At 34.9% G+C, this 230,686-nt stretch carries 236 protein-coding genes, 11 tRNA genes, 2 rRNA genes and 26 pseudogenes (2 of these 275 only partly in view); 107 read left to right on the top strand and 168 right to left on the bottom strand.

Annotated features, from left to right (window positions below):
* The 28 genes from rpsK to carA form a co-directional block, all read right to left on the bottom strand.
* Positions 1 to 121: the start of a 30S ribosomal protein S11 gene (gene rpsK / locus NOX90_RS01715; RefSeq protein WP_250296631.1), read on the bottom strand. It extends 266 nt beyond the left edge of the window; the window shows 121 of its 387 coding nt (coding positions 1–121); its start codon is at positions 119 to 121; its stop codon lies beyond the left edge, outside the window.
* Between the two features lie 24 nt (positions 122 to 145).
* Positions 146 to 514 carry a 30S ribosomal protein S13 gene (gene rpsM / locus NOX90_RS01710; RefSeq protein ID WP_375604300.1) on the bottom strand — a complete coding sequence of 123 codons (369 nt, stop codon included), beginning with the start codon at positions 512 to 514 and terminating at the stop codon, positions 146 to 148.
* Between the two features lie 59 nt (positions 515 to 573).
* Positions 574 to 1,215 (bottom strand): adenylate kinase family protein, encoded by a 642-nt coding sequence (locus NOX90_RS01705; RefSeq protein ID WP_375604299.1) that lies wholly within the window; start codon positions 1,213 to 1,215, stop codon positions 574 to 576.
* Entirely contained in the window at positions 1,212 to 2,540 is a 1,329-nt protein-coding gene (gene secY / locus NOX90_RS01700) for a preprotein translocase subunit SecY (protein ID WP_375604298.1), read from the bottom strand. Before secY ends, NOX90_RS01705 begins: the two co-directional genes overlap by 4 nt.
* Before the next feature lie 3 nt (positions 2,541 to 2,543).
* Complete coding sequence (gene rplO / locus NOX90_RS01695; protein WP_375604297.1) at positions 2,544 to 3,014, bottom strand: 50S ribosomal protein L15; 471 nt, start codon at positions 3,012 to 3,014, stop codon at positions 2,544 to 2,546.
* Positions 3,015 to 3,017: 3 nt separating this feature from the next.
* Complete coding sequence (gene rpsE / locus NOX90_RS01690; protein WP_375604296.1) at positions 3,018 to 3,530, bottom strand: 30S ribosomal protein S5; 513 nt, start codon at positions 3,528 to 3,530, stop codon at positions 3,018 to 3,020.
* A 12-nt stretch (positions 3,531 to 3,542) separates the two neighbouring features.
* Entirely contained in the window at positions 3,543 to 3,914 is a 372-nt protein-coding gene (gene rplR / locus NOX90_RS01685; protein ID WP_375604295.1) for a 50S ribosomal protein L18, read from the bottom strand.
* Between the two features lie 5 nt (positions 3,915 to 3,919).
* Positions 3,920 to 4,465 carry a 50S ribosomal protein L6 gene (gene rplF / locus NOX90_RS01680; RefSeq protein ID WP_375604294.1) on the bottom strand — a complete coding sequence of 182 codons (546 nt, stop codon included), beginning with the start codon at positions 4,463 to 4,465 and terminating at the stop codon, positions 3,920 to 3,922.
* A 16-nt stretch (positions 4,466 to 4,481) separates the two neighbouring features.
* Positions 4,482 to 4,877: a 30S ribosomal protein S8 gene (gene rpsH, locus NOX90_RS01675; protein WP_007551150.1), complete on the bottom strand. Its 396-nt coding sequence runs from the start codon at positions 4,875 to 4,877 to the stop codon at positions 4,482 to 4,484.
* Between the two features lie 21 nt (positions 4,878 to 4,898).
* The gene (gene rpsN / locus NOX90_RS01670) at positions 4,899 to 5,207 is read right to left on the bottom strand and encodes a 30S ribosomal protein S14 (RefSeq protein ID WP_064124653.1); all 309 of its coding nucleotides are present in this window, start codon (positions 5,205 to 5,207) and stop codon (positions 4,899 to 4,901) included.
* Positions 5,208 to 5,223: 16 nt separating this feature from the next.
* The gene (gene rplE / locus NOX90_RS01665) at positions 5,224 to 5,757 is read right to left on the bottom strand and encodes a 50S ribosomal protein L5 (RefSeq protein WP_375604293.1); all 534 of its coding nucleotides are present in this window, start codon (positions 5,755 to 5,757) and stop codon (positions 5,224 to 5,226) included.
* Between the two features lie 6 nt (positions 5,758 to 5,763).
* Positions 5,764 to 6,081, bottom strand: coding sequence for a 50S ribosomal protein L24 (gene rplX, locus NOX90_RS01660; protein ID WP_375604292.1), 318 nt, complete (start codon positions 6,079 to 6,081; stop codon positions 5,764 to 5,766).
* Positions 6,081 to 6,440 (bottom strand): 50S ribosomal protein L14, encoded by a 360-nt coding sequence (gene rplN, locus NOX90_RS01655; protein WP_006279348.1) that lies wholly within the window; start codon positions 6,438 to 6,440, stop codon positions 6,081 to 6,083. Before rplN ends, rplX begins: the two co-directional genes overlap by 1 nt.
* A gap of 13 nt (positions 6,441 to 6,453) precedes the next feature.
* Positions 6,454 to 6,690, bottom strand: coding sequence for a 30S ribosomal protein S17 (gene rpsQ / locus NOX90_RS01650; protein ID WP_375604291.1), 237 nt, complete (start codon positions 6,688 to 6,690; stop codon positions 6,454 to 6,456).
* Positions 6,683 to 6,886 (bottom strand): 50S ribosomal protein L29, encoded by a 204-nt coding sequence (rpmC, locus tag NOX90_RS01645; RefSeq protein ID WP_064124648.1) that lies wholly within the window; start codon positions 6,884 to 6,886, stop codon positions 6,683 to 6,685. Before rpmC ends, rpsQ begins: the two co-directional genes overlap by 8 nt.
* Before the next feature lie 11 nt (positions 6,887 to 6,897).
* On the bottom strand, positions 6,898 to 7,311 hold the full coding sequence (rplP, locus tag NOX90_RS01640; protein WP_375604290.1) for a 50S ribosomal protein L16: 414 nt from the start codon (positions 7,309 to 7,311) through the stop codon (positions 6,898 to 6,900).
* A gap of 14 nt (positions 7,312 to 7,325) precedes the next feature.
* Entirely contained in the window at positions 7,326 to 7,949 is a 624-nt protein-coding gene (rpsC, locus tag NOX90_RS01635; RefSeq protein WP_375604289.1) for a 30S ribosomal protein S3, read from the bottom strand.
* Positions 7,950 to 7,988: 39 nt separating this feature from the next.
* On the bottom strand, positions 7,989 to 8,336 hold the full coding sequence (gene rplV / locus NOX90_RS01630) for a 50S ribosomal protein L22 (RefSeq protein WP_375604288.1): 348 nt from the start codon (positions 8,334 to 8,336) through the stop codon (positions 7,989 to 7,991).
* A gap of 5 nt (positions 8,337 to 8,341) precedes the next feature.
* Positions 8,342 to 8,626, bottom strand: a complete 285-nt coding sequence (gene rpsS, locus NOX90_RS01625) for a 30S ribosomal protein S19 (protein WP_006279181.1) — start codon at positions 8,624 to 8,626, stop codon at positions 8,342 to 8,344.
* A gap of 3 nt (positions 8,627 to 8,629) precedes the next feature.
* Positions 8,630 to 9,454, bottom strand: a complete 825-nt coding sequence (gene rplB, locus NOX90_RS01620) for a 50S ribosomal protein L2 (RefSeq protein WP_015589143.1) — start codon at positions 9,452 to 9,454, stop codon at positions 8,630 to 8,632.
* Position 9,455: 1 nt separating this feature from the next.
* A complete protein-coding gene (locus NOX90_RS01615) occupies positions 9,456 to 9,743 on the bottom strand; it encodes a 50S ribosomal protein L23 (protein ID WP_077188180.1) in 288 nt (95 codons plus the stop codon).
* Entirely contained in the window at positions 9,740 to 10,354 is a 615-nt protein-coding gene (rplD, locus tag NOX90_RS01610) for a 50S ribosomal protein L4 (RefSeq protein ID WP_250296617.1), read from the bottom strand. The genes NOX90_RS01615 and rplD overlap by 4 nt, the downstream gene beginning before the upstream one ends.
* Before the next feature lie 2 nt (positions 10,355 to 10,356).
* Complete coding sequence (rplC, locus tag NOX90_RS01605) at positions 10,357 to 11,079, bottom strand: 50S ribosomal protein L3 (RefSeq protein ID WP_375604287.1); 723 nt, start codon at positions 11,077 to 11,079, stop codon at positions 10,357 to 10,359.
* 9 nt (positions 11,080 to 11,088) lie between these two features.
* Complete coding sequence (gene rpsJ / locus NOX90_RS01600) at positions 11,089 to 11,409, bottom strand: 30S ribosomal protein S10 (RefSeq protein ID WP_375604286.1); 321 nt, start codon at positions 11,407 to 11,409, stop codon at positions 11,089 to 11,091.
* A gap of 14 nt (positions 11,410 to 11,423) precedes the next feature.
* The gene (tuf, locus tag NOX90_RS01595) at positions 11,424 to 12,596 is read right to left on the bottom strand and encodes an elongation factor Tu (RefSeq protein WP_250296088.1); all 1,173 of its coding nucleotides are present in this window, start codon (positions 12,594 to 12,596) and stop codon (positions 11,424 to 11,426) included.
* 78 nt (positions 12,597 to 12,674) lie between these two features.
* Positions 12,675 to 12,745: transfer RNA gene (locus NOX90_RS01590), tRNA-Gly, on the bottom strand.
* Positions 12,746 to 12,749: 4 nt separating this feature from the next.
* Positions 12,750 to 12,832, bottom strand: a tRNA-Tyr gene (locus NOX90_RS01585).
* A 114-nt stretch (positions 12,833 to 12,946) separates the two neighbouring features.
* Positions 12,947 to 14,146, bottom strand: a complete 1,200-nt coding sequence (gene carA, locus NOX90_RS01580) for a glutamine-hydrolyzing carbamoyl-phosphate synthase small subunit (RefSeq protein WP_375604285.1) — start codon at positions 14,144 to 14,146, stop codon at positions 12,947 to 12,949.
* Positions 14,147 to 14,367: 221 nt separating this feature from the next.
* On the opposite strand from carA, the gene NOX90_RS01575 reads away from it, so the two are divergent.
* Positions 14,368 to 15,084 carry an SDR family NAD(P)-dependent oxidoreductase gene (locus tag NOX90_RS01575; RefSeq protein WP_375604284.1) on the top strand — a complete coding sequence of 239 codons (717 nt, stop codon included), beginning with the start codon at positions 14,368 to 14,370 and terminating at the stop codon, positions 15,082 to 15,084.
* A 21-nt stretch (positions 15,085 to 15,105) separates the two neighbouring features.
* On the opposite strand, the gene NOX90_RS01570 is transcribed toward NOX90_RS01575, so the two are convergent.
* Positions 15,106 to 15,705 carry a GNAT family N-acetyltransferase gene (locus NOX90_RS01570; RefSeq protein WP_375604283.1) on the bottom strand — a complete coding sequence of 200 codons (600 nt, stop codon included), beginning with the start codon at positions 15,703 to 15,705 and terminating at the stop codon, positions 15,106 to 15,108.
* Between the two features lie 54 nt (positions 15,706 to 15,759).
* On the opposite strand from NOX90_RS01570, the pseudogene NOX90_RS01565 reads away from it, so the two are divergent.
* The 4 genes and pseudogenes from NOX90_RS01565 to NOX90_RS01550 form a co-directional block, all read left to right on the top strand.
* A pseudogene (locus NOX90_RS01565) lies at positions 15,760 to 15,981 on the top strand (transposase); the annotation flags it as partial.
* A gap of 86 nt (positions 15,982 to 16,067) precedes the next feature.
* Positions 16,068 to 16,181: a transposase gene (locus NOX90_RS01560; protein WP_375604579.1), complete on the top strand. Its 114-nt coding sequence runs from the start codon at positions 16,068 to 16,070 to the stop codon at positions 16,179 to 16,181.
* 115 nt (positions 16,182 to 16,296) lie between these two features.
* Complete coding sequence (locus tag NOX90_RS01555) at positions 16,297 to 16,428, top strand: hypothetical protein (protein ID WP_375604282.1); 132 nt, start codon at positions 16,297 to 16,299, stop codon at positions 16,426 to 16,428.
* On the top strand, positions 16,394 to 16,528 hold the full coding sequence (locus NOX90_RS01550) for a hypothetical protein (RefSeq protein WP_375604281.1): 135 nt from the start codon (positions 16,394 to 16,396) through the stop codon (positions 16,526 to 16,528). Before NOX90_RS01555 ends, NOX90_RS01550 begins: the two co-directional genes overlap by 35 nt.
* On the opposite strand, the gene NOX90_RS01545 is transcribed toward NOX90_RS01550, so the two are convergent.
* Entirely contained in the window at positions 16,500 to 16,721 is a 222-nt protein-coding gene (locus NOX90_RS01545) for a hypothetical protein (RefSeq protein ID WP_375604280.1), read from the bottom strand. The genes NOX90_RS01550 and NOX90_RS01545 overlap by 29 nt on opposite strands.
* 264 nt (positions 16,722 to 16,985) lie before the next feature.
* Between NOX90_RS01545 and NOX90_RS01540 the strand changes: the two genes are divergently transcribed.
* Positions 16,986 to 17,480 (top strand): hypothetical protein, encoded by a 495-nt coding sequence (locus tag NOX90_RS01540; protein WP_375604279.1) that lies wholly within the window; start codon positions 16,986 to 16,988, stop codon positions 17,478 to 17,480.
* A gap of 498 nt (positions 17,481 to 17,978) precedes the next feature.
* On the opposite strand, the gene NOX90_RS01535 is transcribed toward NOX90_RS01540, so the two are convergent.
* Complete coding sequence (locus NOX90_RS01535; protein ID WP_375604278.1) at positions 17,979 to 19,043, bottom strand: hypothetical protein; 1,065 nt, start codon at positions 19,041 to 19,043, stop codon at positions 17,979 to 17,981.
* Between the two features lie 100 nt (positions 19,044 to 19,143).
* Positions 19,144 to 20,061, bottom strand: a complete 918-nt coding sequence (gene glpX / locus NOX90_RS01530; RefSeq protein WP_375604277.1) for a class II fructose-bisphosphatase — start codon at positions 20,059 to 20,061, stop codon at positions 19,144 to 19,146.
* Between the two features lie 40 nt (positions 20,062 to 20,101).
* Between glpX and NOX90_RS01525 the strand changes: the two genes are divergently transcribed.
* Positions 20,102 to 21,487, top strand: coding sequence for an ankyrin repeat domain-containing protein (locus tag NOX90_RS01525; RefSeq protein WP_375604276.1), 1,386 nt, complete (start codon positions 20,102 to 20,104; stop codon positions 21,485 to 21,487).
* Between the two features lie 85 nt (positions 21,488 to 21,572).
* Here NOX90_RS01525 and ppdK read toward each other — a convergent pair whose 3' ends face one another.
* The 3 genes from ppdK to hemJ are packed head-to-tail and all read right to left on the bottom strand — an operon-like array spanning position 21,573 to position 26,021.
* On the bottom strand, positions 21,573 to 24,290 hold the full coding sequence (gene ppdK, locus NOX90_RS01520) for a pyruvate, phosphate dikinase (RefSeq protein ID WP_375604578.1): 2,718 nt from the start codon (positions 24,288 to 24,290) through the stop codon (positions 21,573 to 21,575).
* A gap of 47 nt (positions 24,291 to 24,337) precedes the next feature.
* Positions 24,338 to 25,534, bottom strand: coding sequence for a glycoside hydrolase family 3 protein (locus NOX90_RS01515; protein ID WP_375604275.1), 1,197 nt, complete (start codon positions 25,532 to 25,534; stop codon positions 24,338 to 24,340).
* A gap of 58 nt (positions 25,535 to 25,592) precedes the next feature.
* On the bottom strand, positions 25,593 to 26,021 hold the full coding sequence (hemJ, locus tag NOX90_RS01510; RefSeq protein ID WP_375604274.1) for a protoporphyrinogen oxidase HemJ: 429 nt from the start codon (positions 26,019 to 26,021) through the stop codon (positions 25,593 to 25,595).
* Positions 26,022 to 26,086: 65 nt separating this feature from the next.
* On the opposite strand from hemJ, the gene pdhA reads away from it, so the two are divergent.
* Positions 26,087 to 27,067, top strand: coding sequence for a pyruvate dehydrogenase (acetyl-transferring) E1 component subunit alpha (gene pdhA, locus NOX90_RS01505; protein ID WP_375604273.1), 981 nt, complete (start codon positions 26,087 to 26,089; stop codon positions 27,065 to 27,067).
* Between the two features lie 755 nt (positions 27,068 to 27,822).
* Here pdhA and NOX90_RS01500 read toward each other — a convergent pair.
* On the bottom strand, positions 27,823 to 29,112 hold the full coding sequence (locus tag NOX90_RS01500) for a hypothetical protein (RefSeq protein ID WP_375604272.1): 1,290 nt from the start codon (positions 29,110 to 29,112) through the stop codon (positions 27,823 to 27,825).
* A complete protein-coding gene (locus NOX90_RS01495) occupies positions 29,105 to 30,316 on the bottom strand; it encodes a Na+/H+ antiporter NhaC family protein (RefSeq protein WP_375604271.1) in 1,212 nt (403 codons plus the stop codon). Before NOX90_RS01495 ends, NOX90_RS01500 begins: the two co-directional genes overlap by 8 nt.
* Positions 30,317 to 30,582: 266 nt before the next feature.
* Here NOX90_RS01495 and NOX90_RS01490 point away from each other — a divergent pair, with 266 nt between their 5' ends.
* From NOX90_RS01490 to NOX90_RS01475, 4 genes are all read left to right on the top strand, one after another.
* Positions 30,583 to 31,287 (top strand): ABC transporter transmembrane domain-containing protein, encoded by a 705-nt coding sequence (locus NOX90_RS01490; protein ID WP_375604270.1) that lies wholly within the window; start codon positions 30,583 to 30,585, stop codon positions 31,285 to 31,287.
* A gap of 12 nt (positions 31,288 to 31,299) precedes the next feature.
* A complete protein-coding gene (locus NOX90_RS01485) occupies positions 31,300 to 31,665 on the top strand; it encodes a transposase (RefSeq protein WP_375603639.1) in 366 nt (121 codons plus the stop codon).
* The gene (locus NOX90_RS01480; RefSeq protein WP_375604577.1) at positions 31,608 to 31,835 is read left to right on the top strand and encodes a transposase; all 228 of its coding nucleotides are present in this window, start codon (positions 31,608 to 31,610) and stop codon (positions 31,833 to 31,835) included. Before NOX90_RS01485 ends, NOX90_RS01480 begins: the two co-directional genes overlap by 58 nt.
* A gap of 1 nt (position 31,836) precedes the next feature.
* Positions 31,837 to 32,016, top strand: a complete 180-nt coding sequence (locus tag NOX90_RS01475; protein WP_375604269.1) for a transposase — start codon at positions 31,837 to 31,839, stop codon at positions 32,014 to 32,016.
* Positions 32,017 to 32,053: 37 nt separating this feature from the next.
* Here the strand turns inward: NOX90_RS01475 and NOX90_RS01470 are convergent, their stop codons facing one another.
* Positions 32,054 to 32,242 carry a transposase gene (locus NOX90_RS01470; RefSeq protein WP_375604268.1) on the bottom strand — a complete coding sequence of 63 codons (189 nt, stop codon included), beginning with the start codon at positions 32,240 to 32,242 and terminating at the stop codon, positions 32,054 to 32,056.
* 110 nt (positions 32,243 to 32,352) lie between these two features.
* Between NOX90_RS01470 and NOX90_RS01465 the strand changes: the two are divergent.
* A pseudogene (locus tag NOX90_RS01465) lies at positions 32,353 to 32,544 on the top strand (hypothetical protein); the annotation flags it as partial.
* Here the strand turns inward: NOX90_RS01465 and lon are convergent.
* The 5 genes from lon to NOX90_RS01440 form a co-directional block, all read right to left on the bottom strand.
* A complete protein-coding gene (gene lon / locus NOX90_RS01460) occupies positions 32,541 to 34,994 on the bottom strand; it encodes an endopeptidase La (protein ID WP_375604267.1) in 2,454 nt (817 codons plus the stop codon). The pseudogene NOX90_RS01465 and the gene lon sit on opposite strands and share 4 nt — an antisense overlap.
* Before the next feature lie 15 nt (positions 34,995 to 35,009).
* Positions 35,010 to 36,287, bottom strand: a complete 1,278-nt coding sequence (gene clpX / locus NOX90_RS01455; RefSeq protein WP_375604266.1) for an ATP-dependent Clp protease ATP-binding subunit ClpX — start codon at positions 36,285 to 36,287, stop codon at positions 35,010 to 35,012.
* On the bottom strand, positions 36,287 to 36,913 hold the full coding sequence (gene clpP / locus NOX90_RS01450) for an ATP-dependent Clp endopeptidase proteolytic subunit ClpP (RefSeq protein ID WP_006280254.1): 627 nt from the start codon (positions 36,911 to 36,913) through the stop codon (positions 36,287 to 36,289). Before clpP ends, clpX begins: the two co-directional genes overlap by 1 nt.
* Positions 36,914 to 36,924: 11 nt before the next feature.
* A complete protein-coding gene (tig, locus tag NOX90_RS01445) occupies positions 36,925 to 38,259 on the bottom strand; it encodes a trigger factor (RefSeq protein ID WP_375604265.1) in 1,335 nt (444 codons plus the stop codon).
* Positions 38,260 to 38,417: 158 nt separating this feature from the next.
* Positions 38,418 to 38,499, bottom strand: a tRNA-Leu gene (locus NOX90_RS01440).
* Between the two features lie 140 nt (positions 38,500 to 38,639).
* Here NOX90_RS01440 and NOX90_RS01435 point away from each other — a divergent pair.
* The 3 genes from NOX90_RS01435 to NOX90_RS01425 all read left to right on the top strand — a co-directional run bounded on the left by NOX90_RS01435 (position 38,640) and on the right by NOX90_RS01425 (position 41,550).
* The gene (locus tag NOX90_RS01435; protein ID WP_375604264.1) at positions 38,640 to 39,236 is read left to right on the top strand and encodes a BON domain-containing protein; all 597 of its coding nucleotides are present in this window, start codon (positions 38,640 to 38,642) and stop codon (positions 39,234 to 39,236) included.
* A 60-nt stretch (positions 39,237 to 39,296) separates the two neighbouring features.
* A complete protein-coding gene (gene gshB / locus NOX90_RS01430; RefSeq protein ID WP_375604263.1) occupies positions 39,297 to 40,226 on the top strand; it encodes a glutathione synthase in 930 nt (309 codons plus the stop codon).
* A 187-nt stretch (positions 40,227 to 40,413) separates the two neighbouring features.
* Entirely contained in the window at positions 40,414 to 41,550 is a 1,137-nt protein-coding gene (locus tag NOX90_RS01425; protein ID WP_375604262.1) for a Fic family protein, read from the top strand.
* Between the two features lie 305 nt (positions 41,551 to 41,855).
* On the opposite strand, the gene NOX90_RS01420 is transcribed toward NOX90_RS01425, so the two are convergent.
* Positions 41,856 to 42,698, bottom strand: coding sequence for a hypothetical protein (locus NOX90_RS01420; protein ID WP_375604261.1), 843 nt, complete (start codon positions 42,696 to 42,698; stop codon positions 41,856 to 41,858).
* A gap of 171 nt (positions 42,699 to 42,869) precedes the next feature.
* On the opposite strand from NOX90_RS01420, the gene recG reads away from it, so the two are divergent.
* Positions 42,870 to 44,891, top strand: coding sequence for an ATP-dependent DNA helicase RecG (gene recG, locus NOX90_RS01415; protein ID WP_375604260.1), 2,022 nt, complete (start codon positions 42,870 to 42,872; stop codon positions 44,889 to 44,891).
* Positions 44,892 to 44,986: 95 nt separating this feature from the next.
* On the opposite strand, the gene gltX (NOX90_RS01410) is transcribed toward recG, so the two are convergent.
* Positions 44,987 to 46,357, bottom strand: a complete 1,371-nt coding sequence (gene gltX, locus NOX90_RS01410; protein WP_375604259.1) for a glutamate--tRNA ligase — start codon at positions 46,355 to 46,357, stop codon at positions 44,987 to 44,989.
* Between the two features lie 145 nt (positions 46,358 to 46,502).
* On the opposite strand from gltX (NOX90_RS01410), the gene NOX90_RS01405 reads away from it, so the two are divergent.
* The 4 genes from NOX90_RS01405 to NOX90_RS01390 all read left to right on the top strand — a co-directional run bounded on the left by NOX90_RS01405 (position 46,503) and on the right by NOX90_RS01390 (position 50,119).
* Entirely contained in the window at positions 46,503 to 46,745 is a 243-nt protein-coding gene (locus NOX90_RS01405; protein ID WP_375603621.1) for a transposase, read from the top strand.
* Between the two features lie 64 nt (positions 46,746 to 46,809).
* A complete protein-coding gene (locus NOX90_RS01400; protein ID WP_375604575.1) occupies positions 46,810 to 47,268 on the top strand; it encodes a transposase in 459 nt (152 codons plus the stop codon).
* Positions 47,269 to 47,358: 90 nt separating this feature from the next.
* Positions 47,359 to 48,072, top strand: a complete 714-nt coding sequence (locus tag NOX90_RS01395; RefSeq protein WP_375604258.1) for a hypothetical protein — start codon at positions 47,359 to 47,361, stop codon at positions 48,070 to 48,072.
* 70 nt (positions 48,073 to 48,142) lie between these two features.
* Positions 48,143 to 50,119, top strand: coding sequence for an acetyl-CoA carboxylase biotin carboxylase subunit (locus NOX90_RS01390; protein WP_375604257.1), 1,977 nt, complete (start codon positions 48,143 to 48,145; stop codon positions 50,117 to 50,119).
* Here the strand turns inward: NOX90_RS01390 and NOX90_RS01385 are convergent.
* From NOX90_RS01385 to NOX90_RS01360, 6 genes and pseudogenes are all read right to left on the bottom strand, one after another.
* Positions 50,068 to 51,096: a COX15/CtaA family protein gene (locus tag NOX90_RS01385; RefSeq protein ID WP_375604256.1), complete on the bottom strand. Its 1,029-nt coding sequence runs from the start codon at positions 51,094 to 51,096 to the stop codon at positions 50,068 to 50,070. The two genes, NOX90_RS01390 and NOX90_RS01385, sit on opposite strands and share 52 nt — an antisense overlap.
* Entirely contained in the window at positions 51,078 to 52,676 is a 1,599-nt protein-coding gene (locus NOX90_RS01380; protein ID WP_375604255.1) for a glycosyltransferase family 2 protein, read from the bottom strand. Before NOX90_RS01380 ends, NOX90_RS01385 begins: the two co-directional genes overlap by 19 nt.
* A gap of 5 nt (positions 52,677 to 52,681) precedes the next feature.
* Positions 52,682 to 53,159 (bottom strand): annotated as a pseudogene (locus NOX90_RS01375) (hypothetical protein).
* 8 nt (positions 53,160 to 53,167) lie between these two features.
* On the bottom strand, positions 53,168 to 53,647 hold the full coding sequence (locus tag NOX90_RS01370) for a hypothetical protein (RefSeq protein WP_375604254.1): 480 nt from the start codon (positions 53,645 to 53,647) through the stop codon (positions 53,168 to 53,170).
* Between the two features lie 3 nt (positions 53,648 to 53,650).
* Positions 53,651 to 53,878 carry a F0F1 ATP synthase subunit C gene (locus NOX90_RS01365; RefSeq protein WP_006014985.1) on the bottom strand — a complete coding sequence of 76 codons (228 nt, stop codon included), beginning with the start codon at positions 53,876 to 53,878 and terminating at the stop codon, positions 53,651 to 53,653.
* Between the two features lie 59 nt (positions 53,879 to 53,937).
* Complete coding sequence (locus NOX90_RS01360) at positions 53,938 to 54,663, bottom strand: F0F1 ATP synthase subunit A (RefSeq protein WP_375604253.1); 726 nt, start codon at positions 54,661 to 54,663, stop codon at positions 53,938 to 53,940.
* Positions 54,664 to 54,892: 229 nt separating this feature from the next.
* On the opposite strand from NOX90_RS01360, the gene NOX90_RS01355 reads away from it, so the two are divergent.
* Entirely contained in the window at positions 54,893 to 55,180 is a 288-nt protein-coding gene (locus tag NOX90_RS01355) for a hypothetical protein (RefSeq protein WP_375604252.1), read from the top strand.
* 120 nt (positions 55,181 to 55,300) lie between these two features.
* A complete protein-coding gene (gene pheT / locus NOX90_RS01350) occupies positions 55,301 to 57,631 on the top strand; it encodes a phenylalanine--tRNA ligase subunit beta (RefSeq protein WP_375604251.1) in 2,331 nt (776 codons plus the stop codon).
* Here the strand turns inward: pheT and NOX90_RS07375 are convergent.
* The 4 genes and pseudogenes from NOX90_RS07375 to ileS form a co-directional block, all read right to left on the bottom strand.
* Positions 57,628 to 58,461, bottom strand: a pseudogene (locus tag NOX90_RS07375) (hypothetical protein); the annotation flags it as partial. The gene pheT and the pseudogene NOX90_RS07375 sit on opposite strands and share 4 nt — an antisense overlap.
* Before the next feature lie 519 nt (positions 58,462 to 58,980).
* Positions 58,981 to 59,748, bottom strand: coding sequence for an IS5 family transposase (locus NOX90_RS01335; protein ID WP_375604248.1), 768 nt, complete (start codon positions 59,746 to 59,748; stop codon positions 58,981 to 58,983).
* Between the two features lie 37 nt (positions 59,749 to 59,785).
* Positions 59,786 to 61,327, bottom strand: coding sequence for a hypothetical protein (locus tag NOX90_RS01330; RefSeq protein WP_375604247.1), 1,542 nt, complete (start codon positions 61,325 to 61,327; stop codon positions 59,786 to 59,788).
* Between the two features lie 40 nt (positions 61,328 to 61,367).
* Positions 61,368 to 64,541, bottom strand: a complete 3,174-nt coding sequence (ileS, locus tag NOX90_RS01325; RefSeq protein ID WP_375604246.1) for an isoleucine--tRNA ligase — start codon at positions 64,539 to 64,541, stop codon at positions 61,368 to 61,370.
* Between the two features lie 144 nt (positions 64,542 to 64,685).
* Between ileS and NOX90_RS01320 the strand changes: the two genes are divergently transcribed.
* Positions 64,686 to 64,925, top strand: coding sequence for a hypothetical protein (locus NOX90_RS01320; RefSeq protein WP_375604245.1), 240 nt, complete (start codon positions 64,686 to 64,688; stop codon positions 64,923 to 64,925).
* Positions 64,926 to 65,223: 298 nt separating this feature from the next.
* Here NOX90_RS01320 and NOX90_RS01315 read toward each other — a convergent pair.
* Together NOX90_RS01315 and NOX90_RS01310 are read right to left on the bottom strand one after the other, a co-directional pair.
* A pseudogene (locus NOX90_RS01315) lies at positions 65,224 to 65,442 on the bottom strand (IS4 family transposase); the annotation flags it as partial.
* Between the two features lie 220 nt (positions 65,443 to 65,662).
* A complete protein-coding gene (locus NOX90_RS01310; RefSeq protein ID WP_375604244.1) occupies positions 65,663 to 65,812 on the bottom strand; it encodes a transposase in 150 nt (49 codons plus the stop codon).
* Between the two features lie 350 nt (positions 65,813 to 66,162).
* Here NOX90_RS01310 and NOX90_RS01305 point away from each other — a divergent pair.
* Positions 66,163 to 66,630 (top strand): annotated as a pseudogene (locus tag NOX90_RS01305) (transposase); the annotation flags it as partial.
* 14 nt (positions 66,631 to 66,644) lie between these two features.
* On the opposite strand, the pseudogene NOX90_RS01300 reads toward NOX90_RS01305, so the two are convergent.
* Positions 66,645 to 67,409 (bottom strand): annotated as a pseudogene (locus NOX90_RS01300) (IS5 family transposase).
* 55 nt (positions 67,410 to 67,464) lie between these two features.
* Between NOX90_RS01300 and NOX90_RS01295 the strand changes: the two are divergent.
* A pseudogene (locus NOX90_RS01295) lies at positions 67,465 to 67,716 on the top strand (transposase); the annotation flags it as partial.
* A 7-nt stretch (positions 67,717 to 67,723) separates the two neighbouring features.
* On the opposite strand, the gene NOX90_RS01290 reads toward NOX90_RS01295, so the two are convergent.
* Positions 67,724 to 68,557: a hypothetical protein gene (locus NOX90_RS01290; RefSeq protein ID WP_375604243.1), complete on the bottom strand. Its 834-nt coding sequence runs from the start codon at positions 68,555 to 68,557 to the stop codon at positions 67,724 to 67,726.
* Positions 68,558 to 68,702: 145 nt separating this feature from the next.
* Between NOX90_RS01290 and NOX90_RS01285 the strand changes: the two genes are divergently transcribed.
* Both NOX90_RS01285 and NOX90_RS01280 read left to right on the top strand, forming a co-directional pair.
* Positions 68,703 to 68,921 carry a hypothetical protein gene (locus tag NOX90_RS01285; RefSeq protein WP_375604242.1) on the top strand — a complete coding sequence of 73 codons (219 nt, stop codon included), beginning with the start codon at positions 68,703 to 68,705 and terminating at the stop codon, positions 68,919 to 68,921.
* Positions 68,902 to 69,210 (top strand): type II toxin-antitoxin system RelE family toxin, encoded by a 309-nt coding sequence (locus NOX90_RS01280; protein ID WP_375604576.1) that lies wholly within the window; start codon positions 68,902 to 68,904, stop codon positions 69,208 to 69,210. Before NOX90_RS01285 ends, NOX90_RS01280 begins: the two co-directional genes overlap by 20 nt.
* Before the next feature lie 207 nt (positions 69,211 to 69,417).
* On the opposite strand, the gene NOX90_RS01275 is transcribed toward NOX90_RS01280, so the two are convergent.
* Positions 69,418 to 70,146 (bottom strand): IS5 family transposase, encoded by a 729-nt coding sequence (locus tag NOX90_RS01275; RefSeq protein ID WP_375604241.1) that lies wholly within the window; start codon positions 70,144 to 70,146, stop codon positions 69,418 to 69,420.
* A gap of 46 nt (positions 70,147 to 70,192) precedes the next feature.
* Between NOX90_RS01275 and NOX90_RS01270 the strand changes: the two genes are divergently transcribed.
* Entirely contained in the window at positions 70,193 to 70,882 is a 690-nt protein-coding gene (locus NOX90_RS01270) for an Rpn family recombination-promoting nuclease/putative transposase (protein WP_375604240.1), read from the top strand.
* 194 nt (positions 70,883 to 71,076) lie between these two features.
* On the opposite strand, the gene NOX90_RS01265 is transcribed toward NOX90_RS01270, so the two are convergent.
* The 7 genes from NOX90_RS01265 to NOX90_RS01235 form a co-directional block, all read right to left on the bottom strand.
* Positions 71,077 to 72,192, bottom strand: coding sequence for an FtsW/RodA/SpoVE family cell cycle protein (locus NOX90_RS01265; RefSeq protein WP_375604239.1), 1,116 nt, complete (start codon positions 72,190 to 72,192; stop codon positions 71,077 to 71,079).
* Positions 72,189 to 72,905, bottom strand: coding sequence for a bifunctional demethylmenaquinone methyltransferase/2-methoxy-6-polyprenyl-1,4-benzoquinol methylase UbiE (gene ubiE / locus NOX90_RS01260; protein ID WP_375604238.1), 717 nt, complete (start codon positions 72,903 to 72,905; stop codon positions 72,189 to 72,191). The genes NOX90_RS01265 and ubiE overlap by 4 nt, the downstream gene beginning before the upstream one ends.
* A 109-nt stretch (positions 72,906 to 73,014) precedes the next feature.
* Entirely contained in the window at positions 73,015 to 74,130 is a 1,116-nt protein-coding gene (locus NOX90_RS01255) for a hypothetical protein (protein ID WP_375604237.1), read from the bottom strand.
* Positions 74,131 to 74,282: 152 nt separating this feature from the next.
* Positions 74,283 to 75,146, bottom strand: a complete 864-nt coding sequence (gene lipA, locus NOX90_RS01250; RefSeq protein ID WP_375604236.1) for a lipoyl synthase — start codon at positions 75,144 to 75,146, stop codon at positions 74,283 to 74,285.
* Entirely contained in the window at positions 75,139 to 75,453 is a 315-nt protein-coding gene (gene rpmB / locus NOX90_RS01245; protein ID WP_375604235.1) for a 50S ribosomal protein L28, read from the bottom strand. Before rpmB ends, lipA begins: the two co-directional genes overlap by 8 nt.
* Before the next feature lie 37 nt (positions 75,454 to 75,490).
* Entirely contained in the window at positions 75,491 to 75,832 is a 342-nt protein-coding gene (locus tag NOX90_RS01240) for a DciA family protein (protein WP_375604234.1), read from the bottom strand.
* A gap of 566 nt (positions 75,833 to 76,398) precedes the next feature.
* Positions 76,399 to 77,085: a TerC family protein gene (locus NOX90_RS01235; protein ID WP_375604233.1), complete on the bottom strand. Its 687-nt coding sequence runs from the start codon at positions 77,083 to 77,085 to the stop codon at positions 76,399 to 76,401.
* A gap of 392 nt (positions 77,086 to 77,477) precedes the next feature.
* Here NOX90_RS01235 and NOX90_RS01230 point away from each other — a divergent pair.
* Positions 77,478 to 78,759, top strand: a pseudogene (locus tag NOX90_RS01230) (IS110 family transposase).
* Here the strand turns inward: NOX90_RS01230 and NOX90_RS01225 are convergent.
* The 8 genes and pseudogenes from NOX90_RS01225 to NOX90_RS01190 form a co-directional block, all read right to left on the bottom strand.
* Positions 78,750 to 79,208 carry a transposase gene (locus NOX90_RS01225; RefSeq protein WP_375604575.1) on the bottom strand — a complete coding sequence of 153 codons (459 nt, stop codon included), beginning with the start codon at positions 79,206 to 79,208 and terminating at the stop codon, positions 78,750 to 78,752. The pseudogene NOX90_RS01230 and the gene NOX90_RS01225 sit on opposite strands and share 10 nt — an antisense overlap.
* Before the next feature lie 64 nt (positions 79,209 to 79,272).
* Positions 79,273 to 79,515 (bottom strand): transposase, encoded by a 243-nt coding sequence (locus tag NOX90_RS01220; RefSeq protein ID WP_375603621.1) that lies wholly within the window; start codon positions 79,513 to 79,515, stop codon positions 79,273 to 79,275.
* Between the two features lie 150 nt (positions 79,516 to 79,665).
* Positions 79,666 to 79,836 carry a transposase gene (locus tag NOX90_RS01215; protein WP_375604232.1) on the bottom strand — a complete coding sequence of 57 codons (171 nt, stop codon included), beginning with the start codon at positions 79,834 to 79,836 and terminating at the stop codon, positions 79,666 to 79,668.
* 22 nt (positions 79,837 to 79,858) lie between these two features.
* Positions 79,859 to 80,550: pseudogene (locus NOX90_RS01210) on the bottom strand (transposase).
* 258 nt (positions 80,551 to 80,808) lie between these two features.
* Positions 80,809 to 82,131 (bottom strand): glutamate--tRNA ligase, encoded by a 1,323-nt coding sequence (gltX, locus tag NOX90_RS01205; RefSeq protein ID WP_375604231.1) that lies wholly within the window; start codon positions 82,129 to 82,131, stop codon positions 80,809 to 80,811.
* Positions 82,132 to 82,431: 300 nt separating this feature from the next.
* On the bottom strand, positions 82,432 to 82,815 hold the full coding sequence (locus tag NOX90_RS01200; protein WP_375604573.1) for a transposase: 384 nt from the start codon (positions 82,813 to 82,815) through the stop codon (positions 82,432 to 82,434).
* A 17-nt stretch (positions 82,816 to 82,832) separates the two neighbouring features.
* Positions 82,833 to 83,198, bottom strand: coding sequence for a transposase (locus NOX90_RS01195; RefSeq protein WP_375603639.1), 366 nt, complete (start codon positions 83,196 to 83,198; stop codon positions 82,833 to 82,835).
* Positions 83,199 to 83,258: 60 nt separating this feature from the next.
* Positions 83,259 to 83,492, bottom strand: coding sequence for a hypothetical protein (locus NOX90_RS01190; protein ID WP_375604230.1), 234 nt, complete (start codon positions 83,490 to 83,492; stop codon positions 83,259 to 83,261).
* A gap of 353 nt (positions 83,493 to 83,845) precedes the next feature.
* Here NOX90_RS01190 and ligA point away from each other — a divergent pair, with 353 nt between their 5' ends.
* The 3 genes from ligA to NOX90_RS01175 all read left to right on the top strand — a co-directional run bounded on the left by ligA (position 83,846) and on the right by NOX90_RS01175 (position 88,156).
* Complete coding sequence (ligA, locus tag NOX90_RS01185) at positions 83,846 to 85,834, top strand: NAD-dependent DNA ligase LigA (RefSeq protein WP_375604229.1); 1,989 nt, start codon at positions 83,846 to 83,848, stop codon at positions 85,832 to 85,834.
* Between the two features lie 98 nt (positions 85,835 to 85,932).
* A complete protein-coding gene (mtaB, locus tag NOX90_RS01180) occupies positions 85,933 to 87,159 on the top strand; it encodes a tRNA (N(6)-L-threonylcarbamoyladenosine(37)-C(2))-methylthiotransferase MtaB (protein ID WP_375604228.1) in 1,227 nt (408 codons plus the stop codon).
* Between the two features lie 67 nt (positions 87,160 to 87,226).
* Complete coding sequence (locus NOX90_RS01175) at positions 87,227 to 88,156, top strand: outer membrane protein (RefSeq protein ID WP_375604574.1); 930 nt, start codon at positions 87,227 to 87,229, stop codon at positions 88,154 to 88,156.
* 7 nt (positions 88,157 to 88,163) lie between these two features.
* On the opposite strand, the gene NOX90_RS01170 is transcribed toward NOX90_RS01175, so the two are convergent.
* The 12 genes and pseudogenes from NOX90_RS01170 to NOX90_RS01115 form a co-directional block, all read right to left on the bottom strand.
* Positions 88,164 to 89,669, bottom strand: a complete 1,506-nt coding sequence (locus tag NOX90_RS01170) for a type II secretion system protein GspD (RefSeq protein WP_375604227.1) — start codon at positions 89,667 to 89,669, stop codon at positions 88,164 to 88,166.
* Between the two features lie 241 nt (positions 89,670 to 89,910).
* Positions 89,911 to 90,162 (bottom strand): annotated as a pseudogene (locus NOX90_RS01165) (ankyrin repeat domain-containing protein); the annotation flags it as partial.
* 42 nt (positions 90,163 to 90,204) lie between these two features.
* Complete coding sequence (locus NOX90_RS01160) at positions 90,205 to 90,588, bottom strand: transposase (RefSeq protein WP_375604573.1); 384 nt, start codon at positions 90,586 to 90,588, stop codon at positions 90,205 to 90,207.
* 17 nt (positions 90,589 to 90,605) lie between these two features.
* The gene (locus NOX90_RS01155; RefSeq protein ID WP_375603639.1) at positions 90,606 to 90,971 is read right to left on the bottom strand and encodes a transposase; all 366 of its coding nucleotides are present in this window, start codon (positions 90,969 to 90,971) and stop codon (positions 90,606 to 90,608) included.
* Between the two features lie 37 nt (positions 90,972 to 91,008).
* On the bottom strand, positions 91,009 to 91,338 hold the full coding sequence (locus NOX90_RS01150) for an ankyrin repeat domain-containing protein (protein ID WP_375604572.1): 330 nt from the start codon (positions 91,336 to 91,338) through the stop codon (positions 91,009 to 91,011).
* Positions 91,339 to 91,344: 6 nt separating this feature from the next.
* Positions 91,345 to 91,491: a hypothetical protein gene (locus tag NOX90_RS01145; RefSeq protein ID WP_375604226.1), complete on the bottom strand. Its 147-nt coding sequence runs from the start codon at positions 91,489 to 91,491 to the stop codon at positions 91,345 to 91,347.
* Between the two features lie 235 nt (positions 91,492 to 91,726).
* A pseudogene (locus NOX90_RS01140) lies at positions 91,727 to 92,563 on the bottom strand (IS110 family transposase).
* A gap of 644 nt (positions 92,564 to 93,207) precedes the next feature.
* Positions 93,208 to 94,107, bottom strand: coding sequence for a methionyl-tRNA formyltransferase (fmt, locus tag NOX90_RS01135; protein WP_375604225.1), 900 nt, complete (start codon positions 94,105 to 94,107; stop codon positions 93,208 to 93,210).
* 12 nt (positions 94,108 to 94,119) lie between these two features.
* Positions 94,120 to 94,485 carry a 50S ribosomal protein L20 gene (rplT, locus tag NOX90_RS01130; protein WP_015589254.1) on the bottom strand — a complete coding sequence of 122 codons (366 nt, stop codon included), beginning with the start codon at positions 94,483 to 94,485 and terminating at the stop codon, positions 94,120 to 94,122.
* A 20-nt stretch (positions 94,486 to 94,505) separates the two neighbouring features.
* Positions 94,506 to 94,712 carry a 50S ribosomal protein L35 gene (rpmI, locus tag NOX90_RS01125; protein WP_265034920.1) on the bottom strand — a complete coding sequence of 69 codons (207 nt, stop codon included), beginning with the start codon at positions 94,710 to 94,712 and terminating at the stop codon, positions 94,506 to 94,508.
* A 98-nt stretch (positions 94,713 to 94,810) separates the two neighbouring features.
* Positions 94,811 to 95,254: a PAS domain-containing protein gene (locus NOX90_RS01120; protein ID WP_320109932.1), complete on the bottom strand. Its 444-nt coding sequence runs from the start codon at positions 95,252 to 95,254 to the stop codon at positions 94,811 to 94,813.
* 322 nt (positions 95,255 to 95,576) lie between these two features.
* Positions 95,577 to 96,179, bottom strand: coding sequence for a hypothetical protein (locus NOX90_RS01115; RefSeq protein WP_375604224.1), 603 nt, complete (start codon positions 96,177 to 96,179; stop codon positions 95,577 to 95,579).
* Between the two features lie 191 nt (positions 96,180 to 96,370).
* Here NOX90_RS01115 and NOX90_RS01110 point away from each other — a divergent pair, with 191 nt between their 5' ends.
* A complete protein-coding gene (locus NOX90_RS01110) occupies positions 96,371 to 97,138 on the top strand; it encodes an IS5 family transposase (protein WP_375604223.1) in 768 nt (255 codons plus the stop codon).
* Here the strand turns inward: NOX90_RS01110 and NOX90_RS01105 are convergent.
* Complete coding sequence (locus NOX90_RS01105) at positions 97,129 to 97,446, bottom strand: hypothetical protein (protein ID WP_375604222.1); 318 nt, start codon at positions 97,444 to 97,446, stop codon at positions 97,129 to 97,131. The two genes, NOX90_RS01110 and NOX90_RS01105, sit on opposite strands and share 10 nt — an antisense overlap.
* 215 nt (positions 97,447 to 97,661) lie before the next feature.
* Here NOX90_RS01105 and alaS point away from each other — a divergent pair, with 215 nt between their 5' ends.
* Positions 97,662 to 100,310, top strand: coding sequence for an alanine--tRNA ligase (alaS, locus tag NOX90_RS01100; protein WP_375604221.1), 2,649 nt, complete (start codon positions 97,662 to 97,664; stop codon positions 100,308 to 100,310).
* Here the strand turns inward: alaS and NOX90_RS01095 are convergent.
* The 6 genes from NOX90_RS01095 to NOX90_RS01070 form a co-directional block, all read right to left on the bottom strand.
* The gene (locus NOX90_RS01095; protein WP_375603768.1) at positions 100,296 to 101,063 is read right to left on the bottom strand and encodes an IS5 family transposase; all 768 of its coding nucleotides are present in this window, start codon (positions 101,061 to 101,063) and stop codon (positions 100,296 to 100,298) included. The genes alaS and NOX90_RS01095 overlap by 15 nt on opposite strands.
* A gap of 335 nt (positions 101,064 to 101,398) precedes the next feature.
* Positions 101,399 to 101,770: a hypothetical protein gene (locus tag NOX90_RS01090; protein ID WP_375604220.1), complete on the bottom strand. Its 372-nt coding sequence runs from the start codon at positions 101,768 to 101,770 to the stop codon at positions 101,399 to 101,401.
* Between the two features lie 111 nt (positions 101,771 to 101,881).
* Entirely contained in the window at positions 101,882 to 103,162 is a 1,281-nt protein-coding gene (ispG, locus tag NOX90_RS01085; RefSeq protein WP_375604571.1) for a flavodoxin-dependent (E)-4-hydroxy-3-methylbut-2-enyl-diphosphate synthase, read from the bottom strand.
* A gap of 25 nt (positions 103,163 to 103,187) precedes the next feature.
* Positions 103,188 to 103,799, bottom strand: coding sequence for a TRP75-related protein (locus tag NOX90_RS01080; RefSeq protein WP_375604219.1), 612 nt, complete (start codon positions 103,797 to 103,799; stop codon positions 103,188 to 103,190).
* Between the two features lie 191 nt (positions 103,800 to 103,990).
* The gene (locus NOX90_RS01075) at positions 103,991 to 104,536 is read right to left on the bottom strand and encodes a hypothetical protein (protein ID WP_375604218.1); all 546 of its coding nucleotides are present in this window, start codon (positions 104,534 to 104,536) and stop codon (positions 103,991 to 103,993) included.
* Positions 104,537 to 104,723: 187 nt separating this feature from the next.
* On the bottom strand, positions 104,724 to 105,233 hold the full coding sequence (locus tag NOX90_RS01070) for a hypothetical protein (protein ID WP_375604217.1): 510 nt from the start codon (positions 105,231 to 105,233) through the stop codon (positions 104,724 to 104,726).
* A gap of 287 nt (positions 105,234 to 105,520) precedes the next feature.
* On the opposite strand from NOX90_RS01070, the pseudogene NOX90_RS01065 reads away from it, so the two are divergent.
* Positions 105,521 to 106,837, top strand: a pseudogene (locus NOX90_RS01065) (IS4 family transposase).
* A 197-nt stretch (positions 106,838 to 107,034) separates the two neighbouring features.
* On the opposite strand, the gene NOX90_RS01060 reads toward NOX90_RS01065, so the two are convergent.
* The 6 genes from NOX90_RS01060 to rseP form a co-directional block, all read right to left on the bottom strand.
* Positions 107,035 to 107,424 (bottom strand): hypothetical protein, encoded by a 390-nt coding sequence (locus tag NOX90_RS01060; RefSeq protein ID WP_375604216.1) that lies wholly within the window; start codon positions 107,422 to 107,424, stop codon positions 107,035 to 107,037.
* Positions 107,425 to 107,509: 85 nt separating this feature from the next.
* Positions 107,510 to 110,383, bottom strand: a complete 2,874-nt coding sequence (locus tag NOX90_RS01055) for an FAD-dependent oxidoreductase (RefSeq protein WP_375604215.1) — start codon at positions 110,381 to 110,383, stop codon at positions 107,510 to 107,512.
* Between the two features lie 45 nt (positions 110,384 to 110,428).
* The gene (gene fabZ, locus NOX90_RS01050; protein WP_375604214.1) at positions 110,429 to 110,860 is read right to left on the bottom strand and encodes a 3-hydroxyacyl-ACP dehydratase FabZ; all 432 of its coding nucleotides are present in this window, start codon (positions 110,858 to 110,860) and stop codon (positions 110,429 to 110,431) included.
* Between the two features lie 4 nt (positions 110,861 to 110,864).
* Positions 110,865 to 111,416 carry an OmpH family outer membrane protein gene (locus tag NOX90_RS01045; RefSeq protein WP_375604213.1) on the bottom strand — a complete coding sequence of 184 codons (552 nt, stop codon included), beginning with the start codon at positions 111,414 to 111,416 and terminating at the stop codon, positions 110,865 to 110,867.
* Positions 111,417 to 113,753 carry an outer membrane protein assembly factor BamA gene (gene bamA / locus NOX90_RS01040; protein WP_375604212.1) on the bottom strand — a complete coding sequence of 779 codons (2,337 nt, stop codon included), beginning with the start codon at positions 113,751 to 113,753 and terminating at the stop codon, positions 111,417 to 111,419. It abuts the gene before it with no gap.
* Positions 113,754 to 113,760: 7 nt separating this feature from the next.
* Positions 113,761 to 114,879, bottom strand: coding sequence for an RIP metalloprotease RseP (gene rseP / locus NOX90_RS01035; protein WP_375604211.1), 1,119 nt, complete (start codon positions 114,877 to 114,879; stop codon positions 113,761 to 113,763).
* A 99-nt stretch (positions 114,880 to 114,978) separates the two neighbouring features.
* Here rseP and NOX90_RS01030 point away from each other — a divergent pair, with 99 nt between their 5' ends.
* Positions 114,979 to 115,254 carry a succinate dehydrogenase assembly factor 2 gene (locus NOX90_RS01030; RefSeq protein ID WP_064125114.1) on the top strand — a complete coding sequence of 92 codons (276 nt, stop codon included), beginning with the start codon at positions 114,979 to 114,981 and terminating at the stop codon, positions 115,252 to 115,254.
* On the opposite strand, the gene NOX90_RS01025 is transcribed toward NOX90_RS01030, so the two are convergent.
* The 3 genes from NOX90_RS01025 to NOX90_RS01015 all read right to left on the bottom strand — a co-directional run bounded on the left by NOX90_RS01025 (position 115,232) and on the right by NOX90_RS01015 (position 117,582).
* Complete coding sequence (locus NOX90_RS01025; RefSeq protein ID WP_375604210.1) at positions 115,232 to 115,549, bottom strand: cell division protein ZapA; 318 nt, start codon at positions 115,547 to 115,549, stop codon at positions 115,232 to 115,234. The genes NOX90_RS01030 and NOX90_RS01025 overlap by 23 nt on opposite strands.
* Before the next feature lie 72 nt (positions 115,550 to 115,621).
* Entirely contained in the window at positions 115,622 to 115,900 is a 279-nt protein-coding gene (locus NOX90_RS01020) for an HU family DNA-binding protein (RefSeq protein WP_250296565.1), read from the bottom strand.
* A gap of 29 nt (positions 115,901 to 115,929) precedes the next feature.
* A complete protein-coding gene (locus NOX90_RS01015; protein WP_375604209.1) occupies positions 115,930 to 117,582 on the bottom strand; it encodes a 30S ribosomal protein S1 in 1,653 nt (550 codons plus the stop codon).
* Positions 117,583 to 117,706: 124 nt separating this feature from the next.
* On the opposite strand from NOX90_RS01015, the gene trmB reads away from it, so the two are divergent.
* Positions 117,707 to 118,351, top strand: coding sequence for a tRNA (guanosine(46)-N7)-methyltransferase TrmB (gene trmB / locus NOX90_RS01010; protein WP_375604208.1), 645 nt, complete (start codon positions 117,707 to 117,709; stop codon positions 118,349 to 118,351).
* Positions 118,352 to 118,535: 184 nt separating this feature from the next.
* Here trmB and NOX90_RS01005 read toward each other — a convergent pair whose 3' ends face one another.
* The 3 genes from NOX90_RS01005 to NOX90_RS00995 form a co-directional block, all read right to left on the bottom strand.
* Positions 118,536 to 119,123 carry a transposase gene (locus tag NOX90_RS01005; protein WP_375604207.1) on the bottom strand — a complete coding sequence of 196 codons (588 nt, stop codon included), beginning with the start codon at positions 119,121 to 119,123 and terminating at the stop codon, positions 118,536 to 118,538.
* The gene (locus NOX90_RS01000) at positions 119,068 to 119,478 is read right to left on the bottom strand and encodes a transposase (protein ID WP_375604206.1); all 411 of its coding nucleotides are present in this window, start codon (positions 119,476 to 119,478) and stop codon (positions 119,068 to 119,070) included. The genes NOX90_RS01005 and NOX90_RS01000 overlap by 56 nt, the downstream gene beginning before the upstream one ends.
* A gap of 443 nt (positions 119,479 to 119,921) precedes the next feature.
* Positions 119,922 to 119,994, bottom strand: a tRNA-Gly gene (locus NOX90_RS00995).
* 186 nt (positions 119,995 to 120,180) lie between these two features.
* Between NOX90_RS00995 and NOX90_RS00990 the strand changes: the two genes are divergently transcribed.
* The 10 genes from NOX90_RS00990 to NOX90_RS00945 all read left to right on the top strand — a co-directional run bounded on the left by NOX90_RS00990 (position 120,181) and on the right by NOX90_RS00945 (position 125,731).
* The gene (locus NOX90_RS00990) at positions 120,181 to 120,336 is read left to right on the top strand and encodes a hypothetical protein (RefSeq protein WP_375603647.1); all 156 of its coding nucleotides are present in this window, start codon (positions 120,181 to 120,183) and stop codon (positions 120,334 to 120,336) included.
* A gap of 129 nt (positions 120,337 to 120,465) precedes the next feature.
* Positions 120,466 to 120,837 (top strand): IS1 family transposase, encoded by a 372-nt coding sequence (locus NOX90_RS00985; RefSeq protein WP_375604570.1) that lies wholly within the window; start codon positions 120,466 to 120,468, stop codon positions 120,835 to 120,837.
* Positions 120,838 to 120,919: 82 nt separating this feature from the next.
* Positions 120,920 to 121,540 (top strand): ribonuclease D, encoded by a 621-nt coding sequence (locus NOX90_RS00980; RefSeq protein ID WP_375604205.1) that lies wholly within the window; start codon positions 120,920 to 120,922, stop codon positions 121,538 to 121,540.
* A gap of 100 nt (positions 121,541 to 121,640) precedes the next feature.
* A complete protein-coding gene (gene trxA / locus NOX90_RS00975; RefSeq protein WP_353274316.1) occupies positions 121,641 to 121,964 on the top strand; it encodes a thioredoxin in 324 nt (107 codons plus the stop codon).
* A gap of 42 nt (positions 121,965 to 122,006) precedes the next feature.
* Positions 122,007 to 122,083: transfer RNA gene (locus tag NOX90_RS00970), tRNA-Ile, on the top strand.
* A 70-nt stretch (positions 122,084 to 122,153) separates the two neighbouring features.
* Positions 122,154 to 122,828 carry a CADD family putative folate metabolism protein gene (locus tag NOX90_RS00965; RefSeq protein ID WP_375604204.1) on the top strand — a complete coding sequence of 225 codons (675 nt, stop codon included), beginning with the start codon at positions 122,154 to 122,156 and terminating at the stop codon, positions 122,826 to 122,828.
* A complete protein-coding gene (locus NOX90_RS00960; protein ID WP_375604203.1) occupies positions 122,815 to 123,201 on the top strand; it encodes a dihydroneopterin aldolase in 387 nt (128 codons plus the stop codon). The genes NOX90_RS00965 and NOX90_RS00960 overlap by 14 nt, the downstream gene beginning before the upstream one ends.
* A complete protein-coding gene (gene folP / locus NOX90_RS00955; RefSeq protein ID WP_375604202.1) occupies positions 123,198 to 124,487 on the top strand; it encodes a dihydropteroate synthase in 1,290 nt (429 codons plus the stop codon). Before NOX90_RS00960 ends, folP begins: the two co-directional genes overlap by 4 nt.
* Positions 124,484 to 124,963, top strand: a complete 480-nt coding sequence (locus NOX90_RS00950; protein ID WP_375604201.1) for a dihydrofolate reductase — start codon at positions 124,484 to 124,486, stop codon at positions 124,961 to 124,963. The genes folP and NOX90_RS00950 overlap by 4 nt, the downstream gene beginning before the upstream one ends.
* 39 nt (positions 124,964 to 125,002) lie before the next feature.
* Positions 125,003 to 125,731: a putative folate metabolism gamma-glutamate ligase gene (locus tag NOX90_RS00945; protein WP_375604200.1), complete on the top strand. Its 729-nt coding sequence runs from the start codon at positions 125,003 to 125,005 to the stop codon at positions 125,729 to 125,731.
* A gap of 695 nt (positions 125,732 to 126,426) precedes the next feature.
* Here NOX90_RS00945 and dapE read toward each other — a convergent pair.
* On the bottom strand, positions 126,427 to 127,632 hold the full coding sequence (gene dapE, locus NOX90_RS00940; protein ID WP_375604199.1) for a succinyl-diaminopimelate desuccinylase: 1,206 nt from the start codon (positions 127,630 to 127,632) through the stop codon (positions 126,427 to 126,429).
* A gap of 42 nt (positions 127,633 to 127,674) precedes the next feature.
* Between dapE and NOX90_RS00935 the strand changes: the two genes are divergently transcribed.
* Positions 127,675 to 128,931 (top strand): iron-containing alcohol dehydrogenase, encoded by a 1,257-nt coding sequence (locus NOX90_RS00935; protein WP_375604198.1) that lies wholly within the window; start codon positions 127,675 to 127,677, stop codon positions 128,929 to 128,931.
* A 188-nt stretch (positions 128,932 to 129,119) separates the two neighbouring features.
* On the opposite strand, the gene NOX90_RS00930 is transcribed toward NOX90_RS00935, so the two are convergent.
* From NOX90_RS00930 to dnaE, 6 genes are all read right to left on the bottom strand, one after another.
* A tRNA-Met gene (locus NOX90_RS00930) sits at positions 129,120 to 129,192 on the bottom strand.
* A complete protein-coding gene (gene purB, locus NOX90_RS00925) occupies positions 129,192 to 130,484 on the bottom strand; it encodes an adenylosuccinate lyase (RefSeq protein WP_375604197.1) in 1,293 nt (430 codons plus the stop codon). The genes NOX90_RS00930 and purB overlap by 1 nt, the downstream gene beginning before the upstream one ends.
* A gap of 6 nt (positions 130,485 to 130,490) precedes the next feature.
* Positions 130,491 to 131,045: a 50S ribosomal protein L9 gene (rplI, locus tag NOX90_RS00920; RefSeq protein ID WP_375604196.1), complete on the bottom strand. Its 555-nt coding sequence runs from the start codon at positions 131,043 to 131,045 to the stop codon at positions 130,491 to 130,493.
* A 7-nt stretch (positions 131,046 to 131,052) separates the two neighbouring features.
* Positions 131,053 to 131,328, bottom strand: a complete 276-nt coding sequence (gene rpsR / locus NOX90_RS00915; protein WP_064125330.1) for a 30S ribosomal protein S18 — start codon at positions 131,326 to 131,328, stop codon at positions 131,053 to 131,055.
* Positions 131,328 to 132,101 (bottom strand): 30S ribosomal protein S6, encoded by a 774-nt coding sequence (gene rpsF, locus NOX90_RS00910; protein WP_375604195.1) that lies wholly within the window; start codon positions 132,099 to 132,101, stop codon positions 131,328 to 131,330. The genes rpsR and rpsF overlap by 1 nt, the downstream gene beginning before the upstream one ends.
* Before the next feature lie 48 nt (positions 132,102 to 132,149).
* Entirely contained in the window at positions 132,150 to 135,479 is a 3,330-nt protein-coding gene (gene dnaE, locus NOX90_RS00905) for a DNA polymerase III subunit alpha (protein WP_375604569.1), read from the bottom strand.
* Positions 135,480 to 136,515: 1,036 nt separating this feature from the next.
* On the opposite strand from dnaE, the pseudogene NOX90_RS00900 reads away from it, so the two are divergent.
* From NOX90_RS00900 to NOX90_RS00890, 3 genes and pseudogenes are all read left to right on the top strand, one after another.
* A pseudogene (locus NOX90_RS00900) lies at positions 136,516 to 137,277 on the top strand (IS5 family transposase).
* An 18-nt stretch (positions 137,278 to 137,295) separates the two neighbouring features.
* Positions 137,296 to 137,448 (top strand): annotated as a pseudogene (locus NOX90_RS00895) (transposase); the annotation flags it as partial.
* Between the two features lie 256 nt (positions 137,449 to 137,704).
* Entirely contained in the window at positions 137,705 to 139,039 is a 1,335-nt protein-coding gene (locus NOX90_RS00890; protein WP_375604194.1) for an IS110 family transposase, read from the top strand.
* Between the two features lie 15 nt (positions 139,040 to 139,054).
* On the opposite strand, the gene NOX90_RS00885 is transcribed toward NOX90_RS00890, so the two are convergent.
* From NOX90_RS00885 to NOX90_RS00870, 4 genes and pseudogenes are all read right to left on the bottom strand, one after another.
* Positions 139,055 to 139,411 carry a transposase gene (locus NOX90_RS00885; RefSeq protein WP_375603641.1) on the bottom strand — a complete coding sequence of 119 codons (357 nt, stop codon included), beginning with the start codon at positions 139,409 to 139,411 and terminating at the stop codon, positions 139,055 to 139,057.
* A complete protein-coding gene (locus NOX90_RS00880) occupies positions 139,317 to 139,514 on the bottom strand; it encodes a transposase (protein WP_375604568.1) in 198 nt (65 codons plus the stop codon). The genes NOX90_RS00885 and NOX90_RS00880 overlap by 95 nt, the downstream gene beginning before the upstream one ends.
* Positions 139,457 to 139,822 carry a transposase gene (locus NOX90_RS00875; protein ID WP_375603639.1) on the bottom strand — a complete coding sequence of 122 codons (366 nt, stop codon included), beginning with the start codon at positions 139,820 to 139,822 and terminating at the stop codon, positions 139,457 to 139,459. The genes NOX90_RS00880 and NOX90_RS00875 overlap by 58 nt, the downstream gene beginning before the upstream one ends.
* A gap of 137 nt (positions 139,823 to 139,959) precedes the next feature.
* Positions 139,960 to 141,209: pseudogene (locus tag NOX90_RS00870) on the bottom strand (IS4 family transposase).
* A gap of 170 nt (positions 141,210 to 141,379) precedes the next feature.
* On the opposite strand from NOX90_RS00870, the gene NOX90_RS00865 reads away from it, so the two are divergent.
* Together NOX90_RS00865 and NOX90_RS00860 are read left to right on the top strand one after the other, a co-directional pair.
* Positions 141,380 to 142,666 carry a Na+/H+ antiporter NhaC family protein gene (locus NOX90_RS00865; protein WP_375604193.1) on the top strand — a complete coding sequence of 429 codons (1,287 nt, stop codon included), beginning with the start codon at positions 141,380 to 141,382 and terminating at the stop codon, positions 142,664 to 142,666.
* A 135-nt stretch (positions 142,667 to 142,801) separates the two neighbouring features.
* On the top strand, positions 142,802 to 143,974 hold the full coding sequence (locus NOX90_RS00860; protein WP_375604192.1) for an NADH-quinone oxidoreductase subunit D: 1,173 nt from the start codon (positions 142,802 to 142,804) through the stop codon (positions 143,972 to 143,974).
* Positions 143,975 to 144,165: 191 nt separating this feature from the next.
* On the opposite strand, the gene NOX90_RS00855 is transcribed toward NOX90_RS00860, so the two are convergent.
* Genes NOX90_RS00855 through NOX90_RS00845 form a run of 3 tightly spaced genes read right to left on the bottom strand, consistent with a single transcriptional unit; the run spans position 144,166 to position 144,933 of the window.
* Complete coding sequence (locus NOX90_RS00855) at positions 144,166 to 144,522, bottom strand: transposase (RefSeq protein ID WP_375603641.1); 357 nt, start codon at positions 144,520 to 144,522, stop codon at positions 144,166 to 144,168.
* The gene (locus NOX90_RS00850) at positions 144,428 to 144,625 is read right to left on the bottom strand and encodes a transposase (protein WP_375604568.1); all 198 of its coding nucleotides are present in this window, start codon (positions 144,623 to 144,625) and stop codon (positions 144,428 to 144,430) included. Before NOX90_RS00850 ends, NOX90_RS00855 begins: the two co-directional genes overlap by 95 nt.
* Positions 144,568 to 144,933, bottom strand: a complete 366-nt coding sequence (locus tag NOX90_RS00845) for a transposase (protein WP_375603639.1) — start codon at positions 144,931 to 144,933, stop codon at positions 144,568 to 144,570. Before NOX90_RS00845 ends, NOX90_RS00850 begins: the two co-directional genes overlap by 58 nt.
* Before the next feature lie 72 nt (positions 144,934 to 145,005).
* On the opposite strand from NOX90_RS00845, the gene NOX90_RS00840 reads away from it, so the two are divergent.
* A complete protein-coding gene (locus NOX90_RS00840; RefSeq protein ID WP_375604191.1) occupies positions 145,006 to 146,037 on the top strand; it encodes a hypothetical protein in 1,032 nt (343 codons plus the stop codon).
* Between the two features lie 239 nt (positions 146,038 to 146,276).
* Here NOX90_RS00840 and fsa read toward each other — a convergent pair whose 3' ends face one another.
* The 5 genes from fsa to pstC all read right to left on the bottom strand — a co-directional run bounded on the left by fsa (position 146,277) and on the right by pstC (position 150,221).
* Complete coding sequence (gene fsa, locus NOX90_RS00835; RefSeq protein WP_375604190.1) at positions 146,277 to 146,921, bottom strand: fructose-6-phosphate aldolase; 645 nt, start codon at positions 146,919 to 146,921, stop codon at positions 146,277 to 146,279.
* A gap of 39 nt (positions 146,922 to 146,960) precedes the next feature.
* On the bottom strand, positions 146,961 to 147,503 hold the full coding sequence (locus tag NOX90_RS07370; RefSeq protein WP_410543690.1) for a hypothetical protein: 543 nt from the start codon (positions 147,501 to 147,503) through the stop codon (positions 146,961 to 146,963).
* A complete protein-coding gene (locus NOX90_RS00820) occupies positions 147,484 to 147,828 on the bottom strand; it encodes a F0F1 ATP synthase subunit epsilon (protein WP_375604188.1) in 345 nt (114 codons plus the stop codon). The genes NOX90_RS07370 and NOX90_RS00820 overlap by 20 nt, the downstream gene beginning before the upstream one ends.
* 12 nt (positions 147,829 to 147,840) lie before the next feature.
* Complete coding sequence (gene atpD, locus NOX90_RS00815; protein ID WP_375604566.1) at positions 147,841 to 149,268, bottom strand: F0F1 ATP synthase subunit beta; 1,428 nt, start codon at positions 149,266 to 149,268, stop codon at positions 147,841 to 147,843.
* A 101-nt stretch (positions 149,269 to 149,369) separates the two neighbouring features.
* Positions 149,370 to 150,221, bottom strand: a complete 852-nt coding sequence (gene pstC, locus NOX90_RS00810; RefSeq protein WP_375604565.1) for a phosphate ABC transporter permease subunit PstC — start codon at positions 150,219 to 150,221, stop codon at positions 149,370 to 149,372.
* Between pstC and NOX90_RS00805 the strand changes: the two genes are divergently transcribed.
* The 4 genes and pseudogenes from NOX90_RS00805 (at position 150,193) to NOX90_RS00790 (ending at position 151,357) form a co-directional block, all read left to right on the top strand.
* Positions 150,193 to 150,327: a hypothetical protein gene (locus tag NOX90_RS00805; RefSeq protein ID WP_375604640.1), complete on the top strand. Its 135-nt coding sequence runs from the start codon at positions 150,193 to 150,195 to the stop codon at positions 150,325 to 150,327. The genes pstC and NOX90_RS00805 overlap by 29 nt on opposite strands.
* A 238-nt stretch (positions 150,328 to 150,565) precedes the next feature.
* On the top strand, positions 150,566 to 150,700 hold the full coding sequence (gene rpmH, locus NOX90_RS00800; RefSeq protein ID WP_006279898.1) for a 50S ribosomal protein L34: 135 nt from the start codon (positions 150,566 to 150,568) through the stop codon (positions 150,698 to 150,700).
* A gap of 19 nt (positions 150,701 to 150,719) precedes the next feature.
* Positions 150,720 to 151,043 (top strand): annotated as a pseudogene (gene rnpA, locus NOX90_RS00795) (ribonuclease P protein component); the annotation flags it as partial.
* An 89-nt stretch (positions 151,044 to 151,132) separates the two neighbouring features.
* Complete coding sequence (locus NOX90_RS00790; protein ID WP_375604187.1) at positions 151,133 to 151,357, top strand: hypothetical protein; 225 nt, start codon at positions 151,133 to 151,135, stop codon at positions 151,355 to 151,357.
* Between the two features lie 17 nt (positions 151,358 to 151,374).
* On the opposite strand, the gene rrf is transcribed toward NOX90_RS00790, so the two are convergent.
* Positions 151,375 to 151,481, bottom strand: a 5S ribosomal RNA gene (gene rrf / locus NOX90_RS00785).
* A gap of 66 nt (positions 151,482 to 151,547) precedes the next feature.
* Positions 151,548 to 154,313 (bottom strand): 23S ribosomal RNA (locus tag NOX90_RS00780).
* Positions 154,314 to 154,648: 335 nt separating this feature from the next.
* Here NOX90_RS00780 and NOX90_RS00775 point away from each other — a divergent pair.
* From NOX90_RS00775 to ruvX, 3 genes are read left to right on the top strand one after another with little or no spacing between them, the layout of a single operon-like run.
* A complete protein-coding gene (locus tag NOX90_RS00775; protein ID WP_375604186.1) occupies positions 154,649 to 155,725 on the top strand; it encodes a methyltransferase domain-containing protein in 1,077 nt (358 codons plus the stop codon).
* Between the two features lie 58 nt (positions 155,726 to 155,783).
* The gene (locus tag NOX90_RS00770) at positions 155,784 to 157,568 is read left to right on the top strand and encodes a ribonucleoside-diphosphate reductase subunit alpha (RefSeq protein WP_375604185.1); all 1,785 of its coding nucleotides are present in this window, start codon (positions 155,784 to 155,786) and stop codon (positions 157,566 to 157,568) included.
* A complete protein-coding gene (ruvX, locus tag NOX90_RS00765) occupies positions 157,569 to 158,036 on the top strand; it encodes a Holliday junction resolvase RuvX (protein ID WP_375604184.1) in 468 nt (155 codons plus the stop codon).
* A 44-nt stretch (positions 158,037 to 158,080) separates the two neighbouring features.
* Here the strand turns inward: ruvX and ruvC are convergent, their stop codons facing one another.
* Positions 158,081 to 158,569, bottom strand: a complete 489-nt coding sequence (gene ruvC / locus NOX90_RS00760) for a crossover junction endodeoxyribonuclease RuvC (RefSeq protein ID WP_375604183.1) — start codon at positions 158,567 to 158,569, stop codon at positions 158,081 to 158,083.
* Positions 158,570 to 159,397, bottom strand: a complete 828-nt coding sequence (locus NOX90_RS00755) for a cytochrome c oxidase subunit 3 (RefSeq protein WP_375604182.1) — start codon at positions 159,395 to 159,397, stop codon at positions 158,570 to 158,572.
* A 119-nt stretch (positions 159,398 to 159,516) separates the two neighbouring features.
* Here NOX90_RS00755 and NOX90_RS00750 point away from each other — a divergent pair, with 119 nt between their 5' ends.
* From NOX90_RS00750 to NOX90_RS00740, 3 genes are all read left to right on the top strand, one after another.
* Positions 159,517 to 159,759 (top strand): transposase, encoded by a 243-nt coding sequence (locus NOX90_RS00750; protein WP_375603621.1) that lies wholly within the window; start codon positions 159,517 to 159,519, stop codon positions 159,757 to 159,759.
* A 64-nt stretch (positions 159,760 to 159,823) separates the two neighbouring features.
* Positions 159,824 to 160,021: a transposase gene (locus tag NOX90_RS00745; RefSeq protein WP_375604568.1), complete on the top strand. Its 198-nt coding sequence runs from the start codon at positions 159,824 to 159,826 to the stop codon at positions 160,019 to 160,021.
* On the top strand, positions 159,927 to 160,283 hold the full coding sequence (locus tag NOX90_RS00740; protein WP_375603641.1) for a transposase: 357 nt from the start codon (positions 159,927 to 159,929) through the stop codon (positions 160,281 to 160,283). Before NOX90_RS00745 ends, NOX90_RS00740 begins: the two co-directional genes overlap by 95 nt.
* Here the strand turns inward: NOX90_RS00740 and NOX90_RS00735 are convergent.
* The 8 genes from NOX90_RS00735 to pheS all read right to left on the bottom strand — a co-directional run bounded on the left by NOX90_RS00735 (position 160,269) and on the right by pheS (position 166,241).
* Entirely contained in the window at positions 160,269 to 160,949 is a 681-nt protein-coding gene (locus NOX90_RS00735) for a TenA family protein (RefSeq protein WP_375604181.1), read from the bottom strand. The two genes, NOX90_RS00740 and NOX90_RS00735, sit on opposite strands and share 15 nt — an antisense overlap.
* Before the next feature lie 48 nt (positions 160,950 to 160,997).
* Positions 160,998 to 161,672, bottom strand: coding sequence for a TenA family protein (locus NOX90_RS00730; protein ID WP_375604180.1), 675 nt, complete (start codon positions 161,670 to 161,672; stop codon positions 160,998 to 161,000).
* A gap of 115 nt (positions 161,673 to 161,787) precedes the next feature.
* Entirely contained in the window at positions 161,788 to 162,960 is a 1,173-nt protein-coding gene (gene metK / locus NOX90_RS00725) for a methionine adenosyltransferase (RefSeq protein WP_375604179.1), read from the bottom strand.
* A gap of 57 nt (positions 162,961 to 163,017) precedes the next feature.
* A tRNA-Ile gene (locus tag NOX90_RS00720) sits at positions 163,018 to 163,094 on the bottom strand.
* A gap of 9 nt (positions 163,095 to 163,103) precedes the next feature.
* Positions 163,104 to 163,373 (bottom strand): 50S ribosomal protein L27, encoded by a 270-nt coding sequence (gene rpmA / locus NOX90_RS00715; RefSeq protein WP_264702714.1) that lies wholly within the window; start codon positions 163,371 to 163,373, stop codon positions 163,104 to 163,106.
* Positions 163,374 to 163,383: 10 nt separating this feature from the next.
* Entirely contained in the window at positions 163,384 to 163,686 is a 303-nt protein-coding gene (gene rplU, locus NOX90_RS00710) for a 50S ribosomal protein L21 (RefSeq protein WP_375604178.1), read from the bottom strand.
* A gap of 218 nt (positions 163,687 to 163,904) precedes the next feature.
* On the bottom strand, positions 163,905 to 165,197 hold the full coding sequence (gene glmU, locus NOX90_RS00705; RefSeq protein WP_375604177.1) for a bifunctional UDP-N-acetylglucosamine diphosphorylase/glucosamine-1-phosphate N-acetyltransferase GlmU: 1,293 nt from the start codon (positions 165,195 to 165,197) through the stop codon (positions 163,905 to 163,907).
* The gene (gene pheS, locus NOX90_RS00700; protein ID WP_375604176.1) at positions 165,198 to 166,241 is read right to left on the bottom strand and encodes a phenylalanine--tRNA ligase subunit alpha; all 1,044 of its coding nucleotides are present in this window, start codon (positions 166,239 to 166,241) and stop codon (positions 165,198 to 165,200) included. It abuts the gene before it with no gap.
* Positions 166,242 to 166,386: 145 nt separating this feature from the next.
* On the opposite strand from pheS, the gene NOX90_RS00695 reads away from it, so the two are divergent.
* From NOX90_RS00695 to NOX90_RS00685, 3 genes are read left to right on the top strand one after another with little or no spacing between them, the layout of a single operon-like run.
* Positions 166,387 to 167,985 carry a hypothetical protein gene (locus NOX90_RS00695; protein ID WP_375604175.1) on the top strand — a complete coding sequence of 533 codons (1,599 nt, stop codon included), beginning with the start codon at positions 166,387 to 166,389 and terminating at the stop codon, positions 167,983 to 167,985.
* A gap of 12 nt (positions 167,986 to 167,997) precedes the next feature.
* Positions 167,998 to 168,363 (top strand): transposase, encoded by a 366-nt coding sequence (locus NOX90_RS00690; RefSeq protein ID WP_375603639.1) that lies wholly within the window; start codon positions 167,998 to 168,000, stop codon positions 168,361 to 168,363.
* Positions 168,306 to 168,764: a transposase gene (locus NOX90_RS00685; RefSeq protein ID WP_375604575.1), complete on the top strand. Its 459-nt coding sequence runs from the start codon at positions 168,306 to 168,308 to the stop codon at positions 168,762 to 168,764. The genes NOX90_RS00690 and NOX90_RS00685 overlap by 58 nt, the downstream gene beginning before the upstream one ends.
* Here NOX90_RS00685 and NOX90_RS00680 read toward each other — a convergent pair.
* The 3 genes from NOX90_RS00680 to NOX90_RS00670 form a co-directional block, all read right to left on the bottom strand.
* Positions 168,750 to 169,046: a hypothetical protein gene (locus NOX90_RS00680; protein ID WP_375604174.1), complete on the bottom strand. Its 297-nt coding sequence runs from the start codon at positions 169,044 to 169,046 to the stop codon at positions 168,750 to 168,752. The two genes, NOX90_RS00685 and NOX90_RS00680, sit on opposite strands and share 15 nt — an antisense overlap.
* A 97-nt stretch (positions 169,047 to 169,143) precedes the next feature.
* Complete coding sequence (locus NOX90_RS00675; protein WP_375604173.1) at positions 169,144 to 169,275, bottom strand: hypothetical protein; 132 nt, start codon at positions 169,273 to 169,275, stop codon at positions 169,144 to 169,146.
* A gap of 28 nt (positions 169,276 to 169,303) precedes the next feature.
* A complete protein-coding gene (locus NOX90_RS00670) occupies positions 169,304 to 170,302 on the bottom strand; it encodes a hypothetical protein (protein ID WP_375604172.1) in 999 nt (332 codons plus the stop codon).
* Between the two features lie 139 nt (positions 170,303 to 170,441).
* Here NOX90_RS00670 and NOX90_RS00665 point away from each other — a divergent pair, with 139 nt between their 5' ends.
* Together NOX90_RS00665 and NOX90_RS00660 are read left to right on the top strand one after the other, a co-directional pair.
* Positions 170,442 to 171,038, top strand: coding sequence for a riboflavin synthase (locus tag NOX90_RS00665; RefSeq protein ID WP_375604171.1), 597 nt, complete (start codon positions 170,442 to 170,444; stop codon positions 171,036 to 171,038).
* A gap of 57 nt (positions 171,039 to 171,095) precedes the next feature.
* On the top strand, positions 171,096 to 171,701 hold the full coding sequence (locus tag NOX90_RS00660; protein WP_375604170.1) for a CvpA family protein: 606 nt from the start codon (positions 171,096 to 171,098) through the stop codon (positions 171,699 to 171,701).
* 108 nt (positions 171,702 to 171,809) lie between these two features.
* Here NOX90_RS00660 and NOX90_RS00655 read toward each other — a convergent pair whose 3' ends face one another.
* The 3 genes from NOX90_RS00655 to NOX90_RS00645 form a co-directional block, all read right to left on the bottom strand.
* A complete protein-coding gene (locus tag NOX90_RS00655) occupies positions 171,810 to 172,193 on the bottom strand; it encodes a transposase (protein WP_375604573.1) in 384 nt (127 codons plus the stop codon).
* 17 nt (positions 172,194 to 172,210) lie between these two features.
* Positions 172,211 to 172,576 carry a transposase gene (locus NOX90_RS00650; protein ID WP_375603639.1) on the bottom strand — a complete coding sequence of 122 codons (366 nt, stop codon included), beginning with the start codon at positions 172,574 to 172,576 and terminating at the stop codon, positions 172,211 to 172,213.
* 126 nt (positions 172,577 to 172,702) lie between these two features.
* Positions 172,703 to 174,049, bottom strand: coding sequence for a phosphomannomutase/phosphoglucomutase (locus tag NOX90_RS00645; RefSeq protein WP_375604169.1), 1,347 nt, complete (start codon positions 174,047 to 174,049; stop codon positions 172,703 to 172,705).
* A gap of 127 nt (positions 174,050 to 174,176) precedes the next feature.
* Between NOX90_RS00645 and NOX90_RS00640 the strand changes: the two genes are divergently transcribed.
* The 6 genes and pseudogenes from NOX90_RS00640 to gmk all read left to right on the top strand — a co-directional run bounded on the left by NOX90_RS00640 (position 174,177) and on the right by gmk (position 180,503).
* On the top strand, positions 174,177 to 175,349 hold the full coding sequence (locus tag NOX90_RS00640) for a hypothetical protein (protein ID WP_375604168.1): 1,173 nt from the start codon (positions 174,177 to 174,179) through the stop codon (positions 175,347 to 175,349).
* A 45-nt stretch (positions 175,350 to 175,394) separates the two neighbouring features.
* Complete coding sequence (locus NOX90_RS00635; protein ID WP_375604167.1) at positions 175,395 to 176,261, top strand: hypothetical protein; 867 nt, start codon at positions 175,395 to 175,397, stop codon at positions 176,259 to 176,261.
* Positions 176,262 to 176,421: 160 nt separating this feature from the next.
* A pseudogene (locus tag NOX90_RS00630) lies at positions 176,422 to 176,769 on the top strand (IS630 family transposase); the annotation flags it as partial.
* Positions 176,770 to 176,921: 152 nt separating this feature from the next.
* Positions 176,922 to 178,113 (top strand): annotated as a pseudogene (locus NOX90_RS00625) (ankyrin repeat domain-containing protein).
* Entirely contained in the window at positions 178,106 to 179,911 is a 1,806-nt protein-coding gene (locus tag NOX90_RS00620; RefSeq protein WP_375604166.1) for a pentapeptide repeat-containing protein, read from the top strand. The pseudogene NOX90_RS00625 and the gene NOX90_RS00620 overlap by 8 nt, the downstream one beginning before the upstream one ends.
* Positions 179,895 to 180,503 (top strand): guanylate kinase, encoded by a 609-nt coding sequence (gmk, locus tag NOX90_RS00615; RefSeq protein ID WP_375604639.1) that lies wholly within the window; start codon positions 179,895 to 179,897, stop codon positions 180,501 to 180,503. The genes NOX90_RS00620 and gmk overlap by 17 nt, the downstream gene beginning before the upstream one ends.
* Positions 180,504 to 180,529: 26 nt before the next feature.
* On the opposite strand, the gene NOX90_RS00610 is transcribed toward gmk, so the two are convergent.
* Positions 180,530 to 180,685, bottom strand: a complete 156-nt coding sequence (locus tag NOX90_RS00610) for a hypothetical protein (RefSeq protein ID WP_375604165.1) — start codon at positions 180,683 to 180,685, stop codon at positions 180,530 to 180,532.
* A gap of 589 nt (positions 180,686 to 181,274) precedes the next feature.
* On the opposite strand from NOX90_RS00610, the gene NOX90_RS00605 reads away from it, so the two are divergent.
* Complete coding sequence (locus tag NOX90_RS00605) at positions 181,275 to 183,614, top strand: ankyrin repeat domain-containing protein (protein ID WP_375604164.1); 2,340 nt, start codon at positions 181,275 to 181,277, stop codon at positions 183,612 to 183,614.
* A 178-nt stretch (positions 183,615 to 183,792) separates the two neighbouring features.
* On the opposite strand, the gene NOX90_RS00600 is transcribed toward NOX90_RS00605, so the two are convergent.
* The gene (locus NOX90_RS00600; protein ID WP_375604163.1) at positions 183,793 to 184,560 is read right to left on the bottom strand and encodes an IS5 family transposase; all 768 of its coding nucleotides are present in this window, start codon (positions 184,558 to 184,560) and stop codon (positions 183,793 to 183,795) included.
* Between the two features lie 59 nt (positions 184,561 to 184,619).
* Complete coding sequence (icd, locus tag NOX90_RS00595) at positions 184,620 to 186,047, bottom strand: isocitrate dehydrogenase (protein WP_375604162.1); 1,428 nt, start codon at positions 186,045 to 186,047, stop codon at positions 184,620 to 184,622.
* 136 nt (positions 186,048 to 186,183) lie between these two features.
* On the opposite strand from icd, the gene NOX90_RS00590 reads away from it, so the two are divergent.
* From NOX90_RS00590 to NOX90_RS00530, 12 genes and pseudogenes are all read left to right on the top strand, one after another.
* Positions 186,184 to 186,696 (top strand): RDD family protein, encoded by a 513-nt coding sequence (locus tag NOX90_RS00590; RefSeq protein ID WP_375604161.1) that lies wholly within the window; start codon positions 186,184 to 186,186, stop codon positions 186,694 to 186,696.
* A 22-nt stretch (positions 186,697 to 186,718) separates the two neighbouring features.
* Entirely contained in the window at positions 186,719 to 187,195 is a 477-nt protein-coding gene (locus tag NOX90_RS00585) for an RDD family protein (protein ID WP_375604160.1), read from the top strand.
* A gap of 287 nt (positions 187,196 to 187,482) precedes the next feature.
* Complete coding sequence (purH, locus tag NOX90_RS00575; protein WP_375604159.1) at positions 187,483 to 188,994, top strand: bifunctional phosphoribosylaminoimidazolecarboxamide formyltransferase/IMP cyclohydrolase; 1,512 nt, start codon at positions 187,483 to 187,485, stop codon at positions 188,992 to 188,994.
* Between the two features lie 86 nt (positions 188,995 to 189,080).
* Positions 189,081 to 189,911, top strand: a complete 831-nt coding sequence (locus NOX90_RS00570) for a hypothetical protein (protein ID WP_375604158.1) — start codon at positions 189,081 to 189,083, stop codon at positions 189,909 to 189,911.
* 207 nt (positions 189,912 to 190,118) lie between these two features.
* A complete protein-coding gene (locus tag NOX90_RS00565) occupies positions 190,119 to 190,295 on the top strand; it encodes a transposase (protein WP_410543689.1) in 177 nt (58 codons plus the stop codon).
* A gap of 41 nt (positions 190,296 to 190,336) precedes the next feature.
* The gene (locus NOX90_RS00560; protein ID WP_375603639.1) at positions 190,337 to 190,702 is read left to right on the top strand and encodes a transposase; all 366 of its coding nucleotides are present in this window, start codon (positions 190,337 to 190,339) and stop codon (positions 190,700 to 190,702) included.
* Complete coding sequence (locus NOX90_RS00555) at positions 190,645 to 190,854, top strand: transposase (RefSeq protein ID WP_375604638.1); 210 nt, start codon at positions 190,645 to 190,647, stop codon at positions 190,852 to 190,854. Before NOX90_RS00560 ends, NOX90_RS00555 begins: the two co-directional genes overlap by 58 nt.
* The gene (locus NOX90_RS00550; RefSeq protein ID WP_375604157.1) at positions 190,805 to 191,104 is read left to right on the top strand and encodes a transposase; all 300 of its coding nucleotides are present in this window, start codon (positions 190,805 to 190,807) and stop codon (positions 191,102 to 191,104) included. The genes NOX90_RS00555 and NOX90_RS00550 overlap by 50 nt, the downstream gene beginning before the upstream one ends.
* Positions 191,105 to 191,197: 93 nt before the next feature.
* Positions 191,198 to 191,593 carry a transposase gene (locus tag NOX90_RS00545; protein ID WP_375604156.1) on the top strand — a complete coding sequence of 132 codons (396 nt, stop codon included), beginning with the start codon at positions 191,198 to 191,200 and terminating at the stop codon, positions 191,591 to 191,593.
* Between the two features lie 893 nt (positions 191,594 to 192,486).
* Positions 192,487 to 192,558 (top strand) — tRNA-Asn (locus NOX90_RS00540).
* 33 nt (positions 192,559 to 192,591) lie between these two features.
* Entirely contained in the window at positions 192,592 to 194,157 is a 1,566-nt protein-coding gene (gene gpmI, locus NOX90_RS00535; protein ID WP_375604155.1) for a 2,3-bisphosphoglycerate-independent phosphoglycerate mutase, read from the top strand.
* 339 nt (positions 194,158 to 194,496) lie between these two features.
* Positions 194,497 to 194,708, top strand: a pseudogene (locus tag NOX90_RS00530) (IS481 family transposase); the annotation flags it as partial.
* A 56-nt stretch (positions 194,709 to 194,764) separates the two neighbouring features.
* Here the strand turns inward: NOX90_RS00530 and guaB are convergent.
* Positions 194,765 to 196,258 carry an IMP dehydrogenase gene (guaB, locus tag NOX90_RS00525; protein WP_375604154.1) on the bottom strand — a complete coding sequence of 498 codons (1,494 nt, stop codon included), beginning with the start codon at positions 196,256 to 196,258 and terminating at the stop codon, positions 194,765 to 194,767.
* Positions 196,259 to 196,933: 675 nt separating this feature from the next.
* Here guaB and NOX90_RS00520 point away from each other — a divergent pair.
* Entirely contained in the window at positions 196,934 to 197,359 is a 426-nt protein-coding gene (locus NOX90_RS00520; RefSeq protein WP_375604064.1) for a transposase, read from the top strand.
* Positions 197,360 to 197,716: 357 nt separating this feature from the next.
* Here the strand turns inward: NOX90_RS00520 and trpS are convergent, their stop codons facing one another.
* From trpS to NOX90_RS00495, 5 genes and pseudogenes are all read right to left on the bottom strand, one after another.
* Positions 197,717 to 198,721 carry a tryptophan--tRNA ligase gene (gene trpS / locus NOX90_RS00515; RefSeq protein ID WP_375604153.1) on the bottom strand — a complete coding sequence of 335 codons (1,005 nt, stop codon included), beginning with the start codon at positions 198,719 to 198,721 and terminating at the stop codon, positions 197,717 to 197,719.
* Positions 198,722 to 198,738: 17 nt separating this feature from the next.
* Entirely contained in the window at positions 198,739 to 199,308 is a 570-nt protein-coding gene (locus tag NOX90_RS00510; protein ID WP_253307254.1) for a nucleotide exchange factor GrpE, read from the bottom strand.
* Positions 199,309 to 199,369: 61 nt separating this feature from the next.
* Positions 199,370 to 200,347, bottom strand: a complete 978-nt coding sequence (locus NOX90_RS00505) for a polyprenyl synthetase family protein (protein ID WP_375604152.1) — start codon at positions 200,345 to 200,347, stop codon at positions 199,370 to 199,372.
* A gap of 10 nt (positions 200,348 to 200,357) precedes the next feature.
* The gene (rpsP, locus tag NOX90_RS00500) at positions 200,358 to 200,678 is read right to left on the bottom strand and encodes a 30S ribosomal protein S16 (RefSeq protein ID WP_375604151.1); all 321 of its coding nucleotides are present in this window, start codon (positions 200,676 to 200,678) and stop codon (positions 200,358 to 200,360) included.
* A gap of 163 nt (positions 200,679 to 200,841) precedes the next feature.
* Positions 200,842 to 200,973 (bottom strand): annotated as a pseudogene (locus NOX90_RS00495) (transposase); the annotation flags it as partial.
* A 149-nt stretch (positions 200,974 to 201,122) separates the two neighbouring features.
* Here NOX90_RS00495 and NOX90_RS00490 point away from each other — a divergent pair.
* The 4 genes and pseudogenes from NOX90_RS00490 to NOX90_RS07360 form a co-directional block, all read left to right on the top strand.
* Entirely contained in the window at positions 201,123 to 201,488 is a 366-nt protein-coding gene (locus NOX90_RS00490; protein WP_375603639.1) for a transposase, read from the top strand.
* Positions 201,431 to 201,889, top strand: coding sequence for a transposase (locus tag NOX90_RS00485; RefSeq protein ID WP_375604575.1), 459 nt, complete (start codon positions 201,431 to 201,433; stop codon positions 201,887 to 201,889). Before NOX90_RS00490 ends, NOX90_RS00485 begins: the two co-directional genes overlap by 58 nt.
* 144 nt (positions 201,890 to 202,033) lie before the next feature.
* Positions 202,034 to 202,255 carry a transposase gene (locus tag NOX90_RS07365; RefSeq protein ID WP_410543688.1) on the top strand — a complete coding sequence of 74 codons (222 nt, stop codon included), beginning with the start codon at positions 202,034 to 202,036 and terminating at the stop codon, positions 202,253 to 202,255.
* A gap of 135 nt (positions 202,256 to 202,390) precedes the next feature.
* Positions 202,391 to 202,498: pseudogene (locus tag NOX90_RS07360) on the top strand (IS5/IS1182 family transposase); the annotation flags it as partial.
* A 13-nt stretch (positions 202,499 to 202,511) separates the two neighbouring features.
* Here the strand turns inward: NOX90_RS07360 and nth are convergent.
* The 4 genes from nth to NOX90_RS00460 form a co-directional block, all read right to left on the bottom strand.
* Positions 202,512 to 203,150, bottom strand: coding sequence for an endonuclease III (nth, locus tag NOX90_RS00475; protein ID WP_338406490.1), 639 nt, complete (start codon positions 203,148 to 203,150; stop codon positions 202,512 to 202,514).
* A gap of 257 nt (positions 203,151 to 203,407) precedes the next feature.
* A complete protein-coding gene (gene recJ, locus NOX90_RS00470; protein WP_375604150.1) occupies positions 203,408 to 205,147 on the bottom strand; it encodes a single-stranded-DNA-specific exonuclease RecJ in 1,740 nt (579 codons plus the stop codon).
* A 75-nt stretch (positions 205,148 to 205,222) separates the two neighbouring features.
* Positions 205,223 to 205,606, bottom strand: a complete 384-nt coding sequence (locus NOX90_RS00465; RefSeq protein WP_375604573.1) for a transposase — start codon at positions 205,604 to 205,606, stop codon at positions 205,223 to 205,225.
* Between the two features lie 17 nt (positions 205,607 to 205,623).
* Positions 205,624 to 205,989 carry a transposase gene (locus NOX90_RS00460; RefSeq protein ID WP_375603639.1) on the bottom strand — a complete coding sequence of 122 codons (366 nt, stop codon included), beginning with the start codon at positions 205,987 to 205,989 and terminating at the stop codon, positions 205,624 to 205,626.
* A gap of 145 nt (positions 205,990 to 206,134) precedes the next feature.
* Between NOX90_RS00460 and NOX90_RS00455 the strand changes: the two are divergent.
* Positions 206,135 to 206,995 (top strand): annotated as a pseudogene (locus NOX90_RS00455) (DDE-type integrase/transposase/recombinase); the annotation flags it as partial.
* Between the two features lie 15 nt (positions 206,996 to 207,010).
* Here the strand turns inward: NOX90_RS00455 and NOX90_RS00450 are convergent.
* The 3 genes from NOX90_RS00450 to NOX90_RS00440 all read right to left on the bottom strand — a co-directional run bounded on the left by NOX90_RS00450 (position 207,011) and on the right by NOX90_RS00440 (position 213,591).
* Complete coding sequence (locus NOX90_RS00450) at positions 207,011 to 208,180, bottom strand: IS4 family transposase (RefSeq protein WP_253303197.1); 1,170 nt, start codon at positions 208,178 to 208,180, stop codon at positions 207,011 to 207,013.
* Between the two features lie 3,643 nt (positions 208,181 to 211,823).
* Positions 211,824 to 212,030: a hypothetical protein gene (locus tag NOX90_RS00445; protein WP_375604149.1), complete on the bottom strand. Its 207-nt coding sequence runs from the start codon at positions 212,028 to 212,030 to the stop codon at positions 211,824 to 211,826.
* A gap of 235 nt (positions 212,031 to 212,265) precedes the next feature.
* Complete coding sequence (locus NOX90_RS00440; RefSeq protein ID WP_375604148.1) at positions 212,266 to 213,591, bottom strand: hypothetical protein; 1,326 nt, start codon at positions 213,589 to 213,591, stop codon at positions 212,266 to 212,268.
* A gap of 350 nt (positions 213,592 to 213,941) precedes the next feature.
* On the opposite strand from NOX90_RS00440, the pseudogene NOX90_RS00435 reads away from it, so the two are divergent.
* The 3 genes and pseudogenes from NOX90_RS00435 to NOX90_RS00425 all read left to right on the top strand — a co-directional run.
* Positions 213,942 to 214,235 (top strand): annotated as a pseudogene (locus tag NOX90_RS00435) (hypothetical protein); the annotation flags it as partial.
* A gap of 53 nt (positions 214,236 to 214,288) precedes the next feature.
* Positions 214,289 to 214,654 carry a transposase gene (locus tag NOX90_RS00430; protein WP_375603639.1) on the top strand — a complete coding sequence of 122 codons (366 nt, stop codon included), beginning with the start codon at positions 214,289 to 214,291 and terminating at the stop codon, positions 214,652 to 214,654.
* Positions 214,597 to 215,055, top strand: a complete 459-nt coding sequence (locus NOX90_RS00425; protein WP_375604575.1) for a transposase — start codon at positions 214,597 to 214,599, stop codon at positions 215,053 to 215,055. Before NOX90_RS00430 ends, NOX90_RS00425 begins: the two co-directional genes overlap by 58 nt.
* Before the next feature lie 86 nt (positions 215,056 to 215,141).
* Here the strand turns inward: NOX90_RS00425 and terL are convergent, their stop codons facing one another.
* The 4 genes from terL to rsfS all read right to left on the bottom strand — a co-directional run bounded on the left by terL (position 215,142) and on the right by rsfS (position 218,995).
* Positions 215,142 to 216,569, bottom strand: coding sequence for a phage terminase large subunit (gene terL / locus NOX90_RS00420; RefSeq protein WP_375604147.1), 1,428 nt, complete (start codon positions 216,567 to 216,569; stop codon positions 215,142 to 215,144).
* 185 nt (positions 216,570 to 216,754) lie between these two features.
* Positions 216,755 to 217,312 carry a hypothetical protein gene (locus NOX90_RS00415; RefSeq protein ID WP_375604146.1) on the bottom strand — a complete coding sequence of 186 codons (558 nt, stop codon included), beginning with the start codon at positions 217,310 to 217,312 and terminating at the stop codon, positions 216,755 to 216,757.
* A 54-nt stretch (positions 217,313 to 217,366) separates the two neighbouring features.
* Positions 217,367 to 218,617: a tyrosine--tRNA ligase gene (tyrS, locus tag NOX90_RS00410; protein ID WP_375604637.1), complete on the bottom strand. Its 1,251-nt coding sequence runs from the start codon at positions 218,615 to 218,617 to the stop codon at positions 217,367 to 217,369.
* Positions 218,618 to 218,677: 60 nt separating this feature from the next.
* Positions 218,678 to 218,995 (bottom strand): ribosome silencing factor, encoded by a 318-nt coding sequence (gene rsfS / locus NOX90_RS00405; protein ID WP_375604145.1) that lies wholly within the window; start codon positions 218,993 to 218,995, stop codon positions 218,678 to 218,680.
* A 179-nt stretch (positions 218,996 to 219,174) separates the two neighbouring features.
* Here rsfS and NOX90_RS00400 point away from each other — a divergent pair, with 179 nt between their 5' ends.
* The 3 genes and pseudogenes from NOX90_RS00400 (at position 219,175) to NOX90_RS00390 (ending at position 221,071) form a co-directional block, all read left to right on the top strand.
* Positions 219,175 to 219,792 (top strand): hypothetical protein, encoded by a 618-nt coding sequence (locus NOX90_RS00400; protein WP_375604144.1) that lies wholly within the window; start codon positions 219,175 to 219,177, stop codon positions 219,790 to 219,792.
* Positions 219,793 to 219,826: 34 nt separating this feature from the next.
* Positions 219,827 to 220,274 (top strand): annotated as a pseudogene (locus NOX90_RS00395) (RNA pyrophosphohydrolase).
* Positions 220,271 to 221,071: a TatD family hydrolase gene (locus NOX90_RS00390; protein ID WP_375604143.1), complete on the top strand. Its 801-nt coding sequence runs from the start codon at positions 220,271 to 220,273 to the stop codon at positions 221,069 to 221,071. The pseudogene NOX90_RS00395 and the gene NOX90_RS00390 overlap by 4 nt, the downstream one beginning before the upstream one ends.
* 477 nt (positions 221,072 to 221,548) lie before the next feature.
* On the opposite strand, the pseudogene NOX90_RS00385 reads toward NOX90_RS00390, so the two are convergent.
* The 3 genes and pseudogenes from NOX90_RS00385 to mnmE all read right to left on the bottom strand — a co-directional run.
* Positions 221,549 to 222,544, bottom strand: a pseudogene (locus NOX90_RS00385) (NAD(P)/FAD-dependent oxidoreductase); the annotation flags it as partial.
* Between the two features lie 158 nt (positions 222,545 to 222,702).
* Positions 222,703 to 222,790 (bottom strand) — tRNA-Ser (locus NOX90_RS00380).
* A 47-nt stretch (positions 222,791 to 222,837) separates the two neighbouring features.
* A complete protein-coding gene (mnmE, locus tag NOX90_RS00375; RefSeq protein WP_375604142.1) occupies positions 222,838 to 224,166 on the bottom strand; it encodes a tRNA uridine-5-carboxymethylaminomethyl(34) synthesis GTPase MnmE in 1,329 nt (442 codons plus the stop codon).
* Between the two features lie 190 nt (positions 224,167 to 224,356).
* Here mnmE and nuoI point away from each other — a divergent pair, with 190 nt between their 5' ends.
* The 4 genes from nuoI (at position 224,357) to infC (ending at position 227,667) form a co-directional block, all read left to right on the top strand.
* The gene (gene nuoI, locus NOX90_RS00370; RefSeq protein WP_375604141.1) at positions 224,357 to 224,839 is read left to right on the top strand and encodes an NADH-quinone oxidoreductase subunit NuoI; all 483 of its coding nucleotides are present in this window, start codon (positions 224,357 to 224,359) and stop codon (positions 224,837 to 224,839) included.
* A 115-nt stretch (positions 224,840 to 224,954) separates the two neighbouring features.
* Positions 224,955 to 225,242 (top strand): hypothetical protein, encoded by a 288-nt coding sequence (locus NOX90_RS00365; protein WP_375604140.1) that lies wholly within the window; start codon positions 224,955 to 224,957, stop codon positions 225,240 to 225,242.
* Complete coding sequence (gene thrS, locus NOX90_RS00360) at positions 225,235 to 227,136, top strand: threonine--tRNA ligase (RefSeq protein WP_375604139.1); 1,902 nt, start codon at positions 225,235 to 225,237, stop codon at positions 227,134 to 227,136. Before NOX90_RS00365 ends, thrS begins: the two co-directional genes overlap by 8 nt.
* A 12-nt stretch (positions 227,137 to 227,148) precedes the next feature.
* Positions 227,149 to 227,667, top strand: a complete 519-nt coding sequence (gene infC, locus NOX90_RS00355; protein WP_375604138.1) for a translation initiation factor IF-3 — start codon at positions 227,149 to 227,151, stop codon at positions 227,665 to 227,667.
* 28 nt (positions 227,668 to 227,695) lie between these two features.
* Here the strand turns inward: infC and nuoF are convergent, their stop codons facing one another.
* Both nuoF and NOX90_RS00345 read right to left on the bottom strand, forming a co-directional pair.
* Positions 227,696 to 228,961, bottom strand: coding sequence for an NADH-quinone oxidoreductase subunit NuoF (nuoF, locus tag NOX90_RS00350; protein ID WP_375604137.1), 1,266 nt, complete (start codon positions 228,959 to 228,961; stop codon positions 227,696 to 227,698).
* Positions 228,962 to 228,980: 19 nt separating this feature from the next.
* Positions 228,981 to 229,053: transfer RNA gene (locus NOX90_RS00345), tRNA-Lys, on the bottom strand.
* 331 nt (positions 229,054 to 229,384) lie between these two features.
* On the opposite strand from NOX90_RS00345, the gene NOX90_RS00340 reads away from it, so the two are divergent.
* Both NOX90_RS00340 and NOX90_RS00335 read left to right on the top strand, forming a co-directional pair.
* Positions 229,385 to 229,460: transfer RNA gene (locus tag NOX90_RS00340), tRNA-Ala, on the top strand.
* Between the two features lie 184 nt (positions 229,461 to 229,644).
* Positions 229,645 to 230,686 carry the 5' portion of a magnesium transporter MgtE N-terminal domain-containing protein gene (locus NOX90_RS00335; RefSeq protein ID WP_375604136.1) on the top strand. Its footprint extends 461 nt past the window's final position, so only the first 1,042 of its 1,503 coding nucleotides appear in the window; it begins with the start codon at positions 229,645 to 229,647; the stop codon falls past the right edge of the window.

Below are 230,686 nucleotides of genomic sequence, written 5' to 3'. Positions count from 1 at the left end.
ATAGCGTATTACCATGAACATCAGTTACATTTACAAAAGTATTATTAAAAGTTGCACGAATATGGACAACACCAGTAATAAACTCCTTTGTACTCTTACCAACCGTTTTGACTTTTTTCATTAAAACTCACAATAATAATAAATTTTATTTTTTCCCAGCAATAGGCAACCGAGATCTACCTTTACGAGTCTTAGCATTAGTATGAGTCCTTTGCCCTCTCACAGGTAAACCTTTTCTATGTCTCACTCCTCTATAGCATCCCATTTCCACTAAAGATTTTATGTTCATAGCCACTTCTTTTCTGAGCTCACCTTCTATAACATAATTTTGTCTAATGAAACTGCTGATCTTTTCTATATCTTCATCTCGTAATTCTGAAACACGTTTGCACTTATCAATTTCACAAGCGTGGCAAATTATATTCGCAGTAGCAATACCTATACCATATATATAAGTTAATGCAAAAGGAACAGATTTCCTCACTGGAATATTTATGCCTGCAATACGTGCCACTGGTACCTCGATACTTTATTAATAACAACTCTTAATTTATACCATAAAACAACTCAGAGTCAAACCAAATTACAAGAAATTTTACTTTCAATCTCTTGCGTTACCTCATCAACACTCAAATTAGCGTCAATTGTTAATAACTTGCCTTTATAATACTCGCGTAAACCTTTCATTTGAAGGTGATATTCACTTATTCTCTTATTAATTGCAGACATATCAGCATCATCAATTCTTTTCTCTAACCTCGTACTTTTACATTTAGCACAAGTAGTACTCTTAAAAGAAGATACACTATATATACTTTTACAGTCCAAACACGCAAGACGATTTTTTAATCTATCAATTGCAATATTATCGTCAAGCTGCAGCTCAATTACAATATCAGCATCTGTACTATATTTCTCCTGCAAAATTTGAGTCAAGAAATGAGCTTGGTTTAAATTTCTCGGAAACCCGTCTAATAAGCAATTACCATCCATTGATGCAAGCTGGTCACGCAATAATCCACATATAATTTCATCTTGAATTAAATTACCAGATTCCACGGTACCCTTTATTTTTTTACCTAACTCACTACTGCTAGATATAATATTCCTTAATAAATCCCCTACTGAAATTAATTTTAAATTATATTTTGCTATTAACAAGCTTGACTGAGTACCTTTACCGGAGCCAGGAGGACCAAAAATTGTAATAATCACCTTAATCTCCTCGTTTTAGACTCATATTTCTTTATCCAGCTGTCGTACCTATTCGAAAAAATATAAGATTGTATTTGCATAATAGTATCAGTAATAACGTTCACTATAATCAGCAAGCTCGTTCCACCAAAAATAAATGGTATATCATAATAATATCTCATAACTTCAGGTACGGTACATATGACTACCAAATACGCAGAACCAATAAATGTCAATTTAAAAACTATATCTTGAAGGTAATCAGAAGTATGTTTCCCAGGCCTTCTACCAGGTATAAAACCACCATTTTTTTTAAGAAAATCTGCATTTTCCTCTGGATTAAATATAAAATTAGTATAGAAAAAATTAAAAAATACTATCAGCACCAAATAGGCTGCAATATATACTACTTTATTTGCCATAAAGTAATTCAAAATAAAATCAGAAAAAGCGTGCCCCTTATAGAAATTTGCAATTGAAATAGGTGTCAATAAAATTGCATTAGCAAAAATGGTTGGTACTACACCAGATAAATTAATCTTCAATGGAATATAAGTAAAATCGTCATTATGTAATCTCTTAAATTGCTTTTTAGGATATTGAACAACAACTTTTCTATAAGAAGACTCTACAAAAATGACTAAGAGTAACAGCAAAAAAAACAATACCAAAACAAAAAGGATAATAAATAACGATACGCTACCGTTTTTATTTAACGTCAACAGAGATGACAAAGCGCTGTGTAACTCTGATATTATGCCCGTGAAAATGATTAATGAGATACCGTTGCCTATACCGCTAGCACTGATTCGTTCACCAAGCCATATTAAAAGCATAGTTCCACCTAAAAGGCTGAAAACACCTATTGTACGAAACATAACACCAGATTCGATTACAACCAATACCCCTTCCCTATTCATCCCTTCCAATCCAACCAAAATTGGAATTGATTGAAATACACAAATTACTATGGTCAGATAGCGTGTATAAGAATTCATCTTTCTACGGCCTGACTCTCCATCATTCTTAACTTCCTTCATTCCTTTAATCGCAGAAGAAAGCAACTGAATAATGATAGAAGCCATTATATATGGCATAACGTTCAATGCTAGAATTGTCATTCTAGCCAATGCACCACCAGAAAATAAATTAAATACTCCAAAAACGCCTGAGCCCTCTTTGGGAAATATATCATTAATTACATCAAGATTAATTCCAGGAATAGGTACATAAGTACCTAAACGGTAACAAATTAAAGCTATTAGCGTAAAAAATATACGCTTTAATAAATCGCCTTTATATAACAACGTAGGATCCAAGCTATTAAATGCGGATTTACTGCTCATGATTTACAATAGTATTTCCACACTGCCACCAGACGAAGCTACAGATTTTTTCGCAGCTTCTGACGCAGAATCAACATGAAACACAAATTTTTCGCTCAACTTACCTTTATTAAGAAGTTTAATTTTATCCTTAATAGACTTTATAAAACCTAATTTATACAGCCTCTCCTTATCTATAACAGAGTCTTTCACTATTTTTTTAGCTTCCATTAAGCGCTGTATATCGCCAACATTAATTATAGAGTATATGTTCCTACGTATAGGCTTAAAACCTCTTTTAGGCAAACGAGTATATATAGACTGTTGTCCACCCTCAAAACCATTTATAGAAACTCCACTTCTAGCCTTCTGCCCTTTATGCCCTCTACCAGATGTTTTACCTTTACCACAACCGATACCTCTACCCAGCAACTTAAGCTTCTTTTTCTTAGATAATTTAGTAAATATAGAGTTTAATTTTACAGCATTATTCATACTTTACCTGTTTCCAACTATCTCGCTAATCTTTTTGCCTCTTTTGCTTGCCACCTGACGAGGAGACAACATACTATCAAAAGCCTTAAATACTGCACATATAACGTTATGAGGATTATTTGATCTAGTAGATTTAGCTACCACATCCTTTATACCTAACACCTCAAAAACTGACCTAATCGCTCCACCAGCAATAATACCTGTTCCGGCTCTCGCGGTTCTTAAAACTATCTCACCAGAACAAAATTTAGCTTTAATATCATGATGCAAAGTTCTACCTTCACGCAAGTACACTCTAATCATCGATTTCTTTGCAGCACTTACAGCTTTGACTCTTGCTTCAGCAACTTCTGCGTGCTTACCTATTCCACATCCTACCCTACCCTTCTCATCGCCAACAACAACCAAAATTGAAAATGAAAATCTTCTACCACCTTTGGTAACCGTTGTTACTCTTCGTACCGAAACTAAAAGCTCTGATAAATCATTATTATTTTGTAAATTCTTTATAGCCATATTCAAACCCTTCTAAAACTCAAATCCAGAACTTCTTAAAGCCTCAGCAAATTGAGAAACTAATCCTGTATATTTATACGCTCCACGATCAAACGTAAGCTGCTGCTCTAATTTCATGCCAGATAGACGCTCAACCATTAAAGAAGAAACCTGTTTTATAGTTTCAGCATTGACCTTCCTTTTACATACTCCCCTAATTTTAGCATCCAAAGTAGAAGCAGAAGTGAGAGTTAGTCCTTTTGCATCGTTAATTAACTGAACATAAAAATGTTTATTAGATTTAAATATGGATATACGTAAACGCTCAACACCATTATTGAGTTTCTTTCTATTACGTAACTTCCTTTTTTCAGAATTACTTAAAAAATTATACGATCTTTTCATTTTAATTACTTCTTTTTACTTACAACCTTACGCAGCATAAATTTGCCTTTTATTACAATGCCCTTACCTTTATAAGGATCATATTTTCTAATTTTGCATATATCAGACGCCACCATATAGACCTTCTGCTTATCCATACCACTAACTATTAAGTGAGTTGGCTTTATGCACTTAATCTCAACATCTTTAGGCACTTTATATTTAACATTATGGCTATAACCAAGATACAAAGTCAAATACTTACCATCACACTCTGCCTTATATCCAACACCGTTGATCTCAAGATTAACAGAAAAACCATCAACCATACCGTTAATGATATTATTAATATTACTCCTATAAGTACCCCACATAGGCTTTATTTCATCATAATCATCTTTATCTTGATCAACAGAAAGCAATAGCTGATTATCAATAATCTGACACACAACATCCCTGATCAAGCTAACTTCTTTTTCAGCCTTAGCACTCTTTATTAACATACTACCATTATTATATTCAACTGAAATACCAGCAGGAATATTGATAGGAGCAGCACCTATACGAGACATAAATTTCTCCTATTATTTAAAACACACGACACAAAACTTCTCCGCCAACCTTTAACTTATGTGCATTATAATCAGTCATCACTCCTTTGGGTGTTGATATAATAAAAATACCAAGACCATTATATGCTTTAGAAATGTCCTTATACTTAGAATAACGACGACAACCAGGCTTTGACACCCTAACTATGTCACTAATTACAGGTGATTTCTCATAATACTTCAATTTTACAATGAAAGAAGGCAAATTATCTACAACTTGCTTTTCATAATCAAGGATATACCCTTCCTCTTTTAAAATCTCCAATATAGAAGAATTCATCTTAGAAAATAGCACCCTTGTCGCCCTATGCATTGCTAATTGAGCATTACGTATCCTTGTTAAAAAATCACCAATACTATCAGATAACGCCACAATATACTCCTTATATTATATTTACCAACTAGATTTTGTAACTCCTGGAACTTGCCCAAAAGAACATAAATCACGCAAAACAATTCTACATAAACCAAATTTTCTATATACTCCTCTTGGTCTCCCAGTCAAAGCACACCTATTTCTAATTTTGGTTTTAGAAGAATTTCTAGGCAATTTTTTAATTAATTTATTTTGAGCTGTAAACCTTTCTACAATAGACAAATTCTTATTATTTATTATAGATTTCAATTTTTCTCTTTTTTCTTTATATTGATCACACAGCTTTATTCTGCGAAGATTTCTTTCTATCATAGATTTTTTTGCCATATATTTCTCCTCTCAATTAATCAAAAAAAGGGAATTTAAAAGCCAGTAATAATTCTTTTGCTTCCTTATCACTAGCCGCAGTTGTTACAATGTTAATGTCCATACCTATAATTTTACTTATTTTATCATAGTCTATTTCTAAAAACGAGATGTGTTCCTTTATACCAAAGGAAAAATTACCATTACCGTCAAATTGCTTCACACTAAACCCTCTAAAATCTTTTTCCCTTGGCAAAGCAATATATATCAATCTTTCTAAAAATTCATACATTTTATCTCTACGCAAAGTTACTTTACAACCTACTGTAGCACTTTTTCTGATCTTGAAGCCAGAAATAGATTTTTTTGCAAAAGTTGATACAGGCTTTTGCCCTGCAATCAAATATAGGCTATCAAGTGGTTCATTTATTGCTTTACTATCTGTAGCAGCATCTCCAACGCCCATATTGATACACACCTTGATAAGTTTAGGTACTTGAATTATATTGCCGTAATTAAACTCATCCTTTAAGGATTTTACTATGCTATCTTTATACAATTCTTTAAACATATCAACCTAATCTATCACTTCTCCAGAAACTTTTGCAAAACGCACTTTTCTACCGTCTATAACCTTAAACCCCACTCTAGTCGGAGTTTTATATTTAGGGTCCAATGTTGCAACGTTGGATATATCAATAGCTAACTCTTTATTTAATATACCACCACTACTACCAGCTTTTGGTTTAGTATGTCTCTTATGCACATTCACTCCAGAAATAATTACTTTCTTTTTAGCATCACGTGCTATAACTTTGATTACCTTACCAATTTTTCCCTTATCTCTACCAGTTAAAACTATAACGTCGTCACCACTTTTTATTTTAGCACTCATTATAAAACCTCAACAGCTAATGACATTATCTTCATAAAAGAACCAGATGATAACTTTTTTACCGGACCAAACACCCGAGTGCCAAGTGGTTCACCTTGATCATTAATCAAAACTACAGCATTGCTAGAAAAACGAATTACAGAACCATCAGATTTTCTAATAGGGCTTTTCACCCTCACCACAACTGCTCTATATACTTTTCCCTTCTCAACCTTCCCTCTTGGAGTAATAGATTTAGTAGATACAATAACTGTGTCACCTATAGATGCAGATTTTCTACCACCCAATAAACCAATACAAAGCACTGCACGCGCACCAGAATTATCAGCTACTTCCAATAATGTATTTTTTTGAATCATGTAAATATCCTATTCAATGTGAGCTATTAACAACAATCCATTTTTTAGTAGTAGAAATAGGCTTGTGTTCTTGTATTAAAACCTTGTCCCCTTCTTTACAACTATTATTCTCATCATGTGCTGTATACTTCTTGTATTTTTTTATAACCTTTTTATACAGCTCATCCTTATACACTTGTAATACCGAAACCTTTACAGTCTTATCACACTCAGCCTTAGTTACAGTACCACAAAAAACCTTTTTAGGCATTCTTTTCCTCTCTTCTTCTTTTATTTAATGTAGTTAGAATACGAGCTATGCTCTTTTTTATCAAGCTAAAACGCGAAATATTGTTGCACTGGCCCAGCTTTTTTTGAAAAACCAAATTAACAAACTCTTTTCTCAAATTCACAAGAATTTCATGCAATTCTTGCGAGGACCTCGATTCAATGTCAGCTATATCCATTGCAACTCCATTTAATTATGATTAGATACAAATTTACACTTCATAGGAAGCTTAGCAGTTGCCTTTTCAAGCGCCAATCTTGCTAAATGCGTGGGAACATCACTGCTAATTTCAAACAATATTCTACCGGGCTTAGCTTTAAATACCCAAAACTCAACACTACCTTTCCCTTTACCCATACGCACATCCGCCGGCTTTTTACTAACAGGGGTATCAGGAAAAATTCTTATCCACACTTTACCAGAGCGTTTTAATGTTCTAGATATTACACGCCTTGCAGTTTCAATATGCTTAGATTGAATCCTACCTGCTTCCATAGCCTTTAGACCATAATCTCCAAAAGATAATGTGCTACCACCTTTCGTGTTACCCTTAATTCGTCCTTTAAATACTTTTTTATATTTACTTTTTTTAGGAACAAACATTTCAATATACCTAATTAGTTACCAATATAAACCCAGACCTTAACTCCTATGATGCCATATATAGTTTTTGCTTCAGCAAAAGCATAATCTATATTAGCACGTAAAGTATGCAAAGGCAAACGACCTTCTTTATACCATTCAGTACGAGCTATCTCAGCTCCGCCAAGGCGCCCAGAACAACTTACTTTAATACCTCTAGCACCCATCCTCAAACAACTTTGAATAGCTTTTTTCATCGCTCTTCTAAATGAAACCCTTTTTTCTAACTGTTGTGCGATGCTATTTGATATTAAAACTGCATCTATTTCAGACCTTTTAACCCCTAATACATTCACGTCTACATCTTTTACATTCTTTTTTACTTTTTCAGCTATTTTTTGCTTTATCTCCTCAATACCTAAGCCTTTCTTACCTATTACCACTCCAGGCTTAGAAGAATGTATTATTACAGACACCGAATCGATCGTACGCTCTATAATTACTTTAGAAACACCAGCATGCTTAAAAGATTCATTTATATAACTGCGAATAGATAAATCTTGATGCAACCCTTGTTTATAATCCTTCTCAGCATACCAAATAGATGACCAAGTATTAATTATTTTTAACCTAAATCCTTTAGGATTAACGTTTCCCATATTTTTGCACTTTCCTTATTAATTTTCTATTTTTATGAATCATATAATTTCCCCCAATTTTACAGTTATATTACTATAACGTTTACTAACTCTATTAGCTCTACCCATAGCTTTTGGACATACCCTACGCAAAGTAAGAGACTTACCTATTAAAATTTCTTTTATATATAAATTATCGATATCCAATCCATAATTTTGAGCATTAGCAATCGCAGAATCTAATACCTTCCTTATAAGACCCGCAGCTTTCTTTTCACAAAATCTTAATTGCACAGTGGCAAAAGAAACTTTTTTATTACGTACTAAACCAGCAACCAAATTCAATTTACGAGGAGTTGATTTTAAAACCCTAGAACCAGCTTTAACTATTACATCTCTGTTTTTCATATCAATTACCTTCTTGTCGCCTTTTTATCACCACTATGCCCAGTAAATTTACGAGTGGGTGAAAACTCACCAAACTTATGACCTATCATATTCTGATCATTAACATTCACAGGAATGTAATCCTTACCATTATAAACAGCAAACTTTAAACCTAAACAATTAGGAAGAATTACAGAAGCCCTGGAATGAACTTTTATAGCCATGTTAACAAACCCCTTGTTTAAAGCATTATTCACCGACTTTAATATAGAAGGATGACAAAAAGGAGGCTTCCACGCAGATCTACTCATAAACTAACCTTTCAATTGTTTTATATACTTATCACTAGATTTATTTCTCCTCCGAGTTTTCTTTCCTTTTGTTGCAACACCCCAAGGAGTAACAGGATGACGACCACCAGAGGTTTTTCCTTCCCCGCCTCCATGAGGATGGTCAACCGGATTCATTGCAACTCCACGTACAGTAGGTCTAATCCCAAGCCACCTACTTCTCCCAGCTTTACCCAACTTTCTATTCTTATGGTCAGGGTTAGATACTACACCAATAGTAGCCTTGCAAGAAGATAAAATCAACCTAATTTGACCAGACCTGAGTCGTAATAAAACATATTGGCCATCACGACCAACGATTTGTGCATAACAACCAGCAGCTCTAGCAATCGCAGCACCATTACCTGGCTTCAGCTCAACATTATGAACGAAAGAACCAACAGGTATATGCTTGAGTAGCAAACAATTCCCTGGCAAAATATCAGCATCATTCCCAGCTGTAACAACATCACCTGGCTTCATACCTTGAGGAGCTAATATATAAGACTTGATATCATCTTCCTTATATGATATTAACGCCAAAAATCCACTTCTATTTGGGTCATACTCTATTTTTTCAACTATACCTTGACCACTTCTATTACGCTTAAAATCTATCACTCTATACTTCTTTTTGTGACCACCACCTCTATGACGAGTTGTAATTCTACCATGATTATTTCTTCCACCACTGGACTTTTTACCGGATGTAAGAGACTTTTCTGGCTCATCTTTTGATAAACCAACTTTACTTACTAACACAGTCCCACGAGAAGACGGAGTAACAGGATTAAAAAATTTCATACCCATATTAAACGCTCATTATATCTAATTTTTGACCATCCATCAAAGAAAAATAAACTTTCTTTCTCTGTTTTTCACAACCAATCACACCCCTGAAACGCCTATATTTAGGCTTAATTCTAACAACATTTATAGAAGAAATTTTAACATCAAATAGAGACTCTATTGCCAACTTTATTTGACGCTTATTTACATTTACAAAAACATACAAAGAATATTTATTAAACTTCTCCCTCAAAAAAGAGGCCTTTTCTGTAATTATAGGAGATTTTATTATATTATTATATTTGATCATAACAATCTACCTTCAAGATGCTTTAAAGTATCCTTTGTCAACATCACGCATTCGTGATTCAATATATCAAAAACATTTAACCCAATAGGTTTGATTAAGTCTACATAGTGCAAGTTTTTAGCCGCACGCAACAAATCATCTCCATAATCACCAACTATCAAAAAGGAAGAAAATTTAAAATTTTTAATACATTCACACATTTCAGACGTTTTCTTCACATCAATATTTAAATTATCCAGAATAATTACTTGATTATTTAAATACTTTAGAGATAAAGCAATTTTTAAACCAAATTTGCGTACCTTCTTATTAAGAGAATAAGTATGACTCCTCACAACAGGGCCAAAAATAATCCCACCACCTCTAAATTGAGGAGATCGCAAGCTCCCTTGTCTTGCCCTACCAGTACGTTTTTGACCATAAGGTTTAGCTGTTGTACCAGAGACATCACTGATACCTTTTGTTTTATGAGTACCAACTCTTCTCTTCGCTAATTGCCATTTCACTATATCATGCAAAATACTCAATTTTTGCTTAGCAGAAAATATCAAAGGATTGAGCTGAGCAGTACCTACATTATTATTAGATAGATTAACTAAATTACATTCCATAACTAACTTACCACATTACTAGCATCATCATTTACATCTAATAGCAGACCTACCGGAAAAGGAACATCTTTATGTAAAGATTTTTTAACTGCATCTCTTACAAAAACATAGGAATTTTTAAACCCAGGAACATTATTACCCTTCACAGCAATTATACTATTTTCATGATCAATGGATACTATCTTCATATTTTGTGCAGTTATCCTGCTGTTACCTAAATGACCAGCCATTTTCTTTCCTTTGAATACTCTACCAGGATCTTGACATTGGCCAGTGGAACCTTGTGATCTGTGAGCAATAGAAACACCATGAGATGCCCTAAGCCCACTGAAGTTATGCCTTTTCATCACACCAGCAAATCCTTTGCCTATAGAATAACCTGTAATATCAAGATATTGACCAACCACAAAATGATTGACTCCCACTTTTTTACCACATTCTACTCCCGACAGGTCATTTAATCTACTTTCGTATAACTTACATTTATTATTTATACCCTTTTTCTTTAAATATTCCAACTGAGGTTTTGCTATATTTTTAAAATCTCCCGCGCCTAAAATGACTGAATTATAGCCACATTTATCTTGTCCTTTTATATCAACAATATAAGTTTCGCTAAGATGCAATAAAGTTACAGCCATGCGACTATTGTTAGAGTATATAGCAGTATGACCAATATTCGTCATTAATAAACCAATTCTCCTCAGCGAATTTATTCTCTTCATTTCCTTCTCCTAAACCTTAACTTCCTTAACTTTTAAATCCACTTCTACACCAGCAGAAAAAGATAAATCTTTAAGCATCTGCATCATAGTAGGAGTAAGATCATGTAAAACAATCAAACGCCTAGAAGTTCTTATTTCAAACTGTTCACGAGATTTTTTATCAACGTGAGGAGATCTATTAACAATAAATTTAGAATCTTTTCTTGGCAACGCAATCGGACCAGATAATTTTGCACTGGACCGCTTTAATTCATCAACAAACTTTCGAACACACTCCTCCAACAAAGAACAATCGAAAGCCTTAATGTTAATATATATATCTTGCTTCATCTTAGTTACTACACTCACTCCAAAATTTCAGAAACAACACCAGAACCAACAGTTCTACCGCCTTCTCTTATCGCAAAACGCAATCCCTTATCCATTGCTATCGGTACTTGCAATTCTACTTCTACACTCACATTATCCCCTGGCATTACCATCTCCTTCCCATCTAGCAATTTTATGCTCCCAGTTACATCCGTTGTCCTTAAATAAAACTGTGGCTGGTAATTCGCAAAAAATGGTGTATGCCTTCCTCCTTCCTCTTTCTTTAATATATAAACCTCCGCCTTAAACTTTCTATGCGGCGTTATCGTCCCCGGTTTTGCTAATACTTGTCCTCTCTCCACTTCTTCTCTTTTTGTTCCTCTTAACAATATTCCTACATTGAGTCCTGCACTTCCCTTATCCAGCAACTTCTTAAACATTTCTACACCTGTGCATATCGTCTTTTGCGTCGCTTTCAGGCCTATTATCTCTATCTCTTCTCCCGTCTTTATTTCTCCTTTCTCTATTCTTCCTGTTACCACCGTTCCTCGCCCCGATATCGAAAATACATCTTCGATTGGCAATAAAAATGGTAAATCCACAGGCCTTGGTGGAACCGCTACATATTCATCTAACTTTTCCATCAATTTATCTATTGATTTCTTTCCATATTCGCTGCTGTCATCCTCCAGCGCCTTGAGTGCTGAACCAACCACAACAGGCACTTCATCCCCTGGAAATCCGTATTTATTCAGCAATTCCCTCACTTCCATTTCGACTAAATCCATCATCTCAGCATCAGCAACATCAGCTTTATTTATATACACCACGATATATCCAACACCTACCTGCTTCGCCAGCAATATATGCTCTCTTGTTTGTGGCATTGGCCCATCAACCCCTGACACTACCAATATCGCTGCATCCATCTGTGCTGCACCTACTATCATGTTCTTTACATAATCAGCGTGTCCAGGACAATCAACATGTGCATAATGCCTTTTTTCCGTCTGATACTCAACATGCGCTGTTGCTATTGTTATCCCCCTCTTCCTTTCTTCTGGCGCCTTATCTATCTGATCGTACGCTACAAAATTTCCATAATGCTTTGTTATCGCCGCTGTTAATGTTGTCTTCCCATGATCCACATGTCCTATTGTTCCCACATTTACATGTGGCTTTCCAAATGCTTCCACTACTGCTGTCATAATTTAAACTTTTCTACCTAAAATACAAATACATCAATAAATAATATGTTGATTTTATAAAAATACAACAAAAAAAAGAGCGGATAGTGGGAATCGAACCCACGTCACTAGCTTGGAAGGCTAGAGCTCTACCATTGAGCTATACCCGCACAATGGAGGAGGTAGGATTCGAACCTACGTACGCTCACGCGGACAGATTTACAGTCTGTTACCTTTAACCACTCGGTCACTCCTCCGCAAAAATTTGTTAAGAGAATACTATTTTAGCATCTTAACTTAAGCTCTTATTCTATTTAATACTAAACGCCTAAAATTAAAAAATCAAGCAATAAAACCCATCCTGATTAAAATCATGCAGATTTCATTTTATATAACACAATATTGCCAATAAAACGTCTAAACAAATAATGCGAATCATGCGTACCTGGCGCTTCTTCTGGATGATATTGCACAGAAAAGACTAGGTAATCCTTCATCATTATTCCCTCTACACTATTATCAAATAGAGAAATGTGAGTAATTTCAACATTACTTGGAAGAGAAGCTGAATCAACAACAAAACCATGATTTTGGCTAGTGATCTCAACTTTTCCACTAATTACATCATAAACTGGATGGTTACTCCCTCTGTGACCTATATCCATCTTGATGGTCTTTGCCCCCAAAGTAATCGCAAGTAATTGATGGCCCATGCATATGCCAAAAATTGGTATTTTAGATTTTATAATAATGTCTATTTCTGAAACTACACTTTCTCCTATTTCTTGCGGATCACCAGGACCATTTGAAAGCACTATACCATCTGGATTCATACTCAACACTTTTTGAGCAAAACCTGTGCTTGGTCTGATTAATTCAACTGTACAACCAAGTTCTATTAAGCGTGAAACTATACTGATTTTTACGCCAAAATCAACGATTACAATCCTATATTTTGCATTAAGGTCAATAGCTCTATCTGATGTCATTCCAGTGCGTGACAGTGGAATCCATATATTTTTTGCTGGATCCGAGTAGTCAGCTACTTGGATGACAAAGTGCTCCGCTAGTCTATTATTTTCAAAACTGTTATTTAAGCTAACCTTATTAGTTATTTCTATCCCATTTACAGGTTTGTATTCCTTCAATTTGTCTAATGCATGCGCCTTACTCGATGAGCATATCATTCCATTTTGAGATCCATGTTCTCTCAAATGTCTTGTTAAAGCTCTAGTATCAACTCCTGATATCCCAATCACGTTATTTTTCTCTAACCAATCATTTAAACTGATATATGAAGAAGGGTGGGACATAGAAGAAAGTTCACGCATAACCACACCAGTTGCAAAAATTTTCTTTCCTTCATTATCTTTATGGTTTATTCCAATGTTACCAATATGAGGAAAAGTGAACGTTATAATTTGATCGGCAAAAGAAGGATCAGTTATAGTATGCTGATAACCGGTCATACCAGTGGTAAAACAAACCTCGCCTATGCACTTGCCTTTTTTACCTACTGATTTTCCCCAAAAGCATTTACCATCTTGTAAAACTAAAATCGCGTCCTGCACTTCATTATCTCTTCAACTCATTTAAAGTATTATATAAGAATTTTAAATAGTAAGTAAGCAAATACTAAATCCCTCTTGTCATGAAACTTACATAACTAAAAAAAGTTCAAAGTTATAAACAGCCTTTCTTCTTTATTATTCCGCTAATATTATAGCAAATTTAACTTCTGTGAATAGGCAATATCTGTTACAGTTCATGCTTCATATTAGGTTAAATTCACATGGGTAGAAAAATTTGTCTCATTACAGGAGCATCATCTGGAATTGGAGAAAGTTTAGCACGGTTACTCATTAAAGATGGATGGTTTGTAATCGGCATTGCGAGACGCACTGAAAAATTGGAAAAATTAAAAGAAGAATTAGGTAGTAATTTTTTACCTATAACATGTGATGTAGGCAAGAGCGAAAATATTAGAAATTCGTCTGATTTTTTAAAAAAGCAAAATATTATACCAAATCTCTTTTTTCTTAATGCAGGATGTGGTGAGATAGAAGATGAGTTTCACACAGACATTCATAGAAAAACATTTGAAACTAATTATTTTGGCGTTATCAACTGGATTGAAGAATGGATTCATCACAATTCCTTGGCAATTTTTGTGGCTATATCTTCTCTTGTTGCTGTGCACGCAACACCACATGCGTCTGCATATTGTGCCAGCAAAGCAGCACTAAGAAGTTGTTTTGAATCACCAAAAATTCAATATGCTAATAGCGCTACAAAATTCATTACCGTAATGCCAGGACCAGTACAAACCAATATGTTTAAATCTAATAAACCACTTCCCTTCATATGGAAACCACAAAAAGCTGCAGCACATATTTTGAATAAGGTACTCAAAGGAAAGAAAACTATAAATTTTCCAGTTTTTTGGCAGTTATTTTTCCATATTTTACGAATTCTTCCAACTAAAATGGTTGTAAGAATCTTACGATAGCAATTGATTTTTCATAAAAATTCATTTTATTCCCATACATGTATATATTTTATTTTTAAACAATGGATTGAAACCAATTTTTTGATAAACAGATACTCCTGATTCTGAAGCCTCGAGAAAGCAATGTGTAGCATTCAAGGCTCTGGCTTTTGTGAGCGCATGATACATTAGATGGGTTGCGTAACCTTTTTTCTGGTGCTCAGGTAGCGTCCCAACATCATCTACACGTACACTATCTTTATCGATTGACAATGTAAGAGATGATACAGGTTTATCATCTTTATAGAGACTAAAATGATGAAAGCCAGCATTATTTTCATGGGTTTTTCTATACTGATCTGCCACTTCATAAGTGGATTCATAAGCACATATTAATGGTATCATCCAGTCTGTTAAATTTTCATCAACGCATTTAATTATTAGGTTATTATTTTTATGTGACTGAGGTAAGCATAATTGTTCATTTAATTCAATAAACATTGCAACTGATTTACTTGTACATTTAAAATTTTTATCTTTTAAGATATTTTCTAATCTATCATCCAGAAAATGTTCTGGAATTACTACAACCCATGGCAATTTATTTTTCTTAAAAATTTCAGAACAGCTATCTAAGAGCATGTCTTCAAACTAAGTAGAAAGGAGTTAAGAAGTGTGTTATAAGATATATTTTAAATGTACCCAAGCGATATAAGTGACAAAGAATGGAAGATGATAGAGCAATATTTTGAACCTAAAAAGACCGGCAGACCAAGAAAACACAGTATCAGAACGATTATCGATGCAATAAGGTATGTGATGAGAACAGGCTGTCAATGGAGACAACTACCTAAGAATTTTCCACCATGGAAAACCGTGTATAGTTGTAATTCGCGTTTAAAAAAAAGTGGAATATGGCAAGAAATTCATGATTTTCTAGTTAAAAAACTAAGAAAGATAATTGGTAAGAATGAAACTCCATCAGTAGGAATAATTGACAGTCAATCAGTAAAAACCACTCAAAAAGGGGATCCAGAGGATATGATGCTGGCAAGAAAGTAAAGGGTAGAAAACGCCACATCGTTGTAGATACTCNTAGGTCTTGTAATTGCTGCTGAAGTACACAGTGCAAGCATTCAAGATCGTGATGGTGCACTAAATCTTTTTGTTCAAGCCAAATGCAAAGCTCCAACATTACGTAAGTTTTTTGCTGATCAAGGATATACAGGTAAATTGCAAAACCGCTGTTTATTGGAAACTGGATGTTTGTTGACGATTACCAAGAAAGTAGTTGATACAGGATTTCAGGTTATTCCTAAACGTTGGATTGTTGAAGAGAACCTTTGCTTGGCTCTCCAATTTTAGACGTATGAGTAAGGATTATGAGCATTCTCCTCTCACTTCAAAAAATAACATCTTTTTTAATATGATCACTATTATGCTTCACAAATTAGCTCATTCTTGAGTTTGAAGACATGCTCTAAAACTTCGTTGATATTTAGAATATTTTCTCGCACGATCAAAGAATTAAAACCTCCAAAATCAATTCCTGTTAAATAAGCCTTTGCTTTGCCATCAAACTCAAAATATTCGCTACTTATTGATCTTGTGAAGAAATCTTCTGCTTTGTAAAATAGATTGATCAAGTGACTGCTCATTCTTTTGCTTTTCGAATTAGTTAGTGATATAATAGCTGATTTCAAAATTTGGTCTAGCAATTTTTGCCCAGCTCCTTTCTCTTAAAATGTGGCTAAGGATTTCAAATAATACGTAACTCTTTCTAAAATTCCAAATTTAACCACGAAGCAGCAAAAAATAACATGAAAAACTTTTAATACAATCTTTCATATAAAATATATAGTTGACTACCTTCATATTTCGTATTAGATATAGGTAAATCATAAGTAAAGTGGAGGGTAATAATGCACACTGGTACAAATCAATCAAAAAAAATAAATGAGAAGTGGTTAGCTGGAGGAATTGGCGCGCTATTATTTGTAATGATGCTACCGTCGATTCTTCTTTTAGCAAAAATAGCTATAGGGCTAATTATGGTTTCAGTTGCAGCAATAGCGATAAAAGTTGCCTTAAAAACAATATCGAATGCTTTAGAGGATAAACAGGCAGATCAAAGCCAAGCGACGCAACAAACAACACAAAGTAAAATTATAAACCTGGCTATCGGATTAACATCTATATTCGTAGGAGGATTATCAATGCTCATTATAGCACAAACTGGCTTAATTGCAGCATGTGCAGCTATAACTGCTTTAGCTCTACACGAATATGTTAAAAATGAAGAAATAGGAAAAGATATAAACAGTAAATTCGATAAGGTAGCTGACAGTATAACTGATTTTATTGTTAGCAGTGTTGAAAAACTTATTCCAACAAAGCCGCCAGGCATAACAGCCTAAACTGTCTCCGTTCAGGAGAGTGGTTTAAGAAACAATAGATAAAAGGTTTTGAAAAGGGTTCAGCCTCCTTTGTTTCCAAGTCAGTATCTGTTCAGCAGAGTGGCAAAATAAGGTAGACGAGAAAAGACAACTATAGGAACANATGGGTGTCATGCCAGTGCGTGGCACTGGCATCCAGTCCTTTTGCACAGTTCCATCAAAAACGTTGTAAAGCGCTTTCGTGTTTACCAACTTAGTGCCCAATCTGGATCCCAGANNCTGGGATGACAAGAAAGCGAGCACTGGAATTTTTGTTTCAGTATTTGTACATTAGCCATGCATCTGAATAGATACCCAAGTCAAATATAATGAAATTATCCTTTCTGCTTTTAAACTTTCATTCTCTTTATTCCAACCTTTCTATTTTTGCTTCTAACTTTTTTATTTTTTGCTGTAAATTTTCGCACAATTCTAAAGAATCAACCATGTTACCTCACTTTTTCTCTATGATTATCCTTATTATCCTACTTTGTCTACCTTATTTGCCGCTTTCCCGAACGGATGCTCTACAGTTATTTCCTCATCAATAGCCGAGCTAGGTGCACCAGAATCAGGTACAATGATATTCTCGTGTGGTTGTATGTTCTCTTTTTCCTCACATGGTGTTTGCTTAATGAAATGTGCTGCTAAACCTTCATGTAAAGCTTTACCTTTTATAAGCACAGCCTCGTTTTGCTTAGCTAACTCTAAAATTTCCTTTGATTCAACATCTTTACCGTCAATAGTTGATTTTTTAATACTAATTTGACCAGAATTTATATTTAAAACAACAGCGCAGTTAAGGTCTTTTCCAGATTCATCTTTTGCACCCCAACTAATTTCGGTGTCACATATTGCAAATTTTGTAAAGGAGTAGTTCCTCTGTTGTTTCTCATTCTTCTCAATCGTTGCTATTCTTTGACCTTTTTCGTTGTATATTTTTTCTCTTTCTAATTCACTTTTTTTGTTGAATAAGCTACTAACTTCTAAAGTTTGCCCAGGTTTAATTTTAATATTAAGATTCTGATGAATATTGCGATTTTTTCCAATATGAGGTCCATTAAAAAAAGCACCAGGAAAATCGCTATTTAACAATTCTTTTGCATCTTGCTCCCCCTCTCTAATTCTACCCAAATATATATTCAATCTTTCTGTGAATTTCTTTTTATCTTGAGCATTACATTTCTCACCTATTATATTGATTATTTTTTCTAACTGTTCACTGTTCTGCAGCATGGAGATAAAAAGAAAAACATTTTTCTTTCTTCCATAATATTTTACTATTTTATCGAATGGATTTGCCTCTTTACCTTCATTATAATTTATAACATCCGAAGGATCATCACATGGATTCTTTGCAAAATCTAATTTTTGAAAATCCGACAATATGCTTTGCATTTCAGGATCGTTATCAAATTTATGCTTATCTTGAGAAACTTCTTGTACAATTAATTTCTCTTGCGAAATACCTTCTGTAGCATTTTTATCACGTGGGTCAATTATAGATTGAACATTATTTTTTAATTGAGAAAGTGAACTTAACATTCCAGGACCTCCTTTTTCTTAAGATAGAAATAATATAAATAGTATATTCTAATATCAGCATTGTAAAGCTAAAATTTAGGTGTATTGAAAAATAATTAACCTAACTTATAACTTGCAGCTTTATCAGCCTATTAGGCAGAATTATTAAAGAATTAGTTGAATAGGTATTATGATTCAATTTAACTCCATCCACAAGTTCTCCGCTTGTTACTCCAGTTGCAATGAACACTGATTCACCTCTTGCCATATCTTTTACGGTGTAGACTTTTTCTAGGTCATCAATATTCAAATTTTTTGCTCTTTCTCTTAACTGATCCGTGTCAAATATTAATCTTCCTTCCATCTGCCCACCGATTGAGCTTAGCGCTGCAGCCGCAAGCACCCCTTCTGGTGCTCCTCCTATACCAATATACATATCGTGATTGCCATTTACTAGTGAAACTACGGCCGCAACATCACCATCATCTATTAGCTTAACTTTTGCTCCTAACTTCCTGATTTTTGCTATTAATTCATTGTGCCTTTCACGGTTAAGTATAGTTACTGTAAGATCATTTACTTTACATCCTTTTGCCTTGGCTAAATTGTCTAGATTCTTTTCAATGCTATTTTTTAGTGAGACCACACCCTCTGGAAGATTTTTTCCTACTGCTATCTTTTCCATATAAACATCAGGTGCATGTAAAAAATTACCTTTTTTCGTTGCAGCAAGAACGGACATTGCCCCTGATTTGTAATGAGCACAAATCGTAGTGCCTTCAAGTGGGTCAACAGCAATGTCAATCTCAGGACCATTTCCAGTACCAACCTTCTCGCCAATATATAGCATCGGCGCTTCATCTCTCTCACCTTCACCAATTACGATAGTACCATTTATTTCCATTGAATTTAATACTGTACGCATTGCATCAACTGCAACCTGATCAGCCTTTTTTTCATCGCCGAAGCCTGTTAGTTTATATGCAGCAAGCGCCGCAGCTTCAGTCACTTTAACTAATTTATAGGCTAAATCTTCCATCATTTGCTTTAAGAACTATATTCAATATATATCATGCTGCTTGAAACTGCAAAATTTCTTGACTGATTTTGATGAAATTGGTATAATAGGTTATATTTATAGTAGTGGGATTGCAGTTATGCCGTATAGTAATGATGATATTAGAGAGTTGTGTCTAGATGTAGATAGGATTTTAATGGTTGATAATCAGTACAATGAAGTTACCAGCCTTGAAGACTTGCAAAATAACTTAAGAAGAAAAGCTAAATTTAAAGAAATTGATTTTCAAAGTAAGTGTGAAGGAGACAACTCGTTAGGAGACTTACTTCTAAAGTATGCAACTGAAAATGATAACTCACGCGTTAAGGATTTTCTCCTTAAAAATGGGTGTGAACCCCTTCAGCAAGAGCAAATAACCGCAGCAATAAATGAGGAAGAAGAGGTACCTGAAGAAAATAAAACAGACAGTAATGAAGTAGATTCTAGTAACTCCATAAACCCTGGTATGACTGCTGAAGTACTTTACGGGCAACTAATACAAGACAAAAAAACAAATTCGGCAATTTTTGACTCGTTTGCAAATGCTGTAAGAGAGTCCAATATTACCGGCGATCGTAGCGTATTTCGAGATGTTGTAAAATTGTTTACAGATTTAGATGCTGTAATCCATCTTACAGATACTGCTTCCAGGACTATATTGGATATAGCTGCAATAACAAAACAAGCTGACGTTGTTAAGGTACTCTTGGATAGTGGCAAATTTAATGAAGAAGAAAAATTTAACGCTTTGCGTTTTGCTATTGTTCAAGGTAATGTCCAAGAAGTTGGGGCATTTTTAGGTTATGTAAATGCTGAAAGCAGACAAGCAGCTTTAGAGTTGGCTATGAATAATACACAAGAAGAAATTACTCAGGTACTTTTAAACTTTATTACACCAGAAACACCCAATGCAGAAGAAAATATAGTACCAGCACCTCCTATAGTAACAGAAGCAAATGCTAACCAACCTGTGTCAAGTAGTGTTAATGATCAGCCAGGTCATAATAACGAAAATAAAACACCTGTAATACCAGAGGAAACAAATACCAAGCAAACTGCCACACCAAATAATGATAATAAAGCTAACGGCTTTGTAGATGCTCAATTTTCTATGCCAAATGAACAAGAAACTAAATATAAAGAGAGCAAAAAGGATTTTTACACCTCATTGACAAAAGATGTTGTTGGAGTTGTTATTACAGGATTATTCATTACTGCTGCTGTGATGGTTCCATTTGTGGCTGGTGCGGTGGTTTGTGGTGTTATAGCTGCTTTGATTGCAATATATACCGGGTTGCATGTAAAAAATTCTACATTACCAAGCTATAGAGAGATGAGAGAGAATGAAGTTGAACCTGTAACAGGATGTCATCCCAGTGCCCAGACACTGAGATCCAGAAGGCCATAATAAAAACTAGATTCCAGCGTCACGCGCTGGAATGACACCCTCTGGTGGGCTAAAACCATATGAGTAGCCAACACTGCCACTATACTTACCTAGCAAATTTAGATCTAACACTAAACTGTGCTGCCACTAACTTTGCAATCGGTACTCTATAGGGTGAGCATGAAACATAATCTACCCCTGATTCGATGAGAAACTCTATAGATTTTGGATCTGCTCCATGCTCTCCACATATACCCAGTTTTATTTCTTTTCGGGTTTTTTTGCCTCTTTCAATGGCTATCTTGATTAACTCCCCTACCCCTTCGATGTCCAGCACTTCAAATGGATCGTTTTCGAATATGTTGTTTTCCTTATAGGAATCGAGGAAATTAACTGAATCATCTCTTGAAAGTCCCATGGTTGTTTGCGTTAAATCATTAGTGCCAAAACTAAAAAACTCTGCATGTTTTGCTAACTTATCAGCAATCAGTGCTGCTCTTGGTAGTTCTATCATCGTTCCAATTGAATAAGCCTTGTCTCCAGCGCGTGACGCTGGAATCTGCGTCTGTGAGATAACAGAGTTTGCTAGCTCGCATATCAGAATAAATTCTTTCTCGCTCATGATAAAAGGAATCATGATTTCAGGCTCCACTTCTATCTTCTTTTCTTTCTTTAATTCACTTGCAGCACTAAGTATTGCCCTAATCTGCATGCTATATATTTCAGGATGAGAAATAGCAAGTCTACAACCTCGATGGCCAAGCATTGGGTTCTTTTCTGATAACTGTGCTATTTTATTTTTTACTGACTCAACTGACTTACTAAGTGATTTGGCAATTTTTTCTATAGTAGACTGATCATTGGGTAAAAATTCATGCAAAGGTGGATCAAGCAACCGTATAGTGACTTCCCTGCCCTCCATAATAGAAAATATTTCTTTGAAATCAGACTTTTGCATTTCTTCTAGTTTAATGAGCGCATTTGCCCTTTCATTTTCATCGTCAGCTATTATCAATTTTTGAATGAATTCGATTCTATCACTAGCGAAAAACATATGTTCTGTGCGACATAAGCCTATACCTTCTGCACCGAATTCTTTTGCAATTTTTGCATCTTTTGGAGTATCAGCGTTCGCTCTCACTTTGATCGTTTTGATTTCATCTATCCAGTTGATTATCGTTTTGAATTCTTGCGATAATTCAGGTGAAATTGTAGGAAGAATGCCAAGCATAACCTCCCCTGTTCCTCCGTTGATGGTAATTGGTTCACCTTTATTTACTTTTGTATCCCCTACAGAAAAGAAAGTTCCATCTTTATCGATATAAAGTCCACTCACACTGCAAATGCATGGCTTACCCATTCCACGGGTTACAACAGCAGCATGCGAGGTCATCCCTCCCCGTGCTGTTACTATGCCACTTGCAGCATTCATTCCATTAATATCTTCAGGACTCGTTTCTGACCTTACTAAAATCACTTTTTTGCCCTGCTCTGCAGCTTTTTCAGCATCACTTGCACTAAACACTACATATCCAGAAGCAACCCCTGGAGAAGCCGGCAGCCCCTTCCCTATTACTTTTTGGTCACTCTTAACGTCAAGAACTGGATGCAATAAATTGTCAAAGGTTTTTGGATCAATTCTCAATATTCCTTCTTCTTTTGTAATCGTTCCTTCGTTTACCATATCAACTATTATGCGAATAGCAGCTTCAGCCGTGCGCTTGCCAGACCTAGTTTGCAAAATCCACAACTTACCGTCCTGTACAGTAAATTCGATATCCTGCATGTCTTTATAATGCCTTTCAAGTTTTTCACATACCACGCATAATTCTCGGTAGACACTTGGCAGCAACTTCTCCATGGTGTTTTTTTGCTCTCCGTCAATTGGCATAGGAGTATAAACACCAGAAACCACATCCTCACCCTGAGCATTAACCAAAAACTCACCAAAAAGCTTTTTTTCTCCAGTTGAAGGATTTCGTGTAAATATCACACCAGTTGCAGAATTATCATTTAAATTACCAAAAACCATTGCTTGCACGTTGACTGCTGTTCCAAGGTTTTCAGGAATATTATGTATTCTTCTATAGGAAACAGCCCTATCATTTTTCCAAGAGGCAAATACTGCATTCACTGAGCTGAGCAATTGCTCTTCAACGTTCTGCGGAAAGTGTTTTCCTGTTTTTTCATGTACTATCCTTTTGAAATTGTTAACAATTTCTTTTAAAACATCAACATCAAGATCAGCTAAGCTTTTTGCTCCACTCTTTTGCTGCTTATTATCAACAACATCTTGAAATAGGTGATGGTCAAGCTGTAGTACAACATTGGAGTACATCATGATGAAACGGCAGTAGCTATCGTAAGCAAAACGTTCGCCACTTTTTTTNGCAAGCCCAACAACGGTTTCATCATTTAGGCCAACATTTAAAATAGTATCAAGCATGCCCGGCATTGAACTAACACTACCAGAGCGTATAGAAACTAATAAAGGATTATTTGAATCTCCGAATTTACAACCGATGTCATTTTCGAGCATCGCCATGTAATTTTTGATTTCACTACATATGTCATTCCAGTGCGTAACACTGGAATCCATATTTTTTTCTGGATCCGAGTAGTCAGCTACTTGGATAACAGAAGATCTATTATCTTGATAATAGACTTTGCAAGCAGAGGTGGAAATTGTGAAACCAGGTGGAACAGGAACACCAATGTTGCACATTTCTGCTAAATTTGCTCCCTTTCCTCCCAGCAGATTTTTCATTTCTGCATTGCCTTCGCACTTGTTCTGGCTGAAGTAATGTATTAATTTTTCTCCCATTGTTTCTGGTTCTTTTTTAATAAACATACTGCATAGCTTTGATGTTATCAATAACCCTTTTTAGAATAATTAACTTCATGAAATTTGGTAACTCCAGAAGCAACTATACTCTCATGATCATATCCAGCCCTAAGCTGTGCTTTTAATTTCATAATGCGTTGATAAGCTTCGTTAATTCGGGTTTCTGAAATTTCTCCTGATTGGATACTGTCATAAATAATATCAATAAGCTGTTTTGGATCTTGTCTGACAGAAACCATTCGATTACCAAATAGCAATATGTCCGCACCAGCGTTAATAGACAATTTAATAGCATCTGCCGACCCGTATTGGTCAGCAATGGCTTTCATTTGCATATCATCTGTTACAACCACACCATTGAAGTGAAGCTCCTCGCGCAGTAGCTTTGTTATCATTTCATAAGAAAGTGTGCAAGGCAGCCCTTTGCTATCAAGCCTAGTGTTGGTCACGTGTGCTGTCATAATTACAGGACAGCTTTCTGATTGTCTAATCAATGTTTTATATGGTACTAGCTCGTATGCTTTCCAAGTTTTGGTAACATCAACAAATCCATCATGAGTATCATTAGTGGAACTTCCATGACCAGAAAAATGCTTGTAAGTGCAGAGTATTCCTTTCTCCTTATACGCTTGGGAAAATATTGATGCATAATGTGCAACTTTTTCTGGATTGCTAGAAAAACTGCGTCCTAATGCACCGATAACAGGATTTTCTGGATTGACATTAACATCTAACACTGGAGCAAAATTGAAATTAATTCCTATTTGTTTAAGTACATCAGCCATTTGATGTGCATATTTACTTGCTTGTTCATCTGTGCCACGACCAATATCCTCTGTCGATATGGTTTGTGGAAAGCCATACTTCGATTTTAAACGTGTAACCATCCCACCTTCGTAATCTATTCCTATAAAAAGAGGAAAAAGGCTATTTTTGTTACTCAGTGCTGCTCGTTGCGTATAAGCTTGCAGTTGTTGAGTAAGATATTTAACTTGTCCTGGGCTTTCAATATTCTTATTAAAGTTTTTTTCTTCTTTGTTATAATCAAATAAAATAACACCTCCTACTTGCTGAGCCAAAATTGCCTGGACAATAGGATCTTCAGGATGTAGTTTTTTCCCTTCAAATCCAATCATCAACATCTGACCTATCTTATGTTTAAGCTCAACTTCATTTACACTCTCTCTTCTATAATTGGTAAATTTATGAAAACCAACACCCACAAATACAAAGATTATAACGGTTAAAATTATTAAACAGAACCCCTTCACCATATACCTCTTAGAATGGTTTCACAACAACCATAATAACTATGATTATTATCAATACTGTAACTGCCTCATTTAAAACGCGAAAGTAAACGTGGGTTTTTTCATTTGAACCCATTACAAAACTTTTCCTATGCATTACAAGTAGCCCATGAATAGCAAACACAAAGAGTAATGCTAGTGCTTTTACATGGAACCACCCTTCGCGATATGCTTCTCTTATAATCATTAATGTCATTCCCAAACCAAGTGAGAAAAGCATTGCAGGGTTTATGATATATCTAAGTAGCCTCTTTTCCATTGTTTGAAGCAAGTTATCATTTTCTGATCCCGGTTTTACAGTTGCGTGATAAACATAAAGTCTGGGTAAATAAAGCATACCTGCCATCCACATAATGACGGAAATAATGTGAAAAGCTTCAAGCCAGTGGTAATAATCCATTGAGATTTATTACAAAATGTTAAAAATTTCTGATATTATTTTAGTTTAATGAAAAAGAAATTAATATGAAAGCAGAAAATTTCACTAAAGAACAGATAATTGGATTCTACAGGAAAATGCTACTCATACGCAGATTTGAGGAAAAAGCAGGACAATTATATGGGATGGGATTAATAGGCGGGTTTTGTCACCTATCAATAGGACAAGAAGCAGTTGCAGTTGGAACTCACGCTGCATCAAAATTAGGTGACTCTTTTATTACAAGCTACAGAGACCATGGTTTAATGCTCGCATGTGATTCTGATCCGAATGTTGTAATGGCAGAGCTCACCGGTAAAGAAACGGGATGCTCGAAAGGTAAAGGTGGTTCGATGCACGTATTTGATGTTGAAAAAAAATTCTTCGGCGGACATGGAATAGTAGGAGCGCAAGTTCCAATTGGTACAGGAATAGCATTTGCTAATAAATACAGGAAAAATGACAATGTTGTATTTACATATTTTGGTGACGGTGCTGTAAATCAAGGGCAAACATATGAATCATTTAATATGGCAGCTTTATGGAAATTACCTGTAATTTATATTATAGAGAATAACGGATACGCAATGGGTACTTCTGTAGAAAGATCCACTTTGATAACTGAGCTATATAAAAAAGGAGAAAGTTTTGGTATTTCTGGAAAACAAGTTGATGGAATGGATTTTTTCTCTGTTTATGCGGCTACAAGCGAAGCAGCGGAACACACATGCAGCGGAAAAGGGCCTATCCTGCTTGAAATGAAGACATATCGATATCGCGGTCACTCAATGTCAGACCCTGCTACTTATCGCTTAAAAGAAGAAGTTGAAGATATGAAGCAAAATCATGATCCTATAAGCACTTTAAAGAAATACATGGTAGATAATAAAATTGCTTCAGAAGAAGAATGCAAAGTAATTGATAAGGAAATACGTGATTTAGTAAAAAAGTCGGAAGATTTTGCTAAAAATAGTAAAGAGCCAGGCATCGATGAGCTATATACTGATGTTTATAAATTTGTTAGCTAATTTTTTATCCAGAACTGTACGAACATTGTATAGTAAACGATGTCATCTAAGTAGCTCCTTCTTCCGCCATCTAAGTAACCATATGGTGTCACCGAGTAGCCTTTTTCTTATCATCCAAGTAGCTGACACTGGTTCCCTTATGACGGCAGTGCCCTCTTCTTGTCATCCCAGCGCTCCTATAATGTCATCCCAGTGCGTGACACTGGGATCTAGTCTTTATTATGCAGCCACTTATTTAAAGTTAAGTTTTCTGGATCCAAGTAGTCAAGGCACTGGAATGACATCTTCCATATAAACATTAAGAAATTTACTAAACGGAAAAAAAGGCAAAAGAAGCCCCGTGGTTGGCTAATTACTTACATTATACTTTCAAGTATGGCGTTTTTTTATTCTAAACGCTTAATAACCGCGATTTAGCTGCTTTTTAATGCAACTAACCTTTAGTCATAAATGTTTAAGAAATTTACTAAACAGAAAAAAAGGCAAAAGAAACCCTAGGGTAGCTAGTTATTCACTATCCATTTTTAAGTTGGCGTTTTTTTATGTTTTAAATGCTTTATAAGCGCGTTTCAGCTTATATAGCTAGAAGTATTGTGAAGACATAAGGTGCACATAGTGCAAAAAATTAAAAATAAGACGCCAGATACGTGAGTTTTTTTGTCATTTAATCTGTACAGAGAAGATAAATAAATAGCTTCAGTTTCATGATAAGGGCGCTGGCGGAGTTTGTCAAGGAAGTTTTTCGTTTCTATGGGTCAGTTGGTACGCGCTTTGCCTTTTAACAAATGTGAAAGCACAATTATTACAAACAACATTCCACCAATAACTGATATAGCGCCACCTATAATGAAGCACGTGCGTGCTAACATTGATGAAATACTTGGCAGATCTGCAACTTTTNNTCTTAAGGCACCATATCCACCAAGCCACACAAGGCCAGTAATATGGAGAAAATGTCCTATACTATAGGCATAAATCTGTAATCTTACCATGGAACTTTTTACCTCTTTAAAGTTTAATTTGGGTAACAGCCAATAAATGAAATTCATAAAAGCTATAGTGATCCCAACTACAGAACCGTGATAATGAGCAGGAATGGTGACATTTCCTTCAATAGTCAAAATTCCAAGTACATCTCCATAAATGAACAACAAAAATGAATGTAATAAATAGTTGCTTTTATCATTAATAAAAGTTCTGATGTTGTAGCACACTAATATTATCAAAAAGCACGGCAAAACTGCTCCAGCAATCCTCATATGCCAAGTAAAAAACTGTATCAACTCAGCACTATCCACGGAATAAACAAAGTATATAAACGGCGCACCTACAACCAAAACTGTATTTATAAATAGCGGTAAAATAGTAATTTTATTGCTTGAAGCTAAACTAGTATCGCTTAACATTATTAAATAGACTAAAAACATTCCTTGAGTAAAAGCAAACTGCAATAAATGTCCGCCTCCCCAGAAGAGATATTCGTAAAACAAATTCTTATCTGAGTCTGGAGGCATATTTTGATATGCTAAAACAAAGCAAAGAAATGACGAAACAAGTATAATAACCAGCCCAATTTGCCCCACAGAGAGAAATGAAACCTCTTTTTTTGATGTGTATGCTAGCATTGCATTTACTAATATACTGGTGGTAAACAAACCAAGACCAAATAAGAATAATTTGTTTTGTAACACGGGAATATAGTTACTTTTGATAACTTCAGTGTTTGGAACGAATGCAGATACAAACATGAGCAGCATCGAAAGGGTTGATAGAACCCATGAAAAGTTAAACCAACTATTGGTATTTTGTAGGTTTATGATAAAGAGCAGAGATATTATAGAGCACATCCACACCAAAATTGACAAGTTCACGTGTATTACCAGCGCATTATCAAAAATATATTGTGCAAAAGGAACAAGAGAGGAGATAAAAGGCAATCGTAGAAAAATAACAATTATTGACAGTAACCCAGAGCAAGCAAGAGCACATACTGCTAGGAATATCCATCTTTGACAAAGTAGAGCATTGTTTTGTATATTAAGCACAATCTTTTTTCTCAATTTTGTTCAATACAATATATAACACTGCAATAATACCTAAAACATAGCAATAGTATACGTGTGGTACGACTGCCAAAGGTGAAACTCCAGCAATAGTGCTAGCCAAAAGCAATTGAGCGCCATACGGTATTAATCCTTGAAATACACAAGAAAATATGCCTAGCCATGCTGCACTATAGTGAGGCGGTATTTCATATTTCTTAGCAATATCTCTAGCAATTTCACCGCTAAAAATTATAGCGATGGTATTATTTGCAAGTAAAATATCAAATATGCTGACTATTTTTGCAATAAATAATTGCGCAGTTTTTTGTCCACCACGTTGTATCATAACCCAAGATGAAAGTTTATCTGCAAACTCCTTAGAATTTTTACCTACCAGTCCTGAAAGCCCGCCAACCATCAATGACAGTAGCATAATTTCATGCATACTCATAAACCCCTTAGTGATGTTTTGGCTTAAAAACAATAAACCATAATTGTTGTTATTTATAAATCCAATGATTCCAGCAAAAGTTATGCTTAAAACCAATGCCGTAAATACATTTATTCCAAAGTTTGCAAGCAATATAAGTATGATGTAAGGAGCCACAAGCAATAAAGAATACTCCTTAACTGAAATAGCAGCACTATTGCTTGAGCTATAAAATAATATAATGATTGTGAATATAGAAGCAATTAGTGCCACTTTTGCATTCAGTTTTAATTTTTTCTTTATATCAGCCTTTTGAGACATCACAGATGCAATTGTAGTATCAGAGATAATAGATAAATTGTCACCAAACATTGCTCCTCCTACAACGGTTGCAACTCCTAAGGAAGGAGAAATCCCAGCTTGTGTCAGTTCAACTGCAATAGGAGCAATTGTTGCAATGGTGCCCATTGATGTACCAATAGCAGTGGAGATGAAAGCTGCTACAAAAAATAATCCTATGAGTAAAAATTGTGTTGGTATAAATGAAAGAGCCAAATTAACTGTGGCATCAGCACTACCGATTGCTTTAGTTACTTCACTGAATGCACCTGCAAGTAAAAAAATGATGCACATAGTGATAATATTACGATCTCTTACCCCATCTAGAAAGGCATACATTTTTTCTTCAGTATTGCCCTTGTATAAAACCCAACCCAGAGCTATGGCAGGAACAATGGCTACCAGTGGAGATAACTGATAAAAAGCATTTGACACGCCAAGAATAGTAAAATATATACCACTTCCTACAAAAAGAAATAAGAACAGTAAAATAGGCAAAAAATTTGTAAGATAAAACATACCTCCCCAGCTCTGATAAACGCAAATCAACTATGATATAATTTATATTATTATAAACCACAGTTAGCACCTTGACCAATGTTTTTCTAGAAAGCAATCTACCAGAAAAGGTTTCCATGAAAAGGACTATTATAATATATCATCTACTTGAATAAAACTGGGAGATAGAATAAGTAAAAAATATGAATGACATCACAACTAAACAGATCATATCTTTCATCCTAGAAATGCTGCGTCCATTCAAGTGGCAAATTATTTTCATGTGTTTTGCAGCATTAATCTGGGCTGTTGAGATTTCCTTTAGCCCATATCTAGTCAAGGTTATTATAGATCGTGCTTCTACATCAGCTACAGGCAGTCTTTTCCATAACATTGCAATTCCGGCCATATTTTACATACTGATATTGTTTTCACTTGAGTGTGTTTTTAGGTTATACAACTACCTTTGTCAAATAAGAATGATTCCAAATCTTCGTAAGAATATTGCCGAATCAAGTCTTGCCAGATTATTGAATCAGGATAACAGCTATTACCAAAATAACTTCTCTGGCAGTTTTGCTAACAAGATTAATGATTTGACAAATTATACTCCAGAAATTGTGCAAATTACAATCGATAGGTTTATGCACCGCACACTAGTGCTTGGTATTGGAATTTATTATCTATGGCAAGTAGGTACTAGCTTTGCTTTATTGATGTTAACTTGGACAACATTATTTATTTTGTCTTCCTTACTTCTTGCAAAAAGAATAACAGACCTTGCAGACGCATGGTCAGAGCTTAATTCAAGCATTACTGGTAAAATGGTAGATACATTTTCAAATATTATGTCTGTAAGAGCATNNGTCTTCAAACTAAGTAGAAAGGAGTTAAGAAGTGTGTTATAAGATATATTTTAAATGTACCCAAGCGATATAAGTGACAAAGAATGGAAGATGATAGAGCAATATTTTGAACCTAAAAAGACCGGCAGACCAAGAAAACACAGTATCAGAACGATTATCGATGCAATAAGGTATGTGATGAGAACAGGCTGTCAATGGAGACAACTACCTAAGAATTTTCCACCATGGAAAACCGTGTATAGTTGTAATTCGCGTTTAAAAAAAAGTGGAATATGGCAAGAAATTCATGATTTTCTAGTTAAAAAACTAAGAAAGATAATTGGTAAGAATGAAACTCCATCAGTAGGAATAATTGACAGTCAATCAGTAAAAACCACTCAAAAAGGGGATCCAGAGGATATGATGCTGGCAAGAAAGTAAAGGGTAGAAAACGCCACATCGTTGTAGATACTCTAGGTCTTGTAATTGCTGCTGAAGTACACAGTGCAAGCATTCAAGATCGTGATGGTGCACTAAATCTTTTTGTTCAAGCCAAATGCAAAGCTCCAACATTACGTAAGTTTTTTGCTGATCAAGGATATANCAGGTAAATTGCAAAACCGCTGTTTATTGGAAACTGGATGTTTGTTGACGATTACCAAGAAAGTAGTTGATACAGGATTTCAGGTTATTCCTAAACGTTGGATTGTTGAGAGAACCTTTGCTTGGCTCTCCAATTTTAGACGTATGAGTAAGGATTATGAGCATTCTCCTCTCACTTCANAAAAATAACATCTTTTTTAATATGATCACTATTATGCTTCACAAATTAGCTCATTCTTGAGTTTGAAGACATGCTCTTAGGTAGTTGTCTCCATTGACAGCCTGTTCTCATCACATACCTTATTGCATCGATAATCGTTCTGATACTGTGTTTTCTTGGTCTGCCGGTCTTTTCAGGTTCAAAATATTGCTCTATCATCTTCCATTCTTTGTCACTTATATCGCTTGGGTACATTTAAAATATATCTTATAACACACTTCTTAACTCCTTTCTACTTAGTTTGAAGACATGCTCTGAATATTGCACATATTTTCATATTAGTCAAAGTTATGACCTGAGCGAGAGCCCATCGTCTATCCACATTTTTGCACATGGATCGTATTTTGGTTCTTGACCAAGGTAAAATTGTAGAAGACGGCACACACCAAGAACTGCTCGATAAAAATGGAATGTATAAAACCCTATGGGACGCACAAGTTGGTGGATTTTTGCCAGATAAAAGAGAAATGGAGATTGATAATATCTTCTTAATCTAATGCTTCAATGTTTCCGACATAGGAAAAGTATCATCTTTATTTTCTATAGAGGAAGGCACACTATTTTGATTATCATCACCATCAATTGGAGTAGTAGGGTGCATTAAAGCAACTTTCATAACTTCATCAATATTCTTAGCAAAAACTACGTTGATCCCCTCTTTGATGCTTGCCGGAATCTCTTGCATATCTTTCTCATTTTCACTTGGTATAATCACAGTTTTGATTGATCCTCTGAGCGCTGCAAGCAATTTTTCTCTCAAGCCCCCAATAGCTAAAACTCTACCACGCAATGTCACTTCGCCTGTCATAGCAACATTTTTGTTAACTGGTATATTCGTCATAAGAGAAACAATAGACGTACATACTGCGCCGCCAGCAGAAGGACCATCTTTTGGTACCGCACCCTCAGGTACATGCAAATGTATATCATTATTTTGGAATTTTTCGGGCTTTATACCAAAAAATAAACAATTTGATCGAATATAACTATACGCAGCTTTTATAGATTCTTGCATAACCTCTCCAAGCTTTCCTGTGTATTTTATCTCTCCCTTGCCCGGAATTAGGACTGATTCTATCATCAAAATATCACCACCTGTTTCAGTATAGGCGAGCCCAGTTACTATTCCTACTAAACTCTCATTTTCCGCAATGCCAAAGGTATATTTACGTACCCCTAAATAATCTTGTAAATTGTCAACCCCTACGGATATTTTCTTATTTTTATCAGTCAATATTTCTTTAACTGCCTTTCTCATGAGCTTTGCAAGCTCCCTTTCCATACTCCGCACACCACTTTCACGTGTATATAAACGTATCAACTCGTATAACGCCTCATTAGTTATGTTCCATTCCTTCTGATACAAACCATGTTCCTTCTTTAACTTCGGAATAAGGTGGTGTGTAGCAATACTGATTTTTTCATCTTCAGTATAACCAGACAATTGTATAACCTCCATCCTATCACGCAAAGGATGTGGTAAATTTAAGCTGTTTGCTGTAGCTACAAACATTACACTTGAAAGATCAAATTCAACTTCCAAGTAATGATCCGTAAAGTGTTTATTGTGCTCAGTATCTAAAACCTCAAGTAATGCAGATGCAGGATCGCCACGCGAATCAGAACCCATCTTATCTATTTCATCAAGCAGAAAAAGCGGGTTGCATGAATTAGCTTTTTTCATGTGTTGAATGATTTTACCAGGCATTGAGCCAATATAAGTTTTCCTATGCCCTCGTATCTCAGACTCATCACGCACACCACCAAGAGCTATGCGAACAAAATCTCTTCCTACTGCTCTTGCCATAGACTTAGCTAAAGAAGTTTTACCAACACCTGGCGGTCCAACCAAACAAAGTATAGGACCTTTTATCTCTTTTACTCTTTTTAATACCGCTAAAAATTCTATTATTCTATCTTTTACTTTCTCTATGCCATAATGATTTTCATCTAAGATTTTTTTAGCTACATTTAAGTTAATTTTTGCATCTTTGTACTTTCCCCACGGCAAATCAAGTAACCAATGCAAGTAACTAGATATAACTGTAGCTTCAGGAGAAATGGGATTCATTTTCTTGTATCTCTTCAAATCAGTTATAGCTTTCTCTCTTGCTTCCTGAGAAAGCTTTGTTTCATTTATCTTTTTTTCAAATTCATTGAGTATATTCCCTTCATCACCATTCTCAAATTCACCTAATTCTTTCTGTATAGCTTTCAATTGCTCGTTAAGGTAGTAAACTTTCTGAGTGCTTTCAACTTGCGATTTAATTGTCTTATATAAACGGTTTTGTGCGTTCAAAATACTCATTTCTCTCTCAATAAAAGCAAAAGCTTTTTTTAAACGCTCTTCTGGGTCATAAGCCTCAAGTATACTTTGTTTATCTGATACTTTTATATTTAAATGTGAAGCTACCGTGTCTACAAGTTGATCAACTTCTTTGATTTGATCAATGGAGTTAATGGCAACCTCGGGCTGATTTTTCTTGTTTAGCTTACACCAGCTATCGAACGCGTCTACAACAGACCGCCTTAAAGCCTCTAAATCAATATTACCTTCATCTTCTTTATAATGACTGTCTAACTCTACCCTGGCTTGTAATAAAGTATGAGAGCTAATATATTCTACAACCCTTCCCCTTCTTATCCCCCGGATTATAACTTTTACTGCATTGTCAGGTAATTTTATTAACGGTTGTACAATGCTTGCTAACACACCTACTTCATAAAGATCTTCAGGCTCTGGATTATCAACAGAGCCATCTTTCTGTGCTACAAGAAAAATCTCATTTTGGTGATTACTACTACTTATTGCATACTCTAGTGCATTAACAGATTTTTCTCTGCCTATGAATAAAGGCTCCATTATATTTGGAAAAATTACTACATCTCTTAAAGGTAATACTGACAATGCAGCAAAACCAGAGCTCACAGTACGTTCAATGTTCACAATATATGCCTCAAATTAATCATTAACCGTTATAACATTGCCATTATTATTATGATTAATCGTTGCTTTTCCTAATTCTACCATTTTCTTAGTGATTACTATAGTGCTACCTTCAAAGCCTCCATTTCCGGCTGTATACATAATGTCAAGCAAAAGTGACTCTAAAATAGCACGTAACATTCTTGCGCCTGTTTTATAGCTTATAGCCTTTTTAGCAATAGCTGATATTGCTTCATCTGAAAACTCAAGGTTTACTTTGCTAAACGCAAGCAATGCTTTGTACTGTTTTATTAGTGCATTCCTTGGCTCTGTCAACACATGTATTAAATCTTCATGATCTAGCTCATCTAAAACAGCAGTTATTGGAACCCGCCCTACAAATTCGGGTATTAAACCGAATTTGATTAAATCTTCAGGTTGAACATCATGTAAAGCATTCTTTTTCTTTTGCTCTTTAGACTGACTTATATCTGCTCCAAAGCCAACTGACGTTCCCTTTTTTCTCGCTTCAATAATTTTATCGAGGCCTTCAAAAGCTCCTCCACAAATAAACAGTATGTTACTAGTATCCACTTGTATAAACTCTTGTTGTGGGTGTTTTCGCCCTCCTTGTGGCGGAACATAAGCAACTGTACCCTCCATAATCTTAAGCAGAGCTTGCTGGACCCCTTCACCTGAAACGTCACGGGTTATTGAAGTGCTTTCAGATTTTCTTGTGATCTTGTCTATTTCATCTATAAACACTATACCACGCTGTGCTTTTGCAACGTCATAATTTGCAGCTTGTAATAAACGCGACAACACGCTTTCTACATCATCACCCACATAACCTGCCTCAGTTAAAGTTGTTGCATCAGCCATAGCAAATGGCACATCTGAAACTTTAGCAAGTGTTTTGGCCAGCAAAGTCTTACCAGAACCAGTGGGACCAATAAGCATTATATTTGACTTCTCGATTTCAATATCACTTATAGCATGAAATTGTACCATGGATTGACAATGGTTATACATAGCTACAGATAAAACATGTTGCGCATGTTCTTGACCTACAACATGCTTGCTGAGAAAATTTTTTATATCCTCAGGTTTCTTTAGTAATAGCTTCATATCAGATATACAATCTGAATTAAAAGATCTATCTTTCTTTTGACTTATTGCTTTATGGGATAATTCTATGCACTCATTACAAATAAACACCTTTAAACCATCCGAAGAGTTAGTAATCAATTTATCTACTTCATCTTGCGCCTTGTTGCAAAAAGAACAGTAGTGTAAATCATTATTGTTATCCATTAACCCACCTTTTGTTTAACTTTAATATTTTCAATTTCAATATCTGTACGCTCAGCTATCACCCTGTCAATTAAGCCAATTTTCCTTGCTTCTTCAGGATCCATGAATTTATCTCTTTCCATCATTCCTTCAATTTTCTTCAGTGAATTTCCAGTATGTTTTTCATAAATTTGATTTAGTTTTTTCTTAACCCGCAAAATTTCATTAGCATGTATTTCTATATCAGTTGCTTGACCATGATAACCACCAGATGGCTGATGTATCATAATTCTTGAATGAGGTAGAGAGTAGCGCTTACCTTTTGTACCAGCTGCAAGCAATAAAGAACCCATAGACGCAGCTTGACCTATACATAAAGTTGAAACGTCTGGGTTTATATACTGCATTGTATCGTAGATCGACAAACCAGCAGTTACAACACCACCTGGTGAGTTGATGTACATACAAATGTCTTTATCGGGATTTTCCGATTCTAAAAATAAAAGCTGTGCTACTATTACGCTGGCCATGTTGTCTTCAATAGGACCTGTGACAAAAATTATTCTTTCTTTCACTAGTCTTGAATATATGTCATAAGCGCGCTCACCGCGACTAGTTTGTTCAACTACAATTGGTATAAGAGTCATACCTTTTCCTATTAAATATTACCAAACAATTCCTTTAATTCTTTCACAGAAATAATCTGCTCTTCTTTACTAGCTTTTTCTATTATATAATCTGTCACTTTATACTCAAGCGCTTGCCCTCTAACTAATTCTTGAAATTGTTTATTTGATTCAAAATGCTTAAGTACTCTGTCAAACGGTACATCCTTACTGACGTATTGATTTACAATAACATTCAAAACATCATTTTGAGTTAATGATATTTTATGTTCTGCACTAAATTTCATAAATAACATAGCAAGCTTTACACGTTTTTCAGCTTCTTTACGAGAATCATTTTGAGCACCCAATTCTCCTTCCACTCTTTGTTGCTCCTGTTTTACTATGTCTGTGGGTAAATCAAAACTATAATTAGCATCCAAATAATCAAATAGCTCCTTTTTAATTAAGAGATTTCTCATTTCGGTGCACTGATCACCAATCGTTTTTTTTGCATGATTTATTAGCAAAGAATAATCTTTAAAACCAACACTCTTAGCTATTTCATCATCATTTTCAAAATCTTTGGCAATTTGAATCTCATTAACTTGCACAGAAAAATCAGCTTCCTGTCCTGCAAGGGAAATGGCTTGGTAATTTTCAGGAAATTTTAACTTAAAGTTCTTTGTTTCTCCCTTTTTCATACCAGTTAATTGATCTTCAAAACCATTAATAAATGTGCCAGACCCTAAATTAACGGCAAAATTTTTGCTACTTCCACCCTGAAAGAGCTTATTCCTAATCCGCCCTTCAAAATCAATTATCAATTTATCCCCATTTTTTGCTTGATAAGAAGCATCATCAACAGAGGCGAAATTGGGGAATTTTGTTTTAATAGAATCAATAAATTCTTTTATATCTTCCTCTTCAATCTTTGCTTCAATTTTCTTTAAGTTTATTTTGTCAAGATCTATCATCGGTACTTCAGGCATCGACTCAAAAGATAGCTTGTATACAAAATTGCCCTCATCATTTTCTTTGTCCAGATCTGGTAATGATATAACATCAACCTTAGGATAAATGTGAGACTTGACTTCAATTTTTTTCATCAAATCACTTGAGCAATAATCAATTGTATTATTTACCACATATTCCAAAGCTTCGTTTTTATAATTTGCAACAACAAGATCATAGGGCATCTTTCCAGCCCTAAACCCAGGTGATTTTGCATTTTCTGCTATCTCCTGCAACCTGGAATCTACCTTTTGCTTTATATAATCACTACTAACTGTGATTTCATACTCATGCTTTAGTTTATCTATACTAAGCTCTTTGTAGGTATATACGCTACTTACTTCGACTGTATTTTGAGGTATATTATTAGACATCATAATTCATTTATTAATATTTTAATTCATATCTTAATAGAGTCATTTTACCAGAATTTAAGTTAAACACAATCCTTAAGAACAGGTTTTTATACAAACAAAAGTGTATTTAGTGATTATAAATTTTCTCTTAAAGCCTGAGTTACATGACTTTAAAGTGCGGATAGAGGGACTTGAACCCCCACGAGCAAGCTCACCAGGACCTAAACCTGGCACGTCTACCAATTCCGCCATATCCGCAAGAAATTTCCAGTACCCTATTATAGGTATTCCATTAAAAATATTCAAGGTTTAAAGTCTTACTTAATTTATGGTATTTACACAATCAAAAAAGCTTATTAACATTTCTTAATGAAAGCTCTAAACCCTGAAAATCAATAATGAGATTAATAACAAGCTTCTTACTCGCAATTTTTTTGATTACACAAAGTGGTTGCACAACCCTTATAATAGGTGGTGTGGTGGCTACAGCGACAGCAACAGCAATAACAATGCAGGACAAATCCTTGGGAAATATCATTGATGATACGACTATGGTCATCAGAATTAATAAGGGGCTCTTAAAACATGGGCTATTTTCATCCATAAAGGTTAAAATAAGTGAAGGAAGAGTATTGCTCATTGGAAGTGTTGACACTCCTGAAAAACAACTTACAGCAGAAAAAATAGCTTGGCAGCAAAAAGAAATTAAAGAAGTGATAAATGAAATAAGAGTAATACCAATTCAAATGGCTTCCATGCTAGACACCACTGTAGATGGCATGATAACAGCGGAAATAAGAACAAGACTCCTGGGAAAAAGAAATATTAAGTCAATTAATTATAGCGTTAATACGGTTGATAGAGTTGTTTATTTGATGGGTATAGCCCAAAATAAAGCGGAATTAAAAGCTGTAATAGCAATTGCAAGAAAAGTAAAGGGAGTAAAACAAGTTGTAAGTTATGTACGATATAGGTACAGTAAGTTACGCCATTAGGCAAAAATCGCTTTCAAATTATAACATTTGTACAGTTGTAACAACGGGTAGAGAACATAAATGAAAATTGCCTTTCAGATGGATGAAAATATAAATTTTGAAACTGATACTACATTTGCGCTAATAAAAGAAGCACAAAGGAGGGGTTATGAAATTTTTGTTTATACTCCTGATAATTTAGCGCTAAAGCTAAACTATCCAATTGCTTTTGCTCAGAAAGTCAGCGTTGATGATTTTAGTTTTATCTCTAAAGAGGATGTAGCAATCAACTTGAATGAAATGGACATCATATTTATCAGACAGGATCCACCCTTTGATATGCGTTATATTACAACAACATATATCTTAGAAAAAACTAGCGCATTGGTAATTAACAATCCAACAGAAATAAGAAATTGTCCTGAAAAATTGATAACTTCATTATTTCCAGAACTAATTCCGCCGACTTTGATTACTGAAAATATATCAATGATTAGAGATTTTTACCGCAACTATAAAGATATTATCCTGAAGCCATTGTATAGTTATGGAGGAAACGATGTGATAAGAATACAAGATGAGAATAGTATTCAAGTAGTAGTGGATCTCATGATAGCAAAATACGAATGCCCTGTGATTGCACAATCGTTTTGTAAAAACATAGATAAAGATAAAAGAATATTGCTACTTTATGGTCAACCAATTGGTGTAATGAAACGAGTTCCAAAGATTAGTGGAGAGATCAGGACAAATGTGCGGCTTGGAGCAAGTTTTGAACCCGCTCAAATGAACGATAGAGACAATGAAATATGTAATAAAATTGGTCCTGAATTAAAGAAAAGGGGGCTAATATTTGTTGGTATTGATATTATAGATGACTTCNTGCTCGAAATTAACACAACTTCACCCACGGGAGTAGTTCATATCAATAAATTGTATAATATATCGCTAGAAAAAGATCTTTGGGATGTGTTTGAAGAAAAAGCAAGCAGCCATCAACTAAACCTATGAACAATCAATTGACCTTACCCAGAAAAAGTGTCAGGGGTTTAGCAGCGGACTAGGTAATGACAACAAGGAGGAAATACTAGGAGAATATATGAGTAATTTATCCTATGTTGAACTGGAGAATCAAAACGAAGTGGTAAGGTAAATTATATTTCATTAAAGTCATTTATCTTGAAACATAAGCAGGATTTTGTATAATTGTTTCAATTTGGGTCTGTATATTGAAACAATGCGTGAAAGTGGATATTACCATTATATAGATAAGTTAGCACACTTTGTCCCTTATTCATTACCACCAAAAGATCCTCCTTTTATTTTTAGTGAAAATATTGCTGTTCTTTACGGTGAAACAATGATAAAGCTTGGTCAGTTGAATGAAATGGCTGAGCGTTTACCAAATGCAGAAAGGTTTATTAAGGCATATATTGTAAAAGAAGCACTACTTTCTTCCGCAATTGAAGGTGTACACACAACTTTACTTGATGTTTTTACTCAAAGAGTATCATCAACAAAACCTAACAAGCAAACCCAATTAGTTATGAATTATACAAGATCACTTGAGATGGCGCTCAGTACAGCAAAACATTCAACAATAGCACAAACCATCTTAACTGCTCACAAAGAATTAATGCAGCATGATGAAGGTGGCGGTGAATATCGTGCAGATTCTGTACGTGTTGGTGATCTCATTGCAGCCCCTGCACCTGAAGTAGTCAATCTAATGAACGACTTAGAAAGCTATGTTAACACTGATAACAAATTGCCTCCACTTATAAAGGTAGGGCTAGTGCATGCACAATTTGAAATTATTCACCCATTTATAGATGGTAATGGAAGAATAGGAAGACTTTTAATTGTAATACTACTAATTCATTACAACTTATTATCAACTCCAATACTTTATCCATCCTACTATTTTAAAAAGAACCACTTTGATTATTACAGATGTTTAGACAGAATAAGAACTCATGGTGACTTTGAGGAGTGGATTGAGTATTACTTAAATGCTATAAAAGATAGTAGCTTTGATGCTTATTGTAGAGCTAAGAGCATTGAAAAGTTGGAAAGGGATTTAGTAAACATAATTCAAGTAAATCAATGCTTCTTCAAGATCCGTGATACAGCATTGCAAGCATTGAATATACTTTTTCAACTTCCAGTTATAAATGTTAGAGAGTTAAGTAAAAGGTTAAATAAAGCCTATAATACAATAAATAATCTAATTCTACAATTTGTTGAAGCCAAAATATTAGTGGAAGACAGCAACAACAAAAAGCGTAATAAATTTTATAGGTTTGAGGCTTATCTAGAACTTCTTGAACAATAAGCTCTCCTTTAATACACAGTTGTACGAACATTGTATCATTTATTCAATCAAAAAGACAGCATCTCCTTTTCTTGTTTCTGTCATCCAAGTAGCTCGGTCAACTACAAATGAGTACACCAGCAATAACCGCTGGATCCAAGTAGTCTGGGCACTGGGATGACACCCTTCACGGGCTCTTAAATTACTTTAGCCATAAATATTAAGAAATTTACCAAGCAGAAAAAAAGGCAAAGAAACCCCGTGTAGATAGTTGTTCACTCTCTATCCTTGCAGCACGCTCTTTTGATTCATTTTCGGCATCGCTATTAGTTCCCAGGTCCATGTGCATTTCCATGTTCATTACTATGGGCAGGAGGTTCTACACTTTCCAGATGGCTGTTTACTTCTAGTGGCTTATCCAAGTTATGCTCTATTTTTAACTTAAATCCTAGCTTCTCGCAGAATTTGTAGAAATATTCTTTAATGATATCAAATAGATTTCTGTCATCAATTTTGTAATCTCTCAATTTTCGAGGAACAGTAAGTGACAAGTTACCATTTGTGTATGTTACACCATTTTTTCCATCTTGAGACTGAAGTGTGAATTCTAATGAGAACGACATATCACTTATTTTTTCTGTGGAAAGATTCACAGGTATTCTGGAAGTTTTACACTCAACTTTTACAGAATTTGGGTTTCTGCAATCGATGTACACTTTTCTATCAACATTACTACCATTAACATTCATAAATAATTCATGTTTACTCAAGAGTTCAGCCATAAATGGTGCATATATAAATTCATATCCTGATTGGTTACAATTAGTGATTAGTTCCTCTAAGATAGAGTCACTTGGAACTTGAACTTTAGCACGTTCAAATATTTCCTTGAAAACTGCTTTTGCAAATAGGCGATAATTCTTTTTTCCATTTTTGTCGTTTTCAATCAAGCTAGCATGTTTTGCATATAATTGATCGATAAAGTTTTGATCTATATCTTTTTTATTAATAACAAAATCCATTCTCTTGATGTCTTTATACATCTGTTCACCAGAGGTTGCTGACTTATTACTTTCATCAGCTCTTAATTTGCTATAATCAAACTTTTCTGCTTGAGCTCTTAGTGTAACTATTGGATTTTCCCTTTCTTTTGGTGTAGAGCTGTTCATCATTAATACCTTGATATGAACTGCTAATAGTATAATAATACATAAAAATGATTAATAAGTCAATAAAAATATTTTATATAAACGCAAGTTCTATGACAGCAAATAGTTTGACTATAAGGTGACAGGGTCTTAAGAAGACTCTATAACAGTTTTACACATGTATGAATCTCAATGAGCAATCAGATTTTTCTAAATAGCAGGCTGGAGAATATACCTAAGTTCCATTCCGCAATATTGCCTAAACTTTGTGGTGGGGACAAAGTGGTGGACCTGCTATTTTATAGGCCACTTAGTTATGTGGATAGAAGCAAGTCACTGCCCGATGCTCAAGTTGGAGAATTTACAACTTTCATGGCAAAAGTCTATGAGCATCAGTCGCCCACTTTTAGAGGTAGACCATATAAAATAGTCGTTGAAAGTGAGAGTCAATATATATTCATAGTCTTTTTTAATCACTCAGTTAAGTATTTATATAAACTATTTCCAGTTGGAGCCTATGTAATCATCAGTGGTAAACTTGATAAATTTGCTGGATATTGGCAAATTACTCACCCAGATTACGTGTCGCTTGACATCAACCAATTTAAAGAAATAGCTCGCATAGAGCCAGTCTACCAATTATGCCGTGGCATTACCAATAAGAGCATTGGAAACATAATAAGCTCTAACCTGAAAGAATTGCCTGATTTACCAGAGTGGATAGATGATACATTAATCAAGCAAAAAAAATGGCTAAGTTGGAGGGAAAGCATCATAAAGTTGCACAGACCAAGCTCATTGGCGGAAGCCGAGGTTTGTAGAAAAAGGCTTGCTTATGATGAATTGTTTGCGTATCAGCTAGCACTGAAACTTGCAAGAGAAAATCATGTAAAAGAAAGGGGAAGAGAATTTATAGTATTGAATAAATATAAAGAGCAAGTTTTAAATGAATTATCGTTTCAATTAACAAACGATCAAATTCGTGCAATAGATGAAATTTCAGAGAGGCAAAAATCCAAGTATCGCATGATGAGCTTGCTGCAAGGTGATGTTGGTAGTGGCAAAACCGTAGTTGCACTTTTTGCGATGCTAAATGTGGTAGAAAACAACATGCAGGCAGCTCTAATGGCACCAACTACTATCTTGGCGGAGCAACATTATAATTGGATTGAGGAAGTTTTATCCTGTACCGATATAAAAGTTGCGCTGCTTACTGGTAAAACTTCGCGCAAGGAAAGAAAGATTATCATGAACGAACTTGCAAGTGGTGTTTTAAATATAGTGATTGGCACTCATGCACTATTTCAAGCTAATGTTATATTTAAAAATTTAGGTCTTGCAGTCATAGACGAGCAACAGCGATTTGGAGTGATGCAGAGAAATCGCTTGGTAGGAAAAGGAGAAAATGCCGATATACTTTTCGTTACTGCAACTCCCATTCCAAGAACCTTGCAGCAAGCTATGTATGGTGACGTTGAATGTTCAATTTTGAAAGAAAAACCAAAATCCAGATTGCCAATAAAAACTGTAACTATGAACATTAGTAGGGTGCCAGATGTTATTGAAAAGCTAAAAGGTGCTATAAACAGGGGCGAAAAAGCATATTGGATTTGTCCATACATAGAAGAAAACGAAGAGACCAATATTGCTGCAGCAGAGATGCGTTTTCAAGAATTACAAAAAACATTTCTTGATAAGGTTAGCATAATACACGGAAAATTGACTCAGGAGCAGAAAGATCAAGTTATGTTTTCCTTCAAAAGGAATGAATTTTCTCTGCTTGTTGCAACCACTGTGATAGAAGTTGGTATAGATGTGCCAGATGCAACCATTATGATTATAGAAAATGCAGAGCAATTTGGGTTATCGCAATTACACCAATTAAGAGGCAGAGTAGGACGAGGAAACAAGCCATCTTTTTGTGTATTATTATACGATAATTTAAGTAAAAGCTCATCTTCAAAGTTAAAGATCATGTGTGAGTCACAGGATGGATTTTACATTGCTGAAAGGGATATGATGCTAAGAGGCAGTGGAGATATTTTAGGCACAAAACAATCAGGATGTATGGAATTTAAATTTGCTGATTTATATCAGGACAAAGAGCTGCTCAATCTTGCGTATAATAACGCAAAAGGCGCAATGGCTAATTTTGAATTACTGCTTGATATATTTGAATATAGAAATAGGTTACATTTTTCAAAATTTCAGTAGGAGAGTATCAGAATCATGAAACTTCTTATCCAAGTAGCTTACAAAAGCGAAAAACTTCCTTGACAACCTTTGCACTTAACTTAAAACCAAATTAGCTACAATTCTTGTAACCTTTTTATACACTCATCTTTACCAAGAATCACCATGATATCGATGATTCCAGGTGCATCCATTACTCCAGTTATAGGGGCGCGTAATGAGTGGTATACATCACTCATTTTAACATCATGTAATTTTGAAAATTCCTTGATCTGAGAAGATAAAAAGCTCTTATTCCAATTTTCATCACCGATCTTTGACAGAAATGACGCAAGTAACTTGATTATATCGAGGTTAGATTTGACAATTTGACGAGCTTCTTCACTTAAAAGAAGCGGTAAATCTTGTATATAAAAGCTGGCTAAACATAATAATTCAGCTAGGTAGCTAACTCTTTTTTTTAGCTCTGTTAACCCTTGCAATAAATAGTTCTTTTTTATATCACTCAGTTTTAACATCGGAGCAAATGTACTTAAAATATCCAGAATATCCTCATTGCTCATATTATTAATATAATGGTTGTTCAAATGTTCCAATTTTTTAAAATCAAGCCGTGCAGGTGAACGACCAATACTTTCTAAATTAAACCACTCTATTGCTTGCTCATCGCTAATAATCTCATCGTTGCCGTGACTCCAGCCAAGTCTGAGTAAGTAATTACGCATTGCCTCTGGCAATATCCCCATCTTTTCATAATCGCAAACGCTTGTGGCACCGTGCCTTTTAGACAGCTTATTTCCATCTTCCCCATGGATAAGAGGCACATGCGCAAAACATGGAACATCAAAATCAAGAGCCTGGTATATTAGCAATTGCTTAAAAGTATTAGTGAGGTGATCAGAGCCGCGTATAATATCAGTTATTCCAGCATCATGATCGTCAACCACTACGGCAAAAATATATGTTGGAGTGTTATCAGAGCGTAAGATCACTATATCATCAAGCTGCTCGCTATTTACTTTGATTTGGCCGTATATTTTATCATCAACGACGATCTCTTGCGAATCCGGCACTTTAAAGCGGACAACAGGCTTTACGTTTGATGTCACACTAATACATTTGTGCTTATATATTTTTCCTTCTTCTCTCGCTTTTATTTTCTTTTCTGCAACTTCATCTTCAGGGCAATAACAGTGATACGCCCTACCCTTCTCAACTAAAAGGTTTGCTACTTCTTTATGCCGCTCTATTCTTTTTGACTGATAGACTATTTCCCCATCACAGCTCACACCGAGCCATTTTAGCCCTTCTATAATTGCATCAATTGCTTCTTGCGTTGAACGTTTTCTGTCGGTGTCCTCAATCCTTAGCAAAAACCTGCCACCATGATGCTTTGCATAGAGCCAATTAAATAACGCAGTGCGGGCCCCTCCAATGTGCAAAAACCCTGTGGGTGATGGAGCGAATCTCGTGACTACGTTTGGCATGTTATTGTTACAGTAAAGTATAGGCTATGATACCCAAAATCCACGTTTGTAACAATGTAGAATTACTATAAATTATTTATCCTGAGAGCATGTCTTCAAACTAAGTAGAAAGGAGTTAAGAAGTGTGTTATAAGATATATTTTAAATGTACCCAAGCGATATAAGTGACAAAGAATGGAAGATGATAGAGCAATATTTTGAACCTAAAAAGACCGGCAGACCAAGAAAACACAGTATCAGAACGATTATCGATGCAATAAGGTATGTGATGAGAACAGGCTGTCAATGGAGACAACTACCTAAGAATTTTCCACCATGGAAAACCGTGTATAGTTGTAATTCGCGTTTAAAAAAAGTGGAATATGGCAAGAAATTCATGATTTTCTAGTTAAAAAACTAAGAAAGATAATTGGTAAGAATGAAACTCCATCAGTAGGAATAATTGACAGTCAATCAGTAAAAACCACTCAAAAAGGGGATCCAGAGGATATGATGCTGGCAAGAAAGTAAAGGGTAGAAAACGCCACATCGTTGTAGATACTCTAGGTCTTGTAATTGCTGCTGAAGTACACAGTGCAAGCATTCAAGATCGTGATGGTGCACTAAATCTTTTTGTTCAAGCCAAATGCAAAGCTCCAACATTACGTAAGTTTTTTGCTGATCAAGGATATACAGGTAAATTGCAAAACCGCTGTTTATTGGAAACTGGATGTTTGTTGACGATTACCAAGAAAGTAGTTGATACAGGATTTCAGGTTATTCCTAAACGTTGGATTGTTGAGAGAACCTTTGCTTGGCTCTCCAATTTTAGACGTATGAGTAAGGATTATGAGCATTCTCCTCTCACTTCAAAAAATAACATCTTTTTTAATATGATCACTATTATGCTTCACAAATTAGCTCATTCTTGAGTTTGAAGACATGCTCTGAGAGATTAAATTTTATTTATTTTTAATAAATCGTGTTGTATGATTTAGTATTGGTTAATAATTAGGTATGTTATGGTTGGATATATAGAAAAATTGTTCTCAGATAATGAAGCTAATGTTAGCTGGCATTATACTGGTCCATCTGATAAAACAAAACCAATAGTGAATGCAGATAACCTTCTACATCTAGCTGCAAGAACAGCAAATATTGAAAAATTTTTATCTACATTTAAGAAAAGTGTTGAAGAAAATATCCATTTGTTAGAGTACAATGAAGATCATGAAAATCCATTTCATATAGCAGCAAAGATGGGGATATTACCAAGTGTAGTAAAAGGAATATTCAAGCATTTGGAGTCTGAAAAAACTAACCCAAACAGTGATTTGAAAAGACTAGAAGAGGTTAAAAGTTATGTTAAAAATACATTAGGCAATAGATGTGCATTAGATAAATCTAAAAAGACTCCTCTTGATTGGGTTAGTAAGGATGTTAAGAAAAACGTGAAAGAAACTGCAGGCATAAAAGACAGTCTTATATGTAATCAGAAGTTTCGCCTGTGCTTATATATAGTAGGAGCTATAGCTTGTATTGCTGCTTTGTGTCTTTCTTTATACTTTTTATTTTTAGTTTCTCAGTCTCTTGCATTGGCTTCGATGGCTGGAATAATTTCTGGTGGGGCTGCATATCTGTCAGGCAAAGTATTTAGTGAGATACATGACTTGCATGATGTAAGCACTCCAGTAGAAACTTTTAATAATACGGATCTTGCAAGGTTGACTGCCTGATATATAACAAAAAGTTGCAGGCAATGATATAGAAATTTACTTTCTTAACTCAAGAAAGTATACTCATACAATGACGGAAAAGAAGTACAGTAAGATTTTAATAGCAAACAGAGGAGAGATTGCCTGCAGGATTATCAGAACTGCTCGTAGGATGGGTATATCTTGTGTATGCATATATTCGGATGCAGATGTAAATTCTGTGCATGTAAGACAAGCAGATGAGTCAAGATATATCGGCCCTTCGCCATCTTGCCTCAGTTACTTAAACATTGAAAAAATATGTGAAGTAGCAGTTGAAACAGGTGCTGAGGCAGTTCATCCTGGCTATGGTTTTTTAGCAGAGAATCCAGATTTTCCACGTGCTCTTCAAAAACATAATATAGACTTCATCGGTCCCAGTGCAGAAACAATAGAAGTTACAGCCAACAAAATAACAGCAAAAGAAGCTGCAAGAAAAGCTGGAGTGAATGTAGTGCCAGGATATATGGGTAAGATCAGCGATGCTGCCCACGCAGCTCAAGTTGCTGAAGAGATCGGTTTTCCCGTTATGCTTAAAGCTGCATCAGGCGGTGGTGGCAAAGGAATGCGAATTGTAAATTCCAAANAAGAAATTGAACTAGCGTTCACATCAGCAACAAATGAAGCAGAAAAAAGTTTTAAGGATGGCAGTATCTTTATAGAGAAATATATAGAATTACCAAGACATATCGAAATACAAATTATAGCAGATAAATATGGCAATATAGTGTGTCTTGGAGAAAGAGAATGCTCGATACAAAGGAATAACCAGAAAATAATGGAAGAAACTCCAAGTCCATTTATTAGTGAAAAAGTAAGACAAAAAATGTATGTCCAATGTGTTTCTCTAGCAAAGCAGGTTGGTTACTTTTCAGCAGGCACTGTTGAGTTTGTTGTAGATAAAGACCAAAATTTCTATTTTCTTGAGGTAAATACGAGATTACAAGTTGAGCATCCAGTAACAGAATTTGTGACTGGAATAGACATAGTAGAAGAAATGATTAGAACTTCCTGTGGAGAGAAATTAAGGTTCAGTCAGAATGATATTAAACTTACTGGTTCTGCAATAGAAAGTAGAATTTGTGCTGAAGACCCATCAAAGAAATTTTTCCCTTCTAGCGGAAGAATAAAATATTACGATAAACCGGATGAAAATGATTATGTAAGAATAGATGATGGAGTTGCTGCAGGTTCAGAAATTAGCACGTTCTATGACTCAATGATTGCAAAAGTTATAACATATGGAAAAGATAGAGTAGAAGCGATCAGTAGAATGCAAAAAGCTTTGTCTGAATGCTATATAGAAGGAGTAACAAATAATATAGAATTTTTAGAATCCATCTTCCATCACCCAAATTTTATTGCAGCAAAACTCCATACGAGATTCATTCCAGACCATTACCCTAGTGGGTTTCACGGCGATTTTGTTACAGAAGAGTATATTAAAATATTTATTTTCACTACGTTATATGTTCATTTAGAAAATGAGAAAAGGCATTACAATAGGCCAGTAGATGAAACGTTTATAGTAGTAGTAAATGACAATGAGTACTCTGTAAACGTAAAGTACCAAGATAATACGTTAATAACAATATACAACCATAACGTATATTCTGTAGTAGGTAAGTGGAAATCAAGTTATAGGTTGCTAAACATCACGATTAACGATGATACCGATATAACACTTAAAGTAGAAAAACAAGGCAGTAAATACTTCATAAGACATGCAGGTATGAAAGCTGAGTGTTGTATATCTAAACCTCATGTAGCTGAATTAAGTAAGTTAATGCTAAATAATGAAACAGAAGAGATTTCAGTAGATGCTGTAAAATCCCCAATATCTGGCTTATTAGTTAAGTTGCACGTAAATATAGGAGATCAGGTAGAAATAGGACAACCTTTATTTGTGGTGGAAGCAATGAAAATGGAAAATATTATATGTGCTGAAGCAGCAATGGTGATAAAAAATATTCCCGTTCAAGAAGGAAAAAATGTGCAGATTGGTGATGTAGTCTGCTTTCTTAAATAACACAAGAAGTATAAACTTGACCCAAACAAGATAAATGAAAACACTTGATGAGCTATGGCAATGGCTATTGGTATGTGCAATAATAGAGTAATTACACCTAAAATGATCTGAATGATAACGGAGAGCAGCATAATATATACCGGTTTTAAACTGGCATTTTTTATTGTGAGTATTGCTGTCAGAACTAATATTAGCAATGCTAACGCTCGGTGGATAAATTGCACTGTCGCTCTGTTCTCAAAGATATTCAGCCATGTAGGCTGTAAGAAAAATAAATCTTCTGGAACGATTTGTCCGTCCATTAGTGGAAAGGTATTGTAAATTAGACCAGCATTTAATCCTGCAACAAATGCGCCGAAAATTATTTGTATCATGATCAGAACTAAAATAATTCCTACGTAGTACTTGGTGTTACAACTAATCTTAAGTTTAGTTTGCTTTGGCCTGATTTGGTAATCAAAAAATTGATATGAAAATAATGCAAAGATAATTAATGCTAATAATAAGTGAAGTGCGAGCCTATAGTGGCTAACATGAGGCTTGGCTACCAAGCCGCTTTTTACCATATACCAACCAGCAAAAGCTTGTAAAGCTCCAAATAATAATGCCACAAATAGCTTTATTACTACCTTTTTAGATATTTTTCTTCTTAATGTAAAATATATAAATGGCAGGATAAAAACTAAACCTGTTAGTCTTGCAATTAATCTATGCACATACTCTATTAAGTATATAGCCTGAAATTCCTCCATACCCATACCATAGTTGAATGCTTTATACTCAGGTGTAGCTTCATATTTTAATTTTTCTTGTAGCCAGTCTTGCTCATTCAGTGGTGGTAATGTCCCAGTAATAGGTTTCCACTCCGTGATTGACAATCCCGCTCTTGTAAGTCTGGTAAATCCACCAATCCCCACCATGAGAATTACCATGACCGAGCAGAGAAAAAGCCAAATGGCTACAGGTTTTGCTTCCATAAACCATGTTTAATTTTGTTCCATCGCTCAGGGTAAAGAATAAATTCCCACAAGGCAAGAAAAGCTGCAACACTATGTAGCAGACTATAGACCGGAAAAAATATCGATACTATATAAAAATAAAAAGGCATCTTTTGCTGTTTTACAGCCATTACCAAAAGAATCAGGTTAGTAACGTATACCACTATAAAATAGTACAAAAATAATTCATTTAAAACTTTAGTTAATATCAATGAAAGCAGTAAAAATGGAGTAGTAAAAAATATAAAAGCTGCAGAGCCAACAAAAAGATTCAATAGCAAAATTCCCTTAAATCCAGTGTGTTTATAAAGTGACTTTATATTTTTTAAATGAACAATATAAGTTTGCATATAGCCTTTGATCCAGCGCGCTCTTTGCTTAATCCAAGCAAATACAGTAATTGGTGACTCTTCCAATGTTTCCGAGTCAATCATCCTGGTTTTATATCCCATTTGCGCAAGTCTCAAACCGAGGTCAGCATCTTCGGTAACACTATAAGCATCCCAGAAAAACACTTTTTTTAGAATTTTTACTGAAAAATGATTACTGCTACCACCCAAAGGCATTGGCATGTTCATTTTTTGGAATCCAGGCAATAAGTATTGAAACCAGTTCATATACTCCAGAGAAAAGGATTTTGTGAGAAAATTATAATCACAATTATAGTAATTTAATTTCGCCTGTACACAGGCAAGCTTATCGTCGCCCTTATTAAATTCAATCAGTGCTTTTTTTAACTGCAATGGGTCTGGTTTATCGTCCGCATCATATATTACCACATACTTTCCTCTGGCAAAGCTCATAGCATAATTGCATGACTTGGCTTTTGTTTTAGGCAAAGAGTGAGGCACTTTTATTACTTCAAAATACTGCGGTAAAGCGTACTTTTCTATAGCCGCTAGCGTTTCCTGGTCATCACTTTCTACCTGAAGCTTCACATCTAATTTTGATTTTGGATAATCCAAACTTTCAATGCTTTCGATCAATTGCTCTATCACTGCACTTTCTTTAAAAGCAGGCAATAAAATAGTATATATAGGAAAATCTTCTTCATTCAACTTACTATAATCCACTTTTTGATTAGAGATTTCACATAAGCTAAAAACTGTAGCTATAAACTTGAATAAATAACTAGAACATCCGATTATAAATATCAACATCAAAGCAAAATATGTATATTTCTCTGTGAGTGTTAAAATTGAAGTTACAATAAAGAAAGAAGCAAAAAATATTGAGCTTAGTTTAATGCTTTTAGCTGAAAAATTAGGATTCTTGTAATATAAGTAGTTACTTGCAAATTCTGAAATACCAAAGTGCGAGTTAAGAAGATTTAAAATCTGTTCGCTATCCATCTTTATTAATACATAGTCAATACCGTAATGAGCTTCGACCCAACGGTTGATATCTCGACTTGTGTCTTCAACCATAAAAAAAGTAGTATCATTTAATTTTTGCCAAGGAATTATATTAAATTTATAGTAAAAAAGTTTCTCTTGCTCTTTGCATAAACTAGAATCAAACTTAATTTTTTCTACATTATCAGCTTGAAGTATAGGCATTAAATCTAATGCAATTTTTTATTTAAGTCACGTGAAAATGAAGATATGACCTCGCTACTACGCTTATCATCTTTACGTTCATGCATTATTTTTTTTACAGCATCAGCAGCTATACTCGCTGTGTTAGCCTGTAAATCTCCAAGAGCTTTTTCAACTTGGTCAGTGACTTTCTTCAAGTTAGAATGAGCATTGTCATCTAATGTATGATCTAGCTGCTGTCTATTGTGCTTAATGATACTATTAGCCTTATCAAGTGCTTCATTCATCATTTTATTAACTTCTGCATCTAATTTTTTGTATTTTTCAGAAGATTTTTTGTAATACTCCAACATATCTTTTCTGAATTTTTCAGTTTCTTCACTTGAAAATTTGCTTTTGTTACGCTTATTGTTAAGCGCATTTTTTATCACTTTCTTCAGCAATTTATACGAAAGAACAAGNGCCTACCAAGAAGGCAAGACCGATAATCAGTGATGTAGACATAAAAACCCCTAAAATTCTTTGGACACCAAGTCAGCAATAAATTCCTCTTCAATCTCAGAATTGGTCAATTTAGTATAATAAATTAAAGCAATACTAGTAGCCATTTGTTTTAACTGATCAGTATATTCAGATTTGAATTCTGCCACTTTTTCTTCAATAAGCTTGCTCTTTTTTTTGTCTTCCTCTTCTAATATATTCTTAACATTAGCTCTCATTTCTTCCACCTGAGCAAGTGCATCATCTATGATTTTTTTTGCCTGTATTCTAGCTTGGGTTAAAGCTGCGTTATACTTGGCAACCTGATCTTCCGTAAGTCTTAAAAGATGAACGGAACTATTAAAAGAACCCAATACTTCTTTACTTCTAGTGCTTATTATTTTATCTAACTTTGGTAAAAATAAACAACTTACTACGAAAAAAAGTGAAGAGAAAAAAATTAAAAACCAAAAAACTTGAGAAAAGAAGGTTGAAACATCAAGCTGTGGCATCTGTTAAGCAGCAAATATTAATAACATTGCAAGTACAAACGCAAGCAACCCCATGATTTCAACCATGGCAGCACCAATATAAACATAACTTTTCATTTTACCTTCTGATTCAGGGTTTCTCGCAATCCCATTTAACATAGCAGAGAAGATATTAGCTATACCTAAACCAGCACCGAGCATTCCAAACACAGCTAAACCAATTGCTATAAATTTTAAAGCTACTAAATCCATATATTACCTTTAATTATTTCTTTATAATATAATTGTAAAATATTCTACAAGGAAGTCAATTACTTTACTGCATCTGACAAATATACACATGTTAATATAGTAAATATATAAGCTTGTAAAATTGCAACAAATACTTCAAATCCTATCAATGCAATTATGAACAAAAACGGCGCAGGAGTGAAAAATATGTTCATATTTACAATAAACCCTGCTATCACTTTGATGATTGTATGACCAGCAATCATATTTGCTGCAAGCCTTATTGATAGGCTAACCGGCCTTACTAAATAAGCAAACAACTTAATAATAATTATTATAGGTGCAAGCCACAAAGGAGTTCCTTTTGGTAGCAATATGCGTAAAAATTCTACTCCCTTTTCTTTAAATCCAACAATCGTTATATAAATAAAAACCACCATCGATAAAGCGAAGGTGACTATCACATGACTTGTGACCGTGAAACTATAAGGAAGAACACCAACTAAATTACACGATAAAATGAAAATAAATACTGTGAATATCAATGGAATGTGCTGCAAGCCTTTGCTTCCAGTGTTATTTTCTATTATTGAAATAACAAAATCATATACATACTCAACTGCAGCTTGCAAATATCCTGGTATTACTGACCCCTTCTTTATTCCAAAAAGCAAAAAGAGTGTCACCAATATCACCGAAATCATCATGAAAAGAGATGAATTGGTAAAGCTTACGTCATACCCAAATAACCTAGGTAACTCTATTATTGTATATACTTTAAACTGTTCCAGTGGATTTAATGCCATTTTAATCTGAACTATAAACAGTAAATAAAGTATGAATTTTATAGGACAAAGTCAAGAATTAAGATAAAGCCCTGTATTATTATAACATTGATACATTAACAAAATATGTAATTAGAGCGTTAATTACAGTCAGCTCTGTATTTTAAAACTTACTAATCTTATTAAATCATTCAATATCTTGACTTAACATCTTATTTTAATTATAATTTAATTTTTAGTGAGGTATATTATGAACGAAATAGATTTTATTAACACTAATCATCCTTTAAATTTAGAGCAGGAATTTGGTAGTGGATACATTAAACTAACAGATGGCTCCTTTAACGAATATACTGGTCGTTATCAAATGGGAAGCGAAATACTAGATAAAAGCCATAATATGATAGGAAACTTAACTATTGATGGTTACATTCATAACTTCCATGAAGATAACCACAATATGAATCTTAAGCTCTCTATGGAGATAGATTTAAAAGGTAATATTGAGAAGATAAATTCTCTCTACAATAATATATAAAATTACAAAAACTTCTGCATCCTTGTTTATGATGTAGAAGTTACCTTTTGTTCCATTACAACAAGCTTTAAAAGCACTACATTTTATATTACAATAACTCTTTTATTTCTTTAAAGGTTCATGAAATTCACATTATCTTGGTTATTAGAACACTTAGAAACCAATGCTAGTTTAGAAGAAATTACCGATAAGTTAACTCACATAGGGTTGGAAGTAGAAGATGTGATCGACAATACCAAATTAGCTGGTTTTATTGTTGCAGAAGTATTAGAGGTGATACAGCATCCAAATGCTGATAAATTAAAATTATGTAAAGTAGATGACGGAAGTAAAACTCTGCAAATAGTTTGCGGAGCAAACAATGTTAGAGAAGGCATGAAAACTGTGCTTGCATCTCTTGGTAGCACATTGCCAGAAAGTGATTTCACAATCAAGCCTACAAAAATACGAGGAGTGCTAAGTGAAGGGATGCTCTGCTCTGCTTCTGAACTTGTGCTGGTTCAAGAGAAAAGTGAAGGAATAATCGAGCTCTCTGATGATTATAAAGTAGGGGATAAATTTTTCAATTGTGATCCTGTAATTGATATAAATGTTACTCCAAACCGTGGAGATTGCTTAGGCATTTATGGAATAGCTCGCGACCTTGCTGCAACTGGAATTGGGACATTAAAGACTTTAAGCATTCCACAACTTACCAGCTCCATAAATTCACCAATCGATGTTGAAGTTACTGACGGGGAAAGTTTTATTAGTGGAATATACATCGCCAATGTAAAAAATCAAGAAAGCCCAAAATGGTTAAAAGATAGGCTGGAATCGATAGGAATGCGCTCCATTTCTGCAATAGTTGACATTACTAACTATATTATGATATCTTTCAGCCGCCCAATGCACGCGTATGATNGTAAAAAAATAGAAGGAGAGCTTACAGTACGCAAAGCAAACGACGGAGAAAAATTTGCTGGTTTAAACGGTAAAGAATACTTATTAAACAAAGACATAAGCGTTATTGCAGGTGATAAAAATATTCATGCAATTGCTGGAATTATAGGTGGTAAGTGCAGCGAATGTACATTTAAAACTACCGACATTTTCTTAGAATCTACTTGGTTTGACCCTATCTCTATTACTAAATCTTCAAGGCAGCTCGGCATCTCCACAGACTCAAGTTACAGATTTGCACGTTCAATTGACCCTGAATTTACCCTTGATGGACTCAATCTTGCAGCCAAAATGATCTTGGACTTATGTGGTGGAGAAACCTCAAGCGTAGTGTCTGCTGGCAGCTTAGATAGGGCTGACACCAAGGTGAGCTTTGATTATCAGAATGCAAACAAATTAGGAAGTGTGTCTGTATCGCCTGATAAAGTGTGCGATATCTTAACGAAACTAGGGTTTAGTATTGATAAAAAAACCGAAGGCAATTGGAATGTAAAAGTACCAAGCTGGAGATCAGACGTGACAATACCTGCTGACCTAATTGAAGAAGTAACAAGGATATACGGCTATGACAAAATAAAAGAAGAACCACTACCAAATAATGTTGAAGAAGTAGAGAGTACATACGACAATTTGCGTATTTTGATGACAAGCAGAGGATTTCATGAAGTGATAACCTGGTCTTTCATGAGTGAATCAATAGCTGAAAAGTTTGGTAACTCAGTTACCATCGATAATCCGTTTAATAATAACTTTAATATAATGAGACCAAGTACCATACCAAACTTGTTGCAAGTAACTGCTGATAACATTGCCCATGGAACATCTGATCTTGCAATTTTTGAAATTGGGCCAATTTACAATGATAAAGCTCAGTCTAAGTATGTTTTAAGCGGAATTAGGTCAGGAAATAATTTGCCGAGAAACCATTATAATACTGATAGGAAAGTAGATGTTTTTGACGCAAAGGCTGATTGCATAGCAGCTTTGGAGTTTTTTAACGTCAATTGCGATAATTTAACGATAGAGAGAGCAGAAAAAGAACATTACCACCCAGGAAAGTCAGGCACTCTCTCTTTTAAAAGTAAAATAGTGGGTTATTTTGGAGAACTGCATCCGAGTATACTGGATTTTTTTGATATTAAGCAAAAAGTTGTAGGTTTTGAGGTAATACTAGAAAATATTGAAAATTTACCTGTAAGTAGAAAGAAATTTATCGATTATAAATACCAAAGTGTAAAACGTGATTTTGCATTTATTGTAAATAAGGATGTGGAAGTAGGTAACATAATCAATGTGGTAAAAAAAAGCTCAGAGCTCATCACAGAAGTTTTAGTATTTGACGTATACCATGGAAATAATATAGAATCGAATAAGATGTCTATAGCATTGTCAGTTACTTTCTGCTCTCCAATCCAGACTTTAACTGAAAAAGAGATTCAAAAAGAATCAAGTGCTATAGTTAATTTAGTATGTAAAAATATCGGAGGAACTTTGAGAACTCATCATTAAGCCGCAATCATAGTGTTCTGCTTTTGCTGTGCCAAGCTTACCTCATCTAATCTACTTCCAACCTTGAATTCAATATCCTTGAAAAATCTATTCCACATTCCATGCAAATGCTCTTCTACTTTAGGCCATACATCATTTTTAAATATTTCACCATCATCAGAAAATACATCACCTATCAAGGCTCCTACTTTTTCATAACTTGATTCGAAATGTTGAAGGAATGCTTCCACTTCCTTATGTATATTCTGTCCTGTTTTTAGCGCTTCANNTCCAAGTTTTGATCATATATACGATATACAAGAGGCACAGAAGACACAAAAGGTGCAAGCTCCTAATTGCAACCACCCCCAACCAACGCTTAGAAGCTTTTTAAATTTTGTAAGCAATCCATCATTATCTTTTAATACATTGTTTATTATATTTTTCACCAAATTGTCTATCAAAGGAGATAATAAATCCTGGCAAAAATGCTTGATATTATCTTTTGTTTTAATTACAGGACTTTTCATGCACCTTTCTGCCAAATAGTACTCAAGTTCCGCTTCCTCTAATAACTTCTTGATTTCTTTTTCATCAAAAGTTTCAAGCTTGAATACCTTCAGTAAATCATCCTCTATTACTGCAAATTTTATTCTTTCACGAGATGTTAGTTCTTCTCTGTAATCATTTGTTGTTTCTTCATTTATCAACAATCCTTCTTTTTCTAACTCTAATTGTTCTAATGCTTTCAGAATTTCTTGGTTATGTTTCAAACATAACTCTATTAACTCCACACTTGGAGATCCCTTTTCTTTACTATTTTTCTCAACATTCAAATTCTTATTCTGCTTTTCTATTATTTCCTTCAATCTCACAGAATGCGTTAAATATTCTCCAATTTCCTCCCGATAAGAAACAATCTTCTTTACTAGACTTCTTTCATCTTCTTCATCGAATAGCATGAATATGCCAGTATTATTTTCTATATTCTTTATATTCTTCTCTTGCTCTTTAAATAATCCTTGAATTCCACATTTTGTTATTTCTGAATGCATTTTTTCTAGCAAGAGATTTACTTCGTGATAAGAACACACATTCACATTTAAATTACAGAATCCATCAAGTAAACTTTGTCTTATATCAATTGTTAAATCTGATTGATTTAACATAATTTTGGTTTCTTTTATCCTTGATTTTATCAATTTTTTGTAAATGGCCCGATCAGTAAGTGCAAGCTTAAAAAGACCTCCCAATTTCCTTCTTAAGACACCATCTGTTAAGTTACTTTTATCTCCATGTATTTCTTTTAATTTTTCACATATTTCATTATATCTTTCTTGTCCTATTTTTCTTAGAGCATGTCTTCAAACTCAAGAATGAGCTAATTTGTGAAGCATAATAGTGATCATATTAAAAAAGATGTTATTTTTTGAAGTGAGAGGAGAATGCTCATAATCCTTACTCATACGTCTAAAATTGGAGAGCCAAGCAAAGGTTCTCTCAACAATCCAACGTTTAGGAATAACCTGAAATCCTGTATCAACTACTTTCTTGGTAATCGTCAACAAACATCCAGTTTCCAATAAACAGCGGTTTTGCAATTTACCTGTATATCCTTGATCAGCAAAAAACTTACGTAATGTTGGAGCTTTGCATTTGGCTTGAACAAAAAGATTTAGTGCACCATCACGATCTTGAATGCTTGCACTGTGTACTTCAGCAGCAATTACAAGACCTAGAGTATCTACAACGATGTGGCGTTTTCTACCCTTTACTTTCTTGCCAGCATCATATCCTCTNGGATCCCCTTTTTGAGTGGTTTTTACTGATTGACTGTCAATTATTCCTACTGATGGAGTTTCATTCTTACCAATTATCTTTCTTAGTTTTTTAACTAGAAAATCATGAATTTCTTGCCATATTCCACTTTTTTTTAAACGCGAATTACAACTATACACGGTTTTCCATGGTGGAAAATTCTTAGGTAGTTGTCTCCATTGACAGCCTGTTCTCATCACATACCTTATTGCATCGATAATCGTTCTGATACTGTGTTTTCTTGGTCTGCCGGTCTTTTTAGGTTCAAAATATTGCTCTATCATCTTCCATTCTTTGTCACTTATATCGCTTGGGTACATTTAAAATATATCTTATAACACACTTCTTAACTCCTTTCTACTTAGTTTGAAGACATGCTCTGAAATCCTCAATCTCTCTTTCAGCGTTATCTAGAGCTTTCTTTGTTTCTTGAGGGTACATATCTTCATAAGTATTAATTATTGCCCTTTCAGCTATTTTCCCTTTTTTTACAAGCTGTTTCCATTTTGCTTTAAACATAGGAAGTGCATCATCACTTGTATCACTTGTTATATCGTCTATTTTCGAAAGCGATTCTAGTCGATCATCTTCATCAGCTAAATCAAATGCCTCTTTCCTTTTTAGTTCTTTTAGATCTTTTATTATCATTTCTTTTTCACTTGGCAATTCCTTACCTTGGCTTCTCAGTTCTTGCTCCACTAATACCTCTTTCAGTCTTTCTTCTAATGAAAAATCTTCCTTTTCCTCTCTTCTTTTTTGTGCAAATTTAATTGCTTGTATAAAGGCAACTTGATAAGCATTTTGTATTAAGTGACTTGTCAATTTAGGACCTATACTATTTACTACTTCCACTCTGAATTCGTTCACCAATTCCTTCAGCTTATCATATGTAATGTCTTTCTTTTCTAGCTTCATCAATTCTTCCATAGTCTTTGCAAATTCTTGAATCGAAGTTGCAAGCACATTCTTGATTTCATTACGCAAGGGCTTAAGACCATTTTTTAAGTGGATATTAGCTGACAATTTCAGTATGGTATTATGTTCTGAATCACGTGCAACATTAAACCAACTACCATCTTTATCTTCATATAAATCTCTAAGTAATTGTTCAAATTGCGGTGGAAACTTAATCTCCATGTCCCACTTAATGTCTGATTTACCAGCATCTATTTCATGAAAAGACACTTCAATATTCTGGTGTTCATTCTGATATAACCCATTACTCAACTTAAGCACATCAATCAAAGAATGAGATAATTTCCTATTTAAAAGATAAAAAATAGCTAAGGCGGGTGTTGCAGGAATAAGCAAGAGTAGAAGTATAGGTATACTAACAAGAACCGCGATTGAAGCAAGAACACCATATGCCAATCTTTTTGCTGTACTTTCACTTACTTCACTTTTTTTTGTTTTATTCTCTCCTGAACTGATTTGTGTCTTATCATTTGTTTTTAATTTATTATATACGACTAATCCCAGTGCAGTAAAAGCAATATAAGGAAGCATTAAAACTGACAGAGCTAAATTTAATACTTTCTTCTCCGGGCAAGCTCGATTCACCTCTTTAAATATTCTACTTGATATATTGTACCAAGAAGTAAAGAAATCAGAGTCGTAATCTTTATAATGAAATATACTGAGTGGAACATTAAAAGCAGCAGCCTCGCTATCAAAGAATTCTTCTCTTTCCTCTAAATCTGAAATAAACTCTTCCTCTTCTGAAACAGTAAGACCTAAATCATTCCCTTCTTCTACATTAGAAACAGCTTCCATAGCATCAAAAAATTCCTCTTCTTCTTCCGAAGTAACATCGGAAGTAGATTTTACTTTATCTAAATCATCATTATTGTTATTTAAATCAACAACTTCTTCATAATCATCTGCAACAACTTGATTCATATTATCACCTACCTAAAGCAATCTAAGTATAGCATAAACATTAGTAACTTTGCAACTTTATTAACTTAATACCAATTATCAAATTTTGGTACTCCTTAGAATAAAAGTTAGTTCCAATTTCTGTATTAATGTCCAAAGATAAGGCAAGGGTCTGCTCTTTTATATATTCAATCCACGTGTTTATTGCTTCCTTAATTTTCTCATCTTCTGTTTTGATTATTACTCTGATTCTATCGGACATATGAAAATCAGCTTGTTTTCTGGTTTCCTGAATGAGCCTCACGACATCTCTTGCAAGTCCCTCTAGAATTAATTCATTATTTAAAGTGGTGTTCAGAATCACAATTCCTCTGTTATTATCAAACACGGAGGAAAATTCACTGTTTGCTTTTAATAATAGTTCATATTCGCCTTTTTCTATAGTATAGTTCTCTGTTTCATCCCCCAGAAATATTTGCTCATTCTCAATTTGCTTCCACTTTTCTTCTTTGACATATTGAACTAGTTTCTTGATTTTATCTGCAATCTTCTTACCAAGTAGCGGAAAATTTAGTTTTAGCTCTAGTGATGCAATATCTTCAAGTCTGTTTACTAATTCTAATTTTTTTACATTTACCTCATCTCTTATTATCTCTTGATATTCATTTTCAAGGAAATCGCAGGAAGACCTATGATAAATGGTCATACTGCCAAGTGGCTGCCTGATGCGTATATTAAACGTATTTCTGATGGATAATGCAGAGTTACATATCTCTCTTACCAAATCCATCTTGGCAATGAGTTCACTGTCATATCTATCTGATTGTGGAAAATCAGCCAAATGAACAGATGTTTCTTTGTACTTAAGCCCTTGCCATATATTCTCTGTTATAAGTGGCAACAAAGGAGCTGCAGCTCTTAGTATATAATAAAAAACCGTGTATAAAACATTATAAGCATCAGTTTTATCTTGATCCAAATCACTTTTCCAAAAACGCTCGCGACTGCGACGAATATACCAATTATTTAGCACTTCAAAAAAATCCATCAGAATTTTGCAAGCCTCTTGGGAATTATAGTTGTTCATAGAAGCTTGGATACTTTCTACAGCTTCAAAACATTTGGAAATCATGTAGCGATCAATAGTACTTTGATAATCCTTACAAACTTCAGCTTTAATTCCATCTGCATTTGCATACATGGTAAAAAAGTGATAACCGTTCCAAATAGGTTTTATTACGTTTTTCAGAACATCTCGTATTGAGTTTCCTTCTTTATCAAGTAGCAAATTACCACTACAAACAATGGAACTAGACAGCATAAGAAAACGCAGTGCATCAGAACCGTATTTATCAAAAACCTCCATTGGATCTGCATAGTTATTCAAACGTTTGGATAATTTTTGCCCTTTTACATCCAAAACAACGCCGTGGCATATGCAGTTCTTAAATGGCTCACTATCAAATAAAGCAGTGGAAAGCACAAAAAGCGTATAGAACCATCCTCTTGTTTGTGCTATGTACTCGGTAATAAAGTCAGCAGGAAAGTTATCTTCAAACCACTCTTTGTTTTCAAACGGATAGTGAACTTGCGCGAACGGCATCGAGCCAGATTCAAACCAACAGTCAAACACATCAGGCACACGACGCATAACTGATTTTCCTGTTGGATCATCAGGATTTGGTCTTGTTAAAGTATCGATAAATGGTCTGTGCAAGTCATCTATTTTAACATTAAAATCTCGCTCTAGTTCTTTTATTGAACCGTATACATCTACTCTTGGATATCTTGCATCATCTGATTTCCATACGGGAATTGGAGTACCCCAAAATCGATTGCGTGAAATTGACCAATCGTGTGCCCCTTCAAGCCATTTTCCAAATTGACCATCTCTAATGTGGTTTGGTATCCAATTAACTCTCTTATTTAGCTCTACCATTCTGCTTTTGAATTTTGTAACGGCAACATACCAAGAAGGCATAGTGCGATAGATCAAAGGAGTGTCAGTTCTCCAGCAGTGTGGATAATTATGAATATATTGTTCAGTTTTGAACCAACTCCCCTGCCCTTTTAATTTTTTTATTACTGTATCATTGGTATCAAAAACATGAACCCCTGCCAAATCTGAAACTTCAGCAGTAAATTTTCCACTGTTATCAATTGGACAAATAACTGGAATATCATGGCTTTGGCAAAGGTAAAAATCTTCCTCACCAAATCCAGGAGCAGTATGCACAACGCCAGTACCATCTTCTCCTGTAACATAATCAGCGATGAAAACGCGGAATGCATTTTTCGTATCTTTAAAGTAATCAAATAGTGGTTTATAAGAAAGACCTACAAGATCATTCGCTTTAAGTTTTATATTGCAGTTTTCATATGGAATATTGTTTTGTTCAGAGTGGCTGATAAATTTCTCTAGGTAGCTTTCAGCGAAGATGTGGATTTCACCATTGACTAATACTGCACAATACTCAATATCTTTCCCTATCGCCAAAGCCAAGTTGCTCGGCAACGTCCAAGGAGTTGTAGTCCAAGCAAGTAATTTACATACATTTTTAAACTGCTGTGGGTTTTCTAAAAGCTCAAATGCAACAGTTACAGCTTTGCTAGTCTTTTCTCTATATGCGTTATCAAGCCTTGTTTCAAAATTGGATAATGGAGTTTCGCACGCCCAGCTATATGGAACAACGCGCACTGATTCATACACCAGACCCTTATCATAAAGCTGTTCAAATGCCCACATGACCGACTCCATAAATGATTTATCCATGGTCTTATAGTCGTTGTGAAAATCTACCCATCTTGCTTGTCTATTGACATATTTTTCCCACTCTGATGAAAATTTCATCACAGAAGTACGGCAATGGTTATTGAATTTTTCAATGCCGAATTTTTCTATCTCAGTTCTACCAGATATTCCAAGTTCCTTTTCCGCACCCATCTCAGCCGGCAATCCATGGCAATCCCAGCCAAATCTACGTTCGACCCTTTTTTGCAGCATAGTTTGATATCTTGCAAATGCGTCTTTGATGAAACCAGTGAGTAAATGCCCATAATGCGGAAGGCCATTTGCAAATGGAGGGCCATCATAAAAGACAAAACAATTATCCTTAGAACGTTTCTCAACTGACCGCTCAAAAACTTTGTTTTCCTGACAAAATTTTATGATTTCTTTTTCTAACGACGAAAAATCAGGACTACTTACTGTATCAGGATAATGCTTTGACTTCATGTTCGCTATGTAAAACTAAAGAATATAGGGCTTTCTGAAAAATTACAAATTCAAAAACTCTGTTTCTATAAACATTGATAGGTATTGACATTATTATACAACATATTAATGCATTAGATATGTTTACTGAGGTTGAAGTTGAAAATGAATAAAGATAGTAACAATAAAAGTTGGCCTTATCAGGAATTCCATGATGCCAATAAAAGCAATAGTAGAAGTAATTTTATTTGGCATTCAAGTTCTTATGAATACAATAATTCTGGAGAGATTGAGAAAATACGCTATCAGTGGGAAAAGAAAAAAAATCCCGCAAATCTATTATATCAAATCTCATATGATTGCGTAACAGAGAGTTGTAGTCCTTTAAGGATTAAATCTAGATAGCTTATAACCTTATAAAAACACACAAAGTGCTTCTACATGAGACCGTAGGAGCACTTTTTTAACACTCCCGGCGGGTAACAGAACCACTGCCATTAAGTTAAGGAAGGAATGGTCAAAAACTGAACTAAAAAGTTAGAAATAACTAAGGATTTATGGCAAATACTAAAACAAAATAGAGTAGACTTTAAAGCAGATAAACTCTGAAGTGTAAATCACTTAAGAAATAGTTGATTTAGGAGTCATTTTACAGGAGCTATGGCAATAAGCTATCCAGTTATTATCAGAAGATATGAGTTGGTCAAAACACATCCTTCCTAGCTCTTTTTTGGTAGTTCAGTGAACGAGTATCAGTTACTTTATTACGGTCAACTTTTCTTCCTTTTCTCACCACTAGAGTGTTCATCAAAAATAACTTTGATAATCGATCCATGATGCAGTCTGTGTCTGACTCTGTAGAAAAAATATCGAAAGCCAAGTTTTTTATTGCATTAAATGAGACAGATTTATTGATGCTTTCTCAGAGGAGGTATGTGGAAGTGACAAAAGAGTATTTTGAGTGGGGAGAAGCTCTAACTAAAGCTGGGAGCCAAGAGGCTCTCAAAACAAGTTGGAAAACTGACTCAATCTTTCTTGGAAGAAAAACCAGTCCAAAAAGGTTTGCAATTTACCTGTATCCTTGTCAGAAAAATAGTAAGTTGGAGCTTTGCATTTGGCTTGAACAAAAGATTAGTGCACCATCACGACTTGAAGCTTGCACTGTGTACTTCAGCAGCAATTACAAGACCTAGAGTATCTACAACGATGTGGCGTTTTCTACCCTTTACTTTCTTGCCAGCATCATATCCTCTGGATCCCCTTTTTGAGTGGTTTTTACTGTTGACTGTCAATTCCTACTGTGGGTTCATTCTTACCTTTCTTTCTTGTTTTAACTAGTGTTTCTTGCCTTTCCACTTTTTTTAAACGCGAATTCAACTATACACGGTTTTCCTGGTGGAATTCTTAGGTGTTTCTCCATTGACAGCCTGTTCTCATCACATACCTTATTGCATCGATAATCGTTCTGTCTGTGTTTTCTTGGTCTGCCGGCTTTTTAGGTTCTTCTCTCTTCCCTTTGTCACTTATTCGCTTGGGTATTTTTCTTTTCTTACTCCTTTCTCTTAGTTTGTCTCTCAGAACCTGTTTAAAATCTTGGATGGATGAGGTAAAATAGGCATAGATTTAAGAAAGAGGTGTATCTATGCGTAAAAATTATCCAAGTGATATAAGTCGAGAGCAATTTGAAAAAAATCAGACCAATACTAGAGAGTAGCAGCAAGACCAAGAAAACTTGATTTATATGAAGTATTTTGTGCAGTCTTATACGTACTAAAAAGTTGTTGCCAAAGGATTTTCCAAAGTGGGAAAACATATATTACTATTTTCAAATCTGGAGTAAAAAAAATGGAGAAAAACCAAGTTTGCTGGTTAAAAAAAACTAGTTGGAGAGAATAATGGTAGGAAACAGTTTCTGTATAATTGATGCTCAAAGTGTTAAAAACACAGATACTGCTGAAGAAAAAGGCTATGATGCAGGTAAAAAGATTTCAGGGCCATATTGCAGTTGATACTCAAGCATGCGATTCATATAACAACCGCAGAAGCAACTAGTGCTATGGAAATGGTGGAAAAGGCTAAAGAAAACCTCTCTGAAGTTAAAAATATACTAGGTAGTGTCGACATTTATTTCAACCAAAGATAAATAGCAGCAATATGAACAAAAGACAAAAAGGTTATTGCCAATTTGTCATAACGAGTAGCAACTCTACGAAAATTCTTGATTTTGTTGAACATCCTTTCTATTAAATTTCTTTCTTTATATAGCTCTTTATCATATTCTCGTGACGTTTTTCTATTGGAGCGCGGTGGAATAACAGGTTCAGCATTTATGGCTTGTGCTGCTTCAATCATATAATCTGCATCATATCCTTTATCTGCAATAAGTGCTTCCATTTTCTTATCATTTATCAGATCTAAAGCCTTTACATAATCTGATCTTTGACCAGCAGTAACAAAAAATCTCAGTGGGTTACCTAGCGCATCACAAGCAGCGTGTAATTTGCTCGAAAATCCTCCTTTAGATCGTCCCAATTCCTGCTCTTGCTTACCAGTTTCTACATTTTTTTTGTGCACCAGCAGCATGTTGATGCGCTCTAATTATTGTCGAGTCTATCATCAGCCATTCCGTGTCTTGATTTACTGCTAAAGTATTAAAAATCATCTGCCAAACCCCNNTGCTTTCGCCCATCTCATGAATCTTTTGTGCACATTAGACCATTTTCCGTATCTAGCTGGTAACGCTCTCCATGGCGCTCCAGTACGTCCTATCCACATTATTGCAGCTATGAATTTCCTGTTGTCTTGTGCACTTCTACCTCTGTCTCCTTCTTTCCCTGGTAAGCTGTTTTTTATCCTTTCCCATTGTTCATCTTTTAAGTCACATAGCACTTTTACCTCTCAAAAAACACTATTATAACTCATTTTTTATTAATGTCGACACTGCCTAGTTGATGCTGGCTACACAGGAGAAAATTTTGCAACACAAATAAAAGCAACTATTGGCGCTACCGTTGAAGTAATAAAACGAAGTGAATTACATACCTTTATTGTATTGCCAAAGAGATGGGTCGTTGAGCGCTCTTTTGCTTGGTTGGAAAAGTGTAGGCGGTTGTGGAAAAATTGCGAACGTAAACTCAACACCAGCTTGCAAATGATTGTCCTTTCTTTCATTTCTCTCCTATTACGAAGATTTTAAACAGGTTCTAATAAACCTTCGGAGTATCAGAATCAATTAAAAATTGATCAATTGACATAACTTGCGGCGGTGTTGATGATTTTGAACCAAAATCACGAATTGCCTGTAAATTAACTACTATATCATCACCACCTCTCCAAGCATAGAACTTCAGCCAAGCTCTGGCATTAGTGCCCAATAACACATTAGAATTCCTAAATGTTACAGCTTTCTGCAGAGGTTCACTGGATTTTTCGCAAATAACGTTCAAATAAAAACGAGGATTGCCTTCACCAATCCTTTCAGCTTCAGTAATGTCTTTAATGAAAATCCTGTCTACATCAGTTCTATCCTGTGAATCAGCATAAGACCTTAAAAATTGCCATGAAAGCCCAGCAATCGGCACTTGCGAAAATTCAGGTGAAACATAACCAGGTCCCTGCTCTCTATCATCAATTTGTAGACCAATATTAAACTGACCATCAATAAATAAGTTATCAGACAATATAGCTGTAGCTGGATCTGCTTTGGATTGTTCTTGAAAGTACGGCAGATCATGAAAGATGAGTTCAGGAGCTGCAGCATTGCCGTAATGGCACTTCAGTTCTACGGTGTAACGATCATCAGGATCATCAATATCAACAAAATAGTATAACTTATGAGGTAAAGCACCGTTTTCATCAAGCTGCAGTGGATTTGGTGCTGGTACGGCATTTCCCTCTTGGTTTTTATAGTAGGCGTGGCGTAAAGTAGTTGGACTTCTTTTATCATAAAAATACATCCAGTACCCGCTAGCTGGCATACCTTCCTTATTCTTAATGATGTCCTGCAATACTATACTTAGTATTAACCTCTGTGCCATGCTATTTCTCCTGAGCAAAAGCTAGTTTTAGTATATGCCAAATCTTTAATTACTTGTCAACACAGAATTTTCTATCAACTTTCTTTATTGAAAAATTCAGAAAAATGTTGTAGAATTGCTATAGTAGTAGACTTTGGTAAAACATATGGCAGATTCAAGAATTAGTATAACCTTTGATCCAAAAACTTCATATAACCTTAATAAGTTAGCTGAAGTCACTAAGGAATCTGTTCAAGAACTAACAAAAAGGTTAGTTGTAGAAGGAATTGAGTGCGAAGTGGAAGATATTGCGTTATATAAAACTGTTAAGGAATGTGAGGATGTAGACTGGGGCACAGTGCTATCTGAAAGGGCGAGGACATAAACTGAAATATGATATTGTCTACTCAACAAACTTTACTGAAAGGGATTTTCCAAATCTTCCAAAAACAATAAGATCAAGGATTACAAAAGCAATAAACGAGCGACTTACAACTGATCCAATTAAATTTGGCAAACCATTACGTGGTAGACTAAAAGGGTGTAGAAGAATAAGAGTTAGTGATTATCGAATTATTTATATTGTAAATATCGCAAAATATAAAGTATTTGTCGCTGCAGCAGGACATAGAGACACTATTTATGAGCAGATAAAATTATCAGACTTACTATAAACAGTATATATATTTTTATACACCACTCCTTCCTGATCCATTCTCTACCTTAGGTGGCTTCGCTCAGCTCAAAAAAAGCTCATTTTTTTGGTACACCCCCCTATAAATTATATACTATATTATATTTTATATATAATATAGTATATAATTAGAGCATGTCTTCAAACTCAAGAATGAGCTAATTTGTGAAGCATAATAGTGATCATATTAAAAAAAGATGTTATTTTTTGAAGTGAGAGGAGAATGCTCATAATCCTTACTCATACGTCTAAAATTGGAGAGCCAAGCAAAGGTTCTCTCAACAATCCAACGTTTAGGAATAACCTGAAATCCTGTATCAACTACTTTCTTGGTAATCGTCAACAAACATCCAGTTTCCAATAAACAGCGGTTTTGCAATTTACCTGTATATCCTTGATCAGCAAAAAACTTACGTAATGTTGGAGCTTTGCATTTGGCTTGAACAAAAAGATTTAGTGCACCATCACGATCTTGAATGCTTGCACTGTGTACTTCAGCAGCAATTACAAGACCTAGAGTATCTACAACGATGTGGCGTTTTCTACCCTTTACTTTCTTGCCAGCATCATATCCNTCTGGATCCCCTTTTTGAGTGGTTTTTACTGATTGACTGTCAATTATTCCTACTGATGGAGTTTCATTCTTACCAATTATCTTTCTTAGTTTTTTAACTAGAAAATCATGAATTTCTTGCCATATTCCACTTTTTTTTAAACGCGAATTACAACTATACACGGTTTTCCATGGTGGAAAATTCTTAGGTAGTTGTCTCCATTGACAGCCTGTTCTCATCACATACCTTATTGCATCGATAATCGTTCTGATACTGTGTTTTCTTGGTCTGCCGGTCTTTTTAGGTTCAAAATATTGCTCTATCATCTTCCATTCTTTGTCACTTATATCGCTTGGGTACATTTAAAATATATCTTATAACACACTTCTTAACTCCTTTCTACTTAGTTTGAAGACATGCTCTAAGGGAGGGAGTAGTAGTAATCNNACTGCTTCCTTACCTGACCAGCTTGCTCGCGACAAGGGCTTCGAAAAACGCGCTCAATATTACGCTGCTAAGGCTTATTCAAGTCAAGCAGATCAAGGTGATGATTATCATAACCTCAAGGAAATAATCTTTATTGCTGTTGCTGATTGCATTATCTTTCCAGATAAGGCTGAGTACAAATCTAATCATGTCATTTTAGATCAAAATAGCTNNTTTGAACATGACTTGAAGGATTTTTACTTCGTATTTATAGAGCTACCAAAATTTCCTAAGAGTAGAGAAGAACAACTAGAAAGTGTAGTAGACCGTTGGCTATTTTTTTTCAAATATGCAGATGAAACAACGGATGAAGATCTCAGAAAAATTGCGGAAAAATCACTAATAATAAAGCTAGCATATGATGAATTAGATAAGTTTCACTGGAATGAAAAAGATCTAGTAGCTTATGAAGAAAGAATAATGGATCTGCGCAAAGAAGAAGCTATTCTTGAATACAGACTTGATCTTGCTAAAGAGGAAGGTAGAGAGGAAGGTAGAAAAGAAAGGGAAATTGAAGTTGCAAAAACAATGCTAGTCAATAGTATTGATGTTAACACTATTGTCAAGTGTACTGGCCTTTCCATGAGTGAGATTGAAGAATTGCAGAATTAAGTGTGAATGGTTACGAAAAATATAAGTTTTTGCGATAAACGACATAGTGATGTATTTGTTGTTCAGCATGTCAGTGGAATATTTTCTGAAAAATTTCCACATAACTCTTTCAGATTTCATAATATCTCTTGCCACTCATCTGAACAGATACCCATTTTGGAGNGATACCAATAATAGTTGTGAGCGGTACAAGTTTAGTCCATATACCTTCCAAGCATAACACGCTCACGAAACTTTAATGCGGTAGCTTGGTTTCTACTAAAAGACAGCATTATGCCAAGTGCGATGCTCGAAGATAAAAGAGAAGAGCCACCATAGCTAAGTAACGGCAGGGTTATGCCGGTGGTAGGAAAAACACTCAATGTTACCCCTATGTTTATTATGAATTGTGTGATGAATTGCATTGAGATACCGAGAATCACTAACAGATTAAATAATTCATTTTCCCTATATGCAACGTAAAGCAAACGGGCGGAAATGATACCAAATAACATCAATGTGGCTAAGCACGTAATCAAACCAAATTCTTCTGCTAAAACAGAAAACACAAAATCTGTATGACAATCAGGAAGAGAGGCTTTTACGCTACCTTCACCAGGTCCAACTCCAGTTAATTGACCTCTTTTGAATGCTTCTAATGATTTTGTGACTTGAAAGTTATCGCGCTGCGTAAAAAAGACAAAATTGTAAATCCTTTGCTTTATATGTGGGAGGCATAAGTAAGCTATTGTAGTTCCAGTTGTGGCCATTCCTATTATGCATAGAAAGTATAAAAATGGTATACATGCAATAAACATTTGACCAATAAAAGAATATGTTAAAAGCATGGACATACTGAAATCAGGTTGCAAAAGTAACAACACAAAAACTAACAGAAATATTATGATTGATATGTGCATTTTAAACCTCATTTCGCTGGCCAAGATACTAGCTATAACAACAGAAAAAAATGGCCTTACGAACTCAGATGGTTGAACAGAAATTTTGACAATATGTAACCATCGTTTCGCACCTTTTACCTCTATACCAAGTATTATCGCAATTGCTACTAGAATAGTAAATAAAATGAAACCTGCGAACGAGAGGTTAAGTATAGTTCTTGTGTTGAGAAAAGAAAATGTCACCAAGGTAATTAGTGACAGGACTATATAAATTGTATGGCGCCGTATAAAATAATCCTGTGGTAGAAAAAGACGCTGCGCAATTACAGGGCTTGCTGAATAAACAAGAATGAAGCTTATAGTGAGCAAAAAAAACACTGGAAGGATGAGATAATAATCCAGCGTTCTATACCAGAGTTTAATATTCATTTTGTTCCAATGTGTAATGCCACTATTCCATAGCTCATATTATGAAACTCAACATTCCTAAAACCTACCTCTTCAATCTCCATTTTAAAATCAGCCTGAGTTGGAAATTCTCTGATGCTCTTCACTAAATATTCATAAGAACTCTTGTCTTTAGCAACTATGCTGCCAATTTTAGGAATTACTTTAAATGAATATAAGTCATAAAGTTTGGTAAATATCTCATTTTGATAGTGCATAGGGGCAAATTCTAAGCAGATAAATTTTCCATGTGGTTTTAATACCCTGTGCGCCTCATTTAAAGCCTTCTTACGGTTAGAAACATTTCGAATGCCAAAAGCTATTGTGCAATAATCAAATTCGGAGTCTTCAAATGGTAAACTTTCTGCACTTGCACATACCCAATCAAAATTAATTTGGTTTGAATTTATAGCTTTATCACGTCCTCTGCTTAGCATATTTTGATTTATATCGCACACTGTAACCTTAGCACTTGGCTCTTTTCTTACTATTCTTATTGCTATATCTCCAGTTCCTCCAGCAACATCTAAAACCTTAGAGTTTTTTGTAAAATGCACACTATTTACCATTTTATCTTTCCACAATCTGTGCATTCCGAGGCTCATTATATCATTCATGGTGTCGTAGCGATTTGCTACGGAGTCGAATACCTCTTTAACTAATTGCGATTTCTTCTTGATTTTTATAGTAGACATTACGTAAAAACTCCTTTATAATTAGTAAAAATTAATTTGAATTAACGCAAATGTCAACGACAAGCCTTAAGCCTGTTAAAATCTTCTTCAGCGTGGTATGATGACCGAGTTAGTGGGCTTGATGTAACTCTTGAGTTTTGTCTCCCTTTGCGAAGAAATTTTTTGCCACCTCTACCAAACCTTTTAGAGTTTCACTAGGCTTTTCTAGCAATTGAGGCTTAATCAGATACTCAAGTCCATACATAGCTACTGTAGTAGCTACAGCAACTAAAGCTGCAATTAAGAATGCTCCTTCTGTTATTAATACCAAAGCTGCTAAACCTCCTAGTAACCCAATTGCTGGCGGAGCAATAATTGCTGCACCTCTTTTCCATAGGTGTGGTTTGTTTTTTTGTTTTATTTGCTCAATGAGATCTTCTCGTAATTTGATCTCTCTTTTCATAGATCTTGGTTCTTTCATTAAACCATCCAAACTATTCTGCAATTCCTCCAAAGCTTGCTCCGGAGGCAATGATTGAAAATGTCTCATAAACTTATCTTGGTTATTCTCAAACTCATGAATCTCATTGTTGCTTTCACAAAAACCCACATGTTTTTCCTTCTCAGGTTTAATCCATTTTTCTACTTTACCCAAATAACCATTATCTACTGCCCCATTCACTTCTGTTATCGGCCCCCTAGATACTAGAATTCCTTGAAATTTGATACTTTTTAATTCCTCTTTACTGACATCAACTTTCGCTATTTCTGGATCTATATTTTTTAAGATACTATTCATATCTTGTGCTAATAGTTCCTCTACGTTCTTGCAAAAATCACTAATACAAACAACGTTCAAATTATCATCATCAACTAACATTACTTCTTGCGGCAGCGTACCTCTGATTTTCTTATATGCTTTTAAAAGGTATAAGACATGTAGATTTTTTCTAATTTTTGAATTTTCCTGCTCAAAACTTTCATCCATTCCTCCAACTACTTTGATACTTTGCGCCTGCTCTTTTGTTAAACCCAGATGGTTTGTTACCACGTAATCTACTGTTTTTGGGTAGCTTGTAAATGATGCAATGGCAACTTCTACACCTTTATCATATGCATCTTGCAATACAGACTTGAGCTTTTCTGCATTTTTGATTCCCGAGTTTTCCTTTTGTAAAAATCCCCTTATATCTTGTTCAGTTACTGCATTTTCTTTGCCAGAATTATAATCACCAGATTTTTTCATCGAAAAAAAAGAGTGCATATGCTGATTAGTAATGGTTTGGTCAAAATCAAATATTAATAATTTTCTTAAATTAGAATTGCCTATCACCTTTTTCCCCACAAATAATAATATTATAATATACCGTTAAAATTAATAAAAATCAACTAAAAATATCAACGACAGGCCTTGAGCCTGTTAAAATCTTCTTCAGCGTGGTATGACGACCGAGTTAGTGGGCTTGATGCAACCACTAAGAAACCTTTGGAGTAAGCAACGTATTTATAATGCTCAAATTCCTCTGGGGTAACATACCTATCAAGTTTTGCATGTTTTGGAGTTGGTTGTAGATATTGACCAATTGTAATAAAATCAACCTCAGCACTGCGCAAATCGTCCATAACCTGAAGTATTTCCTCTTTTGTTTCTCCAAGACCAACCATAAGCCCTGACTTTGTGAAAACTTTAGGATTAATCTGCTTTGCCATCTTCAACAAATATAGTGAATGAAAATAGCGAGCTCGTGGTCTTATTTTTGCATACAATCTCGGCACTGTTTCAATATTGTGATTATAGACATCAGGTGATGCAACAGCAATTGCTTCAAATGCTCCTTTCTTATTTAAAAAATCAGGAGTTAAAATCTCTATTGTTGTTTCTGAAGTTATCTTTCTAATTTCTTCTATGCACTGTATAAACTGATTTGCGCCACCATCTGGCAAATCATCACGATCAACAGAGGTAATGACAACATGTTTTAAGTTTAACTTTTTTATTGCTTTTGCTAAATTTTCTGGTTCATGAGGGTCTAGTTTATCAGGAATGCCAGTTGCAACGTTGCAAAATGCACAAGCACGAGTGCAAACAGAACCAAGAATCATCACAGTAGCATGACGTTTATTCCAACATTCACCAATATTTGGACATGCAGCTTCTTCACATACCGTATGTAAGTTATGCAGTTTAACGATGTTTAAAGTTTCATTGAATACTTCACCGGTCGGAGCTTTTGCTCTGAGCCATGGAGGTTTGCTATGCATCTGAAACTGCTAACTCTACCTCTTGCTTTACTAAAACTTTTTTCAACCTGCTTTTTATCTTCTGCGCTTTCTCACTTAGTTTAATCGTTCTTGTGTTGAGCAAAAAAGCATCTAAATCACCTTTGTAATCTATAGTTCTTAAAGTTCTTGTTGCTACACGAAATCTAAACTTTTTATTTAATATATCACTTGTCAACGTAACCTTATGTAAATTTAAAAGAAAGGTACGCTTTGTTTTACGATTCGAATGTGATACCTTATTACCAAAAGACTTTTTTCTATTTGTTAATTCGCAAACTCTACTCACTTTAATATACCGAATTATTCTATGTACTTAGATTACCTTATATAGTCAAATAGTCAATACTCTCTTGCTTAATTTTTATACCATATACTGCTTTATAGCCAAAAAATATCGTAATTTTTTCTATTATAAGAGAAATCATATGCTGAATTTCCAATGCTTTACTGCCATTTGTTACTACCAGATTCAACACACCCGAATTTATATTCTGTGCATATGAGATTTTTTTTGGTTTTGTACACTCTGCTATTTCTTTCCCTACTATATTTCGCCAGTTTAAAATCAGACGTATTTCATTTTTGCTAATTTTATTTTTCATGCATTTTAATGCATAATTTTCAATTATAGACTTTAATTTTTTTGGACCGCTACGTTTGAGCATAATAACCTCAAAAATCAATTTTTATCATTCTATAAGTTTAATATAGTATGTAGGTATTTGTCAATCCCAGTATTACAACTGGGATTGTAGCTGCTTTAACAACAACTCTACCCTCTGGCCTCACACCATAAAAAGCAGTATTTTTATGTAAAATTTATCTCAACGTAGCACTTGTCAAGATCATTCCATTTACCAAATTTTGTGCTGTCATCTTTGCCTCATAATTAACCTTATAGCTGTTTTAATTGTAATTAGTTAAATTATTATTAACTTGCCAGGCTAGATCCAAAAAACAATTGTGTGCTGCAGTAACAAACAAAGTAATGTTTGTGAGAAGCTTTGTTGAAGATGAAGGAAAGTCCTTCGAAATCGATTTTCAGGAGCAGGTTTCAAACTCCTATACGAAGTCATCACATTTTGTGAACCTCACCGGTGGCAGAATCTGGGTAACGAGGTCTTCTTCCTATACTCCATAATAAAAACAGAAAGTACCTCAGAAAAAGTGCCACGCGCTGGAATGACAATTAGATTTTTGCTTTGTGCAGAATAGTTTTCAAAGAGATCTGCTACATTTTCCTCATGCCACTTACAACTTCTACAAGCAATGCAAACATAAATGAAGAATACAAATATCCTTTTGGTAGTTCTATGTGAAGTCCATCAAGTATGAGGTACATACCAACAAATAAAATAAATAAAATGGCGATTATTTTCAACCCTGGGTTAGATTTGATTAATTTAGCAGTATAACTTGATAAAAATATCATTGCTAATATGGAAAATGTAAATGCTGTAGCAATTATTACCATGTTATGAGTTAATGCTATAGCAGTTAATATCGAATCAACCGAAAAAACTAAATCTATTAATATAATTTGTAGCACAACTAAAAAAAATTTTGATTTAACGTTTGCCTTTGTTTTATTCTCCTTACGCACAAAAATGTCGTTCCATAACTCCATAGAGCTTTTAACAATAAGGAATAACCCTCCTGTAATCATAAGTAAATCCTTTGCTGAGATATCCAGCGATGCAGCGTAAAATATAGGTTTTTGCATTGACAATATAGATGATGTAAAAAATAGTATTACAAAACGCATTAATAGCGCTAATCCAAGACCCATAAGGCGCACTCTTTCTCTCAGCGCATTTGGTACCTTATCTATTGCTAGAGAAATAAAGATTAAATTATCTATACCAAGTATAGTTTCAAGTAGTGTAAGTGTCAGTAAAGTCCAAGCATCGGCTAGCATTTTTGTCCCAAATTCGGCTCTTCTTACTCTACAATAGATGTGTAAAAATTAAATGACTTCACTCAGAAGTTTTATAGCAGCTCTCCAGAAAAACAGAAGGTCATTAATTGAGAGAGTTTCTTAGGAGCGTCGAACAAGAAAAAAATCTTGTTAAACCGGAAAGAAACTATTTCTTCGCTTCCATAGCAATTTCTATATATAATTTATCAAGAAGTACTTCTGCAGTTATAACCGACTGACCAATGGTGCTTAAGTGCCCGTTTAGGAGCGTGGTTTTGGAGGAACGATCAAACCACTGATGGAGTCTTTGAGACTACCTCGATTAGAAGAGCGTATAATTCAACCGTTCCAAGCTGAAGTGCTTTTCAACTATTATATGATGGAGGTTAGAAATGGCAAAAACAAAAAGTAAATTAGAGGTCNTGATGCGGCAGATTGGTTCATCTGTGCATTATGTATGTGTACCAGAAGGAAGAGATAAACAGAGTATACAAAAATTCTGCTGCTTCACAAAAGATCTTTATAACTTAGCAAAGTGGTTAAAGAGGTGCAAAGTTACTACAATAGCCATGGAATCAACAGNNTGGATCCCTTTGTTTCAAGTACTTGAGTCATATAGATTTGAGGTAAAATTGGTAAATGCACGATATATTAAGAACGTACCTGGTAGAAAATCCGATGTTCAAGATTGTCAATGTTTACAACAATTACACAGCTATGGATTACTCCATGGGTCGTTTAGACCTGATGATCAAATGTGTGTATTGCATAATTACGCTAGGCAACTTAGCAACCTGATTGAAAATGCATCCTCACATATTCTACGTATGCAAAAAGCGTTAATTCAAATGAACGTTCAATTACACAAAGTCATAAGTGATGTTACTGGAGTGACCGGTATGCAAATTATCAAAGCAATAATTGGAGGTGAAAGGAATTCTGAAAAATTATCAGAATTGAGAGATGTACGGATAAGAAATGATAGATCTACCATGGCAAAAGCGCTAAAAGGCGACTACAGAAAGGAACTCTTATTCGTGTTAAAGCAAGAATTTGAATTGTATAATATTTATCAGAAAAAAATAGCAGAATGCGACAAAAGCATCGAACAATATTACAAAACATTTGAAACAAAATCTGACGAGAATAAGCGATGCAGCAAAATAAAGAATAGGTTTTCAAAAAACAGACCAGACTTTCCTTTACACGAAGAACTGTATAGAGTAACCGGTATTGATTTTACTAAAGTTCCTGGGTTTGATGTGCTAACTATACAAACAATTATCTCAGAATTTGGTTTAAACCACGATAAATGGCCATCAGAGAAGCACTTTACTTCTTGGTTGGGGCTAAGTCCTGCTAATAAAATTACAGGGGAAAAAGTATTTGGGACGAGAANNCAAAGTTATTGCTCGTGCTGCAAATGCTTTTAGGATGGCTGCCCAGTGTGTGTCAAGAAGCAACAGTTGGATTGGTGCATATTGCAGAAGGTTAAAAAAACGACTAGGAGCACCGAAAGCGATTACCGCTACGGCTAGGAAATTGNGTTGCATTTTTTATAGTATGCTAAAGTATGGACAGGAATATGTAGCGAAGGGCATTGATTACTATGAAAAGTTATATAAGGAAAAAATAGTGAAGACTCTCAGAGCATGTCTTCAAACTCAAGAATGAGCTAATTTGTGAAGCATAATAGTGATCATATTAAAAAAGATGTTATTTTTTGAAGTGAGAGGAGAATGCTCATAATCCTTACTCATACGTCTAAAATTGGAGAGCCAAGCAAAGGTTCTCTCAACAATCCAACGTTTAGGAATAACCTGAAATCCTGTATCAACTACTTTCTTGGTAATCGTCAACAAACATCCAGTTTCCAATAAACAGCGGTTTTGCAATTTACCTGTATATCCTTGATCAGCAAAAAACTTACGTAATGTTGGAGCTTTGCATTTGGCTTGAACAAAAAGATTTAGTGCACCATCACGATCTTGAATGCTTGCACTGTGTACTTCAGCAGCAATTACAAGACCTAGAGTATCTACAACGATGTGGCGTTTTCTACCCTTTACTTTCTTGCCAGCATCATATCCTCTGGATCCCCTTTTTGAGTGGTTTTTACTGATTGACTGTCAATTATTCCTACTGATGGAGTTTCATTCTTACCAATTATCTTTCTTAGTTTTTTAACTAGAAAATCATGAATTTCTTGCCATATTCCACTTTTTTTAAACGCGAATTACAACTATACACGGTTTTCCATGGTGGAAAATTCTTAGGTAGTTGTCTCCATTGACAGCCTGTTCTCATCACATACCTTATTGCATCGATAATCGTTCTGATACTGTGTTTTCTTGGTCTGCCGGTCTTTTTAGGTTCAAAATATTGCTCTATCATCTTCCATTCTTTGTCACTTATATCGCTTGGGTACATTTAAAATATATCTTATAACACACTTCTTAACTCCTTTCTACTTAGTTTGAAGACATGCTCTTAGTTTTAGTGAATTTTCTAATCTGCCTATGCAACCCCTCAATAGGATTAAATTAGCCTCCTCAGAATACTTAAAATAGCCGGATCCAATTATTCTGGCACGATTTTACAACCAATGGGTCCCCATTTTTTTTCTAGCTCAAGTAAGTAATTCTCGGCAATTTCTCTGCTTGCAGCACGATATATTTTTTTCAGATCATTCATGAAAACTTTCACATCTTTGCTTGATACATATTTCAGTGAATTCCTTATCTGATGCACTATACATAGCTGTACTTCTGCTTTAGCTATTTATAGCTGCAGGAAAGCTTTTTACACATGCAATCAGAATATCTTCTACTCCTCTTTCTTTGAGGTCATTTAGCACTCCCAACCAAAAGTTAGCTCCTTCACTTTCAGCCAAATAAAAGCCCAAGACTTCTTTTCTTCCATTTTGGTCTATGCCCAATATATTGTACATACATTTACTTACGCAATCTCTTTGACCTTAAAGAACCATAAATACTATCTGATTGCAGTGGCCATTCATTGATTATAGGCAGTAATTTGTCGGTAATACTTCTGCAACCGATATTTTGTGATCATAAATTTCCTCAACGTGTGACGCTATATCTCTATAGCTCATACCACTGGCAAATGTGCTCAAAATCTTCGTTTCCAGCTCTGGTTTGTTTGCCTTTTTTTGACTATTTGTGGTTCCNNTTCTCTATCTCTTGGCGTCAAAAGCTCAAATGACCCTGCACTTGTCCGCAAAGTCTTTCCATTTCTCCCATTTCTTCGATTATTTTCTTCGCTTTCAGCCAACAAGTGATTTTCTATTTCACCTTCCAAACTTGCCTCCAGCAGTCTTTTTATAAATGGTGTTAATNNCCTTCCTGTCAACGGTCTTCCTTCTCGTATAGACGACAGGATATTTGTTCCCAACTCTTTATAATCTACCAATCCGGTAGTTCTGTTTACTACTTTCTGACTCATTGTCAAACCTCCATTTTTTTATATCAATTTATTACTTTTTTTTCGGTTTGACACACTTTTTTGAACATTCCCTGGCTAAATTTGAGATAGCTTCATAAATTTATTGTGCGTTACCTACTATCCGAAGAGCGATGCAACAAAGCCATCCCAGTGTCAGCTACTTGGATGATACCATTTGTTGTAAACTCACTTTTTCTTGATTTTTTGGTTTATCTTGTCTACCTATTTTGCCACTCTGCTGAACGGACACCTTGGTTTTCACTTTTCTTTTAACCTTGCAATGATATTTTCTTTGCCGATAAAAATTAATAATTTAGCGAGCTCTGGTCCTGTTTCTGTTCCTGTTAAAGCTGAACGCAACTGCGTAAATAGGTCTTTTGCCTTTATATCCACTGTTTGTCGAATAGTTTTGACCCATTCTGACAACGTGTTTTCATTACAATCGCCTTGAGGCAATACATTGAACGCAATTTTTATAAGCTCCTTATCAAGAATCACAGACTCTATATCGGATTTGCATATTTTCCACCACTTGGCCACCTCAGAAAACCTTTCTATATTGTTCCTTATAAAATACCAAAACTCTGAGGAGTCAACTCCAATTTGATTTAAACGGTCTTGCACCATTTCAAATGGCATTTGTTGCAGAACTTTGCTATTTAGCTTGTATACTTCACTCAAGCTGAATTGTGCAGATGCTGAGCTAAATTTTTTAATATCAAATGAGTCAATCAAAGATTGCATACAGGCGCAAGCTTCAATTGGATTGGATGTTCCGAGCTTTACTAAATAACTAACTAGCGCCATTGGTTCAGTCTCATTTTCTCTTATGGACTTGATATCCAGCCCGCCTTTCCGTTTCGATATCTTGCTATCATCAAAATGTAGCAGAGGAAGGTGAGCAAATGTAGGGATTTTCGCTTTTAATGCTTTAATCATTTGGATTTGCACTGCTGTATTAGTTACATGATCTTCCCCGCGTACAATATGAGTTACATTAAAGTCAACATCATCGATAGCAGAAGGTAACATGTATGTGTAAATTCCATCTTCTCTTTTTACCACAGGGTCGCTTATGCTACTGGTTGCAATATTTATTTCATCTTTAACTTCATCATTCCATTTAACAACTTCATTTCTATCCAACTTAAATCTGAAATGTGGTCTTCTTCCTTCTTGCTCATAACGAATTTTCTCTTGCTCAGTTAGAAGTAACGCGCTTCTGTCATATACCGGGGGAAGTCCTTGTTTTAACTGCAACTTTCGTTTAATTTCTAACTCTTCTCTTGTTTCATAGCATGCATAAATATGCCCTTCTTTTATTAACTGCAAGAACACCTCGTTATAGCGCTCAAAGCGCTCTGATTGCTTAAAACTTGCATCCCAATCTATGCCAATCCATTTCAAGTCTTCAATGATATCATTTATATATTTGACATCTGAACGCTGAAGGTCAGTATCATCAAAACGAAGTAAAAATTTTCCATTTTGATTACGTGTGTACATCCAACAAACCAGAGCAGTTCGTACATTTCCTACATGGAGATAGCCAGTTGGGCTTGGAGCGAATCTTGTTAGCATTTAAATAGCAATATTGTTTACTCTAATTTATTTTAATTTTATATAAATATACTGCTAAAGCAAGTGTTCCTACTCTTCTTTCTTGGCTGATCCATAGTTAGCGTTAAAGAACTACGGCTTATTGGCATGGAAAAGGCTACTTAAGTATACCGAGCAGGAACCTAGTACAAAAACTCCTGTTGTGATTAAAAATACACTAAATCTTGGTTTGCACATGTTTCATTTTCTGCCATAAGAGACAATAATTTTGCGCTCTCATGGAGACTATTTGCACCAACTTCTAAGAGCATGTCTTCAAACTCAAGAATGAGCTAATTTGTGAAGCATAATAGTGATCATATTAAAAAAGATGTTATTTTTTGAAGTGAGAGGAGAATGCTCATAATCCTTACTCATACGTCTAAAATTGGAGAGCCAAGCAAAGGTTCTCTCAACAATCCAACGTTTAGGAATAACCTGAAATCCTGTATCAACTACTTTCTTGGTAATCGTCAACAAACATCCAGTTTCCAATAAACAGCGGTTTTGCAATTTACCTGTATATCCTTGATCAGCAAAAAACTTACGTAATGTTGGAGCTTTGCATTTGGCTTGAACAAAAAGATTTAGTGCACCATCACGATCTTGAATGCTTGCACTGTGTACTTCAGCAGCAATTACAAGACCTAGAGTATCTACAACGATGTGGCGTTTTCTACCCTTTACTTTCTTGCCAGCATCATATCCTCTGGATCCCCTTTTTGAGTGGTTTTTACTGATTGACTGTCAATTATTCCTACTGATGGAGTTTCATTCTTACCAATTATCTTTCTTAGTTTTTTAACTAGAAAATCATGAATTTCTTGCCATATTCCACTTTTTTTTAAACGCGAATTACAACTATACACGGTTTTCCATGGTGGAAAATTCTTAGGTAGTTGTCTCCATTGACAGCCTGTTCTCATCACATACCTTATTGCATCGATAATCGTTCTGATACTGTGTTTTCTTGGTCTGCCGGTCTTTTTAGGTTCAAAATATTGCTCTATCATCTTCCATTCTTTGTCACTTATATCGCTTGGGTACATTTAAAATATATCTTATAACACACTTCTTAACTCCTTTCTACTTAGTTTGAAGACATGCTCTTAGACTTTCAATTTTTTTTCACTGTATTTTTTGACTGCTTCTTCTATCTGAGTCTTTATTTCTGGCTTCAGCAGATCTGCAACTTCTGGTCCTACATTTTTTACTGCTTTTTCAGCTGCATCTTTAGCTGCATTTGTAGCATTTTCATTAACAGACTCCAATATATTTTTTTCTATTTCCTGAGCTTTTTGGTTAGCTATTGTCTTAGCTTTCTCTTCAGCTGAGTTTAGCATTTTTCCTTCAATTTTGTTTACTTCAGCTTGAGCTGCTTTNNTCTAGCTTCTGCTTTTAAGTCCTCACCCATTTCGGCTATTACTTGACTCGCAGCTTCTTTTGCTGTTTTGCTTATACCCAGAATTTTATCAAACATTCCTGCATGATACACTTGAGAGCTGAAGTTTGATTCGTTAGCCAAATTTTTGTAATTGTGTTTTACCATAATATACTCCTCAATCTAAAAACTATGCTAATATTAATATAAATGTTATATTAATATTAGCATAGTTACTTTTAGAGCAGTAGTATAAATTTATAACGCCTTTAAAAAAGTTCATGACTTAACGACAAGTAGCATTATATTGGTATCATGACTAACTTAGAAAAGATGAGAAAAAAACTACAAGATCAGATTAATTATCATAATGTCTTGTATCATCAAAAAAGTAAGCCAGAGATAAGTGATGCTGAATATGATGAACTGAAGAAAAAGTTAGCTGAAATAGAGCCAGAAATTTATGCAACACAAGATAGTGTTGGTGCTCCACCTGATGAGAGGTTTTCTAAGGTGGAACATCAAGAACCTATGCTTTCCCTTGAGAATGCTTATGATGAACAAGGTGTAGAGAAATTTTTGTCTAAAATAAAGAGGTTTTTAATTGAGGACAAAATAGAGATATTATGTGAACCAAAAATTGATGGATTGTCGTTTTCTGCAATTTATGAGGATGGAAGATTTGTTAAAGCTGCAACTCGAGGTGATGGTTTTGTAGGGGAAGATGTTACTCACAATGTTGCAACAATAAAAGGCTTTCCTAAGTTTTTGCAAGGTGTGCAAGGAAGACTAGAAGTAAGAGGTGAAATATACATCAGTAACAGCGACTTTTTAAAGTTAAATGAAAATGATGAATTTGCCAATCCTCGAAATGCAGCCGCTGGTTCTCTGAAGCAATTGGATGCAAACATTACAGCAAGCAGACCTCTTAGATATTTTGCTTATTCTTTAATTGGTGAAGCAGAGAAAAGTCAAAGTGAAATACTAAATAAGCTTGAGGCACTTGGTTTTTGCGTAAATGAGCATCAGTCCTTAACGAGTAGTTTGGATGGAATGCTGAAGTTCTATAACGAAGTCTATAACTGTCGCTATAACTTAGATTATGATATTGATGGAATAGTCTATAAAGTAAATGATTTGGTACTACAAAATCGTCTAGGGAATACTCACAAAGCACCGCGCTCAGCACTTGCGTACAAGTTTTCTGCAGTTTATGCAAAAACAAAGTTAAATAAGATATTTATACAGGTGGGTAGAACAGGAGTTTTAACTCCAGTTGCAGATTTAGTGCCAGTCAATATTGGTGGGGTGCTAGTTAGTAGAGCAAGTCTGCATAACCAAGATGAGATAAAACGTAAAGACATAAGAGAAGGAGATATTGTAACAATTAAAAGGGCAGGAGATGTAATTCCCCAGATCGTTGAAGTAAGCAGAGATTCTCGTCTTCCAAATACACCTGAATTTGTGTTTCCTGAAGTATGCCCTGAATGTGGTAGTAAAGTACGTCAGGTTGAGGGAGAGGCGGCAGTAAGATGTCCTGAGGAATTTGCCTGTAAAGCTCAAATAATAGAAAAACTAAAGCATTTTGTATCGAAAGATGCATTTGACATTGTTGGCCTTGGTGGTAAGCAGATAGAGTTTTTTTACGACCTTGGTCTGATAAAACAAATCCATGATATTTTTACTTTAGAAGAAAAATTGGATGAATTTAATCTGGAAGAACAGTCTGGTTGGGGCAAGAAATCAATAGCTCATTTATTAAACGCTATACAAAGCAGAAGGGTAATAACTCTAGATAGGTTTATATTTTCTTTAGGTATTAGATTTATTGGCCAAGTTGCAGCAGAATTGCTTGCAGATTATTATGTTTCTTATTATAATTGGTATAATTCGATGATTGAACTGTCATCAGATAATACTGAGCTAGTCAGTATAGACGGCATAGGAAAAAAAGTGGCTGAATCTTTGGAATCATTTTTTTCTAAGGAACATAACATCAAAATGTTAAATGATCTTACTGCTTGTCTTCAAATTCTTCCTGCGAGCTCCAACTCTAGTGACTCTGTTTTAAATAATAAAATTATAGTGTTTACTGGTAAGCTACTTGCTATGAGTAGAGGAGAGGCAAAAGTAAGAGCCAAAACTCTGGGAGCAAAGGTCAGCTCACATCTTTCTGCTAAAACTGACTACCTAATTGCAGGAGAAAAACCAGGATCTAAATATAAAGAGGCAGTGGAATTAGGTGTAGAGATTTTAGATGAAGACCAGTGGCATAAAGTGGTAAATTCGGGAGTGTTCAAATGACACTTGGATCCCAGTGTCCGTATAGCACTTATCTACCAAAACAATGGTCATTTTGCTTGGATGTTTGATATAATAATTAAATTGTAAAGAATACTAGCATGAATGAAGTAATAACATTTGGTTGTCGTCTAAATTTTTACGAGAGTGAGTTAATCAAAGAAGCATTAAAAAAAGCAAAGAGAGAAAATGTTGTTGTGGTGCATAGCTGCGCAGTAACAAACGAAGCAGAACGCCAAGTAAAGCAAAAAATACGTAAGATCTATAAAAATGACCCAAGTAAAGAAATTATCGTTGTTGGTTGTGCTGTTCAGTTGGATCCTGAAGCGTATAGCGATATTCCTGGTGTGAGTAAAGTGCTGGGTAATCAAGATAAGCTAAAAGCTGAAAATTACTTACTAAATGACGATAAAATCTTAGTCAGTGATAACCAAGTAGAACCTGTTCTAATTAATGGATTTGAAGATAAATCAAGGGCGTTTATTGAAATTCAAAATGGTTGTAATCATAGCTGCACATTTTGTTCAATTACTGAGGCAAGAGGGGATAATCGATCTGTGCCAATAAACAATATTGTAGAGCAAATTAGGATCTTTGTAGAAAATGGATATCAAGAAGTAGTGTTTACAGGTGTTGATATTACTGACTTTGGTACAGATTTGTTTGCTAAGCCATCACTTGGTTCAATGATTAGGAGAGTTTTAAAGGATATACCAGAGTTGAAGAGGCTAAGACTTTCCTCTATCGATGTTGCTGAAGTTGACGATGAATTAATGGATTTAATAACTAATGAGTCAAGACTTATGCCTCATTTACATTTGAGTCTACAATCTGGTAATAATTTAATACTAAAGAGAATGAAGCGTCGTCACAACAGAGAACAAGTGATAGAATTTTGTCATAAAATGAAGAGCTTGAGGCCTAATATAGCATTTGGCGCTGATATTATTGCTGGATTTCCAACAGAAACTAATGAAATGTTTCAGGATACAGTTGATTTACTGAAAAAAACAAATATAGTTTACCTACATGCTTTTCCATATTCAGAGCGGAAGAATACACCTGCTGCACGAATGCCACAAATATCAGAGGATGTGCGTAAAGAACGAGTAAAAAATTTAAGAGAAATAAATAAGGAAATGATGAGCAATTTTTATCAATCTTTGATAGGCACTGAACAAAGTGTTCTGGTTGAGCAAAATCATATCGGTAGAACAGAAAATTTTGCATTAGTAAAGCTTGAATCAAAAGCTCAAGCCAAGAGTATTGTGAAAGTTAATGTTAAAGGAGTGGAAAATAATTATCTAATCGGAAGTATCTTACCTTAATTTTTTGTACATTAAAGAAATATATGATATAGTAGTTATACTATAAATGATAATTATGGGTTCATTTGTGATAACTAAAATATCTATTGCTTTATTTTTAATTTTCATTCCATGTGTCTATTTTTTTATTACTTATATTAGTAATAGTACACACATTGAGCAAGTACAACCCTTAAAATTAGAAACAGACAATGATGAAAGTGTAATACGTTCTGAAGAGGTTACTGAAAAAGAAATACTAATAAATGATTTAAAATATCAAGAACTTGAAAGTAGTCCTATTAAGCAACCTTCTATTCTCCAAGTCGCTGATCAGAAAAATATGTGGTCACGTATTGCAGATCAAGCTGAGCCTACAAAAGAAAAATCAAAAAAACTTGATTTTTATGTTAGCGCTAACGGTGGTAAGGTATACCATGATAATTCAGAAACATTTGTAAAGGGTATAAAGGCAATAGGGGAGAGAGTCCTAACTTTAGTTGAAAGTCATTATGGTTTTATAATAAAAAATATAGTGGCAAATGAAATTAAAAATATACAGCAATTTGATGGTAAAATTGATTTCCAGTGGCTTAACAGCATATCTTTAGGTTACTATGCTGGAGAAAATGGCCGAGTTGATTTTGAAACCATGTATTCTATAGCCAATATTGAAGATAGTAATTCTCCTCCGATATTTGATAAATCAGCAAGCGTGTTTGCATTTTTATTAAACCTTTATTATAACCCCAACATTCAAAATACGCAATTTGCTCCGTACATTGGTCTTGGTATAGGACCAACAGTTTTGAGATTAAAAAAGATTAATGGGTCACCCCAAAATTCAATGCCACTGAATGTTCCTTGGTTTGCTTATCAAATAAAGCTTGGTATTGATTATTCAATAATCCCAGAAGTCAAAACCTTTCTCGGCTATCGTTACTTTAGCATTCCGATACCTGTTGCAGATGACATATTTACTCACAATATTGAAATTGGTTTGATATTTAATTTTTAGTAATTATTCAACATATACATAAATTTTTATCTTTTCTGTCTAGCAAACCAAAAGTTGGTACTATTGTTGCTTTTAAAAAGATGACGGTTTCTACTGTTCTAATGTTATTCGCTAGCCTTTTTGACTTCTGATGCAATAAGCTTTGCTTATCTTCTCTATGCTCTATAAGCCCACCGATTACCATAATTTCACCGCTCTTAATTTTTAACATAGAGTTCATTTCTCTGATTTCAACAATTGGAATGTCGCTATTTAATTTCATTCTATTCTGCTGTGCGACGTACTCTATATCTGGATCTTTAGTGTAGCCGTTAATTCTTGATAAAGTTGGATGTATATCCATGAATATTTCACTAGTATCAATGTTAATGCTTGGGTGAATTATTAGCACAACACCTATTGGAACGCTATTCATCTTGGTAATTAAGGTCTGATTAGAGTTTCTAGTATCTTTTTGTATATCGGAAGTAAAATAAATATGGTTTTTGGTAAATGAAATCATCGCTTGCTGATTATTTATAGCATGTACTCTAGGACTTGAAATTACAGTTGAAGTGCCAAATTTGTCTAAATTTTTTACTAAGTTCACTAAATCACTAGCACCAAAGCTCATTGCTAGATTAATGATGGAATTATCGTGATCCATTGTAGATTTGGCTCCATCATGTAGATCATTTAAGTTTATACCAGAAAGATATTTGTCATCTAACACAACTTCAACTATTTTTGCCTCTATCATTACTTGAGAAGACGCTAATTTCTTAACCTTATTAATATATTCTTCAACAGCTTTATGGATATCTTTTCTAGCATTCAAAATAATAACACCAGCTTCTCTGTTGGATGAAAGGAATTCGCCATCATCCACCCCGTTAACATCGATTATTGCATTCAAGCCTTTTTCTAATGAATTCCATAAGTCACTACTGTATTGAGACTTCATAACATTGTTATAGTCCCTATCAACGTTACTTCCATCACTGTTAGTAATATTGTTACTAATGACGAAACTGCTTTGAGCAGAATGTTGAATATTAATGAAGTCTACGTAATAATTTTGCGCGTATGGCAAGTCCTGCTCAATTCTAATTACACCATTACTTGTTGAGTAACGCAATTTGGCGCTGTTGGCTATACTCTGCATTACTTCGTTTATATTCTTATCTTTTAGCTTTAAAATAATATTACTTGATATTTTGGGATCTATGTCCAAGTTAACGTCAGAAAGTTTTCCTATCTCAATCAGCAAATCTTTTACTGATACTTCTTCACTAACATTAATAGAAATAAGCTGATTACTGATTGTAAGATCGGGAAACTCTACTGGTAAAGGTATAATTTCTGGTATTGCCGGTTCATTAATCTCCAAAGAGGTGTTGTATTGCTGCAACGAATAATCGTGTTCACCTATATCATGATGATCTTCGTTGCCTATATTAGTGAGATGTTGCTTAGTAGGCAGGTGTGTGCAAGAAATAATAAAAAGGAGCATTAAGCATTTAAAAATAGCCATTAGAATAGCATACGAAATCTATACTAATAGATTTCTATAAAAATATTAAAAATGTATTTAATTTCGTTTTCATCGAGCAGATAATTGTCATATATTAGCTTGACCTACACTGGCTATAGCTAAACTGACTTAGATTTACCGACAACCGTCATTCCGCTACTAGTTAGCACCGCGGCAGTATGACGCGGAGAAACCTTGCTTGGGTTAGCTATATATGTTTTTTGCACACTCTATCTTGTACTTAAATGTAGATCAGCATAGCCTTAGTTTTTTTATATATTTTACTTCTTTCTCTGTATTTAATAATAGGCTTGAAGATAAATGGTAAGCCTATAATTGTTAAGCTTAGAGCTAGGGTTGAAAGTATACAACAGGCTTTGTGTTTACTATGTAGCTCTTTCAGGTAAAGCATCAAAAATCTACAAAATTTTTTGTAATTTTCTTCGATGTTNTTNTTGCTATGAGCCTTGCTAATGAATATATCTATCGCGGTATGACCGTTATTACACTTAATGTTAAGAGCATGTCTTCAAACTCAAGAATGAGCTAATTTGTGAAGCATAATAGTGATCATATTAAAAAAGATGTTATTTTTTGAAGTGAGAGGAGAATGCTCATAATCCTTACTCATACGTCTAAAATTGGAGAGCCAAGCAAAGGTTCTCTCAACAATCCAACGTTTAGGAATAACCTGAAATCCTGTATCAACTACTTTCTTGGTAATCGTCAACAAACATCCAGTTTCCAATAAACAGCGGTTTTGCAATTTACCTGTATATCCTTGATCAGCAAAAAACTTACGTAATGTTGGAGCTTTGCATTTGGCTTGAACAAAAAGATTTAGTGCACCATCACGATCTTGAATGCTTGCACTGTGTACTTCAGCAGCAATTACAAGACCTAGAGTATCTACAACGATGTGGCGTTTTCTACCCTTTACTTTCTTGCCAGCATCATATCCTCTGGATCCCCTTTTTGAGTGGTTTTTACTGATTGACTGTCAATTATTCCTACTGATGGAGTTTCATTCTTACCAATTATCTTTCTTAGTTTTTTAACTAGAAAATCATGAATTTCTTGCCATATTCCACTTTTTTTTAAACGCGAATTACAACTATACACGGTTTTCCATGGTGGAAAATTCTTAGGTAGTTGTCTCCATTGACAGCCTGTTCTCATCACATACCTTATTGCATCGATAATCGTTCTGATACTGTGTTTTCTTGGTCTGCCGGTCTTTTTAGGTTCAAAATATTGCTCTATCATCTTCCATTCTTTGTCACTTATATCGCTTGGGTACATTTAAAATATATCTTATAACACACTTCTTAACTCCTTTCTACTTAGTTTGAAGACATGCTCTAAGGTCTGCACCTTTTTCTGTTAACAGCTGAGCTATATCAAAATAATCCTTTTGAACAGCAAGATGTAGAGGTGCAAAACCTTGTTGCTCATAAATGTTCATATTGGCTCTAACTTCCAATAACATTTTCACAATTTTTGTATGGCCTTTTTTAACTGCCAGTAGCAAGGGAGTTCTGTCACATTTAGTAACAGCATTAATGTTTACCTTAAGCTTCAATAAGAGCTTAACTGTTTTAGTGTTACCATTATGGCTAGCTTTATGCAGCCTGGCGTTGCCATTAAAATCTTGATCATTTGCATCTATTCCTTTTTATACAAGAAATGTTACCATTTTTCTATTATTATGCTCAATAGCGCAATCTAATGCATCAAAATCATGATTATTTTTTGTGCAAATAAACTCTTTAAATTTAGCTTTTGCTTGCTGTTTTTTTGCAATAAACTTTACTATTTGCATTTTGTTGTTATATCAACTATGTTTTTTTTAAATTTTTTGAATTTAGTTTTATTACAACTCTTGTTTATAATTTTGTATTTTTATTCAATGAGAAAATGCATTTTTGACAATAAACACCCTAATTTATCATAGAAAAATTTTATATCAAACAACAGTTACTGCTTAGATTTTATGGTTTGTGCTTTAAGTCTGTGTGGACGCACATACTCGTTAACTTATTTTCTATGCAGATTTTTTAATTCATATTAACTGCTTCTTTAAGCCTGGCATTAGCAATAACCATAATTTTACGCATTAGAGCTNNTACCATCTTCTTCTTATCACTTTCAATGAGCTTGGAATAAAAGGCACCAAGTGCAGATTTGNNAGCAGCCATTGCAGCCGTTNNAGTACGAACATTGCTTCTACCGCCTGTTATTCTTCGATAACCAATAGCTTTTCCACTTTCTTTTGGATGCNNGCCAGCAAGACTTGCTACTTCTCTTCTGTTTAAGTAGCCAAGCTCCGGCATCAGACACACAAAATCTTGAGATAACTTTGCTGGCACTGTTCTCAGAATTTTTTGGCGCTTCTATAACTCTAGATTTTTATCAATGATTTTTTGTATGGCATTATTGAGCTTATTTATCTGACTGTTAAAAAAATCAATGGTTTTTTGGCAACTTTTTTTGTATAGTCATTTTCAGAACCTACATTTCTCTTGGGCTCTCATTTGTGTAACGACGTTGACAAACAAAGTTGATTGTTCTTTAGAAGTAGGGAGAAAGAGTTCTATGACGCATACTGAGCAAGAGCCATTACATCTAGACTTTGCTAAAGTTCTGTGAGACAAGATAAAGCTTTTGNNGGCAGCGATATTCTTGTCAATAAGAAAATGCGATAAACCAATTNNTCCTGTATTTTCTAAAGTTACTAAAGAATTAGGTAAGATATCTGAAAACTTTTTAAACAATTGTTGCCAACCAGAAGCATTATTATCAAATTCGACAACACTCTTCTGTGTGTGAACCGCAACAACATTTTTAAATTTTCCGATGTCAATACCAATAAAGTTTTGATAAGATGTAACCATATTAATAACCTCGATAGTTTATTGATTTAGGATTGTAAATGGGTTCATACATATCTCCCATGCAGCTATTCAAACGTATCGAGGGATAGCCTTGATATAAACGGTTGTCAACGCCGTGTTGGTCGCACACGCCCGCTATTCCTATAGTGAGTAGAGTTATCTTCCCTCTTACTTCATTTATATCATATTTTTAACTTACAATCTTCCCTCTTGTTTCTTTTATAACATATTTTTAACTTACTACCGCCGCGGTATCTCGTTGTAGATTCCGCTATAGCTGTACGAACATTCATTTTTGAAGGTAAATTGCACAGCAAATGGTGTCATTCCAGTGTTTGGCACTGGAATCTAGTCTTTATTATGCAGCCACTTATTTAAAGTTAAGTTTCCTGGATCCCAGTGTCAAGCTACTCGGATGACAAGAAGAGAGCACTGGGATAATGAGAAGNAGGGCACTGGCATGACATCATCCTTTTTTCTGGATCCAAGTAGTCTGGGCACTGCCTTTGTGTTTGAAGCAAAACCTGCTATAACATTTAACACACTGCTTTCACAAACGAATGTTCGTACAGTTGTTTAACAAGCAGCGGAATACCAAATTGTAGAAGTTGCTTTAGCCTTCCTAACCTTCCCTTCAAAGTAGTCTATTTTATAGATTTTTTTACCATACTTGATTTCAAGCCACGAATAAAATCTTCAATACTACAAGGATTTCTCCCTTCCATTTGTACAACTTTAGGAATTAAAGTGCCACCTTTTAAACTTATGTGCATGTTATCATTAACGATCTCACCTTGTTCTGAAGCAAAAGCTTCAAAGTCAGCATCAAGTATCCTGATACGTTTATTATCTATCTTGATGAACGCTTTTGGGTAAAACGCTTTAACCTTTCTATAACCAACTTCACAAGCATCACTTGCATAAATTTTATAGTCTTCCACTTTGTCAGCGTAACATGCATCATTATCGTTCTGTTTTAAGGGAACCTGTTTTTCAATTTCGTTTAGCACTTTCAGCAGTAAATCACTGCCTAGCTTAGATAATTTATCATGCAATGTCTTGTAATTATCGTTCTTTTCGATAAGAAATTTTTCCTGTTTTAAAATAGGGCCGGAATCTAATCTTTCATCCAATTGCATAATGCTAACCCCGGTTTCTTGATCTCCTGCTAAAATTGTGTGCTGTATCGGAGCTGCACCACGCCACCTTGGTAGTAATGAAGGATGAATATTAATACAACCATATTTTGGAATATTCAAAATTTCTCTTGGGAGTATCAATCCATACGCAGCTACAACTGCAACGTCTGGTTTGAAATTTCTAAATTTTTCTTGCTCTGCTGAAAACTTTAGAGAGATAGGAGTACATACCTCTATGTTATTTTCTTCAGCGATAACATGTACTGGAGATTTCTTTGGCTTCTGTCCACGCCCCGAAGGTTTTGGAGCCTTGGTGTATACTGCTACTATTTCATTCTGTGATTTCAATAGTAAGTTTAGTGTACTAACAGCGAATTCCGGTGATCCCATGAAAATAATTCTCATGGTATCTTTGCTTTAAGAATTCTCTGCTAATTTACCGCTTACAGCTTCTACTAATTTAGCAAAATCATCCTTATAATTAACGGCCATCTCAGCCAAAATTTTTCTATTTAAATCAATTCCAGCAAGTGTAAGACCATGCATAAACCTACCATAAGTAAGCCCATGCTCTCTTACTGCTGCATTAATACGTATTATCCATAAACCACGAAAATCACGTTTACGATTTCTTCTGTCTCTATAAGCATATTGCAGTGCTTTTTCAACTCTTTGTAATGCAATTCTATAACAACTTTTTGCGCGCCCTCTATAACCCTTTGCCAGTTTCAATATTTTTTTATGACGAGCGTGAGTAGTGACTCCACGTTTTACCCGAGCCATTTTATTTTACCTCCATTTTGTTAAATACCATAAGGCATATAAAGCTTAACTATACGCGAGTCAGATTTACCAAGAATCGTTGTACCGCGCTGATTACGAATATTAGATTTACTTCTCTTTATCATGCCATGCCTTTTGCCTGACTGAGTAGAAATGACTTTACCCTTAGCTGTAAGGTGAAAGCGCTTTTTAACAGAAGATTTGGTTTTTAATTTTATTTTCTTCATATTCTAAACAAATTTACAAACACTACTATTGAGTTCTTTAATAGTAATTAAGTAGTAGTATAAATAATTTTGTTAAAGAATCAAATTAAAATTGTATATCAAAGGAGCTTAAATGTAATTACACCCAATATGTGTGTTATACCTTCTTTATTCCCAAGTGGCAACAATACTTGCCTCATTTTAACACTTTCACTTTCTTCCTCTTCGTTGATTGGACATTTACTCTCTATTACAGTATCAAGTTTATCAATAACTGCATCTATTTTATATAGCCGCAAAAATGGTGCATCAATTGCATACTTATTATCAATGCGCATCTTTTTCTCAAAACCATAGAATTCAACGGCCTTTTCTCCTGCATTTTCGCAAATATAACCTTGATCTTTGACTTCAATGATAAAACAATGCTGCCACGACTCCATTATTTCTGCAGTGTCTATTTCATGCCTTTCTGGCCAATCTCTGTCTGATCCTTTTATATCACTCCAGTGTTGGGTTACCACATTTGCTATTCTTTTTTCTTTGCCTACATAAATTTCCATTCCAATTTCCACATATAAAACACAGATATGAGGTGAATTTATCGTGAATATATTGATTTTTTCTTACCACAAGGTGCATGTTACTAGAAGTTCTCATACCAATTCCTATTCATATAATAAACAATATGGGAAACAAGATTATACAAGGTAAATATAGCTAGTTGGTTTAGGGTAGCATTAACACCAAAATTATTAAATGAAAAAGTTGTGGATTTAGTAAAGGAAATATTAAAACAGGATATACAATTCTATTGATTTATTAAAGAATCCTGTATGTGAATTTTGGGGATGTTTAAAAAACATCCCCTAGTTTGGACAAGCGCTAATACCCGGTGCTAATTCGAGAAGATAGATGCTCTACTGATGTAGGATTGCTTACTCTGCTGAGCAAAGATTCTCTTTCTTCTGTTTCTGGTGTAGCTCTGGAATGCTCAAGTTGAGTTTGCTCAGAAAGGCTCTCCGCCTCACTATTGCTTTTCTGTGCTTTTTCAACATCGTAGCTACCTTCCCTATTTTTTCTGTGCCATATCAAATATCCTAATCCTCCAACAGCCCCTAAAACTAACATTCCCAATATACCACCAGCAATCCCTGCTATTCCTATATATTGTCCTCCATTTATTTCCGGTAATTTAGGCCCTTCCACATCCGTACTATTAAATATAGGATATTCTAATACTTCTTTTGAATTGTGATCAAAACGGGAAACACTACTTATATTTTCAGGTGTAATTCCATCACTAGCATTTGATTTTTTTATTTCATCCATTACTTTGTCAATCTTCTCAGCAGTTGCTTTGCTTGATGCAAAATCGAATTCTTGTTTTGTTAAAGGAGCTGATTCTATAGTTACATATTCGCTATCTTCTTGCGCCTCATGGTCAACTCCTTCAGTAGTAAATCCTCCCAATTGGTTAATTTGCATATTTTCATCAATTATCTCTTTCAGCTCTTGTGAACTAGTTGTTATTTCCTTATCCCAAAGATTTTTTAGATATGCTTTGTCAAACTCTCTAAAATTATATTCTTTATTACTTTGTATTTTTCTACTCTTAAGAGCATGTCTTCAAACTAAGTAGAAAGGAGTTAAGAAGTGTGTTATAAGATATATTTTAAATGTACCCAAGCGATATAAGTGACAAAGAATGGAAGATGATAGAGCAATATTTTGAACCTAAAAAGACCGGCAGACCAAGAAAACACAGTATCAGAACGATTATCGATGCAATAAGGTATGTGATGAGAACAGGCTGTCAATGGAGACAACTACCTAAGAATTTTCCACCATGGAAAACCGTGTATAGTTGTAATTCGCGTTTAAAAAAAAGTGGAATATGGCAAGAAATTCATGATTTTCTAGTTAAAAAACTAAGAAAGATAATTGGTAAGAATGAAACTCCATCAGTAGGAATAATTGACAGTCAATCAGTAAAAACCACTNCAAAAAGGGGATCCAGAGGATATGATGCTGGCAAGAAAGTAAAGGGTAGAAAACGCCACATCGTTGTAGATACTCTAGGTCTTGTAATTGCTGCTGAAGTACACAGTGCAAGCATTCAAGATCGTGATGGTGCACTAAATCTTTTTGTTCAAGCCAAATGCAAAGCTCCAACATTACGTAAGTTTTTTGCTGATCAAGGATATACAGGTAAATTGCAAAACCGCTGTTTATTGGAAACTGGATGTTTGTTGACGATTACCAAGAAAGTAGTTGATACAGGATTTCAGGTTATTCCTAAACGTTGGATTGTTGAGAGAACCTTTGCTTGGCTCTCCAATTTTAGACGTATGAGTAAGGATTATGAGCATTCTCCTCTCACTTCAAAAAATAACATCTTTTTTAATATGATCACTATTATGCTTCACAAATTAGCTCATTCTTGAGTTTGAAGACATGCTCTAAGACCTGAAATAATTCCATCTATTGTCGATTCACGAATTGCTTGAGGAATGTCTATTGACCTTGCTTCTCCTGTAACAAAGCCTATATCAGCTCCTATAGAAGATATACAGAGGCAGTCTATTGTTAAATCACTTCCTTTCAATAAAAAACCTATCCTTTTATTTTGTTCTATACTTTTCAAGTCAGATACAATTCTAATTGTAATATTTCTTGAGCTATCCATCTCCTGCTTATTTGTTGTTTCTTTCTTTCGTATGCTATTCTTGGCGTTTAGGGATTTTTTTTGCATTTCATACTCCTTAAATTAATTAATAAAATATTATTTGAATTAACAAATATTACTACATGTATAATGAATAAATTATTTTAGTCTATAATTTTTATTAAAATTTTTATATAAGAATTATATATGTTATACTAAATAATATATATCAATATTTAGATTGATGAATTGATTTTACTTCCGTTACAGCTTATTATGCGTAGATAACCTCAGTAAAAACGATGAAGCTAAACGAAATTAGAGAAAGATTTATAAAATTTTTTGTCAATAATAATCATGAGCAAGTTCCTTCTTCTCCTTTGATTCCAGAGCATGACCCAACGCTCATGTTCACAAATGCTGGTATGGTGCAGTTTAAAAATATTTTTACTGGTGCTCAAAAAACTCAAATGAAACGTGCTGTCTCAAGTCAAAAGTGCCTAAGAGCAGGCGGTAAACACAACGATCTTGAAAATGTTGGCTATACAACTCGTCATCACACATTTTTTGAAATGCTCGGAAATTTTAGCTTTGGTGATTACTTCAAAGAAACTGCAATAGAATTTGCGTGGAAATTTATTACTAAGGAGTTATCTCTTGATAAAAATAGACTATCGATAACCGTCTACCATACTGATGATGAGGCGTACGAGATTTGGCGTAAGATAAGTGGCTTTTCAAGTGATAAAATCATAAGAATTGCAACGGATGATAACTTTTGGAGTATGGGAAGCACTGGCCCGTGTGGTCCATGCTCTGAAATTTTTTATGATCACGTAAATCCTAACCTACAAGATGACGATAGGATTGTTGAAATCTGGAATCTGGTATTCATGGAATTTAATAAAGATGAAGAAGGTAATTTACACAAATTGCCAAAAAAATGCATCGATACTGGAATGGGCCTTGAAAGAATAGCAGCTGTTATGCAGAACGTCCATGATAACTATGATATTGATCTATTTTCGGCTCTGATCAATAAATCTCAAGAGTACTGTGGAAGAACAGAAAATAAAGTAGCACATAAGATCATAGTAGATCATCTTCGTGCAGCCGCATTTCTAATTGCAGAGGGGGTGCTCCCTGGAAATGAAGGCAGGAATTACGTATTACGCAGATTAATTAGGAGAGCCGCACGTTATATCCACCTGCTTGGATATAATGATTCCCTACTCCATCGCATTTTTCCGGCGCTGATAGATAGCACGAGTTCGGCTTATATGGGGGATATTTATCCTGAATTGATCAGAGCTAAAAGCTTAATAGAAACGACGTTAAAATTAGAGGAAGAGAACTTCAAAGACACTTTGATGAAAGGCATTAATCTCTTGGAAAAATTCACTGCAGATTTAAAACCAGGCGACACTCTGCTTGGAGAATTGGCGTTTAAGCTATATGACACTTATGGATTTCCTTTGGATATCACACTTGATATTTTAAAAGAGAAANAAATAAATTTTGACCAGAAGGGTTTTGATGATGCAATGGAAGAACAAAAAGAGAGAGCACGTGCTAAATGGGCTGGATCTGGTGAAAAATCTGTTGAGCAAGTATGGTTTGATTTGATTGATAAATTTGGCAAAACAAAATTTGTTGGTTATGAGTTCAATGAAGTAAGTGATGCGAAAATACTAGCTATAGTTTCTTCTAAAAATGAAATAATTGATTCTGCAAAGGAGGGAGAGAAGATAACCATTATACTTGATAAAACACCGTTTTATGGCGAATCAGGTGGACAGGTGGGGGATACTGGAAGTATGCAAACTGGGATCCAGAAAAAAAATGACAGGTCATGTGCTGCAAACTATACTGCTAAAGGTATGGTTATAGTGGAGAATACCAATAAGGTTGATGACCTATGTTTGCACAGATGCATAGTTAAATTCGGTTCAATTTGTAAAGGTGACACAGTTACAGCAAGCATAGATAAGGAAAGAAGGCAAACCTTAAGAAGAAATCATTCAGCTACACATCTTCTGCACTTTATACTCAGAAAAATTCTAGGTGATCATGTCACTCAAAAAGGTTCCCTAGTTGCACCAGATAGACTGAGATTCGACTTTAGTCATAACACTCAAGTTACTCAGGATCAGCTATTCTTAGTAGAAGATATGGTAAACTCTCTAATCAGAGAAAACCTTTCTACGTCTACAAAAATTCAGAGCATGAATAAGGCAATAGACGAAGGAGCTATGGCGTTATTCGGCGAAAAATATAGTGATCAAGTAAGAGTAGTAAATATTGGAGATTCGAAAGAGCTATGTGGCGGCACGCATGTAGAGCATACTGGAAAAATTGGTTTGTTTAAGATAGTAACAGAGAGTTCTGTTGCTTTTGGAGTGAGGAGAATTGAAGCTTTAACTGGTCAGGAAGCAATCAATTATGTACGTGATAATGAAATTAACTTAAAAAAAGTTGCAGAATTCGTAAAAGCACCAGTAAGTGAAATAATAAACCGATTAAATATTTTAAATCAAGAGCGCAAAGAATCTGAAGCTAAAATAAAAAATTTATATAAAAAACTTATAAGCGCAGAGAGCATAAAAAGTACTGAAATAAATGGAATAAATTTTGTAAGTCATGCTTTTACCAATATTCCAGCGAATATAATAAGAGAGTTTATTTTACAGCAACAAAAACCAAAAACGGTAATAGCTTTCACGGCAACAGAAAAAGATAAAACAGTTTTGATTGTCAAGGTAAGTAAAGATTTAACCAATAAGATTAGCGCAAAAGAACTAATATCAATAGCAGTTGAAAAGAACTGTGGTGGGAATGCTGAACTTGCACAAACAGGCTGTGATAGCAATAAAATAGATGATGCCATTACAGCCATTTATAGCAAAATAACAGCTTCTAAGAGCATGTCTTCAAACTCAAGAATGAGCTAATTTGTGAAGCATAATAGTGATCATATTAAAAAAGATGTTATTTTTTGAAGTGAGAGGAGAATGCTCATAATCCTTACTCATACGTCTAAAATTGGAGAGCCAAGCAAAGGTTCTCTCAACAATCCAACGTTTAGGAATAACCTGAAATCCTGTATCAACTACTTTCTTGGTAATCGTCAACAAACATCCAGTTTCCAATAAACAGCGGTTTTGCAATTTACCTGTATATCCTTGATCAGCAAAAAACTTACGTAATGTTGGAGCTTTGCATTTGGCTTGAACAAAAAGATTTAGTGCACCATCACGATCTTGAATGCTTGCACTGTGTACTTCAGCAGCAATTACAAGACCTAGAGTATCTACAACGATGTGGCGTTTTCTACCCTTTACTTTCTTGCCAGCATCATATCCTCTGGANTCCCCTTTTTGAGTGGTTTTTACTGATTGACTGTCAATTATTCCTACTGATGGAGTTTCATTCTTACCAATTATCTTTCTTAGTTTTTTAACTAGAAAATCATGAATTTCTTGCCATATTCCACTTTTTTTTAAACGCGAATTACAACTATACACGGTTTTCCATGGTGGAAAATTCTTAGGTAGTTGTCTCCATTGACAGCCTGTTCTCATCACATACCTTATTGCATCGATAATCGTTCTGATACTGTGTTTTCTTGGTCTGCCGGTCTTTTTAGGTTCAAAATATTGCTCTATCATCTTCCATTCTTTGTCACTTATATCGCTTGGGTACATTTAAAATATATCTTATAACACACTTCTTAACTCCTTTCTACTTAGTTTGAAGACATGCTCTAAGCACTCTACGTCATACCGCCGCGGTATCTCTTAGCCGCTAACACGTAGCGGGATCTGACCTTACCCAGAAAAAGTAGAGAGAAAGTTAAGACGTTTTTGGAGTAAAATAAAACGTTTTTTCAAAGAAGTGTAATATGGCAAAATACTGAAGCTTACCCTATTTTCCTCTTTTTAGCTGCACTTTTATCTATTTTTTAATCCATAACTGGGGTCTTTAGGAGAGTTTGCTAATGAAGGCTCTTAAGTTGACGCCATTGAGTGAACGGTTACAATTATTTATCACTAGTGCCTAAAGTGATCTCCTTTATCCTCTCATCTGCTAATATTTTTAATTTCTCCCCGTATCTATAATAATTTCGCTTTATAATGTATAATTCAGCAGCATCATCATCATCTAATTTAGGGTAATATTCGTAATCGCAATTTTCTTCGATGCCCTCAATGCTTATAGATGATGCTAAAAGTGGAAATAGGATTAATAGTAAAGTTAGTAGGATTCTTGTACAACTATTACACCACGTCCTGGGTAGCGCGTGACCAGTTTTTATTACCTGTAAGTTTTCTGGATCCCAGACTGGGATGACAAGAAAGGAGCACTGGGATGACAGAAGACAGTGCAAGAAATTTCGTAAAAAGCTTTTCATATCAATTATTTAAACTTAATTGTGTTATAAATATATTAATAGCGAAAAAAGAAAAACAAGGTTTAATTTTCTTTTTTATTTGCGATTTATCTATTAATTAACCGTGAAAGGTTACGTGTAATGCTCCTTCACATAATTATCAATAATTGCCTTAAATTCTTCAGAGACATTATCACCTTGTAAAGTTTTGAAATATTTGCCGTCTTTGTAGACTGCTGAAACAGGTTTTTCTCCATATCCAGGCAAGCTGATTCCCAAATTTGCGTGTTTGCTTTCTCCAGGACCATTTACTATGCATCCCATGACAGCAATGCTCATATGCTCTACACCTGGATTTTTNTTCTTCCATATCGGTATATGAGTTTTTATATATCCATTCACTTCTTCAGTTAATATACGAAAACGATCGCTGCTTGTGCGCCCACAACCAGGACATGAATTAACCTGGGGGTTAAAATGGCGCAAGCCTATAGACTGCAATATTTCCTGACACACCACCACTTCATTAGTACGCGATTCACCAGGACGTTGAGTCAAAGAAGCCCGTATGGTATCTCCAATGCCATTTTGCAATAAATAAGTAAGCCCTGCTGTGGTGTTTACTACACCTTTATTGCCCATACCAGCTTCAGTTAAACCCAAATGCAGCGCATAATTGGAAGATTTTGCAAGTGCCGTATAAACTAAAATTAAATCTTGCACTTTGCTAACTTTACATGAAATGATTATTTTGTTTGAATTTAGACCAATTTCTTCAGCTTTTTTTGCACTATCAAGAGCAGACATCACAAGTGCTTTGCGCAGTATAACGTCAGAAGGCCTTGAATTACTAAGCAAAGAGTTTTCATCCATCAGTTTTTGTAAAAGGTATTTATCAAGACTACCCCAATTTACCCCAATTCTAACAGGAAGATCGTGCATTATTGCATACTCTATCACCCTTTCAAATTTCTCATCACGTTTGTCGCCAAAGCCTATATTGCCTGGATTGATTCTAATTTTACCCAGCATTTTGATGTTGTTTGGGTAATTTTGCACTAATTTATCTAGCTCATATTGACCGCAGCCTACCAATATTTTACCGTCAAAACCTTCTTTATTTATCTCTTCTACTATATAAGGTATTGCCCTTGCTACTTCCTCTGAATTCAAAGCAATCCGTACTAACTCTGAACCTGCGCGCGCTAGTTCTGTTATTTCTTTTGCATAATGTTTTGCGCTACTTTTTATATCATCAGAATCTATATGCACACCAAGCGCCATAGATTGTACGACTATAGGATTATTTCCACCTATCTTTACTTTTCCAACTTCTACAACATGATTTTTGTGCCTGATATTGAGTGATAATTCATATGTATTATCACTCAATATCAGGTCTTTATTTAGCATATTATTAATCGCCAATATTGTGATACTATTTTACTGTGTCAGCTACACTGCCAAATGAACTTGAACCATTCAAACTATAAGCATCTACGTTATCCAAATTAGCAATAGAATCATGTGAGCACGTTCTTCTTGATGGAGTTTCTTTTATAGTGATATTTATAGGAGAAACTTTCTTTTCTCGTGTTGAAGTAATTTTTTTTCCTTCTTGTTCATGCTGCTCACTTTCATACTGAGAAACTGGCTCTTGATCTATAAATACAGCACCCCTTAAACGTGCGATATTAATACCATGCTGATTTATCATAGTGCTCTCTTCATCGTCGACTATGCACGCTTCCATGTCATTTGGCTCATTATCAAGACTAGCAATTTTTTTCTCTTTTAATTTTTTGATTAGATCTTCTTTATTTATAGCTCGATCTTGTAACTTTTTTTTCTTGAGCAATTCCCTACGCTTCTCATACAGTTTATATGACTCAGCAAAATCCTCATCTGTATGAAAGTTTGCACCACCAGGGTTACCAGGAGGTATGTATCTCTTACTGAGCTTAGATTTAGCTTCAGCACTATGCACAGTAAAAAAGCTAGAAACCAAAAACATTAATATAAATAAAATTTTAGAAAAAACCCTAAGCATATGGTGCTATAGTAAATATCGTGTTTTAAAAGATAGCAATTAACAAACTTTAAGTAAACCAGAATCTTTACTAACTTTACAATACAAATATTTTTCTAAAAAGTGATATGTTTGCTATCGAAAAACCTACATAGGCTAAGAGAAGAGTAAGGTGTTACAAGTTGCGTAACACCTTTACAAAAAGAGCGTCATCAACTTAATAAGTCAATCAGTGGTGTTTTATGACTAGCGATATTGTTTCCATCAAGTTTTGTGTCTGGCGTATCTTTAGACGAGTTCTTTTCTTTCTCCCTTTCACACTTAACTCCCTGATAGATACAGAATGCAACAAAACTAGTTATTGCTATTGCAGCAACAGCACTGACTATGGCACAAGTTAGTATTGCTTGTTCTTGCCCTCCTACTACCTCTGCAAATGTCTCTACTTTTTCTTCTAAGCCTGTAAATTTTTCTTGCAGGCCATTTAAGTGCTCTTGCATACCTTGAAACTGCTCAGTACCAATCTTATCTTCTAGTGCACTAAAAACTTTTTCAAACTGCTCAGCATCTATCTTTTGAGCTTCTTGCCATTCTTTTAATGCACTAAATACCTCTTTAAACTGTTTAGCATCTATCTTTTGAGCTTCTTGCCATTCTTTTAATGCACCAAAAACTTTTTCAAACTGCTCAGCATCGATTTTTTGACTTTCTTGCAATTCTGTTACACCCAACCAATTGCGCAAAATTCCTTTTACCATTTTAACCCCCTAGCTAATTAATATATTATAATTTTACATTCCCAATGTTTAAATTATTATTAAATTAACTGTCATTATGTATTGACCTTTTAATAATTTTGTTTGACTTGCTTTTTGAAAGTGCGAAAACTTAAATTAAGGTACTTACGAAATACATGAATTATTGTATTTTCGTAACCATTCACACTTAATTCTGCAATTCTTTGATCTCACTCGTGGAGAGGCCAGTAAACTTAACAATAGTGTTGACATCAACATTATTAGCTAGCATTGCTTTTACGACTTCAATTTTTCCTTTCCGTACACCTTTCTCTTCAGTAAGATCAAGTCTGTATTCAAGGATGGCTTCTTCTTTCTGTAGATTCATCACTCTTTCTTCATAAGCTAGGAGATCTTTTTCACTCCAGTGAAACTTGTCTAATTCATCGTATGCTAGCTTTATTATTGGTGATTCCTCTGCAATTTTCTTTAGATCTTCATCTGTCGTTTCTTCTGCATGCTTAAGTAGGGTCGAGAACAGGCGCGCTGCCTCTATAGATTTCTGTAATGCTTCTACAATTTCTGCAATATTCATCACTTTTCCACCTATAGTCACGTTTCCTGCCCCCGCCTCTTCAAACGCAGCATGCGGATTTCCTGCACTACGCTTGAGCCCCTTATCTAAGTTCTTCTTTTCTCGAACCGGCTTGTCTTTCATAAATCCTCAGAATACATCAACTTTAGTGGTGACACTAACAGTAGAGAACCTTCTCTTGAAAAGGAGCTTGCTAACATTCTTGTTCGTTTCACTCTTTCATCAAAATACTTTTTCCATTTTAAGTCAAGGGCGCTCTGATTTTAACATGTCGTCTGATAGGTATATCAATCAGCTTAAGCAGTCTTAGATGTACCATACGCGTCAAGTTAAGGAAAGAAGGTATAAAAAAAAGACAGAATAATAAGGTATAAGTTCTCCCAAATATGTTTTTAGTGAGAGAACCAATGATGAATAAGATAACTTGCCTATCAAATAACCTCAACAAATTTTTTAATAAAAGGGCAGATGAGGTATCAATTGAAACAGGATTTATAAAAAGGAAGAGAAAACTGAGCGGTTCATCATTCATAAAAGCTATAATTTTTGGCAATATAGGAATTGAAAATTGCAGCATAGATGCAATGTGCCAATTATTAAATGAAGAATCTGTAGTAATAACGAAACAGGGTTTAGATTTTAGGTTTACTAAAGAAGCAGTGGAGTTTATGAAAAGAATGTATAATGAATCTATGGTTTTATTTAACAATACCTTGCAAGTTGATTGCAGAATATTGCAGCAATTCAAAAGCGTCAAGTTATTGGATNGTAGCTATATTAGCCTGCCTAACAGTATGGAAAACATGTATAAAGGGTATGGCACTAGTTACAGTGGTTATGAAAGTAATACTAGATCTGGAATAAAGTTGCAATTGGTTTTTGATTACCTAAATCAAACGTTAGACCAACTTAACATAACAGAGGGAATAAGGTCAGATCAAGGATATAGAAAACATTTAAGCAATATATCGAACAATGATTTGATAATATCTGATCTAGGTTATTTTGTACCAAGTTCTTTCAAACAAATTGATGAAATAGGGGCTTATTTTATAAGTCGTNTGATACCAACATATATGATATAGAAACAGGTCNAAAAAATAGAGTTATTGGAATGTTTAGAGGATAAATTGTTTCTAGAAAGTGAAGTATTATTGGGAAAAGAGGCAAAGATTAGAGTAAGAATTATATGTCAAAAGCTAACTGAAGAACAGTCTATGGCTAGAAGAAGGAAGGCTACTAGATTAGCGAAATCACATGGATACACATCTTCCAGAAAGAACCAAAAGTTACTGAGTTGGTCAATATTCATAACTAATGCTCCAGATAGAAAAATGAGTGCTGAGCAAGTATTAACAATTTACAGGGTAAGGTGGCAAANNTTATTTAAATTATATAAGAGCCATATAAAGCTTGATGAGCTAAAAGGAAAGCCATACAGGGTACTATGTGAATTATATGCTAAATTGTGTGCAATTCTTATATTCCATGGAATGGTTAGTTGTACAGAACTGGAAAAAAATACAGAACTTAGCTTAACAAAGGCATTTATTGAGTTCAAAAGGCGGGTTAGAGGGTTACTTTTGGCACTAAATAATAAAATTAATAACTTGAAAATTTTCCTTAAAAAGCTTACCAAAACTTGGTCTCAATTTTCATTGAAAGACAAGTATAGGAGAACTAGAGTGTCCACCTTAACTTCCCTAAATTTGCTCACAATCTCTTAACTTGACGCGTATGGTTATTTTCAGCACTAAAGAATAAAGTTAATAGTTTGAAAATTTTTCTTAAAAAGCTTACCATAACTTGGTCGCGATTTTCATTAAAAGACAAGTACAGAAAAACTAGAGTATCTACCTTAACTTCCCTGAATTTGCTTACAATCTCTTAACTTGACGCGTATGCTTTTTTGAACATTCCCAAATTAGATTATAAAATCCTCTGACAGCACATTGACATCTTCTTGTGTTTTACCGTCATCCACAACTGTGTAATCAATATTACACTTATTGAGTCCACTTAATATCCTGTTGTGGAAATATTTCTCACCATAATCTTCCATAATAACACTTATATAGTCAACACTGTCAATATCAGAAAGTTTATTACATATTTTTGGATCTTTAACTGCATAGTGTTGTGTAAACTTACACTCACTGTTATCATCTTTACAAAAAGAAATTTTTCCTTTTTGTTTATTATCTGCAGTCATGATAAATCTGTTGCCTTTTTGATCTTTTGCTGAAAACTCATTACTACCCTTGTCTATGGAATATTGTTCCTTTGGAAATGTAAATGTTAAATGATATGTCATAATACTACCTTAATAAAAATCGTTATTGTAGTGTAGATTTATTAATAAATAATATACATTGTGGTATAATGAATACAAAATAGATTTAATGAACCTCAGTAGGGCTGCCAGTTGGACCCATAAGAATTATTTGCTCACCTTCTCTTAAGTGTCTGCATAAATTAGTGGAGCCGCCAGTTTCAAGCACAACAGTGGAAATAATTCCTTTTTTNTTGTCTACTTCAGTGCCGGTTACGGCTATACCTTCCATAGCAAGGTTTGTATTATTGGCTTTTCTGCTATTGGTTTCAAAATTTTGCAACCTAAAAAATTGTCCAGATTTAAAATTCTTTGCCGCAAGAGGTGCTTTAATCACTATTTCTATCACTTTATCTGTTAAATATTGAACTTTTATGACTTTTGCAGTGAATTGCTCTTTGATTCTATTGAAGAATTCTTCATTAGCCAGGTCTTCAACACTTGACCACGCATTTTTTTTCTGGCCCACAACATCACACACTGGAATGACAGAAACGAAGCTATTAACTCTACTCAAAAGCTGAGAAATAATAGGGTAGCCGTTCTTAGCACTTGCCATAGCTTTCACGACACTGCCGCTATACGAAGGATGAAGGTCACCAAAAAAGCTAATTGTTTTATTGCCTTGCTTGTATACTAATATTCTGTCTTTATTTCGCATCTTAGGAGAAAATATTGGATCCATTTCTTTTCTTGATGAATTCAATTGAGTAAAATACCCATTACTTAATTTAAAATGCCTTTTATCTTCTGTTGCAATAACTGTATTTGGCTCAGTACCTGCTGCTATAAAAATAGAACGTGCTTTTATACGTTTGATTTCGCCGGATTTTGTGTCTATCAGTTTTATTGATTCAGCATGGTTATATTTATCCGTCACAACTTCAACTGGCTCTAAGTTTTCAATAAAGTAAATCCCTTCTGATAATGCGTTTTGCACCTCTTCGCTATTTAATCGATAACTTGGTGAATCTTTTAGCTCTTTTCTATATATAACTTTCACTCCCCCGAGGCTCTGCATTAACTCTAATATTTTTATTTCTTTATTCTCTTTTTTTGCTAACTCTTGCTCTGCTTGGATCAACTTTGCGTGCGATATGAGCTCATTTGCAATTTTGTGTTCTTCTTCTGTCCAATCTTTTTCAACACAGTCCTTTCCATACTTATCAACTAATATCTCATAACGAAGAAGAAATTTTTCTACTTGAATTGGATAATACGCTAAAGCTTCAGTGGCAGTGTCAATCGCAGTAAGCCCCGCACCTATGACAACTATCGGCATACGAACTTGCAAATTTGCTATAGAATCAAATTTAAGAGCGCCAGTCAGTTGTAACAACATCAGAAAATCAGATGCCATGCGTACTCCACGAGCTAGTATGTTTTTTATTTTGATCATTCGTGGCTTACCAGAGCCAAGTGCTAAGGCAATGTGATCAAAACTCAAGTTGAACGCGTCATCAACATTAATCGTGCCACCAAAACGAATGCCTCCATAAAGTGCGAAATTCTCACGTCTTTCCAGCAGTAATCTAATAATCTTTAAGTAATTCTTATCCCACCGAGAAGTAATACCATATTCTGCCACCCCACCAAACCCTCCTGCCATGCGTTCACTCAATTTTTCGTGTTCAAAATCTTTAATTAGCTGAAGATTATCGATCAAAGGCTCAATTTTTAGTCCATCAATGGCAATAACGTTATGCCCATCATTCAATAAATGATGAGCTAAATTAAAACCAGCAGGACCAAGGCCTACAACTAGGACGTTTTTTCCAGTGTTTCCTCTTGGCAATGGACGCTGAAAATTTAAAGGATTCCAACGGCTGAGCAGAGAATATATTTCAAATCCGTACGGTAAACTGAGCACATCATCCAGAATCTTTGTTTCAACCATTGGCACATTTACAGGCTCTTGTTTCTGATATATGCACGAGTTCATGCAATCATTGCATATTCTGTGCCCAGTGGCTGCACATAGCGGATTATCTATCATCACAATTGCAAGACTTGCTATGCTGTATCCTTCGCCTTTCACCAGATTCATTTCTGATATTTTCTGTTCTAGTGGACAGCCATGCAGTTCAACTTTTAGTGGGGACTGTTTAAAGGTATTGTCGTTATTAATTAGCCCCTTTGAGCAGCTGTCCTTGTTCTGCTTATGACAAAATATGCAGTAGTGAGCATTATCCAATGCTTTATCTAAACTAGCCTTTTCACTTGTTAGGTCAAAACCGTATCGTCTTTTTACTTCATTTGAATACAGCACTTCAACTTTGTCCACTTCTTTTTTAGAAAATTGTATAAGATTCTCGTGGTCAATTTTTTTATGTATGCTAAATAATATGCTCTGTTTATTTTTCACTCTCCACGCTGCATATTGTGCTGCAAGTTCTATTTCCTCTTTGTGATCCTCTTTATTTTCAAACCAATGCATCACCTGCTCAGCAAAATTTTTTTCTGTTGTTGGCAAAGTAAGGAAACTATTTAATCTGTTGGTAACATAATCAATATTTGCTATATCAGTGTATTTCTTCAATGCATAGCGTTGGACAAATAACCTTTTGCATTTATATATTAGAGCAAAGTTGTTGTGCTTTTTCTTTAGCTCCTCTATTTCTTTTTCAATATTGAAAAGTTTTGCAATAAATCCATCAAGTAAATATGAGAGGTCTATTATTAACTGACTATCTGTCATCCAAGTAGCTGACACTGGAATCCGTCCTTCTTGTTTTCTAGATCCCAGTGTCAAGCACTGGGATGACGGGGGGTGACACTGGGATGACATCGAAGAAGAAGCTGCTTTTTCTCTTGCTTCAATTAATGAACAAAACAAGCTTTCATCACATGATTTAATATAATTCAAAAATGTCTCATCTAATTTTATTAATCCATCACGAGTATATAGATTCGAAAATGAGATTTTGAAATTCAGCTTCATTGCTATACTATAAAGTGTACATGCTGTTTCTTACAGATGAAGATTTTATTTATTTTGCAGTACTGCTGAGATTGTTGCTTCTGCAACTTTTTCTTCGCCAACAGATGCAATACACCTAAATTTGTGTACACCTAAACACACACTTTGAATGTTAGCTTGAAGAATCAATGTGTCCCCTGGAGTAACTAGCTTTCTGAATTTTGCATTTTCAATGGATCTCAAGTAAACAACTTTATTTTCTATTGTTTCTTTGCCTAGAACACATATAGCAGATGCCTGAGCTAGAGATTCAATTATCAAAACTCCTGGCATTATTGGATGACCAGGGAAGTGGCCAATAAAAAATGGCTCATTGAAAGTCACATTTTTGATTGCTTTTATACTTTTACCAGGATCACACTCTATAACTCTATCTACTAAGAGAAACGGATAAGAATGTGGCAATATTTTTATAATATCACTGATATTAAATTGCATAAGCCTACTCAATGCCTTTTAAAGCAAATTCAGGTATTTCCTTGTTTATATTGTTTAATACCACATCTGATAAATCAACTTCATCCGTGGAGTATAAAACTTGGTTCTTTTTTGAAATAAATACTACCAAATCTATGTTGTTTTTTTCTGCCATTTTTTTAGCAACTTCTTTTATCTTGTTAAAAACACTCTCTACTGCGTCTCTATAGCTTTCTTCTAAATGTAACATTTTTTTAGCGTAATTATCTCTAACATTTACAGTGTGCTTATTAAATTGTCCTGTCTTTTCCTTTTTTGCTTCTTCTGACAAAAGGTCAAATTCTTCTTTTGATGGCTTAAGTTTTTCTAACTCATCTTCAAATTCTTGTTGTAATCTAGAATTCTGCTCCTTTATTTGTTGTTGTATATTTTGCAGAGCAAGAGATTCATTGATGACTTTGTCACTATCGATAATTGCAGCTTTTATGTTCTGAGGCCGATATTCTATAAACTTATACCCCACAAATAAGGAAATAATTAAGGCAATAACTGATATAAATAACTGTATATATTTCATTCAAATCCCCGCTTCAATAGAAAATTTAACATTTGGTGATGGTATTATATCATAAGATTCCTTTACTAAAGGAAACCCGAAATCCAGTCTAAGTCTACCAAAAGGAGAAAGCATTGAAAAGCCAAAACCTGGTGACACTCTCACAAGCTTGCTATCGTAGTATTTCCCTTCATACTTCTTATTTTTATCATCTAAGCCGAAAAGTGTTGCATAGTCAACAAATAATGAGCCTTTGATACCAGCATAGTCATATAGTTTTGGTAGTGGGAAATCTACTTGCTGTGTTAGATTAAAATAAGTTTTGCCTCCCAATGAGCTTTTATTTTTGTCTTCTGCTCTTGGTCCAATGCCAGAAAGGTCAAACCCTCTAATCTCATTACCCCCTTTAAAAAAGTGCTGGCCAATGTTTAGATCTTCATCAGTATAAGAAAAAATATGACCTGCCGCCATCTTAAAGCGCAGCGTTATATCATCGTCAATTTTGCTTAATATAGGGTGCGTATAAAAAGATAAGAATTCAGATTTTAGGAAATTCACGTTTCCTCCCAATCCTGAAATATCCTGACTTAAGCGCAGTAAATACCCTTCTTTTGGGGCATATAGATTATCCAGTTTATTATATGCCAACGTGTATCCCACTGATGAAATCTGATGTTCACCTTTTCGGTCCAGTATTATTTCAGAGATATCGGCGTCTTGTCCACCCTTATTATCCATGTGTATATGATTATACTTATAAGAATAGCGAAGGGAATTAGTTAAGTTCTCTGTGACTTTATATGATAACTTTGTAAAAAATCCCATATCGCAACTATCAAAAGTAGTGTTTGGTTTATCTTGTTTTTCATAAAATACACCCATGCCTAGTGACGTATCAGAATCGTTAAAATTACTTTCAACAAACTCTAAATCAGTAGAAAATGCGTATTGACTTTTTTCAAGAGCAAAAGAGAGCTCTTTTCCAGTACCAAATAAATTACGGTCTTTGAGGTCAATTTTAATCAATGCTCCACCAGGAAGAGACACACCGCCTCCCAAATACAACGAAGTAGTGTTTTTTTCTTTAACATTTAAGTCAAGATTTACTGCATCGTCATTAACTGCGTAACTATTTACTTTCACTGTTTCAAAAAAATCACTACTAATTAGTTTTTTACGTGATTTTTGAATCTCAGATATATTGTACGCATCACCTTCTGCTACACTTAGCTTACTTCTGATCACTTTATCTAAAGTGCGATCGTTACCATCAATTGTAATTTGATTTATATAAATCTTTTTACCCGGCAGCACTCTATAGGTTACATCTACAACATTGTCACGTTGTGCATACTCTGGATTAACTTTTGCAAATATATATCCTTTCTCATTTAAATATTTATTTATTTTTTCTACTGTATTATTAATTTTAACTCTATTAAATATCTTATCGTTTTCCTCTGTTATAAAATCTAATATTTCTTTTTTTAAGCTCAAATCCTGAATTTCAGTTTCAACATTAACCTCATTATTTCCAAATAAATACTGCTGTCCTTCGTCAATCAAAAAAGTTAACTCTGTTTGATTGTTATTGTTAACCTCAACAATTGGTTGAATATTATTTTGAATATATCCTTTAGATGAATAAAAATGATCGAGCAATTCTGTGTTAATCAATAGATATTGCGGTGAATAATGATTTCCGCCTTTAAAAATGGCTCTAAATAATTTACTAAATATGTCATTACTATGTCTTTTGATAACTTGCTCTAGCTCATTTTCAGAAAAGTTTTTGTTGCCTATAAATCTTATATCCTTGATTTTAGAGGTTTTGCCTTCTTTTATTTTAAAAATTAGATTGACCCTATTGCCATCAAGCTTATTCAGGTCATATTCAATTTTAACACTAATCTTACCGTTATTTCTATAAGTAGTGACTAAATTCACTAAATCGTTTTGCAATTTTGTTTCAGTAAAAATAGTTAGCGATTTTGACTGAATTACATTATTTAGCAGCTCTTTGCTGTTAAATAATTTATTACCCTTTAATATTATCTTGTTAATTAGTGGATTTTCTTGAATTTTTACTACTAANTTTTTTTTATCATCTATGTAAGCATTAACACTAGCAAATAGCTTTGTTTTATATAAACCTTTTATAATCGAATCTATATCATCGTCGTTTACATAATTACCAGGTTCCAATTTTATATAAAAACCTATTGTTTGATTGCTTACTCGCTCATTACCAATATATTTGATATCTTTTATCTGCGTTTTTTCCTTATTTTCTAAAGCAACAAGTAGAGTAGGAAAAGAGATAAAAATTATCATTAGTATGTGGAATAGCTTTTTCATATTTATTTTAAAAAAGACTCCTAATATCATTCGAAATTGCAATTGCCATCAGCAAGAACAAAATGAAAGCACCAAAGGTAGCTTCATATTTTTGATATTTCAAACTTAAATCTCTACGTATAACTGCTTCTATAATATAACGAAATAAATGCCCACCATCCAGCAGTGGAATTGGGAGTAGATTAAACACAGCTAAACTAGTTGAAATCATTGCTATGAGATACACAACCATAATAAATCCCTTTTTAGCTGATTGCCCTGAGTACTTTGCAATTTTTATTGGCCCACCTATTTCATTGATACTCCTTTTACCAACAATAATTTGAAAGAGAGCTTTGATCGTTAAGCACATATTGTGGTAAGTTTCACTTACTGATAAGCTCACAGCCCCAAGAAAATACGACTGCTTTAATGTATTGACTGAAATAATCCCTATAGTTTCTCTTTCTATTATGTTGCCAAAGACGTCTCTACCCTCAACTGTCAATGGAATCAGGCTAGTTCTATGCTCCTCATTATTTCTGCTATACTTAATTTCCATCCTCGTCTTGGGATTCGACATTATCACACGTGAAATATCTTCAAAGTACTTTATTTCATTCTCATTAATTTGCGTAATAGTATCACCAGGAAGCAAACCAGCTTGTTCAGCTGCACTGCCTTCAATTACAGTTCCAATAACAGGTGGAGTGCGATAATAGCCTGCCGTACTAAAAAATATTGTAAAAGCTATAACAGCGAGTATCATATTTGCAAAAGGTCCTGCAAAAACCACTGCTGCCTTTTGATGACGTGGCTTTGTGTGGAATGAATATAATCTTTCTTCGTCAGTCAATTTTTGTTGATCAGCTGCAACGCTTGCTGCATTAGCATCACCAAGCATCTTAATATAGCCACCAAGTGGGAAAATACTCAATTTCCATCTGGTACCAGACTTATCATTAAAACCAAAAATTTCAGGACCCAAGCCTATAGAAAAAGATTCAACTTTAACTTTGCACGCTTTAGCAACGATATAATGTCCATATTCATGCACAAACACTACAACAGAAATTATCAAGGCAAATGACAAAAAACTATATATTCCATCGCCAAACTGATGAATGAAATTCGAAATTAACTCCACCTGTGTATTTAGATCTTAATAAAATGTTAAGTATATTAAAACACACCTTACTTGACAAGCGTTTAATTTAATTTTTAAATTAAAAAAAGTTTAATTGTAATGACAGATACCTCACTACTCAGAAGAAAATTGATGTATAGAAGTTGGCATAGGGGTTGCAAAGAAACCGACATACTTTTAGGGCATTTCGCATTGAAATATCTTGATAAATTTTCCTTAAGCGAACTAATCGAATACGAAAAAATAGTTGATCTTGATGATTACGAATTATATTGTTACATAACTCGTAAAACAAACCTCCCTCCTGGCTTAAGTAGTCAGATAGTCAATTTAATTGCTTGCTTTATTGAAGCTAATCCTTTATGCACTCAATAATCTTATTTACCTTACCTAGCACCTCAGTATATTCTATTCTTTTCTCGTTTTTATAATTTTCGCGCTCTTGATTGACTTCATCCAACCGCTTTGTTAATTCTAAAATTTTATCCTCAAGAATTAGTGCTGCAAGTAAGAAATTTAATGCATCCGAACCCTTACCTCCAATTTTTTGAGATACAGAACCAACTAGCTTGTCAAAACTATTAGCAAGGCGTAATAAATGGCTCTTCTTCCCACTTTCGCAAGATATTTTATATGTGTTATTACGTATAACTATTTCTACTACTTGCATATGATGCTAAAAATTTTTATTGTACAGTATAAACTTAAATTCCTACTTTTATCTTATTTATAGTATAAGTTTTTATTCATTTATCAAATCAGACAATTTTTTACTGCTACGAAAATATGTTTTAAAGTATTGATTCTTTGTAAACTTCTGTAACATTAAATGGCCCACTTCTTTCAAGTTATAACTTCTAACTGAAAAAGAACCAAATCCCCTAATTTCAACTCTATTATGATGTTTCAATGTGCTTGAAAGTATCCCAAAAAATCTATCAACTATAGCTGCTATAACAATCTTATCTAAAAAAGGATGTCTTTTTGCTACCCTTGCTATTATATCAGATTTTGTTGCCATTTATATGAAGCCAAAATAAGTAAACCTTATCACTTAGCAGATAATACTATGTTATATTCTTCAACACCCAATACTTCAACTTCTATTTTTTCTGATATAGAGAATTTTTTATTTTCCGGTAAATGCTCTTGATCTATTAGAAGGGTTACATCGTTCTCAACTTCAACGACTAGTCCATTCTCTTCTCTCTTACCTACAGTAACCTGTATTTTATCGCCTACCTCAACTTTCTTTATTAGTTCTTCAAGAGGGTCATACTCTATTTGTTTTATGCCAAGATAAATTCTTGCCCGATTCATGTTAGCCCTTATTACTTTTGCTTCTATTTTATCACCTACATTATATTTCTTTATCTCATCTGAGCTATTTTTAGACCAACTTAGATCTTTCACATAGATTGTCCCTTCTACGTTCTCATCTATTTCAGAATCATTGAAAGCAACAGATATATATGAACCGGCATTATTCTTAACCTCACCAGAAATAATAGAACCAGGAGGATACTTATTAACACATACTTGCCAAGGATTATCTATACACCTTTTCATGCTTAAACTCATCCTATTCTTAGCAATGTCAATACTGAGAATTTTTACATGTACTTCTTGTCCCCTTGTTACAAGACTACTAACTGGCAAATTGCTCTTAACCCAAGTTATTTCCGATGAGTGTACTAAACCTTCAATTCCAGGTCTAAGCTCAACAAATAATCCATAATCTTCTATACTTGTTACATGACCCTTATGCACACTATCAACTGGATATTTTGACTCTGCATCTTGCCAAGGGCTATCTTCTAGCTGCTTTACACCTAAGGAAACTTTCGCATTTTCCTTATCTATTTTTATAATTTTAACTTTTATAGTTTGGCCATAAGCAAAAACTGCAGATGGATGACTTACCCTACTCCAAGAGATATCTGTAATATGTAGCAATCCATCTATAACTCCCACTACATCTGATTCATGAATACCGACAAATACACCGTAATGAGTGATGCTTTTTATTTTCCCTTCTATTATATCGCCTTCATTTAAAGATTCTAAAAATTTAATTTTTTCACCAGCGTGCAATTTTTCTAACACCAGCTTTCTTGATACTACAATATTACCCTGCTTCTTATCCATTTTAAGCACGATGAACTTTTGTTCAGTTTCAACAAGGTGCCTAGCGTCTTTTACTTGCTTCAAATCCACATGACTCAGCGGTAAAAAGGCACTTATTCCGTCACCAAGATCAACAATAAAGCCACATTTAATTGAGCGTTTAATAACTCCACTTACTTCAGCCCTTGTAACTGTATATTCTTCCAACTTATTCCATTTCTCATCTCTAATTGCTTTTTCACGGCTAAGAACAACATTACCATGATAATCTTCAATTCTTTCCACATAAACTTTAATTTTAAAACCAATAACAACCTCATCATTACACCCGAGCTCCTTGATCAGAATTCTCCCATCAGACTTTAAACCAATATCAACCACGATGTCGTTAATGTTCACTCTTGTAATTACACCTTCTACCACATCTCCTTCTTTAATTTTATTAATAAAAGAATCTTCAAATAAAACATTATCCTGATCCTCAAATTGACCTTGAAATATCTCTTCTATAAACTTGTTTGATGATAGCTTTCTGATAGTAACCGGCAAATTTACAGATGGATTATTATTATTCATACCTTTAACTTAAACTTTATGAGAACTCATATATTATATAATATTAACAATTAGTGACAAGTAATTTCTTATTAATTCACTTTGAGAATTGTTTAAGCTATAAAAAGTAAGGTTATGTAAGAGTATGCTTAAGAATAGCAAGTGGATTAGATCGTTCTCCAGAAGGTCCAGGCTAAAACCGGATGTTGATGAAATATTGGAAAGATATTCTATTCAAAACAGCAAGGAATCTGTAGAAAAGGTCGTAAATTCACGAAAAAGAATATGGGTAGAAATAGGCTTTGGCAACGGTGAAAATATGCTTTACCAAGTGCTTAATGAACCTGATCTATTATTTATAGGATGTGAGCCCTACTTAAAGGGGGTTTCTCGCTTGCTAACAAACATAGAAATACAAAACATAAAAAACATTTTAATATGGACAGAAGATGCAAGAGAATTGATTGCAAATTTTCCTGACAACAGTGTTGAAAAATTCTTTATTCTCTTTCCAGATCCATGGCCAAAAAGAAGCCACAATAAAAGACGATTAATTAATAAGGAATTTTTAAATTTATTAGCAAAAAAAATACTTATAACAGGGGAAATATCCATTGCAACCGATCATCAGGATTATGCAGAGTGGATAGCATCACATATAAAGCAGTGTAACTCTTTAACCTATAGGGAAGATGATTTCACAAGTTATACTCTTACAAAATACCACAGAAGAGCGCTCAAAGATCAGCGTAAAGTGAGATTCTTTAAAGTAAGTAGACTTCTTGCATAACCCAAACTAAGTAGAAAAAAGAATGGTGTCATCCCAGTGCTTGACACTGGGATCCAGACTTTCCTTAAAAACGTTATATTTTAACATAACACTTATATGCTCACCAACTTAGTGCTAATCAAAATCCTGAATCCCAGACGGCTTTGTTGCATCACACTTTATGAGATGGTGATTTATGGTAAATTCATGTAACTATCTCAAATTTAGCCATACCAATATCAGTGAATTTATTAAGCAAATAGCATTTCAGTTCTTTTTCTCGATTTATCTCAGATTTATTCCTAAAACTAAATCCGAATATTTGCTTTAATCTTGAGAAAAACCCTTCAATATAAGATCTTTTCCCATAATTTACTTCTTTTTTCCATTCTTTCATGCCATCTTCACCGTATAATTTTATTAACCTAATAGCAGCATTCCTGTCAGACATATAATCTATTTCTGGATGTTCTGCCGCATTGTTTATTGGTGGAATTTTTGTCTTTATATCATATTCGTTACACAACTTATAAAACTTGTGCCTATCACATGCTCTATCTGCATATAGTGCTTTTATGGCATGCTGAAAATCAACTTCTTTTAGCAAATCACAAGCTCCATAGTGATCAGAGTAGACACCGTTACTGTATTTTACAGCTATGGCTTTTTTGTTGTTTATATTCAACATTACGTGCAATTTTCTCGTTTGCTCATAGCCACGATATTTTCTGTCAGTGCTATTTTCCTTGCTGTGTGTTGTTGTATATACTAATTCCTGTACTGTCCATAGCAATTTCGATATCTTCCATATTATTTTTATCAATTCTGCAATCATTTATCTTAATATTAAGTTTCTTAAACCTTCTTGATGCTTGTGAATAGCTGATAACTGCCAAATCTCTTCCTATTTGTTGCAAATACCCTTTTATAAACCCGACTGTTTGTCTTAAACCAATTCTAAAGAAACTGACGATTATATGCACCAAAATCACAACTTTATCACTATAAATATAGTTGCCACCCTGCATTTTTGGACAATTCTCGTACCAATTTTCTATGGCGTCATTGATATAACAAAAAATGCTTCCTCTTTCTTGGAGAAATTTGTTATATTCATGGCAGTTACTGACTCTCATTTTTTGTGGCATATTTTTTCTTCAACAGTTAAATGGCTATTTATAATGAATTTTGTCAGTAACTGCCAGTTCTTTTCACTTGAGCGATGCAACAAAGCCATCCCAGACTGGGATGACACCTCTGGGCACTGGGATGACAAGAGGGGGCACTGCCGTCATAAAGGAGAACTAGTGTCAGCTACTTGCATGACATCATAGGAGGCTTGGATATGACACCCTGACAACCGTCATCCCGCTACGTGTAGCGGGATCTATGTTAAGGTATGACGGTTAAATAAGGGATCCATGTTAAGAGATACCGCGAATGAATCGCGGTATGACGGTTCGCGGCGGGATCCCAGATATGCAGCTGCTATAATTTTATGTAATCCGCCAAAAAATACCCTTAACACTACAATAAGGGGGCTGGCAAAACTTATCAAGGAATCTTTGACGAAATGATTTTGAAAGTAAAGAGCGGGAGAAGGGGTTCGAACCCTCGACCTCAACCTTGGCAAGGTTGCGCTCTACCAACTGAGCTACTCCCGCAATTAAATTAACCTAAATTTACTTAATTATAGGCATATACAGCAATTTGTAAACCCCCGTGTACACGAAAAATGTGAGAGCCCATAAATTTGCGTGGTTCCTTCTATGGATAGTCCTCAACAACTCATGATATAAATATATCTTGAGGAAAAAAAGCTAGTATAAGGTAAGAAATATTATACTAGAATGGAATGTATTAAGTGCAGCGGCAGGTGCGTTAAGAACGGTAAGTTGAAAAGCGGAAAACAACAATATAAATGCAAAGAATGTGGCAAGCAATTCGTGGAAAATGCAAAGAAAAAGTATATTACACAGGAAGAATGGAATTTAGTAGATAGTTGAAAGAATTTCTATAGCGGAAGAGTTACAGCAATCTCAGAAACCCATTTACAAAATTATGTAAATAAAAAATACAACAACGTAAAAAAAAATTGAGGAGNNCCATATAGAGTCAATACCAACAAACGCAAAATAGTAGTAGAATGCGACGAAATGTGGAGTTTTGTTGGTAAGAAGACAAAAAAAGTGTGGTTGGCAATGANNACCAGACAGATAATTGGGTTACATGTTGAGGCAGTGAAGATGCAGCTAAACTATTTCAAAACAANNGCATATAGCAAGAATGCTACTTTTATTTCTGATAAACTAGACTCTTATACTGCAAATTTTCCAGCAATACTTCAAGTTTATAAACACTCTGGTCNNTATATAGAGCGGTTTAATTGCACAATGTGGCAAAGGTNNTTAGTCAGAAAAACTTTGTCATTTTCCAAGAGTTTAAGCAACCATATAGGTGCCATTTGGAATTTCGTCCATCACTACAACCTCATCATGAGTTGTTGAGGACTACCCCTTCTATGATCTTTTCGTATACTTAAGGCTCATTTTTGATTATCATAAGTTTTTAATTATTCCACAAAGCTTTATGGGAATATTTTTATATAAAGACGACTTGCCAGCTAGTTCAATACCAGATGATGTAAGGTCTATAGCTGTTGATACCGAGGCAATGGGGCTACTTCATAGCAGAGATAGATTATGCCTTGTGCAGCTCTCTTTTAATGATGGCAACGCTCACTTAGTTCAACTCAAGAACGATTATACAGCGCCAAATTTGAGAAAAATATTAGAGGATAAAAATATAACTAAAATATTTCACTTCGCACGATTTGATGTAAGCATAATACGTCATTACTTGGAAACTTGGGCACTTCCGTGCTATTGCACAAAGATAGCTTCACGTTTAGTTCGCACTTACACAGATAATCATAGCTTAAAAGAGTTGTGCTTAGAGCTGCTTGATACCAAACTAAATAAGCAGCAGCAATCTTCTGATTGGGGAAATGAAAATTTGACAGACAAACAAAAAAGTTATGCTGCATCTGATGTTTTATATCTCCATAGGATAAAGGAAAAGCTAGACTTAATGCTGGAACGTGAAAATAGAAAAGAATTGGCCCAAAAGTGCTTTGAATTTCTTCCTACTCGTATTGAGTTGGATTTAATGGGGTGGGAAAACGTGGATATCTTTAACCACCAGATGTAATCATTTTGTACAAAATACTTTAGGGTAGAAGAATTTAGTTGATTAGCTGCTAATTGATACGCTATATTTTACAAGTAATCGTTTTAAGTTTAGGTATTTTATGAGTGATGATATTACACCGGTAAATGATCAAAATTTCAAATCTGAAGTCGCTGACTATAAAGGGTTTGTTCTGATAGACTTTTGGGCAGAATGGTGCGGGCCATGCAAAAGTCTAATGCCGCGTATTGAACAGTTGGCTAAAGACAAAAAAGGCAAGATTAAGATCTGCAAGTTCGACATAGATGAAGGGACTGAAGTGCCAAGTAAGTATGGAGTGCAATCTATACCCACTTTAATCATATTTCAAGATGGTAAGGAAATTGCACGCAAAATTGGTGCAACAAATGATTTGCCAAGTTGGGTTGATAGTGAAATAAGCTAATAGACAAATTTGCTTTTGTGTGTATTATAAATATTGATAAAAGGGATTGTAGCTCAGTCGGTTAGAGCAGTTCGCTCATAACGAATTGGTCGTAGGTTCGAGTCCTACCAATCCCACCATTGTTAGCATGATCGTAACAATGAGAAAACTATAGTATATGAATTATATGTTGATATAATAGAGGAAATAATGGAATTTACTAAATCTTTGAATAATAAGTTAGATGGGTTGCACTTACTAAATCATCCATTCTACCAATCATGGAATACAGGGAGCTTAAGCTTGCAAGCTTTACAAACCTATGCTAAAGAATATTATCACCATGTTGCTGCGTTTCCTCGTTATATCAGTGGTATACACTTTTTGTGCCCAGATTTAAAAATGCGACAGGTTTTGCTTGGTAATTTGATAGAAGAAGAACAAGGTGATGAAAATCATCCAGAGTTATGGAAACGTTTTGCTGAAGGACTGGGAGTAGCAAGGTCTGATCTTCTTGAAGATGCACAGGTTAAGGAGACACAAGAATTAGTTGATGGTTATTTTGACATTGTAAGATCAGGTTTTGCGGCAGGTCTTGGAGCCTTGTACGCTTACGAACGTCAAACTCCAGAGGTTTCTAAGTCTAAAATTGAAGGTTTAAAAAAGCACTATTCAATAAGTGATGAGCGTTCTCTTCAATTTTTTACGGTTCATATGCATGCTGATGAATGGCATTCTGAGGAGTGTGCAAATCTTATTGAAGATCTAGATGAAAAAGAGCAAGATAAAGTTATGCAGGGTGCTCAAAAGGGAGCAAAGCTCTTGTGGGGTTTTCTTGACGGTATGATACGTTTGTCATTAAACTCAGTGAATGCCTGCATGTAATCTTCTTATATCTGATCTGCGGCTTTGGGTTCATTTAGGATGTAGCGCAGAAGAGAAGTTCTCTCCCCAATTGGTGAGTATTGATATTGATCTCACTTTTAAATCTCCTCCTTCAGGGCTTACAACTGATCAGCTTAAAGATACTCTCTGCTATTTGGAGGTAGTACGGAACATTCAATATTTCGTTCAAGGCAAGCAATTTAATTTAATCGAGCATTTAACTCATGAGATATACAGAGCCATTAATAACCTTTTGCTGCGAAAGAAGCATATTATTTCTTCTGTCAAGGTGACTACTCACAAAACTGCACCACCAGTTCCTGGTGTGCATGGGGGAGTTTTCTTTACTTACTGTAATGAATTGCAAGAATGATCTATATTTCTATTGGCTCAAATATGGGGAATCGCTTTTCCCATTTACAAAGAGCTACTGAGTTACTAAAGAAGCGCTATTTAAAAGATTTAAAGTCTTCGATCATTCTAGAAACTAAGGCCATTTTACCAAACGGTGCTCCACCTGAGTGGGATAAGCCATTTCTCAACATGATTGTCTATGGAAGTTGTTCTTCTTCTCCCGAAGAGCTATTAAAAGGTCTAAAACAAATTGAGTGTGATATTGGCCGTCCGCAAGTCTATGAAAAGTGGGCACCTCGCGTTATTGATTTGGATGTTTTGTTATGGGATGATCTAACGCTCGATACACCCTACCTTAGAATTCCTCACCCAGAATTGATAAACAGACCATTCTTGCTTCACTTGATGGCAATGCTGAACCCTATGGATAATACTCCAATAATCAACAAAACGTTCGGTTATGATATCCCTAATATTCAAGATTGTTTTTTAAAGAGTTTTACGCTTTCGCCAGAGCTTGTGGGTATTGTCAATATTACTCTTGATTCATTTTCAGATGGTGGTCTTTATTATGATGCAGATCAAGCAACCAAGCAGGCACTGCGGCTGTTATCAGATGGTGCAAGCATAGTTGAACTTGGTGCTCAATCAACAAGACCTGGCTCCTCAATACAAACTCCAAAAGCAGAGTATGCACGCTTAAAACCAGTGCTTGATGATCTTAATCAATATATGAAAGTTGGTGACATTAAAGTCGGCATCGATAGTTTCTGGCCAGATGTTATTTTGAATGTTTTGGAGCATTATAACATTACTTGGATAAACGATGTTAAAGGAGATCTAGATGATAATACCTTAAAAGCGATTGCTAGCAGTGGATGTAGTATCGTTATTATGCATTCACTCTCCATACCACCACATAGTGACAACATTATCCCAAGTGACATTGATCCAATTGATACCATAAATAATTGGGCAGAAAAGAGCATTAACAGGTTACTTGCCCTAGGTTTTGATCAAAGCTCGATCATTATTGATCCTGGTATTGGTTTTGGCAAATCTATGTACCAGAATATCCAGATTTTACGCAGTATAGAAACGTTACAAAATTTTGGCTGCAAAGTTCTGGTTGGTCATTCTAGAAAGTCATTTATTTCTTCTTTTTCTACAGAACCTGTCTTTAACCGAGATTTAGAAACAATTGCTTTATCATCTGCATTGCACAACAAGGTTGATTTCCTTCGAGTGCATAATGTGCGTGATCACATGCGATTCTTTGTAGCTCAAGCTGCTTTACAGGGATGATAGTTATCGGAATTATGGCTGTTGATCCCAAGGGGGTAATTGGAATAAATAATGGATTGCCCTGGCATTATCCAAGTGAGTTAGATCATTTTCGTCAGGTGACTGACAAACAAGCTATTGTTATGGGGAGAAAGACATTTGAAACTATGCCTCAAAACATATTAAACGATCGTATTCCTATTGTTTTTTCTCGTGACAAATTAAATTCTTGTTTTAACAGAGGTATAAAGTGCACTATTATTTCTTCTATGCAAGAGTTTTTGTCAATCCAAAGTAGTTCTAAAGTCTTCATGATTGGTGGAGCACAAATAGCGCATCTTTTTTTAGAATATAATCTAATTTCAGAGTTTATCATAACAGAAATTCACAGACTTTATAAAGGTGATGTATATTTCAACTTAACACTTCTTGATGGATGGAATAAAACTATTCTTACCAAAACAAAAGATTATACTATATGCAAGCTAAGTCGATAGATAAGAAGGCTTTTATGAGAAACTTTTTGATGTAATAGTATGTATGTTAAAGCAATTTATACCCACCGCATTGAATGTGGAGAAGTATTAGAGCAGGTTCTTGATCGCTATGTTTCAGAGCTGCTAAGAGAGGAAGTTGTTCTTGCTATCACATCAAAAATCATTTCAATTTGTCAAAAACGAGTAGTTTATAAAACTGTTTGTTCTAAAGAAGAGCTAATCAAAAGAGAAGCTGATGCAGTTGTTGATGTGGCTCACAGTATCTGTTTAACGATTAAAGATAATATCTTAATTCCATCTGCTGATATTGATGAATCAAATGGTAATGAGGTGTATATTCTATATCCAAAAGATGTTCAGAAAACAGCTCTGTCAATATGGAATTATCTCAAGACAAAACACTGCATAAAACATCTTGGTATTTTGATTACAGATAGTAATGTAACACCTATGCGTCATGGGGTTACGGGCGTTGCTCTTGGTTGGTGTGGATTTGAACCACTTTATTCCTATATAGGCAAGCCAGATCTTTATAATCAACCACTGCAAGTAACACAAGTCAATCTTCTTGATGCGCTGGCAACGTCTGCTGTTTTAGTTATGGGAGAAGGGGCGGAGCAAACACCAATGGCAATAATTAGTGGTGCACCAAAGGTTCACTTTCTTACTCGTCCGCCAACTACAAAAGAAGAAAAAAGTGTTAAGATATCTATGAAAAAAGACCTTTACTCTCCTCTCCTCATGGGAGCCCGTTGGTTAAAGAGTTAAAGAGNNGAACTTAAAAATTTGCTATTCCTTCATAAGGAGAATATCTGTTCAGATGCATGGCTAATGCTGAAACAAAAATTCCAGTGCTCCCTTTCTTGTCATCCGAGTAGCTGACACTGGGATGACACCCTAGTAGAAATCGTTTTTGTAATTGCAACATTCGTGCAATCTTTAGCCATAAATATTAAGAAATTTACCAAATGAAAAAAAAGGCAAAAGAAGCCCCGTGGTTGGCTAATTACTTACATTATACTTTCAAGTATGGCGTTTTTTTATTCTAAACGCTTAATAACCGCGATTTAGCTGCTTTTTAATGCAACTAACCTTTNNAGTCATAAATGTTTAAGAAATTTACTAAACAGAAAAAAAGGCAAAAGAAACCCTAGGGTAGCTAGTTATTCACTATCCATTTTTTAAGTTGGCGTTTTTTTATGTTTTAAATGCTTTATAAGCGCGTTTCAGCTTATATAGCTAGAATATTGTGAAGACATAAGGTGCACATAGTGCAAAAAATTAAAAATAAGACGCCAGATACGTGAGTTTTTTTGTCATTTAATCTGTACAGAGAAGATAAATAAATAGCTTCAGTTTCATGATAAGGGCGCTGGCGGAGTTTGTCAAGGAATTTTTATGGCTGCGCTGGAATGATACCAGTTGTTACTCAAACAACAGTTATGCAAGAGATCTGATTACATCTAAGCTAACAATGGACCGCTAGATATACTACTAACTACGTTGACCTGATTCAATATTTTATTAGTGGGATTGAAATAATTTTCTATAAATTCCTTATATATAGCTGTTAACTTGTGTATATCGTCTACTAATACGCATTCGTTTATCTGATGTGCAGTTTTGTTGATTATACCAAATTCAATCACTGGACAAACATCTTTGATAAACGCAGCGTCAGATGTGCCACCACTTGTGCTCAGCGCAGCATCAATACTGGTAACTTTATTTATCGCATCAAGCATAATATCAATATTCCTATCGGGAGTAGAGAGGAAAACGTCCCTGCTGCTATGCATAGAAAGCTTATAATCGTTAGTTACACTGGAGCATATTTCATCAATCAGCTTATATAAGCCACCCGGTGTTTGTTCATTGTTATATCGAATGTTAAAACGTGTAGTTGCTGAACCAGGTATTAGATTGCTAGTATTATTTCCAACATCGATAGTAGTAACTTCGCAATGTGAAGGCTGAAAATATTTATTACCATGATCAAAAGTAGTATTTTTTACCTTACTCAATATCGATATTACCTTATATATTGGATTATCTGCTAGGTCTGGATAGGCAACGTGCCCTTGTTTTCCATGGCAAATTAATTCAAATGTTACAGAACCTCTTCTGCCTATTTTTATGGTATCACCTAATTTCTCACTACTGGTTGGTTCGGCAACTACACAAAAATCTATCTTTTTCTGCTTACTTTTCATCCATTCCAAAACTGCCTTTGTTCCATATTCTTCCGTGCTTTCTTCAGCACTGGTAATCAATGCACTTATTGAACCATTGAATTGAAACTTCTCTGCAATCAGATTTACCATAGCAGCAATAAACGCAGCTACTCCGCTTTTCATATCAGCGGCACCTCTTCCATATAACATTCCATCCCTCACTTCTGGATTAAATGGATCGAAAGTCCAATCTTTTAACTGACCAGGTGGCACAACATCAACATGCCCAGCAAAACATAAATTCGGCATTCCATTTATGTATTTCGCATAGAGGTTTTTGACTTTAGTTCCATTATCACCAAATTCTAAAATCTCACAGTCGAAGCCACTTTTCTTGAAGATTGTTGCTATATGTTCTATTGCCCCGCCGTCCCTTGGTGTTATACTCTCAAAAGAGATCAATTTCTTAGTTAGCTCTACAGGGTCAATTTTCATGTCAATCTTAAAATACTTATATTGCTATATTGTAAACACTCTATGCATTATTTAAAACAAATATTACATCAAGCTGAACAAACTTTTCTAAGGGAAGTAATAACAGATTACCACCTTGCTGATGATATCTATGAAATATGCACACGACACGGAAATGACATCTTTCTAGTTGCAGATGAAAATACAGCAAAACTTTTAAATAAAAACGTATTTAATAAAATTTCTCATTTAATTATTCCAGCCCCACCTGTCATTCCAGTGTCACGCGCTGGGATGACACCAGGTAGAGAAATGACACCAAGCAGAGCTGCCTCTCTTGAAACCGTAAATCTAGTTAGAAACAAAGCAAAAGACAGTGACTTAATAGTTGCATTTGGTAGCGGCACCGTTAACGACATCTGCAAATATGCAAGCTACCTCGAGAAAAAAGATTATATATCGTTCCCAACAGCCGCTTCCATGAATGGATATACATCCGCAAATGCTTCAATATTAGTAAATGGATATAAAAAATCGTTCGAAGCACATCTTCCAAGAGCGATATATATAGATATAGACATACTTACCAATGCACCACTGCGCCTTACATTAAGCGGATTTGCAGATTTCATTTGTCGTTCAACAGTTCAGGCTGACTGGCTACTATCTCATTTGTTGCTTGGCACAGAATACAATGAATTACCTTTTACACTTGTTCACGATTTGGAGCAAATTTTGCTAAGAGAATATACGGCGCTTACTAAAAGAAGTAGAAAAGAGGTCCTATTACTTATGGAAGTTCTACTAATTTCAGGACTTGGAATGGTGATGTCAAAAGGCAGCTATTCTGCAAGCCAAGGAGAGCATATGATAGCTCACGCAATGGAAATGGTAATAAAAGATCATTCCTCACTACATGGCGAAAAAATTGCTGTCACAACGATTACCATGGCTAATTTGCAGGAAAAGATATTATCAATACAAAACCCGATTATCAAACCGACCACTTTAGATGTAAAACATGTAACTCAGTGCTTTGATAATATCAAATTTGTAAGAACTTTTGAACAGAAGCAAATTCTGCAGCAAAAAATCCAAGAGATTATTTGTAAAGAATGGCATAATATTTCCAGTTTAATTAAGCAAAATTTACTACCTGCAAAACACCTGCAAAAAATATTTGAAGATCTATCAATTCCACACTTACCAGAGCACCTCAGTTGGAATAAAGAACAATATTGTAAAGTGGTCAATCTTGCGTTTGCAACAAGAGATAGATTCACCTTTCTTGACTTAGCTAACTGCATAGAAGAAAGTTAAGTTTTGTAGTGAAATTCTGTCATTTAAAGGGATCATAGGCCAAAAGCTAAACCCTTTTCACAATCTCCTATCCATTATTTCCTCACCTGAGTGGATACACAACTCACTCCAAGTAGCTGACACTGAGTCACACTATTCCACTCAGTGCACTTAGGGCGCTGCTTTTGCTAAACATAGTCTAGTTCGAGTGGCTGAGGAGGGACTCGAACCCCCGACCAAGAGATTATGATCCTCCTGCTCTACCAACTAAGCTACTCAGCCTAATTAAAAACCTTATTATACACATGATCTATATGTTTCGTATAATACTTCAAATCAAACAAAGATTCAAGTTTTTCAGAGTTAATAACTTCAAGTAAGGATTTATCTTGTTTCAATTCGGCCAGAAAACCACTGTTGTTTTGTTTCACTTTCATTGCATTGCTCTGAACAACTTTATACGCCTCTTCCCTCGTTAAACCACTATTTACTAACTCAAGTAATACACGCTGTGAGAAAATTAAGCCTTTTGAAGAATTTAAGTTCTTTTCAATGTTTTCCTTATTGATCACCAATTTATCTATCAAATCTGTTAATCGCACTAAAGCAAAATCCATTGTTATACAGGCATCAGGAGCAATGCATCTTTCCACAGATGAGTGTGATATATCACGTTCGTGCCACAATGCAACATTTTCTAACGCAGGAAACACATAGCTGCGTATTAAACGTGAGAGCCCAGTTAAATTTTCACTTAAAATAGGATTACACTTATGCGGCATAGCAGAACTCCCCTTTTGCCCAGTGGAAAAATATTCGGAAATTTCTCCAATTTCAGTTCTTTGTAAATGACGAATTTCAACAGCAACATTTTCTATTGAACTTGCAATCACTCCCAAAACTGAAAAGAATATGGCATGTCTATCACGAGGAATGACTTGAGACGATATGGTTTCAGGTATGAGTCCTATTTCTTTCGCTACATACTCTTCAACAAACGGATCAACATTTGCAAAATTACCTACTGCACCTGATATTTTACAAATAGAGATCTCTTTTTGTGCGCTAATTAATCTCTGATAATTGCGTTTAAATTCAGCATAAAATCTAGCAAATTTTAATCCAAGAGTTGTTGGTTCTGCATGCATTCCATGACTGCGCCCAACACAAACAATATCTTTATAGTCATCAGTTTTTTTNTTCAATACTGCAAGTATATTTTTTAGATTCTCGAGTAAAATATCACATGACTCTTTCAACTGCACCGCAAGGCATGTATCCAAAACATCAGAACTTGTCATTCCATAATGAAGATAACGAACATCAACTCCCGCTTTTTCAGCAACATATGTTAAAAAAGCTATAACATCATGTTTCACAATGGATTCAATTTCGTTGATACGTTCAACATCAAAATCAATAGCACCGGAAAGCTTCTGAGCAATATCCTTAGGGACAATTCCTAGCTTTGCTTGAGCTTCGCACGCTAATCTTTCTATTTTGAGCCATATATTAAATTTATTATTTTCTTCCCAAATCGCAGACATTTTTTTACGGCTATAGCGCGGGATCATCTTTGATCAGCTACCCTCACCATCAGTAGCTTCTTTATTCGCATCTTGCTCTGCCTGTTGTTGCTCAGACTTCTGATTTTGCAATTTTACTTGCCTTAGCTCATTTGCATCTGTTTCGGATTTCACAACGTATATAGTAATTGGTACTACTACTTCACTATGTAATTCTATGTTTACTTGGTATTCACCCAAGTTTTTGATGCTTATTCCACCAAAAGATAAACTACGATGATCTATCACATGTCCTTCTTGTAGTAAAATTTTCGCAATTTCACGTGTTGTTACAGAACCAAAAATTTTACCATCCTCTGAAGATTGCTTTATTAATACCACAAACTTATCATGTAGTGACAATGCAAGCTCTTTTGCTACATTTAATCTTTTTATATTCTCTTCTTCCAGTAATAAACGTTGCTCCTCTAGCTTTGTTAAATTTTCCTTGGTAGCTTTCACCGCTTTTCTTTGTGGAAAAAGAAAATTACGTGCGTAACCTGGTTTAACTTTGACAACTTCACCAAGCTTACCTAAAGTCCTTATATTTTCCTTTAAAATTATCAACATAAATTACCTAAACTTTTTTAGTACAGTAAGGAACAAGAGCCAAAAAACGTGCCCTTATGATCGCTAAGCGTAACTTCCTTTGTTTTTTTGCACATACGCCTGTTAATCTTCTAGGTAATATCCTACCATAGTCAGAGGTAAACTTGGATAATAAATCTGTATTCTTATAATCTATATCTTCATCTTTAGACGTAGCAAGAGGGCAAACTTTAGAACGCCTAAAGCCAGTCCTATTATTTACAGATACGTAAGAATTATTAAAACTATTTCGTCTTTTCATCATTATGCGCTTTGCTCCTCAATTTGTTTATTCATCATATAAGATTTACCTTCAAAAAATTTATCAACCTGCACAGACAAGTGGCGAATAACGTTCTCATTAAGTTTCATTCTACGCACAAATTCATCCAGAATGCTTGCAGTAGAACTTATGCACATTATACAATAATGACCGCTCTTCATCTTATTTATTGGATATGCAAAATCCAAAAGACCCCAATGTTCATACTTGATTAATCCTGATGCTTCAATGTTTTCCAAAAGCATTTCCAATGCTTTGCTCGATTGAGTTGGACCGTTTATTCTAAAATCTTTCAAAATATCTTGAAAAATCTTTATTAGATGTTCTAAAATATTTCTCTTCAAAGCATTTACTGCGTTATGGACAAACGCACTTTTAGTACTGCCTCTTAGAAATTTTATAAAATCTTGCGTTATTCCTAAATCTTTTAGGTCATCTTTCAACTCTTTATCGATTTTTGACTTCACTTCTTTCAAATTTGAAAGATCTTCTTCCAATTCAACCCATAAAATTTTTATAAGATCTTCCAAGAAATCAGAGTAAGCAACTAGACCTTCTTTAATGTTTTCAGCACGCGTTTCTAACTCTTGTTTTGTAAGCGTACTATTTTGCTTTTCCATAAGACTCTTAATCTTCTGGAAAATAACATCTGCTTTAATATTTTTCAATGAAACAGCTAGCTCTTGGACCATCTCCTCTACTTCTTGCTGTAACAATCCTTGTTGTGCTATAAAAGTAAATTCATAAAGATTCACTATATCTTCCTTTAATACCGATTAAATATTTCATTATATAAAGCTTTTTTATATAAGCAAGTTATTTGTATTAATTTCTACGCCTTTAATCCAGCTTAAGTTAGATATTTCATAAATAACTTGAGGAGCAATTGAGTATGCACCTGGTAATAAGATGCTCACTTTATGTTTTTCGAGAAGAAGTTTTAGCATTATTTTGGTTCTGCCTTCATCTTTCAATATTGTGTTTAATTCCATAGCGGCTTTTTGCGAATCCGTGCACTCAGTGGTGAGAACTAATTCCTTTATTGTAGAAGCGATTCTTTTTGTAAACTCAGATATATCCTTGCCTGCTAATCTTGTCGTATTTTCCGAAGCTTCAAGATCAATTATCACAAATGTTCCTGGTGAAAATAAATCTCTTTTTTCTTCTATTATTTCATTATTATAAAATGCTATTTCAGAAACGTTATGGGGATCAGAAAGTGTGAGTATAACAAACCTTCCACGCTCTGAAGTTCTCATACGTGCATTTAATATTACCCCAGCAGTTTTTGCTGTTTTATTATCTCCGATAAACCCAATATTTAGCTTTTCCAGAAGAATTCTAAATTTTTCAAGTGGATGATTAGTTAAATAAAATCCTAGTGAAAATAACTCATGCTCTAATTTTTCCTCTTCATCAAAATCTTCCACATTCTCAAATTTCGGTTTGAGGACATCAAGACTACCAAACAAAGCAGCTTGACTTGATTCCCTATCCTGTTTGTTTTTATTTGCAAAGTAAATCAGCATGTCCATTGACTCATATAGCTGCTTTCTGTTCTTATGCACGCTATCGAATGCCCCAGATTTAATTAGGCTTTCTAGCGCCCTCTTATTTATTATATGACCTGAATTTTGAATGAATTCCCATATGTCCTTATAAGCGCTTGAACGTGTGTTCATTATTCCTTCTGCTATAGAAAAACCAACATTCCTCAAGGCAGCAATACCATAACGTATGCACTCACCCTCTATTGAGAATTCAGCTTGAGACTTGTTTATATCAGGTGGAAGAACGGTAACGCTACTAAACTTTGCTGCATGATAAAATAAATTCAGTTTATCTCTATCATCAATATTTAGATTCATTAGTGCTGTAAAAAATTCTAATGGATAATTAGCTTTAAGGTAAGCCGTTTGATAAGATATCACCGCATATGCTGCAGCATGAGATTTATTGAACCCATAACCAGCAAATTTTGCAACAAGGTCAAAGATATAACTTGCCCTGTCGTAATCAACGCCATTCTTCGTTGCCCCTTGGATGAAAAGTTCACGTTGTTTATCCATCTCTTCCTTAATTTTCTTACCCATGGCACGTCTCAGCAGATCTGCTTCCGCTAAGCTATACCCGGAAAGAATACGGGCTATTTCCATCACTTGTTCTTGGTAAATTATTACCCCAAATGTCTCTTTTAATACCTCCTCAAGTAACGGATGAATATAATCTGGCTTTTCAAGTCCGTGTTTTCTTGCAACATAAGTTGGAATGTTATCCATAGGTCCTGGACGATAAAGGGAAATTAAAGCGATAATATCTTCAATGCAATCTGGCTTTAATTTGATTAAAGCTTCCCTCATTCCCGAACTTTCAAGCTGGAACACTCCAATTGAATCACCGCTAGAGAGCATCTCATAGGTTTTTTGATCATTCAAAGGAACTGAAGAAATATCGATCTTTTTTTCATCACGATTAATTAAACGACATACATGATCTATTAGCGTTAGCGTACCAAGTCCAAGAAAATCAAATTTTATTAGCCCAGCTTTCTCCACATATTTCATGCTGTATTGAGTGATTGGCAAAGCTGAATTTGGATCATAATACACAGGAACAAAATTTTCCAACTTTTGATCACATATTACAATTCCAGCAGCATGGGTTGAAACGTGACGATATATTCCTTCAAGCTTAAGAGATATATCAAGAAGCTTTGCAATTACCTCATCACTATCCCGTTCTTTCTGCAGATTTTGATCAAACTCTATCGCTTGTGATAAAGTTACAGGATTTACTGGATTAAATGGAACCATTTTAGATATTTTATCCACTTGAGAGTAAGGCATTTGTAATACTCTACCAACATCACGCAATACTGCCCTTGCTTGCAGTTTTCCAAAAGTGATTATTTGAGCAACATAACCGTACTTTTTCTGAACATAATCAATAACCAGGTCCCTTTTCTCTTGGCAGAAATCGATATCAAAGTCAGGCATCGATACACGATCAGGATTCAAAAATCTTTCAAATATTAGGCCAAACTTTATTGGATCAAGGTCTGTAATCTGCAAGCCCCAAGCAACAATTGATCCAGCACCAGAGCCTCTTCCTGGACCAACTGGAATGCCATTTGCTTTGCTCCAACGAATGAAATCAGAAACTATCAAAAAGTAGCCAGCGTAGTTCATCGAAGTTATCACACTCAGTTCGTAATTCAGCCGATCGTAGTATTGTTTAAGGTCTATGTCTGTCTCATTCGCAATACGGAATTCTAATCCTGCAACTGCCTGCTCCCTCAGTTCTTCATTCTCAGTTTTATTTTCTCTACAAGGAAATTTAGGCAAAATAGGCTGCCTGCTTCTTGGCATGTAAGAGCACCGCTTAGCTATCACTAAAGTGTTATGAATTGCTTCGGGAATGTCGCTGAACAGCTCTTCCATTTCTGCCACAGATTTGAAATAATGCTCAGTGGTTAGCTTTTTCCTGTTATTTTCGAGAGCATAACTACCCTCTGATATACACGTTAATATATCATAAGCCTCATAGTCAGACCTATTTGGAAAAAACACATCGTTCGTTGCAACTAGTGGTATATTGCGCTGATAAGCAAAGTCTATCAAAGCTTCTTCAAGCTCTAGCTCTTTATTCAACCCATGACGCTGCAATTCAACATATAAATGACCATTGAATGCTGAAAGCAGTTTTTCAACCGTTTCTTTATCTTGCCCCAACAATAGTTGAGCCAAACATCCACCGGTTAAAGCGATCAGACCCGTACTTAAATTCAATAGCTCATCAAAATCAACGTAAGGAATATCGCTGTTATTCTTGCGCTTTCTAAAAGACTCACTCACCAAAGTGACTAAATTAGTGTACCCTTGCTCATTTTTTGCAAGCAATAATATAGGTAAATTTTGTTCTGAATGTTTAACTATAATATTGCATCCTATTATTAGCTGTATTCCCCTACTTGCTGCATATTCTGAAAACTCGAGCGAGCCAAACAAGTTACCTGAATCAGTAATTGCAACCGCTGGCATTTTATTTCGCAAACAAAGGCCGATCAGCTCCTCAATTTTAACCGAGCTTTCAAGCAGCGAATAAACACTATGAACACGTAAGTGTATGAACATAAAAAACTTTAGATCAACAAAAAAGGATAACATTAATTTACTCATGAGAACATAATTTTCATGAGAACAAAAGCCTATAAGATTTCTCAAATCTAAGGTTAAAATACAAAAAACTTCCTTGACAAACTCCGCCAGCGCCCTTATCATGAAACTGAAGCTATTTATTTATCTTCTCTGTACAGATTAAATGACAAAAAAACTCACGTATCTGGCGTCTTATTTTTAATTTTTTGCACTATGTGCACCTTATGTCTTCACAATATTCTAGCTATATAAGCTGAAACGCGCTTATAAAGCATTTAAAACATAAAAAAACGCCAACTTAAAAAATGGATAGTGAATAACTAGCTACCCTAGGGTTTCTTTTGCCTTTTTTTCTGTTTAGTAAATTTCTTAAACATTTATGACTAAAGGTTAGTTGCATTAAAAAGCAGCTAAATCGCGGTTATTAAGCGTTTAGAATAAAAAAACGCCATACTTGAAAGTATAATGTAAGTAATTAGCCAACCACGGGGCTTCTTTTGCCTTTTTTTCCGTTTAGTAAATTTCTTAATGTTTATATGGAAGATGTCATTCCAGTGCCTTGACTACTTGGATCCAGAAAACTTAACTTTAAATAAGTGGCTGCATAATAAAGACTAGATCCCAGTGTCACGCACTGGGATGACATTATAGGAGCGCTGGGATGACATTATAGGAGCGCTGGGATGGACATTATAGGAGCACTGGGATGACATTATAGGAGTGCTGGGATGACAAGAAGAGGGCACTGCCGTCATAAAGGAACTAGTGTCAGCTACTTGGATGACGCCTCACCATGTCATCCCAGTGTGTGACACTGGGATCTAGGAAACTTAACTGCAAGTAATGCATTGGGTTTTGTAAATATGGGTTTTGCGTTATAGAAAGAAATACTTTTGGTGAATTTGTAAAGAGAACTAGATCCCAGTGTCACACACTGGGATGACATTAGACTTCTTTCGAAACTAGAATAAAACTGTTAAAGCAGTGGTTTTGAGGTAAGAAGAAATGAAGTATGAAGGAGCTGAATGAAGAGGAATTTCGTCGGCTAACAGGAGTAAAAAAATCAACATTTAATAAAATGGTAGGGATTTTATGTGAAGAAAATAAAAAAAGAAAGCCAAAGGAGGAAGAGCTGAACGAGGAGAGCATGCTGCTTATGATATTAGAATACTTACGAGAATACCGGACATATTTTCACATAAGTCAAAGCTATGGAGTAAGTGAAAGTACGGCATATAAAACTGTAAAATGGGTAGAGATACAACACCCGGATTTTGCATTGCCAGGGCGAAAAGAGCTTCTAAAAAGCGACATGGAATATANNGTGATTGATGCCACGGAAACACCAGTGGAGAGGNACAAAAAAAAGCAGAAACGATTCTATTCGGGAAAGAAGAAAAAACATACACTAAAAACACAAATAATTGCAGAAAAGAAGAGCAAGAAGATTATTTGTACATCATTTTAGAATGGATNNGATTTTCGGCTTTTCAAGGAGTCAAAAGTGCATGTATCAGAAGGTATAAAAGTTTTAGCCGATGGTAAANAAATTCACAAAAATGTCGAGTTGCCACACAGAAGGATGAAAAAGAGTCCCTTAATTAAGGAAAAAAAGATAGAAAACNTAGCGAGCAAAAGAGTAGTGGTTGAGAATATAATTGGTCTGTTAAAAAGATTCAAAATTATTGCAGAAAGATATCGCAATCGGAGAAAACGTTTTGGCTTGAGATTCAATTTAATAGCAGGAATTCACAATTTTGAGCTGTCTATTTGAGTTTCGAAAGAGGTCTAATGTATGTACAATATATTGGGCATAGACCAAAATGGAAGAAAAGAAGTCTTGGGCTTTTATTTGGCTGAAAGTGAAGGAGCTAACTTTTGGTTGGGAGTGCTAAATGACCTCAAAGAAAGAGGAGTAGCAGTTGTGTTAAAAGCTCAGACAGATAAAATCTGTCAAAAGATAAAGAAACTCTTTATTTTGTATTTTTTGAATATAATTTCGCATGGAAGCGCTTCTGCAGTTATAGCCGAGATTGACAATGGTGCCTTAAGTGCCCGTGTAAAAGCATGGTTTTGGGTGGAACGGTCAAATCATTGGTGGAGTCTAATTATGACTACCCCGCGTAGAAGATTGTATAATCTAACCGTCCCAAGCTGAAGCGCTTCTCAACTATAAATCATTATAGAGTGGAGGTTCCAAAATGGCAAAAGTAAAAAGCAAATTAGAGATCNTGATGCGGCAGATTGGCTCATCTGTACATTATATATGTGTACCTGAAGGAAGAGATAAGCACAGTGTTCAAAAATTCGGGTGTTTCACAGAAGATCTCTACAACATAGCAAAATGGTTGAAAAAATGTAAAGTTAATACAATAGCCATGGAGTCAACGGGAGTGTACTGGATTCCTTTGTTTCAAGTACTTGAATCACACGGATTTGAAGTAAAACTGGTAAACGCAAGACATGTAAGAAATGTACCTGGAAGGAAATCAGACGTTCAGGATTGTCAGTGGCTTCAACAGCTACACAGCTATGGATTACTTCAAGGGTCATTTAGGCCAGATGATCAGATGTGCGTATTACGTAGTTATGTTCGGCAACGTAAAAACTTAATTGAAAATGCTTCAACACATACTTTGCGTATGCAAAAAGCATTAGTACAAATGAATGTCCAATTACACAAAGCTATAAGCAATATTACAGGTGTTGCTGGAATGAAAATTATTAAGGCAATACTAGAAGGTGAAAGAGATCCTAAAAAGCCAGCTGAATTTAGAAGTTCAAATATGAAGAATGATGGAGCTACTATAGCAAAAGCATTAAAAGGTGACTATAGAGAAGAACATTTATTTGCATTAAAGCAAGAATTTGAACTATACAATGTTTATCAGGAAAAAATAGCAGAATGTGATAGAAGCATCGAAGAACATTATAAAACATTTGAGACAAAGTCTGGTGAAAAAGAGTTATGTAATAAAATAAAAAACAGGTCTACAAAACACAGGCCAGATTTTGCTATACATGAAGAACTGCATAGAATAACAGGTATGGATTTTACAAAAGTTCCAGGACTTGATGTAGTGACCATACAAACAATAATCTCAGAGACTGGCATAAACCATAATAAATGGCCAACAGAAAAGCATTTTACTTCATGGCTGGGGCTAAGCCCATCTAACAAAATTACAGGAGAAAAAGTATTTAGCACAAGAACTCGCAAGGTTATGAATCGTGCTACAGATGCTTTTAGAATGGCTGCTCACTGTGTATCAAAAAGCAACAGTGGAATGGGTGCGTATTTTNGCAGAAGATTAAAAAAGCACCTAGGAGCACCAAAAGCAATTACTGCTACAGCAAGGAAAATAGCATGTATCTTTTATAGTATGCTGAAGTTTGGACAAGAATATGTGGAAAGAGGAATAGATTATTATAACAAACTATACAAGGAAAAAGCATTGAAAAACCTAGGAAAAAGGGCTAGAGAACTTGGTTATATTTTGGTAAAAAAAGATGAACTAGTTGAGGGAGTTTCTTAGAGCATATCTTCAAACTCAAGAATGAGCTAATTTGTGAAGCATAATAGTGATCATATTAAAAAAGATGTTATTTTTTGAAGTGAGAGGAGAATGCTCATAATCCTTACTCATACGTCTAAAATTGGAGAGCCAAGCAAAGGTTCTCTCAACAATCCAACGTTTAGGAATAACCTGAAATCCTGTATCAACTACTTTCTTGGTAATCGTCAACAAACATCCAGTTTCCAATAAACAGCGGTTTTGCAATTTACCTGTATATCCTTGATCAGCAAAAAACTTACGTAATGTTGGAGCTTTGCATTTGGCTTGAACAAAAAGATTTAGTTGCACCATCACGATCTTGAATGCTTGCACTGTGTACTTCAGCAGCAATTACAAGACCTAGAGTATCTACAACGATGTGGCGTTTTCTACCCTTTACTTTCTTGCCAGCATCATATCCTCTGGATCCCCTTTTTGAGTGGTTTTTACTGATTGACTGTCAATTATTCCTACTGATGGAGTTTCATTCTTACCAATTATCTTTCTTAGTTTTTTAACTAGAAAATCATGAATTTCTTGCCATATTCCACTTTTTTTTAAACGCGAATTACAACTATACACGGTTTTCCATGGTGGAAAATTCTTAGGTAGTTGTCTCCATTGACAGCCTGTTCTCATCACATACCTTATTGCATCGATAATCGTTCTGATACTGTGTTTTCTTGGTCTGCCGGTCTTTTTAGGTTCAAAATATTGCTCTATCATCTTCCATTCTTTGTCACTTATATCGCTTGGGTACATTTAAAATATATCTTATAACACACTTCTTAACTCCTTTCTACTTAGTTTGAAGACATGCTCTTAGAAGTCAATAAAAAAAATGAAAAATATCGAAAAATTTTCAATTTGGGAGTGTTAAATAAAGCATACGCGTCAAGTTAAGAGATTGTAAGCAAATTCAGGGAAGTTAAGGTAGATACTCTAGTTTTTCTGTACTTGTCTTTTAATGAAAATCGCGACCAAGTTATGGTAAGCTTTTTAAGAAAAATTTTCAAACTATTAACTTTATTCTTTAGTGCTGAAAATAACTCTCTAACCCGCCTTTTTAGCTCAATAAATGCCTTTGTTAAGCTAAGTTCTGTATTCTTTTTCACTTCTGTGCAACCGACTATGCCGTGAAATATAAGAATTGCGCACAATTTAGCATATAGTTCACATAATACTCTGCATGGCTTTCCTTTTAGCTTATCAAGTCTGATATGGCTTTTATACAATTTAAATAATTTGCCACCTTACTCTGTAATACTTGCTCAGCACTAATTTTATTTTCTGGAACATTAGTTATACCAGTTCAACAATTTTTGATTTCTTTTAGAGGATTTCCCTGCGATCTTGCTAATCTATTAGCTTTCCTTCTTCTGGCTATATTCAGTTAGTTTCTGACATATAATTCTTACTCTAATTTTTGCTTCTTTTCCTAACAATACCTCGTTTTCTAAAAATCTCTAAACATTCTAATAACTCCATTTTTTGATTTGTTTCTACATCATATATGTTGGTATCGACGACTTATGAAATAAGCTCCTATTTCATTGATTTGTTTAAAAGAACTTGGCACAAAATAACCGAGATCAGATATTAGTAAATCGTTGCTCGATATATTGCTTAAATGGCTTCTATAACCCTCTTATTCCCTCAGTTATATTAAGCTGGTCTAATGTCTGGTTTAGGTAGTCAAAAACTAATTGTAACTTTATTCCAGACTTAGTATTGCTTTCATAGCCACTGTAGCTAGTACCATAACCTTTATACATCTCTTCCATACTGTTAGGTAGANNAATAGCTACTGTCCAATAATTTAACACTATTAAATTGCTGTAAGATTTTGCAATCAACTTGCAAGATATTTTTAAAAAGAACCACAGATTCATTATACATCCTTTTCATAAATTCCACTGCTTCTTCAGTAAATCTAAAATCCAAACCTTGTTTTGTTATATCTCTCGTTTAGTAATTGACACATTGTTTCTACGCTACAATTATCAACCCCTATATTACCCAAGACCATGGCTTTTATGAACGATAGCTTTCTCTTTCTTTTTATAAACCTTGTTGTAGTTGAGATTTTGTCTGCTTTTTCATTAAAAAATTCTTTGAGCTTTTTTGATAAGCAAGTTATTTTATTCATTCGTTCTCTCACTAAAAGTATATATGGGAGAACTTATACCTTATTATTATATCTCTTTCATACCTTTATTTCCTTAACTTGACGCGTATGCTTTTTTGAACATTCCCAGTGAACCAAACTTGCTTAAGACTACTTAATTAGTTATAGTTGTAAGTTTGAGGTACAGTAAAATGACAGCTTTTGTCCCTTTGATTATTTTTTTAATCTTGTACCTTGGAAGTGGTGCTTATTTTTCTTTTATCGGAACTGATAATCCACTTCATCAGGTTTCACCAGTAATATGCTTGTTACCAGCACTATTTTTTGCTGTCTCACGTGGTACAAATAAAATTCAACATAACATCGATACTGTTATCAAGGGCATGGGTGACAAAAATACCCTTACTATGTGCTTGATTTTTCTATTTTCCGGAGCATTTTCTGCGGTTACTCAATCAATTGGTAGCGCAGACACTGTTGCTAATTTAATTCTTAATTTCCTTCCAGCACGATTACTACTTCCTGGAGTATTTTTGGCTTCTGCTTTTATTTCAACTGCAATTGGCACATCTATGGGAGTTGTTGCGCTGATGGTACCTATAGCTGTTAATCTGGCAAAAAGTGGAGCTTTTGGTCTTGAAATAGGAACTGCAACTGTAGTAGGTGGTGCTGTGTTTGGTGACAACCTCTCAATGATATCTGATACCACCATTGCATCTGTTTCTTCACAGGGAGCTTCAGCAAAAGATAAACTTAAAATAAACTCTAAGGTTGCATTTACTTCAGGTATTATAACACTCACCTATCTGGCAGTGATTTCAAGTAGTACAAAAATTATTTCTATACCAAATTTAGATTATTATTCTATAATAAAAATTATTCCTTATATTTCTCTAATAATTATGGGTCTGTTTGAAGTTGCCACTCTAGTCACAATAACTGTAAACATAATTATTGCTGGTGTGCTAGGAATAGCTTTTTTTGACTATGCCATCGTTCAATTTCCTCATGACATGTATGACGGTTTCAAAAAAGTAAACGAAATAGTGATATTTGCTCTATTTATTGGTGGGTTGAGCCATATAATGTACAAACAAGGTCAAAAAGCGTTGCATAAACTCATCGATGAAAGCAATATCACAAAAACTAAAGCTGAATTTGTGATAGCAGGAATTGCGTCTATGGTTACTACCTTGGTTGCCAATAACACCATTGCTATTTTACTAAGTGGTGGTATTGCAAAAAGGCTTGCACAAAAACACAGTATTGCGCCACATCGCAGCGCATACTTATTAGATGTTTTTGCTTGTGCTACAAAAGGCATCTTACCTTATGGTTCTCAACTATTGCTAGCAGGAAGTATAGCTTTTGTATCACCTATTTCTTTATTAACAAAAGTATATTATTGCTTTATTTTAGCAGCAGTTACAATAGGCGAAATAATCATTAACAGCAGAAGTTGTACAACTACAACTTAGAGTTTCTCTTTATCAGTGCGTTTTATAAGAAACGGAATTACTTAACACATAATGACAGTTGTGGCCTATGCAAGAAGTCTATTGACTTTGAGCGCACTTTAGCCTATACAATTTCAATATCTTAAACTGTCAAATATGCCCGATCTAAAGACAATGATGTTAAATTTTGGACCTCAGCACCCAGCTGCACATGGAGTGTTGCGTCTTGTTTTAGAGATGGATGGCGAAGTGATTGAAAGAGCTGATCCTCACATTGGGCTTTTGCACCGTGGCACTGAAAAATTAATAGAACACAAAACGTATCTTCAAGCTTTGCCTTATTTTGATCGTCTTGATTATGTATCACCAATGTCACAAGAGCATGCATATTCACTGTGTGTGGAGAAATTGTTGCAATGCGAAATTCCGATCAGAGCAAAGTATTTACGTGTTTTATTTTGTGAATTGACGAGAATACTAAATCATTTACTGAATGTCTCTTCTCAAGCACTTGATGTTGGAGCAATGACTCCTCTTTTATGGCTCTTTGAAGAAAGAGAAAAAATATTGGAATTTTACGAAAGAGCTTCAGGCGCAAGGTTTCACGCAGCTTACATAAGACCAGGTGGAATTGCAGCAGATGTTCCAGAAGGCTTGATTGAGGATATTGCAAAGTTTATAGAGCAATTTCCAAAGTATATAGACGATGTTGATGAGCTTTTAACAGAAAATAGGATATGGAAGCAGCGTACTGTAGGAATCAGTGAAATATCAGTAGCGCAAGCACTTAATTGGGGCTTTAGTGGACCAATGCTGCGTGCTGCTGGGCTTGCTTGGGATTTGCGAAAAAGCCAGCCATATGAGATATATGATCAACTGGATTTTGATATACCTATTGGCCAAAATGGCGATTGTTATGACCGTTATCTAGTTAGAATGGCAGAGATTAGGCAGTCTATTAGTTTGGTTAAGCAATGTATAGAGAAGATGCCTGGAGGCCCAATAAAAACTGAAGATAGAAAAATTTCTCCACCGCCAAGAGCGGAGATGAAAAAATCTATGGAAGCTCTGATCCACCATTTTAAACTTTACTCAGAAGGATATCATGTGCCAGAAGGTGAGACTTATGCTGCTGTTGAGGCACCAAAAGGCGAGTTCGGAGTATATATAGTTTCAGATGGTACCAATAGACCTTATAGATGCCGAATAAGAGCACCTGGCTTTGCGCATTTACAAGCCTTAGACTTCATGGCAAAAGGACATATGCTTGCTGATATTGCAGCAATTATCGGTTCACTCGATATAGTCTTTGGTGAGATTGACAGGTAAGATAACTGTGGTTTCATTCATCATATATTAACTTCCGTCTTCTATACTGCGCCTATAATAATTTATAAGAGCATGTCTTCAAACTCAAGAATGAGCTAATTTGTGAAGCATAATAGTGATCATATTAAAAAAGATGTTATTTTTTGAAGTGAGAGGAGAATGCTCATAATCCTTAGAGCATGTCTTCAAACTCAAGAATGAGCTAATTTGTGAAGCATAATAGTGATCATATTAAAAAAGATGTTATTTTTTGAAGTGAGAGGAGAATGCTCATAATCCTTACTCATACGTCTAAAATTGGAGAGCCAAGCAAAGGTTCTCTCAACAATCCAACGTTTAGGAATAACCTGAAATCCTGTATCAACTACTTTCTTGGTAATCGTCAACAAACATCCAGTTTCCAATAAACAGCGGTTTTGCAATTTACCTGTATATCCTTGATCAGCAAAAAACTTACGTAATGTTGGAGCTTTGCATTTGGCTTGAACAAAAAGATTTAGTTGCACCATCACGATCTTGAATGCTTGCACTGTGTACTTCAGCAGCAATTACAAGACCTAGAGTATCTACAACGATGTGGCGTTTTCTACCCTTTACTTTCTTGCCAGCATCATATCCTCTGGATCCCCTTTTTGAGTGGTTTTTACTGATTGACTGTCAATTATTCCTACTGATGGAGTTTCATTCTTACCAATTATCTTTCTTAGTTTTTTAACTAGAAAATCATGAATTTCTTGCCATATTCCACTTTTTTTTAAACGCGAATTACAACTATACACGGTTTTCCATGGTGGAAAATTCTTAGGTAGTTGTCTCCATTGACAGCCTGTTCTCATCACATACCTTATTGCATCGATAATCGTTCTGATACTGTGTTTTCTTGGTCTGCCGGTCTTTTTAGGTTCAAAATATTGCTCTATCATCTTCCATTCTTTGTCACTTATATCGCTTGGGTACATTTAAAATATATCTTATAACACACTTCTTAACTCCTTTCTACTTAGTTTGAAGACATGCTCTAAGAGGCTAATATGAGTTTTTTTATTGATGAGACAAATCTTTTTTCAAGTATAGACCTTTTTTCAAGTATAGACCTTTTTAAAGTCAAACCAGACTATCAAGCAAGAGATGAGATTGAAACTAAAATAAGCACAATTCTTCCATATAAACATACAATTAATGTTGAAGGAAGTAGTATTAAGGTAGAGCTATTTCATTCAGATGTTACTGATGAGCAGTTAGCAAAAATAGAAACAGTTATTAATGACACATTTAAAGTGTGTCAAAAATATGTAAGTATTCTAAATGATAAAGATGTTAATTTTCGCATGTTTTTGTTTGAAGATCGGGAACAATATGTTGATATGAAGAAGAGTTTGTATGCTAGTGATACAACAGATCAAGAAGCTGGTGTTACTATTCCAAACCCTGATCCATTTTCATTATCCCTCTCAATAGATAATCCTTCATTTAAGAATGATTTTCCTAATTATCTTAAATCTCCATCTGATGTATTGATTTATGCAAAGGATAATTTTTCGAATTATTCAAAATCCTTCGAAGAAATAGATTACCATACTCTTGCACATGAGTTTGTCCACTGTATACAACGAATAGTGACACAATTTAACAAGGCAGATTTATCTAAATCAGTGACTGAAGGTAGCGCAAATCTTATTGCATGTGAGGCGTTACACGAAGAAAAAATGTGTAAGATGCTGGAAGATTTTGGTTCTTGTAAAATCAAATCTCATGATTTGAATCTAGGAGATGTGTATTATGCTAAAAATCCAATGGTCAATGAAGATCCTTACTCAACAGGAATGGCTATGTTTAAATTTTTAGGAGAAAAGCATCCCGAAATAGTTACTGATATTTCTAAATATTTTATGTTGGGAGATAATATAAAGTGGCACGATATATTTAACAAAATATGGTATATTGACAATAAAAACCCAGAAGAGTTTAAAGAGTGGATAGAGAGTCAAGATGTACAGTACACAAAGTGTGATTCCTCCATGGATATAATACATGCTCTCACATCGTTGGTAGATATACTTTAACAATACTGCTCAAAGAATCAATAATGGCAATTATTGGTTTTTTGAGTGTAAAATCAACTGATATCTTCTATTAAAAACTGCACAAATTCATTGCCATTCCTTTAATTCAGCGTTCTCTATCTTTATAGCCTTATCTTCTGCTTTTAAACTTTTATTCTCTTTTTCCAAGTTTACCTTATTTGCCACTATCTTAAATGGGTACCCTAAACTTGCCAATCTTTATGTTCATTTGTAACCGTTTATTGTTTTGCACCCCAGTCTTTTTCAAATATTGCTAGCCCTTGGTCAGTAAGCGGGTGGTTAATTAATTGTTTAAGTACTTTTGCTGGAACAGTAATTGAATCAGCGCCAATCCTTGCAGCTTCTATTACATGTGCTGGGCTTCTCACTGATGCAACAAGAACTTTAGTATCAAACCCGTAATTAGAATATATAGTGCATATATCTTCTATGAGCGATAAGCCATCATAGCTTATATCATCAAGACGACCAACAAAGGGAGAAATAAAACAAGCACCGGCCTTAGCGGCAAACAGTGCTTGTCCAGGAGAAAAACATAATGTGATGTTAACAGGTATTTTATGCTCTGTCCACAACTTTTTACAAGAAATTAATCCTTCATATGTAAGGGGCAATTTTACCACAACATTATCAGCGATTTCCGCTAACTTAAGGCCTTCTTTAACCATATCTGCATGGTTATTTGCAACAACTTCAACGCTAACAGGCCCCTTGATAATAGAGCATATTTCACGCACTAAATCCTCGTATTTATCTTTACGCCCGGACTTTGCTATTAAAGAAGGATTAGTTGTTATGCCATCAATGAACTCTTTTAGTTCTTTAATTTCATTTAAATCAACGCTATCAAGAAAAATTTCCATATTAATCTCCTATTAAAAAACTATCTTTACAAAACATTGTCATCTTTGAAGGCAAAAGTACAAAAATGGTGTTATCCCAGTGTCTGCTACAGAACTGCACGAACGTTCAGTAAGGCAAGGTGTCATTCCAGTGCGTGACAGTGAAATCCAGCCTATTTCATCATAGAAATTGTTTTTGACATATGTTCCTAGAATCCCCTGCCAATTGCATAATTTACAAACATTTTTACACCTAGATCCCAGTGTCACGCACTGGGATGACAAAGGTGAGCACTGGGATGACAGGAAAGAGAATACTGGATGACAGAAAAAAAGCACTGGGATGACGCCATTTTTTGTACTTTTGCCTTCAAAGGTGCAACGTTCGTATAGCAGTGGACTTGACCATAAGATCCAGTTGTCAAAATTTCTGGATCCCAGTGTCACGAACTGGGATGACAAAGGTAAACACTGGAATGACAGGAAAGAGAATACTGGATGACAGAAAAAAAAGCACTGGGATGACAAAAGTTGGGCTACTCGGATGATAAGAAAGTGATAACCGACTTTTTGCCTAAAATAACTAAGAAAGAAACTTCTCATCAAGATAACTTAAATATATACCAACTCTCTTATTTTCAAATGATCTCTCATTATGGATTAAATGATCAAAAATCTGAATTTGATTTGTTATAATGCTACAATTATTATTTGCAACTTCTAATATGCCATTGTCAATTACAACTTTTTTTTCCGTTTGGTTATTCATTTTAACAGTAATTATACCAGGCAATAAATAAATTAAGTAAGGAGCATGGTGAGCTAAAATCATAAGCTCCCCTTCGAGCCCAGTTACTGAAAGAGAAACCACTCCACTGAATGAAATCTGATCATCAGGAGAGAAAAATTGCACTTTAAAAGTATTCATAATCTTTAACTTTTATTTAGCTTCAGCTTGTATTAATTCAGCCTTTTTTATTGCTTCATCTATACTTCCCACCATATAAAAAGCAGCTTCTGGCAAGTGATCATATTTGCCTTCAATAATCTCTTTAAAACTGGAAACAGTATCAGAAAGTGAAACAAATTTACCAGGCATGCCAGTAAATATTTCTGCAACGTGAAAAGGTTGAGAAAGAAATTTTTGAATCTTACGAGCCCTATCAACAATAATTTTATCTTCATCAGATAGCTCATCCATACCAAGTATTGCGATAATATCTTGCAGTGATTTATAAGTTTGCAATATACGTTTCACCTCAGAAGCTACCTTATAATGTTCTTCACCAATGATTTCAGCAGATAAAGACTGAGAAGTTGAATCAAGTGGATCAACAGCAGGGTATATTCCCATTTCAGCTATTTGCCTTGACAACACTGTGGTGGCATCAAGATGAGAGAATGTAGTTGCTGGAGCTGGATCAGTTAAATCGTCCGCAGGAACATATATAGCTTGCACAGAAGTAATAGAGCCAGAAATTGTTGAAGCTATTCTTTCTTGCATTGCACCCATATCAGTTGCAAGGGTTGGCTGATAACCAACAGCTGACGGTATTCTTCCAAGTAAAGCAGAAATTTCAGAACCAGCTTGTGTAAAACGGAAGATATTATCCACAAAAAATAGAACATCTTGGTTTTCACGGTCACGAAAATACTCCGCCATAGTAAGCGCCGTTAAAGCAACTCTAGCCCTTGCTCCAGGAGGCTCATTCATCTGACCATAAACCAAAACAGCTTGAGATTTTTCATGCTCATTTATATTTATTACATTTGAAGTGATCATCTCGTGATAAAGATCGTTACCTTCACGCGTTCTCTCCCCTACCCCAGCAAACACAGAAAATCCTTTATGAGCTTTTGCTATATTATTAATTAATTCCATTATCAGGACTGTTTTACCAACACCAGCTCCACCAAATAAGCCGATTTTGCCACCTTTCAGATAAGGTGCAAGAAGATCTATAACTTTTATTCCCGTAACTAAAACTTCTTCCTGTATTCTCTGTTCAGTAAAACTTGGAGGTGCTCTGTGTATAGGCTCTAAGTTATATTTTCTCTTCAGTGGACCACACTCATCTATAAGCTCTCCAACAACATTAAAAATCCTTCCTAAAGTTGAACGCCCAATTGGCACCGATATTGGTGCACCTGTATCAACAAATTCATCCCCCCTTGAAATGCCATCTGTGCTATCCATAGCAATACAACGAACTATATTGTCACCTATATGCTGCGAAACTTCTAAAACCAGCTCCTTATTCTTATATTTTAGTTTGCTTTTTAAAGCATTAAGTATTTTAGGCAATTCACCTTCAAATTTTATATCAACAACTGCTTGAGTTACCTTAATCGCTCTACCTATATTCATCTCTTTATTTTTATCACCTAACACTATAATTCCATAAAAGAACTTCNNAAAAAAATAAATCTTATATTATTAATAGAAATTTTGCAACATTAAAACGCTTACTAGTTACGCTTCATTATAAACAATGCAAATGCATTTAATAGCCAAGTAATAATAAACAATACTAAACTAAGCGCATAAGCAGCAAGAGTTTGTACACTATTGAAATCCTGATCTCCGGTAAGTAATGTAGCAATCTGCACGGTAATGGTAGTAACTGAATTAAGAGGGTTAAAAGTCAAATTTGCGTTGATTCCCACAGCCATTAGCACAATCATTGTTTCACCTATCACTCTTGAAATTGACAATAAAATTGCACTTAAAATTGTAGGCATTGCATAAGGTATTGTTATATGCCATATAGTTTCCGCTGGAGTTGCGCCAAGTGCCATGAAGCCATAACGCAAGCTTTTTGGAACAGATCTTATGGCATCTTCGAGTAAAGAAATAATAAAAGGAAGAATCATTATCCCAATCGATAAACCAGCAACTAAGGCACTTTCTGAGTGTATACTTAAACCAAAAAAATTTGCTACCTGCTTTATAAAGAAAGACAAAAACACAACTGCGAAATATCCATACACAACCGTAGGAATAGCAGACAAAACTTGCAAAGTTGTATTAACAATATAACGCACTTTCTCACTCGCATATTCACTAATATATATTGCAGAAAATAAACCAAACGGAACGACAACTAACATTGCCATAACAGTTATAAGTAATGTGCCAACTAAAAGCGGGGCTATACCAAAACATCCTACCTTTTCTTCACTGATAGTGACTATATTGTGGCTCCATTTTAAGCAAAACAAGAATTCTGAAATAGCTACTTTATTAAAAAAATTAATGGATTGAATAAAAATAGATAGCATTATAAATAAAGTGATAAAAAACGATATGGCCAAAGCCACAAATAACGAAAGTTTTATTATCTTATTTCTTTTATTTTTAAAGATAAAAGCAAGCATGAAAAAAAGTAACGCTATAAAAATAGAAGTTACAAAACAATTGTTATAGAGTATTAACAACCAAGTTAGCATCCATACACAACTAAGATATAGATAAGATTTAACCTTATTTACCTTTTGAAACCTACTAAAACAAAATAAAAGGATTAGTAAGACAGGTATGATTATCACCGAATTCATTTTCCCATGCATCAAATTTTATTCTACGAAAATGTCATACAAGTTCACCATTATTTGACAATAAAGTAAAACAATTTAAAATAAATAATTATATTAATATAAAAACAATGAAGAGAACATTTCAACCAAAAAATTTGATAAGAAAGCGTAGACACGGATTTCGTTCACGTATGGCAACAAGAGCTGGAAGAAAAATCCTTAATAGGCGCCGTTCATTAGGGTGTAACAAATTATGCGCATAGTAAGTATAAAAAAAAAGATTTTTCCTTTGCTTTCAAAAATAAGTTAGCACTCAGCAGTCTTTTTTATCGTGGGCTTTATATATCACTGTACGCTATAAAAGAAAGAGAACCTGAAAAGTACATTCATACTATTAGAGTAGGTCTGGCTATCAGTAAAAAAACCGGAAAAGCAGCAAAAAGAAATAAAATAAAAAGGCAACTACGAATGCTTGCTAAAATTAGCATTTTAAATATAAGTAATATAGGGCACTACTACATAATACTAACTCATAGAAACATTATGCAAGCAAGTTATAAAAACTTACAAAAAGATCTAACTATTTGCTTAAAAAAGATAAAATAAAAAAAATCTCAATTAAGGTATTTACAATTATATTTTTTATGATAATATAGGTAAAATTTTTAAAATAAGTTAATAGCTGTGGATGTTTAATGGTAGAGAGTAAAAAAGAACAAGATAAAAATCTCAATATAAATACAAATAATGTTAAAGAAGATTTTTATGAATATAAAGAATCTAGTTATCGTATACAATGGGAATTAGCATTTGAGCAAAGTCAATACTTAGAGCAGAATAAGAATAAGCCTAGACCGCAATTATTAGATTTGAGCATAGAAGCAACTTCTCATAATAAAAAAATTATTAAAAGGCGATAAAAAAGAAATTTTTATAAACTTGGCGGCGACCTACTCTCCCTTTTCAAGTACCATCAGCGCTAAAAAGTTTCACTTCCGAGTTCGAAATGAGATCGGGTGGTTCATTTTTGCTATAGCCACCAAGTCAACAAAAATTTCTAACTTAACAATTTTAACTTAATATTTAACACTGCATACACACATATAGAAAGCAAATAAATCAATCAGGCTATTAGTACTAGTTAGCTTCACATGTTACCATGCTTCCACACCTAGCCTATCAACGTGGTAGTCTTCCACGGCCTTAATTGGGAAATCTTTTTGAAGAGGGTTTCTTGCTTATATGCTTTCAGCAATTATCCCATCTATACATAGCTACCCAGCGATGCTATTGGCATAACAGCTGGTACACCAGAGGTATATCCATCTCGGTCCTCTCGTACTAGAGTCAGACCTTCTCAAATTTCCTTCACCCACGGCAGATAGATACCGAACTGTCTCACGACGTTCTAAACCCAACTCACGTATCACTTTAATCGGCGAACAGCCGAACCCTTGGGACCTTCTTCAGCCCCAGGATGTGATGAGTCGACATCGAGGTGCCAAACGGTGTCGTCGCTATGAACGCTCGAACACCATCAGCCTGTTATCCCCGGCGTACCTTTTATCCGTTGAGCGATGACCCTTCCATACAGAATCACCGGATCACTATGACCGACTTTCGTCTCTGCTTGGCTTGTCAGCCTCGCAGTCAGGCAAGCTTATGCCATTATACTATCAAGCTGATTTCCGACCAGCTCTAGCTTACCTTCGCACGCCTCCGTTACTTTTTAGGAGGCGACCGCCCCAGTCAAACTACCCACCATACAATGTCCTAGTTCCAGATAATGAAACATAGTTAGATATCAAAAGTGTAAAGGGTGGTATCTCAAGGTTGACTCCATTATAGCTAGCGCCATAACTTCAAAGTCTCCCACCTATCCTGCACATCACACTTTTAATAGCAATGTAAAGCTATAGTAAAGGTGCACGGGGTCTCTTCGTCTAACCGCGGGTACCCCGCATCTGCACGGGGAATTCAATTTCGCTGAAGTGATGTTGGAGACAGTGGAGAAATCGTTACGCCATTCGTGCGGGTCGGAACTTACCCGACAAGGAATTTCGCTACCTTAGGACCGTCAGTGTTACGGCCGCCGTTTACTGGGGCTTCAATTTAGAGCTTGCACCCCTCCTATTAACCTTCCAGCACCGGGCAGGCGTCAGACCCTATACTTCCACTTACGTGTTTGCAGAGTCCTGTGTTTTTAGTAAACAGTCGCTACTCCCTATTTTGTGCCACCTACTCATAGTTGCCTAAAAGCAGGTTACCCTTCTTCCGAAGTTACAGGTATAATTTGCCGAGTTCCTTCAACATCATTCTTTCAACACCTTAGTATACTCTACTCATCCACCAGTGTCGGTTTGCGGTACGGCCTCATAAATATAAGTGCTATTTCCTGGAGCTTCTTTTAAGCATAGATCAATCCAATAAGATCTATACAAATACGAAACCCGTCACACTTAAGAGGTTTAGGAATATTAACCTAATTGCCATCGACTACTCCTTTACGGACTCGCCTTAGGAACCGACTAACCCTACGCAGATTAACTTAACGTAGGAACCCTTAGATTTTTGGTGAGAGTGTTTTTCACACTCTTTTACGCTACTTATGTCAGCATTCTCACTTCCGATATCTCCAGCAGTTTTCANAAANCACCTTCACAGACTTACGGAACGCTCCGCTACCGCACCCATTGATCGAAATCAACAAGTACTCACATCTTCGGTATACAGCTTTAGCCCCGGTACATTTTCGGCGCAGAAAAACTTATTTAGACAAGTGAGCTGTTACGCTTTCTTTAAAGGATGGCTGCTTCCAAGCCAACCTCCTAGCTGTAATGGTTTTTCTACTTCCTTCCCCACTTAGCTGTAATTTTGGGACCTTAGATAGTGATCTGGGTTGTTTCCCTTTTCACCACGGACTTAGCACCCGTAGTGTGTCTGCTGTATAATTAATTGTTGGTATTCGGAGTTTGGTTAGATTTGGTAAGATGATGAATCCCCCTAGTCTATCCAGTGCTCTACCCCCAACAACATACATACAACGCTCTACCTAAATAGATTTCGCGGAGAACCAGCTATTTCCAAGTTTGATTGGCCTTTCACCCCTAATCACAACTCATCCAATAATGTTGCAACATTAACTGGTTCGATCCTCCAGTGTGTTTTACCACACCTTCAATCTGGTCATGACTAGATCACTTGGTTTCGGGTCTAATCCATAAAACTAAAACGCCCTATTCAGACTTGCTTTCGCTACGCCTACACCTAACGGCTTAAGCTTGCTTTATAGATTAACTCGCTGACCCATTATGCAAAAGGTACGCTGTCACTCTAAATATCAATAAATTGATATAGAGCTCCAACTGTTTGTAAGCACTTGATTTCAGATTCTATTTCACTCCCCTCCCGGGGTTCTTTTCACCTTTCCCTCACGGTACTTGTTCACTATCGGTCGTTAAGGAGTATTTAGGCTTGGAGGATGGTCCCCCCATATTCAAACAGGATTTCACGTGCCCCGCTCTACTCAAGGATTTAAGAACTTTCTACTTATACAGGACTATCACCTTCTATGGTTACTATTTCCAGAGTATTCTAATTCTTATTCTTAAATCACTAGCCTTTTCCGCTTTCGCTCGTCACTACTAACAGAATCTCGGTTGATTTCTTTTCCTTTGGCTACTTAGATATTTCAGTTCACCAAGTTTGCTTTACATACTTAGTATGTAATAACTAGCTAAGCTAGTTGGGTTTCCCCATTCGGAAATCTGCGGATCAAAATTTGTTGACAATTCCCCACAGCTTATCGCAGCCTACCACGTCCTTCATCGCCTCTTAACGCCAAGGCATCCATCAAGTGCTCTTAATAATTTATTTATCCGACTATATGCAGAATATGCAGAGTTAAATATTATTAAAATTGAATTGAGATTAAATTAATCTCTACCATAAAACTTGTCAAACATCTAAAAACTAAATTAATCTTTTATATATTATAACCTAATAAATAATATGTCAACGCCTTTTTGCACAAAACATTTACTTATATTATCAACAACAATATACTAGCAATCCTAAACAGTATAATCTGAGAAATATGCGGTAAGCTTATATATACAGTAAAAATTAATGAAAAAGATACTTTGTAAGATAAAATGTGTTAAAATCAATTGCCTAAAAATGATAATGAACATTCGGAGTATTTCTAATGTATGAAAAGTAATCTCTCTTTTATAAAAAACGTTGCTTTAAATTGTATGTCTAAGCTCATTAGCGTATTAAATATTAAGAAAGTAAAACACTCCATTGTGAATAAATATAATACTCTTCATAAAGAAATGACAGTGCTTCTTAAAAAATCTAAGAACCTGTTAAATACCAACATTGAAATCGGTTTATATCACTTTTATAAAGGTAGCATATCAGATGCAAAGTTACGATTTTGGTTAATTAGCATATTTTACCCCCATTTACCTATAGTCTGGTATAACATCGGAAGGTGTCATTTTGCGGTAGGGAATACTAACAAAGCTTATAATTATTTAACAAAGACACTAAAATTAGATAGTGACCACGAGGAGGCGTCTTACTATATAAAAAAAATGACAAACTCAGCGCCTATTACAGAATTGCCCAAAAATCTTATAAGACAATATTTTGATTACACAGGCGAATATTTTGTTGAGCATTGGTTGATTGCCAAACAATATAGAGGGCATGAACTTATACACATGATAATTACAAAAATCTTTAACAACTCCACTTCTGAGCTCAATATACTTGACCTTGGTTGTGGGACTGGAATATGTGGTCATTTCTTGAAAATAAATAGTACTGGAAGCCACATAACAGGAATTGACATTTCAAGTAGAATGCTAAATATCGCAAGAGGATGCTTTATAAAAGGTAAGCCTGTTTACAATGAATTAATACATATGGAAATGAAAGAGTTTCTTAAACAAGAGAAAAACCAGCAGTATGATGTAATTATCTTTGCTGAAGTGCTACATTATCTACATGACTTTCAAGAAGAATTGGAATTAGCAAAAAGATCTACGAGCAAAAAAGGGGTTATTGTATGTTTAATAAGAAGAAAAGAAGGTGAAGGTATTGACTTTGTAAACAAAGGAGACTATTTTTGTCACTCAGAAAGTTATGTTCAACATGTTGCAAAAGAAATAAATATGCAAATAAATTATATGAGTTACTGTAAAATATATGGCAGTCAGGTTGACGGTATCTTGTTTGCATTACAGCATCAACAAAAAAGTCCGAAAAATCCAACTTAAAAATCGCTCAAAATGACTTTTAAGTATCTATATATAATAAAAGAATAAAAGGAATTTTATGAATAACATTACTATTAATTACGCAAAGGATAGCAAATTAACCGATTTTGGAAAAGCAGTTCTATCAGACAGGTATTTAATAGAAAATGAAAGTTATCAAGACCTCTTTGCACGTATTGCTAATTACTATTCTGATAATAAAGAACATGCGCAGCGTCTTTATGACTACATGAGCAATTTGTGGTTCATGCCTTCAACACCAATACTCAGCAATGGTGGCACCAAGAGAGGGTTGCCTATCTCTTGCTTTCTTAATGAAACCGAAGACAGCTTGCAGGGAATAGTTGACTTATGGAATGAAAATGTTTGGCTTGCTGCACGTGGTGGAGGCATAGGTAGTTATTGGGGAAATTTACGTTCAATTGGTGAGAGTGTAAAAGGCAGTGGTAAAACATCAGGAATTGTTCCATTTATTGTAGTGCAAAATGCTCTAACGCTTGCAATTAGTCAGGGATCCCTAAGGCGAGGAAGTTCAGCAGTCTACCTTCCTGTATCTCATCCGGAGATAGAAGAGTTTTTGGATTTACGCAAGCCAACAGGCGGTGACCCAAATCGCAAAGCGTTAAATATACATCATGCTGTAATAGTAACAGATAAATTTATGCAGGCTGTTGAGAATGATCAAGAATGGAATTTAATAAGCCCTCACAACAATAAGGTTATTTCAACTGTAAAAGCGCGGGATATGTGGATCAAAATATTAACAGCAAGAGTTGAAACTGGAGAACCTTACATTATTTTCCTTGATGCAACAAATAACAATAAGCCAGAATCTTACAAAAAGCTCACCTTAGACATCAAGATGTCAAATCTATGCAGTGAAATAACTTTAACCACAGGTTATGATCACCTGAATAAGTCACGCACTGCTGTGTGTTGTCTATCATCCGTAAACCTTGAGTACTACGAAGAATGGAAAGACAATAAACTCTTCATAGAAGATATAATGCGCTTTCTTGATAATGTATTGGAAGATTTCATAAATAAAGCACCGAATGAAATGCAGCGAGCAAAATATTCTGCAGCCAGAGAACGCAGTATTGGTCTTGGTGTGATGGGCTTTCATTCATTTTTACAAAGCAAAATGGTTCCTTTTGAATCAGTAACAGCACAACAATGGAATAAAAAAATATTTAAGTATTTACGCGAGCAAGCAGATATAGTTTCTAAAAAATTAGCAGAAGAAAAGGAAGCATGTCCTGATGCCAAAGAAGTTGATCTAATGGAAAGGTTTACACACAAACTCGCTATTGCTCCTACTGCCTCGATCTCCATTATTGCAGGTAATACCTCCCCTGGAATAGAACCATACGCAGCAAACGTATTCATACAAAAGACACTTACAGGCTCATTTGTAGTGCGAAATAAATTCTTGCAAAAACTATTAGCAGAAAAAAATCAAGACAATGATAAAATATGGTCTTCAATTTCAACAAACGAGGGTTCCGTTCAGCATTTAGATTTTCTTAGTGAGCATGAAAAATTGACATTTAAAACAGCGTACGAGCTTGACCAAAGATGGATTATAGAACATGCAAGTGATAGAACTTCGTATATTTGTCAATCTCAATCAGTAAATCTGTTCTTACCTGCCAACGTACATAAACGTTACTTGCACAAAATACACATGCTTGCTTGGAAAAAAGGATTGAAGAGCTTATATTACTGCAGATCACAATCAATGCAGAGATCCGATAAGGTCTCGCATGACATATTCAAAAAAAGTGAAATATTACAACAAAAAACAGATATTGACTACGATGAATGCTTGTCGTGTCAATAGATGCTACATAAAAGTCCAGATGAGTTTCTAAAGTCTATTCCAAAAGATAAGCGCATAATGTGCCTTGACATGGGAGAAAAGCAAATAGGCATAGCATTTAGCGATAAAACACAGCTTATAGCCACAGCTCATAGTGTATATTATAGGAAAAATATGAGCAAAGATTTAGGTTATCTGCATAGAATATTTAAAGAAAATGAAGCTGGATCAATGGTAATAGGACTACCATTAAAAATAGACGAACAAGAAACTAAATGGTGTAAAACCATAATCCAATTCGCAAATAAAATAATAAAAAAATATAAAGTAAATATATACTTACAAGACGAAAGCTTATCAACATCTATTGCAACTCATACACTAAAAATCACTGGAATATCAATCACAAAATCGAAAAAAATAGATGATAAAATCTCCGCATGTATTATTTTGCAACGAACGTTAGACAAGATAAATGCAATTAAATAATTTCTCCAGATCTGGAAATCTTCAAACTGAATCTCATATAAAAGTTACTCAACAAAACAAGAACCTTTCGTATAAGCATGACAAATTGCTACAGCAAGAGCATCAGCAGCATGGTGACATTTTATATTCAAATTTTTAACTATCTGCTTCACCATAAATATAATCTGATCCTTATCAGCATGGCCATTTCCGGTAATGCTTTTTTTTACATAATTTGCGTCATATTCATTTATAGTTAGATCTGTTATTTTCAACGCTAAAATTACAACCCCTCTTGCATATCCTAAAGTTAGTGAAGATTTAGGATTTTTATTAACAAAAATTTTTTCTACCGCAGCTTCATTCGGAGAGTATAGGGAAATTACTTTCTTTAATTGTTCAAAAATTATATGTAAGCGTTCACCTGTATCCAATTTACCACCAGTTGATATGGTACTACCGCCCAAAAATTCAATATTATTATTTTCGTTTAGGTCGATAATGGCCCATCCAGTCTTGCTTATTCCTGGATCTAGACCTATTATTTTAACCACTTAATAAACGCTTAACCAATAGACAAATAAAAATAAAAATATCCAGACTATATCTACAAAGTGCCAATACCAGGAGGCAAACTCAAAGCACAAATGATCCTGAGGTGTAAATTGGTCTTTCCGCGCTCTAAATAAACACACTGATAAAAATATTATTCCTATTATAACGTGTGCACAGTGAAAACCGGTAATCATGTAAAAATTGGATGTATAAATAAGCTTTTCTCCTGTTTCTTGTAGAGAAAAACTCGCTTCATGATACTCTATTGCTTGCACTATTATAAAAAAAACTCCAAGCAATATAGTTATGGACAGCATTTTAATCATGCTCTTTTTATCGTTTTCGAGTAAAGAGTGATGTGCCGAGGTAACTGTTGTACCAGAAAGCAATAATATTAATGTATTCATGAATGGTAGTGACCACGGATCAGGTGGCAAAACTCCCTCAGGGGGCCATTCAACTTTTTTTGCGGGAGAAAACGCCTCAAATAAAAAAACTGGATCAAGCCAGGCTTTAAAGAATGAACAAAAGAACACTATAAAAAATACGACCTCCGAGAGAATAAATAAGTACATTGCAAATTTGAGTCCATGTTTTACAATGGTAGTATGACATTTATCATAAATGGCCTCCCTTATTACATCTCTCCACCAATAGAACAGCACCCCTGATACTGCGGAGATTCCCAGAACTAAACAAAACATTCCGAAAATTTGTTTATGAAGCGCGCCAACTAATCCAAGTGCAAGAATAAGAATTGCTGCTGATATAGCAATTGGCCAAGGGCTTGGATCCACTAAATGAAAATCATGTTCTTTACTTTTCATAGCATTTTAAAAAATACTTACTAAGGATACAAATTAGCTTAAAATTGTCAATGTTCCTTAGAGCATGCTTCAAACTAAGTAGAAAGGAGTTAAGAAGTGTGTTATAAGATATATTTTAAATGTACCCAAGCGATATAAGTGACAAAGAATGGAAGATGATAGAGCAATATTTTGAACCTAAAAAGACCGGCAGACCAAGAAAACACAGTATCAGAACGATTATCGATGCAATAAGGTATGTGATGAGAACAGGCTGTCAATGGAGACAACTACCTAAGAATTTTCCACCATGGAAAACCGTGTATAGTTGTAATTCGCGTTTAAAAAAAGTGGAATATGGCAAGAAATTCATGATTTTCTAGTTAAAAAACTAAGAAAGATAATTGGTAAGAATGAAACTCCATCAGTAGGAATAATTGACAGTCAATCAGTAAAAACCACTCAAAAAGGGGATCCAGAGGATATGATGCTGGCAAGAAAGTAAAGGGTAGAAAACGCCACATCGTTGTAGATACTCTAGGTCTTGTAATTGCTGCTGAAGTACACAGTGCAAGCATTCAAGATCGTGATGGTGCAACTAAATCTTTTTGTTCAAGCCAAATGCAAAGCTCCAACATTACGTAAGTTTTTTGCTGATCAAGGATATACAGGTAAATTGCAAAACCGCTGTTTATTGGAAACTGGATGTTTGTTGACGATTACCAAGAAAGTAGTTGATACAGGATTTCAGGTTATTCCTAAACGTTGGATTGTTGAGAGAACCTTTGCTTGGCTCTCCAATTTTAGACGTATGAGTAAGGATTATGAGCATTCTCCTCTCACTTCAAAAAATAACATCTTTTTTAATATGATCACTATTATGCTTCACAAATTAGCTCATTCTTGAGTTTGAAGACATGCTCTTAGGAAATTGATTGAATCTTGAAAAATTATATGCATTGTCCCAAAAGTCTAACTCAAATTGTGCGCTTATCCTAAATAACTCAAGCATTCTACTCCTTTCATTTACTCCTACCTTTTTGCAATATTCATCAACAATATTCTCTAAAGTAGCGCACCCATATTCCATTAAACTACCGCTATAAAAATCAAACCAATCCTTATATCTGTTATTTTCCTTGAGCCCACTTTTCATATTCTCAGTAACAGTTTTGTATATAAACATGCAAGAATATAAAACCGTTATAGCTTCATAGGTATTGCTATATGAGATGGATAAAAGAAAATTGGTAAAATTGAAACATGCAGGAGATTTTTTTCCACGCCTTACATCATATATAGTAAAGTAGTGATCACGCAAGAACTTAGTAACAGCTATTGAACCTTGTGCCATTTTAGCAAGAGGGATTACATCATTATGATCTTCTATTCTGGAGGCAATAATCAATATGGTACGAATATAACCATCTAAAAACAGCACATCCTGCTGAATATAGAACTTAAAACTCTCTATATTTAAAGTACCGTTCATCAACTCAACATTAAAAGGGTGATTAACTATATCCCTTAAAAGATTTGATCCATAACAACTCTTAATTATATTACTAAACATATAAAATGCTAAAAACTACAGTTCTGACACGAGTTATCCTATGTTAGATTATAAGTTGCTACCTGCTTTATAATACACTTCATTCCAAAATTCCATCTCAAGCTGCAGCCCATCACGAAAGAATCCTAGCATGTTTTTTCGTTCATCATTATTGGATTTTTCATATAGATTATTCATAATGCTAGTTACATCATCAATCATGGTGTTTGCCTCATCAGAGCTAAAAAAATCTATCCATTTTTGATATTTGTTATCAGCAGTAGTCTTACTTTTCACAATATGACAAACAACTATTTGATATAAACAGAAACACGGATAAGACGCTGCTAAACCTTCAGCAACAGAATTATGATATGCAATACGTACGAAGAAGTTAGTAAAAGCCGAGCAAGATCTCGATTTTTTGTGGCTATCAGATAAACCACAATCTGCAAAATGTTTACTATAGTAATCTCGTGTGGCAAAAGTGCCCACAGCTACACAAATCAATTTATTCATTATTTTAACATCATTAAACTTAGCTGCAATAATCAATAAAGCACGAGTGCAGTCCACTACATACAAAAAATCCTGCTGAAGATAAAATTTGAACTTTNNATCATAATCTAGCGTATTGTTCATCAATTCAACATTGAAAGGATGTTTTTTTNNAATTTCTTTAATGAGATCAGATGATTCTCTTATAGCAATATCGTAGAACTCTTCTTTTGGATCATTACGCATTTTGTAAGCCTCATAAATACTAAAATTACCATAAATATGATATAATTATTATAAAAATCTAATTACACTTTAACAATAAGCTAGTATATAAATATAGGGCTGTAAATCAAAAATTTTAGCAATCTAAAGAAATTTTACTATTACCTTCTATATTAAATTCTCTACAAAGATCAGTAGATAAGTCCAGGCTTTCCCAAGAAAATCCACCGTCATTTTCTGACTGTTTACCAAAATGTCCATAACAGGCTGTACGTTTATATATAGGATGATTAAGCGATAAATGCTTGATTATGCCTTTTGTTGATAAATCTATATTATTCTCGATAAACTTTTTAATTACTCTTTCCTTTATCGTATTCGTACCAAATGTATCAATATAGAATGAAGTAGGTTTTGATATACCAATTGCATAAGAAAGCTGCACCAGACAACGTTCAGCCAACCCTGCAAAGACAATATTTTTAGCAAGGTATCTTGCCATATAAGCTGCAGATCTATCAACTTTGGTTGCATCTTTTCCGGAAAATGCTCCTCCACCGTGTGGAATATAACCTCCATAAGTATCAACCATAATTTTTCGTCCGGTTAATCCACAATCACCAACTGGCCCACCAATAACAAATCTACCAGTTGGATTGACCAAGAGATTTTCCTCAGGACACATCCATCCTTCAGGTAAAGATGAAACTATGTAAGGGTAAATTATTTCTTTTACTTTTGATTGATCCAAATCTTCAGGGTGCTGTATTGAGACAATAATACTTTCAGCACGTACCGGGAGGTTATTCTCATATGCCAAAGTGATTTGTGATTTTGCATCCGGACCAAGCTTTGCTTCTTTAACTGCGCTCATGATATTTTTCAGAATCGAGTGTGCATAAAAAATGGGTGCTGGCATGAGGTTTTCTGTCTCTGTTGTTGCATAGCCATACATTATGCCCTGATCTCCAGCACCTTGATCCAACCCTATTGCAATGTCATTTGATTGCTCATGCAGCAATATATTTACCTTCACTTTTCTCCAGTGGAACCCATCATGCTCATAACCTATATCTTTTATTGTATTCCGTACAATACTTTCAATCCTGCTATTCTCAATGTTAGGTCCGAATACTTCCCCAGCTATAATAACGTTATCTTTGGTGACTAAAGTCTCTATTGCAGCTCGCGCAAAAGGATCAGTAAAAAGGTATTCATCAAGTATTGCATCTGAAATTTGATCTGCTACTTTATCTGGATGACCAGCAGCCACTGATTCACTGGTTATTAAATTTTTATATAAACTCATGTTTTTGCTTATACAACATCAAAACCGCTATAGAAAACACAGTTAGTACCTACTAAATGGTGGGTCTGGGAAGAGTTGAACCTCCGACCTCACGCTTATCAGGCGTGCGCTCTAACCACCTGAGCTACAGACCCCTGATTTATTCAAGCTGAAGCTTTCATATTATCTGTAGGCAAGATATCAATAAAAGTCTTTTTATTTGCTGATCTTCTAAAGCTGACCCAGCCTTCTATTTTAGCAAAAATCGTATGATCTTTACCTATACCAACATTCTTTCCAGGATGGAATTTTGTGCCTCTTTGGCGTACAATTATGTTACCAGGAATAACTTTTCCATTCCTCTTTATCCCTAACCTACGACCTGCCGAATCTCTACCATTACAGGAACTACCACCTGATTTTTTAGTTGCCATATCTTACCTCTTACTTTTGAAGACTAATTTCATTTATACGAAGAACAGTTATATACTGCCTATGACCAGTTTTCCTACGGTGATTTTTTCTTCTTTTCTTCTTAAAGATTATAATTTTTTTCCCCCTGCACTGCTCCAATACTTCAGCTTTAACAGTAGCATTAGATGAATAAGATAAGCCATTATTTGAAACACAAATCACCTTATTGATTTCCACCTCTTTTTTNTCCTCAGCTTCTAACTTCTCTACTTTTATTATACTGCCTTCTTTTACTAAATACTGCTTTCCACCAGTTTCGATTACTGCAAACATGACAAATATCAATTATTGTTATTAACACTAATCGTAAATGATGTTGCTTATACTGTCAATATAAATAACAAACATGACTTAACGTTCCTTTTGAGCTATTTAATACTCTTAAGTAGATTTGAAACAGGGCTTGCATTAATGATCTAAAGTAATCCTACGAGCTCTTGCAACAGTTCTGTTATTAGGGAAATTTGCTATAATTACAGAATAAAATAGAATTATTTTATCTTCTTAATCACTTGTTTTTCCCTCGCTATTGCAAGACTTTTCTCTGGTACATCCTCAACTATAACACTACCTGCTGCAATTACAGAGCCATCACAAACATTAAGCGGTGCAATTAGTGAGCTATTGGCGCCAACAAAGCAATTGCTCCCTATATTCGTTTCATACTTATTTTTCCCATCATAATTACAAACAATAGTGCCTGCTCCTATATTACTCCCCTGCCCTAACTTAGTATTTCCTATATAACTTAAGTGTTTTATTCTAGTGTTTTGACCAACTTCACTTGTTTTCACTTCCACAAAATTTCCTATTTTTGCCTTATTATCAATTGTTGTATTTCCACGTATTCTGGTAAATGGACCGATCTCAGCATTACTTCTAATTAAGCAGTTTTCTAAATGCGAAAATGGCAGTATTTTTGCACCAGACTCTATTTTCACTCCAGGACCGAAAAACACATATGGGTAAATCACTGAATCTCTGGCAATTTGCGTATCAAGAGAAAAGAAAACAGTCTCTGGTGCAACAAGCGTTACCCCGAAGTCGGTAAAAACTTTTCTTTGATTTTCTTGAAAAAAAAACTCAGCTTTTGCAAGGTCATTTCTGTTATTTATTCCAATTGCTTCTTCTCCACCGGTAATAACGTAACCGACGTTCAAACCATGTTCCACCGCAATGGAGACTATATCAGTTAAGTAATACTCCTGAGTTGAGCTATTGCACTCTATTTTCTCCACCAATTCACGTAAATTTTTTGCATATGCAACCATTATTCCAGCATTGGCAAGAAACTCTTCATGATTATTTTTATCACTCTTTGCTTCTATGATTTCTCTTAAGGAACCATTCTCAATGATTAACCTACCATATTCTTTATTGCTTGCCCTAAAACCTAGGCAAACTAGAGCCTTGCCTTCTAAAGAGCTAACCATTTTAGTTATTGTGCTGCTTTTTATGAGCGGAGTATCTCCATACTGCACAACAACTATGCTTGAATCTGGCAATTTTTTCATATTTCTCATCGCAGTTTTGACTGCATCTCCCGTGCCAAGTGTTAATTCTTGTGTAATTAACTGTATATCCTCAAAGCACTTTAGTCTTTCAATTAAAGGCAGATCAACTACAACAGCAATATTTTCAGGATTTAACTGTTTTGCATTGTAAATGACATGCTGGAGCATGGAAAAATTGCCTATTTCGTGCAGGACTTTAGGTAAGCCTGAATTCATCCGCCTGCCATGCCCTGCAGCAAGTGTGATGAAAGTATGAGCTTTATTTATCACTTATCTTAAAGATGAAAAATGAAAACCATAATGATCAAGCCAACTGATTTTATTGTCGTAAAAGCTCCTTAGGTCGCTGATTTGATATTTTAGCATCGCAAGCCTTTCTATACCAATGCCAAACGCAAAACCGTTGTATTTAGTATGGTCTATTCCAACATTTTGAAAGACATTTGGATGCACCATACCACATCCAAGCACTTCTATCCATTTACTACCTTTATAACTTATGTCCACTTCCGCAGAGGGTTCAGTAAAAGGAAAAAAACTATTACGAAAACGTATCTTCAGCCCTTTATCTCCAAAAAACTTATTAAGGAAGTGATGAATAGTAAATTTTAACTGGCCCATATTGACGCTTTCATCGACATATAACCCTTCTATCTGGTGAAACATAGGAGTGTGAGTTGCATCAAAGTCATTTCTGTATACCCTACCAGGAGCTACTATTTTAATTGGGAAATTTTTTGTTTTTTCCATGGTTCTAATCTGTACAGATGAGGTGTGAGTGCGCAGTACCATTCTTTTATCGTTTATTTTATTCTTTAAGTAGAAGGTATCTTGCTCCTCTCGCGCAGGATGATGACTTGGAGTATTCAGTGCATCAAATACATGAAATTCATCTTCAATATCAGGGCCATCAACTGCTTTAAAACCCATATGTGCAAAAATAAGCTTTACTTCATTTAGAACCTTACTGAGTGGATGGATCTTGCCGATTTTTTCTGGTCTAACAGGCAACGTAATATCAACTGCCTCGTTCTGCAATTTAAAGTTAACTTCTTCGGCTTTTAGTGCATTTTCCTTGTTCATTATAAGCTGATCTATCTTGTTGCGTAAGATGTTGATAACTGCACCTAAATCGCGTTTTTCTTCTGCGCTTTCTACCTTTTTTAAGTTATCAAAATAAGCTCTAACTACACCTTTCTTTCCCAAATATGATAGCCTGACTTTTTCTAAATCTTGCAAAGAAGAAGCACTTTCAATTTCGGAAACTGCTTTATCCTCAAGTGAAGGTATTTCATTCAGTAGCTCTTTATTCATCTCAAAAATGCTGATTTAAACTTTAATTATAGTAAAATCTTGAATAGCATCAACAATCTAAAAACTGTCCTATTCTGATTATTAATTTATTGACTAATTAATCTTTTTTATTTACTTTTACGTTGATGAATTTGCTGTATCAACCATGCACAACAGTGACACTGAAACTAAAAATAAGTACAAAATAGAGGATTTACCTAAGTTCTTTAAGGAAAAATCCAAAAACATAAGTAAAGCATTTTCTAGCAAAATAATTAAGATCAGTACTATTCGCTCGAGAAGTATTGAAAGTAATATACAAGAATTTTCATTTGAGCTAACAGCAACAGATAAAGACACCTTTAATATAAGATTATTTCGAATAAACTCTTTAATTGATTTTTTCAAAATCTGCCTTTCCCGGGAAAAAAATTTTACAGCCAACATAAAAGTGTCCAAAGAAAGCAGTGAATTATATAATAACTACTGTAAAACTAACAGTTATAAAACTGTAGAAGAATTCATAAGTAATGCTCCGTCTCAAATCCTTCTGCAGGGCACAACGATAACGCTACAAACAGACGTTGAAAACATTAACCTGGACAACTTGCACCAAATCGAGTTATTTCTAAATGAAAAGCTACAACATGCAGAAAAAACTAAAAATGAAGACAAAAAAGAACAGAGTGAAACTAACCAAAAAAATGCACAAAATAGACAAATCGTACCAGTTACAGGCTCATTTGGCTTTAACGTAGCAAGCAAAGCAAATTGTAAAGCTTCAGTGGTTACTGCTGCAATAAAAGTTAATATACCAAAATATAGAATTTTCCTTCCCTTATCTAATTTTTTTGATGATGTAATAAGGTTATCCCTTTTAAGAACACCAAAACCTTCTATACAGAGCAACAATATACTATTTGGTGCCATTCCAGCGCTTGACCAGGAAAAAAGAAACATGAATCCAAGTAGTCAAGCTACTCGGGTGACAGGGGGTAATATAGGAAATCCAATACCTCAAGAAGCAGAACAGAATGTAGGTCAAACTACTTCGCACACAGAGTATTTTAAGGCTAACAGAAAAAAGAAGTCAAAAAAGCAGACCAAAGAACTATCAGAAAAAGAAAAACAATTAGCCATAAAACAAGCACAAAATGATGCTAGAGTAGCTATGGTAGATAACGAGATTGAGCGCAGGNGGAAAAAACTCGATGAAATATTTATTGAAGTGATGAATGGATACAAAAATCAAGATTCAGAAACATTTCGCAATATTTTTAACTCAATATTCAATATTGTTTATTTTCAAGATAAACAATTACATGAAATATTAGAACCAGGTGAGATATCAGAAATATTACAGATACTCGAAAAACCACAACCTCTTAATCACTCACTTTTAGGTAAAGAATATTTACAAAAACAAGTATATAAANAAAAAGAGCAATTAGTTTCAGGTGTTTATATACAACAACCTCCTACGCAACATGAGAACACTCCTCATAAATCTACAAACCCTTTACCAATTAAAGATCCTGCACCAGCAACAAATGAAGCTAAAACTCTACCATCTACTAACATTACACTCAAATCATCATTAAAAACTGTATTTTCCTCAAAAAAGGCTTATTTTTGTCTATTTATAATAGTAGCATCTGCATCAACACTTTGCTTATGGCATTTTCCATTAGGAAAAGTGTCAATGTTAAAAGGATTAGAGCATGTCTTCAAACTAAGTAGAAAGGAGTTAAGAAGTGTGTTATAAGATATATTTTAAATGTACCCAAGCGATATAAGTGACAAAGAATGGAAGATGATAGAGCAATATTTTGAACCTAAAAAGACCGGCAGACCAAGAAAACACAGTATCAGAACGATTATCGATGCAATAAGGTATGTGATGAGAACAGGCTGTCAATGGAGACAACTACCTAAGAATTTTCCACCATGGAAAACCGTGTATAGTTGTAATTCGCGTTTAAAAAAAAGTGGAATATGGCAAGAAATTCATGATTTTCTAGTTAAAAAACTAAGAAAGATAATTGGTAAGAATGAAACTCCATCAGTAGGAATAATTGACAGTCAATCAGTAAAAACCACTCAAAAAGGGGATCCAGAGGATATGATGCTGGCAAGAAAGTAAAGGGTAGAAAACGCCACATCGTTGTAGATACTCTAGGTCTTGTAATTGCTGCTGAAGTACACAGTGCAAGCATTCAAGATCGTGATGGTGCACTAAATCTTTTTGTTCAAGCCAAATGCAAAGCTCCAACATTACGTAAGTTTTTTGCTGATCAAGGATATACAGGTAAATTGCAAAACCGCTGTTTATTGGAAACTGGATGTTTGTTGACGATTACCAAGAAAGTAGTTGATACAGGATTTCAGGTTATTCCTAAACGTTGGATTGTTGAGAGAACCTTTGCTTGGCTCTCCAATTTTAGACGTATGAGTAAGGATTATGAGCATTCTCCTCTCACTTCAAAAAATAACATCTTTTTTAATATGATCACTATTATGCTTCACAAATTAGCTCATTCTTGAGTTTGAAGACATGCTCTTAAAACTTAGCGTACCATTCACAACCAAGGCTTTTATAAATTGACAATTGTTATGAAGCACTGCCCAGTCCCTAGCCCTTTCTTTATAATTAGTCCAATTCTCTTTACCATATTGACATTCTGATTCATCATAAATAAATGCATTAAAAGCAAGGAATTCTTGAAAATTTTCTATTAAGAACTCTTTATACCATTCTCTGTACGTGTATATATACTTATCAGCTTTTTCTTTAATATTCTTACATTTATCTTCATCACTTATCACTTCTAATATGCCAATATGCCAATTACACCTGAATTCTTATATAAAAATGAGTACATAGCACCTAAATGCGAATCCATATAATAATTACCCAGATTGCTTATAACAGGTATTTTTCCTGATTAGAGAAAATATAAGACCGTATTTTTTCCTTATCTTCTTGAGTAAGTGTAACATAACCTTCTGTCAATTTTCTGATAACCAACTCAGTAGTATCGTTTACATTATGCATTTTCTGCCTCACTTTAATTTATATATATTTAATCTATAGAATTTATAAAACGTTGCATTTCTTCTATACCAAACTGTACAACAGTGCCTGTGAGATTCGTAGGTACAGTACTGCTAGTTGCACTACTAACACAAGCTGATAAAAAAGTGTAAGATGATGTAAAAATGGTTCTAAACTGTGTTGTTATTGCATATAACTTATTTTTTCCATTTAATTCTTCCTTTAAACTTGAAATTTTTCTATCAAATTCTTCCTTTGAACTTGAATACCACATATCTAATTTTTCTATTGCACTTGAATGCTTTTTATTAAGCTCTTCTGTGAAATTTAAACACCTTCTCTCAAGTTCTTCTAATTCATTAGAGCCTGATAAGAACCGATTTTTATGCACTTTACGAAAGATTACAATATAATCCTCTAAAAAACTTCCATAGTACGACACTCTCTCATTGCAAAGTTTACTAGTGATTGACCCCTTATACTCAATAAATCTATAGCTGATTAGCATAATACTTGCTAAATAATCCACAACAAAAATATTGTACCTATCCCGAAAGTTTAAAAATTCTCTTTGTGCAATTTTTCTTTTAAGTTGTACACCTAAATTCAAAAATTCTCTGTCTAATCGTATAAATAAATCTGCAGCTTCCCTTTTTAATTGGACAAAAAAATCTGTCATTTCTCCTTCTAATTGTGTATACAAACCTGCAGCTTTTCTTTCTGATTGTAGGAAGAAGTCTGAAATTTCTTTCTCTAATGCTGTTTTCCCTCCAACACCTCTAATAGCTTGTTCTAATTCTAATAATACTCGATTATTGAGTCGCATTGAGTTGCCACTGCCATAACCCTTAGTATCACAGAAAATTATCAAATCTAAAGCTGTACCTATCCTGCCACCATATTCTATATCATCATTAATATGCTCTTTTAATTGATTGATAATCCCCAGCTCTTCTTCTTTTTCATCATCAGTACAGATTAAAGTCATTATTTCAATTAACCTATCTTGTAGTTCTTTTTTATTCATAAATTTATTGTCTCACTTAACCACTATAAAAATAACATATTGGCTAGCTAATAGCAATAAAAACTGTTATAATAGGTATCCGAGGTCTTTTAGTACTTCATAAATGCTTTATATCAGATTTATGTTTTAAAGTATCTATATGTTCAAAGGAATTATCACGGATATCGGAACTATAACTGATACTACCACTCACTACAACTCTGATCAAATTTTCTATATCAAGACACAAAACTTATCCTCTATAAATCAAGGAGATTCAATAGCTTGCTCTGGTGTGTGCTTAACTGTTGTTGATATAATGAGCGATATATTTACAGTCCAAGTGTCTCAAGAAACTATGAAGGTTGCTAACTTAAATACGTGGAAAATAGGGGAAAAAATCAACCTAGAACAAGCAATGAGGCTAAGCGACAGAATCGATGGCCACCTAGTTCAGGGTCATGTTGACGGGATAGTAAAAATTTTAACAATTGAGCGAAATTTAGATTCTCATGAAATCAAACTATCGTGCCCACAAGAATTAATTAAATTTGTTGCAAAAAAAGGCTCCGTTACACTAGATGGGGTTTCTCTCACAGTGAATTCAGTTGTTAACCAAGAGTTCACTGTGAATATCATTCCCTATACATGGGAAAATACAACTTTTCAGTACAACAAAGTAAATGATTATCTGAATTTAGAAATTGACATGATCGCTAGGTATTTAGATCAACTGATGCAGCATAAATACAATTAATTTTACAACCTCGTTATTTATAACTATTATATCTTGAAAACCATATAGATATAAAATATGCTTTTCGATAGTCTAATTATCTTCATTGTTGTTCTATGTGTAATAATCTCGGTAACTAGAGGCTTTATAAAAGAGCTATGCGCGTTGATGTTTTTATTTTTATCAGTTTTTCTGACCGCTAATCACTATGATTTTTTCACTCCAAATTATAGTAAATATTTTGATTCTCAAGTTACACTAAACATACTTTCTACAATCTCTGTATTTATTATACTTAATATTATATTAATGATAATAAATAACTGGTTAATGTACGTATTATCACCCATAAGGTTGGGATTCATCGATAGAGTTACTGGAATCTCTCTCGGAGTACTTAAAGGAATATTGCTCTCTTACGTACTATTTTTTGCTGTGTACTTATATTGCTACACAGTGTATGACAAAGAAGAATATGGCAAAAAAGAGAAGTATTCTGAAATAAAAGCAGAAGAAATATTGCCTAATTGGATAACAAATTCACACTCTTATCAGACTTTATTTGTGACAGCAGAAGAAGTAATTGACATGTATGTACCAGAGTCGTTGATACTAAAAATAAAAGAGATCGGTGGAGAAATGGTTGATCAAGAAAAATCTAAAAATAATAAAAAAGAAGAGTAAATATTCATTTATAAGCATGTTCATTGCTGTACAAGAATTATGGCAACTTCTCAATCAGCTCAAGCCAAACTCCTTTTTCATACCATCTCTTAGAGCATGTCTTCAAACTCAAGAATGAGCTAATTTGTGAAGCATAATAGTGATCATATTAAAAAAGATGTTATTTTTTGAAGTGAGAGGAGAATGCTCATAATCCTTACTCATACGTCTAAAATTGGAGAGCCAAGCAAAGGTTCTCTCAACAATCCAACGTTTAGGAATAACCTGAAATCCTGTATCAACTACTTTCTTGGTAATCGTCAACAAACATCCAGTTTCCAATAAACAGCGGTTTTGCAATTTACCTGTATATCCTTGATCAGCAAAAAACTTACGTAATGTTGGAGCTTTGCATTTGGCTTGAACAAAAAGATTTAGTGCACCATCACGATCTTGAATGCTTGCACTGTGTACTTCAGCAGCAATTACAAGACCTAGAGTATCTACAACGATGTGGCGTTTTCTACCCTTTACTTTCTTGCCAGCATCATATCCTCTGGATCCCCTTTTTGAGTGGTTTTTACTGATTGACTGTCAATTATTCCTACTGATGGAGTTTCATTCTTACCAATTATCTTTCTTAGTTTTTTAACTAGAAAATCATGAATTTCTTGCCATATTCCACTTTTTTTTAAACGCGAATTACAACTATACACGGTTTTCCATGGTGGAAAATTCTTAGGTAGTTGTCTCCATTGACAGCCTGTTCTCATCACATACCTTATTGCATCGATAATCGTTCTGATACTGTGTTTTCTTGGTCTGCCGGTCTTTTTAGGTTCAAAATATTGCTCTATCATCTTCCATTCTTTGTCACTTATATCGCTTGGGTACATTTAAAATATATCTTATAACACACTTCTTAACTCCTTTCTACTTAGTTTGAAGACATGCTCTTAAGCTGCGTATGTATACTTCTGATAATACTTTTATGCCAACTTTATAAATTACTTTTACTTTCATCAAAGGTTACAATTTAGAGACCTTGCTTCATCAATGTAATGGAACAAAACCTTTTTCGTGAGTTCAAAACCTTCTAAGGTATCTCCTTCGCATCTTGCTGTAATGCAGTTTTGTGTATTTGATGCTCTAAGGAGCCACCAACCTTTATTATCGTTTACCTTAACACCGTCAAGATCTGAAAATACAATATTTTGCTGCTCTAGTGTTTTCTTTATTGATTCAATTATTTGAAATTTTTTCTCATCTTTAACTACAATCTTCACTTCATGAGTGATATATAACTTTGGTAAGTCCTCAATTACCTGAGATAGGCTTTGGTTTTTCTTAAGTAAAATGTCAATGGCTTTCACAGCAGAATATAGCCCATCATCAAACCCTATCTCAGAAAAGAAAAAGTGCCCGCTTAATTCACCGGCAAATTTTGCCTCTTCCTCTACCATCTTTTTCTTAACTAATGAGTGTCCGGTAGCGCAGGTGATAACTTGCCCTCCTAACTTACTAACAAAATCATGCACCTTCATACTCATTTTTACGTTAGCAATCACTTTGCTTTCTGGATATTCCTCCAGCACTTCACGTGCAAAAATTATAAATAAATGGTCATTGGAAACAACGTTGCCTTTATTATCAATTAAGCGCACCCTATCGCTATCGCCATCTAGCGCAATGCCAAGATCACATTTATGTTCATTCACAATGTCAATTAATTGGGCAAGATTTTTTTCCTCCATGGGATCTGGATTATGCAGTGGAAATGCCCCATCTATAGAGTTATTGGTTACGATGTGCGTATGACCAGGTAAGATCTTTTCAATATACCTTATGATGCCACTTGCTGGACTATTTCCACAATCCCAGGCTATTTTTAATTTCTGTGTAGTATTGTTCTTTACCGCACTTTTCAATATGCGAATGTACTCACTATACATATTTATGTTAATTAAGCTTCCAATTCTTGTACTGTTTTTAATTGAATTGCTTATAACTTCCTTTATTTCTTGATCTGAAAAGACTTTTTTATTACTAAAAAATTTAAAGCCATTATATTCACTGGGGTTATGAGAGGCAGTTATTATGATACCAAGATCCGCCTGCGTGATTTGCGTTGCAGCGTAGAGCATAGGTGAAGAACATAGTCCAACGCGTATAACATTTGCTCCAGATAAAGTTAAGCCCCTAATTAATTCTCTTTCTATACTTGGTGAATCTATTCTACTATCGTAGCCGACACAAACACTAGCTACGATTTGGCCAAACTTTCTACCTATCTCGTACCCATCATTAATCTGCAAATCTTTGCCTACTATACCTCTAATATCGTATTTTCTTATAATGGTATTGTCCATACTGTACTTCTTGAAGTGACTACTATATAACATTTTGGCCAAATGCTAAAGTTTATTTATTCAATAATTAGTTGATTTTTTAAAGAAATCTGCTAATATTATAGTATATTTTTTAAAATGTGAAATTATGCCACAGGAAAACGAAAATGTATTTATATCTGAAAGTCAAAGTTTAGATGTAGATGAACAGAAGAAAAATGATATTTTAAGTGTCATTGAATCTTGCAACGATCTTCAGGATTTTATAAAAAAACTAAAGGAAGAAAATCTCATCTGGTACTTTATTGGTCCTTTACGCAAAGATGAGAACATTACAGGACAGATAAATTTAAAGTGGGAAAAGGAGTTCCAAAAATTTGAGCAATCAATAGACGCAATGCATAAAGAGCTTAAGTCGTCTCTGCCTGGTCAAAATTTCTTAGTGTATCCAACAAAGGATAATGACTTCAAAATTAGATTTGAAAATGAAGAAAAACCAATAGAAATTAGCAATATTTTAAGGGCCAGCAGTGAAGGTAAGGTTTATAACATATCTTTAGGGAAAGATAGTCAAATAACTGCAACCAAAAAAGGCAGCGAAAGGCACTATGATTTTACTGGCTCAACCTCATGTGAAATGACCATTAACTGGCAGGCTAAGGATTCTAAAGGCAATAGCATAAGTTGTAGCATGACTGTGGAAGTAGATTCCAGTGGCATAAAAAGGGTAGTTAATGAACCAAAATTTGGAGGAATAACGAGCTCAGAAGAGGTATCAAAGTTAGTTGAACAAAACAAAGAAGTTTTTATCAATGGAAAAACTCTATATCAAGCTTTTACTGACATGGATAAGAGCGTGGACGATCAGCAAGTACCAGCAGAGGAAATATTTACAAAAGATCCACAACAGTCACCTACACCAAGCAGCAGTGGGTATTCCTCTCCTGGTTCGCGTAGAAGTTCTCTTTCTGTTGAGAGCGAGATTGGTGGTGAAGAGTCTGAAATTACTGATGAATACATTGACGATGACTACGATGAACAAAAAATACACAAAGATTATGAGAAAAATTATGAGCAAGAAGGATTAAAAGGTGTAGATGAGGCTATAAATGAAATTAACAAACTTGCAGAGCAGCGTGACTTCTTGAGAGATGAAGTTAATGAACAACGGCAAGTTATATCTGAAAAAAATCAAAGAATAAAGGAACAAGGTACTTTAATTGAGTCGCTTATGAGTAAAGAGCAATTAAAGAATCAAGAGTTAGTTAAGGAATTAAATCAACTGTACAAAGAAAAAGAAGATTTAGAAATGGCAATTTAGCAATCTGGTATAGGTAAAAAGTCTCTTGCAGATGAGATAGAAGAAGTGGAGAAAAATGAGAAAATAGAGAGTTTGAGAAAAGAAATTAAGCAGAAGGATGAAAAGATACAGCAGATAGTAAGAGAGAGCCAGAAATTAGAAGGAAAGCTTCAAGATTTAAGGGCAAAGTATTCGGAAGTAAAAAACGAAGATAGTGAGTATATTGAAAATTTAACCCGTAAACTAAAACAAGCTAAGATTGAATTTATCGATAATAAAGATAAGCTGACTGAGCAAATAGAAAAATTGGCAGAAGAAAAGGAAAATTTATTTAGACAATTAAGAGCAAAAAGTACAGATTCAACATCGTTCAGAAAGCAACAATCAGAAATAGATAAGCTTAAACAACAGCTTAAGGAAAAGGAAGGGATGTTAACGTGTACACAGGAAGAGCTGGCATCTGTCAAAGAGAGTCTAGAGCAACTGCAGAACATATTACAGCAGGAAAAAGGTCAGGAAGAGACAGCAGCTACATCAACTCAAACTGAAGTTGAATATGAAAGTAGAGGAACAAGCATGCAGCAGCAAGACCAAGGTATACAAGCTGTAAACAACAACTCAAGCAGAATAGCTAATGGGTTAAGACAAGAAAATAAGAAATTGACTAGAGACAAACTAACTATATCCAAGCAATTAAAACAAAAAATAAGAGAGATTGACGAACTAAAGAAAAATTTAAAGCAATTACAAGAAGAAAATAAACGACTAAAACAAGAAGTTACTAAAAATGCAGGAGTTGATGCATCATCTTCAACAGGTCAAAAAGAAGCTAAAGAAGCAGAAGTTCAAACTGGCGTGAAAATGAATGATGTCCGTGATTTATATAATGAAGAAGGTGATATGTTAAAACAGAATTCTCAAATCCAAACGTAATCCCTGCTCAGGATCCAGAAAAATCTCCTCCTCTTTCAAAATGATGAGTTTTTGCTTCTATTGTCAACTATAGCTAATACCAATTCCCATTGCACAGAGAGCGGATAGACAATAACAAAGAAAAAGCCCATACTGAAAGAAGTAAAATAGCGAGGTATAAATGGCATTAAGATCAAAATTATTGGACGAAAAAGTGANNGCAAAAGAAATGCTGAAGAAAGTAAGAAATAACGCATATGTTGCAAAAAAACTAAATGCCGTAATTGCAGCAAAAAAGCACAGTATGNTAGCAAAGATATGCTGCATTTCAAGAACTACACTGANNCTGCATGATCTAAAATTTGGTAGAGAAGAAAAATTGTTTGCTTCACCTCAACGCCGTAGAAAAACTATATCGAACCAAAGTCAACTTGAACAAATTGAAGTGTGGATACAAGAAAATTCTAATATTACCATTGAGGAGCAAGAAACACACCACAACAAAGATACCAATTTTGATATTTCAGAGTTTTAAAACTCATAATCTGCTTTACAAGCTTCTTTTCATACCACCAGCTTTAGCTGGTTGTAGTTGATAAATAAAATCCTAAGGCATTTTTTACTGTAGATTAATCATTTGATTATAGTATCATTTTAATTAAGCCTATGTTTTGAACATTTATGAAAAATATTTTATATTTCATACTATTAGTTGTCGTATTTGGATCACTGAGCCTATTTGCCATAGAGCGGCTTGAAGAAAAGAAAATTGAATCAGTTCATAAAAACGAAAATGTAGGTGTAAGGAAGCAAGATAGCACAAATCAAAAAGATGAGTTGAAAAGCAACGTCGATGCTAAACAAACACAAGAGGCTGAGAGCAAAAGATTAGACGGCACTACCGATAAAGAGAAACTGCAACACAACGAGGACAAAGCTTCCGTGGTTGAAAAAACTATCAGTGAAGGTGAAAGGATTGATAAAGATTTGCCAAATGACCAGCTAGAAGAAAGTACAGGCGAATTTGCTCGAAATTTACCAAATGTGGCCAATAAAGAAGTGAATAAAGATTTGAAACCAGAGCCTTTGCCTTTAAGTGCTGATTTAAATGAGAATACAGCTAACCCGCAAAAAAATCTACAAGCTGATCAGAAGATTGATATAAAAGATAATGAACTTTCAAAAAGTGATGCGAGTCAATTATTAGAANGAAAAAAAGAAAAAGTAGAGAGTCAGCTTGAAGAANAAAAAGTGAAAGAAACAAACAGTAATTCCAAGAACCGCAATAGAGTAAAACCTATAACTAAAAGATGAAGAAGAGCAAAGTGAAAAGAAAAATTTACAAAAATGGACAAAGCTCAACAGAGAACCAATAAAAGAATGGAGTCATAAAGATATACAAAGCAAGTCAATATATAAACGACAATATGATAGCCTTAATGAGCATCTTCCTACAACTGTATTTATTGATGATTACAGTAAGCAATTTTTTTACTGTATTAAGAAAAATAACTTACCTTGCTTAAGAGGAGTAATAAGTAAGCTAGAAAAAATTGGATTAACAACTCAAGAAATACTAAGATTTAGAAATAAATTGGGTGACACTCCTCTAATTTATTCAGTTAAACAAGGTGAGGTAGACATAGTGCGCTTTCTCTTATTACAAGGCGCTGATCTTAGAGTAGTTAATAATAATTTTCAATCCCCAATTGATATAGCAATCGAAAAAAAGCAGATCAATATAATAAATGCGATTGCCGAAATGATGCCACACCTTTTAGAGGATAGAAAAATAGACAATAAAGAAAGCTCAGCAATGTACGATTGGGCTGTAAAAACGAAAGAAATACAGTGCGATAAGCAAGATGATTAGATTCTTGATATTAATTTTAGTTGGTCATTTATGTTATGGAAATGAAANNAATGATGAAAAAAATCCGATTAGTGATTTTTTAAACGCTCTGCATGATGTAAAATATGTATCTTACAGTAAAAAAGACTTTGCTGAATTTTTGGTGCAGTGCCACAAAGAGGGCGTGCCAGAAGATTTTAAGAAAGGTTTTGGTTCTAACTTAAATGGAGCTAATTTTAGTCAATTGTACCTAAGTGGATCTGTTTTTGATGGAGTGAGTCTGATTGGTGCTGATTTTTCTAACACCGATTTATCAGATGTGTCTTTCATTGATGTTGATTTACGTGGTGCTAATTTCTCCAATGCTAATTTACATGGCATTAAAATAAAAGGTACAAATTTGAGTTTTACAAAATTTGTTTCTGCAAACTTAACAGATATCGTATTTGATCAGTCTAATGTTAGTTATGCTGATTTTATCAATTCCGATCTTAAAAAAGTAAGTATGCACAATGTAATTGGTATGCATACTAATTTCTCGAATGTGAAAATGAGTTTTTCTAGCTTATCAAACTCGAATGTTAGCCACGTAAATTTTAGTGATAGTGAAATAAACGATACTGTTATGCAGCAAAACAACCTTGATAATGCAAGTTTCTTTGGAGTGGATGCATATAAATTAAAGATACAATTTTCTTCATTAAAAAATGCTAACATATATGGTGCAGAGTTAAAAGAATCAGACTTTACAGGTAGCAATCTTTCCGATGCCTGCCTTAATTCTTCTATCATAATTAACAGTAACTTCGACGAAGCTAATTTAAGCAACACACAAATTTCCTATGTGAATGACGATAATTCAAGTTTTGTTCAATCTATACTAAATGGTTCCAAGATAAAACATGTATATGTTTCTGAAGCAAATCTTCAGGATGCTGATTTATCCAATATTGATTTTAGTTTTAGTGAACTGCATCAAGTTAATGTCTCTAATGCTGACATTCGTCACGGAAAGTTTCATAATACTAAAGTTGCGAATTCTAACATGAATGGCTCATTTTTTGACCATTCACTATTTACCTATGTGAAGATAGAAGATTCAGACCTTTCTACAACTTCAATGTATAAGATAAAAATCCAAGACTCTCAAATTTATAACAGTACACTTTCTCACCATAATATTGATTCCAGTGAAATAGAAAATTCAACATTCTTTAATTTATTAGCTGATAATTCGAGCTGGTCCAATTTAAAAGTAACTAATTCAAATTTTATTGAAAGCGATTTCAGACCTTCTTTGCTTCACAATAATGCCTTTAGGAAAACTAGTTTTTTTCTTAGCAATTTGAGCAATTCAACAATTAGTGATATGTCTTTTTACTCTTCAAGCATATATAAAAGTTCAGTTGCTGATGCTCATTTAACAGGTTGCAAATTTGATAATTCAATTTTGATTAACAATAAAGGGCAGAAAAACCTTGCAGGTTTAGAAAACGCTATAACTTCAATTGAAGATTTGCAAGAGAAAATATCACAGGGTGAAAAATTTAATGTAAATTATTCTTACTTTGAATTTAAGAATATGAATTTAGAAAATGCTGATTTTTCTAATTCAACATTGAGTAGAGCAAAGTTTGTAAATGTTAATTTGAATAAGGCAAATTTTGAAAAGACCGATTTGCGCTATACTGTCTTTGATAATTCTTCTCTTATTGGCACCAACTTATCAAATTCTAATTTAGAAGGTTCTAGCTTTTTAAACTCTGATCTAAAAAGCGCCATGTTAAAAAATGCAAAGAAAAATGACCGTAAAAAGTGAGGGCGTGTTATTGGTTCTATCCTCCCCTTCTGGAGCTGGAAAAACTACTATATCAGCAAAATTACTTGAGCGATCAACTAATTTAGTTAGGTCTGTTTCTATGACTACGCGCAGGCCTCGCTCCGGCGAAATAAATGGAAAAGACTATTTTTTCGTTACCGAAGAAAAATTTCACGAGTTATGCGAAGCTGGTCAGATGCTTGAATACGCCAAAGTTTTTGAGAATTTTTATGGTATACCAAGAAATTTTATAGAGCAAAACCTGAGCAGTGGAATAAGCGTTTTACTCAGCATAGACTGGCAAGGAGCATTTCACTTATTCAAGCTCATGAGAAAAAAAGTTGTGAGTATTTTTATACTTCCCCCTTCAATGGAAGAGCTTAGGTTGCGTTTGCAAAAGCGTAATAGTGATGATGCGAGCGAAATAGAGCGCAGATTAGCCGAAGCTCAAAAAGAGATAAGCAAACGTGATAAATATGATTATGTAATAATCAATGATGATATTGATAAAAGTGTAGAAGAGATAAGCTCCATACTAAATAAAGAAAGACTTAAAAAACTAAAAGAAAAACCAAGTCTGGAAGATTTATAAAAGCATCAATCTGCAGCTATAGTTTCTTATCCTATAGCTATACCGCCGCGAACCGTCATACCGCCGCGGTATCCACAACTGTACGAACGTTGTGATTTTGGCCTACCAGAAGGGCAATGCCTCTTATCCAAGTACCCTCTTCTTGTCATTCCAGTGCTTGACACTGGAATCCAGTTTTCCATATAATCTCATCAAAAATGTTTATTTTCTAGCTACTTTTATACTTATCAACTCAGTATGCTTACTTACAATTAAAATTCCTGGATCACAGTGTCAAGCACTGGGATCTGATGGGCCAAAATCACAACATTCGTACAGTTGTACGCGGTATCTCAGCATAGATTCCGCTAACGAGTAGCGGAATGACGGTTTTTCAAATTGTCGTAAGTCAGTTTAGCTATATTTTAGCCGATAGCACGTTTCGCAGTTTAGCTATATTTATTATTTTTTAAGACAAAATGGTTAAAATAGTAGACAACTGTTCAAGTGAGGATTTGACTATGATAACAGATTTTCTAATAGAAACTAGTTTTCTGCCTTTCCACCTATATTTTGATCACATATACAACGTTTAGCTCAACTTAAAAGTCAAACTTCTTGGTTGTTATACCAAACTTCGTTATTGGGAAGACAAATAGGACATATTATAAATATGCTTAAACTCCGCAATTACAGGCAAAAGGGCTATTTTTAATTTGTCTTATTATTAATGAGACTTGGTATTAGTTTAGTGCTGACAACTTAAATAGCTTTTAATATTGAGGTTTTAGTATGGGTAAAGACGAGCAATTGTACTCCATTATAGAGAGAAAGGTAAAAAAAGAAGAACACAAGCGTGAAAAACCAAGAAGTCGAGATGGAGCTCTCAAGAAATGTGAAAGGTTATTTGAGGAAGGTGCTAGCTCTGAAGTATTAACTAAATTAGAAGAATCACTTAGAGAACAAGAAAAATATTATAGGTATTATGTCCAATGCTTCCTTCCAGTGCTAGATAAAGCAATAGAACGATCGAAAAAAATATCAAATGAAACAAAAAAGCAAGTAATTTCTAAAATTACTTATAATAGCAAATATTGTTCTAATAGTATTACCCACAACCAAAATGATCGTAGGAATAGTGAAGATAGTGAAGCAGAAAGTGGCTACGGTAGCGATGTTGAAGATGATCATAAAGTAGAAATAAGCAACGAAATAACAAATAGCAATGCTCTATTACTAAAAGCGATCAAAAATGGAAAGAACAGGAAATTTAAAAAATATCTAAAAGATTGTACGGATATTAATAGTGTGAAAGGTGAAAAAGACAACAATATTTTACACCTTATCGTGTCGTTGGAAAAGAAACAGAAATGCAAATTTCTAGGTACCCTAATAAAAACGATCACGAAAGAAGATCTAGCACAACTTGTTGATAGTGAAAATCAAGAAGGAAAGACTCCTTTTCAGGTAGCACTAATTAACAAGATAATAAAAGGGAAACATGATTCTCACACAATCCAAGATAACGATAACACACTTAAGTTTCTTATAAAATTGCTAGAGTATGGAGCCAGCTCTGACAATTTAGGATTATCTACAAAAGAATTACAATACTTAAAAGAAGAGCAAAAGACATACTATTGTGATTTCTTAGAAAAATTAGCAAAGTCAGTAAAGAAACCTGAATTAAAATCAGAAATAAGAACAAAAATTAAAGAAATTATACGACATACCATAAATACTCCAGATAGTAATGATAATTATCAATTACATTTAGCAATTAAAGATAAAGATGAAAAATCTTTTAAGGAATTATTGCAAAAAGGAGCAGATATTAATCTTAAAGATGTAAATGGCAACAATGCTTTACATCTAATAGTTACAGAATTAGAGAAAAAACAAAAACTTGAATTTTTAAATATAATATTAAATGTAAGTGAGAAAGAGAAGCTTAAAGCACAACTTAAAGAAGCTATAAATGCTGAAAATACAGCAAAACAAACACCTCTTCATTATTTATTTCAGCATATAAGAGAAAAAAATGAGGATCGATCATTTATAGATAGAAAATTTGAAAAAACAAATAGATATAAAACCTTAGAGTTATTTTTACAAAATGGTGCAGATATTACTGTGCAAGATAAAGATGAAAAAAATGCTCTTCACTATATTGCTTCATTCAAAGGAAGACAAAAAGTCGCATGTTTGGAATTGATTTTAGGTTTAGTGAAAAATGGAACAATATCTAAAGATAAATTAGGTGAAGCTATAAATGCTAAGAACGGAGAAGGGAGCACACCCCTAGGATTGGCATTAAAGAAAAAAGCAGAAAAAAGAAGTATCGAATATCTATCGCAAGGAACAATTTTTGATTTAGCAACTAATTATGATAGTACAACAAAGTTTTGTGCAGCATTATTACAAAACGGTGCTAACCCTGATTCTTTGTGGTTAGAAGATTCAAAATTCCATACTAAAAAGTACTATTTAACTTTACGAGATCTAAAAGATTATTCAGGGACTCCACAGAAAGCACAGGAGAAAGCTAAAGAACTAAAAGAGAAGCTTGAGGAAAAATACCACTGTGGAACTGCTTCGAAAAAATGTCAGTCAGGCATTAAAAAGCTAGGTTCTGGTATAAAAAAAGGAGTATCTGCTACAGAAGAAGTACTATCTGCTGTTGGAAAATACATAAATCCAGCCGAAAGAACTCGCGAACTGTTAGCAATCACAATAACGATTACAGTTATTGCAATGGTAACATTTGCTTTCTTTCAGGGTCAAATGGCAATTGGAGCAGCCATTCCTATCATAGCTACTGCTGGAGTTATATGTCTTACTTTAACTTTAGGATTTAGTGGTATTAAGAAACTTTTTGAAAAATCAACCAACAAAGCACAGGACACATTTAACGACAAAAATCTCTCTAATTCAACAACAGAGCAGAATCAAGCTTCGAAAAACCCTATTGACAATGATCAACAGAATTTAGGAAATGATTCTGAAGACCTAGAAGCAAAAAGACAACGAAATCAATCAGAATATACAGAAAACCCAGCTACTAAAATGAGCGATGTATCAATACTACGTCAATTCATGAATAAGCTAGATGGGCTAATTGTATCCGTTTAGCAGAGTGGCAAAATAGGTAGACAAGATAAACCAAAAAATCAAGAAAAAGTGAGTTTACAAGTTTACAACAAATGGTGTCATGCAAGTAGCTGACACACAACTGTACGAACATTGTCGGAGTGGGGAGTGTTAAAAAAACATAGTTGATATAACGATCACTAAGAGCATGTCTTCAAACTCAAGAATGAGCTAATTTGTGAAGCATAATAGTGATCATATTAAAAAAGATGTTATTTTTTGAAGTGAGAGGAGAATGCTCATAATCCTTACTCATACGTCTAAAATTGGAGAGCCAAGCAAAGGTTCTCTCAACAATCCAACGTTTAGGAATAACCTGAAATCCTGTATCAACTACTTTCTTGGTAATCGTCAACAAACATCCAGTTTCCAATAAACAGCGGTTTTGCAATTTACCTGTATATCCTTGATCAGCAAAAAACTTACGTAATGTTGGAGCTTTGCATTTGGCTTGAACAAAAAGATTTAGTGCACCATCACGATCTTGAATGCTTGCACTGTGTACTTCAGCAGCAATTACAAGACCTAGAGTATCTACAACGATGTGGCGTTTTCTACCCTTTACTTTCTTGCCAGCATCATATCCTCTGGATCCCCTTTTTGANGTGGTTTTTACTGATTGACTGTCAATTATTCCTACTGATGGAGTTTCATTCTTACCAATTATCTTTCTTAGTTTTTTAACTAGAAAATCATGAATTTCTTGCCATATTCCACTTTTTTTTAAACGCGAATTACAACTATACACGGTTTTCCATGGTGGAAAATTCTTAGGTAGTTGTCTCCATTGACAGCCTGTTCTCATCACATACCTTATTGCATCGATAATCGTTCTGATACTGTGTTTTCTTGGTCTGCCGGTCTTTTTAGGTTCAAAATATTGCTCTATCATCTTCCATTCTTTGTCACTTATATCGCTTGGGTACATTTAAAATATATCTTATAACACACTTCTTAACTCCTTTCTACTTAGTTTGAAGACATGCTCTAAGAGAAGAAACCCTCTTTCCCATCATACAAATACAACTTATCCATTCTCACCACATCAAAATTATGTTCCTCAAATTTGATTAGCAAGTTATTTACATCACTATTTGTAATAGCTTGCTTTTCATTATTTGCGATAAACCTACAGGTTATTTGGTCTCTTAAAGATTTTGAACTTCCTGGCCAAATTGCAAGTCCTTTTGAGTATATTGCTATCATTTGCAGATTACTTGATTCAAATAACTTTACTACTTGATCAAAATTGCTGGATTTGTCCCAAGCAAGCGTTATATCGCTACCCACTAGTTTTTTAATCTTATAATCCTGTTCATAATTATCCTGTATTTTATCCACTTTACTATTTGGATCACTGCCAATTATAAGCTCAGATAATGTTTTCGGTTTTTTTCCTAGATTGTCTATAACAGCTTCTGCAAATTCTTTGGTACCAACTTTTTGTTTACTCTTTTTCTCTTTATATAAATCGGCAGTGTGTATTCCATCCTCCAAAGTCTTGAGCCATGCATCGTAAATTAGTTTTGCAGTACTCACTTGACTGATGTAGACCAACATATGCACTGCAGCATTTAAAAGTCCAGAAGGATTAGCTATGTTTTTTCCTGCAATATCAGGAGCAGAACCGTGCACTGCTTCAAACATTGCATATTCATTACCTATATTGCTACTTCCAGCGAGTCCAACAGATCCAGAGGTTTGCGCCACAATGTCCGATAATATATCGCCATATAAGTTCTCGGTTACTATAACATCGAAATTCTCCGGTTCTGTGGCAACACGTGCCATGCCAATATCAACTATATAATGTTCTGCCTTTATGTCCGGGTATTCCTTTGCAATACGATCAAACGCTGCATGGAAAGTTCCGTCAGTCATTTTCATTATGTTATCTTTAGTAAGACAAGTTACCTTCTTTCTACTATGTTTTTTTGCATATTCAAAAGCGTACCTGCATATTTTTTCTGAGCCGGATCTAGTAATAATTTTAGTGCATTGGTAAGAGTCACCAGTGAGCCTGTGTTCTATTCCGGTGTAAACGTCCTCTTCATTTTCACGTATTACTACGATATCAAACTTATCGAATTTATTTTCTATAACAGGATGATACGAAATACACGGTCTGATATTTGCATATAACCCTAGGTTCTTTCTGAGCGCTACATTTAAGCTTTTGTGTCCTTTACCTTGAGGAGTTGTTGTCGGAGATTTTAATAATATTTTTGTTCTTTCAATTGATTCCCAACCACTTGGAGAAATTCCGTGAGACCATTCTTTACTGTAAACACGCTCACCTATTTCAATAATATCTATTGAAATTTTCGCTTCCGCTTCGCGCAATATCGACAGCACCGCTTCCATAATTTCTGGTCCGATACCGTCGCCATATGCAACTGTGATTGGTGTTGACATAACTTTCCTAGTTATAAATGATTTAATATTAATTTAAATAATAGAGTGGCACAAGTAGCTAATATTACCCAAGTTAGTATATTTACGGTTATGTAATAAAATACTTTTATATTAGTCAGTAAAATATAGGTGGGTTATGGATCCTGAAATAAATGTTAAAGTAAATTATGTAGGGTTTACAAGGCGTACTGTAGCAGAAGTACTTGACTGTATCATACTGTACTTTCCTTTACTCATTTTGATCTTGTCTATTGCATTACAAGACAATAATGAGATCTATGCTTATCTTCTTGATGAAACTAAACAATCAACATATTTCTATTATGAAATCTTTGCATCAGCGCTGTGCACAGTATTAGAAATACTAATGATAACAAAACTTGGTGGTACTCCAGGAAAGCTGTTGTNNTGTGGCATGTATATCAAAGATGCAGGTACATTTAAAAGTACCACCCTAACACAAGCAGCAGTGAGAAGTATTTCTCAGACAATTTTCTCGATTATTTCTTCTTTGCTGATTCACTATGTTTCTCGGTGGTCTATAATTTTACCAATTTTAGTTTTAATATTTGCGATATTCGACCGGCGCAAACAGACTNTTTACGATAAAATTGCAAAAACAGTAGTAATAGACTATAAATCTAGTTGATATTTTTCTTTATAGGTAGTACATGGATAAAAAAGTAAACTACTCAACGATGACAAGACGTACTCTAGCATTTATAGTTGATTGTATTTTATTTATCGCAATACCATTTGGTTTAATGGCGGTGGGTTTCTCACTTACACACGCAATACAAGGGATCATGGGTGAAATAATTGTAATCATCACGATTGTATTTTCTTTATTTTTAATGATACCATGTATATTTCATATATTCATGCTAGTAAAATTTGGCGGCACTCCAGGACACTTGTTATTTAGCATGCGTGTAAAAGACAAAGATACATTTGAGTCAATCACTACAATGCAAGCAATGAAAAGGACTATAGCTCTTTTTATAATTTATTGCATATCACTTTGTAGTCCCATTTTATTCTTAGCTATACTAATCTTAGTTTTAGTATGTGCAGTAGGTGATGAACATAAACAAGCTTTTCACGACAAAATTGCAAACACGGTAGTGATAGATTATAAACCTAGTTGATACTTTTCTTTAGCTGTCTGCCACCAAGGGTGTCATTCCAGTGCTCCTTTTTTTGTTATCCCAGTGCCCAGACACTGGGATCCAGAAAACTTAACTTTAAATAAGTAGCTGCATAATAAAGACTAGATTCCAGACTGGAATGACACCATTTGCTGTCTTCAAAAATGAATGTTCGTACAGCTATAGCGGAATTTACAACGAGATACCTCGGCGGTATGACGTAGTAGCTATATATAGACAAATTTTCTTTCCTTAGATATAATCTTAAAAAAACTTTCTGTACAAAAATGAAAATAAGAAGAGCTTTAATATCAGTATACGATAAAACGAATATAATTAATCTTGCATCGTTTTTAATACAGCAACAAATAGAAATTCTTTCAACGGGCAATACTTATAAAGTGCTATCTAGTGCAGGAATAAAAACACAAGAAGTCTCAGATTACACACAATTTCCAGAGATACTAGGTGGTAGAGTGAAAACTTTACACCCTAAAATTCATGGAGGAATACTTTGCGATAGAGAAAAGCACAAAACAGAAATACAAAATCTAGGTATTGAGCCAATAGACCTGCTTATAACCAACCTATATCCATTTTGGGAGATGGTGAATAGCGATTCAAGTGAGGAGCAAATTATAGAACAAATTGATATCGGCGGAGTGGCGTTAATTAGAGCCGCAGCAAAGAATTTTCGTTTTACTTCAGTTATTTCTAGCATTCAAGACTATGAAGCACTGAAAGCTAAGATGATAAAAAATAACAATGAAACACCATTGGAATATAGAAAATATTTAGCAACCAAAGCATTTGCTCTCACTGCACACTATGATTCTAATATTCACAGTTGGTTTTTATCCCAGAGTAAAAATAATGAGTTGCCAGAGTTTTTTGCACTATATGGACATAAAGTACAAGAACTCAGGTATGGTGAAAATCCCCATCAAAAAGCTGCATTTTATAGTAATCAATTTACCAAATATCCGCTGGAAAAACTACATGGAAAAGAGTTGAGTTATAATAATATAGTAGATATAGAGTCCGCACTTAACATAATTTCTGAGTTTAAAGAGCCTGCAGCAGTGATAATAAAGCACAATAACCCATGTGGCGCTGCTGTTGGTAATGATGCTTTGGAGGCATATGAAAAAGCTCTATCGTGTGATGAAATAAGCAGTTTTGGTGGCATAGTTGCCTTAAATCGGGAGATAGATTTAAAGCTAGCAGAAAAATTAAACGAGATATTTTTGGAAGTTGTGATAACACCGTCAGTCAGCAATGAGGCACTAAAAATTTTGCAAAGAAAGAAAAATTTAAGAGTGATTATTCATAAATCTTTTCAACAAAATGTGAAATACCAAACTAAAAATGTTGTTGGTGGGTTTTTGGTGCAAGAAAATAATGATCACAAGATAAAAGCAGAACAAGTAACAGAATGCACTGCAACAGACAAAGAAAAAAAAGATCTTATTTTTGCCTGGAAAATATGTAAGCATGTGAAATCCAACGCAATAGTTATAGCAAAAGATGGTTGTGCTATTGGCATCGGTGCAGGGCAAACAAGCAGAATAGATAGTGTGAACATTGCAGTGAAAAAAGCAGGTGAAAAATGTAAAGGTGCAGTGCTTGCTTCAGATGCATTTTTTCCATTCCCAGATAGCATAGTAGAAAGCGCAAAACATGGAATTACAGCTATAATTCAGCCCGGTGGCTCGCTGAAAGATCAAGATGTGATAAAAGCTGCAAATGAAAATAAAATTGCTATGTTTTTCACTGGCGTTCGCAGTTTTTTCCATTAGGCTTTGTGTCTTATCGTCATACCGCCACAGCCCATAAGTGTTGAAAGTAACACAAAAAAGACATAAAGAACTATTATTGCAAGAAAATGGAGGCAATAATGGATCAAATAGAAAGAGTACTAAATTTAATAAAAGATGAGGATTTAGAAAGGCTAGGAAAATTAAGTGAAGTAGATAAATGTAATACTAAATTGTTGGGCAAGATTATATTTAAAGGTCTAATGAAGTTAATATTAATGGGGCAAAAAACAAGCCTAAGAGCGCTAGAAATGGTAATAAACAGGTGTATAATGGATAAGAATAGCGATAAAAGTACAGTAACATACAGTGGTTTGTCAAAAAGGTTAAAAGTTATAAATCCAGAATATTTTAAGGGAGTATATATTGATTTGATGAGCAAGATTAAAAAGCTATTACCCCAAAAAACATCAAATAACTTACATAAGTTTGATTCGACGATCATAAATTTATCGGGATATCTCATAAAAGATGGGCTAAAAATAGGCGGTAAAAGTAACGACAGTCAAGTTAAAGTGAGTGTAGGATTAAAGGATCAATTGCCGACAAGTATAAGATTTTGTAAAGGACAAGAAGAAAGTAGTGAAGATATAGCATTAGTGAGAGCAATTAATGAAGCTAAAGTTGAAAAAGAGGATATTTTATTATTTGATAGAGGAATCAGAAAAGTTGGAACTTTTGCCGAATTTGATGAAAAGGAGTACAAATTTATCACAAGAGTTAAAGTGGGAAGAAAACATGATGTTATAAGCAGGAACAAAGTTATAAGAGAACAAAAATCGGATGGATCAGAGATTTTAGAAGATATAATAGTTAATCTTTATCGTGCACGAGGTAAAGTGGCAGAAAAGCATGATCTACGGCGGCTTTGTTGCATGGCTACCAATGAGAAGGTGTGATGTAAGGGATTTACGAGGCAAATTCGAAAATAGGCATACCGATATCAGTAAATTTGTTAATCAAGTAGCATTTTAAGATCATCTCTTGAGAACGATTTATTTCGGATTTATTCTTAAAACTAAATCCAAATGTTTTTTTAACCCTAAGAGCATGTCTTCAAACTAAGTAGAAAGGAGTTAAGAAGTGTGTTATAAGATATATTTTAAATGTACCCAAGCGATATAAGTGACAAAGAATGGAAGATGATAGAGCAATATTTTGAACCTAAAAAGACCGGCAGACCAAGAAAACACAGTATCAGAACGATTATCGATGCAATAAGGTATGTGATGAGAACAGGCTGTCAATGGAGACAACTACCTAAGAGCATGTCTTCAAACTAAGTAGAAAGGAGTTAAGAAGTGTGTTATAAGATATATTTTAAATGTACCCAAGCGATATAAGTGACAAAGAATGGAAGATGATAGAGCAATATTTTGAACCTAAAAAGACCGGCAGACCAAGAAAACACAGTATCAGAACGATTATCGATGCAATAAGGTATGTGATGAGAACAGGCTGTCAATGGAGACAACTACCTAAGAATTTTCCACCATGGAAAACCGTGTATAGTTGTAATTCGCGTTTAAAAAAAAGTGGAATATGGCAAGAAATTCATGATTTTCTAGTTAAAAAACTAAGAAAGATAATTGGTAAGAATGAAACTCCATCAGTAGGAATAATTGACAGTCAATCAGTAAAAACCACTCAAAAAGGGGATCCAGAGGATATGATGCTGGCAAGAAAGTAAAGGGTAGAAAACGCCACATCGTTGTAGATACTCTAGGTCTTGTAATTGCTGCTGAAGTACACAGTGCAAGCATTCAAGATCGTGATGGTGCACTAAATCTTTTTGTTCAAGCCAAATGCAAAGCTCCAACATTACGTAAGTTTTTTTGCTGATCAAGGATATACAGGTAAATTGCAAAACCGCTGTTTATTGGAAACTGGATGTTTGTTGACGATTACCAAGAAAGTAGTTGATACAGGATTTCAGGTTATTCCTAAACGTTGGATTGTTGAGAGAACCTTTGCTTGGCTCTCCAATTTTAGACGTATGAGTAAGGATTATGAGCATTCTCCTCTCACTTCAAAAAATAACATCTTTTTTAATATGATCACTATTATGCTTCACAAATTAGCTCATTCTTGAGTTTGAAGACATGCTCTAAAGCATTCATTTTTCAATAGAGTAACCACTTCTTTTTTTAATTTTCTCTCTTTTTTTCTCCTATCTCTACTCGCTATGCAACAAAGCCATCTACGGCTAATAAAAATCAGAAATAAAATTGGAGATGAAATATGGTTTTTGACAAACTTGTTTGAAATGCCAGCTTATGAAGTAACAGAGCTATATAGGCGCAGATGGGATATAGAAGTGTTCTTTAAATTTATAAAGCAAAATCTTGGATATAAGCACTTTTTAAGCCATACTATGAATGGCATGAAGGTGTATATTTACATGATTATTATTACGGCTTTGTTATTTCTTGTTTATAAAATCAAAAATAATCTACATGGGTTCAAAATAGCATTACTGCAATTCACATTGGATCTAAATGACTCTTTTATACGTTCGATTGTTTTACTGTCGGGAGGTAATTTACATGCCGTTGATCATCTCATATCACGTTATTTTTGATACTTTCAACACTTATGCGCCACAGCCCCTAACAAGCAGTGGGATGACGGTTGTCAGGCCAGTACCTTAACTACTTGGATCCAGAAAAAAGAATGGTGTCATGAAAGTAGCCTCCTTCTCCTGTCATCCGAGTAGCTGACACTGGTTTACTTTATGATGATGTCATGAAAGTAGCTGATACTGGTTCCTTTATGACGGTGTCATCCCAGTGCGTGACACTGGGATCTAATTTTTTATGCAAAATTATTATATTTATATACTTGCAAATAGATACAATTTGAAATAATTTATACTATGAAGTTACGAAATGAGATCCCAGTGTCACGCACTGGGATGACACCTTCCGTATAAATATTAAAAAATTTACCAAATGAAAAAAAAGGCAAAAGAAGCCCCGTGGTTGGCTAATTACTTACATTATACTTTCAAGTATGGCGTTTTTTTATTCTAAACGCTTAATAACCGCGATTCAGCTGCTTTTAAACCGCAACTAATCTAAATTATAAACATTAAGAAATTTACTAAACAGAAAAAAAGGCAAAAGAAACCCTAGGGTAGCTAATTATTCACTATCCATTTTTTAAGTTGGCGTTTTTTAATGTTTTAAATGCTTTATAAGCGCATTTCAGCTTATATTAGGTAAAAACCTAGANATTTTATAAAGACATAAGGTGCACATAGTGCAAAAAATTAAACATGAGACGCCAGATACGTGAGTTTTTTTGTCATTTAATCTGTACAGAGAAGATAAATAAATAGCTTCAGTTTCATGATAAGGGAGCTGGCGAAGCTTGTCAAGTAAGTTTTTTCGTTTCTGTGAACAGTTGGACTTAAAGTCTACACAAAAAACGTTTACAACCAACGTTCAACATGGTAAATTAAAAACGGTTTATTCCTCGGTAGCTCAGTGGTAGAGCAATTGGCTGTTAACCAATTGGTCGCTGGTTCGAATCCGGCCCGGGGAGCGTTTCTCTGTGAAATTCTAGTGTTGATTTTATATGAACATTAAATCAGTGGTTTTATGTATACTAGATGGCTGGGGAAATGGAATAGAGAATAATAAATACAACGCTATTAGCAACGCAAATCCACCCTGTTGGCAATACATTAGCTCTAATTATCCAAAATGCAGTTTATCCGCCTGTGGAACTGATGTGGGGTTACCTGGTAGTCAGATAGGTAACTCAGAAGTTGGTCATATGAATATTGGCAGTGGTAGAGTAGTAATGCAAAGCCTTCAGCGCATTAATCAAGAGATTAGAACGATAGAAAACAATGTAAATCTACAAAGTTTTCTTAGTAATCTAAAAAGTAAGAACGGAGTATGCCATATGATGGGATTAGTGTCAGATGGCGGTGTTCATTCGCATCAAAAGCATATTTCAACTTTAGCAAATAAAATATCACAGCATGGAATCAAAGTGGTGATACATGCATTTTTAGATGGCAGAGACACATTGCCAAATTCAGGGAAAAAATGCATTCAAGAATTTGCAGAGAGTATAAAGGGAAATGACATAAGAATTGCTACTGTTTCTGGGCGTTACTATGCTATGGACCGTGATAACAGGTGGGAGAGAACAATTGAGGCTTATGAGGCTATCGCATTTGCAAAGGCACCTCGTCATGATAATGCAGTATCGTTGATTAATGAAAATTATCAAAATAACATAACTGATGAGTTTATTAGGCCCGCAGTAATAGGTGATTATCAAGGTATAAAACCAGAAGATGGAGTGTTATTGGCTAACTTTCGTGCTGATCGAATGATACAATTAGCAAGTATTTTACTAAACCAATCAGCAGCGCGTGACGCTGGAATCTATGGTCAAACTACTCGTACGACAGAAGGTCGTAAACGAAAACCATTTTCTTCAATTTTAAGCATGATGAAATATAAAGAAGGTCTTAAAATTCCTCATATTTTTCCTCCTATATCTTTTACTAACACTTTAGGACAGGTAATAGCAGACAATAAATTACAACAATTACGCATCGCCGAAACCGAGAAATACGCTCATGTTACTTTCTTTTTCAATTGTGGAAAAGAAGAACCTTTCTCTGGTGAAGAAAGAATACTCATTCCCTCACCAAAAGTTCAAACTTACGATTTGCAGCCCGAAATGTCAGCCTTCGAGCTCACAGAAAAGCTTGTAGAAAAAATTCACTCCCAAGAATTCGCACTGATAGTTGTAAATTACGCTAATCCTGATATGGTGGGACATACAGGTAATATAAAAGCAGCCGAGAAAGCTGTGCTAGCTGTAGATGATTGTCTTGCGAAAGTGTTAAATGCTGTTGAAAAGTCAAGCACTACTGCATTAATTGTTACTGCAGACCATGGTAACGTGGAATGTATGTTCGATGAAGAAAACAATACACCTCATACAGCACACACTCTAAATAAAGTGCCATTTATTGTGTCTTGCAATAATCTAAAACTAAGAGACGGAAGGTTATCTGACATCGCCCCTACTATTTTACAGCTACTTGGAATTAAGAAGCCTGATGAAATGACAGGTAGTTCATTGATTTCTTGCATTACCCTCTGTCATTCCAGCTAGAATTGACCTTACCCAGATGGTATATTGCTTGGTTGGAAGCATGAGAAGATAATAGCTTCTCAGAATGGAAAGGGGCAGGTTGGCACTTTTTCTGAGGCACTTTCTATTCTTATTATGGAGTATAGGAAGAAGACCTCGTTACCCAGATTCTGCCACCGGTGTGGCCCATAAAATTTGGTGACCAGCGTATAGGAGAATGGACCAACTGGTACTCTGATATGTTGGAGTATTCAATAAGAGGGAAAATTTATGCGTTACATAGGTGTTATACTAACAGTTTTACTGCTTGCTATTTAGAACAGGAAAAACCAGAGTGCATAAAAAATCACGGGTATCTTTAATGAGTGTTACAATATTATCTTTAGAAAGAAAATCTACTATTCTTTGACAGATTAATGTTGATCATTGGTTGCGTTCTTACAATGAGACAATCAGACAAATACTGCTATCCTATGCAAACTNTTTTGGATAGTAAACACATTGCTTTTCAAAAAAATATTAGTAGCATTAAACAACAGCCTGATATTAGTTTTAATTCTTCTGTCAGTTAATTCTTGTCTTTTACACATGCAAGCAGCTGATGCTGGAATGACATTGAAAGAAGGATTTACTCTGAGTCGGTTGACAAATTGGACGTTTGATAAGCATAATTTGGAGCTTCTTGTGTAATGACTATATCATGAGCATGACTCTCTCTTAATCCTGATGCAGTAATAGTCACAAATTTGCAGTTTTTCTTCATTTCTTCTATATTCCTGTTACCAGTATAACCCATTGCAGCTTGCAATCCGCCAATTAATTGATGGATCACTCCTGAAGCTGGACCTTTAAATGGAACTCTTCCTTCCACTCCTTGTGGAACTAATTTAAGTTTTGAATCTTTATCTTGAAAATAACGGCTAGCTGAACCTCGTTTCATTGCACTAATAGATCCCATTCCTCGATAGCCTTTATATGCTCTGCCCTTATACATGATAATCTCACCTGGGCTTTCGTCAGTGCCAGCAAAAATCGAACCAATCATCACAGAGTCAGCACCAGCTGCAATAGCTTTTGCAACATCTCCTGAGTATTTTACCCCACCATCAGCAATTAGTCTTACGTTTCTTGCTCTACACCCCTCTGCAACATGCTTGATTGCAGAGAATTGTGGCAAACCAACGCCTGTAACTATTCTGGTTGTACAGATTGATCCTGGTCCTATTCCAACCTTCACTGCATCAACACCCGCATCAATCAACGCTTCAGCAGCCTCCTTTGTTGCAATATTTCCACCAATTAATTGCGTATTAGGATACATCTTTTTTATTTCCCTAATGGTATTGATAACGTTTTCGGAATGACCGTGAGCAGTATCCACAACAACTACATCAACTTCTTCTCCGATCAAAGCTTCACATCTTTCTATACCATCTTTTTTACCAGTGCCAATTGCAGCGGCAACTCTGAGCCGCCCTTTACTGTCTTTACATGAATTTGGGTATCTATTGTATTTTTCAATGTCTTTAACCGTAATTAAACCTATACAACAAGAATTTTCATCTACGACCAAAAGCTTCTCTATTCTATTTTCATGCAACAATTTCATTGCTGCAGCATTGTTCACTTCCTGCTCACATACTGTGATTAACTTATCTTTTGTCATCACTTCGGAGACTTTTATATTCATGTTCTGGTCTTCAATAAACCTCACATCTCGGTTAGTTAAAATTCCAACTAACTTGCGTTGATCAACTACAGGAATGCCAGAATAATTGTGCTCTCTCATTAATGAAATTGCTTCCGCAACCGTTTTATCTGGTGAAATCGTAATTGGGTTATACACGATCCAACTTTCATATTTTTTCACCCTTCTCACTTCTAAAATTTGCTCATCTATTGATAAATTCTTATGTATGCAACCTATTCCTCCATGTTGGGCAATAGCTATTGCAAAGCCCGATTCAGTAACAGTATCCATCGCAGAGGATATGAGAGGGATATTTAGTTCTATATTATTTGTTAAATAAGTTTTTGTATCTGTATCGCAAGGCAATATATTAGAATAGGCTGGCAAAAGAAGTATATCGTCAAATGAATAACAAGCTTCCATTTTTTTCATAGGCTTTATTTAAAGCTTATACGCCAATTAATTAAATTGCAATAGGGCTTTTGCAAAATTAGCTACAGCTTTAGATTAGTAATTATAGGTGATACCTTAAGTTGTCATTCCAGCGCGTGACGCTGGAATAGCTTTGTTGCATAGCAGCAGAAAAACTAGTGATTACTGATAAATTCATTATAAAATGACGATTTAATGATAAATATGCCACAAAAAATGAGAGTCTGTAACCATAGCGAATATAACAAATTTCTAGAAAAAAGAGGAAATATTTTTCATTATATCAACGAAGCCATAGAAAATTTGTATAAAATTGGGCCAAAATGCAGGGTGGCAACAATATTTACAGCAATAAAGTGGTGATTTTGATACATATAACAACCCATCTATTCAGAATAGGTTTGAGTGGGATTTTTAGAGGGATACATTGAACAGATAGGAAAAATTTGCAGGTTATCAGCTATTCACAAGCATCAAAAGAAACTTGATATTAAGATCAATGATTGCAGAAAATAACATGGAAGATATCGAAATTGCCATAGGCAGTACAGGAATTAGTATATACAACAACACACAGCAAAGAAAATAGCAAAGATAGAGAGTATCGCAGCTATACACAAGTAAGAAAATTGCACATAATGTTGAGCAAACAAGTCATAGCTACAAAATACAGTAATGGCTGATCACTATGGAGCATTGGGGAAATCTGATGTTAAATATGCCATAAAAGCACTATATGCAGATAGGGCATATGACAGACATAAACTCTATAAATTGTGTGATGAATGCGGCATAAAGACGAAAATTCCTCCGAAAAACAACGCAGCAGAGCATCTAAAATTGGATTATATGCTTGATAGAAATGCCGCTATTCAGTTAATGAAATTACATGGTGAGAATGGTATAAAAAGATGGAAAGAAGAAGTAAATTACGGAAAAAGATCGTACATTGAAAGATTTTTCTCAAGGTTGAAGCGAATATTTGGGTTTAGTTTTAGGAACAAATCTGAAATTAATCGTGAGAGGGAACTGCTACTCAAATGTTATTTGCTTAACAAATTTACTGAAATAGGCATGGCTAAATTTGAGATAGCTTCATAAATTTATTGTGCGTTACCTACTATCCGAAGAGCGATGCAACAAAGCCATCCCAATGTCAGCTACTTGGATGACACCATTTGTTGTAAACTCACTTTTACTCTATGGTCTTGCCGCTATCCTGAACAGACAATGGCGTCAACTTAAGGACACATTTTAGACTTCTTTGTTGAAATAAAACAGCAACAAAAGTGCTATTTATTGCAGCTTTTGGGTAATTTAATGGTAAAAATTTTAGAGAGAAATTTTATACACTATCACCGATATTTTTCCTTAAGTTGACGCCATTGCCTGAACAGATACAAAAATTTTAAAAAAACATAATTGATATGACGGTTCGCACCATCACACTTTTGGACCTTACAGATATTGAGCAAATCCAATAATCTCCTTGATTTCTTTTATATTATGGGTTGCAATTTCTGTTGCTTTCTTTGTACCTTTTTTTAATATTCCATGTAAATGGAATTGGTCTTTTAAAAGATCATTCATCCCCTCACGTATGGGTGATATAACACTGATAATTAAATCAGCTAACTCTTTTTTGAAGTGTTTCATGTCATGTTTGTTCACTTCTTCACACACTTTTTCCACATTTACATTACTAAGCACTGAATAAATGTTTATCAAATTGCTTATTTCTGGACGGCACTTTAAAGTAGCAAAATCAAAACCTGAGATTGAATCTGTTTTTGCTTTTTCTATTTTCTTGACAATTAAGTCATCTGTATCGTCAAGGTTAATGCATGAGTATTCTGAAGGATCAGATTTACTCATCTTGCTTGTACCATCTCTTAAGCTCATTATTCTTGATGTGCAATCCAAAGTTAAGATTTCAGGTACGATGAAATAATCCAGTTTATAATGATTGTTAAAAGCTGATGCAATATCACGTGCAAGCTCCAAATGCTGTTTTTGATCATCACCAACAGGAACGTATTTAGTTTGATACAACAATATATCTGCAGCCATAAGTACTGGATAACTATATAATCCAAGAGAGGCTTTTTGCTTATCATTGCCAGCCTTGTCTTTAAATTGAGTCATGCGACTGAGCCAACCAATTGGCGTGTAGCACCCAAGTAGCCAACAGAGCTCTGCATGCCCACTAACTGTAGACTGATTAAAAATAATGGACTTTTCTGGATCTATTCCACATGCAATATAAGCCGCCGCTGTTTTGAAAATATTACTTTTTAATTCACTTGCGGGAAGCTTATTTGCTGTGATTGCATGTAGGTCGACAATACAAAAAAGAGATTTGTATTTATCCTGTAAGTCTATCCACTGTTTGATTGCACCAAGATAATTACCTAATTGTAGTACGCCACTTGGCTGGATACCTGAAAAGACAATACTTGTCATTATACATTTACCTCATGCTAATCGCTTCCACAATCAGCAGATTTCTTAGAAAGAATAACCATTGCAGGACGGAGCAACCTATTTTTGATAGTATAACCAGTTTGTAGTACTTCTATAATAGTGCCAGGCTCTTTTTCATTGTCTTCTCTTTCCACAACAGCTTGGTGTAAATTACTATCAAAAAGCTCACCAAGTGGATCTACTTCCTCTATTCCATGTTTTTTTAGATCATTTATAATTTTTTGATAAGCTACTTTAATCCCCTCATGAACAGGATCACCGTCTTTCAAAATTTCCATTACTTTTTTTAAATTGTCGCACGAGTCGATCATATCACGTGCAAATTTTGTGACTGCATAGTCACTTGCATCGCTAATTTGCTTTTGCATTATACGTTTGACGTTTTCATTATCTGCAACAGCACGGCGTAAATGATCTTCAAGCTGAGCTGCACGTTCTTTTAATGTATTGAGATCTTCATTTAAATCATCAGTTTGCTTATGGTTATCACTTTGTTGGTCGTCACCTTTCTGCCTATTTACCATATCGGCAAATTTCCTCTTTTTTTCTTTACTGCTGTCTGACATATCACTATCCTTAAGAATCTAATGAATATATAACAATTAATTCGAAAATATCAAGCACCAGCTACATTTGTCTTTCTATGCTCGCATTTAAAAAGTCAATTAAAGTAGTTTTATAAAAAGAATCAGAAAAAGTACTAATATCATTTTGTGCCATATTAATGTAGTGTCTAGCTTTTTCCATAGAAAGTTGAATGGCATTATGGTGATTAATATAGTGTAATGCTTGGTCAAAATTGTGTCTAGCTGAAGAAAAGCATTTTTCCCAGAATTTTTGCTCTGCTGGACTGCCCTTTTCATATGCTATAATAGCAGGTAAGGTGACTTTACCTTCGAAAAAGTCTTTTCCGACTTGCTTTCCGGAAGTGTCTTGACTAGCAGTATAATCGAGCATATCATCAATTATTTGAAACGCCACACCAAAATTAAAACCAAAATTCTTTAGCCTCTCTGTTTCGTCATTTGTTGCACCAGATACTGTAGATGCAGCTTCACAGCATGCAGAAAATAAAGATGCCGTCTTTTCTCCAATGATATCAAAATAATTTTCCCTGATTGTGTGGGAATCAAAACGTGTTGTCATCTGTTTTATTTCACCCTTCACAAGTAAATACGATGCTTTAGATAAAATAGAGAGAATATTTAAATTTCCACACTCTATAAGCCATCTAAATGCTAGAGTCAACAATAGATCACCAACTAAAATGCTTGATTTATTTCCCCAAATTTTATTCGCTGTTTTAACTCCATGGCGTGCCTCACTTTCATCGAGCACATCATCATGAAGTAAAGTAGCATTGTGTATAAACTCTACCGATGCAGCAACGTTGATCCTATTCTCCCCAGAATAATTTAGCATTTTACATATAATAAAAACTAGTTTAGGCCTTATTTTTTTTCCACCTGAACTAACAAGATGAGATATAATATCAGTAGCAAGCTTAGCATCTTCATCATTGACATTTTTGAAGATAAAGTCCTTCATAGCTGATAAATCAGAAGATACAACATCGTCTAATCTATCGCTGTTTGTTATTAGCATTTAAAGAGACTTATGCTTCTTGCCCTTGTGCTTTCTCGTTCTCTACTTTCTTCTTTTCTATTTTCTTTGGTTCTGTTTCTAAAGTTACTATGCCTTTTTTGATGAACCACAGTACTCTTTCAGTTGCTTGCGCGCCTACGCTTAGCCAATGTTTTAATCTATCACCCTTCACCACAACACGATTTTTATTGTCTTTTGGTAACATTGGATCATATTGTCCTATTTTCTCAATAAAACGCCCATCTCTTGGTGCTCGTGAATCAGCTATAACTATCCTATAAAAAGGGCGTTTCTTTGCGCCAAACCTTGCCAACCTTATTTTAACTGCCATGTTAACCTTTATTCATATGTTAGTTACAATTTTATACAATGAGCCGTTTTAAGTCAAATTAATTATACAACTTTTGCACCTTATAATATAATTACCAATAATGTAGGGCAGCGCTGGGCGCACAGCTGTACGAACATTCATTTTTGAAATGCCAACTATTTTTTTTTAACACACGCTCCAAAACACTTTCTTTACTTCCGTTTGGTTTTTCACTCCATTTTTTAAAATAATCATAACAATTGCGCCATTTTGGAAACTCTTTTGGTAGCATTCTCTACTGACAACCTCTTTTCAGACACTCCACAAAATACATCATAATATATCCTAATTTATATACATTATCTCTTAGTTCATTCCTTTCTTGAGATCATGTACAGGTTCTAAGAGCATGTCTTCAAACTAAGTAGAAAGGAGTTAAGAAGTGTGTTATAAGATATATTTTAAATGTACCCAAGCGATATAAGTGACAAAGAATGGAAGATGATAGAGCAATATTTTGAACCTAAAAAGACCGGCAGACCAAGAAAACACAGTATCAGAACGATTATCGATGCAATAAGGTATGTGATGAGAACAGGCTGTCAATGGAGACAACTACCTAAGAATTTTCCACCATGGAAAACCGTGTATAGTTGTAATTCGCGTTTAAAAAAAAGTGGAATATGGCAAGAAATTCATGATTTTCTAGTTAAAAAACTAAGAAAGATAATTGGTAAGAATGAAACTCCATCAGTAGGAATAATTGACAGTCAATCAGTAAAAACCACTCAAAAAGGGGATCCAGAGGATATGATGCTGGCAAGAAAGTAAAGGGTAGAAAACGCCACATCGTTGTAGATACTCTAGGTCTTGTAATTGCTGCTGAAGTACACAGTGCAAGCATTCAAGATCGTGATGGTGCACTAAATCTTTTTGTTCAAGCCAAATGCAAAGCTCCAACATTACGTAAGTTTTTTGCTGATCAAGGATATACAGGTAAATTGCAAAACCGCTGTTTATTGGAAACTGGATGTTTGTTGACGATTACCAAGAAAGTAGTTGATACAGGATTTCAGGTTATTCCTAAACGTTGGATTGTTGAGAGAACCTTTGCTTGGCTCTCCAATTTTAGACGTATGAGTAAGGATTATGAGCATTCTCCTCTCACTTCAAAAAATAACATCTTTTTTAATATGATCACTATTATGCTTCACAAATTAGCTCATTCTTGAGTTTGAAGACATGCTCTAAGAGGTAAAGAGAATGCTATATAATTTAAAAGATGAGCAATGGAAGAGGATAAAAGACAGCTTGCCAGGAAAAGAGGAGATAGTGGCAGAAGCGCAAAGGACAACAGAAAGTTCATAGCTGCAATAATGTGGATAGGCCGAACTCGTGCACCATGGAGAGCTTTGCCTGTAAAATATGGAAAATGGTCGAGTATACATAAAAGGTTCATAAGATGGGCAAAAGCAGGAANNATGATTTTCAATACTTTGGCAGTAGATGAAGACACGGAATGGATTATGATAGACTCAACGATAATTAGGGCACATCAGCATGCAGCTGGTGCAAGAAAAAAATGTGAAAACTGGTAGACAAGAACAGGAGTTGNNGGACGATGCAAATGGGGATTTTCAAGCAAATTACATGCTGCTTGTGATGCTCTGGGCAATCCGCTAAGGTTCTCTAATTGCGTACAAGTCAACAATAATTTTCACATAGAGGGAATGTTCAACAAAATCAAGCACTTCCGCAGAGTTGCTACACGCTACGACAAATTGGCCATAGCTTTTCTGTCTTTTGTTCACATTGCTGGCATTTATCTTTGGTTGAAATAAGTGTCGACACTGCCTAGACTTTATACCTTTTATGCTCAAATTCACATAAATCATGAATTATACACGTCTCACACGAAGGTTTTTGTGCCTTGCAAACATATCTACCATGTAAAACTAGCCAATGATGAGCATAAAGTAGGTATTTTTTTGGAACTACATTCAAAAGAGATTGTTCTGTTTTAAACACATCTTTTTCTTTCACAAGTCCAACTCTATTGCTCACCCTAAAAACGTGAGTATCAACTGCCAATGTCGGAATGCCGAGTCCTGAATTTAAGAAGACGTTAGCACTCTTTCTCCCCACTCCAGGCAAGGACACCAAATCATCGAAATCAGTAGGTACTTTGCTGTTGTATCGTTCTACCAATATTTTACTAAGCCCAATTATATTTTTTGCTTTGGAATTATATAAACCAATACTGCTTATGTGTTTTCTCAGCTCGTTTTGCCCAAAGCTCAGCACCTTTTTCGGTTTATCAGCAATGTTAAATAGTTCTTTTGTAATTTTGTTAACACTTACATCAGTTGTCCGTGCTGATAAAACTATCGCGACTAGTAACGTAAAATGATTGGTATAATTTAGCTCTATTTTTGGCGTAGGATTTGATTGCTGAAATCTTTCAAATATCAGTTCTACTTTTTTTGAATCCATGCATAGAGCTAAAAGTTTATACTATACTGTTTGCTGTGTAAGTTCAATCGCTTGAGGTCTAGATGGCTGTTCAGTGTTAACATCAGATACATTAGTATTTACTTTATCGAAACTCCTCTCAGCAAATTCGCTTGCCACCTATGCAAAACATAACTTCTACCACAACCAACTATTTTGAGCCTGTATATTATTTTATCCGTCTTGTCAATAGTAAAAATCAGTTTAACTTCCTCTCTACTTTTTCTGGGTAAGGTCACTCAACTGATGGTTAATACATCTTCTATCAAAAATTGTACAAATTCATTGCCATTCCAGTAATTCACAGAGATTTTACCCAAAACGGCTTTAACATTACCCTGCATGATAGCAGAGCCAAGGTGAGTATTTGCAGAGCGAAATGCAATAGCTCTCACCATAACATTATCATCAGCGATGAAACATTTTATATGGTCAACTCCTATAACTTCAGATTTTCTTATCTTTGCTCCCTGAATGATAAACCTTGGTTCAGGATTCCCAACTCCAAATGGTCCCAAGCGTTGCAATTGATTCCATAAAGACAAGTTTATTGTTTTAGCTGTTACTATACCATCGGCTTTTAAAGTTTTCTCATTTATAGAGTTTGAAAATCTTTCAGTAAAAAAATCATGTAAATCATTTATTTTGTCTTCTACAATCGAAAACCCTGCTGCCATACTATGGCCGCCACCTTCAATAATCAGATTTATAAACTTTGCGGAGAGGACTGCAGCACCGATATCGACTCCAGAAATTGACCTGCAGCTTGCCTTTCCTATTCCATTATTTAAAGATATTACTATTGCTGGTAAGTGAAACTGTTCCTTTAACCTTGATGCAATTATACCAATTATTCCCTGGTGCCAATTGCCGCTTATCATTATAAAATTTACACCTAATTGCGCAGACTTTTCCGCCTGTGTTGTAGCTTCCGAGAGAGCCTCATTTTCTAACACTTTCCTTGCATGATTTAAATCTATTAATTTTAGCGCGATTGAATGTGCCTCTTCTTCATCATCGATGGAAAGCAACCTTGCACCGAGCGACGCTTCTCCAATTCTTCCTCCAGCATTTATGCACGGTCCAATGCTAAACCCTAACCGCGAAACACTTGGTTTTTCAAGGATTCCCAAAGCATCAAATAAAACACGCAAGCCAACGTTTTTTCTTGCTGACATAACTTTTAATCCTTGTGAGACAAGTGCTCTATTAAGGTCTGTGATCTGCATAACATCACAGACAGTTCCCAGGGCAACCAAATCGAGCAGATCAAATAAATCTGGTTCTTTTTTGCTGGTAAAAAATCCTTGCTCACGTAAGTTTTTATTAAGAGCAATAATCAGCAGAAACGACACTCCAACTGCCGCAAGATTGTTATAAGGGGAGTTCTCATCAAGGCGATTTGGGTTAACAACTGCTACAGCGCTTGGTAATTTTTCTGTACCAAGGTGATGATCGACAACTATAATATCAAGTCCAAAGACCTTTGCATTTTCTATCGGTTGATATGCAAGCGTACCACAATCAACAGAAATACATAGATCAATTCCGTTCTTTTTAAGTTGTAATAAGGCATCTGCGTTTAATCCATAGCCCTCATCAACACGATCTGGAATGTAAATTATAGAGTGTATACCGATTGCTCTTAGGTACCTGTTAATCAATGCTGAAGATGTTGCACCATCAACATCATAGTCACCAAATATTGCAATATTTTCGTTATTGTTTATTGCTTTTATTATGCGAGAAACAGCTTTATCCATATCAAGAAGATGAAAGGGATCTGGTAATAATGATCTGATTAGTGGATATAAGAAGTCGCTTGCATTTTCTATGTTAACACCACGAGTAACTAATATTCTTGCTAATATTTCTGGTAACTCAAATCTCTGGGTAAGAGTTAAGATCTCCCTTTGATCTGCTTCTTGCAACTTCCACAATGCATTTGTTATGCTGCGCTTTTCAATATCAAGTAGCATATTCTTTGTAAATAACACTACTTTACCAGAATTTTTAGGCTTGTTCTATAATTGTATTAGAGCATGTCTTCAAACTCAAGAATGAGCTAATTTGTGAAGCATAATAGTGATCATATTAAAAAAGATGTTATTTTTTGAAGTGAGAGGAGAATGCTCATAATCCTTACTCATACGTCTAAAATTGGAGAGCCAAGCAAAGGTTCTCTCAACAATCCAACGTTTAGGAATAACCTGAAATCCTGTATCAACTACTTTCTTGGTAATCGTCAACAAACATCCAGTTTCCAATAAACAGCGGTTTTGCAATTTACCTGTATATCCTTGATCAGCAAAAAACTTACGTAATGTTGGAGCTTTGCATTTGGCTTGAACAAAAAGATTTAGTGCACCATCACGATCTTGAATGCTTGCACTGTGTACTTCAGCAGCAATTACAAGACCTAGAGTATCTACAACGATGTGGCGTTTTCTACCCTTTACTTTCTTGCCAGCATCATATCCTCTGGATCCCCTTTTTGAGTGGTTTTTACTGATTGACTGTCAATTATTCCTACTGATGGAGTTTCATTCTTACCAATTATCTTTCTTAGTTTTTTAACTAGAAAATCATGAATTTCTTGCCATATTCCACTTTTTTTTAAACGCGAATTACAACTATACACGGTTTTCCATGGTGGAAAATTCTTAGGTAGTTGTCTCCATTGACAGCCTGTTCTCATCACATACCTTATTGCATCGATAATCGTTCTGATACTGTGTTTTCTTGGTCTGCCGGTCTTTTTAGGTTCAAAATATTGCTCTATCATCTTCCATTCTTTGTCACTTATATCGCTTGGGTACATTTAAAATATATCTTATAACACACTTCTTAACTCCTTTCTACTTAGTTTGAAGACATGCTCTTAGACTTCTGCATAACCTACACTAAGCAAAAAAAAGATACAAGTGTCAAGCTACTGGGATGACACCTTGACACCCGTCATTTATATGGTCCCAGAGTGTGATGGTATACTATCATCATCATTTAAGGAGTCATTATGGTTACATGGGTGCGCCAGAACGACAGAGGCAGTACGTCGAGCAATACAAAATAGTATAGCAAAGCCTTCTGAGCGCTATAGTTTGAACCCAAAGACCATTATAAAATGGAAAAAACGTTCATTCACTAAAGATGTTGCAATGGGTCCAAAGCAGCCAAAGTTTTAACCAAGGAGGAGGAGTATTGCTTTTCGTAAACATACGCTTCTTCCTTTGGACGACTGTCTTTATTCTTTGCAGGCAACAATTCCTAATTTAACTCGTTCTAGTTTGCATCTTTGTTTGCAAAGACACGGTATTAGCAGGTTGCCGGATGTTGAAGGAGAGGTGAAAACTAAAAGCAAGTTTAAGCAATATCCTATCGGCTATTTTCACATTGATATAGCCGAGGTTAGAACTGAAGAGGGAAAGTTATGTGTATTTGTTGCTATAGACAGAACGTCCAAGTTTGCTTATGTTGAATTTCATGAAAGTGCTACAAAGACCATAGCTGCTGAGTTTTTGCGCAATCTAATCAAAATTTTGCCCTATAAAATCCATACCATTCTTACCGACAATGGCATACAATTAGGTGCGTCACAAGCATAACATATATTTGATCGAGTTTGTGAAGAAAATAGCATTGAACATCTTCTGACGAAAGTCTNNTGGACAAATGGCCAAGTTGAGCGTATGAATAGGACCATTAAAGATGCCACAGTGAAAAAATATTACTACAAATCACATAAGCAGCTTAAAGAGCACCTTTACAGCTTCGTTATGGCCTATAACTATGCGAAAAGACTTAAAACTCTCAAGGGTCTGACTCCATAAGTGTTGAAAGTATCAAAAATAACGTGATATGAGATGATCAACGGCATGTAAATTACCTCCCGACAGTAAAACAATCGAACGTATAAAAGAGTCATTTAGATCCAATGTGAATTGCAGTAATGCTATTTTGAACCCATGTAGATTATTTTTGATTTTATAAACAAGAAATAACAAAGCCGTAATAATAATCATGTAAATATACACCTTCATGCCATTCATAGTATGGCTTAAAAAGTGCTTATATCCAAGATTTTGCTTTATAAATTTAAAGAACACTTCTATATCCCATCTGCGCCTATATAGCTCTGTTACTTCATAAGCTGGCATTTCAAACAAGTTTGTCAAAAACCATATTTCATCTCCAATTTTATTTCTGATTTTTATTAGCCGTAGATCATGCTTTTCTGCCACTTTACCTCGTGCACGATAAAGATTAACTATTATATCTTCTAAAATCTCTGATCCATCCGATTTTTGTTCTCTTATAACTTTGTTCCTGCTTATAACATCATGTTTTCTTCCCACTTTAACTCTTGTGATAAATTTGTACTCCTTTTCATCAAATTCGGCAAAAGTTCCAACTTTTCTGATTCCTCTATCAAATAATAAAATATCCTCTTTTTCAACTTTAGCTTCATTAATTGCTCTCACTAATGCTATATCTTCACTACTTTCTTCTTGTCCTTTACAAAATCTTATACTTGTCGGCAATTGATCCTTTAATCCTACACTCACTTTAACTTGACTGTCGTTACTTTTACCGCCTATTTTTAGCCCATCTTTTATGAGATATCCCGATAAATTTATGATCGTCGAATCAAACTTATGTAAGTTATTTGATGTTTTTTGGGGTAATAGCTTTTTAATCTTGCTCATCAAATCAATATATACTCCCTTAAAATATTCTGGATTTATAACTTTTAACCTTTTTGACAAACCACTGTATGTTACTGTACTTTTATCGCTATTCTTATCCATTATACACCTGTTTATTACCATTTCTAGCGCTCTTAGGCTTGTTTTTTGCCCCATTAATATTAACTTCATTAGACCTTTAAATATAATCTTGCCCAACAATTTAGTATTACATTTATCTACTTCACTTAATTTTCCTAGCCTTTCTAAATCCTCATCTTTTATTAAATTTAGTACTCTTTCTATTTGATCCATTATTGCCTCCATTTTCTTGCAATAATAGTTCTTTATGTCTTTTTTGTGTTACTTTCAACACTTATGGACTTTGGCCCCAACCCTAATAAAACACTTCGGTGGCTGAGAGTAGTGGATTAGATAATTAAACCTAAATTACCTTCAAAAAAGTCTCTTACTTCCTTCCTAAATTGGCCCCGTGGAACCTCATGCAGAGTACGGATTGGGAATCGGAAAGATTTGAGCATGGTGAACCTACTTCAGACGATGAATTGCTGCTTCCGCTTTTCGAATATTTGCTTGTTGGACTACCTTCATCTTCGGATGATGAAAACTTACGTTTTGGCGACCCTCCTCCAGTGTTCTGCAAAGGATTTTGCTGCTGCACAGATGGCAATTCTTTACAATCCATAGACTCATAACCACTTGTTGTTGCCTCAGCTTTGAAGCTTACGTTTTCAGCATCAGTTGCCTCTCCTGAAGAGATACCGCTATCTTTATTATCTTCGGACTTCACCTTTCCAGCTTTTGATCTATCTTCAGTATACCCTAGATCGTTCACAAACAACTTTGTTTCCGAAAGTCCATAAGTACGTTCAAGGCGATATCCAGCTCCGTGTTTCTCAATTGAAATACCTTCTAATGTGCTTTCATCGGGATAAGAGGCTGTAGCTGCTTCGTAAAGTTTTATCCTACTGTTATATCCTCCTTGTTTTTCTATTCCTTCCTTCGCCTTGCGCTTTACCAATATGTGCTTTCTAGATTTCACTACCTCTTTGACAATGTCAATGTTGATCTTTTCTATTTTCACTTTTTCCTCATACCCATAAATAAAAAGTTTTTCTAAGTTAGATAAGGCACCACGACTTATATTAGCAACAACTGTCATTTTTTGGTTTTTTTCACAATTAGAAAGAAATTCAAATGGAAACTCATTGAGATCATAGGCTTCTTCTTTATCTTTACAATACTCTTCTTTCGTCTTATCTTTTACCTCCTGTAAATATTCCTCTCTATCAACAGTATAATGGAGTAAACTAACAATTTTCCCATTTTTTACAATAAAGTTAGTATCAGGAAGGTCGAAATCATGATTACTGTAGTTAAACGCATAAAGCAATGCTTTAAACAACTCTTTTTCTTCCTCGGTAAGAGGTTTATCATCGGACTCCCCCTTTCCAGCTACTGATGTATCTCTAAACCGTCGTAATTGCTCTCTGGACAACCAATCTACTTCACGAATAAAACTACGGTCAAGCACGTATTTATCTTCTTCAAGTGTAATTGGAATTTTTTTCATTTCCCCTTCATCAGGAAAACAACTCTGACATGCGTCTTCAAAAGAACATTTATTAAGTCGCTGGCGATCTACCCATTCGTCCTTTTCACGTTTCTCTACCTTTTTGACGGCACTAATGTCAATAGCATCTATGTTTTTCCCAAACTCCCGACTAAAAAAGATTTTTAAGTTAGATAAAGCACCACTACTTATATTAGCAACAACTGTCTTTTTTGGCTCATAATCATTTTGATTTTTCTTGTAATCAGGATCAGGAAAAAATTTAAATGGAAACTCATCGAGATCGTAAGGTTTTCTTGCTTCTTCCTCATCTTTACAATACTCTTCTATTATATAATCTCTTACCTCCTGTAAATATTTCTCTCTATCAACAGCAGGATGGAGTAAACTAACAATTTTCCCATCTTTTGCAAAAAAGTTAGTATGAACACCACCAAGAGTATAATTCATTAAGTTCAATGTATAAAGCAATGCTTTAATCAACTTTTTNTCTTCCTCACTAATGTTAGCACCTGCCTGAGCACCTTTCCATGATGAAGTTCCACTAGGTGTCGGTGGCTGAGATCCTGAAACATTACTACTACTTGGAATAAAAGGAGGCGGAGGCGGAGACGAGAATGACCAACGCTGAGCTGCTGGCGTACTTTTATGTGACTGCATCCACTGATTTCCTGACGTGCTTTGTAATGACCAACGGTTCGGTTGCTGAGTCCAAAGATTAGTACCTAAACCACTATCTTCAGAATGTACAGAAGGAGGTCGTGCATATAGCGGGAGTCGTGGACCACGACTTGAAAAACGTATAGGTCCATTAAAACTCTGCTGTGGGTATGATGAATCACCTGATTGCGTTGGTAGTGGCCATTTATTTCCGGACGTGCTTTGTGGTGACCAAGGGTCATGAGACCAAGCTGCCGACACATTGTGAGCAGCACTTAAAGATTGCGATGATGGCCCTGAAATACCAGGATTAACTACAATAGAACTCATCCGTGCTGATGGACCAGCTACACCTAAATTTACAGGATTGAACAGCAGCCCTGCTTGCCTAGGAAGAGCCGCTTGTGACTGTGATAGTTCAGACGATGGCCCTGGTTTCTCGTCAGAATTTAGACGTCTATTAGGCACTGGCGTCGGTGGAGGAGTTGGAAATACAAATTGCTGACTTCTAAGATCAACTGCAAATTCAAAACGTCCGTTTCTTTCATTATATGCAATTGGAGACTCCATAATTTTAGGAAGTAAAAGAGCAATCTGTTTATTAGAGAAAGCATATATTGATTTTCCAGTAGTGAATTGTGTACTCTCAGTTTTACCTGTAATATCACTTAAAACAATGTCAGATAAAACACTGTAAAATTTTTCCACAATCTTGTCGGCTTCTTCCCTACTTAAAGTCCTCAACTGATCATCTATTCTTCTTACTAAAGGTATGAGGGCAAAACTATGACCATCATTTATTTTCTCTTCATCTGTAAAAACATCATACTCATAGCCATCAACCGAATTTCCTGTCACTTCAAAAATTAGTTCACTAAGAATATTTTTAAAATTTTCAACTTTAGAATCTTCCTTGCCTGGAGTTTTAAAATCAAGCGCTATTCGCTTTTTAACATATCTTGCTATATTCTTGATGACATTAATGTCGGTAATGTCTTTAATATACAACTTATTATCTCTTTGTTCATAAAAGATTGAACTATCATTTAAACCACATCTCTCTAACCTTAGGTTAAATTTTGCAACATATATATTCCTAAATAACTCAAGAAACCGTAAAGGATTTGGATGCCTCATCTCCTTAAAATACCCGTCATCAAAAGATATACAGTATAGATAAGGGGAGAGCTCATCCACTCTTTCTAACTGAACAGACTTTCTCACGCATTTCAAAGCCTCATCTTTCGTCATCCCCATCGTTTTTAGCTCTCCTGTAACTCCTGCTTCCACATGATCCTGAAACTCATTAGCAAAATGAAGCTTCAAGTTATGGATTACTTCACTATCCGTAAGATTTGCTAGCTCTACTACTTTCACATTTTGATTTATAAACTTCCCTTTTTTATTAAAATCGACATCAAAAACAAATGGAAAACAGTTTAATTTATAGAACCCACCTGCTGCCTCTTCATTACTATAGTGTTGTCTTATTATCTCCTCTCTTATCTCCTTCAAATACTTCTTTATATTTCCATCACATCCAAATAAACTAACAATCTTATCATTTTTTCCTTTNCGTTCCACCCTGCACAGCAAAATTAGTATAAATATTATCAGAAAAATAATTATTTAAATTAAACGCATTAACTAGCTCTGTTACAAAAGTTTTTGTTGGCATAACTCTCCCCCATTAAAATGATTACTAAACAACATTACTTATCTTTTACCTTTACTACTGCTAGGACTAGTAGAGCTACTACTACCCAGTTGCGTATCAGGTTTATTACTTCCACGCTCTTGCCTTGCACGTGCCTCAAGCATTACCGGATTAGAACCGGTATATCTTTCATACCTACTGCTTGGAATCCACGAACCATCAGATTGAGGCCCTGATTTGCTTTTTTTATCATTATCATTCGGCATATTGCCCTCCAGTAAAAATATTATGTAACTAATATACTAAAAATAAATTGTAGTGCAAGCACTTTTTTTATATTTTTTAGTATAAATTTTATTCGTCATTTTTATACTCCTGGATTCCAGCGTCACGCGCTACCCTTTCTTGTCATCCCAGTGCCCAGACACTGGGATCTATGAACCCTAGACCACATGCTAGAATGACAAAAAAGAAATCACTGTAATCTAACTACCTCCATGATTATGTCTTTCCTACTGATTGACCTTCTACAAGATTATTAGCTTTTGGACCAGTAAGTTCTGATGAAACTTTTGCTTGAGCATTATTTACAGAACCTTCATTCTCAGCACCATTCCAAACACCCACTTTAAAATTGGCAAGTTCTTTTGCAAATTCAGCACAAGCGTCATCGTTTCTTTGCTCACTAATAGACCTGGTTATATTAGTGGATTTGATTGTTGGTACTTCTTTACTATTAACATCACTCGGATTATCCCTTTCTTTCCTACTAGAAAATTCGGAAGCTCTGTGAACAGCTCTTGGCCCCATCCCCGTCGTATTCGCTGCAGTCTTTGGAGCAGGTGGACACACCTCTTTCTTCGGTTCCTCCTGCTTCGCTTTTTTCTCTTCGTTCACTTTTTCTGGTTTTTGTGAATTTTCATGATACTTTCTTTCAAGCTCAACAAGACGCAATAGATGTTTCAAAGGATCTGACACAATTTCAAGTTCTGGTTTGTTCAGAACAACCGGCCTTACAAATCCGGGTGAAACTTCAAAAAGGAAAACTGGCACTTTAGGTTTTTCTCTTTCATCCACTTTTATTTCTACGTTTTCACGAACTTCTTTAGTTGCTTCTAATGATGTTTTTTCTGCTTTTTTATCTTCTGCTTTATTTGTTTCTTCTGTAGATGCCTCTACCGCAGCCGCTAACTCAACTCCAAACATCTCTGCGAACATTGTAACAATCCATCCGACAACGGCGAGCTGTAACTTTAATTTAAGATTTCGTAGAGCCTCTAGCCTCTCTAACACCCTTGCAAACTCCTCTTCTGATAACTCACCACTGCCCAATTTCTCCTGCAATTCTTTTATCTCTTTGTCCAACCTCTGATCGAAACTTAAATCGCGTGCAAAAATCTTCTTGATTAACTCCTTAAGCTTATCACGCAAAAACTTAATTATCGAAAGAAGCCAGTTTTTTTCTTTCTTCTCCTTGAGCATTTGGTAGATTTTCGGATCATCTACATTTACTTCAAAGAGGTTGAAGAGAGATTCAAAGAAGTTCCAGAAATCTCCCAGCGCTCTTTCACCAGTGAAGTCACCCTCATCATCTCCTTCGGTATGTAGCTCTGCTTGAGATGATATTTCATCGATACAACTAGAGGCCTGACGCTCACACTCGAGCCTTCTGAGTGAATCTTGTCTGGCAAGCTCTTCCATGGTCGCTTTTAGTTCATTTAACTTCTGCTCCGCAGAGAAATCTTGCTCCCTGATTTTTCCTTGGAAGATTGAGCTACCGTTTTCGTTATTATCTGAAAAATTTTCCACCATTTTTACTCCCTTCATAAAACTTAATTCTACAGTACTAAATATTTAAGAAACATTAACGTAAAGATGTCAATAAAATTATTTACATCTTTACACTATATTATATCATACACCATTTAATCTTTCAATAATATTTTTTATTCTTGCTGCTTCTTCAAACTCTAGCATGGGCTTTTTTTTAAATTGGTTAAATCACCCTCATTAATGTTTGTTTTTGCCCCTACCATCACTTTTTCTTGTAAAGTACTTGATATAGGTTTTATCATACTCTTTGGCATAACATTTGCAACAAATTATATTTGGAGTGTATTGAACGAGCCTGACAAGATTTCTCTGCGGAGCAGGAGTTAAATGAACTAAAAGCGACCATGGAAGAGCTTGCCAGACAAGATTCACTCAGAAGGCTCGAGTGTGAGCGTCAGGCCTCTAGTTGTATCGATGAAATATCATCTCAAGCAGAGCTACATACCGAAGGAGATGATGAGGGTGACTTCACTGGTGAAAGAGCGCTGGGAGATTTCTGGAACTTCTTTGAATCTCTCTTCAACCTCTTTGAAGTAAATGTAGATGATCCGAAAATCTACCAAATGCTCAAGGAGAAGAAAGAAAAAAACTGGCTTCTTTCGATAATTAAGTTTTTGCGTGATAAGCTTAAGAGCATGTCTTCAAACTAAGTAGAAAGGAGTTAAGAAGTGTGTTATAAGATATATTTTAAATGTACCCAAGCGATATAAGTGACAAAGAATGGAAGATGATAGAGCAATATTTTGAACCTAAAAAGACCGGCAGACCAAGAAAACACAGTATCAGAACGATTATCGATGCAATAAGGTATGTGATGAGAACAGGCTGTCAATGGAGACAACTACCTAAGAATTTTCCACCATGGAAAACCGTGTATAGTTGTAATTCGCGTTTAAAAAAAAGTGGAATATGGCAAGAAATTCATGATTTTCTAGTTAAAAAACTAAGAAAGATAATTGGTAAGAATGAAACTCCATCAGTAGGAATAATTGACAGTCAATCAGTAAAAACCACTCAAAAAGGGGATCCAGAGGATATGATGCTGGCAAGAAAGTAAAGGGTAGAAAACGCCACATCGTTGTAGATACTCTAGGTCTTGTAATTGCTGCTGAAGTACACAGTGCAAGCATTCAAGATCGTGATGGTGCACTAAATCTTTTTGTTCAAGCCAAATGCAAAGCTCCAACATTACGTAAGTTTTTTGCTGATCAAGGATATACAGGTAAATTGCAAAACCGCTGTTTATTGGAAACTGGATGTTTGTTGACGATTACCAAGAAAGTAGTTGATACAGGATTTCAGGTTATTCCTAAACGTTGGATTGTTGAGAGAACCTTTGCTTGGCTCTCCAATTTTAGACGTATGAGTAAGGATTATGAGCATTCTCCTCTCACTTCAAAAAATAACATCTTTTTTAATATGATCACTATTATGCTTCACAAATTAGCTCATTCTTGAGTTTGAAGACATGCTCTCAGAGGTTAAAGAGTGTCGTACGCAACGCGTAAAGCCACATTTGGTAGAGCATGTTTAAATTTAGGTTTTTAGATATATCTTAACCATCTAAATGGTTTATTAGGGTTGGGGCCAAAGTCCCTGACCCTGAAAGCACTGATGTTAGTTTTTCTCATCCATTGTAAATATTGTACCGTACTATCCACTTGATCATCGTGGCGAGTTTCTGGGAACATTAAAATCTCGTACTCAAAATCATTTAGCCATATTGCTTGCTGTGGCAAAACAACCCTGCCAGACTCTATCACCGGAACAATTTGATAAAATCGAGTGAGTTTGTCATTGTGTGGAATTATTTCAATAATCGGTAGATCGCTATTTGCCTTTAGCTCTTGTGTTAATTGTTGACCACTTGTTTTTGCTTCGATCAAAATTGCGTGTGGCATCCATCTTGCAGCTAGTGACAGAACTTGCTCTTTAAGCTTTGGGTACTCAAGCTTTGCGCGATATACATCAAGTAAATAGAATTTGCTATCTATTTTTGCCCAGGTGGTGCAGACACTAAAGTCGCTGGAATCGTTTGTTGAAACTGCAGTGTCCCAGCTTTGAGTTACATGCGAGAGATTATCAGGGAAATTTTTATAGCGCTTTAGCCACTCTTGTTTTATTATACCACTTGAAAGCGGCAGGGGGTTTTGTTGATATTGCGCAGCAAAAGCGTAGCTCCCGAGTTCAACTTTTATCATCTCAACTTCTTCTCTTCCTCCCTCCAGGGGATATAATAACTCATTTTCTTCTCTTGAATATAAACCTTTTTCTTGTGTCGTAATTGAGTCGATTATCTCCACTTTTTCAGAAATCATTGGCAAACAAATGTGATGCCATATGTTTTTTGGCTTGGATAAGAGGTGCCCGGTTAGGTCTTCCAGGTGCAACCTGTGCATCACAAGCACAATTACTCCTTTTTTTCTATCGTTGAGCCTCGTTACCAAAGTCTGATCGAACCAGTTTGTGGCACGTTTTCTAAATGTTTCACTCAAAGCTTGAGCAGGGTTAAGCGGATCATCCACGATGATGAAATCTCCACCTTCGCCGGTTAATGTTCCTCCAACTGATGTTGCGATTCTGTATCCTCTCTGTACTGTTTGGAATTTGTATTTGGTATTCTGGTCTTTGGATAATTTTACCTCTGGAAACAGCTCTTTATACCAATTGGATTGCATTATGCACCTCGTATCGAGCGAATGTTTTTCGCTAAGCAACTTAGAATAACTTGCAACTATTATTCTTGCAGATGGCTGATTTCCCAGTATCCATGCAGGCCACGCGACACTTACGCATATGGATTTCATTGAACGCGGAGGCATATTGAATATTATGCGCCTTACTTCGCCAACGCTCGCTGTTTCCAGCCTGTCTGCTATGACTTTTATGTACCGATAATCATTATACTCACACCCCGGTACCACTGTTTGAAAGCATAACTCAATGAATTTGAGAAAGTTTATTTTGTTCATGATATAATGTTGAAAGATGTCATCCGAGTAGCTTGACTACTTAGATCTATAGCTAAAGTGGCTTAGGTTTACCTACAATTTGAAAAACAACAAATTCGTCATTCCGCTACTAGTTAGCGCCGCGGCGGTATGACGTAGGAAAACCTTTCTTGGGTTAGCTATATATAATAGAATTTCACTTTCCACTACCTTTCCAGTTGTTTTATACATAATTCTCGAATTTTGAAAATTTGCTCCATGTTATACGGTACGGTATGGTTGGGTAACCAGCTCTCAATAAATTGTTTATGCTTTTCTATTTTATAGCTTCCAAGGTGTTCTGGCTCAATTTTTTCTTCCTCTGTCAGTTTTAATAACATGTTATTTCCTGGAAAAGTTATGTCAATAATTCGATTTTCATAACGAAGGTAGCAGTGCATTTCCGGAATTTGCAACAAGTTATACTCATTTAGAACTGCAGAGATTTTTGGAGTGTTTACTTTACTCATCATAAAAACTGCTATGTGTAACGTCATAGCAACTTCGCACTCAAAACTTAACTCATATATAAGTGCATGCTTTGTGCTGCATGTACCACATTTCTCACTAATTACCGATAAATAATCTGTACGATTGTTATTACGTCCGTAAGGCAGTTTATGTACATATTTTAATGCTTCACGAAATGTAGTAATACCCAGAGTTAAAAAGAGATTTGATATAGGCTTATGATTAGATAAATATATTTGATTTAAGTCATTCATATCATCATTATCTAATTTCTCACTTGTATAAAATTTGTTTTCTTACTTCGAGACCTAATCTACCACAACTTTAATATGGCGCTTCTTTCCTGCAGATAATTTTATAAATGACTGACCTTTAAAGCTCTCAGAATTTATTATGTAGTTAACATTGTTTATAATATTATCATTAACTTTGCACCCATTGCCCTGTATTAAACGCTTTGCAGCGCCTTTCGAAGGTTCAAAACCAGTGTCATGCAGCAGGTCTACTAAAAATATGCCACTTGCAACTTGTTCTTTTTTTATAATGTGATCAGGAAGTAGTGAGCTATCTTCATTCTCAAAAGCAGAGACTGCAGCAGATAGTGCAAGTTCTGCTTCTTTGTCACCGTGACATATTTTTGTCACTTCTGTTGCCAAAACTTTTTTTGCTTCATTTATTTCCTGATCTTTTAAGGATTCTAACTTTTTGATCTCATCAATTGACAAATCAGTGAACAATCTCAAGAAACGTCCGACGTCTTGATCATCAACATTGCGAAAATATTGCCAATAATCGTAAGGTTTTAGCATATCGCCATCGAGCCATATCGCTCCACTTTCAGTTTTGCCCATTTTTTTTCCTTGTGCATTTAACAAAAGAGGTGTGGTAAGGCCAAACAGCTCAGGCAAGTTTAATTTTTTTCCAAGTTCAATCCCATTTACTATATTTCCCCACTGGTCTGATCCCCCTATCTGCAAACGACAGTCATACTTTTTGTTTAATTCAGTAAAATCGTAAGCCTGCAATAACATGTAATTAAATTCTAAGAAGCTTAAGGTTTGCTCTCTATCTAGCCTAGTTTTTACGCTATCGAAACTTAGCATACGATTTACCGAAAAATGCGCTCCTATGTCACGCAAAAAATCTATGTATTTTATGTTATCTAGCCAATCTGCATTATTTACTATAACTGCATCAGTCTTTCCATCATCAAAAGATATCATTTTCTCCAATATTTTCTTTATACTAGATATATTTTCGCTAATATCCTTGATAGATAAGAAGCTTCTTGCTTTATCCTTACCGGATGGGTCACCAATTTTTGTTGTGCCACCTCCAAGTAAGACTATCGGCTTGTAACCAAATTTTTGCAGGTGACGGAGCATCATAATTTGAATTAAACTACCAATATGAAGACTTGGTGCTGTGCAATCAAACCCAATGTATGCGACTATATAATTGCTCTGCAATAATAACTGATCTAGTCCTTCAATGTTTGTACATTGGTATAGGTACCCTTTTTCTTGGATAAAATTTAAAAATTCAGATGCGTGTTTCATGGCTNNTACTTCTGTCAATTGCAGCGATTTTAACCTATAAATCTTACAAATAAAAGAAAGTTAATTCCACAATTCTTCTATTTTATAATACTCCCTTACTTCCGGCTTGAATATGTGAACCATTATGCCTTGAAAACTTAAAACCACCCAATTACCTTCATCCATACCTTCTACATCTATTTTATCATGTGGCTTGAGGCTTTTTATTACGTGCTCAGCCAAAGCTTTAACGTGACGGCTTGAATCACCAGATGCAATAATCATATATTTTGCAATAACGGTTTTATTCTGCACATCAAAAGTTACTATATCATGACCTTTATTTTGATCTATTATCTCTTCAATTGTACTTCTTATCGATTCCATATCGCTAAGCATTGTTTACAGGTTATATGACTCATTTATAATTATATACTCAAAATTTCTAAATATGAACTATTTTCAACGCAACTGTTCGTTAAAGGTATTACCTGCATTTATTTTATCATCATGTTTTTAGCATGTACAATATATATATTTTATATATGATTGAGAATAGCTTTTTACTAGTATTCATCATGGGCAAGACTCTTATCTACTTAATCGGCTTTCCAGGTAGTGGTAAGTTTACTACTGCAAAGGAACTGTGTAAAATCATTGATGCAGTGATAGTAAGCAATAATCTATTCAATAATATTATATTTGATATTGTTAAATTACAAGATGCTGAAGTTCCAGATGATCTGTGGGAAAAGATTTTCGCAGTCAGAGAAAATATGCTAGCAATACTGGAAAAACACTACATAAAATCAAAACATTATATATTTACAAATGAATTGATAGAGGGTGATTCCTATGACCAAAGATTATACAACTCAGTGGTAAATTTAAGTAAAAAAATGGATATGGAAATTCTTCCTATAGTGTTACACTGTAATAACGAAGAACTAGCAAGGCGTATTCACTCAGAGGAGAGATGCTGGGAAAATAAAATTACTGATTCGGATTTTGCCATGAAAAAAATTGAAGGGAAAAGGCTATTTATACCTGAAGGTACACTTGAAATTGGTAACTCAAACTTAAGTGCAAAGGAAGTTGCAGAGAAAATTGTTGAAGAGATGAAGAAAGAAAAAAATGGAAAATTAATTAAGGCTTCTGTAACAAATCATTTAAAAACAGAGCATACTCGTGATTGAGCAGAAAGATAAGTATCGTCCTTGTGTTGGCATAATGCTATTTAACAAACAAGGACATGTTTTTGTTGGTAAACCCTTTCATAGCGAATCTTGTTGGCAAATGCCACAAGGAGGAGTTGATGAAGGTGAAGAATTGGAGCAAGCAGCATTACGCGAGTTACTAGAGGAAGTTGGCACCGATAAAGCAGAAATTATAGCTAAAAACAAAGATTGGATATACTACAACTTGCCTAAAGAAATTATACCAATGTGCTGGAATGGAAAATATTCTGGTCAAAAGCAAAGGTGGTTCTTAATGAAGTTTTGCGGAGAGGATGAGGACATTGATATTAATTATACTGATCATCCAGAGTTCAAAGAGTGGCGTTGGCAAAGTACAGATAGTTTAGTAGCCAGTGCTATATCATTTAAAAAAAGAAGTTTATAAAACAGTGATAGAAGAGTTTTCTTTTATAATAAAAGCCTCAACAATAAGCTCATGATAGTAGATTCCCATTGCCACTTGATTTATTTTTCCGATGATGAAATACCAAAAGTAATTTCAAGGGCAGAGAAAAATGGTGTAAAGGTTTTGCATAACATATGCATAAGCGTTAATGATATTCCTAAGTTATTAGAAATTTCTTCATCCTATGATCAAGTCTATTCCTCTGTTGGTGTACATCCGCTTGATGCTGCTATAGAAAACGGTGAGTGTATACATGTTGATGAATTAGTTGAATTTACCAAAAATCAAAAGGTAATTAGCATCGGCGAAACCGGGTTAGATTTTTATAAATCTAATAATAAAGACAATCAGAAANAAAGTTTTGCATCGCACATAGAGGCAGCAAGAATGACTGGATTACCTTTAGTTATTCACACAAGAAGCTCTGATAATGAGATGATCGATATGTTAAGGTCAGAGATGAAAGCCGGTGCTTTTAGTGGAGTAATGCACTGCTTTGCTTCCTCTAAGGAGCTTGCTTATCAATCTATAGATTTAGGGTTATATATTTCATTTTCTGGAATTATTACTTTTAAAAATGCGAACTTACTCAGAGAAATTGCACAAAATGTACTACGCGAACGTGTTTTGGTTGAGACTGATGCTCCATATCTATCGCCTGAGCCTTATAGAGGAAAAAAGAACGAACCAGCAATGGTGAAATACGTTGTTGATTGTTTGGCAGAATTATGGAATGAGTCACCAGAACAAGTAGCGGAGGTAACCACAAGCAACTTTTTTAGGCTGTTTACGAAACTTAAGGTATCCGTTCAGCCAATGGCGTCAACTTAAGGACACATTTTAGACTTCTTTGTTGAAATAAAACAGCAACAAAAGTGCTGTTTATTGCACTCTTTGGATAATTTAATGATAAAAAATTTAGAGATAAATTTTATACACAATCACTGATATTTTCCCTTAAGTTGACGCCATTGGCTGAACGGATACCTCTTGGGCTCTTTTAGCTATAAATGTNTAAGAAGTTTACCAAACGAANAAAAAGGCAAANAAAATCCCGTAGTGCTGGTTTTGACCCTCTAATACTTTAAATNNTGGCGCTGTAATAATTTGCTAACGCTTAGTTTAAGCGCGATTTGGCTGAATGTAGAAAAAATTTAAAAGACATGCAGCCGCTATAATTTTATGTAATCCGCTAAAAGATACCCTGAGTTTTTACTGAATTTTGTCATTGAGCCTGCAGGTCATAAATACCCTTAGTACTATAATAAGGGGGCTGGCGGAGTTTGTCAAGCAAGTTTTTCTTTTNCCGTGAATTCCCTTTGAAGTCGAGTATTGAAAATTGACTGGAGAGTTGCGGATTACTTTGTATATGTCATAACAAGCCATGGCACTCTCGGCAAAACCACTTAATATTAACTTTAGTTTGCCTGAATAAGTAGCTATATCTCCGATTGCATATATTCTATCTCTACTGGTTTTTAAGGTAGTCGGATCAACAGCTATGCGGCTATGTTCTAACTCTATACCCCAACTGTTTATTGGACCAAGATTCGTTGATAATCCAAAAAATGGCAGCAAAAAATCAGCAGATATTTCTTTTTCTTCTTTAGAGGCAATGTTTTTTACTATCACTGCGCTCAACTGCCAATTACTTCCTGCTAGTTCGTGTAATTGATATGGCACTACAAGTTCTATTTTTCCATCATTTTCAAGTGATTCTAACTTATTTCTAGTTTCAGGAGTGCAACGAAATTCCTTTCTCCTATGTATCACATAAATTTTCTTTGCAACTTTAGAAAGTTCTACAGTCCAATCAGCCGCAGAATCACCCCCCCCTGCAATGACTATAGTTTTATCCTGAAAATCAGAAATCTTATTTACGCTATAAAACACAGATTTATTTTCATATTCTAATATACCACTTAAGGGTGGACGATTAGGCTCAAACATTCCGTTACCTGCAGCAATAATAACAGCCTTACATTTTACCTCTGTGCCTGCGCTGGTTATAATAGCAAAGCTTTGATCAAAGTTGTGCGAAATCTTTTCCACTTTTTGACTTAAATGGTAAACAGGCTTAAATGGCGAAGCTTGCTCCATTAGCTGCTCAATTAATTTTTGGGCAGTAATTACAGGATAACCAGGTATATCATATATTGGCTTTTCTGGGTAAAGAGCTGTGCATTGTCCTCCTGCTTGATCCAAAACATCTATTATATGACATCTCATATCAAGCATTCCCGCTTGAAAAGCAGTGAATATTCCAATAGGCCCTGCACCTATTATTACTATATCAGTTTCCATGTTCAGATGATAATCTACTTATAGATATTAATTTGCTTTGCTGATAAGGTCAATTTACAAAAGGATGTATTTTAAAAGATGTAGCTAATTAGATAAGATTTCCAGCATTATGAACCACATAAAGCTCTAAAAATCAGCTAACATCGCGGGATGCTGTGCGGACGGAATGGGATTCGAACCCATGGTACGCTCATCACGTACGTCAGTTTTCAAGACTGGTGCCTTAAACCGCTCGGCCATCCGTCCATTTCTTTTCTATCACAACATTTGATTCTAAGCAATCTATAAAAACTTTACTTGCCCACACAAAAGTTGCTAAACACACTATCTAATATTTCCTCAACATTAATAATCCCAATCACTGCACCAAGTTCAAATGCAGCAAGCCTCAAGTCTTCAGATATCAACTCAATTGGATTATCGATATTAAAACGCTGTAAATGTTCCAGTGCTTTCTGCATGTGATTCCTATGTCTTTGCCGAGTAATCACAGGAGTGTCTCTATCGTGCCCAAATTTTTCCTCTGCCTTCTCTTTTATGAGAGAGATCAACTTGTTTGTACCTATTCCCTTTAGAATAGAAATGGGTAAAAGATCTATGCCATTAATTTTTATATTGTGATTATTGATAACATCGTCAGCTTTGCTCAATACATAAATAGTATCGCTATTTACAACGTTGCAATTGATATTATAACGCTGTTCAAAAGGAAATAGTTCTATTCTTAAATCAGCTTCAAAAGACCTCTTTTTCGCTCGACTTATACCTTCTGATTCTATTGGATCTGAACTCTCACGAATTCCAGCAGTATCAGAGAGAATGATTGGGTATCCGCCAATGTCAATATGAGCTTCAAGTATATCTCTTGTTGTGCCTGCATATTCAGAAACAATAGCAATATCACGCTTGGCTAAGAAATTAAACAGAGTTGATTTACCAACATTTGGTTTACCAGTTATTACAACATGTAAACCCTCACGCAACCTTTCGCCCCGTCTATTATCATTTAAATGCTCTTGTATCAACTTCACGAGAGATTGCACTTCATTATTAATTTTTTCCAATTCACTTTTTTCTGCCCAAATGTCCTCTGGAAAGTCTATATATGCTTCGATTTTGGATTGTATCGTTATTAATCTTTGCCTCCAATTGCTGTATAGTCTTTCCAATTCTCCTGATATCTGCTTAATCGCTTGTTTAGCTTGCATTTTCGTCTCAGCGTCAATTAAGTCTGCAATCCCTTCTATTTGCGTTAAGTCAAATTTACCATTTAGAAAAGCCCTAAGTGAGAATTCTCCAGGCCTGGCCATAACGAAAATTTTTGATAATTCCTCCAAGATGATTTTTATGACGGCCTTGCTTCCATGCACTTGAAACTCTATAACATCCTCGCCAGTAAAACTGTTTGGAGCAGGGAAATAGATGATTATTCCATTATCTATCAATTGATTGGAATCATCATATAGATCAACTAAAGTAGCAAATCTTGGTTTAATTTCTTTCTTAATATGAAAATGATTTAAAGCTTTAAGCGCGTAGTTGCCTGAAATTCTGATTACTGCAACTCCTGACTTACCAAATACGGTCGACAAAGCGAAAATAGTTTCATTTGTGTTTGTCATTATTTATATAAACTACTTAGCAATTTAAAATACCTAATCTAAAAAATTTTACTTATATTACTTATTCATATTAATGCAGTATTAGTAAATATATTGTATAGAAAAACTACAAAAGTCATCCAGATGAAAATATTTATTTTGAAAACTGACAATATACATTATAGTTATAAATGCAGGTTTTAGACATTTTATGCTCAAGAAATTAGCTTGGTATTGGTCCTTTATAGAATTAATCAAAGGATTTGCTATTACATTGAAATATATGTTCAAACCAAAGGTTACGTTGAGATATCCTATGGAGAAGGGCCCTTTAAGTCCAAGGTTTCGTGGTGAGCATGCGTTGCGTAGGTATCCAAACGGTGAAGAGCGATGCATAGCTTGTAAATTATGCGAAGTTATCTGCCCTGCTCAAGCAATAGTTATTGAAGCAGAGGAAAGAGAAGACGGTAGTCGCCGCACCACGCGCTATGATATTGACATGACAAAATGCATATACTGCGGACTTTGCCAAGAGGCATGTCCAGTTGATGCAATTGTGGAGGGTCCTAACTTTGAATTTGCTACTGAAACAAGAGAGGAGCTAATGTACAATAAAGAAAAGTTATTGCGTAATGGTGAAATTTGGGAGGACGCAATTGCACTCAGGTTAAAGAAGAATAGGCCTTATTATTAATGTTCAGAGCTTATAACCCTGTTATCCATTATGATTTAGGGGCAGTGCCCACTAGGGGTGGTGTCATCCAAGTAGCTGACACACAACTGTACGAACATTTGTTTGCGAGAGCAGTATGTTAAATATTATGGCATGTTTTGCCTCAAACACAAAGGTGTCATCCCAGTGCTTGACACTGGGATCCAGTAAAATTGATTGTGAACAAGCACACTATACAACATTTTCAATGAAATTACAAAAAAGCTGGATTCCAGTGTCAAGCACTGGAATGACACCATTTGCTGTGCAATTTACCTTCGAAAATGAATGTTCGTATGGCTATGTGCGTGACACTGGGATGACACCGTTGGAAGAAGCAAACCGCCTTCAAGCTACATGTCCGTATAGGTTTATTTATGGTTAGGATTACTTTTTCAACCGAACAAAAAGTAAAAGAATACAGTGGTAAAGTTACTGGTTTTGATATACTACAGCCGAATGTTTTAAAGGAAGCAGTTGCATTGAAAATAAACGGTGAGTTGTATGATCTCTCACGTGAAATTGAATCTGATGCAGAGATAGAGGTGATACAACTGAGTGACGAAGCGGGTTTAGATATAATAAGGCATGATGCTGCTCATATAATGGCGCAGGCAGTGAAAGAGCTATTTCCTAATACTCAGATTACTATTGGCCCAACAATTCAGGACGGTTTTTACTATGATTTTGCTACAGATCGTACCTTCACTACGGATGATCTTGCTGCAATAGAAAAGAAAATGAAAGAGATTGTAAAAAGTAATCACAGATTTGTTCGAGAGGTTTGGACTCGCAAGCAGGCAGTTGATTTCTTTAGTGGTATAGGCGAAAAATATAAGGTTGAAATTATATCCTCTATATCAGAGAGTGAAAACCTAACTGTTTATAGACAAGGCGATTTTGTTGACTTGTGCCGTGGTCCGCACTCGCCATCAACAGGTAGAGTCAAAGCGTTTAAGCTTATGAAAGTTGCAGGAGCATACTGGCGTGGTGATTCTAAGGGTCCAATGTTACAGCGAATATATGGCACCGCATGGAGAAATAAGGATGAATTAAACGCTTACCTTGAGTGTCTCAAAGAAGCAGAAAAACGTGATCACCGCAAAATTGCTAAGGATATGGACTTATTTCATATTCAGGAAGAAGCTGTTGGACAGATTTTTTGGCATGAACAAGGATATACTCTATATAATGTTCTTGAGTCTTATATAAGAAAGAAATTGATAAATAATGGCTATTTTGAAGTAAAAACTCCTATTTTGGTAAGTAAAGAACTGTGGGAAAAGTCGGGACATTGGGATAAATTTCGTGAAAATATGTTCATTGTTGATGAATCTGAAAGCAAAAAGCTAGCAATAAAACCTATGAATTGTCCTTGTCATGTGCAGATTTTTAATTCTCACACCAGAAGCTATCGTGATCTACCAATACGTATGGCAGAGTTTGGTACATGCCATAGAAATGAAAGCTCAGGCTCATTGCACGGACTGATGCGAGTGCGTGGTTTTACGCAAGACGATGCACACATTTTTTGTATGGGAGAACAAGTAAATTCTGAAACTGTAAAGTTTTGTGACCTTTTAAAAGAAGTATATTCAGAGCTTGGATTCAATGAAATTTCTGTGAAATTTTCAGACCGTCCAGATATTAGAGCCGGTAATGATGAAGTGTGGGATAGAGCTGAAAAAGCGCTGCTTGAAGCCGTTAAAGAAGCGGGCTTGAGTTATGAACTGAGCCCTGGTGAAGGTGCATTTTACGGACCAAAGTTAGAGTTTGTTTTGAGAGATGCAATAGGAAGAAATTGGCAATGTGGAACATTACAAGTTGATTTTATTTTACCAGAACGTCTGGGAGCTTTTTATATAGGAGTAGATGGGCACAAGCATCACCCTGTCATGTTACATAGGGCAATTCTTGGAACTTTTGAGCGTTTTATTGGAATTTTAATAGAAAATTATGCAGGAAAATTTCCAGTTTGGCTTGCTCCAACGCAACTTGCTATTCTGACCATTACAAATGAAGCTGACGGTTACGCCACAGAAATTAACAAGATTTTAAAAGAACAAGGTGTGAGAGTCAAGACTGATTTGACCAATGAAAAAATTAGTTATAAGATACGTTTGCATAGTTCAAACAAGGTTCCTATATTGTGGATTGTAGGCAAAAATGAAGTTACAAGTAAAACTGTGTCAGTAAGAAATTTAGGATCGGAAAGGCAGGAGTCTTTTTCTTTGGAGAAGGCTACTGAATCGCTATTAGAAAGTATTAATTTAAGTTAAGGGAGTTAAAGTTTGCAAATAAAAAAGAACAATAAAAATAGAATTAATGAACTCATCACAGCTAAGGAGGTACGCTTAGTTGATCATAATGGTGAAATGGTCGGAATTGTGCCAATAGAACAAGCTTTGGCATCTGCTCAGGATGTCGGTTTAGACTTGGTAGAAATTGCACCTGATTCAACTCCTCCAGTATGTAAAGTTCTGGATTACAGCAGACAAAAATATGATGCAAAAAAGAAGGCAAGTGAAGCAAAAAAGAAACAAAAAGCATTAACTATAAAAGAAGTTAAACTGGGTCCCAATATTGGTGATCACGACTACGAAACAAAATTGCGTCAAACAATGGATTTTCTTGTGCATGGACATAAAATTAAAGTTACAATGAGATTTAGAGGGAGAGAGCTTATAAACACTGAAGTTGGACTGGAAAAATTAGAACGGCTAATTAGAGACACTGAAGATATCGCAAAGGTAGAATTAGCACCTAAAAGAGAAGGAAATCAATATTTTTTAACTCTGGTTGCTAAGTAGCAAAACGGCTTAAGAAGTATAAGTAGAGTTAAATTATTACCCTCTCTTCGATTACATGGCGAAAATGTCTTATTAATCCTTGAATCGGCCAAGCTGCAGCATCGCCAAGCGCGCAAATTGTATGTCCTTCTATTTGAGTCGTAAGGTCAAGCAGTTTATCTATTTCATCAGGCTTAATATCTCCTGCCACCATCCTCCTCATAATCCTCCACATCCATCCAGTACCTTCACGGCATGGTGTGCATTGCCCACAGGACTCATGCATATAAAAGTGCGATAATCTCTCTATTGCAGCTATTATATCAGTTGATTTATCCATCACTATTACAGCAGCAGTACCAAGCCCTGATTGTGCAGATTTTAATGAATCAAAATCCATTTCAATAGTATCACATATAGATTTTGGAATTAATGGCACTGAAGACCCACCAGGTATTACAGCAAGTAAATTATCCCAACCTCCTCGCACTCCACCTGCATACTTTTCAATTAATTCACGTAGTGGAATGCCGAGCTCTTCTTCAACATTACACGAGTTGTTTACATGCCCTGAAATGCAAAAGATCTTAGTGCCAGTATTATTTGGTTTACCAAGAGATGCAAACCATTCTCCTCCGCGATTTAGAATATCTGGAACCATGGCTATAGTTTCAACGTTGTTTATTGTGGTTGGGCAGCCAAAAAGTCCAACACCTGCAGGAAATGGAGGTTTCATGCGAGGGAAGCCCTTTTTTCCTTCAATTGATTCAAGTTGAGCTGTTTCTTCTCCACATATGTAAGCTCCTGCACCCCTATGGATAAACACATCAAGATCATAACCTGATTTGCAGGCATTTTTTCCAATTAAGTTTTCTTTATAGGCTTCCTCAAGTGCCTTTTTTAGAACTAAATATTCATTATAAAACTCACCCCTGATATAAATATACGCAACTGATGCACTGATCGCTCTGCCGGCCAGGAGAATTCCCTCAAGTAATTTATGTGGCTCATATCGTAATATATCTCTATCTTTACATGTACCAGGTTCTGACTCATCTGCATTGACTACTAAATATGTTGGTTGTTTTTTTNNTGGAAGATTTTTGGGCATAAAGCTCCACTTAAGGCCGGTGGAAAATCCTGCACCCCCTCGACCTCTCAAACCAGATTTCTTTACTTCATCAATGATTTTTTCTGATCCTAAATCCAGTAATTCCTTTGTTTTTTGCCAGCTACCACGTTTTTTTGCACCCTCAAGTAGTGGAGTTTCTTTACCATTTAGGTTGGTGAATATTTTGTCTTGTTCTTTTAGCATGTTTTTCAAAGTTTGTGAGTGATCCCGACGCGATTCGAACGCGTGACCCACTGATTAAAAGTCAGTTGCTCTACCGGCTGAGCTACGGGATCATTTCATTTTTCAGCTATACTAAACATCAATACAGTTTTTATCCGTTTTAATCAAACTAAAATTTTCATGTGTGAATTATATAATACACTGCGTTAGTGATAATTTAGTTAAAAAATCTATGGATAATTTAAAAAAATTTTTAAAGGAAAACTTTTTGTTAATTTTCGGTTCACAGATTTATTTGGGTGGTGTGAAGTATAACGCTAAGGAGACAAGAAAAATAGAAAATTGTATATACCCTGCAGAATTTGTGCACTATTATAATGCTTAGCAATAGATAAATATTTCTTGCATTTCAGCCTGAGTGATTTATGCTTTAAGAGAATATTTGGGGGCATAGCTCAGCTGGTAGAGCATCTGTTTTGCACGCAGAAGGTCAGCGGTTCGATCCCGCTTGCCTCCACCAAGACGCCACAAAACCTGTCAAAACAGCTTATTTTAATCCACCTTCCTAAAAATCCCTATTTCTTTTCGTAACTTCTCTCTACACAAGTAATGTTTGTTATTATAGTTCTAGTATATACTAACTTAACAATAAATTAATCAATAAATGTTAGAATAGCTATAATTAAATTGATTGGGTAATACTTATGAGTAGAAAAAAGCATGTTTTTAAGATGGTGCCTGGACAGCAGTTTTCATGCAAATCTACTGTTTATGAAACGTATTCTAACATTCATAATCCTGAATCTATGAAAAAAGTCAAGCTTATACCGCTAAGTGGAGAAGACGATACGCTAGAATTATCTATAAAATTCTGTACCAATTTTCTTGATAGATTAGGAATGTATTGCGTAGAAGAAAAACAAAACCGATATGTTCTAAGTGATACACCTGGTTATTCCGAGAACACTAGTTCATTTGCATATGACAATAATAGATTGGTTAAACTATCAGTAAATTGGGGCATAAGAAATAAGACTGGTTATCATGATTTTATAGGGAAAACAGTGAAGTACGAATATTTAACATGGGAGGAATCAGATCTTGATGACGATAAATATTATTTTTCAGATAAGATGGGAAATTTTATCAATTCACCTGATAATGAGACATTACAGTACAGTATGCCACACTATGATACGGCAAAGGTGATAGAAGATATAACATCATTTAAGATACCGAAGAGTGTACTAATATCAAATGAGTTCACCGAAACTTTTTTAAAGGGCTTAACAGAAAACCAATTAAAGACCCTTGCCAATACTCTTAGTAACGGGCAACTGCAAAAAATAATTCCTGAACTGAGCTCAAACCAATTGCAGGCCCTAGCAGAAAACTTAACAGATAACCAATTTCGAGCTTTAGTGGATCATCTAACCAATCACCAATTACAAACCCTTGCTCAGGAACTAAATCCAGAAAAGTTACAAATAATTGTTCCTATTTTAAATGATGCTCAGCTTGAAGCTCTAGTGAGAGACTTAAATCCAGAGCAAGTAAAAGAAATTTTACCTCACTTAAAAGTGGATCAGTTCAAAGCACTTATTAAAACTTTAAATGACGAGCAATTTACAGTGCTTGCAAAAGACTTGGCTGAGCACCACTTGACAATACTCTCCAAAGAATTAGAAGGTGATCAGTTGAAAGCTTTAGTAAATAGTCTGCAAGAAGAACAACTGAAAGACTTAG

Origin of the sequence: Wolbachia endosymbiont of Anurida maritima (assembly GCF_042182995.1) — a bacterium.
GTDB lineage: Bacteria > Pseudomonadota > Alphaproteobacteria > Rickettsiales > Anaplasmataceae > Wolbachia.
The sequence above is the reverse complement of the archived record's forward strand: the minus strand, read 5'-3'. Positions and strand labels throughout refer to the sequence as shown.

What these genes read in the sequence shown, in the direction of transcription:
- NOX90_RS00570 (WP_375604158.1), top strand. Translation starts at nt 189,081, where the DNA reads ATGGAGGCAATAATGGATCAAATAGAAAGAGTACTAAATTTAATAAAA.
- NOX90_RS01485 (WP_375603639.1), top strand. Translation starts at nt 31,300, where the DNA reads ATGTACCCAAGCGATATAAGTGACAAAGAATGGAAGATGATAGAGCAA.
- recG (WP_375604260.1), top strand. Translation starts at nt 42,870, where the DNA reads ATGAGCAATCAGATTTTTCTAAATAGCAGGCTGGAGAATATACCTAAG.
- NOX90_RS01290 (WP_375604243.1), bottom strand. Translation starts at nt 68,557, where the DNA reads ATGGCACAGAGGTTAATACTAAGTATAGTATTGCAGGACATCATTAAG.
- rpsC (WP_375604289.1), bottom strand. Translation starts at nt 7,949, where the DNA reads ATGGGAAACGTTAATCCTAAAGGATTTAGGTTAAAAATAATTAATACT.
- rplD (WP_250296617.1), bottom strand. Translation starts at nt 10,354, where the DNA reads ATGGAATGTAATTTAGTTAATCTATCTAATAATAATGTAGGTACTGCT.
- NOX90_RS00505 (WP_375604152.1), bottom strand. Translation starts at nt 200,347, where the DNA reads ATGCTAATAACAAACAGCGATAGATTAGACGATGTTGTATCTTCTGAT.
- NOX90_RS00585 (WP_375604160.1), top strand. Translation starts at nt 186,719, where the DNA reads ATGGATAAAAAAGTAAACTACTCAACGATGACAAGACGTACTCTAGCA.
- rpmA (WP_264702714.1), bottom strand. Translation starts at nt 163,373, where the DNA reads ATGGCAACTAAAAAATCAGGTGGTAGTTCCTGTAATGGTAGAGATTCG.
- NOX90_RS01000 (WP_375604206.1), bottom strand. Translation starts at nt 119,478, where the DNA reads ATGCCACAAAAAATGAGAGTCAGTAACTGCCATGAATATAACAAATTT.
- NOX90_RS00950 (WP_375604201.1), top strand. Translation starts at nt 124,484, where the DNA reads ATGATAGTTATCGGAATTATGGCTGTTGATCCCAAGGGGGTAATTGGA.
- icd (WP_375604162.1), bottom strand. Translation starts at nt 186,047, where the DNA reads ATGTCAACACCAATCACAGTTGCATATGGCGACGGTATCGGACCAGAA.
- NOX90_RS00445 (WP_375604149.1), bottom strand. Translation starts at nt 212,030, where the DNA reads ATGCCGAATGATAATGATAAAAAAAGCAAATCAGGGCCTCAATCTGAT.
- NOX90_RS01070 (WP_375604217.1), bottom strand. Translation starts at nt 105,233, where the DNA reads ATGAAAGACAAGCCGGTTCGAGAAAAGAAGAACTTAGATAAGGGGCTC.
- NOX90_RS00775 (WP_375604186.1), top strand. Translation starts at nt 154,649, where the DNA reads ATGAAAAGTAATCTCTCTTTTATAAAAAACGTTGCTTTAAATTGTATG.
- NOX90_RS00755 (WP_375604182.1), bottom strand. Translation starts at nt 159,397, where the DNA reads ATGAAAAGTAAAGAACATGATTTTCATTTAGTGGATCCAAGCCCTTGG.
- gltX (WP_375604231.1), bottom strand. Translation starts at nt 82,131, where the DNA reads ATGCTAACAAGATTCGCTCCAAGCCCAACTGGCTATCTCCATGTAGGA.
- NOX90_RS01540 (WP_375604279.1), top strand. Translation starts at nt 16,986, where the DNA reads ATGCACACTGGTACAAATCAATCAAAAAAAATAAATGAGAAGTGGTTA.
- NOX90_RS01115 (WP_375604224.1), bottom strand. Translation starts at nt 96,179, where the DNA reads ATGCAAATTAACCAATTGGGAGGATTTACTACTGAAGGAGTTGACCAT.
- NOX90_RS00605 (WP_375604164.1), top strand. Translation starts at nt 181,275, where the DNA reads ATGGGTAAAGACGAGCAATTGTACTCCATTATAGAGAGAAAGGTAAAA.
- NOX90_RS00650 (WP_375603639.1), bottom strand. Translation starts at nt 172,576, where the DNA reads ATGTACCCAAGCGATATAAGTGACAAAGAATGGAAGATGATAGAGCAA.
- NOX90_RS00735 (WP_375604181.1), bottom strand. Translation starts at nt 160,949, where the DNA reads ATGTTTAGTAATATAATTAAGAGTTGTTATGGATCAAATCTTTTAAGG.
- NOX90_RS00565 (WP_410543689.1), top strand. Translation starts at nt 190,119, where the DNA reads ATGTACCCAAGCGATATAAGTGACAAAGAATGGAAGATGATAGAGCAA.
- rpsQ (WP_375604291.1), bottom strand. Translation starts at nt 6,690, where the DNA reads ATGCCTAAAAAGGTTTTTTGTGGTACTGTAACTAAGGCTGAGTGTGAT.
- NOX90_RS01120 (WP_320109932.1), bottom strand. Translation starts at nt 95,254, where the DNA reads ATGGAAATTTATGTAGGCAAAGAAAAAAGAATAGCAAATGTGGTAACC.
- dnaE (WP_375604569.1), bottom strand. Translation starts at nt 135,479, where the DNA reads ATGTTCATACACTTACGTGTTCATAGTGTTTATTCGCTGCTTGAAAGC.
- gltX (WP_375604259.1), bottom strand. Translation starts at nt 46,357, where the DNA reads ATGCCAAACGTAGTCACGAGATTCGCTCCATCACCCACAGGGTTTTTG.
- NOX90_RS00960 (WP_375604203.1), top strand. Translation starts at nt 122,815, where the DNA reads ATGCCTGCATGTAATCTTCTTATATCTGATCTGCGGCTTTGGGTTCAT.
- pheS (WP_375604176.1), bottom strand. Translation starts at nt 166,241, where the DNA reads ATGAATAAAGAGCTACTGAATGAAATACCTTCACTTGAGGATAAAGCA.
- NOX90_RS01570 (WP_375604283.1), bottom strand. Translation starts at nt 15,705, where the DNA reads ATGCTCTTAGATAGCTGTTCTGAAATTTTTAAGAAAAATAAATTGCCA.
- NOX90_RS00875 (WP_375603639.1), bottom strand. Translation starts at nt 139,822, where the DNA reads ATGTACCCAAGCGATATAAGTGACAAAGAATGGAAGATGATAGAGCAA.
- rpsN (WP_064124653.1), bottom strand. Translation starts at nt 5,207, where the DNA reads ATGGCAAAAAAATCTATGATAGAAAGAAATCTTCGCAGAATAAAGCTG.
- NOX90_RS01435 (WP_375604264.1), top strand. Translation starts at nt 38,640, where the DNA reads ATGAGATTAATAACAAGCTTCTTACTCGCAATTTTTTTGATTACACAA.
- NOX90_RS01615 (WP_077188180.1), bottom strand. Translation starts at nt 9,743, where the DNA reads ATGATCAAATATAATAATATAATAAAATCTCCTATAATTACAGAAAAG.
- NOX90_RS01320 (WP_375604245.1), top strand. Translation starts at nt 64,686, where the DNA reads ATGAATAAAGATAGTAACAATAAAAGTTGGCCTTATCAGGAATTCCAT.
- ligA (WP_375604229.1), top strand. Translation starts at nt 83,846, where the DNA reads ATGACTAACTTAGAAAAGATGAGAAAAAAACTACAAGATCAGATTAAT.
- NOX90_RS00660 (WP_375604170.1), top strand. Translation starts at nt 171,096, where the DNA reads ATGCTTTTCGATAGTCTAATTATCTTCATTGTTGTTCTATGTGTAATA.
- NOX90_RS01190 (WP_375604230.1), bottom strand. Translation starts at nt 83,492, where the DNA reads ATGCTAAACTCAGCTGAAGAGAAAGCTAAGACAATAGCTAACCAAAAA.
- NOX90_RS01405 (WP_375603621.1), top strand. Translation starts at nt 46,503, where the DNA reads ATGTACCCAAGCGATATAAGTGACAAAGAATGGAAGATGATAGAGCAA.
- fmt (WP_375604225.1), bottom strand. Translation starts at nt 94,107, where the DNA reads ATGAGAATTATTTTCATGGGATCACCGGAATTCGCTGTTAGTACACTA.
- clpP (WP_006280254.1), bottom strand. Translation starts at nt 36,913, where the DNA reads ATGACTCTTATACCAATTGTAGTTGAACAAACTAGTCGCGGTGAGCGC.
- guaB (WP_375604154.1), bottom strand. Translation starts at nt 196,258, where the DNA reads ATGAAAAAAATGGAAGCTTGTTATTCATTTGACGATATACTTCTTTTG.
- NOX90_RS00980 (WP_375604205.1), top strand. Translation starts at nt 120,920, where the DNA reads ATGGGAATATTTTTATATAAAGACGACTTGCCAGCTAGTTCAATACCA.
- NOX90_RS01145 (WP_375604226.1), bottom strand. Translation starts at nt 91,491, where the DNA reads ATGCAAATAGTAAAGTTTATTGCAAAAAAACAGCAAGCAAAAGCTAAA.
- NOX90_RS00670 (WP_375604172.1), bottom strand. Translation starts at nt 170,302, where the DNA reads ATGAATAAAAAAGAACTACAAGATAGGTTAATTGAAATAATGACTTTA.
- tuf (WP_250296088.1), bottom strand. Translation starts at nt 12,596, where the DNA reads ATGACAGCAGTAGTGGAAGCATTTGGAAAGCCACATGTAAATGTGGGA.
- NOX90_RS00690 (WP_375603639.1), top strand. Translation starts at nt 167,998, where the DNA reads ATGTACCCAAGCGATATAAGTGACAAAGAATGGAAGATGATAGAGCAA.
- rplF (WP_375604294.1), bottom strand. Translation starts at nt 4,465, where the DNA reads ATGTCTCGTATAGGTGCTGCTCCTATCAATATTCCTGCTGGTATTTCA.
- NOX90_RS01385 (WP_375604256.1), bottom strand. Translation starts at nt 51,096, where the DNA reads ATGGAAGCAAAACCTGTAGCCATTTGGCTTTTTCTCTGCTCGGTCATG.
- mnmE (WP_375604142.1), bottom strand. Translation starts at nt 224,166, where the DNA reads ATGACAAACACAAATGAAACTATTTTCGCTTTGTCGACCGTATTTGGT.
- NOX90_RS00510 (WP_253307254.1), bottom strand. Translation starts at nt 199,308, where the DNA reads ATGTCAGACAGCAGTAAAGAAAAAAAGAGGAAATTTGCCGATATGGTA.
- rpmC (WP_064124648.1), bottom strand. Translation starts at nt 6,886, where the DNA reads ATGGATATAGCTGACATTGAATCGAGGTCCTCGCAAGAATTGCATGAA.
- NOX90_RS01045 (WP_375604213.1), bottom strand. Translation starts at nt 111,416, where the DNA reads ATGAAATATATACAGTTATTTATATCAGTTATTGCCTTAATTATTTCC.
- NOX90_RS00935 (WP_375604198.1), top strand. Translation starts at nt 127,675, where the DNA reads ATGCATTATTTAAAACAAATATTACATCAAGCTGAACAAACTTTTCTA.
- NOX90_RS01015 (WP_375604209.1), bottom strand. Translation starts at nt 117,582, where the DNA reads ATGAATAATAATAATCCATCTGTAAATTTGCCGGTTACTATCAGAAAG.
- NOX90_RS00560 (WP_375603639.1), top strand. Translation starts at nt 190,337, where the DNA reads ATGTACCCAAGCGATATAAGTGACAAAGAATGGAAGATGATAGAGCAA.
- nth (WP_338406490.1), bottom strand. Translation starts at nt 203,150, where the DNA reads ATGGATTCAAAAAAAGTAGAACTGATATTTGAAAGATTTCAGCAATCA.
- NOX90_RS00430 (WP_375603639.1), top strand. Translation starts at nt 214,289, where the DNA reads ATGTACCCAAGCGATATAAGTGACAAAGAATGGAAGATGATAGAGCAA.
- NOX90_RS00820 (WP_375604188.1), bottom strand. Translation starts at nt 147,828, where the DNA reads ATGAATACTTTTAAAGTGCAATTTTTCTCTCCTGATGATCAGATTTCA.
- NOX90_RS01545 (WP_375604280.1), bottom strand. Translation starts at nt 16,721, where the DNA reads ATGAGCAGTCACTTGATCAATCTATTTTACAAAGCAGAAGATTTCTTC.
- dapE (WP_375604199.1), bottom strand. Translation starts at nt 127,632, where the DNA reads ATGAAAATTGACCCTGTAGAGCTAACTAAGAAATTGATCTCTTTTGAG.
- NOX90_RS01105 (WP_375604222.1), bottom strand. Translation starts at nt 97,446, where the DNA reads ATGCAAAAAAAATCCCTAAACGCCAAGAATAGCATACGAAAGAAAGAA.
- rplV (WP_375604288.1), bottom strand. Translation starts at nt 8,336, where the DNA reads ATGAAAAACAGAGATGTAATAGTTAAAGCTGGTTCTAGGGTTTTAAAA.
- NOX90_RS00840 (WP_375604191.1), top strand. Translation starts at nt 145,006, where the DNA reads ATGAGTTTTTTTATTGATGAGACAAATCTTTTTTCAAGTATAGACCTT.
- hemJ (WP_375604274.1), bottom strand. Translation starts at nt 26,021, where the DNA reads ATGGATTATTACCACTGGCTTGAAGCTTTTCACATTATTTCCGTCATT.
- rplR (WP_375604295.1), bottom strand. Translation starts at nt 3,914, where the DNA reads ATGAAAAGATCGTATAATTTTTTAAGTAATTCTGAAAAAAGGAAGTTA.
- rpmI (WP_265034920.1), bottom strand. Translation starts at nt 94,712, where the DNA reads ATGAAGAAAATAAAATTAAAAACCAAATCTTCTGTTAAAAAGCGCTTT.
- rplX (WP_375604292.1), bottom strand. Translation starts at nt 6,081, where the DNA reads ATGAGTGCTAAAATAAAAAGTGGTGACGACGTTATAGTTTTAACTGGT.
- NOX90_RS01575 (WP_375604284.1), top strand. Translation starts at nt 14,368, where the DNA reads ATGGGTAGAAAAATTTGTCTCATTACAGGAGCATCATCTGGAATTGGA.
- NOX90_RS01370 (WP_375604254.1), bottom strand. Translation starts at nt 53,647, where the DNA reads ATGCCACAGCTTGATGTTTCAACCTTCTTTTCTCAAGTTTTTTGGTTT.
- rplE (WP_375604293.1), bottom strand. Translation starts at nt 5,757, where the DNA reads ATGTTTAAAGAATTGTATAAAGATAGCATAGTAAAATCCTTAAAGGAT.
- trpS (WP_375604153.1), bottom strand. Translation starts at nt 198,721, where the DNA reads ATGACAAGTATTGTCTTTTCAGGTATCCAGCCAAGTGGCGTACTACAA.
- NOX90_RS01330 (WP_375604247.1), bottom strand. Translation starts at nt 61,327, where the DNA reads ATGAATCAAGTTGTTGCAGATGATTATGAAGAAGTTGTTGATTTAAAT.
- secY (WP_375604298.1), bottom strand. Translation starts at nt 2,540, where the DNA reads ATGAGCAGTAAATCCGCATTTAATAGCTTGGATCCTACGTTGTTATAT.
- gpmI (WP_375604155.1), top strand. Translation starts at nt 192,592, where the DNA reads ATGAACATTAAATCAGTGGTTTTATGTATACTAGATGGCTGGGGAAAT.
- thrS (WP_375604139.1), top strand. Translation starts at nt 225,235, where the DNA reads ATGGTTAGGATTACTTTTTCAACCGAACAAAAAGTAAAAGAATACAGT.
- NOX90_RS00415 (WP_375604146.1), bottom strand. Translation starts at nt 217,312, where the DNA reads ATGAATGACTTAAATCAAATATATTTATCTAATCATAAGCCTATATCA.
- tig (WP_375604265.1), bottom strand. Translation starts at nt 38,259, where the DNA reads ATGTCTAATAATATACCTCAAAATACAGTCGAAGTAAGTAGCGTATAT.
- NOX90_RS01240 (WP_375604234.1), bottom strand. Translation starts at nt 75,832, where the DNA reads ATGCTCAAACGTAGCGGTCCAAAAAAATTAAAGTCTATAATTGAAAAT.
- NOX90_RS00490 (WP_375603639.1), top strand. Translation starts at nt 201,123, where the DNA reads ATGTACCCAAGCGATATAAGTGACAAAGAATGGAAGATGATAGAGCAA.
- ubiE (WP_375604238.1), bottom strand. Translation starts at nt 72,905, where the DNA reads ATGTCTACTATAAAAATCAAGAAGAAATCGCAATTAGTTAAAGAGGTA.
- NOX90_RS00400 (WP_375604144.1), top strand. Translation starts at nt 219,175, where the DNA reads ATGGGCAAGACTCTTATCTACTTAATCGGCTTTCCAGGTAGTGGTAAG.
- rpsS (WP_006279181.1), bottom strand. Translation starts at nt 8,626, where the DNA reads ATGAGTAGATCTGCGTGGAAGCCTCCTTTTTGTCATCCTTCTATATTA.
- recJ (WP_375604150.1), bottom strand. Translation starts at nt 205,147, where the DNA reads ATGCTACTTGATATTGAAAAGCGCAGCATAACAAATGCATTGTGGAAG.
- NOX90_RS01470 (WP_375604268.1), bottom strand. Translation starts at nt 32,242, where the DNA reads ATGTACCCAAGCGATATAAGTGACAAAGAATGGAAGATGATAGAGCAA.
- gmk (WP_375604639.1), top strand. Translation starts at nt 179,895, where the DNA reads ATGACCGTAAAAAGTGAGGGCGTGTTATTGGTTCTATCCTCCCCTTCT.
- terL (WP_375604147.1), bottom strand. Translation starts at nt 216,569, where the DNA reads ATGAACAAAATAAACTTTCTCAAATTCATTGAGTTATGCTTTCAAACA.
- NOX90_RS01535 (WP_375604278.1), bottom strand. Translation starts at nt 19,043, where the DNA reads ATGTTAAGTTCACTTTCTCAATTAAAAAATAATGTTCAATCTATAATT.
- rplB (WP_015589143.1), bottom strand. Translation starts at nt 9,454, where the DNA reads ATGGGTATGAAATTTTTTAATCCTGTTACTCCGTCTTCTCGTGGGACT.
- mtaB (WP_375604228.1), top strand. Translation starts at nt 85,933, where the DNA reads ATGAATGAAGTAATAACATTTGGTTGTCGTCTAAATTTTTACGAGAGT.
- trxA (WP_353274316.1), top strand. Translation starts at nt 121,641, where the DNA reads ATGAGTGATGATATTACACCGGTAAATGATCAAAATTTCAAATCTGAA.
- NOX90_RS00640 (WP_375604168.1), top strand. Translation starts at nt 174,177, where the DNA reads ATGCCACAGGAAAACGAAAATGTATTTATATCTGAAAGTCAAAGTTTA.
- NOX90_RS00965 (WP_375604204.1), top strand. Translation starts at nt 122,154, where the DNA reads ATGGAATTTACTAAATCTTTGAATAATAAGTTAGATGGGTTGCACTTA.
- NOX90_RS07370 (WP_410543690.1), bottom strand. Translation starts at nt 147,503, where the DNA reads ATGAGAAGTTTCTTTCTTAGTTATTTTAGGCAAAAAGTCGGTTATCAC.
- metK (WP_375604179.1), bottom strand. Translation starts at nt 162,960, where the DNA reads ATGAGTTTATATAAAAATTTAATAACCAGTGAATCAGTGGCTGCTGGT.
- pdhA (WP_375604273.1), top strand. Translation starts at nt 26,087, where the DNA reads ATGAAAGCAGAAAATTTCACTAAAGAACAGATAATTGGATTCTACAGG.
- rplT (WP_015589254.1), bottom strand. Translation starts at nt 94,485, where the DNA reads ATGGCTCGGGTAAAACGTGGAGTCACTACTCACGCTCGTCATAAAAAA.
- NOX90_RS00845 (WP_375603639.1), bottom strand. Translation starts at nt 144,933, where the DNA reads ATGTACCCAAGCGATATAAGTGACAAAGAATGGAAGATGATAGAGCAA.
- NOX90_RS00790 (WP_375604187.1), top strand. Translation starts at nt 151,133, where the DNA reads ATGGTAGAGAGTAAAAAAGAACAAGATAAAAATCTCAATATAAATACA.
- NOX90_RS01090 (WP_375604220.1), bottom strand. Translation starts at nt 101,770, where the DNA reads ATGAAAAGCTTTTTACGAAATTTCTTGCACTGTCTTCTGTCATCCCAG.
- NOX90_RS01365 (WP_006014985.1), bottom strand. Translation starts at nt 53,878, where the DNA reads ATGGATTTAGTAGCTTTAAAATTTATAGCAATTGGTTTAGCTGTGTTT.
- rplC (WP_375604287.1), bottom strand. Translation starts at nt 11,079, where the DNA reads ATGAAGAGAATAAATTCGCTGAGGAGAATTGGTTTATTAATGACGAAT.
- purH (WP_375604159.1), top strand. Translation starts at nt 187,483, where the DNA reads ATGAAAATAAGAAGAGCTTTAATATCAGTATACGATAAAACGAATATA.
- NOX90_RS00860 (WP_375604192.1), top strand. Translation starts at nt 142,802, where the DNA reads ATGCCCGATCTAAAGACAATGATGTTAAATTTTGGACCTCAGCACCCA.
- rplN (WP_006279348.1), bottom strand. Translation starts at nt 6,440, where the DNA reads ATGATTCAAAAAAATACATTATTGGAAGTAGCTGATAATTCTGGTGCG.
- NOX90_RS00440 (WP_375604148.1), bottom strand. Translation starts at nt 213,591, where the DNA reads ATGAAGGGAGTAAAAATGGTGGAAAATTTTTCAGATAATAACGAAAAC.
- NOX90_RS01255 (WP_375604237.1), bottom strand. Translation starts at nt 74,130, where the DNA reads ATGAAAAAATCTGGTGATTATAATTCTGGCAAAGAAAATGCAGTAACT.
- NOX90_RS01170 (WP_375604227.1), bottom strand. Translation starts at nt 89,669, where the DNA reads ATGGCTATTTTTAAATGCTTAATGCTCCTTTTTATTATTTCTTGCACA.
- NOX90_RS00665 (WP_375604171.1), top strand. Translation starts at nt 170,442, where the DNA reads ATGTTCAAAGGAATTATCACGGATATCGGAACTATAACTGATACTACC.
- rpsP (WP_375604151.1), bottom strand. Translation starts at nt 200,678, where the DNA reads ATGGCAGTTAAAATAAGGTTGGCAAGGTTTGGCGCAAAGAAACGCCCT.
- NOX90_RS00645 (WP_375604169.1), bottom strand. Translation starts at nt 174,049, where the DNA reads ATGGACAATACCATTATAAGAAAATACGATATTAGAGGTATAGTAGGC.
- ruvX (WP_375604184.1), top strand. Translation starts at nt 157,569, where the DNA reads ATGCTACATAAAAGTCCAGATGAGTTTCTAAAGTCTATTCCAAAAGAT.
- NOX90_RS00450 (WP_253303197.1), bottom strand. Translation starts at nt 208,180, where the DNA reads ATGGAGGCAATAATGGATCAAATAGAAAGAGTACTAAATTTAATAAAA.
- rplI (WP_375604196.1), bottom strand. Translation starts at nt 131,045, where the DNA reads ATGTTGATAATTTTAAAGGAAAATATAAGGACTTTAGGTAAGCTTGGT.
- NOX90_RS00610 (WP_375604165.1), bottom strand. Translation starts at nt 180,685, where the DNA reads ATGGAAAACTGGATTCCAGTGTCAAGCACTGGAATGACAAGAAGAGGG.
- rpmH (WP_006279898.1), top strand. Translation starts at nt 150,566, where the DNA reads ATGAAGAGAACATTTCAACCAAAAAATTTGATAAGAAAGCGTAGACAC.
- NOX90_RS01355 (WP_375604252.1), top strand. Translation starts at nt 54,893, where the DNA reads ATGAACGAAATAGATTTTATTAACACTAATCATCCTTTAAATTTAGAG.
- rpsJ (WP_375604286.1), bottom strand. Translation starts at nt 11,409, where the DNA reads ATGAAGCAAGATATATATATTAACATTAAGGCTTTCGATTGTTCTTTG.
- NOX90_RS01025 (WP_375604210.1), bottom strand. Translation starts at nt 115,549, where the DNA reads ATGCAAGTAGTAGAAATAGTTATACGTAATAACACATATAAAATATCT.
- NOX90_RS00545 (WP_375604156.1), top strand. Translation starts at nt 191,198, where the DNA reads ATGCAACAAAGCCATCTACGGCTAATAAAAATCAGAAATAAAATTGGA.
- NOX90_RS01265 (WP_375604239.1), bottom strand. Translation starts at nt 72,192, where the DNA reads ATGAATATTAAACTCTGGTATAGAACGCTGGATTATTATCTCATCCTT.
- NOX90_RS01380 (WP_375604255.1), bottom strand. Translation starts at nt 52,676, where the DNA reads ATGCCTATACTTCAAGCTGATAATGTAGAAAAAATTAAGTTTGATTCT.
- nuoI (WP_375604141.1), top strand. Translation starts at nt 224,357, where the DNA reads ATGCTCAAGAAATTAGCTTGGTATTGGTCCTTTATAGAATTAATCAAA.
- NOX90_RS00945 (WP_375604200.1), top strand. Translation starts at nt 125,003, where the DNA reads ATGTATGTTAAAGCAATTTATACCCACCGCATTGAATGTGGAGAAGTA.
- fsa (WP_375604190.1), bottom strand. Translation starts at nt 146,921, where the DNA reads ATGGAAATTTTTCTTGATAGCGTTGATTTAAATGAAATTAAAGAACTA.
- NOX90_RS00520 (WP_375604064.1), top strand. Translation starts at nt 196,934, where the DNA reads ATGGCTGATCACTATGGAGCATTGGGGAAATCTGATGTTAAATATGCC.
- NOX90_RS01020 (WP_250296565.1), bottom strand. Translation starts at nt 115,900, where the DNA reads ATGGCAACAAAATCTGATATAATAGCAAGGGTAGCAAAAAGACATCCT.
- NOX90_RS01075 (WP_375604218.1), bottom strand. Translation starts at nt 104,536, where the DNA reads ATGGTAAAAGGAATTTTGCGCAATTGGTTGGGTGTAACAGAATTGCAA.
- NOX90_RS01285 (WP_375604242.1), top strand. Translation starts at nt 68,703, where the DNA reads ATGGCAGATTCAAGAATTAGTATAACCTTTGATCCAAAAACTTCATAT.
- rsfS (WP_375604145.1), bottom strand. Translation starts at nt 218,995, where the DNA reads ATGCTTAGCGATATGGAATCGATAAGAAGTACAATTGAAGAGATAATA.
- folP (WP_375604202.1), top strand. Translation starts at nt 123,198, where the DNA reads ATGATCTATATTTCTATTGGCTCAAATATGGGGAATCGCTTTTCCCAT.
- rpsR (WP_064125330.1), bottom strand. Translation starts at nt 131,328, where the DNA reads ATGATGAAAAGACGAAATAGTTTTAATAATTCTTACGTATCTGTAAAT.
- tyrS (WP_375604637.1), bottom strand. Translation starts at nt 218,617, where the DNA reads ATGAAACACGCATCTGAATTTTTAAATTTTATCCAAGAAAAAGGGTAC.
- NOX90_RS01195 (WP_375603639.1), bottom strand. Translation starts at nt 83,198, where the DNA reads ATGTACCCAAGCGATATAAGTGACAAAGAATGGAAGATGATAGAGCAA.
- NOX90_RS00865 (WP_375604193.1), top strand. Translation starts at nt 141,380, where the DNA reads ATGACAGCTTTTGTCCCTTTGATTATTTTTTTAATCTTGTACCTTGGA.
- NOX90_RS01420 (WP_375604261.1), bottom strand. Translation starts at nt 42,698, where the DNA reads ATGAACAGCTCTACACCAAAAGAAAGGGAAAATCCAATAGTTACACTA.
- NOX90_RS01235 (WP_375604233.1), bottom strand. Translation starts at nt 77,085, where the DNA reads ATGCTAGCCGATGCTTGGACTTTACTGACACTTACACTACTTGAAACT.
- NOX90_RS00770 (WP_375604185.1), top strand. Translation starts at nt 155,784, where the DNA reads ATGAATAACATTACTATTAATTACGCAAAGGATAGCAAATTAACCGAT.
- trmB (WP_375604208.1), top strand. Translation starts at nt 117,707, where the DNA reads ATGCTTAAGAATAGCAAGTGGATTAGATCGTTCTCCAGAAGGTCCAGG.
- NOX90_RS01395 (WP_375604258.1), top strand. Translation starts at nt 47,359, where the DNA reads ATGGTTGGATATATAGAAAAATTGTTCTCAGATAATGAAGCTAATGTT.
- clpX (WP_375604266.1), bottom strand. Translation starts at nt 36,287, where the DNA reads ATGGATAACAATAATGATTTACACTACTGTTCTTTTTGCAACAAGGCG.
- NOX90_RS00460 (WP_375603639.1), bottom strand. Translation starts at nt 205,989, where the DNA reads ATGTACCCAAGCGATATAAGTGACAAAGAATGGAAGATGATAGAGCAA.
- rplP (WP_375604290.1), bottom strand. Translation starts at nt 7,311, where the DNA reads ATGTTTGTTCCTAAAAAAAGTAAATATAAAAAAGTATTTAAAGGACGA.
- fabZ (WP_375604214.1), bottom strand. Translation starts at nt 110,860, where the DNA reads ATGCAATTTAATATCAGTGATATTATAAAAATATTGCCACATTCTTAT.
- glpX (WP_375604277.1), bottom strand. Translation starts at nt 20,061, where the DNA reads ATGGAAGATTTAGCCTATAAATTAGTTAAAGTGACTGAAGCTGCGGCG.
- NOX90_RS00990 (WP_375603647.1), top strand. Translation starts at nt 120,181, where the DNA reads ATGGAATGTATTAAGTGCAGCGGCAGGTGCGTTAAGAACGGTAAGTTG.
- NOX90_RS01220 (WP_375603621.1), bottom strand. Translation starts at nt 79,515, where the DNA reads ATGTACCCAAGCGATATAAGTGACAAAGAATGGAAGATGATAGAGCAA.
- NOX90_RS00750 (WP_375603621.1), top strand. Translation starts at nt 159,517, where the DNA reads ATGTACCCAAGCGATATAAGTGACAAAGAATGGAAGATGATAGAGCAA.
- NOX90_RS01060 (WP_375604216.1), bottom strand. Translation starts at nt 107,424, where the DNA reads ATGACATATCATTTAACATTTACATTTCCAAAGGAACAATATTCCATA.
- NOX90_RS00365 (WP_375604140.1), top strand. Translation starts at nt 224,955, where the DNA reads ATGTTAAATATTATGGCATGTTTTGCCTCAAACACAAAGGTGTCATCC.
- NOX90_RS00675 (WP_375604173.1), bottom strand. Translation starts at nt 169,275, where the DNA reads ATGCATAATGTAAACGATACTACTGAGTTGGTTATCAGAAAATTGACA.
- atpD (WP_375604566.1), bottom strand. Translation starts at nt 149,268, where the DNA reads ATGAATATAGGTAGAGCGATTAAGGTAACTCAAGCAGTTGTTGATATA.
- rplO (WP_375604297.1), bottom strand. Translation starts at nt 3,014, where the DNA reads ATGAATAATGCTGTAAAATTAAACTCTATATTTACTAAATTATCTAAG.
- NOX90_RS01360 (WP_375604253.1), bottom strand. Translation starts at nt 54,663, where the DNA reads ATGGCATTAAATCCACTGGAACAGTTTAAAGTATATACAATAATAGAG.
- NOX90_RS01155 (WP_375603639.1), bottom strand. Translation starts at nt 90,971, where the DNA reads ATGTACCCAAGCGATATAAGTGACAAAGAATGGAAGATGATAGAGCAA.
- rpsE (WP_375604296.1), bottom strand. Translation starts at nt 3,530, where the DNA reads ATGGCTATAAAGAATTTACAAAATAATAATGATTTATCAGAGCTTTTA.
- NOX90_RS01030 (WP_064125114.1), top strand. Translation starts at nt 114,979, where the DNA reads ATGACAGATACCTCACTACTCAGAAGAAAATTGATGTATAGAAGTTGG.
- lipA (WP_375604236.1), bottom strand. Translation starts at nt 75,146, where the DNA reads ATGCATAGCAAACCTCCATGGCTCAGAGCAAAAGCTCCGACCGGTGAA.
- NOX90_RS01080 (WP_375604219.1), bottom strand. Translation starts at nt 103,799, where the DNA reads ATGCTTAGGGTTTTTTCTAAAATTTTATTTATATTAATGTTTTTGGTT.
- ileS (WP_375604246.1), bottom strand. Translation starts at nt 64,541, where the DNA reads ATGAAGTCAAAGCATTATCCTGATACAGTAAGTAGTCCTGATTTTTCG.